We start from the raw sequence: 230,686 nt of genomic DNA on the forward strand, positions 1-230,686 counted from the left end.
GGTGTGGTCGGCGAGCCAGGGCTGCGCCCGGCTGGAGATATGGCCGGTGAAGAGGTGTTCGCCGCTGGTGGCGGTGGTGATGGTGGCGGCCAGCAGGGGATGGCTGGTGGCTTGCAGGCCGAGGCGGCGCGGGTGGGCGGCCGGCGCGACGGTCGACCAGTACCGCTGGTGGTGGAAGGGGTATGTGGGCGGGGTCGCGTGTGCCCTCGCGGCGGGCAGCAGGTGGGTCCAGGTGATGGGGTGGGTGGTGTGGGTGTGTAGGTGGGCGGTGTTGGTGAGGAGGGTGTGCCAGGGGTCGGTGTCGCGGCGGAGGGTGTGGCAGACGGTGGTCGACTCGGTGTCGATGGTGGGGGCGAGTAGGGGGTGGGGGCTGATTTCGATGAGGGTGTGGTGGTTGTCGGCGGCCAGTTGTTGGAGGGTGGGGTGGAAGTGGACGGGTTGGCGGAGGTTGTCCCACCAGTAGTCGGTGGTGAGTTCGGTGCCTGGGGTGGCCTGCTGTCGGGTGCTGCTGTAGAAGGTGGTGTCGCTGACTTGGGGGTGGACGGTGGCGCTGGTCAGTTCGGCCTGGAGGGGGTCGATGTGTGGGCAGTGGCTGGCGTAGTTGACCGGGATGATTTTGGCGGTGAAGCCCTGCTCGGTCAGCGCTTGGTGGGCGGCGTGGATGGCGGTTGTGGTGCCGGAGAGTACGCAGGTGGTGGGTGCGTTGTGGGCGGCGAGGTGGAGTCCGGCGGTGTGTTCGGGGGCCAGCCGTTCGAGCAGGTCGGGTAGTTCTTCGGGGGTGGGGCCGGTGATGGCGAGCATGCCGCCGGTGCCTTCGATGGTGGTGAGTGCTTTTGCGCGGTGGGTGATGAGCCGGACCGCGTGGTCGAGGGTGAGGGTCCCGGTGGTGTGGGCGGCGGTGATTTCGCCTTGGCTGTGGCCGATGACGGCGTGGGGGTTGATGCCGTGGTGTCGCCAGAGTGCGGTGAGTGCGGTGGTGACGGCGTACAGGACGGGTTGGACGACGTCGACTCGGTTGAGGCTGGCTGCGGTGGGCCGTTGCAGGACGATGTCGAGTAGTGACCAGTCGACGTGTTCGCGTAGGGCGGTGTGGGTGGCCTGGATGCTGTGGCGGAAGACGGTGGAGGTGCGGTAGAGGGTGTGGGCCATGGTGGGCCATTGGCTGCCCTGTCCGGGGTAGATGAACGCGATTTTTCCGCTGTCGTGGGCTTCGCCGACGTTCAGGTTGTCGTGTTCGACGCCGTCGACCAGCGCGGTCAGTGCCTCGCGTATTTCGTTGGCGGTGCGGCCGAGGACGACGGCCCGGTGCGGGAAGGCTGACCGGTTGGCGAGGGCGTGGGCGACGCCGACGAGGTCGAGGTCGTCCGTGTTGGTGGTCCAGTCGTGTAGGCGGCGGGCGTACTCCCGTAGGGCGGGCTCGGTTTTCGCGGACAGGAGCCAGGGCACCCAGCCGCCACCGGGCAGGTCGGTCAGCTCCGCACCGTCCCCGCCGGCCGGCGTCGCCGACGTCATGGTGGTGCCCGACCCGGTCTGTTCCGACCCGCCGCCTACCGGCTCATCGGCGGGGGCCTCTTCGATGATCAGGTGTGCGTTGGTGCCGCTGACGCCGAAGGAGGACACCCCCGCCCGGCGTGGATGCCCGTTCTGCCGCCAGTCGACCGGCTGGTCGAGGAGGCGGACGTTGCCGCTGTCCCAGTCGACGTGCGGGCTCGGCGCGTCGATGTGCAGCGAGCGGGGCAGCAGGTCGTGCCGCATCGCCTGGACCATTTTGATCACCCCGGCCACCCCCGCGGCGGCCTGGGTGTGGCCGATGTTCGACTTGATCGACCCCAGCCAGAGTGGCTGGTTGTCGCGGCGGTGTTGTCCGTACGTGGCCAGGAGCGCCTGCGCCTCGATCGGGTCGCCGAGGGTGGTGCCGGTGCCGTGGGCCTCCACGACGTCCACGTCCGCCGGCGTCAACCTCGCGTTGGCGAGGGCCTGCCGGATCACCCGTTCCTGCGACGGCCCGTTGGGTGCGGTGAGGCCGTTGCTGGCCCCGTCCTGGTTCACCGCCGAACCGCGGATGACGGCGAGGATCCGGTGGCCGCGCTCCCGCGCGACCGACAGCCGTTCCAGGAGCAGCAGGCCGACGCCCTCGCCCCAGCCGGTGCCGTCGGCGGCGGCGGCGAACGGCTTGCACCGGCCGTCCGGCGCCAGGCCCCGCTGCCGACTGAACTCGATGAACGGGCGCGGCAGGGCGAGGATCGTCGCGCCACCCGCGAGCGCCATGTCGCATTCGCCGCCCCGGATCGCCTGGACCGCCAGGTGCATCGCCACCAGCGACGACGAACACGCCGTGTCCACCGTGACCGCCGGACCTTCCAGCCCCAGCACGTACGCGATGCGCCCCGAGGCCACGCTGCCCGAGTTGCCGGTGACCAGGTATCCCTCCAGGTCGGGATCCGGCTCGCTCATCCGGGCCAGGTAGTCCTGTGAGATCACCCCGGCGAAGACACCCGTGGCGCTGCCGCGCAGGCTGGCCGGGTCGATGCCGGCCCGCTCGACGCTCTCCCAGGCGGTCTCCAACAGGAGTCGCTGCTGCGGGTCCATCGCCGTGGCCTCACGCGGGCTGATTCCGAAGAACGCGGCGTCGAACCCGGGGGCGTCGGCGAGGAACCCGCCGTCGCGGGCGTACGTCGTGCCGGGCGAGTCGGGGTCCGGGTCGTAGAGCGAGTCCAGCTCCCAGCCCCGATCGGTCGGGAACGGTCCGATCGCGTCGCCGCCGGCGGCGAGGAGGTCCCACAGCTGCTCCGGGGTGTCGATCCCACCCGGATACCGGCAGGCCATCCCGACGATCGCCACCGGTTCGTGTGCCCGGTCCTCCACCTCGCGTAGGAGCTGCCGCGTCGAGCGCAGGTCGGCGGTGGCGCGCTTGAGGTAGCTGCGGAGCTTGTCTTCGTCGTTCATCGTGCGTCCCCCTGGTCGGAGCCGGCAGAAGCGATCAACAATCGGGTCACGACGGGGAACCGCCGAGTTCCTTGTCCAGTGCGCTGAACAGTTCCTCGTCGGTCGCCGACTCCAGGTCGACGACGTCGTCGAGGTCCGCGCCGACCGGCCGTAGACCGTCCAGCCGGCGCAACAGGTCCCGCAGCCGGGTCTCCGCCCGGCGTCGTTCCGCCTCGTCCATCGCGGCCACCGCGAGCGCCGATTCCACCCGGTCCAGTTCGGCCAGTACGGACGTCGGCGGCGCCTGCTGCGCCGGCGCGACCTGCCCGGCGAGGTACTCCGCCACCGCCCCTGGGGTGGGATGGTCGAAGACCAGCGTGGCCGGCAGTTGCAGCCCGGTCGCCGTACGCAGCCGGTTGCGCAGTTCGACCGAGGTCAACGAGTCGAAGCCGAGGTCCTTGAAGGGCGAGCCCGCCGGCACCGAGGACGGGGAACCCTGCCCCAGCACCACCGCCACGTGACCGCGTACCAGGTCCAGCAGCAACCGGGGCCGCTCGCCGGCCGGCAGCGCGCCGAGCTGCTCGGCGAGCGACCGGCCGCCGACCACCTGTTCCTCGGCGGCGCGCCGGGCGGGGCTGCCCGCCAGGGTGGCGAGGACGGCGGGGAGGCGGGTCTGGTTTCGCAGGGTGGGCAGGTGCAGCTTGACCGGCACCAGATTGGCGTGGGTGTGGGTGAGAGCCACGTCGAGGAGCGCGAGCCCTTCCTCGGTTTCCAGGCCGAGGCTGCCGGCGCGGGCCATCCGCGCGCGGTCGACCTCGGTCAGATGCCCGGTCATGCCGGTCTTCTGCGTCCAGTAGCCCCACGCCGTGCTTGTCGCCGGCAATCCGAGATCCCGCCGATGTTGGGCGAGCGCGTCGAGGAACGCGTTGGCCGCCGCGTAGTTCGCCTGCCCCGGGGTGTCGATGGTCCCCGAGCTGGACGAGAAGAGGACGAAGTGGGTGAGGGGGCGGTTCCTGGTGGCCTTGTGGAGGTGCCAGGCGGTGTCGATTTTGGGGTCGAGGGTGGCGTGTAGTTGGGCGGGGGTGAGGTTGGTGAGGGTGGTGTCGTTGAGGGTGCCGGCGGTGTGGATGACGCCGGTGAGTGGGTGGCCGGTGTGGTCGATGTGGTCGATGATCTCGGCGAGTTGCGCCTCGTCGGTGGTGTCGCAGCGGCTGATGGTGATGGTGGCGCCGAGGCCGGTGAGCTGGTGGATGAGGGTGGGTGCGTGGGGGTGGTTCGGCCCTTGGCGGCTGAGTAGGTGGAGGTGGCGGGTGTCGTGGTGGGTGACGAGGTGGACGGCGGTGTGCTGGGCGAGGGTGCCGGTGCCGCCGGTGATGAGGGTGGTGCCGTGGTCGGCTGGTGCTGTTGGGAGGGTGAGGGCGATTTTGCCGGTGTGGCGGGCGTTGGCGAGGTAGCGGAAGGCGGTGGGGGCGTGGCGGATGTCGTAGGTGCGGGTGGGTAGGGGTGGGAGTGTGCCGTTTTGGAAGAGGGGTTGGAGGTGTTGGTAGAGGGTGGCGATGTGGTTTTCGCCGGGGTCCATGAGGTCGAAGGCTTGGTAGGTGGTGTGGGGGTGTTCGGTGGTCCATGTCTGTGGGTGGCGGATGTCGGTTTTGCCCATGTCGATGAGGCGTCCGCCTGGGGTGAGGAGGCGGCCGGAGGCGTTGAGGTGTTCGCCGGTGAGGCTGTTGAGGATGACGTCGATGCCGGGGGTGTGGGTGCGGTAGTGGTTTTCGAAGTCGAGGGTGCGGCTGTTGGCGATGTGTTCGGGGGTGATGCCGAGTTGGTGGAGGGTGGGCCATTTGGTGGGGTGGGCGGTGGTGTGGATGTGGGCGCCGAGGTGGCGGGCGAGGTGGATGGCGGCTTGGCCGACGCCGCCGGTGGCGGCGTGGATGAGGAGGTGTTCGCCGGGTTGGAGGTGGGCGAGGTCGTGGAGGGCGTGGTAGGCGGTGAGGTAGGCGATGGGTGCGGTGGCGGCTTGGGTGAGGGTCCAGCCGTCGGGGATGGGGGTGACGAGGCGGTGGTCGGTGGTGGCGGTGGGGCCGATGCCGTTGAAGAGGCCCATGACGTGTTGGCCGGGGTGGAGGTTGGTGACGGCGGTGCCGGTGTGGGTGATGGTGCCGGCGCCTTCGCCGCCGATGGGGCGGGGGTCGTTGACGATGCCGAGGGCGACGACGACGTCGCGGAAGTTGACTCCGCCGGTGTGGAGGCGGACGCGGACTTCGTGTGGTTGTAGGGGTGTGGTGTAGTCGGGGCAGTGGGTGAGGTTGAGGTTGTCCAGGCTGCCGCCGGAGGTGGTTTCCAGTCGCCAGGTGTCGCTGTCGGGTAGGGGCAGGCCGGCCGTGGTGTGGGCGGGTTGGAGGCGGGGGACGTGCAGGCGGCCGTCGCGGATCGCCAGTTGCGGCTCACCACACCCCACCGCCCGGCCGAGGACGGCCATGCTCTCCGCCTTCTCGTCCAGGTCCACCACGGTGATCCGGTCTGGGTGTTCGGCGAGGCCGGTGCGGAGCATGCCCCAGCACGCGGCGGCCGCCAGGTCGCTGATCCGGTCGTCCACCCCGGTGCTCACCGCACCCCGGGTCAGCACCACCAGCCGGCTGTCGGCCAGCGACTCCTCGGCCAGCCACTCCTGCAACACCCGCAGCAACGACTCGGTAGACCCGTGGGTGGCTGCCAGCATGTCCAACCCGTCGACCACCGGCCCGACGCCGGGCCAGGGCAGCACGACCGTCCGCGCCGCCGCGCCGGCCTCACCGAGCGCCGCCACCGTCGGGTACGCCGACACCGCCCCGAACGCCGCCGACCAGCGATCGACCGCGTCCGGGTCGTCGCTCAGCACCGCCACCGGGCCGACCTCGACGGGTTCCGTCGGCTCGACCGGCAGCCAGTCCACGTGCAGCAGCCACTGCGGATCCACCCGTACGCCGCCGCGTTCCGCATCCTCGACCGGCACCTCGCGCAGCACCAGTGACCGAGCGTCCAGCACGGGCTCGCCGGCCGGGTCGTAGACGACCAGCGCGGCCTGATCACCGCCCCGGCGTACCAGGTGTACGCGGACACTGGTCGCCCGAGTGGCGTGCAGCCGTACGCCGGACCAGACGAACGGCAGCTGCACCCGGCTCACGTCACCCTCGGCGGCGAGGGCCAGCACGTGCAACGTGGCGTCCAGCAGCGCCGGGTGTACGCCGTACCCGTCGACGTCGCCCCGGACCGGCTCCGGCAGCGCCACCTCGGCGTACAGGTCGTCACCCGTACGCCAGGCCCGACGCAGGCCCTGGAACGCCGGCCCGTACCGGTAACCCAGCTCGGCCAGCCACTCGTACACCCCGTCGACCGGCAGCGGGTCGGCACCCGCCGGTGGCCACTCGGTGCGGGTGGCGGGCGGCGCGGTGCTGGGTTCGACGGTGAGGGCGGCGGTGGCGTGGTGCGTCCAGGCCGTCTCGTCGGTGCGTCCCCGTGGACGCGAGTGGACGGTCACGCGACGACGGTCCTCCTCGTCCGGCGGGTCGAGGGTGACCTGCACGTCCGTCGGCTGCTCGGTGAGGAACAGCGGCTGGTGCAGGGTCAGCTCGTCGAGGTACCGGTGTCCCGTGCCGGCCCCCGCGTGCAGGGCGAGGTCCACGTACGCGGTCGCCGGCAGCAGGCAGCCGGCCGTGATGGCGTGGTCGACGAGCCACGGGTGGCTGCGGGTCGAGAGTTGTCCGGTGAGGAGGCGCTGGCCGGTGGGGGTGGCCAGCTGGCCGGTGAGCAGCGGATGCTGCGGCCCGTCCTGGCGCCGGTTGCGCCGCCCGGTGAGCCAGTACGGCTGGTGGTGGAACGGATAGGTGGGCGGGGCCGCGTGTGCCCGGGTCTCTGGGAGCAGGCGCGTCCAGGCGACGGCACGGGTGGTCCGGGTGTGCAGCAGCGCGGTGTTGGTGAGCAGGGTGTGCCAGGGGTCGGCGTCCCGGCGGAGGGTGTGCAGGGCGGTAACGTCGTCGACGGCGGGGGCGAGCAGGGGGTGCGGGCTGACCTCGACGAGGGTTCCGTGGTCGTCGGCGATCATCTGCTGGAGGGTCGGGTGGAAGTGGACCGGCTGGCGCAGGTTCGCCCACCAGTAGTCGGTGGTGAGGTCGGTGCCGGACAGTGTCCGCCGCCGGGTGCTGCTGTAGAAGGTGCTGCCATCGGCCTGCGGATCGACCGTGACGCTGGTGAGTTCCGCGTGGAGCGGGTCGACGTGGGGGCAGTGGCTGGCGTAGCTGACCGGGATGATCCTGGCCGTGAAACCCTGCCCGGTCAGCGCCTGGTGGGCAGCCTCGATGGCGTCGGGGGCACCGGAGAGTACGCAGTTCGTGGGGGCGTTGTGGGCCGCGAGGTGCAGCTCGGCGGCGTGCCCGGGGACCAGTCGCCCGAGCAGTGCGGGTAGCTCCTCCGGGGCCGGGCCGGTGACGGCGAGCATGCCGCCGGTGCCCTCGATGGAGGTGAGGGCCCGGCCGCGGTGGGCGATGAGTCGGGCGGCCTGGTCGAGGGTGAGGATGCCGGCAGCGTGGGCGGCGGTGATCTCTCCCTGGCTGTGGCCGATCACCCCGTCGGGCGTGATGCCGTGGTGCCGCCACAGGGCGGTCAGTGCCGTCGTGACGGCGAACAGGGTTGGCTGGACGACGTCGACCCGGTCCAGGCCGGCCGCGTCGGGTCGTTCCAGAACCACGCTGAGCAGTGACCAGTCGAGGTGCGGGCGCAGCGCCGCCTCAGTGCTGTCGATGCTGTTTCGGAAGGTCGGGGAGGTGCGGTAGAGCTGGTGGGCCATGGCCGGCCATTGGCTGCCCTGACCCGGGTAGATGAAGGCGACCCGCCCGCCGTCGCTCGCTTCGCCGATGGTCAGGTTCGGGTGCTCGGCCGCCTCGACCAGGGCGGTCAACGCCTCGCGTAGTTCGTCGAGGGTGCGGCCGAGGACCACCGCCCGGTGGGGGAACGTCGACCGGCCGGTGAGGGCGTGGGCGACGCCGACGAGGTCGAGGTCGTCCGTGTCGGTGGTCCAGTCGCGTAGGCGGCGGGCGTACTCCCGTAGGGCGGGCTCGGTTTTCGCGGAGAGGAGCCACGGCACCCACCCACCGCCGGGCAGGTCGGTCACCTCGTCCGGCACGTCCACGACGGGTACGGCGACCGAATCCGCCGGGGCCGGGAACTCCTCGATGATCAGGTGGGCGTTGGTGCCGCTCATCCCGAACGCCGACACCGCCGCCCGCCGCAGGTGCCCGTTCGGCTTCCAGTCGACCACCCGGTCGAGCAGCCGTACGTTGCCGCTGTCCCAGTCGACGTGCGGGGTGGGGGCGTCGATGTGCAGCGAGCGGGGCAGCATGCCCTGCTGCATGGCCACGACCATCTTGATCACGCCGGCCACCCCGGCGGCGGCCTGGGTGTGGCCGATGTTCGACTTGATCGACCCGAGCCACAACGGTTGGTCGTCCCGCCGGTGCTGTCCGTACGTGGCGAGGAGTGCCTGGGCCTCGATGGGGTCGCCGAGGGTGGTGCCGGTGCCGTGCGCCTCGACCGCGTCCACGTCGGCGGGGGTGAGGCGGGCGTTGGCCAGGGCCTGCCGGATGACGCGTTCCTGCGCCGGCCCGTTGGGTGCGGTGAGGCCGTTGCTGGCCCCGTCCTGGTTCACCGCCGAACCGCGGATGACGGCGAGGACCCGATGGCCGCGTTCCCGGGCCACGGAGAGCCGTTCCAGGAGCACCAGGCCGACGCCCTCGGCGAACCCGAACCCGTCCGCCGCAGCCGCGAACGGCTTGCACCGGCCGTCCGCCGACAGTCCCCGCTGCCGGCTGAACTCCACGAAGCCACCGGGCGTGGCCAGCACCGTCACCCCGCCCGCCAGGGCCAGGTCGCACTCGCCGTTACGGATCGCCTGCGCCGCCAGGTGCATCGCCACCAGCGACGACGAGCATGCCGTGTCCACGGTCATCGCCGGGCCCTCCAACCCCAGCGTGTACGCGATCCGGCCCGACGCCAGCGCGGTCGTCGCCCCGGTCATCAGGTAGCCCTCGTAGTCCTCCGGCACCTCGTCGAACCGGGGTCCGTAGTCGTTGTCGATGACCCCGGTGAAGACGCCCGTCGCGGTGCCGCGCAGGCCGGCCGGGTCGATGCCCGCCCGCTCCACGGCCTCCCACGCGGTCTCCAGCAGCAGGCGCTGCTGCGGGTCCATCGCCGCCGCCTCCCGGCCGTTGATGCCGAAGAAGGCCGCGTCGAAACCGGCGGCGTCGTCGAGGAACCCGCCGTGCCGGGTGTACGTGGTCCCCGGCGTGCCGGGGTCCGGGTGGTAGATGGCCTCGACGTCCCAGCCCCGTCCGTCCGGGAACTCGCTGATCGCGTCGCCCTCGGAGACCACCAGCTGCCACAGCTGCTCCGGTGAGCCGACGCCGCCCGGATAGCGGCAGGCCATCCCGACGATCGCCACCGGTTCGTCGACGGCGGCCACCCGGACCGGCGTCGTGGTACGGGCCGTCGGGACCCCGGAGACCAGCTCCCGCAGGTGGTCGACCACCGCCGTCGGGGTGGGATGGTCGAACACCAGGGTCGCCGGCAGCGCCAGGCCGGTGGCCGCGCCGATCCGGTTGCGCAGCTCGACGGCCGTGAGAGAGGTGAACCCGAGATCCTTGAACGCCTGCCCCGGGTCGACCGCCTCCGCCGACTCCAGCCCGGCCACCGTCGCCACGGCCCCCAGCACCAGGTCGTGCAGCGCTCTGCGCTGCTCGGCCGGAGGGCGGGCGGCGAGCCGCTGCGCGTACGTCAGCGGGCCGGCGTCGGCGGCGGCGTCCCGCAGCCCGGCGCGGAACAACCCGCGCAGCGGCGCGGGCACCGGGCCGGCCGGCTCGCTGACCCGTGCCGCGAGCAGCACCGCCGCGCCGGTGGCGAGGGCCAGGTCGAGCGGGCCCGACGCGGGTGCCGGAACGACACCGTCGGGCCGTGGCGCGTCGGCCGCCCCGCCGGACACGCTGACCGCGGCCAGCCCGTACGCCCGCCGGTGGTGGGCCAGCGCGTCGAGGAACGCGGCGTCGCCGCCCCGGGCGCTCGCCCCGACGGTGCCGAGCGTGCCGGCCACGTCGGAGAGGAGGACGAACGCCGCCAGGTCGAGCTGGCGGGTCGCCTCGTGCAGTGCCCACCCGGTCGCCGGGTCGCCCCCGGCGTGCAGCACGGCGGTGAGCGGGCGGGCCGGATCGACGGTGGCGAGCAGGTCGGCCAGGGCGCCGGGGTCGGTGGTGTCGCAGCCGGTGACGGTGACCTGGGCGTCGAGCCCGGTCAGCGCACCGACCGCCGGTGCCACGTCGACGGCGCCGGCCAGCAGCAGGTGCCGTACCCCGTGCCGGGTGATCAGGTCCCGCGCCGCCGCGACGGCCCGCGTGTCGCCGGTCACCAGGACCGTGCCGTCCGGGCCGAGGCCGGCGAGGTCCGGGCCGAGGCCGGCGGGGTCCGGGGCGCTGACGGTCGCGCGGACCAGCCGGGGCAGGAACACCGTGCCGGTGCGCAGGGCGAGCCGGGGTTCGCCGGCCGCGACGGCGGCGGCCACCGCCCGGTCCCGGACCGCCTCGCTCTCCGGATGCCCGTCGGTGTCGACCAGGACGATCCGGCCGGGCTCGGCGGCCTGCGCCGCGCCGGCGGCGCCCCACACGGCCGCCGCGGGCAGGTCGCGCGGGTCCTCGCCGGGCAGCGCCGCGACGGCGTGCCGGGTCAGCACCACCAGCGGCGGCCCGGCCGGGTCACCGACCGCCGCCTGGAGCAGCGCCACCGCCCGGTGCGCGGCACCTGCCGGATCGGCCAGCTCGGCCTCCGGTGTCCGGTACGACCAGATGGTGCCGGCGGCATCGGGCACCCCGGCGGACTCGGGCACCGGCCACCGCTCCCAGTCGAGGGCGTACAGCTCCGGCGCGGGACCGGTGGCGGTCAACCGGTCGACGGGCAGCGCCCCGGTGTCGAGCGCGGCGGTGAGCACCGGCTGACCGGTCGGGTCGTAGCCGGCGAGGGTGAACTGGCCGTCCCCGGTCGGCCGCAGCAGCACCCGTAGCGTGGTGGCGCCGGCGGCGAGCAGCCGCACCTCGGACCACCCGGTGACGGTCGGCACCGCGTCGGGCCGCCGGTCCCGCAGGTCGGCCAGCAGCGGGTGCAGGGCCGCCTCCAGCAGCGCCGGGTGCAGCGCGTGCTGCGCGGCCTCCGCCCGCTGTTCCTCGTCGAGACCGACCTCGAGGAACAGTCCGCCGTCCTGTCGCCAGGCCTCCCACAGGCAGCGCAGGGCCGGCCCGTGCCGGTAGCCCGCCGCGCCGAGCCGGGCGTACACCTCGGCGACGTCGACCGGTTCGGCGCCGGCCGGCGGCCAGACCGGCCCGACCGGCGGCGCGGCCGGCGCGGTGGTGCCGAGGACGCCGCCGCCGTGCCGGGTCCAGGCCGCGTCCGGCTCGCACTCCGCGTCCCGCGCGTGGATGGTCACGGTACGCCGGCCCGCGTCGTCGGCCTCCGCGACGGTGACCTGCACCTGCACGGCCCGGCCGTCCGGTACGGGCAGCGGCGCGGCCACGGTCAGTTCCGTGAGGTACGGGTGCCCGGTGCCGGTACCGGCGTGCAGCGCCAGGTCCAGGAAACCGCTCGCCGGCAGGAGTCGGGTCGCCAGTACCCGGTGGTCGTCGAGCCAACTGGTGCCGGCGGCGAGCCGCCCGGTGAGGACGGTGCCGCCCTCGGTGGCCAGGTCGAGCCGGCTGGTCAGCACGGCGTGCCGGGTGGGGTGCAGCCCCAGGTCGGCGGGGCTGGTCCGGTGGGTGTCGGACAGCCAGTGCCGGGTGGACTGGAACGGGTAGGTGGGCAGGTCGAGGTGGGGGTGGCCGCCGGCCGGGCGGGCGTCCAGCGTCGCGGCGGCCGCGAGCAGGGTACGCGGGCCGGGCCGGTCCTTGTGCAGGCCGGACACCGCGACGACCTCGCCCAGCGTCTGCTGGTGCAGCGCGGTGAGCGTCCCGTCCGGTCCGAGTTCGACGAAGGTACGGACGCCGTGTTGGTTGTGGAGGGTGGTGATGCCGTTGGCGTAGTGGACGGGGGCGAGGATGTGTTCCACCCAGTAGTCGGGGTTGGTGAGTTGTTCGGTGGTGGCGAGTTGTCCGGTGACGTTGCTGATGACGGGCAGGGTGGGTGCCTGGTAGGTGAGCCCGGCGGCGACGGTGTGGAATTCGTCGGTGATGGCGGTCATGTGGGGTGAGTGGAAGGCGTGGCTGACCTGGAGTGCGGTGGTTTTGCGTCCTTGCTCGCGCCAGCGGGCGGCGAGTTGTTCGCATACGTGTCGGTCGCCGCTGATGACGGTGGTGTGTGGGGTGTTGACGGCGGCGATGGTGACGCCGTCGTGGCCGGCGATCAATTCGTCGGCTTCGTCTCGGGTGGCTTGGAGGGCGGTCATGGCGCCGGGGGTGGTGATGCTGTTCATGAGTCGGGCTCGGGTGGTGACGAGGTGGGCGGCGTCGGTGAGGGTGAGGACTCCGGCGAGGTGGGCGGCGGTGATTTCGCCGAGGGAGTGTCCGGTGAGGTGGTCGGGTTTGAGGCCGAGTTGGGTGGTGGCGACCTGGTGCAGGGCGATGTGGAGGGCGAACAGTGCGGGTTGGGTGTAGGCGGTGGTGTTCAGTAGTGCCGCGTGGTCGGTGCCCGGCTCGGAGAAAACCACGTCTTGGAGGCGGTGTTCGAGGTGCGGGTTCAACGCCTCGCACGTCTGGTCGAACGCCTGTCGGTAGGTGGGGTTGGTGGCGTACAGGTCGGCGCCCATGCCCGGGTACTGGCTGCCCTGACCGGTGAAACAGAAGGCGATCCGGCCGGGATCGCCGGTGCTGCCGCTGACGACGACGGGATGCGGTCGCCCCTCGGCGAGCGCGGCCAGCGCGGCGGCGAACTCGTCGCGGGTACGGGCCACCAGCACGGCGCGATGCGGGAAGCGGGGCCGCCGGGCGAGCGTGTCCCCGACCTCGGCCGGCGTCACGTCCGCCCCGTGGTCGGCCAGCCACCCGCCCAGCCGCCCGGCGTACGCGCGCAGCGCCGGCTCGGTCTTCGCCGACAGCACCCACGACACCCACCCGTCCCACGGGTCGACGTTCGGCGTGGCGGCCGGCTCCGTCGCGGGTGGTTCCTCAAGGATCACGTGCGCGTTCGTTCCGCTGACACCGAACGACGACACCGCTCCGCGCCGTGGGTGTCCGTTCCGTCGCCACTCGACGGCCTTGTCGAGGAGGCGGACGTTGCCGGCGTCCCAGTCCACGTGCGGGGTGGGGGCGTCGATGTGCAGCGACCGGGGCAGCAGGTCGTGCTGGAGTGCGAGGACCATCTTGATGATGCCGGCGGCGCCGGCGGCTGCCTGGGTGTGGCCGATGTTCGACTTGATCGAGCCCAACCACAAGGGCTGGTCGTCGCGTCGGTCCTGTCCGTAGGTGGCGAGGAGTGCTTGGGCTTCGATGGGGTCGCCGAGGGTGGTGCCGGTGCCGTGGGCCTCGACGGCGTCGACGTCCGCCGGGTTCAGGCGGGCGTTGGCCAGGGCCTGGCGGATGACGCGTTCCTGGGACGGTCCGTTCGGGGCGGTGAGGCCGTTGCTGGCCCCGTCCTGGTTGACCGCCGAACCTCGTACGACGGCGAGGACGCGGTGACCGCGTTCCCGCGCGGTGGAGAGGCGTTCCAGCAGCAGCAGGCCGACGCCCTCGCCCCAGCCGGTGCCGTCGGCGGCGGCGGCGAACGGCTTGCACCGCCCGTCGGGGGCGAGTCCGCGCTGGCGGCTGAACTCGATGAGCATGCCGGGGGTGGCCATGACGGTGACCCCGCCGGCGAGGGCCAGGTCGCACTCGCCGTTGCGGATGGCCTGCGCCGCGAGATGCATGGCGACCAGCGACGAGGAGCAGGCGGTGTCCACCGTGACCGCCGGCCCCTCCAACCCCAACAGGTACGCGATCCGCCCGGACGCCACGCTCGTCGTGTTGCCGGTCAGCATGAACCCCTCGTACGCCTCCGGCGCCTCGTGCATCCGGGGCCCGTACTCGTCGAAGGCCAGGCCGGTGAAGACACCGGTGGCGCTGCCGCGCAGCGTGGTGGGGTCGATGCCGGCCCGTTCGATGCTCTCCCAGGCGGCCTCGAGCAGCAGCCGTTGCTGCGGGTCCATCGCGGTCGCCTCGCGCGGGCTGATCCCGAAGAAGGCGGCGTCGAAGTCGGTGGCCCCGGCGATGAACCCGGCCTCCCGGGCGTACGTGGTGCCGGCGTGCTCCGGGCGCGGATCGTAGAGCCGCTCCAACCGCCAACCACGGTCGGTCGGGAACTCCCCGATCGCGTCCCGGCCCGAGGCCAGCAGCTCCCACAACTCCTCCGGGTCGCTGACCCCACCCGGATAGCGGCACGCCATCCCCACGATTGCGATCGGCTCGTCGGCGGCCGTGGCCGGCAGCACCCGCGTCGCTGGGGCCGGTTGCCCGGCTCGGCCCGGCAGCCGGCCGGCGAGGTACTCCACGACGGCCGCTGGGGTGGGGTGGTCGAAGACCAGCGTGGCCGGCAGTTGCAGGTCGGTGACCGTGCTCAGCCGGTTGCGCAGTTCGACCGAGGTCAACGAGTCGAACCCGAGGTCGCGGAAGGCCCGCCCGAGCTGGATGGACTCGGCCGTCGCGTGGCCGAGCACGACCGCCACCGTCGTACGCAGCAGATCCTCCAGCGCCGCCCGCCGATCGTCCGCCCCGAGCCCGGTCAGGCGGTCCATCAGGGACGCCCCGGCGTCGTCCCCGTACCCGGAGACCGCGCGCCGGGTGGGCGCGCCGGCGAGGGCGGTGAGGATGGCGGGAACGTGGGGTTGGTTGCGCAGCGTGGGGCGGTGGAGTTTGACGGGGGCGAGGGCGGGGTGGGTGTGGGTCAGAGCCGCGTCGAGGAGGGCCATGCCCTCGTCCGTGTCGAGTCCGAGGCTGCCGGCCCGCGCCATCCGCGCCCGGTCCACCTCGGTCAGGTGCGCGGTCATCGTGCTGGTGTCGTTCCAGTAACCCCAGGCCAGCGCGGTCGCCGGTAGCCCGTCGGCGCGCCGGTACTCCGCCAGCGCGTCCAGGAAGGTGTTCGCGGCCGCGTACCCGGCCTGTCCACCGGTGCCCAGGGTCCCGGCGAACGCCGAGAAGAGGACGAAGTGGGTGAGGGGGCGGTTCCTGGTGGCCTTGTGGAGGTGCCAGGCGGTGTCGACCTTGGGAGCGAGGGTGGTGTGGAGGTTCGACGGGGTGAGGTTGGTGAGGGTGGTGTCGTTGAGGGTGCCGGCGGTGTGGATGACGCCGGTGAGTGGGTGGCCGGTGTGGTCGATGTGGTCGATGATCTCGGCGAGTTGCGCCTCGTCGGTGGTGTCGCAGCGGCTGATGGTGATGGTGGCGCCGAGGCCGGTGAGCTGGTGGATGAGGGTGGGTGCGTGGGGGTGGTTCGGCCCTTGGCGGCTGAGTAGGTGGAGGTGGCGGGTGTCGTGGTGGGTGACGAGGTGGGCGGCGGTGTGCTGGGCGAGGGTGCCGGTGCCGCCGGTGATGAGGGTGGTGCCGTGGTCGGCTGGTGCTGTTGGGAGGGTGAGGGCGATTTTGCCGGTGTGGCGGGCGTTGGCGAGGTAGCGGAAGGCGGTGGGGGCGTGGCGGATGTCGTAGGTGCGGGTGGGTAGGGGTGGGAGTGTGCCGTTTTGGAAGAGGGGTTGGAGGTGTTGGTAGAGGGTGGCGATGTGGTTTTCGCCGGGGTCCATGAGGTCGAAGGCTTGGTAGGTGGTGTGGGGGTGTTCGGTGGTCCATGTCTGTGGGTGGCGGATGTCGGTTTTGCCCATGTCGATGAGGCGTCCGCCTGGGGTGAGGAGGCGGCCGGAGGCGTTGAGGTGTTCGCCGGTGAGGCTGTTGAGGATGACGTCGATGCCGGGGGTGTGGGTGCGGTAGTGGTTTTCGAAGTCGAGGGTGCGGCTGTTGGCGATGTGTTCGGGGGTGATGCCGAGTTGGTGGAGGGTGGGCCATTTGGTGGGGTGGGCGGTGGTGTGGATGTGGGCGCCGAGGTGGCGGGCGAGGTGGATGGCGGCTTGGCCGACGCCGCCGGTGGCGGCGTGGATGAGGAGGTGTTCGCCGGGTTGGAGGTGGGCGAGGTCGTGGAGGGCGTGGTAGGCGGTGAGGTAGGCGATGGGTGCGGTGGCGGCTTGGGTGAGGGTCCAGCCGTCGGGGATGGGGGTGACGAGGCGGTGGTCGGTGGTGGCGGTGGGGCCGATGCCGTTGAAGAGGCCCATGACGTGTTGGCCGGGGTGGAGGTTGGTGACGGCGGTGCCGGTGTGGGTGATGGTGCCGGCGCCTTCGCCGCCGATGGGGCGGGGGTCGTTGACGATGCCGAGGGCGACGACGACGTCGCGGAAGTTGACTCCGCCGGTGTGGAGGCGGACGCGGACTTCGTGTGGTTGTAGGGGTGTGGTGTAGTCGGGGCAGTGGGTGAGGTTGAGGTTGTCCAGGCTGCCGCCGGAGGTGGTTTCCAGTCGCCAGGTGTCGCTGTCGGGTAGGGGCAGGCCGGCCGTGGTGTGGGCGGGTTGGAGGCGGGGGACGTGCAGGCGGCCGTCGCGGATCGCCAGTTGCGGCTCACCACACCCCACCGCCCGGGTCAGCAGTTCGGACACGTCGTCGACAGCGGTCGCGTCGAGGTCGACGATGGTGATCCGGTCCGGGTGCTCGGTCTGGCTGGAACGCACCAGCCCCCAGCAGGCGGCCCCGGCCAGGTCGCTGATCCGGTCGTCCACCCCGGTGCTCACCGCACCCCGGGTCAGCACCACCAGCCGGCTGTCGGCCAGCGACTCCTCGGCCAGCCACTCCTGCAACACCCGCAGCAGCGACTCCGTCAACCGGTGCGTCGCCCCCGGCACATCGCCGTCGGCCGCCGGCTCCGCCTCGCCGCCGGGGGTCCAGCACGGCACCACCACGGCCTCCGCGCCGACGGCGCGTACGCTCCGCACCGAGTCGGCGATCCGCGCCGCCGGAAGGGTACGGCGCAGCAGGCCGGCGGTGGTCTCGTCGACGCCGATCGCGGCGAGGCCGATCGTCTCCGGAGGTTCCCCCGCCGTCTCGACACCGGGAAGGACGGGCCAGTCCACGTGCAGCAGCCACTGCGGATCCAGCCGTGGCGCGGCCGGCCCGCCGGCCCGGCGCGGTATCTCCCGCAGCACCAGCGACCGGGCCTCCAACACCGGCTGCCCGGCGGGGTCGTGCACGGCCAGCTCGGCGCGGTCGGACGCGGCGCGGGACAGGCGTACCCGCAGCGACGTGGCCCCGGTGGCGTACAGGCGCACCCCGGACCAGACGAACGGCAGCCAGACGCCGTCCCGCACGTCGTCGGTCACCCCCAGGACGTGCAACGCCGCGTCCAGCAACGCCGGGTGTACGCCGAACCGGTCGACGTCGGCGCGTACGCCCTCCGGCAGGGTCACCTCCGCGTAGAGGTCGTCACCCGAGCGCCACGCCCGACGCAGGCCCTGGAACGCCGGCCCGTACTGGTAGCCCAGTCCCGCCAACTCGTCGTACAGGCCGGCCACGTCCAGCGGCACGGCCCCGGCCGGCGGCCACGCGGTCGGCCGGTCCGCCGCCCCGGTCGCGGTGGCGGTGGTCAGCCGGCCCGCGGCGTTCATCGTCCAGGCCGCGTCGGTCTCCCCGGCCGGGCGGGAGTGCACCTCCACCGCCCGCTGCCCGTCCGTCGGTTCGGCGAGGACGACCTGCACCTCCACGGCACCGTCCGCCGGCAGCTCCAGCGGGCTGTGCAGGGTCAATTCCTCCAGGTACGGATGCCCGCCGGCCAACCCGGCGTGCAGCGTCATGTCGATCAGGGCGGTGGCGGGCAGCAGGCACCGGTCGGCGATGGTGTGGTCCACCAGCCACGGATGGGTGCCCGGCGACAGCCGCCCGGTGAGGACGGTGCGGGCGTCGGTGGCCAGGTCGAGCCGCCCGCCGAGCAGCGGGTGGGTGCTCGGCCGCAGCCCGAGGTCGCCTGGGCGGGCGGCGGCCCCGCCTCCGGTCACCAGCCAGTGCCGGGTGTGCTGGAACGGGTAGGTGGGCAGGTCCAGGTGGGCACCGGCGTCGGCGGGCCGGCCGCCGACGATGGCGGCGGCCGCGAGGAGGGTGTGCTGGTGTGGCCGCTTGCGGTGCAGGGTGGGAACGGCCACCACGTCGTTCAACGTCTGCTGGTGCAGCGCGGTGAGCGTCCCGTCCGGTCCGAGTTCGACGAAGGTGCGGACGCCGTGTTGGTTGTGGAGGGTGGTGATGCCGTTGGCGTAGTGGACGGGGGCGAGGATGTGTTCCACCCAGTAGTCGGGGTTGGTGAGTTGTTCGGTGGTGGCGAGTTGTCCGGTGACGTTGCTGATGACGGGCAGGGTGGGTGCCTGGTAGGTGAGCCCGGCGGCGACGGTGTGGAATTCGTCGGTGATGGCGTTCATGTGGGGTGAGTGGAAGGCGTGGCTGACCTGGAGTGCGGTGGTTTTGCGTCCTTGCTCGCGCCAGCGGGCGGCGAGTTGTTCGCATACGTCTCGGTCGCCGCTGATGACGGTGGTGTGTGGGGTGTTGACGGCGGCGATGGTGACGCCGTCGTGGCCGGCGATCAATTCGTCGGCTTCGTCTCGGGTGGCTTGGAGGGCGGTCATGGCGCCGGGGGTGGTGATGCTGTTCATGAGTCGGGCTCGGGTGGTGACGAGGTGGGCGGCGTCGGTGAGGGTGAGGACTCCGGCGAGGTGGGCGGCGGTGATTTCGCCGAGGGAGTGTCCGGTGAGGTGGTCGGGTTTGAGGCCGAGTTGGGTGGTGGCGACCTGGTGCAGGGCGATGTGGAGGGCGAAGAGTGCGGGCTGGGTGTAGGCGGTGGTGTTCAGTAGTGCCGCGTGGTCGGTGCCTGGCTCGGAGAAAACCACGTCTTGGAGGCGGTGTTCGAGGTGGGGGTTCAATGCCTCGCACGCCTGGTCGAACGCCTGTCGGTAGGTGGGGTTGGTGGCGTACAGGTCGGCGCCCATGCCCGGGTATTGGCTGCCCTGGCCGGTGAAACAGAAGGCCACCTTGCCGGGCTGGTCCACCGCGCTCGTGTGCAGGTGCGGGTGCGGCTCGCCGTTGGCCAGCGCGGTCAGCGCCGCGGTGAAGTCCTCGCCGCCGGCGGCCGTGACCACCGCCCGGTGCGCGAACCGGGCACGCCGGGCCAGCGCCGCCGCGACCGTGGCCGGCGCGACGTCCGAATGCTCGGCCAGCCAGGCCGCCAGGCGGGCGGCGTGGTCGCGGAGCGCGGCCTCGGTCCTGGCCGACAACTGCCACGACGCCCACCCGTCCCACGGGTCGACGGTCGGCCCGGTGGCTTCCGCCGGTGGCGCCTCTTCGAGGATGACGTGGGCGTTGGTGCCGCTGATGCCGAACGAGGACACCCCGGCCCGGCGCGGCTGCCCGCCCGGTGCCCAGTCCACCGCCCGGTCGAGCAGCCGTACGTTGCCGCTGTCCCAGTCGACGTGCGGGGTGGGGGCGTCGATGTGCAGCGAGCGGGGCAACGTGCCGTGCCGCATCGCCAGGACCATTTTGATCACGCCGGCGATACCGGCGGCGGCCTGGGCGTGGCCGAGGTTCGATTTGATCGACCCGAGCCAGAGCGGTTGGTCGTCCCGCCGCTGCTGCCCGTACGTGGCGAGCAGCGCCTGGGCTTCGATGGGGTCGCCGAGGGTGGTGCCGGTGCCGTGGGCCTCGACCGCGTCCACGTCGGCGGGGGTGAGCCGGGCGTTGGCCAGGGCCTGCCGGATCACCCGTTCCTGCGCCGGCCCGTTCGGTGCGGAGAGTTGGCTGCTGGTGCCGTCCTGGTTCAGCGCCGACCCGCGGACCACCGCCAGGATCGGGTGCCCGAGCCGGCGTGCCCGGGACAGCCGTTCCACCAGCACCAGGCCGACGCCCTCGCCCCACCCGGTGCCGTCGGCCGTGGCCGCGAACGGCTTGCACCGCCCGTCGGCGGCCAACCCCCGCTGCCGGGCGAACTCGACGAAGTTGTCCGGTGTGGTCATCACCGCCACACCGCCCGCGAGGGCCAGGTCGCACTCCCCGTTGCGGATGGCCTGGCCGGCCAGGTGCAGCGCCACCAGCGACGACGAGCAGGCGGTGTCCACCGTGACCGCCGGCCCCTCCAGCCCCAGCACGTACGCCACCCGCCCGGACACCACGCTGGACGTGTTGCCGGTGAGCAGGTAGCCCTCGATCCCCTCCGGTGCCTGGTGCCGTTCGTGCAGCCGGGGCCCGTAGTCCTGAGCGACCACTCCGGTGAAGACGCCGGTGCTGGTGCCGCGCAGCGTGGTGGGGTCGATGCCGGCCCGTTCGATACTCTCCCAGGCGGCCTCCAGCAGCAGCCGTTGCTGCGGATCGGTGGCCAACGCCTCCCTGGGGCTGATCGCGAAGAAGCCGGGGTCGAAGTCACCCGCGTCGTAGAGGAAGCCGCCCTCCCGGGTGTACGTGGTGCCCGGCGTGTCCGGGTCCGGGTCGTAGAGGGCGGTCAGGTCCCAGCCCCGGTCGGTGGGGAACCCGCCGACCGCGTCGGTGCCGGAGGCCAGCAGTTGCCACAACTCCTCAGGGGAGGTGACCCCGCCCGGGTAGCGGCAGGCCATCCCGATGATCGCGATCGGCTCCCGGGCGCGTTCCTCGACCTCCTGCAGGCGCTGGCGGGTCTGGTACAGGTCCGCGGTGGCCCGCTTGAGGTACGCGACCAGCTTTTCCTCATTCGCCATCCGTGGCCACCTCACCGGTGAGATCGAGCTGCGTGAGTTCAACGTCCAGGTCCTGGTCGAGCAGGTGGAAGAGCTCCTCCGGCGTGGCCGAGAGGATGTCGCCGGCGAGCGTCGGCCCCGGCTGCACGCCGGTGAGCTGGTGCAGGAGTCCTTGAAGGCGGGTGACCAGGGCGTCCCGTCCGTCCGAGGCGTCGCCGTTCAGGGCCCGTACCGCCGTCTCCAGCCGGTCCAGTTCTGCCAGGGCCAACTCCGCCGGGTCGGGTTGCCGCGGCGTCAGCTGGTCCCGCAGGTACGCGGCCAGCGCGACCGGAGTCGGGTGGTCGAAGACGACGGTGGCGGGCAGCGGCAGACCGGTGAGCCGGCTGAGCTGGTTGCGGAACTCCAACGCGGTCAGCGAGTTGAGACCGAGTTCGAGGAAGCCCCGGTTCTCCCCGATCCGCGCGGTGTCGGCATGCCCGAGCGCCTTCGCCAACTGCCCGCGGATCAGCTCCGTAAGCGTGCGCTGCTGCTCGGTGCCGTCCTGGTCGCGTAGCAGGGGGGCCCACTGCGTGGTGGCGGCGGCGGTGGTTTTGGTGGGTTGGGTGAGGTGGGTGGGGAGGTTGGTGGGGTTGAGGTGGGCGGTGATGGGGGTGGGGTTGGTGGTGGTGAGGGCGGTGTTGAGGAGGGTGAGGGCGTGGGGGGTGGTGAGGGGGGTGATGCCGGTGTTGTGGAGGCGTTGGAGGTCGGTGGTGTGGAGGTGGGCGGTGAGGGTGCTGGTGTGGGTCCAGTAGCCCCAGTTGAGGCTGGTGGCGGGTTGTTGGTGTTGGTGGCGGTGTTGGGCGAGGGCGTTTTGGAAGGTGTTGGCGGCGGCGTAGTTGGCTTGGCCGGGTGTGCCGAGGGTGGCGGCGATGGAGGAGTAGAGGAGGAAGTGGGTGAGGGGGTGGTGGTGGGTGAGGGTGTGGAGGTGCCAGGTGGCGTCGGTTTTGGGGTTGAGGGTGGTGTGGAGTTGGTGGGGGGTGAGGTTGGTGAGGGTGGCGTCGTGGAGGGTGCCTGCGGTGTGGATGACTGCGGTGAGGGGGTGGTTGGTGTGGTCGATGTGGTTGATGACGTTGTGGAGTTGGTTGCGGTTGGTGGTGTCGCAGGTGGTGATGGTGATGGTTGCGCCGAGGCTGGTGAGGTGGTGGATGAGGTGGGGGGTGTCGGGGTGGTGGGGGCCTTGTCGGCTGATGAGGTGGAGTTGTTTGACGTTGTGGTGGGCTATCAGGTGGTTGGCGGTGTGTTGGGCGAGGGTGCCGGTGCCGCCGGTGATGAGGGTGGTGCCGTTCGGGTCGAACGGTCGGGGTGTTGGCTCGGCGGCCGCGCCGGGATGGCTGCGCGGTGACGGTGTGTCGGGGGTGAGGTGGGCGGCGTGCGGCGTGCCTGTCCGGAGGGCCAGTTGTGGGTGACCGCTGGTGACGGCGGCAGCGAGTGCGTTGAGGCTTCGCGGGGTGTGGTCGGTGTCGAGGAGGGTGATGCGGTCGGGGTGTTCGGTTTGGGCGGTGCGGACGAGTCCCCAGCAGGTGGCGGCGGGCAGGTTGGTGAGCTGGTCGTCTGCTCTGGTGCTGATCGCGCCGGTGGTGAGGACGGTCAGCCGGGCGCCGGTGAGGGCCGGCTGGGTGAGGAAGGCTTGCAGGGTGTGCAGGAGTTGTTCGGTGGTCTGGTGCACGGCCGCGGGCACGTCGACGTCGTCGTCGGCGATGTGGTCGGGCAGCGGGACGACGACCTGTGCGGGGGCTGCGATTTCGCCGTCGGCGACGGCATGCTGAACAGCACCCAGGTCGGGGTAGCAGGGCAGATCCCAGCCGGGCACCGGGCCGCCGACCGTCACCCACCCCTGCATCGTGGCCGGAACGGCGGGCAGTGCGACCGGCACCCAGTCCAGCCGCCACACCTGTCCCCGTGCGGTGGCCTGCCCCGGCAGGTCGTCCACCGGCACCGGCCGGAACTCCACCCTCGCCACCGACAGCACCGGCGACCCGGTCCCGTCCACCACGACCAGCGAGCACCCGTCCGTACCGTCGCGGCGTAGCCGGACCCGAAGGTCGGTGGCTCCCGCCGCGTGCAGCCGTACGCCCGACCAGGCCATCGGCAGCGTCACCGTGCCCTTGCCAACGGTGCCGTCCGGCGTGACGAGCCGCAGCGCGGCGTCCAGCAGCGTCGGGTGCAGGACGTGACCGTCCGCGCCGTCGACGCGTACCTCTGCGGCGAACTCCCCGTCGCGCTGCCAGCCGGCGACCAGGCGGTCGACGCCCAGCTCCCAACCGTCCGCCGCCGCCCGGTCCCGCAACGCAACCAGGTCGACGGCGGCCCACCCCGGCGGCGGCCAGGCGGCCCGCGTGTCGCGGGCCGGCGCGTCCGACGAGGAGAGCAGGCCGGTGGCGTGCCGGCTCCAGACCACCTCTGCTTCGGCGCTGTCGTCCGTCGTCCCCACGTGGATCGTGATCGGCCGTCGGCCGGATTCGTCGGCGGCGGTCACGGTCACCTGGACCCGTACGTGTCCCCGCTGTGGCGGCGCCATCGGCTCCCGCACGGTCAGCTCGTCGACCTGGTCGCACCCCACCTGGTCCGCCGCGTGCAGCGCCAGGTCGAGCATGACGGTCGGCGGCAGCAGCACCGTGCCTCGCAGCCGGTACTCGGCGAGCCAGGTCTGCTCGCCGACGCCCAGTCGGCCGGTCAGCACGACGTCCGACGTACCGGCCAGTTCGAGGGCCGCCGGCAGGATCGGGTGCGGGCTGGGCCGGAGTCCGAGGTGGTGGGTGTCGGTGGCCGGGCTCGCGTTGAGCCAGTAGTGCCGCCGTTCGAAGGGGTAGGTCGGTGGGGTTGCGGGTGTCGTGGCTGCCGGGAGCAGGTGGGTCCAGGTGATGGGGTGGGTGGTGTGGGTGTGTAGGTGGGCGGTGTTGGTGAGGAGGGTGTGCCAGGGGTCGGTGTCGCGGCGGAGGGTGTGGCAGACGGTGGTCGACTGGGCGTCGATGGTGGCGGCGAGTAGGGGGTGTGGGCTGATTTCGATGAGGGTGTGGTGTCCGTCGGCGGCCAGTTGTTTGAGCGTCGGGTGGAAGTGGACGGGCTGCCGCAGGTTCTGCCACCAGTAGTCGGTGGTCAGTTCCGTGCCCTGGACGGTCCGCTGCCTGGTGCTGCTGTAGAACGCGATGTCGTTCGGCAGGGGGTTGGTGGTGACAGCGCGCAACTCGGATTCGAGCGGGTCGACGTGGGGGCAGTGGCTGGCGTAGCTGACCGGGATGATCCGTGCGGTCAGTCCGTGGTTGGTGAGTGCTGTGTGGGCGGCGTGGATGGCGGTTGTGGTGCCGGAGAGTACGCAGGTGGTGGGTGCGTTGTGGGCGGCGAGGTGGAGTTCGGCGGTGTGTTCGGGGACGAGTCGGGCCAGCAGGTCGGGTAGTTCTTCGGGGGTGGGGCCGGTGATGGCGAGCATGCCGCCGGTGCCTTCGATGGTGGTGAGTGCTTTTGCGCGGTGGGTGATGAGGTGGGTGGCCTGGTCGAGGGTGAGGATGCCGCTGGTGTGGGCGGCGGTGATTTCGCCTTGGGAGTGGCCGATGACTGCCTGCGGAGTGATGCCGTGGTGCTGCCACAGTGCGGTGAGTGCGGTGCTGATCGCGAACAAGAGCGGTTGGACGACGTCGACCCGGTCGAGGCTGGCTGCGGTGGGCCGTTGCAGGACGATGTCGAGTAGTGACCAGTCGACGTGTTCGCGTAGGGCGGTGTGGGTGGCCTGGATGCTGTGGCGGAAGACGGTGGAGGTGCGGTAGAGGGTGTGGGCCATGGTGGGCCATTGGCTGCCCTGTCCGGGGTAGATGAACGCGATTTTTCCGCTGTCGTGGGCTTCGCCGACGTTCAGGTTGTCGTGTTCGACGCCGTCGACCAGCGCGGTCAGTGCCTCGCGTATTTCGTTGGCGGTGCGGCCGAGGACGACGGCCCGGTGGGGGAATGAGGTACGCCCGGCGAGGGCGTGGGCGACGCCGACGAGGTCGAGGTCGTCCGTGTTGGTGGTCCAGTCGCGTAGGCGGCGGGCGTACTCCCGTAGGGCGGGCTCGGTTTTCGCGGACAGCAGCCAGGGCACCCACCCGCCACCGGGCAGGTCCGTCAGCCCCGCACCGTCCGACACGGGGATCGTCGTCGCGGCGTTTGATGATGTCGCACCGGGCACGGCCTCGTCTGCCGGGTTGCCGGCCTGCACGGCCGCCGTCTTCAAGACCGGCGCGACATCGGCCAGCGGCACCAGGTCGGCGACCGGCGAGGTCGGCGGCGGCGAGTCGGCGGCTGCCTCTTCGAGGATGACATGGGCGTTGGTGCCGCTGATGCCGAAGGAGGAGATGGCGGCCCGCCGGGGCAGCCCGTTCGGCTTCCACTCGACGGCCTTGTCGAGGAGGCGGACGTTGCCGGCGTCCCAGTCCACGTGCGGGGTGGGGGCGTCGATGTGCAGCGACCGGGGCAGCAGGTCGTGCTGGAGTGCGAGGACCATCTTGATGATGCCGGCGGCGCCGGCGGCTGCCTGGGTGTGGCCGATGTTCGACTTGATCGAGCCCAACCACAAGGGCTGGTCGTCGCGTCGGTCCTGTCCGTAGGTGGCGAGGAGTGCTTGGGCTTCGATGGGGTCGCCGAGGGTGGTGCCGGTGCCGTGGGCCTCGACGGCGTCGACGTCCGCCGGGTTCAGGCGGGCGTTGGCCAGGGCCTGGCGGATGACGCGTTCCTGGGACGGTCCGTTCGGGGCGGTGAGGCCGTTGCTGGCCCCGTCCTGGTTGACCGCCGAACCGCGAAGGACGGCCAGGACTTGGTGACCGCGCTCCCGCGCCGCTGACTGCCGTTCCAGCAGCAGCAGGCCGACGCCCTCGCCCCAGCCGGTGCCGTCGGCGGCGGCGGCGAACGGCTTGCACCGCCCGTCCGGTGCCAGGCCCCGCTGCCGGCTGAACTCGACCAGCACCGTGGGGGTCGCCATCACCGTGACCCCGCCGGCGAGGGCCAGGTCGCACTCCCCGTTGCGGATGGCCTGCGCCGCCAGGTGCATAGCCACCAGCGACGAAGAACAGGCGGTGTCCACGGTGACCGCCGGCCCCTCCAACCCCAGGGTGTACGCGATCCGACCCGAGGCGACGCTGCTGATGCTCCCGGTCAACAGGTGGCCCTCGAAACCCTCCGGCGCCCGCTGGATCCGCCCTCCGTAGTCGTCGTACATCACCCCTGTGAAGACGCCGGTCGAGGTGCCGCGCAGGCTGGTCGGGTCGACGCCGGCCCGCTCGACGCACTCCCACGCCGTCTCCAGGAGCAGCCGCTGCTGCGGATCCATCGCCGTCGCCTCACGCGGGCTGATCCCGAAGAACTCCGCGTCGAACCGGGCCGCCTCGTACAGGAAGCCGCCGTGCCGGGTGTACGTCGTCCCGGTGCGTTCCGGATCTGGGTCGTAGAGACCGGCCAGATCCCAGCCGCGGTCCTCCGGAAACCCGCCGATCGCGTCACCGTCGTTGACCACCAGTTCCCACAACTGCTCCGGGCTGCTCACCCCGCCCGGGTAGCGGCAGGCCATCCCCACGATCACCACCGGGTCGTCCAGCGGCGTCGCCGGCGTAGGCGCGACTGCCGTCCGCTCCACCCCTTCCGGTACGGCGGAGAGCCGGGCCAGCAGTTGACCGACCACCGCAGTGGGGGTGGGGTGGTCGAAGACCAGCGTGGCCGGCAGCCGCAGACCCGTCGCGGTGCTCAGCCGGTTCCTCAGCTCCACCGACACCAGCGAGTCGAACCCCAGCTCCTTGAAAGCCCGGTCCAGCGGTACGGCCGACGCGGCCGGCAGGGCGAGCACCGTGGCCACGGCGTTCCGCACCAGTTCGCGTACCGCCTCCTCGCGGGCCGGCTTCGGGAGGCCGGCGACCTGCTCCCGCCACCGGCCCGTGGACGCGGTGGTTTTGGTGGGTTGGGTGAGGTGGGTGGGGAGGTTGGTGGGGTTGAGGTGGGCGGTGATGGGGGTGGGGTTGGTGGTGGTGAGGGCGGTGTTGAGGAGGGTGAGGGCGTGGGGGGTGGTGAGGGGGGTGATGCCGGTGTTGTGGAGGCGTTGGAGGTCGGTGGTGTGGAGGTGGGCGGTGAGGGTGCTGGTGTGGGTCCAGTAGCCCCAGTTGAGGCTGGTGGCGGGTTGTTGGTGTTGGTGGCGGTGTTGGGCGAGGGCGTTTTGGAAGGTGTTGGCGGCGGCGTAGTTGGCTTGGCCGGGTGTGCCGAGGGTGGCGGCGATGGAGGAGTAGAGGAGGAAGTGGGTGAGGGGGTGGTGGTGGGTGAGGGTGTGGAGGTGCCAGGTGGCGTCGGTTTTGGGGTTGAGGGTGGTGTGGAGTTGGTGGGGGGTGAGGTTGGTGAGGGTGGCGTCGTGGAGGGTGCCTGCGGTGTGGATGACTGCGGTGAGGGGGTGGTTGGTGTGGTCGATGTGGTTGATGACGTTGTGGAGTTGGTTGCGGTTGGTGGTGTCGCAGGTGGTGATGGTGATGGTTGCGCCGAGGCTGGTGAGGTGGTGGATGAGGTGGGGGGTGTCGGGGTGGTGGGGGCCTTGTCGGCTGATGAGGTGGAGTTGTTTGACGTTGTGGTGGGCTATCAGGTGGTTGGCGGTGTGTTGGGCGAGGGTGCCGGTGCCGCCGGTGATGAGGGTGGTGCCGTTCGGGTCGAAGGGCTGAGCCGTCGGTGAGGTGGTGTCGGGTACCAGGTGAGCGGTGTGGGGGGTGCCGCCGCGAAGGGCCAGTTGTGGTTGAGGGCTGGCGACAGCGGCGGGCAGCGCGGCGGCGCTTTCGTCGGTGTGGTCGGTGTCGAGGAGGGTGATGCGGTCGGGGTGTTCGGTTTGGGCGGTGCGGACGAGTCCCCAGCAGGTGGCGGCGGGCAGGTTGGTGAGCTGGTCGTCTGCTCTGGTGCTGATCGCGCCGGTGGTGAGGACGGTCAGCCGGGCGCCGGTGAGGGCCGGCTGGGTGAGGAAGGCTTGCAGGGTGTGCAGGAGTTGTTCGGTGGTCTGGTGCACGGCCGCGGGCACGTCGACGTCGTCGTCGGCGATGTGGTCGGGCAGCGGGACGACGACCTGTGCGGGGGCTGCGATTTCGCCGTCGGCGACGGCATGCTGAACAGCACCCAGGTCGGGGTAGCAGGGCAGATCCCAGCCGGGCACCGGGCCGCCGACCGTCACCCACCCCTGCATCGTGGCCGGAACGGCGGGCAGTGCGACCGGCACCCAGTCCAGCCGCCACAGGCGACCGTCGTACGTCTGCCGGCTCGCGTCGAGCTGCGCCGCGGTGACCGACTGGAAGGCCAGCGAGTCCACCGAGAGGATCGTCTGCCCGGCGTGGTCGTGCACGGTGAGGCCGACCTCATGCCGCCCCCGCCAGCCGAGACTGACCCGCGCCGTGGTCGCCCTGGTGCCTCCTAGCCGGCGTACCCCGGACCAGGAGAAAGGCAGCCACAGTCGACCGGGTTCCCGGGCCACGATCGCGTCAACGGCCAGGTGCAGCGCCGCGTCCAGCAACGCCGGGTGGATGCCGTACCCGTCGGTGTCGCCGGCCTCGGGCAGCGCGACCTCGGCGTACAGGTCCTCGCCCGACCGCCAGGCCCGGCGTACGCCCTGGAACATCGGTCCGTAGTGGTAGCCGCTCGACGCGAGCCGCGTGTACAGGTCGTCGAGGTCGACCGGGGTGGCACCGGAGGGTGGCCAGGTCGCCGGTGGCACCGGCTCCGGCTCGCCCGTGCCGTTGTCGAGGACGGCGGTGGCGTGGTGGGTCCAGGTGACCTCAGCGGGCGCGTCGGAGAGCCGGGAGTGGACGGTCAGCTGCCGCCGGCCGCGCTCGTCCTGGGCGCCGATGGCGACCTGAAGGTCGGTCGGCTGCTCGCCGAGGCCGAGCGGGCTGTGCAGGGTGAGTTCGTCGAGGTGGTGGTGCCCGCTGGCCGCCCCGGTGTGCAACGCGATGTCCACGAACGCGGTCGCCGGCAGCAGACAGCCGGTGCCGACCGTGTGGTCGACCAGCCAGGAGTGGGTGCGGGTGGACAGTCGGGCGGTGTGCAGGTCCTCACCGTTGCCCGCGCTGGTGAGCGCGGCACCGAGGAGCGCGTGCCCGCTGGGCCGCAGTCCGAGGTGCTGCGTGTCCGCGACGGGAGGGGCCGTGAGCCAGTAGGACCGGTGGTGGAAGGGGTATGTGGGCGGGGTTGCGTGTGCCCTCGCGGCGGGCAGCAGGTGGGTCCAGGTGATGGGGTGGGTGGTGTGGGTGTGTAGGTGGGCGGTGTTGGTGAGGAGGGTGTGCCAGGGGTCGGTGTCGCGGCGGAGGGTGTGGCAGACGGTGGTCGACTCGGTGTCGATGGTGGCGGCGAGTAGGGGGTGGGGGCTGATCTCGATGAGGGTGTGGTGTCCGTCGGCGGCCAGTTGTTTGAGCGTCGGGTGGAAGTGGACGGGCTGCCGCAGGTTCTGCCACCAGTAGTCGGTGGTCAGCTCCGTGCCCTGGACGGTCCGCTGCCTGGTGCTGCTGTAGAACGCGATGTCGCTCGGCAGGGGGTTGGTGGTGACAGCGCGCAACTCGGATTCGAGCGGGTCGACGTGGGGGCAGTGGCTGGCGTAGCTGACCGGGATGATCCGCGCCGTTAGTCCGTGGTTGGTGAGTGCTGTGTGGGCGGCGTGGATGGCGGTTGTGGTGCCGGAGAGTACGCAGGTGGTGGGTGCGTTGTGGGCGGCGAGGTGGAGTTCGGCGGTGTGTTCGGGGACGAGTCGGGCCAGCAGGTCGGGTAGTTCTTCGGGGGTGGGGCCGGTGATGGCGAGCATGCCGCCGGTGCCTTCGATGGTGGTGAGTGCTTTTGCGCGGTGGGTGATGAGCCGGACCGCGTGGTCGAGGGTGAGGGTCCCGGTGGTGTGGGCGGCGGTGATTTCGCCTTGGCTGTGGCCGATGACGGCGTGGGGGTTGATGCCGTGGTGTCGCCAGAGTGCGGTGAGTGCGGTGGTGACGGCGTACAGGACGGGTTGGACGACGTCGACTCGGTCGAGGCTGGCTGCGGTGGGCCGTTGCAGGACGATGTCGAGTAGTGACCAGTCGACGTGTTCGCGTAGGGCGGTGTGGGTGGCCTGGATGCTGTGGCGGAAGACGGTGGAGGTGCGGTAGAGGGTGTGGGCCATGGTGGGCCATTGGCTGCCCTGTCCGGGGTAGATGAACGCGATTTTTCCGCTGTCGTGGGCTTCGCCGACGTTCAGGTTGTCGTGTTCGACGCCGTCGACCAGCGCGGTCAGTGCCTCGCGTATTTCGTTGGCGGTGCGGCCGAGGACGACGGCCCGGTGCGGGAAGGCTGACCGGTTGGCGAGGGCGTGGGCGACGCCGACGAGGTCGAGGTCGTCCGTGTCGGTGGTCCAGTCGCGTAGGCGGCGGGCGTACTCCCGTAGGGCGGGCTCGGTTTTCGCGGACAGCAGCCACGGCACCCAGCCGCCACCGGGCAGGTCGGTCACCTCGTCCGGCACGTCCACGACGGGTACGGCGACCGGGTCCGCCGGGGCCGGGAACTCCTCGATGATCAGGTGGGCGTTGGTGCCACTCACACCGAACGAGGAGACCCCCGCCCGACGAGGCCGCGGACCCGGCTGCCAGTCCACCGGCTGGTCGAGGAGGCGGACCTTCCCGGCGTCCCAGTTCACATGCGGGGTGGGCGCGTCGAGGTGCAGGGTGTGCGGCAGCCGGTGGTGCCGCAGGGCGAGGACCAGCTTGATCACGCCGGCCACCCCGGCGGCGGCCTGAGTGTGCCCGATGTTCGACTTGATCGACCCCAACCACAACGGCTGGTCGTCCCGCCGATCCTGCCCGTACGTGGCGAGCAGCGCCTCGGCCTCGATCGGGTCACCCAGGGTCGTGCCGGTGCCGTGCGCCTCGACCACGTCCACGTCGGCGGGGGTGAGGCGGGCATTGGCCAGGGCCTGCCGGATCACCCGTTCCTGCGACGGCCCGTTCGGCGCGGTCAGCCCGTTGCTCGCCCCGTCCTGGTTCACCGCCGAACCGCGGATGACGGCGAGGATCCGGTGGCCGCGCTCCCGCGCGACCGACAGCCGTTCCAGGAGCAGCAGGCCGACGCCCTCGCCCCAGCCGGTGCCGTCGGCGGCGGCGGCGAACGGCTTGCAGCGGCCGTCGGGGGCGAGCCCGCGTTGGCGGCTGAACTCCACGAGCATGCCCGGGGTGGCCATCACCGTGACGCCCCCGGCCAGGGCCAGGTCGCACTCGCCGTTGCGGATCGCCTGCGCCGCCAGGTGCATCGCCACCAGCGAGGACGAACACGCCGTGTCCACGGTGACCGCCGGGCCCGCCAACCCCAGCACGTACGCGATCCGTCCGGACGCCACACTCGGTGTGTTGCCGGTCAGCACGTACCCGCCGACGTCACCCGATGCCTCGTGCATCCGTGGGCCGTAGTCCTGCGGCATGGCGCCGACGAAGACGCCGATCCGCTCGCCGCGCAGGCCGGTCGGGTCGATGCCGGCCCGCTCGACGCTCTCCCACGCGGTCTCCAGCAGGAGCCGCTGCTGCGGGTCCATCGCCATCGCCTCACGCGGGCTGATCCCGAAGAACTCCGCGTCGAAGCCCGAGGCGTCCGTGAGGAACCCGCCCTCGCGGGCGTACGTGGCGCCGGGCGTGTTCGGGTCCGGGTCGTACAGGCCCGCCAGGTCCCAGCCCCGGTCGGTGGGCAGCGGCCCGATCGCGTCCCGGCCCTCCGCCAGCAACTCCCAGAGTTGCTCCGGCGTCGCGACCCCACCCGGGTACCGGCAGGCCATTCCCACGATCACCACCGGCTCGTCCAAAGGAACCGCCGGAGCGAGTGCCGACTCGGGCCCCGGGCCGCCGACCGCCAACCGGTGGACGAAGTCGACCAGCCGGTCCGGTGTCGGATGGTCGAAGGTGACCCCGGCCGGGAGGTCGAAGCCGGTCGCCGCCGCGAGATCGTTGCGGAAGCGCACCGCCATCAGCGAGTCGAAGCCCAGTTCCTTGAACGTGCGGGTCGGGTCGATGCCGCCGCTCGTCGTGTGGCCGAGAGTGAACGCGAGCCGGTCGAGCACCGTGTCGCGGACCAGCCGCCGCCGACCCGGTTCGTCGAGGGCGCGTACCCGGTCGCCCAGGGGCGGTATGTCGACCACGGCCTGGGCCGGCGTGTCCGAGCCGCCCGTCGTCCCGGGAACCGGTACGGGTGGCCGTGGCGCCCCGGCCGGCGTGCCCAGCCAGTGGTGCCGGCGCTGGAACGGGTAGCCCGGCAGGTGCGGCGGGTCGTACCGGGCGGTGTCGACCGGCCAGACGTGACCGGCGTCCACGGTGTGCACCGTCGCGACGGCGGTCCGCCACGTACGATCCGCGGGCTGATCCGGGTGCAGGACGTGCGTCGCGGTGACCGTGCCCGGCAAGGTCTGGACGTGCAGGGTGGTGAGCGTCCCGTCCGGCCCGAGTTCGACAAACGTCTGCACGCCGTGCTGGTCGTGCAGCGTGGTGATGCCGTCGGCGTAGTGGACGGGGGCGAGGACGTGTTCCACCCAGTAGTCGGGGTCGGTCAACTGTTCGGTGGTGGCGAGTTGTCCGGTGACGTTGCTGACGACGGGCAGGGTGGGCGCCTGGTAGGTGAGGTTGGCGGCGACGGTGCGGAACTCGTCGGTGATGGCGGCCATGTGCGGTGAGTGGAAGGCGTGGCTGACCTGGAGCGCGGTCGCCTTGCGCCCCTGCTCCCGCCACCGGGCGGCCAACGTGTGACAGGTGTCGTGGTCGCCGCTGATGACGGCGGTGTGCGGGGTGTTGATCGCGGCGATGGTCACTCCGGCCTGGCCCACGACGAGGGTTTCGGCCTCGTCCCGGGTGGCCTGGAGGGCGATCATGGCGCCGGGGGTGGTGACGCTGTTCATCAACCGGGCTCGGGTGGCCACGAGCAGAGCGGCGTCGGTGAGGGTCAACACCCCGGCGAGGTGGGCGGCGCTGATCTCGCCGAGCGAGTGCCCGGTGAGGTGGTCGGCGCGCAGCCCCCACGTACGGGTGGCGACCCGGTGCAGGGCGACGTGCAGGGCGAACAGCGCCGGCTGGGTGTAGGCGGTGGTATCCAACAGCGCCGCGAGGTCGGTACCGGGTTCGGCGAACACGACGTCCTGGAGCCGGTGCTCCAGGTGCGGGTTCAACGCCTCGCACGCCTGGTCGAACGCCTCCCGGTAGACCGGGTCGCCGGCGTACAGGTCGGCGCCCATGCCGGCGTACTGGCTGCCCTGACCGGTGAAACAGAAGGCGGTGCCCCGAGCGTCGGCCGCCACCCCGGTGACGGCGAGGGGGTGCGGTCGTCCCCCGGCGAGCGCGTCGAGCGCGGCGGCGAACTCGTCCCGGCCGGCGGCGGTGACCACCGCCCGGTGCGGGAAACGGGTCCGCCGGGCGAGCGCCGCCCCGACCGTGGTCGGCACGACGTCGTCCTGCCCCGTCAGCCACGACCCGAGCCGCCGGGCGTACGCGTGCAGCGCCGGCTCGGTCCGCGCGGACAGCACCCACGACGAGCCGTCATCCCCGGCCGCCTCGACGGTGTCCCGGGCCGGAGCGTCGCGGACCACCACGTGGCAGTTGGTGCCGCCCATGCCGAAGGACGACACGCCGCCGCGCAGGGGCCGGTCGGGCGAGGGCCAGTCGGTCAGCTCCCGGTGCACCCGCAGGCCCAGATCCTCCAGCGGAATGTCCGGGTTGGGCGAGGCGAAGTTCAGACTCGGTGGCAGCTTGCGGTGCCGTACGCAGAGCGCCAGCTTGACCAGGCCGACGACGCCGGCCGCCGCCTCCAGGTGCCCGATGTTGGTCTTGGCCGAGCCGACGAGTAACGGGCCGGCCGCGCCGCACCGGCGGCCGAGGACGGCACCCAGCGCGGCTGCCTCCACCGGGTCGCCCACCCGGGTCCCGGTGCCGTGCAGTTCCACGTACTGCACCTCGGCGGGGTCCACCCCGGCGCGCCGGTACGCCGTGGCCAGCACCTGCTCCTGCCCCTGCCGGCCGGGCACGGTCAGCCCGTCGGTGGCGCCGTCGTTGCTCACCGCGGAGCCGTCGATCACGCAGTAGATCCGGTCGCCGGCGTCGACGGCGTCCGCCAGCGGCTTGAGCAGCACGAGCGCCGCGCCCTCGCCTCGCGCGTACCCGTTCGCCCGCGCGTCGAAGGTGAAACACCGCCCGTCGGGGGAAAGGCCGCCGAACCGTTCGGCGCCGATCGCGCTCTCCGCCAGTACGGCGAGGTTCACGCCTCCGGCGAGGGCCGTGGTGGACTCGCCGTTACGCAGGCTCTCGCAGGCCAGGTGAACGGCGACCAGGGAGGAGGACTGACCGGTGTCCACCGCCAGGCTCGGACCGTGCAGGTCGAACAGGTAGGAGATCCGGTTGGCGAGGATGCTGCGGTGCAGGCCGGTCACGGTGTGCGGGGTGATCAGTTCGGTCCCGCCCCGATAGGTGAGGTGGGCGTAGTCGTCCCAGATCGCACCCACGAAAACGCCGGCAGGGGTCCCGGCCAGGGCTGCCGGCGTGGTCCCCGCGTCCTCGATCGCCTCCCACGCCAGTTCCAGCACCAGTCGCTGTTGGGGATCCATCGCCGCGGCCTCGCGCGGCGAGATGCCGAAGAAGTCCGCGTCGAAGCCGCTGATGTCGTCGAGGAAGCCACCCTGTCGTACGGTCCCGCCGTCGACCGGGCCGCTCCACCGGTCCGGGGGGACCTCTCCCAGGGCGCTGGTGCCCGCGCTCAGCAATCGCCAGAAGGCACCCGGATCCGCCGCGCCGGGCAGCCGGCAGGCCAGCCCGACCACCGCCACCGGATACGGTCGACCGGTTCCCTCGGGAGCCGTGGCGTCAGGTCCGGTCATCTGCCTTCCCCCATGTTCGGTTCCTCTTCTGGTGGACGGGCGACGCAATCCGATATGCCTTCCCGGAGGCGCATTTCCACATTTGTGAGGGGGCAGGAAAGTCCGGCCTGACCGCAGATATGATGGTGTGGCGTCGGCCTCGACAATTTCCTGCCCAGTCGACAAGGATAGGGAGCGGCAATCGGGCCGGGATAGCCCCTAGCACCCCTACTTCGACCCCGTGGCAGCGGCGTGCAACCCCTGCTCACCCCAGTCCTGCAAGAGTTTTACGCGACGCGGGCCGCGACGTGGTGCCCGACACCGCGCCAATCCCCGCGCTTGTGCCTTGACTCGCCGAGAGCCCTTCATTACGTTCCCGTTCGACACCTTTTCGTGCCGGCTGGGCCTTCCCGTTGCTTCCTCCCGATCGCGGCGAACGACGTCGCCGGCGCTTCAGGCCGTGCGTTCCCGCGGGGCGAGGAATTGCGGCCGGTCGACCGGTGTCGGCATCCGCTTCCAACCATTCGGGAGGAAAAATGAATTCTCGGAAAGCGGCGGTTCCGGGCCGTACCTGGTCGCGGCTGCGCCGTGGCCTGGCCCTCGGCGCGACGGCGGTGCTCGGCGCCATGGTGCTCGGCCCCGGGGCGCCGAGCACCGCCGCGCCGGAGACCTTCCCCGACCTCGGCGACGACGCGTTCAGCAGTTCCGCGGCCGCGCCGCCGGCCCAGATGCGTCAGCTCGACTTCATGCTCGGCAACTGGAAGTGCGTGGTGACCACGCAGGCGCACGGCCAGCCGCCGCAGACCGGCACGACCTACGTCTCGGTCCGGTCGATCCTCGGCGGCCACTGGTACGAGCTGCGCTCGCTCCAACTGCCGACCGCGGCCAACCCCCAGCGTCTCGTCGGCCGGCAGGTCTACGGCTGGGATCCGGCGGCGCAGCAGTTCACCACCTACTACTTCGACGACGCGGACGGCCAGGGCGCCGGTACGGCTCCGCAGGTGACGGCGGGGCACGCGGTCTTTACCGGTACCTACCTGTTCAACGGCTTCCGCCACATCGGGCGGGACGACCTCTACTCGCCAGCCCCGGGCAAGCTCTACAACGACATCTCGATGGCGTTGGAGTCCGCTCCGGAGCAGCTGTTCCCGGTGGGCACCTCCCGCTGCACCCGACGCTGATCGTCCGGGCGGTCCGGGCGGGTCGGATCGCCGACCCGCCCGGACGCGTGTCGGCGGCCCGGAGGTCGGCGTCGCCCCGCGCCGTGTGTTCCGAAGCGCGGGCCGTGGCTGCCGGGTGGGTGAGGCCGCTACGCGGCGACGCGCAGCCGTTCGATGCCGGGCAGCACGGAGAGCAGCGGGGGATACCGCCAGTCGGGCGTCCGGATGGTCAGCTCGACCTGTACGTGCCGCCCCGGGGTGATCCGCAGTTCGTCGGACATCCCCAACAGGAGTGACGGTACGGAATGGCCGTCGGCGGTCGGCCCGACGGCGGCCGCGAGGAGATGCCACCGCCCGGCCGGCACGGTGGTCAGCCGGAACGGCCCCGGCTGCTCGATCAGTCTCGAGGTGACCGGGCGCCCCCGGGGGACGGGGCTGTCGAAGACGCCGACGAAGATCGGAGACTCGGCGGGCGGGATCGCGTGGATGCGGCCGGAGAGGCTGCCGGCGGGGCGATCGCGGAGCGGGTGGGTGGCGCCGTCCTCGGGAAGCGGTTCGCCCTGGGCGACCCGGCGGTAGGCGGTGGGGGAGAGCCCCACGCACTCGGTGAACCGCCTGGTGAAGGTGCCCAGGCTGCCGTAACCGACCTGGATGCTGATGTCGGCCACGCTCAGGGTGGTGGTCGAGAGCAGGTGTTTCGCCTCGTGGATGCGGACCGCCGAGAGGAAGCGCCCCGGCGTGACGCCGGTGACCCTTCGGAAGGTCCGGAGAAAGTGGAACTTACTTATCATCGCGGACCGGGCCAGGTCGTCGAGGCTCAACGGCTCCTCGTACCGGTCGCGAATGGCGTCAATGGCTCGGCGGATGCCGTCTTTCACGTCGCCCCCCGAAAGAAAATCGGTTTCCTAACGGCGAGTCTCCTGTCGTCCGCTGCCAGAACGCGCACAGATCACTGTCAAGCGGGCTGGAGTCGACGACAGTTCCACGAAGGCGTGCTTCACCGTTGCCAAACGGAAGAATGGCCCGTACCGCGCCAAGATGCTACCGCAATCCTAGCACCGCGTGAGGTGTCAATCGCGGTGCGTGGCCGGCGGCAGGCGGTTCGGCCGTGATATTCTCCCGAACCGGTGGGAAATGGGTTGTTGGTGGCGTCCGGGCATTCTGCCGGGAATTGCGCGTTGGGCAAGGTATGACGGACCTGGGTGGTCTGTCTAGTTTAGACGGCGCGACCCGACCGGGACGCGCCGGTCGGGACGCCGTCGGTCACTCGGCCACGCGGGTGCGGGTGGTCCACCGGAACACCACCGGGCTCGGTGATGTCGCTGAGCTGCCACCGTCCCGTTCGAAGTGTTCGTAACCGCCCCGGTGGTGAATCTTCACCTTCTGGCCGTCTCGCGGCAGTCGTTGGGTCCGCGCGGTCACCGGCAGGTCGTTCGGTCCGCCGACGAGAACCGCCTCGATCATGTTTTCGATGACGTTTTCGGACGAACTGGTCATCGCTGCCCCCCAGCCTGCGGGAAATGTTTGCGAATTGACGGCTTTCATCATCGCTGGTGGTTGTGAGATTGTGCACCCGTAATGCACCCCTATCCTGGGGTGGGGCTGGGGAAATGGCGGCCACGGCCGCCGACAGGCCGGTCGGCCCAGGGTCGGCCAACAAATACAATCCACCGAGTCGGTATCGCCGCCGCCCGGCCAGGTTCCCGGACCGGGCAGGGCCGGCCCCCTTTCAGGACGGTGAATGCAGGTGACGACGGCTTTTTCCCAGGACGTCTGGACGCGCCGCTACCACGAGGCGGGTCCGGACGCGGTGCGGCTGATCTGCTTCCCGCACGCGGGCGGGTCGGCCAGCTTCTACTTCCCGGTGTCCCGCGCGCTCGCGCCGCGCGTCGAGGTGCTGGCCGTGCAGTATCCCGGGCGCCAGGAGCGGCGCCGGGACCCGGCGGTCACCTCGATCCACGAGCTGGCCGACCAGATCGCCGAGGCGCTCCCGTACGGGGACGGGCGGCCGACCGCCTTCTTCGGGCACAGCATGGGCGCGACCCTGGCCTTCGAGGTGACCCACCGGCTCGAACGAGGCCGTGGGCTGTCGCCGCTGCACGTCTTCGCCTCCGGACGCCGGGCACCCAGCCGGATCCGGGTCGAGGACCTGCACGAGCGGGGCGACGACGCGATCGTGGCCGAGCTGCGGCGGCTCAGCGCCACCGACGACCGGCTGCTGGAGGACCAGGAACTGCTCGGCATGATCCTTCCCGCGCTGCGATCCGACTACCGGGCCATCGAGACCTACCGGGCGCGCCCGGACACCCGGCTCCGCTGCCCGCTGACGGTGCTGGTCGGCACGGCCGATCCGCTGGTCACGCCCGACGAGGCGGAGGCGTGGCGGGCCCACACGACCGGCCCCACCGACGTGCGGTACTTCCCCGGCGGGCATTTCTATCTCAGCGAGCGGATGCAGGACGTCCTCGCGGTGGTGACCGAGGTGCTCACCGCGCTCCCGCGCTGACCGCCGGCCACGTAGCGGGCCCGGCGTCGCCACGACGCGGGCGGCGGCGTACCCCGGTCACCCGTCCGTCCCGTGGACCTCGCCGCGACCGCGGAGGCCGGCGCGGTGCGGCCGTCGTCGACCGGCGTTCCTGGTGGGGCGCCGGTCGGAGCCGGTCGACGTGGACGTCTCGTCGGCGCGGGGCGAGGTGGTGGTGACCGTCAGGGTGATCCTCCGCGGCGCGGGCCGGAGTGGGCCTGCGGCTCACGCTGACGACGTCGTCCGTCGCCGCTGAACCCCTGGCCCATCGGAGAGTCGGGCCCGGTCCGGGGGCGGCTCGGTGGAACGGAGTAGGGGTTGCCGAATCCCGGCGTACGCGATTCGCTGTCCCCGGCGCCCGTACGCGTCGGCGGACCGGGTGCCACCGCGACCGGTCGGCCGACGGGGGCCGACCCGGGGCGTCGCGCGCCGCGTAGACCGACACGGCGGACCGGCCGTACCGGGTGGAGGACCGACATGACCCTGGCACCGATCAGTGGCAAGCAGATCCGTCAGTTGGATCGGGTGGTGATCCGGTTTGCTGGTGATTCGGGCGATGGTATGCAGCTCACTGGTGATCGGTTCACGTCGGAGACGGCCCAGTTGGGTAATGATATTTCGACGTTGCCGAATTTTCCGGCGGAGATCCGGGCGCCTGCGGGGACGTTGCCGGGTGTGTCGAGTTTTCAGGTGCATTTCGCTGATTACGATATTTTGACTCCTGGTGATGCGCCGAACGTGTTGGTGGCGATGAATCCGGCGGCGTTGAAGGCGAATCTGGCGGATCTGCCGCGTGGGGCGGACATCATCGTGAACACCGATGAGTTCACGAAGCGGAACCTGACGAAGGTCGGCTACACGTCCTCGCCGTTGGAGGACGGGTCGTTGGACGGGTATGTGGTGCATCCGGTGGCGTTGACGTCGATGACGATCGGCGCGTTGGCGGAGCTTGCGGTGTCGAAGAAGGACGCGGAGCGGGCGAAGAACATGTTCGCGCTCGGTTTGTTGTCGTGGATGTATTCGCGGCCGTACGCGTCGACGTTGCGGTTTTTGGAGCGGAAGTTCGCGGCCCGGCCGGAGTTGGTCGCGGCGAACGTGGCGGCGTTCCGGGCGGGTTGGAATTTCGGGGAGACGACGGAGGATTTCTCGGTCCGGTACGAGGTGGCGCCGGCGCGGATGTTGGCGGGCACCTACCGGAACATCACCGGTAACCAGGCGTTGTCGTTGGGTTTGGTGGCCGCGGGGGTGCGGTCGGGGCTGCCGGTGTTCCTGGGGGCGTATCCGATCACGCCGGCGTCGGACATTCTGCACGAGTTGAGTAAGCACAAGCGGTTCGGTGTGGTCACGATGCAGGCCGAGGACGAGATCGCGGCGGTGGGTGCGGCTCTGGGCGCCTCCTACGGCGGCTCGTTGGGTGTGACGACGACCAGCGGCCCGGGTGTGGCGCTCAAGAGTGAGACGATCTCCCTGGCGGTGGCGTTGGAGTTGCCGCTGGTGATCGTGGACGTGCAGCGGGCCGGCCCGTCCACGGGCATGCCGACCAAGACCGAGCAGGCCGACCTGAACATGGCCCTGTACGGGCGGCACGGTGAGGCCCCGGTCGCGGTGATCGCCCCCCGGTCCCCGGCGGACTGCTTCCACGCCGCGTTGGAGGCGGCGCGGATCGCGTTGACGTACCGCACCCCGGTGATCCTGCTGTCGGACAACTACGTCGCCAACGGCTCCGAGCCGTGGCTGCTGCCCGACGTGGCCTCGCTGCCGGACCTGCGGGTGCGGTTCGCGACCGCCCCCAACGGTGAGGACGGCACCACGTTCCTGCCGTACCTACGCGACCCGCACACCCTCGCGCGGCCGTGGGCGGTCCCGGGCACCCCCGGCCTGGAACACCGTATCGGCGGCCTGGAGAAGGCCGACAAGACCGGTGACATCTCCTACGACCCGGCCAACCACGACTTCATGGTCCGCACCCGCGCCGCCCGCATCGACACGATCCCCGTGCCCGACGTGGAGGTCGAAGACCCCGACGGTGACGCCCGCGTCCTCGTCCTCGGCTGGGGCTCCACCTACGGGCCGATCGGCGCGGCCTGCCGCGGCCTACGCCAGCGGGGCCTGCCCGTCGCGCAAGCCCACCTGCGGCACCTCGCCCCGATGCCGGGCAACCTCGGCGACGTACTCGCCGCCTACGACCGGGTGGTCATTCCCGAGATGAACCTCGGCCAACTCGCCCACGTGATCCGGGCCAAATATCTGGTCGACGCGATCGGCTACAACCAGGTCCGCGGCCTGCCGTTCACCGCCGCCGAGCTGGAGACGATGCTGGAAGAGGTCTGCAAGAATGTCTGAGCCCGTCGCCCTCAAGCTGACCGCGAAGGACTTCAAGTCCGACCAGGAAGTCCGCTGGTGCCCCGGCTGCGGCGACTACGCCATCCTCGCCGCCGTCCAAGGCTTCATGCCCGAACTCGGCATCCCCCGCGAGCGGACCGTGTTCATCTCCGGGATCGGCTGCTCATCACGTTTCCCGTACTACATGAACACCTACGGGATGCACTCCATCCACGGCCGCGCCCCCGCGATCGCCACCGGCCTGTCCGCCACCCGCCCGGACCTGTCCGTGTGGGTCGTCACCGGCGACGGCGACGCCCTGTCCATCGGCGGCAACCACCTCATCCACGCGCTACGCCGCAACGTCAACCTCAAAATCCTGCTGTTCAACAACCGGATCTACGGCCTGACCAAGGGCCAGTACTCCCCCACCTCCGAAACCGGCAAAATCACCAAATCCACACCCGTCGGCTCCGCGGACGCCCCGTTCAACCCCCTGTCCCTCGCCCTCGGCGCCGAAGCCACCTTCGTCGCCCGCACCATCGACTCCGACCGCAAACACCTCCAATCGGTCCTACGCGCCGCCGCGCAACACCAAGGCTCCGCGTTCGTCGAGATCTACCAGAACTGCAACATCTTCAACGACGGCGCCTTCGACCCACTCAAAGAACCCGCCACCCGCGACGACTACCTGATCCGCCTCGAACACGGCCAACCGATCACCTTCGGCACCGACGGACAACACTGCGTCGTCCACCCACCCGGCGGCTTCGGCCTCGAAGTCCGCGACACCGCCACCACCCCCACCGACCAGATCCTGGTCCACAACCAGGGCGTCACCGACCCCGCCTACGCCTTCGCCCTGACCCGCCTACCCGACCTCAACCTACGCAACACCCCCATCGGCGTGTTCCGCTCCATCACCCGCCCCACCTACGACGCACTAGTACAGGAACAAGTCACCACCGCCAAAGCCAAAACCGACGAAACCCCGGAACAACAACTCACCGGCCTCCTCGCCAGCGGCGACACCTGGACCATCGGCTGAGCCACCGATCGCGCCGGGCCGCTCAGCCCAGCCGTGACTTCTGCACCTTGCCCAGCGCGTTGCGCGGCAACGCGTCGAGGAAGTGGACCCGGCGGGGGCGCTTGTGGACGGCGAGCTGCCGTGCCACGAAGTCGATCAGCTCCGGCTCGCTGGCCCCGTCCGCCACCACGTACGCCGTGACCTGCTGCCCGAGCATCCGATCGGGAACGCCGACGACCGCCGCCTCGCGTACCGCCGGGTGGGCCAGGAGCGCCTCCTCCACCTCCCCGGCCCCGATCCGGTAGCCCCCGCTCTTGATCAGGTCGACGGAGGCCCGCCCCACGATCCGGTGCCGGCCGTCCGCCGCGACGGTCGCGATGTCACCGGTACGGAACCAGCCGTCGTCGGTGCGTACGGCGGTGTCGGCGTCCGGCCGGTTGAGGTAGCCGTCGAACAGGGTGGACCCGCGTACCAGCAGCTCGCCCATCCCGTTCCCGTCGGCGGGCACCGGCACGCCGTGCTCGTCGACCAGCCGGGTCTCCACCTCGGGCAGGGGCCATCCCACCGTGCCGGCCACGGGTGCCCGGTCCGCCCGGGCGCTCACGGTGATCAGCGTCTCGGTCATGCCGTACCGTTCCCGTACCCGCTGCCCGGTGAGCGCGCGGAGGCCGTCGAAAACCGCCACCGGCAGCGCCGCGCTGCCGGACACCAGCAGCCGGGCACTCCGCAACGCCCGGGCGGCGGACGGATCGGCGCAGACCCGGGACCAGACGGTCGGCACCCCGAACAGCAGGGTGCCGCCGGCGGCGGCGTACCGCTCCGGTCGGGGGCGCCCGACGTGATCGAGCCGGCCGCCCAGCCGCAGCGGGCCCAGAACGCCCAGGACCAGACCGTGGACGTGGAACAGCGGCAGCCCGTGCACCAGCAGATCGTCCGGCGTCCAGCACCAGGCGTCGGCCAGGCCGTCGAGGCAGGCCGCGATCGCCCGGCGGGACAGCAGCGCCCCCTTCGGGAGCCCGGTCGTCCCGCTGGTGTAGAGGATCAGCGCCGGCCGGTCGTCCGCCGGCTCGGGGTGGCGGCTCGCCGACCGGGCGCGTAACGACACCGGCACCACCGGCAGGTCGCCGCCGTCCGCGGCGACGCCGACCGGCGCCAGGACCGCCTCCGCGCCGGAATCCCGCAGAATGTGGTCACGCTCCATCGGCCCCGCGTCGGGGGGCACCGGCACCACGGTCACGCCCGCCAGCAGCGCCCCGACGACGCCCACCACCGTCTCCAGGGTCGCGGTCGCCACCACCGCGATCCGGTCCATCCCACGGATCCGGTCGGCCACCGCGGACGCGCTCTCCCACAGGTGTACGCCGGAGATCGACCGTCCGGCGACCCGGATCGCGTCCGGACGCTCGTCCGGAGTCTGCGACAGTGCCGTCAACAGGGCCATGGCACCCGCTCGGCCATGGGCGTCCTCCCGGCTCGGGCGCCCCGGCGGGGGCGGGCGGCTGCGGCACCCCGCCGCGACCATCGCCGTCAGCCAACCCCACCGGTACCGATGGGACAACCCCTATCTGGTGTCCACTGACGTTCACCGGGCTTCCGGCCTGCCTCACTCGTCGCCGACGGTCTCCGTCTCGCCGTCGTGCTGGAACCGGGCGGCCAGGTGCTCGTCGGGCTGCGGGGCCTGTGCCAGCGTGTGATGGGGATCCCCATCCGGGGAGAAGAGCACGTCGTCGGTCTTGCCGGTCTTCTCCTGCTCCTCTTCGGGCTCCGTCACGTCTGGCTCCTCGTCGTCGCCGTCGCCGTGCTGACCGTGGCCGGGCCGGGCGGGCCCGGCCATGCTGACCGCGGCCGGGCCGGGCGGCCCGTCGTACCCACCCTAGGCCGACGCGGGAGGCCGCCGCAGGCGTTCAGCGCCCGTCGTGCCCGTGCCGGAAGCACCGAAAAGGACCTGCCGGCGGCGGAACCTGCGGGATGGTGGGTTCGGTCGGCCTCGTCCGGCGACGGCCGGTTCGGCGGCGCCGGCGGGTGGCGCGGCCGAGGCTCCGGGACCGATCGGCCACGGCGGTAGCGGGACCGGTTGCGGAGGGGGTCGGGTGCCGACCAAGGAGATCATCCAGCGGGTCGGGGAGCTGTTGGACCTCGCCGGGGTCCTCGTCATCGCCATCGGTGTCGCCGTCGCCACGGTCGCGTTCGTGATCCGGTGGTGGCGTACGCGTCAGCTCGTCGACGCCTACCGCCCCTACCGGCAGGGCGTCGGTCGGGCCATCCTGCTCGGGCTGGAGTTCCTGGTCGGCGGGGACATCATCCGTACGGTGGCGGTCTCGCCCACCTTCGCCGGCGTCGGCGTGCTGGCGCTGATCGTGCTGGTCCGCACCTTCCTGAGCTTCTCCCTGGAGGTGGAGTTGGACGGCCGCTGGCCGTGGCAGGGGAAGGGCCCGGTGAGCGGCCGGAACGGCCGGTGACGACGCGTCCCGGCCGGGGCTGCCGGGGCGCCGGCCGTCAGATGTTGGCCGAGTCGGCCGGCACGTCGTCCGGCAGGGCGGGCGCACCGGGGGACGGCTGCTCCGGCCCGCAGGTGAGGCCGAGGGTGTACGCGGTCATCGACAGCGACCCGTACGCGTACCCGTCGACCAGCACCTCCGGACGGGCCCGGGCGGAGTCGGCCAGCCCGGCCAGGTAGAGCAGCGGGATGAAGTGGTCCGGGGTCGGTACGGCCAGTTCGTAGTCGCGGTGTCCGTCGAGCCGGGCCGCCTCGCTCGGGGTGTCCCGCATCATCTCCCGGGCCGCGTCGTCGAAGCGCCGCGCCCAGTCGAAGCCCTCGTCGGAGAGGCGGGGGTCCACCCCGCCCAGGTTGTGCACCACGTTGCCGCTGGCGACCACCAGGACGCCGCGTTCGCGCAGCGGCGCGAGCCGGGCGCCGAGGTCGAGATGGTAGTCCAGCGGCTTGAACGCGTTGATGCTCAGCTGGACCACGGGAACGTCCGCGTCGGGGAAGGCGTGGGTCAGCACCGACCAGGTGCCGTGGTCGATGCCCCACGAGTCCACGTCGGCGCCGACCCAGGTGGGATGCACCACGTCGCTGATCTCCTCGGCCAGCTCGGGCAGCCCGGGCGCGGGGTAGCGCACGTCGAACAGCTGCTGGGGGAAGCCGTAGAAGTCGTGGATGGTGGCCGGCCGGGGCATGGCGGTGACGGCGGTGGCGCCGATGTACCAGTGCGCGGAGACCACCAGGATGGCTCGTGGCCGGGGCACGGCCCGGCCGAACTCCCGCCACGCGGCGGTGTAGCGGTTGACCTCCAGGGCGTTCATCGGGTTGCCGTGCCCGATGAACGCCGCCGGCATCACGGTGTCCGTGCTCTGGTCGCTCATTTTTCCTCCGGCCGGCCGTGTTCCGAGGCTAACCCGGTGGGCGTCGCCCCGTCCGGGCGACAGCGTGACCGCGAAGCGGGGCCGGCGGTACTGAGCGGGCCGGCCGGGCACTGCGGCCCCAGATCGCGGTGGCACTCAACGTCATACGGGCTTCCGCAGATGCGAGAGTCTCCGCCCTGCGGCCCTATCTGCTGCGAGGGATCCCCGGTCTTCCAGATGGCATGTGCGGGCCGTTAGGGTGATCGGGTGACGGTGTTCCGGATCGGTGAGGCCGCCGAGCTGCTCGGAGTCAGCGCGGACACGGTCCGCCGCTGGATCGACGCGGGCCGGCTGCCGGCGACCCGTGACGAGCACGGCCACCGGGTCGTCGACGGGGTCGACCTGGCCGCGTTCGTCCGCGCCCCGGGGCACCCGGAGCTGTCGTCCGCCCGTAACCGGCTGCGCGGCATCGTCACCGCCGTCGTGAAGGACACGGTGATGGCGCAGGTCGACATCCAGGCCGGGCCGTTCCGGATCGTGTCGCTGATGAGCCGCGAAGCCGTCGACGACCTCGACCTCCAGGTCGGCTCGGTGGCCGTCGCCGTGATCAAGTCGACGACCGTCGTGGTGGAGCGCGCTCCCGCCCCGAGAGGAAGGACCAGCCCGTGACCGTACGGTGGATCCGCGCCGCCCTAGCCGGGGCGGCCGCGCTGACCCTCGCCCTGACCGGCTGCGGCGGCAGCGACGACGCGCCGGCCGACAAGAAGGGCGGCGGCCCGGTGACGGTCTTCGCCGCCGCCTCGCTCACCGAGTCGTTCACGAAGCTCGGCAAGGACTTCGAGGCCGCCCACCCCGGCACCACCGTGACCTTCAACTTCGCCGGCAGCTCCGCGCTCGCCACCCAGATCGCCCAGGGCGCCCCGGCCGACGTGTTCGCCGCGGCCTCGCCGGCCACCATGAAGACTGTCACCGATGCCGGCGACGCCGCCGGTGACCCGGTCACCCTGGTCCGCAACCAGCTGGTCATCGCCGTGGCCAGAGGCAACCCGAAGCGGGTCGGCGGGCTGGCCGACCTGGCCGGGCCCGGGCTGAAGGTGGCGCTCTGCGCCGAGCAGGTGCCCTGTGGCGCGGCGGCGAAGAAGGCCCTCGGCGCGGCCGGCGTGCAGCTCACCCCGGCCACCCTCGAACAGGACGTCAAGGGCGCGCTGGCCAAGGTGAGGCTCGGCGAGGTCGACGCCGCGCTGGTCTACCGCACCGACGTCCGCACGGCCGCCGCCGAGCTGGACGCGGTCGAGTTCCCCGAGTCCGCGCAGGCGGTCAACGACTACCCGATCGTCGTGCTGAAGCACGCCGGCAATCCGGACGGCGCGCGGGCCTTCGTCGACTACGTCCGCTCCGACGCCGGCCGGGCCGTGCTCACCGACGCTGGCTTCCAGGCTCCGCAGAACCAATGACCGCGCGCCCCCGGCAACGGGTGCCGCTGGCTCTGCTGCTTCCCGCCGGTCTCGGGCTGTTCTTCCTCGTCCTGCCGCTGCTCGGGCTGCTGGTCCGCACCCCGTGGGCCAGCCTGCCCCGACGGCTGGCCCAGCCGGGCGTGCTCACCGCGCTGCGGCTGTCGCTGGAGACGGCCACCCTCGCCACGCTGCTCTGCGTCGCCCTCGGCGTACCCCTGGCGTGGCTGCTCGCCCGGGTCGAGTTCGCCGGCCGGCGGCTGGTCCGGGCCCTGGTCATCGTGCCGCTGGTGCTGCCACCGGTGGTCGGTGGCGTGGCGCTGCTGCTGGTCTTCGGCCGGCGCGGGCTGCTCGGCTCCTGGCTGGACGCCACCTTCGGGGTGACCCTGCCGTTCACCACCGCCGGGGTGGTGCTCGCCGAGGCGTTCGTCGCCATGCCGTTCCTGGTCATCGCCGTCGAGGGCGCGCTGCGCGGCGCCGATCCCCGGTACGAGGAGGCCGCGGCCACCCTCGGCGCCGGGCGCTGGACCACCTTCACCCGCGTCACCCTGCCGCTGGTCGCCCCCGGCGTGGCCGCCGGAGCGGTGCTCTGCTGGGCCCGCGCGCTCGGCGAGTTCGGCGCGACCATCACCTTCGCCGGCAACTATCCCGGGCGGACCCAGACCATGCCGCTGGCGGTCTACCTGGCCCTGGAGACGGACCTTCAGGCGGCGATCGTGCTCAGCCTCATCCTGCTCACCGTCTCGGTCACCATCCTCGCCGGGCTGCGTGACCGCTGGGTGAGCGCCCCGTGACGGCGCGGCCCCTGCTCGACGCGCACCTGGTCGCCGACCGGGGCGCCTTTCATCTCGACGTCCGGCTCCGGATCGCCGCCGGCGAGGTGGTCGCCCTGCTCGGCCCGAACGGCGCCGGCAAGACCACCGCCCTGCGCATTCTGGCCGGGCTGCATCCGCTCGGCGCCGGGCATCTCACCCTCGACGGGGTGGACCTCGACCGGCCCGAGCGGCGGACGTGGATCCCGCCGGAGCGGCGGCCGGTGGGCGTGGTGTTCCAGGACTACCTGCTCTTCCCGCACCTGACCGCGCTCGACAACGTCGCGTTCGGGCCGCGCCGGCGGGGCGCCGATCGGCGTACCGCCCGCGATTGGGCGCAGGGCTGGCTGGACCGGGTGGGCCTGCGCGGGCAGGCCCGGCACAAGCCGCGCCAGCTCTCCGGCGGGCAGGCCCAGCGGGTCGCCCTGGCCCGGGCGCTCGCCGTCGAGCCGACCCTGCTGCTGCTCGACGAACCCCTCGCGGCGCTGGACGCCCGGACCCGGCTGGACACCCGCGCCGAACTCCAGCGGCACCTCGGCGAGCATCCCGGCGCCACCCTGCTGGTCACCCACGACCCGCTGGACGCCCTGGTGCTCGCCGACCGGCTGGTGATCGTCGAGCACGGGCGGGTGGTGCAGGAGGGCGACGCGGCCACCGTCACCGCCCGGCCCCGCACCGACTACGTGGCCCGGCTGGTCGGACTCAACCTGCACCGGGGCCGCGCCGACGGGCACACGGTCACCGTCGGTGGGCTCACCCTCACCGCAGCCGACCGGGTGCACGGGGACGCGTTCGTCGCCTTCGCGCCCGCCGCCGTGGCGTTGCACCCCACCCGCCCCGACGGCAGCCCGCGCAACGTGTGGCCGGCCAGCGTGGCCGGGGTGCAGCGGCACGGCGACAACCTGCGTGTCCAGCTCGACGGGCCGATCGCCGTCGCCGCCGACGTCACCCCCGCCGCGGCGGCTCACCTGCGGCTGCACCCCGGCCAGCCGGTCTGGGCGGCGGTGAAGGCGGCGGAGACGCGGGCGTATCCGGCCTGATCGATTCGTCGTTCGCTCGGGCCGGCGTAGGCGCGGCCCAGGTCGCCGTGGCCGGCGTGACCAACGACACATGCTCACCGCGGTTTGCCCGGGGAGAGTTGAGTTCTGCCTGGTCATCGAACCGGGGAGTGCCGACGAGAGGGGTACGGGGTGCCCGAGACGACCCGCAACTGGCCGAGCCACGACGCAGTCCTGCCGGAGGACGTGACCGATCCGCTGCTGTGGCGGATGGCGTACGACGTCGCCGTGGCGCACCAGCCCGACGCGGAGGGCCGCTGTCCCAGCCTGCTCTGCGCCGGCCAGAGCGCGCCCTGTGCGCCACTGGTCAACGCCCGGCGGGCGATGCTCCTGGCCCGTGGCGGGGCACCGGGGCCCGCGCCGATCGCCGCGCAGTGGCACTGGCGGCGCGAGGCTGCCTGACCGGCGTCGCCGCGTCCCCGGGCGGCCGGGGACGGGCGGTCAGTGACCGGTCTCCGGGCCGAAGGCGGCGAGGAAGCGGTCCCGGAAGGTGTCCATCCGCCACACCGGGGCGTGCGGTCCGGGGCGGAGCCCGTCGTGCCATCCCCAGCCCGCCACCCGGCGCAGCACCGCAGGGTCCTTCGCCACGATGGTGATCGGCACGTCCCGGCTGGCCCCCGCCCCGGTCACCGGGGCCGCCGGCTGGTGGTCGCCGAGGAAGACCAGCACCAGGTCGTCCCCGCCGTAGGTGAGCACGTACGAGACCAGGGTGCCGAGCGTGTACTCGACGGCGCCGCGGTAGTCGGCGCGGATCCGCGCGCCGTCCCGACGTACCACGTCCCGGGCGTCGGTGGCGCCGGTGGACGCCTCGTGGAAGATCGTTCCGTCGCCGACCGCGTCCCAGCGGACCGGCTTCGGGATCGGCGACCAGGGGGAGTGGCTGGAGACCAGGGGGATCTCTGCCATCAGCGGTTGGTGCGGCCGGGCCCGCTCCAGCCGCTGGAAGGTCGCGAGGGTGTACTGGTCCGGCATGGGCGCGTAGCTGAACCGCGGCCCCCGGTAGGCGAGACTCTCCGCGTCGTAGTACCGGTCCCAGCCGAAGAACCCGCCCTCGGGCCAGGGCTCGGTGGCGGCGGGCAGCATCCCGACGGTCTGCCAGCCGGCGCGGTGGAACGCGCCGTTCAGGGTGAGCCGGTCGCCGGCCAGCAGTTCGCCGTGCCGCTGGTTGTTGTCGATCCACACGCCGGAGAGCAGGGTGGCGTGGGCCAGCCAGCTGCCGCCGCCGAAGGTGGGTGAGGTGAGGAAGCCGCTGCGGGCGTCGTACCCCGCCGCACGCAGCCGGCGGTAGCCGTCGTCGAGCACCGCGTTGACGCCCGGTGCCAGCTCGGGCTTCTCGACGGCGTCCCGGCCGTAGCTCTCCACGAACGCGACCAGCACGTCCTTGCCGCGCAGCCCGGTCAGCAGCCGGTCACCGGGCACATCCCGGTACGCGTCGGCGGCCACCTCGGCGGCGAACGCGGCGCGGTCGCGCAGTCCGGCGCGTACCTGACCGGCGTGCGCCGCGACCAGGGTGCTGGCGTCCCGGCCGGCGACCGGTACGCCACCGGCGAGCCGTACGCCGGCCAGGGCGCAGCCCAGCCAGAGCACGGACAGCGCCGCGACCACCCGTACGGCGCCGGCCCGGTGCCGTACGGCGAGCCGGGTCAGCCGCAGCACCGACCCGGTCATCAGGACGGGCAGCCCGACGGCGAGGAGCAGCATCCCCGCCGCCGCGGCGACCGCGCCGGCCCGCCCGACCGAGTCGGCGACGAAGCCGAAGCCGTCGTCGACCAGCCCCCAGTCGAGCAGCACGTCGAACGGCCGGTCCCGGGCCACGAAGAGGCCCAGGTCCAGCAGCCTGAGCACGGCGAGCAGCCCGAGCGCCAGGCCGAGCAGCACCGCGACCGGACGGCGTACCCGGGCCGGGAGGACGAGCAGCAGCGCCGCGGCGATCAGCCCCTCCACCGGGATCCGCAGGAACGCGGCCGGCCCGATTCGGCCCGGCTGACCCGGTACGACGAGAGCCGCGAGCACCAGCAGCGCGGCGAGACCGGTGAGCGAGCCGGCCGCGAACCGGTGCCGCCGAGTCGGCGACGCCGGGGAGCCCACCGGCCCGGTCCCGTCCGGCGGGGTGGCCGGGGTGGTGGTGGGGGACGGTCCGGTCGGCGGGTTCCCGGCGGGCCGGCGGGGGCGGGCGAGGAGTGGCAAGTCATGTCCTTCTTGGCGGGCGGCGGTGGGCCCGGTGTCACACCGGCTGCCGTGTGGCCAGGGGTGCCGGCCGTGTGGCCAGGGGTTGTTGTCGCGCGGCCAGGGGTGCCGATCGGGGGCGGCGGGACGGGTGGACGGCCTCGACCGCCGCGACGGCGGGACGGTGCCGCCACAGCCAGACCACGTCGCGGCCGAACGACTCGACCAGCAGGGCCAGCGCGCCCGCGACCAGCGCGGTGGCCGCCACCGGGGGCAGCACCCCGCCGGCCGCGACCAGCAGCACCACGCCCTGGGTCGCCGCGACGACCTTGCGCCAGTGCCGCGCCGGCAGCGTGCCCCGCATCCAGGGCAGCAGCCGGCTCGCCGCGACGAAGGCGTACCGCATGCCGCCGATGGCCAGCACCCAGCCGCCGAGCGACGGTGCGAGGTGGACGCTGAGCAGCAGGATCAGGAACGCGTCGACCTCCATGTCGAAGCGCGCGCCCAGGGCGCTCGTCGTGCCGGTACGCCGGGCCACCCGGCCGTCGACCGCGTCCAACGCCAGCGCCACGGCGGTCAGCGGGACCAGCGCCGCCACCGGCGCCGTCCCGCCCCGGCCGGACACGACCAGGGCCAGCACCCCGCCGACCAGCAGCGCCCGGGCCAGGGTCACCCGGTCGGCCGGGCCGAGCCGGTCCGCGCCGACGGCCCGCAGGCCGTGCCGGAGCAGGCCACCGAGCGCCACGCCGTACGCCAGGCCGGCGAGCCACCCCGACACCCCGATCTCCGTCGTGCCGGCGAGCCCCGCCAACAGGACGAACTGGACGATCAGCCCGACCAGTGGGCCATTTCGAACCGTGGACACCCGGCCTCCGTGTCTATGATCGACAACCCTGTTACTCAACACGGGATAACCGGCCGTCCGGTTCGGTCCACAGTCGGAAAAGAGGAAATTCGTGACCGGCGATGCCCAGGCATTCTGGCTCCGCGCCCCCGGCGAGGGCGAGATCCGCCGGGTCGAGCTGCCGTCGCCCGGCCCCGGGGAGGTGCTGGTCCGGACCCGCTACTCCGGCGTCAGCCGGGGCACCGAGACGCTGGTCTTCACCGGCCGGGTTCCCGCCGACCAGCACGCCAGCATGCGCGCCCCGTTCCAGGAGGGCGACTTCCCGGCCCCGGTCAAGTACGGCTATCTCAGCGTCGGTGTCGTCGAGCAGGGGCCGGACCGGCTGCTCGGGCGTACGGTCTTCTGCCTGCACCCGCACCAGACCGCGTACGTGGTGCCGGCCGACGCCGTGGTGGTCGTACCCGAGAACGTGCCGGCCGCCCGGGCGGTGCTGGCCGGCACGGTGGAGACGGCGGTGAACGCGCTCTGGGACGCCGCGCCGCTGGTCGGCGACCGGGTGACCGTGGTCGGCGCCGGCATGGTCGGCTGCTGCGTCGCCGCCCTGCTCGCCCGCTTCCCCGGCGTACGCGTCCAACTCGTCGACGCGGACCCGGCGCGGGCCGCGGTGGCCGCCGCGCTCGGGGTCGGGTTCGCCGTGCCCGCCGACGCGGCCGGCGACCGGGACCTCGTGGTGCACGCCAGCGCCACCGCCGACGGGCTGCAACGCGCCCTCGACCTGCTCCGCCCCGAGCGCACCGTGCTGGAGCTGAGCTGGTACGGCGACCGTCCGGTGACGCTCGCCCTGGGCGGGGCGTTCCACTCGAAGCGGCTCGGCATCCGCAGCAGCCAGGTCGGCACCGTGTCGCCCCGGCGGGCCGACCGCGGCTACGCCGACCGGCTGGCGCTGGCCCTGGAGCTGCTCGCCGACCCGGTGTTCGACGCGCTGCTCACCGGCCCGTCCCGCTTCGCCGACCTGCCCGACGTGCTCGACCGGCTCGCCGCCGGCCGGCTGCCCGCGCTCTGCCACCTCATCACCTACGCCGAGGAGTGAATCGTGTTCAGCGTGACCGTCCGGGACCACATGATGGTCGCCCACAGCTTCCGTGGCGAGGTGTTCGGGCCGGCGCAGCGGCTGCACGGCGCCACCTTCGTCGTCGACGCCACCTTCCGCCGGCCGGAACTCGACGCCGACGGCATCGTGGTCGACATCGGCCTGGCCACCGAGCAGCTCAAGGCCGTGCTCGGCGCGCTGACCTACCGCAACCTCGACGACGAGCCGGCCTTCGCCGGGGTGAACACCACCACCGAGGTGCTGGCCCGCACGGTCGCCGACCGGCTCGCCGAGGCCGTGCACGCCGGCCGCCTCGGCGACGGCGCCCACGGCCTCGCCGGGATCACCGTCACGCTGCACGAGTCGCACGTCGCCTGGGCCAGCTACGAAAGGTCCCTGTAGCCGGATGACGCTCGTCCACGTGGTGCTGCCCGGCGACATCGACGACCCGGCCGACCCCAGCGGGGGCAACGCGTACGACCGGCGGGTCTGTCACGGCCTGGCCGCCCTCGGCTGGACCGTCCGGGAGCACCCCGTGCCCGGCGGCTGGCCGCATCCCGAGCCGGCGGCGCGGGCCGCCCTCGCCGGACTGCTCGCCGCGCTGCCCGACGCCGCGCTCGTCCTGCTCGACGGCCTGGTCGCCGCCGTGGTGCCGGAGGTGCTGGCCCCGCACGCCCGGCGGCTGCGCCTGGTGGTGCTCGTCCACCTGCCCGCCGGGGACGAGGCCGAGGCCCGGTCGCTGGCCGGGGCGGCCGGCGTGATCGCCACCAGTGAGTGGACCCGCCGCCGGCTGCTCGACCGCCATCGGCTCCCCGCCGGGCGGGTACGGGTCGCCGCGCCCGGAGCGGACCCGGCACCGGTCGCCCCCGGCTCGCCGGCCGGCACCCGGCTGCTCTGCGTCGCGGCCGTCACTCCGCTCAAGGGGCACGACGTGCTCGCCGCCGCGCTGGCCACCCTCGCCGACCTGCCCTGGACCTGCGACTGCGTCGGTCCGCTCAGTCGGGACCCGGGCTTCGTCGAGCGGCTGTGCCGGCAGCTCGCCGACACCGGCCTGGCCGACCGGGTCCGGCTGCCCGGACCATGGGCCGGGGCCGCCCGGGACGCCGCGTACGCCGCCGCCGACCTGCTGGTGCTGCCGTCCCGGCGGGAGACGTACGGGATGGTGGTAACCGAGGCCCTCGCGCGGGGCGTACCGGTGCTCGGCAGCGACACCGGCGGGCTGCCCGAGGCGCTCGGACACACCCCGGACGGCCACCGGCCCGGCCTGCTCGTGCCCGCCGACGACCCGGCGGCGCTGGCCGGCGCGCTGCGCCGCTGGCTCACCGACCCGACCCTGCGGGACCGGCTGCGCCGCGCGGCCCGGCGGCGGCGGGACACCCTCACCGGCTGGACGGTCACCGTGGACCGGCTCGCGGCGGCCCTGAAGGAGGCGGCGTCGGCTTGACCATCCAACTTCCCCCCGACTTCGCCGACTGGTTGTGGCTGCGCGAGCCCGCCGACGCGGCGGCCCGCTCGGTCGACCTGGTGGACGCGGTCCGCCGCCGGCTGCCGGCCGACCGGCCCGTGGTCGTGCACGACCTGGGCAGCGGCACCGGCTCGATGGCCCGCTGGCTCGCGCCCCGCCTGCCCGGCCCGCAGCACTGGGTGCTGCACGAGCGCGACCCCGACCTGCTGGCCCGCGCCGCCGCCGAGTGGGACACCGCCGACGGCGGGCCGGTCACCGTGGCGACCCGGGGCTCCGACATCACCCGGTTGCGGGCCGCCGACCTCGCCGACGCCCACCTGGTCACCGCGTCGGCGCTGCTGGACATGCTCACCGCCGACGAGGTCGAACGGACCGTGGCCGCCTGCGCCGGCCGCCCCACGCTCTTCGCGCTCACCGTGGTCGGCCGGGTGGAGTTCACCCCGACGGACCCGCTCGACGCGGAGCTGACCGCCGCGTTCAACGCCCACCAGCGCCGCACCGTCGACGGCCGGACCCTGCTCGGGCCGGACGCCGTGCCCGCCACCGTGGCCGCGTTCCGCCACCGGGGAGTCGACGTCCAGATCCGGTCCAGCCCCTGGCGGCTCGGCCCCGATCAGCCGGCGCTGACGGCCGAGTGGCTGGCCGGCTGGCTCGACGCGTCCGTCGAGGAACGGCCGGACTTGGCCGGCGCGGCCGGGGCGTACCGGGAGCGGCGGCTGGCGGAGGCGGCGTCCGGTCGACTGCGCGTGGTGCTGCACCACGCCGACCTGCTGGCCGGGTGAACCACCCCGCGCCGGGGCCCGTGACATCAGGGGACCGAGGGAGGACCGCTTGGCACCCGCCATCACCACCACCACCGTCCGCCCCGCACCCGCCGCGCCCGCCGGGCCCGAGGCGCGACCGGTCCGGTCGCCCTGGCCGTGGGTACGGGCGCTCGGCGGGCTCGCGGTGCTCGGCGTCCTGGTCTGGTCGGTGGGCGCCGGCCCGTTCCTGACCGGGCTGCGGATGATCGACGCGCCGGCACTCGCCGCCGCCCTCGCCATCGGCGCGGTCACCACCGTCTGCAGCGCCTGGCGCTGGTCGCTGGTCGCCGACGGGCTCGGCGTACGGCTGCCGCTGCCGACCGCCGTCGCCCACTGCTACCGGGCGGTCTTCCTCAACTCCACCCTCCCGGGTGGGGTGCTCGGCGACGTGCACCGGGCGCTCCGGCACGGCCGCGACGCCGGAGACATCGCCCGGGGCATCCGGGCCGTGGTCTGGGAGCGTACGGCCGGTCAGCTGGTCCAGCTCGGCATCGCGGTGGGCGTCCTGACGGTGCTGCCGTCGCCGGTCCGGGCGTACCTGCCGGTGCTGGCGGCCGGGCTGGCCGTCGCCGGGCTGGCGCTGGTGCTGCTGGCCCGGGCGGTGCCCCGCTCCGGCGCGTCCCGCTGGGCGCGGGTGGCGCGTACCGCCGTGGCGGACGTCCGCGCCGGCCTGCTGGCCCGGCGTACCTGGCTCGGCGTGGTCACGGCGTCGGTGGTGGTGGTCGCCGGCCACCTGGCCACCTTCGTGCTCGCGGCGCGCACCGCGGGCGCCGACGCGCCGCTGCCCCGGCTGCTGCCGCTGGCCCTGCTCGCGCTGCTGGCCATGGGGCTGCCGGCGAACGTGGCCGGCTTCGGGCCGCGTGAAGGGGTGGCCGCCTGGGCGTTCGCCGCCGCCGGGCTGACCGCCGCCCAGGGCGTCGCCACCGCCACGGTGTACGGCGCGCTGGTTCTGGTCGCCAGCCTGCCCGGCGCGGCGGTGCTGCTGCGCCGGATCCCCCGCCGGGAGGCCGGCAACTGTCGGTCATCCCGCCTACGGTGAGGGTGCGAGGTGCTCGTTGCCGGCGCGTCCGGCAGCCCCGGACGAAGGAGAACGATGGACGAAACGCTGCCCACGGCCACGGTTCGGACCCAGGTCACGGTCCCGCTGAGGTTCCCCGACGGGTACGTCACGACCGCCCGGCTGCACTCCTTCCACGGCCTGGTCGACGGTCGGGAGCACCTCGCGTTCGGGCTCGGCGACCGGGCCGCCGCCGAGGACCGCCCGGCGCCGGACGTCGTACCGCCGCTGGTCCGCCCGCACAGCGAGTGCCTCACCGGGGACGTGTTCGGCAGTCAGCGTTGCGACTGCGGGCCACAGCTGCGGGAGGCGGTCGAGCGGATCGCCGAGGCCGGCGGATACCTGCTCTACCTGCGCCAGGAGGGCCGGGGCATCGGCCTGTACGCCAAACTCGACGCGTACGCCCTCCAGGACGGGGGTCTGGACACGTACGAGGCGAACGTGGCGCTGGGCCGGGGCGCCGACGAGCGTGACTACACGGTGGCCGCGCAGATGCTCGCCGCGCTGGGCGTGAGCCGGGTGGCCCTGCTCAGCAACAACCCGGACAAGGCGGCCCAGCTCGACCGGCTGGGCGTGACGGTGGTCGACCGGGTACCGACCGGCGTGCACCTGTCCCCGGCGAACGCCAACTACCTGGCGGCGAAGGCGACCCATGCCGACCACGCCCTCGACCTGCCGTTCGTGCCGTGACCGCCCGGCCGTACGTGCTGCTGAGCTGCGCCATGTCGATCGACGGCTACATCGACGACGCCACCACCGATCGGCTGCTGCTCTCCAACGACTCCGACCTCGACCGGATCGACGCGGTCCGGGCCGCCTGCGACGCCATCCTGGTCGGCGCGGCCACCGTCCGCCGCGACGACCCACGGTTGCTGGTGCGCTCCGACACGCGGCGGGCCGACCGGGTGGCGCGCGGCCTGCCGCCGTCGCCGGTGAAGGTCACCGTCACCGGCAGCGGCGACCTCGACCCGACGGCCCGGTTCTTCGCGCTCGGCGACGGGGTGAAGCTGGTCTACTGCCCGACCGGAGCGGCGGAGAAGACCCGCGAGCAGGTCGGCCAGGTGGCGACCGTGGTCGACGTCGGCGAACCGGTCACCCCGCAGGCGATCCTCACCGACCTCGCCGTCCGGGGCGTCCGCCGGCTGATGGTGGAGGGCGGCGGCAGCGTGCACGGCCAGTTCCTCACCGCCGGCGTCGCCGACGAGTTGCACCTGGTGGTCGCGCCGTTCTTCGTCGGCGACCGCCGGGCGCCCCGGTTCGTCGGGGACGGGCGTTTCCCCTGGCGTCCGGGCCGCCGCGCCCGGGTCGTCGAGGTACGCCAGATCGACGACGTGGTGCTCACCCGGTACGCCCTCTCCGACCGCTGCCCGCCGGGCTGACCCGGTCGCTGGACGCCCCCGGCTTCGACCCGGGCCGTGCCGGCGGTGAGCGGCGCGCCACCCGGCCCCGCTACCGGAGGACGAGGCGGCGGGGCCGGGCAGCACCGGGGTCAGAGCACCTGGGACAGGAAGCGGCGTAACCTCGGGTGCTCCGGCGCTTCGAAGACGGCGGCCGGCTCGCCGGCCTCGAGGACGACGCCGGCGTCCATGAAGGCCACCGTGTCGGCGACCTCGCGGGCGAAGCCCATCTCGTGGGTGACCACCACCATCGTCATGCCGGCGGCGGAGAGGTCGGCCATCACCTTGAGCACGCCCTTGACCAGCTCCGGGTCGAGCGCCGAGGTGGCCTCGTCGAAGAGCATCACCTGCGGGCGGAGGGCCAGCGCGCGGGCGATCGCCACCCGCTGCTGCTGCCCGCCGGACAGGTGCGCCGGCCGGGCGTCGGCCTTGCCGGCCAGCCCCACCAGGTCCAGTTGTTCCCGGGCGACCTGCGCCGCCTCGTCCTCACCGAGCTTCTTGAGCTTGCGCAGCGCGAGGGTGATGTTGCGCAGCACGGTCATGTGCGGGAAGAGGTTGAACTGCTGGAAGACCATGCCGATGCGCTGGCGCAGCGCGTCCGGGTCGTCGCCGAGCACGCTGCGGCCGTCCAGCAGCACGTCGCCGCGGTCCGGTTCGATGAGCCGGTTGATGGTGCGCAGCAGGGTCGACTTACCGGAGCCGGACGGGCCGATCACGCAGGCGGTGGCGCCCCGGGCCACGTCCAGGTCGGCGCCGCGCAGCACCTGATGGGCGCCGAAGGCCAGGTGTACGTCCCGGACGGCGAGGCTGACCGAGGTGGCGGTGACGGTGCTCAACGCGCGTCCTTTCCGGGCGGGGCCGCCGTGCCGGCGGGAGCGAGGTCGAGGTCCGGGTCGGGGAGGGCGGCCGTACGGCCCTGGCGCAGCCGCCGGTCGATCCAGTTGACCGCGTGGGTCAGCGGCACGGTCAGTACCAGGTAGAACAGCCCGGCCAGCAGCAGCGCCGACTCGTTGCCGGTGGTGGCCGCGTAGTCCTGACCGATCCGGAACAGCTCCCGCTCGCTGGCCACCAGCCCGAGGAAGTAGACCAGGCTGGAGTCCTTGATGAGCGCGATGAGCTGGTTCACCCAGGCGGGCAGCACCCGGCGTACACCCTGCGGGACGATCACCAGGCGCATCGCCTCGCCCCAGGAGAAGCCGAGCGCCCGGGCACCCTCCAGCTGGGCGGCCTCGACGCTCTGGATGCCGGAGCGGAAGATCTCGCCGATGTAGGCGGCGGCGATCAGCGACAGCGCCAGGATGCCCAGCGGGTAGGGGTTCGGCCCCCACACCTGCATGCCGAGCGGCGCCAGGCCGACGCCGATCAGCAGGATGGTCGCCGCCGCCGGCAGGCCGCGGAACACGTCGGTGTAGACCCGGGCCGGCCACCGCAACCATCGGGTACGCGAGATGCCCGCGACGGCCAGCAGCATGCCCAGCACCGAGCCGAGCAGGGCGGCGGAGACCGCCAGGATCAGCGTGTTGGGCAGCCCGACGGTCAGCATCTCGGGCAGCGCCTCGCGCATGGCGTCCCAGTCGAAGAAGGTCTCCCACAGGGTGCGCAACGGATCCATCGTCTTCTCCTACCGCCCCGCTCGCTCGTCCGGACTACTCAGGAAGCGGCCGACGGCGACGGCACCGCGACCGTTCCGCTGCCCGGCTTGAAGTCGGCCGGGATCGGCCGGCCCGGGTAGTACTGCGCCTGGAGCCTGCTCCAGGTGCCGTCGGCGATCACCTCGTCGAGGCCCTTGTCCAGCGCCTCGCGCAGCTTGTCGTTGCCCTTGGCCACGGCGTACGCGGTCGGGGCCGGACTGAGCTGCTTGGCGGCCACCGTGATCTTGCCGTTGCTGTCCGCGGCGGACTTGTCGCCGATCTCGGCCGGGGCGATCCAGGCGTCGGCGGTGCCGGCCTTGAGCTGGTTGATCGCGCCGTTGTAGTCGGGCACCCGTACCGGGTTGAGGTTCTCCCGGGTCGCGTAGTCGTCCTGCACCGTGCCCTGTACGACCACGACCCGCTTGCCGGTGAGCTGGTCGAAACCGCTGATCGAGGAGCCGGCCGGCACGTCGAGTCCGAAGTAGCCGAAGTCGTAGCCGTTGCCGAAGTCGACGGTCTTCTTGCGCGCCTCGGTGATCGTGATGGACGAGCTGCCCACGTCGAACTTGTGGTTGTTGACCTGGGAGAGCAGCGCCGAGAAGTCGGTGCCGACGAACTCGACCTTCAGGCCCACCTTCGCGGCGACCGCGGTGAGCAGGTCGTTGTCGAAGCCGGTGAACTTGCCGTCCTTGAGGTACACGTTCGGCGGGGCGTCGGTGAGCGTGCCGGCCCGCAGCACGCCGGCCTGGAGCAGGCCGTACGGGTTGGCGGTCCCGTCGGTGGAGCCACCGTCGCCGCAGGCGGCAAGGCCGGTGGCGGCGAGCACGGCGGCGGCGCCGAGCGCGGCGACGCGGGTCAGGGCGGGAAGGAATCGCACAGGTTTCTCCAGGGTCGGATGGCGACGTGGGCGCACGCCGCCAACGGTGCGCCCGGGTTCGGGCGAGCCGCGAGGGGTGGTTCAGGGAAAGGAGGAGGTGGTGCGTCAGCGCGCGCCGGCGCGGCGACAGGAGTCGCTGCACACCCGCATCAGATCGACGTGCCGACGCTTGACCAGCGCGAAGTCGGCCGGGTAGGCGACGCCGTCGACGGGCGGGGTGCGGAGTTGAGCAGACATGGTTCCCTCTGGTCGGTGATGACCTGGGTGCCAGGCCACGCTTGCACCGGCGTGCTGCCGGTGCCTGGTCCTCACCCGGGGCACCCCACCGCGGAGGAGGGTTGCCGGCCAGCGAGCCGGGGCTTGGCGCTGGCGCTCATGACCTGGCGATCACGTTAGCAGCAGCGCCACCCGGGGCGTCCAGCCGTTATGACCACCCTCACGTGCCGCGCCTTACGTCGGTCCGGTCGGGCTGCTAGGTTTCTCCGGTGTTCGCCCTACCCCTGACCGACGACGCCGAGCTGCGGCCGCTCGACCCGTGGCGCTCCGACGAGTTCCTCGCCAACCTCGACCGCTGCCGGGAGCGCATCGCCCCCTGGGTGGGCGCGTCCTTCGTCGCCACCGACGCCGACTCCGCCCGCCGGGTGCTGCAGAACTACGCCGACCGGTGGGCGCGCGACGGCGGCGGCATCTGGGGCATCTGGCAGCGTGGCACCCTGGTCGGCGGGGTGATGTTCGTGTCGTTTGACGCCGCCCGTGGCGTCTGCGAGGCCGGCTGCTGGGTGGAGGCCGCCGCCGAGGGGCAGGGCCTGATCACCCGGGCCGCCCGCGTGATCATCGACTGGGCGATCCGGGAGCGGGGCATCCACCGCGTGGAATGGGTGACCAAGGCCGGCAACGACCGCAGCATCGCCGTCGCCCGGCGGTTGGGCATGCGGCGCGACGGCGTCCTCCGCGACGCCGTACCCGGGCCGACCGGCCGCGCCGACATGGAGGTCTGGTCGGTGCTGGCCCCGGAATGGAAGCCCTGACGGGCCGGTCGCCGCGGGCCGGACGGGGACCACGCGGGGGAGTTTTGTCATACCCGTACGTGAACATCTGTCCATGGCTGCCCCCGCACTGGCCGATCGGTCCCCCCAGCCGCGCGCCCTGCCGCTGCGCGAGGTCCGCACCCGGCTCACCCAGCTCGTCGCCCTCGCCGAGCTGACCGACACCATCACCGTGGTCACCCGCGACGGCGACCCGCGTCCGGTCGCCGCCATCGTGCCCGCCTCGACGGCCCGCACCGCGGCGCAGGCCCGGGCCGACGTCGAACGGCTGGCCGCGATCAACGCGGGCTGGTCCCGTCGCCTCGAGGAGCTGCACCGGCAGAGCAGCCGGCGACACGCGGCCGAGCGGCGGGCGCTGACCGACGCTCTCGCCGAGGTCTGGGCCGAGCTGGAGCGCCGCGCCCCGGCCGGTGACCCGGCACTCGCCCGGCTCCGCGCCGCCCACGCCGAACTGTTGCGGGACTGACCGGCGCAGGTCCGACGGCCGCTGGGCCCGGTCGGCCACAATGGAGCCTCGTTCCGAGCGGCGGAGGCGGGAGGCCGGACGTGAGCCAGATCAGCGAACCGGGCATCGGCCCGCCGGAGCAGCTCGTCGCCTCGGGCGGCGCCGCCCGGTTCCGGCAGCTTCGGTTGTCGGCCCTGCTGCTGGTGCTCGTGCTGCTCGGGGTCGCGGTGGTCGGCGTGACCACCGCCACCGGTCCACCCACGCTGGCCGAGCTGCGCAGCCAGGCCGGCCTGGACGGCAAACAGGAACTCCTGATCGGGGTCAAGGACGACCAGCCCGGGGTTTCCCAACTCATGGAGGACGGGAGCTACCGCGGCTTCGACATCGACATCGCCTACATGATCGCGGCCGACCTGGGGTTCAAGCGCCGGCAGGTGAGGTTCCTGCCGATCGAGAGCGAGGACCGGGCGCGCCGGCAGGCGTACGACGGGACGAAGTTCGTCACCGTGGACCTGGTGATCGCCTCGTACAGCATCACCCAGCAGCGCAGGGAGCAGGGCGTTGTCTTCTCCGAGCCGTACCTGGCGACGGAACAGTCGGTGCTGACGCTGCGCGACTACCCGGGCCGGGTCGACGGGCTGGGGGACCTGCGCGGCCGTAAGGTCTGCACCCTGGCCACCTCCACCTCGGAGCTGCGGCTGCGGTCGTACGGGGCCGAGGCCAGTGGCAAGAACCGGATCAGCGAGTGCGTGCAGGAGCTCTACGACGGCACTGTCGACGCGGTGACCACGGACGCGGCGATCCTGTCCGGCTTCGTGGCGCCGCTGGCCCCCGACGCGGCCCCGAAGTACCCGCTGCGCGGGGTGAAGCCGCTGCGGCACTGGGACATCGGTGAGGACCTGGAGGAGAAGTGGGGGGTGAACACCGGCCCGAAGCCGGCGATGAGGGAGCTGGTCGACTGGTCCCTCTACCAGGCCGCCTCCCGGCCCGGTAAGGACGCCTGGGACGCCGCGTTCGAAGCGAACCTGGCCCGGGAGCAGCCCGCCAACGGGCCGCAGCAGGTGGCGGTGGGGCAGCAGCCGGAGTGTCGGAAGGTGAAGGTACGCCAGTGGCCGTGGGAGTCGATGGTCCTCGTCCCCTCGGGTCCCGCCCGTCGGGTGGCCCGGCGCGCCGGCCGGGCGCGCGGCAGGGGCAGCAGTGGCTGCTGACGCTGCTGCCGGCGTTCCCCGTGCTGCTGCTGGTGCTGCGCCTGTGGCAGCTCAGTCGGCAGGACATGCCGACCATGCTGCTGCTGGTGCAGTACGTCAGCCCACTCGGCCTGCTCAGCGCGCTGCTCATCGCGCTTGTCTGGGCGTTTCCGCTGGTGGTGCTCGGCACGGGCGTGCTCGGTTCGGTGCTGCGGGTCAGCGCGCCGGAGCGGTTCGACCCGGACCGGTCGCTGCTGGCGTACGCGACCGCGCGTACCCCGGGCTGGGTGCTGGCCGCGGCGTCGGTGCTGGCGGCGCTCACCTGGCAGATGCGCTTCCTGCCGGCGCTGCTGATGATCGTGCTGTGGCTCGTCGGGCTGCGGGTCCGCCACCGGTACCCGGACCGCGTCGACCTGCTGCTCGCGTTGGGGCTGGTGCTGCCACTGCTCGCCGGCCTGGTCGCGTACGTCTGGCTGGCCCCGGCGATCGTCGCCGCGCTGCGCCACGGTGAGCTGGCCACGGCGGCGCTGCTCGGGGTGCCCCCGGCGGCGGCCGTGGTGCTCACCGGGCCGATCCCGCGCCGGTCCGCGCCGCTGCTGACCCAGCTGGCGTCCTACGTGATGGCCGCGGTGGTGCCGCTGGTCAGCGGCACGGTGTTCCTGCGCGTGCCGCTGCTGCCGCCGGTGGCGGTCGAGGTCGGGCCGCCGCCGCCCGAGCCGGCGGTCGAGGTGGTGCCCGGCCAGGCGATCACGGTGACCGACCGGATGACGATCGTGATGGACAGCCACGGCCGGGTCCGCTTCCTCCCCAACGAGGAGGTTCGGGCCCAGATTCTCTGCCCCGGCCCGGAACGGCTGCCGGTCAGCGAGGTCACCGTCCAGGGCTGGCCGGTCGAGCGGACCGCGCTGGACTGGATGATGCCGCGGCAACGACCCGAGCCGGTGGACGGCCGCTGCTCCGGCCGGCTGGAGGTGCCGCCGCGAAGGGCGAGCGACTGACGCCGACAGAGCAGCCGGAGGGCGGCCCACGCCGACCTTTGCGGCCGGTTGACCGCGCCGGCGGCGGCGACCCGGGTCGAGGTCGCCGCCGCCGGCGTACGGGTCAGTCCCGGCCGCGCTCGGCGCGGTAGCGGCGGATCAGCGCGGCGGTGGAGGAGTCCACGTCGCCGAGGTCCGGTGCGCTTCCGGTGAGCTTCGGCGCGAGCTGGTTGGCCATCACCTTGCCCAGTTCCACGCCCCACTGGTCGAACGCGTTGATGTCCCAGACCGCCGCCTCGGTGAACACGATGTGCTCGTAGAGGGCGATCAACTGGCCCAGCGTCGACGGGGTCAGCTTCGGCGCGATGATCGACGTGGTCGGGTGGTTGCCGGGCATCACCCGGTGCGGCACCACGTCGGCCGGGGTGCCCTCCGCCTCGACCTGTTCCCGGGTACGTCCGAACGCGAGCGCGGCGGTCTGTCCGAGGAAGTTCGACATGAACAGGTCGTGCATGTCCCCGAGGTCGTGGTTGGGCTGGCTGAACGCGATGAAGTCGGCCGGGACGAGCCGCGTCCCCTGGTGGATCAGCTGGTAGAAGGCGTGCTGACCGTTGGTGCCGGGCTCGCCCCAGAAGATCTCCCCGGTCGGGTACGTCACCGGGGTGCCGTCGACGGTCACCGACTTGCCGTTGCTCTCCATGGTGAGCTGTTGCAGGTACGCCGGGAACCGGTGCAGGTACTGCGCGTACGGCAGCACCGCGTGGGTCTGCGCGCCGAGGAAATCGGTGTACCAGACGTTGAGCAGGCCCAGCAGCGCCGGCAGGTTCCGCTCGACCGGCGTGGTGCGGAAGTGCTCGTCGACGGCGTGGTAGCCGGCCAGCATGTCCCGGAACCGTTGCGGCCCGATCGCCAGCATCACCGACAGCCCGACCGCCGAGGGCAGCGAGTACCGGCCGCCCACCCAGTCCCAGAAGCCGAACATGTTCTCCGGGTCGATGCCGAAGTCGCGGACCCGCTGCTCGTTGGTGCTGATCGCGACGAAATGCCGGGCGATCGCGGAGTCTTCCGCGTCCAGCCCGGCGAGCAGCCAGCGCCGGGCCTGGTCGGCGTTGGCCAGGGTCTCCTGGGTGGTGAACGACTTGGAGACCACGACGAAAAGCGTGCTGGCCGGGTCCAGGTCGGTGGTCTTGTCGTGGATGTCGGTCGGGTCGACGTTGGACACGAACCGGCAGGAGATCCCGGCGTCCCGGTACGCCTTCAGCGCCTCGTACGCCATCACGGGCCCGAGGTCGGAGCCGCCGATGCCGATGTTGACCACGGTGGTGATCCGCTCGCCGGTGTATCCACGCCAACTGCCCGAGCGTACCCGGTCGGCGAAGGCCGACATCCGGTCGAGCACGGCGTGCACGTCGGCGACCACGTCCTGCCCGTCGACCGTCAGCGAGGCGTCGCGCGGCAGGCGCAGCGCGGTGTGCAGCACGGCGCGGTCCTCGGTGGAGTTGATGTGCTCGCCGGCGAACATGGCGGCGATCCGGTCGGTCAGCCGGACCCGCTCCGCGAGCGCGGTGAGCAGGCGCAGCGTCTCGTCGGTGACCAGGTTCTTGCTGTAGTCCACGTGCAGGTCGGCGACGTCGCCGGTGAGCCGGGCACCTCGCTGCCCGTCGGTGGCGAACAGCTCCCGCAGGTGGGTGTCGCGCAGCGCCTCGGCATGTTTGCGCAGGGCCTGCCATTCGTCCGTGGTGGTGACGTCCACAGCCATCGGGTCGATCTCTCCTTCACGACGAGGTCTGCCAGCGGGCCGTCGTCGCCCCGCTGCGGCGACCCCATCAGCCTGCCACCCGAAGGAGGCCGGCGCGACGCGACCCGACATCGCCCATCCCTTGGACGTCGGATGTCGACCGGCCGCCGTTGGGACGCCTGTTCGACCCACGCCGCCACCCGGTCGGTCCGATTGACCTCGAGTGCACTCGAAATCCTACGGTGGCCGGACCGCCCGCCGTCCGATCCGGCGGGTCCATCGGAAGGAGCAACCCGTGCGCTACCGAGTGCTCGGCGGCACCGGCATCCAGGTGAGCGTCCACTGCCTCGGCACGATGATGTTCGGCGCGGTCGGCAACCCCGACCACGACGACTGCGTCCGCATCATCCACGCCGCCCTCGACCAGGGCGTCAACTTCGTGGACACCGCCGACATGTATTCCGCCGGCGAGTCTGAGGTCATCGTCGGCAAGGCGCTGCGCGGTCGCCGGGACGACGTGGTCCTCGCGACCAAGGTGCACTTCCCGATGGGGGAGGGCCCCAACCGGGGCGGCAACTCGCGGCGCTGGATCGTCCGGGAGGTCGAGGAGAGCCTGCGCCGGCTGGGCACCGACTGGATCGACCTCTACCAGGTGCACCGGCCCGATCACACGACCGACGTCGAGGAGACCCTCGGCGCGCTCACCGATCTGGTACGGGCCGGCAAGATCCGCGCCTTCGGCTGCTCCACCTTCCCGGCGGAGGAGATCGTGGCGGCGCACCACGTCGCCGAGCGGCGCGCGCTCGGCCGGTTCCGCACCGAGCAGCCGCCGTACTCGATCATGGCCCGGGGGATCGAGACCGCGGTGCTCCCGGTCTGCCAGCGCTACGGCATGGGTGTCCTGGTGTGGAGCCCGCTGGCCTCCGGGTTCCTGTCCGGCCGCTACCGGCAGGGCCGGTCGGTGGACCTGACCGCCGGGCGGCCGGCGCTCACCCCGGCCCGGTTCGACCCGGCGCTGCCCGGCAACGCCGCCAAGTACGCCGCCGTGGAGGACCTGGCCGTGCTCGCCGAGGAGGTCGGCTGCACCCTGCCGGAACTGGCTGTCGCGTTCACGGTCGCGCACCCGGCGGTCACCTCGGCGATCACCGGACCGCGCACGATGGAGCAGTTGGAGGGGCTGCTCAAGGGCGCCTCGCTCACCCTCGACGACGCCGTCCTGGACCGGATCGACGAGATCGTCCCGCCCGGCACCAACCTCTACCAGCCGGACGGTGCCTGGTCGCCGCCGGTGCTCACCGATCGGGCCGCGCGGCGCCGGCCCCTCGCCGACCGAGCCGCCGCCTGAACACTCCGGGCTCCGGCCCGGCGGATTCCGCCGGGCCGGAGCTCTGGTGCCGTTGACGGGCCGGGGATCAGCTCGTCTTCACCGATCCGGTGACCTTGCTGTCCCGCACGGTGGCGCCGACGGCGGCCACCGAGCCGTTCACGTTGCTCTCCACGATCGACACCACGGAGGCGTCGGTCGCGGTGACCGAGCCGTTGAGGGTCGAGTTGAAGGCGATCAGACCGGCGCCCGGCGCGACCTTGGTCGCACCGTTGACCGTCACCCCGTCCAGGCAGGTGATGCCGGAGTTGATGTCGAGCCCACCGTTCTGCCGGTTGGTCAGGATGGTGGTGCAGGCCGGGTAGCTGGGCTGCGTCTGCACGTTCAGCTCATCGAACGCGATCGCCCGGGCGTTGTTCGTCCGCGGGTCGTCCAGCTTGATGACGTCGAGGCCCTTCTGGATGTCGTTCGAGTAGATGTATCCGTTGTGGTAGTACGTCGACCAGGCCCCGCCGAGGATGTTGCGGGTCTCCGAGAGCGGGCCCCGCTCCCAGTAAGCGATCTCGACCGGGTTCGCCGAGTCGGTGAAGTCCCAGACCGAGATCCCACCCTGGTACCACGCCTGGACCATGATGTCGCGGCCCATCGCCGGGATCAGCGAGCCGTTGTGCGCCACGCAGTTCTCCCGAGGGCTGTTCAGCCGCGGGATCTTGAAGTAGCTCCGGAACACGAGCTTGCGGTCCGCACCCGAGCCGACGATGTCGTAGATCGCGTCCGCGCCCTGGTTGGCCCGGTAGCTGCTGGTGCAGATCGCGCTGCTGCCGCCGCCGAGTTCGTCGGTGAAGACGACCTTGGTGCCGGCGTTGTTGAAGGTGGCCGAGTGCCAGAACGCGAAGTTCGTGTCCCGGACCTGGCTGATGATCACCGGGTTCTCGCGGTCGGAGATGTCCATCAGGACGCCGTCGCCCATGCAGGCGCCGGCGGCCAGGTCAAGCTCCGGGTAGACGGTGATGTCGTGGCAGCCGCTGGTGGAGTTCGCACCGGTGGTTCCCGGGAAGAGGACCGGGGTGGCCACCACCGCGGCAGCGGTCGGGTTGTCCAGCGGCACCTTGATGATCGAGATCTTGTCGTGCGGCAGCTTGCAGTACGCGGCGCTGGCCGACGGGCTGTACGACTGCACGTAGATGTACGCGGTCTTGCCGTCCTTGCCCGGCACCAGCGTCTGGGTGTGCGAACCGCAGTCGGTGCGGACCGACTTGATGTACTGCGGGTGCGCCTTGTCGCTGATGTCGAAGATCCGGACGCCCTCCCAGTGGGCCGGGTTGGTCACGGAGCCGACCGCGCTGGTGCACGAGTCGTTGGTCCGTACCTGGTCGACCGCGAGGAACAGGAGGTTACCGATGACCGACGGGTCGCCCTGCGAGCCGGAGCAGACGACCTGGCTGACCACCTGAGGCGAGGCGGGGTTGCTGACGTCGAAGACGCTGAAGCCCTCGTAGTTGCCGGCGAAGACGTAGTTGCCCTGGAACGCCAGGTCCGAGTTGTACGCCCCTTCGCTGGCGAACCCGCCGAACTTCGGGTAGTTGGCGATCTGCCGGATGTTGGGACTGCTGACGATCTCGTCGACGCCCGGAATGGCGTTCGCGGCGACCGCGTCGTTGGCCGCCTCCTCGGCGATGCAGTACTCGGCGAAGTTGTCTCCGGCAGCCTCGAACGAGTCACACACGTCTGTGGTCTCGGTGGCGCCGCTCGCCGGCGCCGCGGCCACGGCGGCCGTGAGAAGAAGGGCGCCTGTGGCGGCCAGGGTGATGGCCAGCCTTCGGCTTCCTCGTGGGGTTGGTTCCAACATGTATGGACACCCTTCGTCATGGGGTTGAGCAGGGTAGCGGGACCCTAACCCGGAGATCGATCTCATATTGTGATCCAGGTCACAGTCTGTGCCGGCTCGTGGTCACGGTTAGGTGAATGTGGTGGTGGCGTGGCGACGCGAATAACCGCAGGTGGGACCAAAATAGAATCTTTTCGCTGCCCGCGATCCTCCCGGTGCAGGTCACCCCGCGTTACGATCCCGGCCATCCTCGACGGACGGCGGGAGTCAAGTTGTGCTAGGTGTACGGATCCGGGCTCTTTTTGGACGGTCGCGGGCGATTGTGCTGGTCGAGCTGGTCGTGCTCGCGGTGGTGGCCGCCGGGGTCGCGGCGGTCGTCTGGTGGCCCGACGACCAGCCGAAGCCGGTGGCGAAGGCGAACCCGCCGGAACCGCTCGCCCTGCCCGGCGTGCCCGACGCGACCGCGCCGGTGCTGCTGCCCGGGGCTCCCGGTGAGCCGGCGAAAACCCTCCAGGCCAACGAGATGTCGCCCCTGCCGCGCCGGTCGCACAACAACGCCGACATCCGGTTCGTGACGATGATGATTCCGCATCACGAGCAGGCGCTCGTGATGGCCAGGCTGGTGGCGGACCGGGGGCAGAACCCGCAACTCAAGATCATCGCCGACCGGATCCTGGCGGCCCAGGAACCGGAGATCAAGGTGCTGGAGACCTGGCTGACGGACCGGGGCCTGGACCGGAACTCAGGCGGCCGCCACCAGCACGGCATGGCCGGCATACAGTCGGCGGAGGCATTGGAGCTGCTCACCGCCGCCCGGGGCGCCGACTTCGACCGGATGTTCGTCACGATGATGATCGAGCATCATCAGGGTGCGATCGACATGGCGGGCGAGGTGTTGGCGCTCGGGGTCGACGGCATCATCAACGAGATGGCCACCAGCGTCATCGCGGAGCAGAGCGCCGAGATCAACCGGATGCGCGAGGCGCTGGGCACCGCGAAGTAGTCCCATCACCTGCCGCGCGAGGGACGGGAGAGCGGGCGCATCATCGGCGCACGACACGGGGGACGGTGCCACACTGGTGGAGTGGATCATCGTGACCTCGTCCGGGTGAGCAAGAAGATGTCCCTCGCGCTGCGGCACCGCCCGGACCGGTTCGGCCTGGCGCTCGACCGGGCCGGCTGGGTGCCGGTCGCCGACCTGCTCGCCGCGCTGCGGATCACCCGTCGCCAACTCGACGCCGTGGTCGCCGGCAACGACAAGCAGCGCTTCGCCGTCGAGCGCGGGCCGGACGGCGTCGACCGGGTCCGGGCCAACCAGGGCCACTCCGTCCCGGTCGAACTCGGGCTGGCCCCGGCCACGCCGCCCGACCGGCTGTTCCACGGTACGAGCGACAGCGTGGTGCCGGCGATCCGCGTCGAGGGGCTGCGCCGGGGTCGCCGGCACCACGTGCACCTGTCACCGGACGTGGAGACGGCCCGGCGGGTGGGCGCCCGGCGCGGCGGCGCGGTGGTGGTGCTCACCGTCGACGCCGCCCCCATGGCCGAGAACGGATACGTCTTCTACCGCAGCGCCAACGGGGTCTGGCTCACCGACGCGGTGCCGCCCGCGTACCTGAGCTTTCCATAGCCGCGGTCACCGTCGACGGGGAGGTCTGGCGGCTCAGGTCGCGCCGATCAGCGTCACCACACCGGCGGCCACCAGCACGCCGGCCCAGAGCCGGTCCACGTTGAACCACGCGCGGCGCAGCACACCGACACCGAGCACCTCGTACACGAGCAGGGCGACCGCGGCCGCGACGCCGAGCATGGCCGCGGTGTGCACGCCCGCCGCCGCCAGCCCGGTCAGCGCGCCGGCCGGCGCGGCGGCGAGGTGCCCGGCGTGTGATCCCGCGTCCGCCGCCGGCTCGGCGAGCAGCACCGGCAGCAGCATCAGCCCCGCGCCGTGCGCCGAGGACATCAGGAACGACCAGGCGGTGAGCTGGGGCGGTGACAGTCGCATCCCCGCCCAGCGGAAGTGCCGCTCGGAGAGCAGCCGCCACAGCCCGAACCCGACCAGCAGCACGCCGCCGCCGACCGCGACCGCCGTGCTCGCCGTCACCGAGCGGGTCGCGCTGACCAGCGCCGCGACCACCGCGACGGAGGCGAGGTGGCCGGCCGCGATCGGCGGCAGCGCCCACAACAGCGCCGCCCGGCGGCGTTCCTGCAGGCCCCGGGCGACCGCGAAGAGCCAGCCCATCGCCGGGTTCACGCCGTGGAACGCGCCGAGGCCGGCCAGCGCCGCCCAGGTCGCGCCGGTCACGGGAAGCAGTACGAGTCGGAGGACGCGTCCCCGCCCTGCAACCGCGTCTGGTGCACCCGCAGTCCCCGGAAGTCGTCGCCCCGCGGGAAGAACCGCGGGTCGGGGGCCAGCCCGCCGCGTTCCGGGTCGACGTCCAGCTTGGCCAGCCAGGCGCCCACCCCGTCGGGGTAGAACTGGTCGTCCCACGATCCGTAGAGCGAGTTGCTCACGTAGACCCGGCGTCCGTCCCGGCTGATCTCGACCATCTGCGGGCCGCCGGAGAGCGGTTCGTCGGGGTAGGCGGGGTGGGCGGTCCGCGCGACGATGCCGCCCAGCCGAACCGAGCCGGTTCGCACCGGGTGGAACGGGTCGCTGACGTCGTACTGGATCAGCTCACCGGTGCCCCAGCAGGAGACGTAGAGGAACCGGTCGTCCACCGACAGGTCGATGTCGGTGACCAGGGGCGGCACCGCGCCGAAGGGTTTGAGCAGGTCGGGCAGGTCGGCCGGGTCGGCCGGCTCGGCGGGGATGTCGATCACCTTGGTCACCGCCCAGGCGTCGCCGTCGCGGTGCCAGAGCCAGATCGAGGCGGAGAGGTCCGCCACGCTGATCACCACGCCGACGAACCCGTACGTCTTCGTCGGGTCGTGCGCCGGGCGCAGCTCCAGGGGCATCTGGTACTGGTCGCCGAGGTCGACGCGCTGCACGTGCCGGCGCTTCGCCAGGTCCCAGAAGTGGATGGCGTGCCCGTAGCGGCGGCCGAGCAGCAGTTCGCCGATGATGCCGTCCTCGATCATCGACGGCGTGCCCCATTCGCTGGTGACCAGCACGTCCCGGTTGTAGTGCCACCAGAAGTCGTACGCCAGGAACTGCGGTCCCCGGTCGGCCTCCCACGCTCCGCGTACCTCGAACGAGGTGTGGTCCAGCACGGCGATGCCGCCCGGCCCCTCCTGCCCGTCGGCGCCGCCCAGCGCCGAGACGTAGATGCCGTCGGGGCCGCAGTGCACGGTGTGCGGGCGCGAGTAGCCGGCCCGCTCGGCCAACTCCTCCGGACCGATCACCTTGACCAGCCTGGGCTGTCGGGGGTCGGGCCGGGTGTCCAGGACGTGGATCCGGGACGACCGCAGCCCGGGCACGATCAGGTAGCGCCGTTCGACGTGCGGGTGGGGCGCCGTCGGGCAGAGCGCGCTGCTGCACGCGTTCCAGCCGAAGTGGTGCAGCTCGTCGCCGGTGAAGGGCAGCTCGGTCCAGCCCACCACCTGCCCGTACGCGTCGGAGCCGGGGTCGGTGTCGAGCACCGCGATGGCGTCGGGGCGCTGCCCCGCCCGGTCGAAGGCGGCGACGTACGCCAGCTTCTCGGCGGGTGCGGTGGCCGCCTCGCGGGGCGACGGGTAGAAGCTCGGGTCGGGGGTCCAGCGGGTCATGGCGTCTCCGGTCTGCGGTTCAGGGGTGGCTACGCCGAGGCGGTCGAGCAACCGGCGAGCTGAAGTAACCTATCAACCCGATAGGATTTATGGGTAGTCTGTCGGCGTGGCCGTCCCATCCCTCAGGAGGCGGCCCCCACCGCCCCGGAGGTCCCGATGCCGCTCACCTTCCACTGGTTCCTGCCGACCTACGGCGACAGCCGGAACATCGTGGGCGGCGGGCACGGCGTACCGGTCGGCACCGCCGGTGGCGCCCGCCCGGCCAGCGTCGGCTACCTCGGCCAGATCGCCCGTGGCGCCGAGCAGCTCGGCTTCGTCGGCGTGCTCACCCCGACCGGCGCCTGGTGCGAGGACGCCTGGCTGAGCACCGCGATGCTGGCCCAGGTGACCGAGCGGCTGAAGTTCCTCGTCGCCTTCCGCCCCGGGCTGCTCTCACCCACCCTCGCCGCGCAGATGGCCTCGACGTTCCAGCGGCTCTCCGGCGGCCGGCTGCTGCTCAACGTCGTCACCGGCGGGGAGTCGGCCGAGCAGCGGGCGTACGGCGACTTCCTCGACAAGGACGCCCGGTACGCGCGCACCGACGAGTTCCTGCACGTCGTCCGGGCGCTCTGGCGCGGCGCGCAGGTGGACCACACGGGCGCGCACCTGCACGTCGAGGGTGCCCGGCTGAGTCGGCTGCCCGACCCGGTGCCGCCCGTCTACTTCGGCGGCTCGTCGGCCGCCGCGGGGCCGGTGGCGGTGCGACACAGCGACGTCTACCTGACCTGGGGCGAGCCACCGGCGCAGGTGGCCGGCAAGCTGGACTGGATCCGGGGCCTGGCCGCCGAGGCCGGCCGGGAACTGCGCTTCGGCATCCGGCTGCACGTCATCTCGCGGGACACCACCGACGAGGCGTGGGCCCAGGCCCGCCGGCTGCTCGACCGCATCGCCGACGCCGACGTCCGGGCCGTCCAGGAAGGGCTGCGGCGCAGCGAGTCGGAGGGCCAGCGGCGGATGTCGGCACTGCACGGCGGGTCCCGCGACGGCCTGGAGGTCGCGCCGAACCTGTGGGCCGGGGTGGGACTGGTCCGGGGCGGCGCGGGCACCGCCCTGGTCGGCAGCCACACCGAGGTCGCCGATCGGATCGCCGAGTACCACGCCCTGGGGATCGACGAGTTCATCCTCTCCGGGCACCCGCACCTGGAGGAGGCGTACTGGTTCGGCGAGGGGGTGCTGCCCATCCTGCGCCGGCGCGGGCTGTGGCGGCACCCGGCCGGCGAGACGGCCACCGCCCCGGCGGGCATCCCGTTCACACCGCAGGCGGCCGCCGTACCGGTCTCGGCGCGGGGTTGACCCGGGTGAGCCGCCCGTCCGCGCGGGTCACGGTCCGGTGGCTCAGGCCGGCGACTGGCCGGCGAGGAAGTCGGCGAGCACCCGGGTGTGGGTGGAGAAGGCCAGCTCGACCGGCTCGGTGACGACCAGCCACTCGGTGGCCTCCTCGGTCGGCGCCGACGGCGGGAGGTCCCCGATGGCACGTTCGGGCAGCACGCCGAAGACCATCATGGTGCCCCCGGCCGGCGCCCCGTGCACCGCGAAGAGCCGCGCCTGGCCGAACTCGGCCAGCAGGCCGGTCTCCTCGCGCAGCTCCCGGACCAGCGCCTCGTCCCACTCCTCGCCGTACTCGATGAAGCCGCCGGGCAGCGCGAGCTGGCCGCGGGCCGGCTCGATGTCCCGGCGGACCACCACCACGCCCAGCCCGGTCGGCGTCCGTACCGGCAGCACCGCCACCGCCACCGGCAGCGGATTGCGCCACATCGTGCCGCCGCAGGCCGCACAGACGCGCGGCCAGCCGGCCTCCGCCGGGTAGGCGGCGCCGCAGTACGAGCAGTACGAGTGGGGTACGAGGGTCACGCCGCAGCACGTTACCCGCCCGGCCCCCGGGGCGTCAGGCGTCCGCCCCGACCCCGTCGTGGCCCGGGCCGGTCACGGCCGGGACTCGCGCAGCGCGGCGCGGGCGTCCATCAGCGCGAAGCCGAGCAGGTTCTCGCCCCGCCACCGCGCCGGATCCGCGGCGTGTGGGTCGGCGGCGGCCAGGCCGATGCCCCAGATCCGGTCCACCGGGCTCGCCTCGACCAGCACCCGTTCCCCGGTGCCGAGCAGGAACCGGCCCAGGTCCTCGTGCTGGCCGAACTTGGCCACGCTGCCGGCCACCACGATCTCGTAGCGGCGTGCCGCCCAGGTCGCCTCGTCGAAGCCGCGCACCTGTCGGCCGAGTGCCTTGGCCCGGTGCGGATGCCCGGTGGTCAGGAGGCGCTCGGCGATCTCCGCGTCGCCGAACAGGCTCGCTTTGTGCCACATCATCCAGTGCTCGGCGGTGGCGTACGTCCGGCCGTCCACGGTGAACGGAGCCGGCCACCACTGGCTCAGGCAACCGGCGCCGACACTGCCGTCGCGTTGCGGGCGGTGGCCCCAGAAATGCAGGAACTTCACCGGCCGGCCGGACCGGACGGTGGCGACGAGCTCGGCGACGGATCGGGGCGACACGATGGACAGTGTGCCCGAGGGCACCGACAGTTCGCCTCCCTGGTTGCCGGCTGAGCCGGCGGTCGCGGGGCGCCCCCGGCGACGCCCCGCGAAGCCTTCAGCCGCCGAGCCGGGCGGCGACCGCGCTGCGCAGCTCGGGCAGCCGGTCGTGCAGCAGTCCGGGGCACTGCGTGCTGTTGAAGTCCTTGTGCCCGTAGATCTCGCTGGACGGGATGCCGTACTGCTGGCAGGTGAACGCGCAGAACCACACCAGGCTGTCCCAGAGGGCCTTCGGTGGCTGCACGTCGAGGTAGATGCCGTCGTTCTCGATGCCGATGGCCTGGCTGTTCTGACCGACGCAGTGCGCGCCCTGGACCATGGTCTGCCCGTGCAGCAGCGCGTACAGGCTGCCGTGCCGGCCCTCGGTCAGGTATCCACCACGGCTGTTGGTGAAGTGCTGCCCGGAGTCGAGCCAGCCGTTGGTGTCCATGTGCAGGTTCTGGATGTCGCGGGAGTTCCGGTATGCCTGCGCCAGGCTGTAGTCGGTGGTGTTCGGGAACGCCGTGTGATGAATGATGATCTTGTTGGGCCGGCTCTGCACCACGCTGACGTTGGTCGAGGGCGGGCGGGCGCCCCAGGTCGCGCAGTTGGCGATATCCGGCTGGTCGACCCGGGTGGCGACGGCCCGCGCGTCGTGGTCGCCGCCGACCTGGGTGAGTGCGGTGGCGCCGGCGGCGGCGCCGAGCAGGACCGCGCCGCGCAGCACGGCCCGGCGGGGGACGGGAACGGACATCGGTGCCTCCTCATCGGGGATGGACGCCGCCGGTGGCGGGCGGCTGCTCCGGGCCGCGGCGTGGCATCAGACACGCCGAGCCGCAGTGGCCGGAGGGCAGCCCGCCACCGGTACGGGTCAGCAGGTTCCGTTGCAGGCCAGCACCTTGAGCCGGTCCAGGGTGCCGTTCCAGACGTTCTGGTCACCGGGGAAGGTGCCCGAGTCGGCCCACTGCCAGAAGGAGTACGTCCCCCAGCCGGCCGGCAGGGTGCCGACGCTGCTGGAGTAGCGGGCGATCCAGAGCGGGTTGTTCGCGGCGAACTGCGAGGTGTTGCCGGTGCAGGTGCTCCACCAGTCGGTGGTGGTGTAGATGGTGGCCCACCGGCCGGTGCGGGCGTAGTACTGGTTGACGAACGAGGCGATCCAGCTACGCATCGACGCCTGGCTCAGCCCGTAGCAGGTCGCGCCGTACGGGTTGTACTCGATGTCCAGCGCGCCGGGCAGGGTCTTGCCGTCCTTGGACCAGCCTCCGCCGTGGTCGACGAAGTAGTTGGCCTGGGTGGCGCCGCTGGACTGGTTCGGCAGCGCGAAGTGGTACGAGCCGCGGATCATGCCGACGTTGTACGAGCCGTTGTACTGCTGGGCGAAGTACGGGTTTGTGTAGCCGGTGCCCTCGGTGGCCTTGACGTACGCGAACCGGGCGCCGTTGTTCCAGGCGCCCTGCCAGTTCACGTTGCCCTGCCAGCTGGAGACGTCCATGCCGGGCAGGCCGGCCGGCGCGGCGCTGGCGGGCGTCGCGCCGACCAGGGCCGAGGCGGCCATGGCGACGGTGGTGATCAGGGCGGCGCCGGCCGTACGCAGCGCCGTTCGCAGGGGACGCTTCATCTTTCCTCCCTGGGGGTTGCCGCGGTGCGGCGGGTGAAAGGAACTGTCAGTATTAGGTCACAAGCTGGAGACAAATTTCAATAGATGTATGGAAGATCATCTCTTAACTTGAGGTATCAGCCGGGCGAAGGCAGCCCTCGGCCCCCGGCAACGGTCGTGGCCGCGCCGGCTCGGCGCAGGCGCGGCACCTTGCCGAGCGGGCGGCACGGCGAGGACCGGCGAAACCCGTGGCGGCCGGCGTGTCGATCCCGACGCCGCCCGTTCGTATGGAGGGTGGAGGGGGCAGCGGGCCCCCAGGACGAGGAGGATCGCATGAGGCAGTACCTGATCAGCATTTACCAGCCGGCCGGCGCGGGGACGCCCGCCCCGGAGTTCCTCGCCGAGGTGATGCGCAAAGTCGACGCCATCGGTCGCGAGTTGAAGGAGTCCGGGTCCTGGGTCTTCGGCAACGGCCTGCACGCGCCGGAGACCGCGACCGTGCTGCGCCCCAAGGGAGAAGAGGTGCTGGTCACCGACGGGCCGTTCGTCGAGGGCAAGGAGTACCTGGGCGGCATCACCATCATCACCGCGCCCGACCTCGACGCCGCCCTGGAGTGGGGCCGCCGGTACGCCGTCGCGACGACCCTGCCGATCGAGGTCCGCCCGTTCCAGGGCGAGGTATGACGGATCCGGCCGACGTCGAACGGATCTTCCGGGCGCAGTACGGTCGCGCGGTTGCCGTCCTGGTCCGCGTGCTCGGCGACATCGGGCTCGCCGAGGACGCGGTCCAGGACGCCTTCACCACCGCGGTCGAACGCTGGGCGGTGGACGGTTCGCCGCCCAGCCCGGCCGGCTGGATCATCACCACCGCCCGGAACCGGGCCGTCGACCGGCTGCGCCGCGAGGCGTCCCGCGCCGACCGGCACGCCCAGGCCGCCCTCCTGCACGCCCCCGACCCGCCCGCCGAGGAAGGCCCCGTGCACGACGACCGGCTTCGCCTGATCTTCACCTGCTGCCACCCGGCGCTGGGCGTCGCCGCCCGGGTCGCGTTGACCCTGCGGCTGCTCGGCGGTCTGAGCACCGCCGAGATCGCCCGGGCCTTCCTGGTACCGGAGGCGACCATGGCGCAGCGCCTGGTCCGGGCCAAGGCCAAGATCCGCGACGCCGGCATCCCGTACCGGGTGCCGCGCGACGCGGACCTGCCGGACCGGCTACCGGCGGTGCTGGCCGTGGTCTACCTGGTCTTCAACGAGGGGTACGCCGCCAGTTCGGGGCAGCGGCTGGTCCGCGCCGAGCTGTGCGCCGAGGCGATCCGGCTGGGCCGGCTGCTGGCCGAGCTGATGCCGGACGAGCCGGAGGTGCTCGGGCTGCTCGCGTTGATGCTGCTCGTCGAGGCGCGGCAGGTCGCGCGTACCGGGCCGGACGGCGTGCTGGTGCCGCTGGGCGAGCAGGACCGGGACCGGTGGGACGACGCCCTGACCGCCGAGGGGCAGGCGCTCGTGCGCCGCTGTCTGCGGCGGGACCGGCCCGGCCCGTACCAGATCCAGGCGGCGATCAACGCCGTGCACAGCGACGCCCCGACAGCGGCCGACACCGACTGGGCCCAGGTCCTCGCCCTGTACGACCAGCTCATGGCGTACTCGCCGGGGCCGGTGGTGGCGCTGAACCGGGCGGTCGCGCTGGCCGAGGTGGCCGGGCCGGGGGCCGCGCTCGCCCTGGTCGACGCGCTGGACCTGGCCGGCTACCACGTCCTCCACGCGGTCCGCGCCGACCTGCTGCGCCGCCTCGGCCGGCCCGGCGAGGCCGTCGCCGCCTACGACGCGGCGATCGCCAACACCGACAACGACGCCGAGCGGGCGCACCTGTGCCGCGCCCGGAATCTGCTGGCCGGCCACGCCTGAGGTGACCGTCGTGGCCGCCCCCGGCGCGCGACGCTCAGCCGGCCGCCGGCGGCGGGACGGTGATGGACCGCTTGAGGATCTTGCCGGTGGGTCCCTTCGGCAGGGCCGGCACGATCCACACCTGGCGCGGGTACTTGTACGCCGCTATCTGCGCCTTCACGTGTTCCCGCAGCTCCTCCGGCGTGGCCGACGCCCCGGGACGCAGCGCGACCACCGCCACCACCTCCTCGCCGAGGGTCGGGTGCGGGGTGCCGAGCACCGCCGCCTCGGCGACGGCCGGGTGCTCGTAGAGGACCTCCTCGACCTCGCGCGGGTACACGTTGAAGCCGCCCCGGATCACCAGGTCCTTGGTGCGGTCGACGATGCGGTAGTAGCCGTCGGCGTCCCGGGTGCCCAGGTCGCCGGTGCGGAACCAGCCGTCGACGATTGCCTCGGCGGTCGCCTCCGGCCGCCGCCAGTAGCCCTTCATGATGTTGTGGCCACGGATGACGATCTCGCCGACCTCGCCGGTCGCGGCCGGCGTGCCGTCGGCGGTGCGCACGTCCATCTCCACCCCGTCGATCGGGGTGCCGATGGTGCCCGGCCTGCGCGGCCGGTCCGGATGGTTGAACGAGGCGACGGGGGAGGTCTCGGAGAGGCCGTAGCCCTCCAGGATCACGCAGCCGAACTTCTCCTCGAACCGGCGCAGCAGCTCCACCGGCAGCGCCGCCCCACCCGAGACGCAGGTCCGCAGCGCGGACAGGTCCGGCTCGTCGTCGCCGGCGGCGGCCAGCAGCGCCGCGTACATGGTCGGCACGCCGGCGAAGATCGTGGCCCGCTCGCGGACCAGGATCTCCAGCGCCTGCGCGGCCTCGAAGCGGGGCAGCAGGGCCAGGCCGGCTCCGGCCGCGACCGCGCAGTTCAACGCGACGGTCTGGCCGAACGAGTGGAACAGCGGCAACGCGCCGAACACCACGTCGTCGGGGCCCAGTTCGAGCAGGGTCGACCGGGTGACCTCGACGTTGCGGCGCAGGTTGTCGTGGGTCAGCTCGGCGCCCTTCGGCTGGCCGGTGGTGCCGGAGGTGTAGAGGATGACGGCGGTGTCGTCGCCGGCCCGCTCGGTCAGCCCGGCCGCCGGCTCGTACCCGGCCAGCAGCGCGGCGAAACCGTCGGGCGTCACGGCCGTGCTCACCCCGTCGGCCCGGTCGACGCCGGCCTGCTCGGTGGTGTGCCAGGCGAGGATGCCGCGCGCCCCGGAGTCCTCCAGGAAGTAGTCGACCTCCCGGGGCTTGAGCAGCGGGTTCATCGGTACGACCACCGCGCCGGCGCGCAGGATGCCGTAGTAGCCGACGGCGAACTCGGGCACGTTCGGCAGCATCAGCGCCACCCGGTCACCGGGGGCCACCCCGTGCGCGCGCAGGTAGCCGGCGCACCGGGCCGAGGCGTCGTCCAGCTCGGCGTAGCTGACCGTCCGGTCGCCCAGTTTGAGGGCCGGCCGGCGCGGGTCACGGGCGGCCGAGTCGACCAGGATCGAGGCGAGGTTCGTCATCTGCTGCTCCTTCACGCGCCGGTCAGGTGCCGGACGATGGCGGCGGCCGGGCCGTCGGTCATCAGGATCGTGTAGTGGTTGGCGTCGACCAGTTCGGTGACCAGGTGCGGCGCCCGTTCCTGCCAGTACGTGACGAGTGGTTCCGGCAGCAGCCCGGGGGCCTGGCCGAACATGCCACGCGGGGCGTGCAGCAGCACCACCGGGACGGTCAGCCCGACCAGGTCGGCCCCGAACGAGTCGGCGTCGACCAGCAGGTCCCGGCCGTCCGCCCGGACCGCTTCCCCGCTGACCCGGGAGCGGATCGCGCCCGCCTCGCCGGTGGCGTCGTACCGGACGTACTCGGTCATGTCGTCGGTCCACTCCGTGGCCAGTGCGGGGTGGGCGCGGAAGAACTCGACGTACGCCTGCTCGGAGGGGAACGTGTCGCTGAGCCGGGCGATGGCCGGGCCGAGGGTGGCCACGAGGACCGCGTCCGGGTCGGCGCCGGCGGGCACCGGCAGCGGCAGGCCGCCGTCGACCAGCACCAGCCGGCTGAACAGCTCGGGCCGGCGGGCGGCGGCGCGCAGGGCCGCGTACGCCCCCATGGACTGGCCGACCAGCGCGACCGGCCGGCCCTGCCCGAACTGGACGGCGGCCGCGCAGAGGTCCTCGGCGTGCCGGGACATGCCGTACGGGCCGGGCGCTGCGGCGCTGCCGCCCCGGCCACGCAGGTCCAGCGCGATCAGGCTCCAGTCGGCTGGCAACTGCCGGGCGACGGCCCGGTAGGCCATGCCGGAGGCGGTGATGCCGTGCGCGGCGACGGCGATCTTCGGGCCGGTGCCGAACCGGAGGGCGGTCAGCGTGCCGTCCGGCACCTCGACCTTCACCTGTTGCATGGGTCAACCTTTCCTGAGGGATGCCCGGTCAGCCGCGGGGGAGCGGACTGCCGACGAGACGCAGCGCGAAGCCGACGAAGGCGTCGGCGACCTGCTCACGGGTGTACGGCTGGTCGGGGCCGAACCAGTTGGCGACGCGCATGCCGAGGCTGCCGATGGCGATGCCGGTGAGCGCCACGTCGCCGACGTCGAACGCGCCGGAGGCGGCCCCCCGCTCCAGCACGGCCCCCAGCAGTTGCCGGGCCTCCTCGCGCAGCGCGAGCGCGGGCGCGGCGCGTTCCGGCGAGAGGGCGTGCAGCTCGTGGTTGGCGACCAGGGCCAGCAGCGGGTGGTCGGTGTGCACCAGGACCTGCGCCCGGACCAGGGCGGCGAGCTGCGCCGCCGGATCGTCGCCGGCCCCCGCGTACGCCTCGCCGAGGCGGTGCCGCAGCTCCTCGTGGCCGAGCCGGATCAGCTCGGCCAGCAGGTGCTCCTTGCCGGGATAGTGCGCGTAGAGGGTGGCCGAGTTGATGCCGACCACCCGGGCGATGTCCCGGATCGAGGCGCCGTGGAAGCCGTACTCGGCGAAGAGCTTGAGCGCCGCCTGGAGGATGCGTCCGCGGGTGCCGGGCGGGGTGACGCCCTCGGGCAGGTCGGCGGCGACGGCGGTGAGTCGACGGGGGTCCCAGGGGGTCTGCGTCACCGGCGGCGCTCCTTCGGGGTCGTCCCAACCGAACGATTGGTTGACACCGTAGTGGACCGGGCGGATAGTGACCACCATCACTTTCCCAACCGATCGATCGGTAGTCACACCGCCCAGCAGAGGAGCACGGTCATGCCCGATCCGGTTCCCGCGCGGCGTTTCCCCACCCGGGCACGCCGTATCGCCGCCACCCTTCTCGTCGCCCTGCTCGCGCTGGTGGCGGCCCCCGCCACCCCGGCCCGCGCCGCGACCGGCGGCTACTTCCACGGCACCTACACCAACCTCGCCGGCACCCGTGACTACCACGGCTACCTGCCCTCGACCTACCGCACCGGCACGCCGATCCCACTGCTGGTCGCGTTGCACGGCTGCACCGAGAACGACGTCGGCTTCGACCTGCTCACCGGGCTCAGCGCGCTCGCCGAGCGGCGCGGCTTCCTCGTCGTCTTCCCCGACCAGTCCACCTTCGCCAACCCGGCCCAGTGCTGGAACTGGCCCCTCTCGATCAACCAGCACCGCGGCCTGGGAGAGCCGTCGATCATCGCCGGCATCACGAACCTGATGCGCTCGCGCTACACGGTCGATCCCGCCCGGGTGTACGTCACCGGCGTCTCGGCCGGCGGTGTCATGTCCATGATCATGGCAGTGACCTACCCGGACCTCTACGCCGCCGCGGCCACCGTCGCCGGCTGCGAGTACGAGTGCGACGTGCTCCGGCTCCGTACGCCCGACCAGGCCGGCCTCGACGCCTGGCGGGAGATGGGCAGCCGGGCCCGTCCGGTGCCCGTGCTGGTCTTCCAGGGCGGCGCCGACCTGGTGGTGCCTCCCGTCACCGCCGACCGGATCGTCGGACAGTGGGCGCAGACCGACGACCTGGCCATCGACGGCCGCGACGACGACGATGTCACCGCCACTCCCACCCTCGTCGAACGCGGGCAGGTGCCCGGCGGTCGCAGCTTCACCCACTCGATCCATCGTGGCCCGGACGGGACGGTGCTGATCGAGAAGTACCTGATCGACGGGGCCGGGCACGTCTACCCGGGCGGCTGCTGGTGCAGCCTCTACGGCGATCCGTCCGGTCCGGACGCCAGCGGCCTGAGCTGGGACTTCTTCGTCGCCCACCCGCGCGCCTGACACCGCGTGCGGCCGGTCAGTCGAACAGCCGGTGAAAACCCGATCTCCAACACATGATTTACACATCCATCATGGGTAGAGTGGCGCGGTGCAGAACGGAGTGCAGGCCCAGGTGCCGGTGCTGTACGTCGCGGACCTGGACGCCGCACGTCGCTTCTACGAGCGCTTCGGCTACTCCGAGCTGCGCGGCGGGGGCGACGGCGAGTCCCGCTGGTCGTACCTGCAGTGCGCGGAGCTGACCCTGCTGCTCGCCGCGGTCACCCCCCGCCTGATCACCGTCGAGCTGCCCCTGCTCATCTACCTCTACGTCGACGACCTCGACGCGACGACCGACCGCCTGACCGCCGTCGGGTACGCCGTCGAGCGGGCCGGATACCCCGAGCACGCCCCGGGCGGCGAGTGCCGCACCACCGACCCCGACGGCAATGTGATCGTTTTCGGACAGCGCCGGGCCGTACCCGAGCAGGCGCGCGGCCCGCAGGACGGCCGGCAGGCCCGGTTCTCGCTGATCCGCGAGGCCGCGAAGCGGGTCGGTCAGCGGGGCGGCGCGCCGCCCCGCTGCCAGATCGGCGGCCCGCGCGGCGAGGCGTGCGCGGCGCCGGCCGAGCTGAAACTCGCCGACTCCTGGGGCGACACGGTGTGGGGCTGCCTGGCCCACGCCGACGAGATCCTGCTCAACGTGCGGGGCGTGTTCCTGGCCACCGAGGACGGGCTGGGACTCAGCGCGTTCCTGCGCGCCCGGCAGGCCCAGCCGGGCGGCGTGACACAGGGCTGAACCGCCTCAGCGCCGCTCCTCCCGGCCCGGCTGCGGCGGGCCGCCCTCGGCCGGCGGGGCCCCGGCGGCCCGCCCGGCCGCGTCCGTCGTGCTCCCGGGTGCCTTCCTCGTCGGCCCGGCCGCCTTCGGTGCCGACCCGGACGGCTTCGCCGCCGCCCCCGATGTCTGCTGCGGGACGATGTCGATGGCGGTGAACGGCTCGAAGATTCCCGCCTGACGGTCCCGGTCCCGCATCAGGTCGGCGCTCCACCGCGCGGCGGCCTGCCGTTCCGCGGCCATGTGCCGCCGGGCCCGGGCCAGCTCCTCGCTGATCGTTTTCGCCTCCTCGCCGCCGGCCGGGTCGTCGACGAACTCCTTCGCGATCGTCACCCAGCGGCGGTTCAGCTCCTCGGCGTACCGGGCCCGCTTCAGGTACAACTCGTACTGGCACTCCAACTCGATCATGCGTTCCCAGTACGGCCGCAGCGCCTGCCGGACCCGCTCGTCGTGGCGTACCCACACCTCCGGTCGGCACTCGACGGTCACCCCGCCGTGCGTGTACCGCCACGGCTCCTCCGTGGCGAACGCCGCCTGGAGGGCCACCTCCAGGTCGCCCGCCCGGTGCGGGGGCAGGTCGCGGGCCCGGTCCGCCGCGGCCCGCCGCAACCGCTGGATCACCGCCGGCAGGAAGTACCGTGCGTACCAGGTCAGCGACTCCGTGCGCAGGCCGGTCGCCGACCAGGTGAGCACGGCCCGGACACCGAACGTGAACACATGCCCCTTCGCGGCGACGGTGATCGGGCCCGCCATCTCCCGGTATTCCACGACCTCGTCCAGCGGGGGAGACAGCACCTCGCCCTCCGCCGCCGCCTGCAACCTCCGCCAGGCCGGCAGCAGATGACCCCACAGCGTACGCACGACCGCCAGCAAACGCGGGCCCGCTCGGCGGGCCTGTTCGCGCCCTCGGTCGATCCACCGCTGCCGCCGGCCCGGCGAGTGCGCCTTCCCGCCCGACGCGTCGGTCATGTCACCCCTCCTCCGCACCGTCAGCCGGTGCCACCGTCCGGCGGCGGGTGACTGGTCGAGGGGTGTCGCGCCGTCGGCGCGGACCAGCCGGGACGTGTCGACGATGACGAACGTCGACCCACGCTAACAAGGCGGACGGCCAGCCGCCCGCAGCCGCGCGGGCGCACCGCGCGCACCCACGAAGTCATCCTCGGTGGCTTGACCGGGTGGAAAGCGGGCCGCCACACGATTCGACCCGAGATGGAGTCGGGTAGTGGCCACGGCTGGGGTATCGCCGTGCGCAAGAGGCACCCTCGCCCGAGGGTGCCTCTTGCGAATTGCATTGCTGGTTGTCGTTCGGAGTCAGCGGATCGTCAGCGAAGCGGGATCCCGGCGAGACGAGCGGCCTGCTGACCGCCGAGCACCGGCAGGGAGATGTGACTGACCTTGGTGTTGACCGTGATGGTCGGGCGCGAGGTGAGCGTTTCGGCCGAGTAGCCGCGGTAGCTGCCGACGATGATGACGCCGATCCGGTTGCCGGCGGAGAAGACGTAGTCCTCCGGCAGTAGCGGAATACTCATCTCGTATGTCGTGCCCGGTGTCATGGGCTCGGCGGCCTCGATCGAGTTGCGGTTCCGCCCGTCGAGGATCCCCTTGCTCACCCGCCACTGCGTGACGTTGGTCGGCCGGTACGCAACGGGCCGGTAGCACCCGTCGTCGAACGGGCTCGACTCGCCGTAGCACTCCTCGGGCAGCGTCGTCTGGAGGATTCCGTCGCCGGTCCGGCTGTTCTGCGTGCTCGGCCCATACTCGACGAGGATCGCCCCGAGGTAGGCGCTGTCGAGGCTCGACGACGCGGTCAGGCTGACCACGGGAGTGCCGGAGATACGCAGGTCCTCGGCGAGCGGCGGGGACAGGAAGGCCAGGCGGTTCGCGTTCGACCGGCTCGGGTTGTCGATCATCGTCGCTTCGGTCTGGCTGGGGTTGTCGACGAACGAACGGGTCGTCGGCGCGCCCGTGGCCGGGGTGAGTGCGAGGTCTCCGGCGCTGTCGGCACCCGGGCGCAGCCAGATGTTGACGTTCCCGGTGCGGGGGATCGGCCAGTCGGCGTGCTGCTCCCAGACGCCGACGGACGGTTCCACGTCGACCTTCGGCTCGCTCATGATCCCGTTGTTGATCCCCTGGAGCCAGTAGTCGAACCAGTGGTGGAGCGTGTCGACCCACACGTCCCGGCGGAAGTCGAACGGATCGATGTGACCGACCCGCCCGACCCACAGCTTGCGCGGGATGTCGTACGTCTTCAGCGCCTGCCAGTACTTGCTGAAGTGGTCGGCGCGGACGTTGTCGTCCTGGATTCCGTGGACGAGGAACACGCTGGCCTTGATTTTCGCGGCGTCGTCCAGGTAGTTCCGCTCGTGCCAGAACGGCGTGTAGTCGCCGTGTTCGTCGCCGTCGTTGGCCGCCATCTCCTTCCAGACCGGCGCGCACCTGGCCTGACGCGCCGGGTCGTCAGCGGTGATGGTCCGGGCGAGCGACACCAGGTAGTCGTTGCCACGCGTCACGATCCCGTTGCTGCGGGTGTAGTCGTAGTAGTTGTAAGGCCCCGAGATGGGGACAACGGTGGACAGGCCGTCAACACCGGACGCCGCCGCGGCCATCGCCAGTGACCCGTCGTACGACTTTCCGATCATCCCTGACTTGCCGTTGTGCCAGTCGGCCACGACCCGGTGACCGTTGGAGTCGTGCCCGTCGCGGCGGCCGTTGAGCCAGTCGATGACCGTCGGTCCGGAGGCGTTCTCGTTCGCGCCCTGGATCGTCGGGCAGCCGGTGGAGCCGGCCGTGCCGGCCATGTCGACGAGCGCGACGGCGTAGCCACGGGGCACGAAGTAGTTGTCGTAGAACAGCGGCCACCGGTCGAGGAGGCCATCACCGTCGAGGTCGGCCTTGAGTTCGGACTCGTTGCCGCGCCCGAGAGTCGTGTAGTACGGGCTGTTGTCGATGATGACGGGCACCTTCAGGCCCTGCTCGGTGGCGGCCGGCCGGATGAGGTCGACGCGGATGACGTCCTTGACGCCGTCCCGGTCGCTGTCGAAGTCGGTCTCGACCCAGACCCGCTCGCGGATGGCACTGGCGTAGCCGAATGCCGGCTGGGTGACTCCGTCCTCCACGACGATCGTCGGCGTCTCGACCCGCTCGGCGGCGACCGCCGGCGCCGTCACGGTTAGCAGCGCTATCGCTGTGCCGACCGAAACGATCGCCCTCATGTTTCCTCCCTCATCCGGTGCGGACGGCGCTCACCTGGCGCGCCGACTCGATCACTAAGCGCACCCTAGAAAGAGGTCGATTGATCGTCATCAGGCAGATGCACGAAGTCCGCGGCGTGCCGCATGGACATCTGCCGAGACGCCGCGCCGGCTGTCGCTGACATCCAGGTCAACGAGATTCGGCCGCCGCGTGGATTCCGCCTCAGTCGAGCAGGGCGAGGAAGCGGCGCAGGGCCGGGTTCGTACTGTCGCGCGGCCAGGCCAGGGCAACGTCCACGGTGGGCGTCGGGGCGGTGAACCGGCGCAGCCGTACGCCGCGCAGCCGCAGCGCGCGGGCCCGGCCGGCGGGGACGGCCGCGACCACGTCCCCCTGTGTCACCGCCCGCAGCAGTTGCTCGTCGTCCGGCTCCTGTCGGACGAGCCGGAAGCCACCGCGCGGCCAGACCTGGGCGATCGTCCGGTCGAACATGCCGGGCCCGTTCTCGCGCGGCCACATCACGGCCGGCAGGTCGACCACCTCGGCCCGGCCGATCCGGCGGCGGCCGGCGGCGAGGGGGTGGCCCGCGGGCAGGGCCAGCAGCAGCTCCTCGGTGTCGACCGCCCGGCAGGCCAGCGCCGGCTCGTCGACCGGTGGGCGGACGAACGCCGCGTCGAGCCGGCCGGCGAGCAGGCCGGCCACGTTCGGCGCCGTCCAGGCCGTCTCCGGGACCACCTCGACGTCCGGGTGGGCGGCCCGGAACCGGGCGACCAGCGCGTCGACCCGGCCGCCGCGCGCTGATCGGGTGTACGCCAACCGGAGCCGGCCGCCCCGCCCGCGTACCAGATCCCGGATCCGGGAGGTTCCCGCGTTTACCTCGGCGAGCAGCCGGTTGGCCTCGTCGGCGACCCGCGCCCCCACCTCCGTCAGCGTGCAGCCCCGGCTGGTGCGGTGCACGAGCGGCACGTCGAGCTGGCGTTCCAGGGCGCGGATCTGCTGGCTGAGCGCGGGTTGGGCGATGCTCAGCCGGGCGGCGGCCCGGGTGAAGTGCAGTTCCTCGGCGAGCACCGCGAAGTAGCGCAGCCGCCGCAGATCCGACCAGGCGTCCGGGATCGGCGTGTCGGACATGGACCAATCATAAGCACCGCTTATCGCCGGCTGCCCGATTCGTCTTGGACGGCGGGCCACCGCGACAGCGACGATCCGAGGCCAACGACACTAGCGAGGGGAGCGGACGATGACGGCAGCGACGGACGTGGTGGTGGTCGGCGGCGGGGTCATCGGGCTGACGGCGGCGGTCACCATTCAGCAGCGGGGCGCGCGGGTGACCGTGCTGGCCGCCGACGACCCGGCGGACACGGTCTCCACGGTGGCCGCCGCGGTCTGGTACCCGAGCCACACCGACCAGGACCCGCGGGTGCTGCGCTGGGCGGTGGAGACGCACCGGGAGCTGGGCCGTCAGGCGGCGGACGGCGTGCCGGGGGTGGTCGACCGGCCGACCCGGATGCTGCTGCGCCATCCGTACGCCGAGCCGCCGTGGTGGGCGGAGGCGTGCGGGGACCTGGTGGCCGAGTCGGCGCGGGCGCCGTACACGGCGCTGCTGCGGTTCACCGTGCCGATGGTGGAGATGACGCCGTACCTGGCCTGGCTGCGGCAGCGGTTGACGGCCGGCGGCGGCCGGGTGCTGCGCCGTCGGGTGCGACGGCTCGTCGACGCGTACGACACCGCGCCGGTGGTCGTCAACGCGACGGGGCTGGCCGCCGGCCGGCTCGCCGCCGACCCGGCCGTGCATCCGGTCCGCGGGCATCTGGTGCTGGTGGCGAACCCGGGGCTGACCGTCTCGGTGCGCGACGAGGACGACCCGGCCGGGATCACGTACGTGCATCCGCGCCGGTACGACGTGGTGCTCGGCGGCACGTACCAGCGGGGGGTGGGGCACACCGCGCCCGACCCGGACACGGCGGCGGCGATCCTGCGTCGTTGCGTCGCGCTGGTGCCGGAGTTGGCCGCCGTGCCGGTGCTCGGCGAGCGGATCGGGCTGCGGCCGGCCCGCCACGGCGGCCCCCGGGTCGAGATGGACCCGGACCCGGCAGGCCCGCCCGGCAGCCGGCTCGTGCACGCGTACGGCCACGGCGGGGCGGGGGTCACCCTGTCCTGGGGCTGCGCCGCCGAGGTGGCGGACCTCGCCCTGGGCGGCTGAGCGACCTCCCGCACGTCGCCGACCCGGTGGAGCGGCCGGCCGCCGTCGGTGATCGTCCGGGCCGAAAGCGCGTACCCGTTCCGGTGTCGATCGACCGATCCGCACGCGGTGGCGACCCCGTCCTTGGGACACTGCGCCGGTGGACGGACCTGCGCGGACCCCGGCCGGGCCGGAGGGTTCGGCCGGGTCGGGGGCGAACGACGGCAGCCGGTGGTCGCGCATCATCATGCTCGGCGCGCCGGGCTCCCGGGGGACCCGCCTGGAGCTCTTCTACGACCTGGTCTTCGTGCTGGCGTTCCTCAACGTCACCCACCTGACCGCGAGCCACCCGTCCTGGATCAACCTCTATCAGGCCCTGCTGGTGCTGGCGTTGCTCTGGTGGTGCTGGACCGGATTCGCCGGCCTCGGCAACATGGTCCGCGCCGACCAGGGTGTGCTGCCGGTGGTCGGTTTCGTCACCGTGGCCGGCATCTTCCTGCTGGTGCTGAGCATCCCGCGGGCGTTCGTCGGCGAATCCACGGGGCTGAACGGTCCGCTCGTCTTCGCCGGCTGCTACTTCCTGGTCCGGGCCGCGCAGCTCGCCGTCTTCGGGTGGGTGGCCCGGTCCGACCGGGCCGCGTTCCGGCGCTGGCTGAAGCTCGCCGCCGTGGCGGTGATCGCCACCGCGCTGCTGGTCGCCGCCGGACAGGTGCCGCACCGGGTCGCCGACTCCACCGTGGCGACGGGGCTGCAGCTCGGGTTCTGGACGGCGGCGGTGCTGGTCGAGTACGTGGCGGGGATCGCGCTCGGCGGTTCGTACTGGGTGGTGATCTCCGCCGGGCACTGGGCGGAGCGGCACGCGCTGATGATCCTGATCGCGCTCGGCGAGTCGATCATCACGCTGGGGCTGGGGTGGGTGGGGGGCAACGCCCCGCCGCTGACCGTGCCCGTGATGACCGCCGCGGTGCTCGGCATCGCGACCGCCGCGGTGCTCTGGTGGGCGTACTTCGACACCCTGGCCTTCGGGGTCGAGCAGGTGATGCACCACGCCCGGGAGCCGGCCACCCGGGCCCGACTGTCCCGCAACGCGTACACGTACCTGCACCTGCCGATGATCACCGGGATCATCTTCTTCGCGCTCGGGCTCAAGGATCAGCTCTCCGAGGCGGCCTCACCCAGCACGCCGCCCTGGGGCGAGCCGCTCGGCGGTTTCCGGATCATCGTGCTGTACGGCGGCGTCGCACTCTACCTGCTCAGCCTGGCCGGCTGCGCGCGGTTGGCGCTGCGGACCGTGCACTGGCCGCTGCTGGGGGCGGTGGTGGTGATCGTCCTGGTCGCGCCCGCGGCGGCCCGGCTGCCGGAACTGGTGGCGCTGGTGATGCTGGCGGCGTTGTGCGTCGGCGCCACCGTCGCGGAGACCCTACGCGAGGACGGGCTGCGCCGCCGGATCCGGGGGCTTGCGCTGGAGGAGCAGGTCGCCGTCGAGGGGGCGGAGAGCGAGTGGCGCCGCCGCCACCTGTGACCGCCGGTCGCGAGCGGTGCCCCGGTGTCACGGGGCACCGCTCGCGCGCACGGTTACGTCAGGTCACCGTGACGGTGGCGGTGGCGCCCATCGCCCCTGCCCGTACGGCGATCCGAACCGTTCCCCTGTGGACCCCGGTCAGCGTGCCCGAGCGGATGTCGAGCACAGCGACGACTTTGGGGCTCCTGAGCGCCTGCGACAGCGCCCGGTCGTCCTCGACGACCGCCAGGTTCGGGTCGCCCGCCCACGTCACCGACATCGGGTAGCGCAGCGGCACGTTACGCCCGTTCTGGCCCTCGTCGATCGCGTCGGCCGTCACCCGCGCGGTCGCGCCGACCGCCACCTGCTCCGGCGCGTGCAGCTCCACCCGGGTCAGCACCGGCCGTACGTCCGCCTGGAACCAGCCGAAGCCCCGCGGGTCGATCCGGTCCGGGTCGACCGTCGCCCGGCTCGGGTCGACCGTGACCAGTGACCAGGCGGCGAACCCGCCGTGGCCGGCGTCGCCGTACGGAACCTTGCCGACAACCGGCGCGTTGAACTCCAGTACGCCGTCGGCCCGTCGGACGTGCGCGGTGTGCGCGTGCCCGGTCACCAGCGCGACCTGCTTGCCGGAGCTGGCCCGGAACTCGGCCAGCCACTGCTCCAGCAGCTCGGCCTCGTACGGGTCGGACAGTTGCGACGAGCCGGTGCCGGTCGGGTCGAGCACCGGGTGATGCGCCGACACCACCACCGAGGAGATCGACGGGTCGGTCCTGGCGGCGTCGAGTTGCGCCCGCAACCACGGCACCTGCGACCAGTCGGACAGTCGCAGCGAGGCCAGCGTGGTGTTGAGCAGGATGAACCGGGTGCCGGCGTGGTCGAAGACCTGCCGGGTCGGACGCCCGGTGGAGGCGGTGAACTGGTTGAGCGTACCGGTGGCCGTCGCACCCGACTCGTGGTTGCCGACCGCCCAGTACAGCGGGATGTCCTCCGGCAGATGCTCGCTGAGCAACCGCTGGAACAGGGCGAAGTCCTGCGGCCGGTTGCTGTCCACCCCGTCTCCGGAGAGCAGCACGAAGTCCGGCTCGGCCGCCACGATCTCGTCGAGCGCCCGGCCGGTCTGGGTGTACGCGTACGACGTGGTGCCGCCGTCGGCGTTGATGTGCGTGTCGGAGAGGACCGCGAAGCGCCATCCGCGCCGGCCGTCCCCCGCCTGCCCGTCGGTCTGCTCCAGCACCGCCGGGTCCGGCTGGTCCGGCACGTCCGGCACGTCCAGCGCCACGCCGACCCGCGCGTCGAGCAGCGCGAGATCGAGCTGGCCGACGTCCCGCTTGTTGGTGTCCGTCTCCACCACGTAGATGCGGCTGAGCGTGATCGGCGCGCTGAACCCGGTCGGGATCGCGCCCTCGACGCGCCTCCAGCCGGTCCAGTCGACCTCGGTCGCGAACGTGAACGGCACGTTCGTCGAGCCCTGCGCCGCCATGGTGGCCCGCATCCAGTGTTTGTGCCCATCCCCCTTGATCCAGAGGGCGAGCCGCTGCGCGCCGTCCGGGATCAGCAGCGGGGTCTTCGCCACCGCGTACGCCGCCGAGGTGCCCGCCGCCTGGTTGGTGAAGTCGTAGCTGAGCCGCAGGCCCCTCTCGCCGGGCGCCGCGCCGGGGCGGTCACTGGTGTCGACCGAGGCGACGCCGGCCCTGGCGAGCACCGCCGCCGACGACCACTGGGTCGCGTCGGCCAGCGACGACAGCCGTACGTCGCTCAGGCCGATCGTCACCGGGATGCGCAGCACGTGCCCCTGCACGGTGGCGGTCACGATCGTGCCGCTGCCGGAGGCGGCGTCCAGGCCGTTGATCCGTACCGTGCCGTTCGGCTGGGCGCTGACGTCGAGCACCGACCGGTCGTAGTCGAAGGTGATGTCGCGCGGTTCGATCGGCGCGCGGAAACCCTCCGCGTCGACGCCCGTGACGGTCACGTCCCGGTGGTCGCCCGGTTCGAGGGCCAGCGCCTGCACGTCGGCCTCGAGCTGGTCGAGGTCGCCGAGTACCCGCAGGTCGACCTCCTGCCGGATGCCACCGGAGCGGGCGACGAGCTTGCCGCTTCCGCTGTGGAATCCGCGCAGCCCCCGCTGGGCGTCCGGCTTGACCAGGCTGCCCGGCACCGACTGCCACTTCACGTTGGTCAACGGCGCCGGTCCGTACGTCTCGTCGTAGCCGGCGGCGGCGACGTCGCGGGACAGGCCCGGGAAGACCCGGTCCGAGCGCAGGCGTACGTCGATGCCGTGCAGCTCGCCGCTACCCTTCGGCGGGATCAGGCCGATGCCGTTCGGCACGGGACGCTGGGTGCCGTCGGAGGGCACGTTGGTGACGCTGACCCCCGAGTCGCCGTGGCGGCGGGTCACCAGCTGGGTCGAGCCGCCACCGTCGAGCATCACCGCGTCGACGGCGCCGACCGCCTTCATCCGGTCGGCGAGTTCGAAGGCGGTCAGCCCACGCGAGCGGCTGGAGCTGCCGTCCGCGACGTACACGAGGAGCTTCCCGTCGGCGGTCCAGCCGACGGCGGTACGCGGCTTGAGCGCCGGGTTGTTGGTGTCGCCCGGGTTGATCGGCTGGGTCACCCCGTCCCGCAGGATCACCAGGTGCGCGCCGAGCGCCAGCGAGTACGGGTTGGGCGCGTCGGAACGGGCGTGGTGGTCGACCGTGACCGGCGTACCGGGGGCGGTGCCGGCGAGCTGGTCGGCGAGGCTCCCGGCGGCGAGGAGGACGTACCCGTCGCTCGGTACGGGCTCGGCCGTCTTGGCCCGGCGTACCTCGGTGACCGTGCCCTGCCTGATGACGAGTTCGACGACGGCGCCGCTGCTGCTGACGTACCCGCGGTCGCCCGGTCCCCACTTCGGCGTGTAGAGCACCGCCGAGTTGGCGGGTACGCCGTTGCTGTTCAGGCCGCCCAGCGCGAAGGTGCGGGTACCGACGGTGGCGGTGCCTTCCAGGAACATGTCGGTGATCTGGCCGACGCCGTCCGCGTCGAGCCCGACCATGGTGCCGCCGGAGCGGTCCGCCTTGATCAGCTCGCCGTCCTGGACGGCGCCGCCGATCGGCGCGTTGGTGCCGTTGATGGCGAAGAAGTCGCCGTTGGTGCCGGCGACGGCGCGGGCGGCGTCCGCCAGTTCGGTGGGCACCATGGCGCCGCTGACGCTCTCCGCGAGCAGCTTCGGCTTCGTCGGGCCCTTGAGGTCGGTGGTGAGCAGGAAGCTGTCCACGAAGCCGCCGCTGTCGTAGCTGCGGTCGCGGCTGAGGGTGACGCCGGGGGCGAGTTCTTCGACGCGGTGGCTGACCGGCAGCCAGGCGGTGTCCGCCGCCGCCGGTGCGGCCGCGGAAACCATCGCACCGTCCTCGGGCGGTACGGGTACGACCGGACCGCTGGGCGGGCGATGCCCTTCCTTGTCGTGCTCGTGATCGTGGTCGACGGCTGAGGCGTTGGCGTAGGCCGGCAGCGGTCCGGTGCCGGGCAGCGCACCCGGAGGGGTGCTCAGTGGTGCGGCCACCACGGCGAGTACGGCCAGCAGCCCGACAGGACGGGCTGACCGCCGGCGTGAGGGATGGGGTGTCATGTTAGGAACATTAGGCCCCTATTGCCGCTTGTCGTCCGAAACAGTTGGCGAATTTTGATCTCTTTGGACGCCAGGGACCGGCGCACTGAGGCGCGTGGCGGGGAAGCGGGCGGGCAGCTCGCTCACGTTGCTCCGGCGAACTGCCCACCCCGCGTCACTGCCGGGGCGGCTCGCTCCTGCGTCAGAAGGCGGGCAGGACCGAGCCCTTGTACTTGTCCTCGATGAACGTCTTCACCTCGGGCGAGTGCAGCAACTCCTCCATGAACGGCAGCGACCGTCCGATGTTGACGATCAGGCCGAGCAGCGTGTTCAGCGGCGGCGCCGCCAGCAGGCCGCCGCGGTCGGTCAGGACCAGCAGCACGCCGATCAGCAGCCCGCCGGCGCCAGAGAGCAGGGTCGCGACCCCGACCATGTACGCGGTCTCGCCGAGCCCCTGCCAGAGCAGGTCGAGGAGGTCCGGGGCGTTCACCGCGCCGGCTCCACACCGAGCCCGGCCGTGCGAAGTTCGCGCAGCGCGTCCGCCAGTCCGGGTGCCGTCTGGGGGAGTGCGATACGCAGCCGTCCCGCCCGGGTGGCCGCGAGCTGCTCGACCGCTCCGGCGACGATCCGTACGTCCAGACCACACGGTCTTCCCCCGGTCGTACGTCATCCCGACCGGTCCCGGCCAGCACTCCGAGCCAGCCGCCGCCCGTCTCGTCGACCTGCTGATCGGCAGTGGCGGCCGGGTGTGGCGGGCCAAGCACGACTTCCGGGCCGGAGGCAGGAGCTACCGGGCCGGCTCCTATGTCGTCGACCTGCACCAGCCCAAGCGCGGCCTGGTCAACTCGCTGCTCGAACCCGGGGCCGACATCACCGATCGGGTGAACGACCTCTACGCCGGCCCGGCCGCGTGGAGCCAGGGGTTGACCTGGGGTGCCACCGTCGACCGCTCTGGGACCGGTTGCCGAACGTACAGCTGACCCGGATCTACGACGGCGTTGCCCAGGGTGAACTGCCGTCCGCCGACACCGACCTGCGCCTGGACCTCCAGGACGCCGCCGACCTGCTGGCGGTCAACTCGCTGATCCGCAAGGGTGTCCGGGTGTGCCGGCTCGCCGACGGGTCGGTGGCGATTCCGGCCACCCCGGGCAGCCGTCAACTGCTCAAGGACGAGGTCCGTGCGCATGGCGTCACCTTCCAGCGTGCCCCGGCCGGCTGGCACGGGACGCCGCTGAACGAGATCGTCGTCGGCTACCTGGGCAGCGTCGAGGAACGCGACACCCTGATCGACCTCGGCTTCGCGACCCGGGCGGTGACCGCCGCGACGCTGGCCGGCACGTTGACCGACGAGGTCGATGTGCTGTTGGTGGCGAGCAACGTCAATCTGGCGAACCTGACGGCTCCGAACCGGAACGCGCTGGAGGCGTTCCTGGCCCGGGGCGGCGGCGTCGTCGGGCTGGGCACCGCCGGCGCGAGCTTCGGCAGGGCCACCTCGTTGCTGAGCGTCACCGCCACCGCCGGGCCGTCGTTGGCCAGCGGAGTGGCCAACGTCGTCAACCACGACGGCCCGGTCACCTCCGGCGCCGTCCCGCACTCCTTCATCAGCCAGCCGGTCTGGTTCACCAACCTCGGCACCGAGGTGACGGTCGAGCAGTCGTACGCCGCGGACCCGCCGCTCGCCGGCTGGTGGGCGGCAACCGGCGCCGGTACGAACGGGCAGAGCGCCGCCGCGAACCAGGCCAGCATCATCCGGAGCGTCAGCGCGGGCGGCAACGGTGTGGTGCTCTTCGGTACCGCCCCGACGTTCCGGCTGCACCGGAAGGGCCTGCAGCCGCAGTTGGGTCGAGCGCTGCTCTGGGCCGCGCAGCCGTGACGACGCCGACACAATGAGCTGATCGCACAACGGCGCGGGCCCGGATCGTCAATGCTTTCCGGGCCCGCGCCGAATCGTGGTTCGCCCCGCGGTTCTCGCGCATTGACCGCCAGGGCGCGCGTCACCCATCGGAGAATGTCGAAATGTTGGCGGTGGGGCATTATCGGCGCGTCCACCCGCCTGGCATGCGCCTGTTCGACCACGTGGGTCAGTTGCCGCCTCCGCTCGGCCAGCGCGGCCTCTCCGCCGCAGGCAGGCGTGGCTGGAGCCGGGCCGCTTCGAAGCCGTTTCCGTCATTTGGGCGACATGACCTATTAACGCCGCTGCAATATGGCTGGCCATTTCGACCCATTTCGACAGTCCGCCTGCGGACGGACGCGCCGCTGTATCCTGCACTGGCCCAGGTCGAGTCCCCCTTCGCGTCGACCTGGGTCGGACGCTCAATCGTGCCTCCGTACGCCCCTCACACGCATGGTGAATATAGATGTCAATCGACGCCCAGACTGCGCTGATTCCCAGCCGGCGGGATCCCGTCCCAGACACGCCGCAGGCGGACGCCTGGGACCGGCAGGGAGACGGCGGCCACGAGGAGCGGAGCCTGGCCACCCGGCGCCGGGCGCTGAGCACCCTGGCGTGGGTGCTTCCCGCGTTGCTGGTCGCAGGGCTGGGCATCGTCCGCGCCACCTGGCCCGGCCAGCGGCCCGAAGAGCTCGACCACTGGGCTTTCGTGACCCGGCCGTGGGCCGAGGCGATGCGTCTGCTCGACGGCCTGGACACCACCACGGCGCTCTACTACGTCGGGCTCAAGGGGTGGGCGGAGCTGCTCGGCACGTCTGACTTCGCCCTGCGGCTGCCGTCGGTGCTCGCGATGGCCGTTGCCACCGCGCTCTGCGCGAGGGTGGGCACCGGCCTGGCCACGCCGCGGGTCGGCTTCATCGCCGGCCTGTTGTTCGCGCTGCTGCCGACGACGTCCCGCTACGCGCAGGAGATCGGTCCGCAGGCGCTCATCATCTGCCTCGCCGCCCTCGCCACCGCCGCGCTCGTCTGGCTGTTCGAGCGGCCGAAGGCACTTCGCGTGGCCGGCTACTCCCTGGTCGTCGTACTGCTGGGGGTGGTCAGCGCCCCGGCGGTGAGCCTGGTCTTCGCGCACGGTGTGGCGGTCTTCGTCATGCGGCGGCGGCTCTTCCTGGGATGGCTGGCCGGGGTGCTCGTCGCGCTCCTTCCGATCGGCGCCGTGGCGTACGCGTTGAATTCGACGGTTTTCCACCTGGGCGACGGCAAGGCCGCCGCGCTGTCGGAGGTCGCCCGGCTGCCCGAGGTGCTCTTCGGGGTGCCGCTGCTCGGCGGCATCCTCATCGGGCTGGGGCTGCTGAGCGTCTCACTGCGCAAGCCCGGCATCGTCTTCACCACCTGGGCCGTCGGGACCGGCGCCGTGCTCTACCTGGTGTCGTCTCTCACCCCGTTCTGGAACGTCGAGTCGCTGCTCCTGACGCTCCCGGCCTGGACGCTGCTGGCCGCGATGGCACTCAACCACGCCCCGGTGTTCCGCGGAGTGGTCGTCGCGGTGGTGGCCACGGTGCTGGCCGTGCCGCAACAGGTCGAGATCCGGCAGCCGGACGGGCACGGGCTGGCCGGGGCCGAGTTCGCCGCCGTGCTGACGGAGAACGTCAAGCCCGGCGACGTGATCGTCTTCGGTCCGGCGGACCGCGACGGGCAGATCGGGCGTGACCTGTTGGCGCGCTACGTGCGGCCCGACGCGCGGCCCAAGGACGTCCTCGCGGTGCGGGCCCCACGCACCGACGGCGCGCTCTTCGCCGAGGAGTGCCCGGACGTCGCCAAGTGCCTCGGTGTCGCGCCCCGGGTGTGGCTGCTCCGCGCGGGCGCGACGGATGAACCACTGGAGGGCATGCCGGCGACGAAGGACGGGCCGCTCCGCACCGCGTACGCCGCCGAGCGGACGTGGCAGCCCGCCGGGCTCACGCTCACGCTCTTCGCGCTCGTCCCCACGACCGCCCGACGATAGCGAGGACCAGAGCGATGTTGGCTTTCCTCCTCCAGCTCAGGGCCTGGACGGAGACGGGTGAATTCTTCCTGTTCGCCCTCTTCATGCTGGGCATCTGGCTGCTGTGGATCCTGCGGGTGTGTCTCGCTGCCTACTACCGTCCGGTCGACGAGCCGTACGAGGTGACGACGTCGGTCATCATCCCGGTGGTGGACGAGCCCGAGGACCTCTTCCGGTCGGTGGTCGGGCGGATCATCGAGCAACGCCCCACCGAGATCATCGTCGTGATCAACGGTCCGCGTAACGAGGTGCTCGAAAAGATCTGTACGGATCTGGGCGTGCGCTGGGTCTGGACGGACATCCCGGGTAAGCGCAACGCCCTGAAGGTGGGCATCGGCATGGCCACCTCCGACATCGCGGTGCTCGTCGACTCCGACACCGTCTGGTCCAGCCACACCCTGTCGGAACTGGTCAAGCCGTTCCGCGATCCGAAGGTCGGCGGCGTCACGACCCGTCAGCGGATCCTCGATCCGGGCCGCACGGTGCTGACCCGGTGGGCCGACTGGCTGGAGAACGTCCGGAACGAGTACTCGATGCCGGCAATGAGCGTGCTCGGCACGGTCGGCTGCCTGCCGGGCCGGACCATCGCGTTCCGCCGGTCCATTCTGGTGCGCTGCATGGACCGCTTCCTCACCGAACGCTTCCTCGGCGTGTTCCTTGAGGTCAGCGACGACCGCACGTTGACCAACTACACGCTGCTGAGCGGGTTCCGGACGGTGTACCAGTCGACGTCGCTGGTCTACACGGACGCGCCGACGCAGCTCAAGAAGTTGGCCAAGCAGCAGTACCGCTGGGCGCGTGGGTCGCAGTACAACACCCTGCGCATGCTGCCGTGGATGCTGCGGAACACCCCCCTGCTCGCCGTGTTCTACATCGCCGACATCATCGTTCCCTTCGTCCTCGTCGGCTCCTTCGTCTCCTGGGGGGTGACGCTCGCGACGGGGGCGAACTCGGAGCTGTACAACTCCCTGCCGCTGCCCTCCCAGCCGCTGGTGGCGGTGCTCTCGATCCTGCTCCTGGCCGGGCTGATGACCACCCTCTCGCTGGCGGTGCGCTTCGGCCGGCACTTCGCGTACCGGCCGAGAGACATGCTGCACCTGCCCGCGTTCATGCTGATCAACACCCTCATGTTGATGCCGATCCGGGTGCTCGGGTTCTTCCGGATGGCGCACAACGCGGGCTGGGGCACGCGGGCCGGTGGGTTCGCCGGCGAGAAGGAACGCAACCCGCAGTTGATCGTGCCGTACGTGCTAGGGAGTCTGATGCTGGCCGCATCGGTGATGATCGGTGTCTGAGCATGGGCGTCGCTCGCGGCGCACCTTCTGGATCTGGATGGCCGCCAACGGGGTGATCCTCGCCCTGATCGCCGGCTGGCTACTCCGGCCCGGCGAAGCGGACCCGACGGTCGCCGGCACCAAGCCGCCGTCCGGCGTTGCCGGCGCCACCCCCTCGCCGACCGAGGTCCCGATCCCGACCAAGGCCGAGATCATGGGCATCAAGGGCCAGCGCTTCGGACTCAGCGCGCCGGACGTGCCGTGGTCGGCGGCGAAGACCGAACGGTTGTCCACCGCCGCCGGGGCCAATCCGTCGATGATGATGGTCTTCGTCAAGTGGACCGAGGAGTTCCGGGTCGAACCGATCGAACTCTGCTACGAGCGGGGGGCGTTGCCCGTCCTCTCCTGGGAGCCCTGGGCCGGCAACGACAGCGGGACCAGTCAGCCGAAGTACGCACTGTCCAAGATCATCGACGGGTCGTACGACGAGTACGTGACGCGGTTCGCCACCGCGGTACGCGACGCCCGCTGGCCCGTCGCGATCCGGTTCGCCCACGAGATGAACGGTTCCTGGTATCCGTGGTCGGAGAGTCGGTCCGGCAACAAGAAGGGCCAGTACGTGCGCGCGTGGCGGCACGTGCACGACATCTTCCAGAAGGTGGGCACCACCAACGTCATCTGGATCTGGAGCCCCAACATCCTCCGCCCGGTGCCGAAGGTGAGCATTGCCGCGTTGTACCCCGGCGACGACTACGTCGACTGGGCGGGCATGGTCGGCTACGCGGTCAAGGAGAGCACCGCCGCGCCGGTCTTCGAGCCCACCATCAAGGCGATCCGGAAGGTGACTCAGAAGCCGATCGTGATCACGGAGACGGGGGTCCAGCCCGGTCCGCGCAAGGTCGGGTGGATAACGAACTTCTTCGCCTGGCTGCCCAAGCATCCGGATGTCATCGGCTTCATCTGGTTCGAGTACAGCAAGGAGCAGGGCGGCTCGGCCGACTGGCGGTACACCGCCACGCCCGCGGCGACCACGGCGTTCAAGGCGGGCCTCAAGTCCCTGAAGCCGGCCCCGGGGCCGGCCGCGGGGTAGCTGTGAACGGGTACCGCCGTCGCCGGCGGGCGCGGCCGGGGCACCGGTAGACGCCGGCGACGGTGGCGGCCCGCCGCGACAACCACGCCAGTAATGAACCGCCCCGTCCCGGAGCCGGGACGGGGCGGCGGCGTGCCCGGCCTCAGCCGGCATTCTCCGATCAGGCGGCCGGGGCCGCCTGGCAGTCCTTGATGATGCCCCGGATGACGGGCTGCGTCTCAGGGTCGGTCGTGACATTCCAGGACAGGTTTCCGACCTTGTTGCCGAGCTGCGCCGCGCCCCGCGACTCGGCCTGGGAGAGGACGACGCCCTCGACCCAGGAGGCGCCGGTGGTGGCGAGCCAGGTGCGCAGGTCGACCAGCCACTTCACGCGACCCTGCGCCGCGGTGTTCATCTCGGTGATGATGAGCTTCTTGCCGAAGAGCTGCCGCGCCCGCTCGAACCGCTCGACGAACTCGCCTACCGTGTACTCCTTCTTGCCACCGAAGTTGATCATGGTGGAACCGAGCAGGTCGACGTACTCGTCGCCGGGCCAGTACCGCCGGACGGTGGCCTCCCAGGTGGCGAGCGGCTCGAAGAGCGACGGGTTGACCGAGAACACGAACCGGGCGTTGTCGGCGCCGGCCTCGCGGAAGATGTCCACCATCCTTCGCCACGCCGCCACGTAGTTTGCCGGATCCCGGCTCCACGGGTACCAGTCGCCATTCATCTCGTGCCCGAACCGGACGTAGACCCTCAGCCCGGACTTGGCGATGGACTCGGCGAAGGCCCGGATGTACGCGTCCTTCTTGCCCGCGGCGATCGCCGCGTTGCTGAACTCCGGCTGCTCGGCGTACTGGGCTTCCTTGCCCTCCGCCGCGCTGACCGTCGTCCACGGCTCCCACGTCAACATGAAGGTCTGTACGCCGTTGCGCCGCAGCTCCTCGAAGTGGTTGTCGATGGTGCGGTCGCGGCTCCAGGCCTCGAACTCCATCACCATGGTCGGGTTCTCGCCGACCGCGGCCGCCCAGTCGTCGACCTTCCAGGGGTCGGTGGCGACGCCGAACACCCGAGCCGGTGCGGCCTTCGCCGCTGCCGCGCTGCTGGCGCCGGGGGTCGCCTTGTCCGACGCGCACCCGGTCAGGCCCGCGATCGGCAGCACAACCGCGAGCGCGAGCGCGAGCATGCCACGCTTGGCAGCCATCTGACTCCTCCTACTGACGTGGCATCCGGCCCACATGTTATCGACCATCGACCGTGCCGCAGATAGGCAGTATCTAGCTGGTATTGAGCCGAATTGTCCTTGCGCTGCCCTCCTGTTCGCGTCGGCGTGGCTGGTGCCGGTCGAGGCCGGCGAGGCCGGACCAGCGCCGCAGCCGACGAGGAAACTGGCTACAGGTCCCGCGAACCAGGGCATTCCGGGCCGGCGGATGGACGCCGCTGGTCACCATGGCGGCATGCGCAGATGGCAACGCCCGTACTCGCTCGACGCCGTGTCCGGCTTCGCGGTGCAGGGACTGGTCGCGGCGGTCGGTGTCGGCACGTTCCTCGTGGTCATGTTTGCCCGCGAGGAGGTGCCGACACCGTTGGCGATCCTCTTCGGGGTGTGGTTGACCGGTTCCGTCGCCGTCACGGCGCGGCGGGCGATGCTCGGGGTCTACGTCAGTGACGACGGGATCCGGTCCCGGTCCATGCTGCGTACGACCACGGTGCCGTGGGCGTCGGTATCGGCCGTCCGCAGCGGCGCGGCCATCGTGGCGGGCCTGGATCAGGGCCGCACCGCGATCACCATCGAACGAACCGACGGAGTCTCGGTACCGACTCCGATACAGCGCGGCGGCCTCGTCCGGTCGTTCCTGTTCTGGCTCAACCTGGGCCAGGTGGCCACCTGGCCGGAACACTACGACGAGATCCTGGCGACACTGCAGGCCCACCACCGTGACGCGCGGCGCCGCCGGCAGACGGCGTCCGACGATCGGCCGGCCCAGCCTTCCGCCGCCGGGCCGGCGAGCCCGTCCACCGACGTCGGCCGGGCACCCACGGCCCGCGATGCCTCGACCGACGACAGGCGGCGCGACATCCACACGCTGACCCGGCAGCACCAGCGCGGCGCGCTCACCGACGCCGAGTTCGCCGCGGAACTGGCGAGGATCCGCGACACCGACTGACTTGATCCTTGCCGGACGCGGCGGCGTCGTTCGGGCTCAACGGCTGACCGCCGTCTCCCGCTCGATACGGGACAACTTCGCGGGATTACGCACGGCGTAGAGCCCGGTGACGAGGCCGTCGTCGACGCGGACCGCGACGACGGTGTCGATCTCACCGTCGATCCGGAGAATCAGCGCCGGGCAACCATTGACCTGTGCCGGATGCGGCGACACCGCGGCGGCGATCCTGCCCAGCCCGGCGGTCAGCAGGCGGCACACCTTGTCGGCCCCCACGACGGGCGACAGGACCGCCTTCACGACTCCGCCGCCGTCACCGATCAGGACGACGTCCGGTGCGAGGATGTCGAGCAGTTGCCGCAGGTCGCCCGTCTCGACCGCCCGTTGGAACGCCTCGATCGCGTCGCGGGTCTCGGCGGCGGAGGTGACCCCGCGCGGTCGACGTGCGGCGACGTGTGCCCGGGCCCGGTGGGCGATCTGACGGACCGCGGCAGGACTCTTGTCGACGGCCTCCGCGATCTCGTCGTACGCCAGGTCGAACACCTCGCGCAGTACGAACACCGCCCGCTCGGTCGGGGTGAGGGTCTCCAGCACCAGCAGCATGGCCATCGAGACGCTGTCGGCCAACTCGACGTCCTCGGCCACGTCGGGCGCGGTCAGCAGCGGCTCGGGCAGCCAGGGGCCGACGTAGGACTCCTTGCGCCGGCGCAGCGTTCGCAGCCGGCTCAGCGCCTGACGGGTGGTGATCCGGACCAGGTACGCGCGCTGGTCCCGCACCACGCCGAGGTCCACGCCCACCCACCGCAGCCAGGTCTCCTGCAGGACGTCCTCCGCGTCGGCGGCCGAGCCGAGCATCTCGTACGCGACCGTGAAGAGCAGGTTTCGGTGGGCGAGGAACGCCTCGGTGGCGGAGTCCATGGGATCGCCGGACGCGAGCGGCTCGGTCGTGTCCATTGTTCGCTCGCTCACCGCTGGCTCCTGCCTGTTCACTGCCGACCCTGCCACACACACGAGACGCCGGCACCCGCCGCCGGTGTGACACCCGCAGCCGGTGGCGCACGCCACATGACCGCGGGCGCCACGCCGGATCGGTCAGTCGGTGCCTGCCCGGGTCGACGGGGGCCAGGCGGCGAGCGGGTTGCGGAGGGTGCCGACGAGTTGCAGGGCGGCGGAGGGGTCGGCCAGGTCGACCATCTGCTGGTTGTCGCGGAGTTGGAGCCGGTTGAGGCAGGACAGGGCGAACTCGTCGGCGAACAGGTCGTACCGCTGGAACCGGTCGGCCAGGTGGGGCATCCGGTCGCGGTAGTCGGCGGCGCAGGTGGCCACGGTCCGCCAGAAGGTCTCCTCGGCCAGTACGCCCTCGGTGGCGAGCAGCGCGCCCAGGTGCCGGAAGAAGCAGTCGAACACGTCCGTGAAGATCGACAGGAGGCGCGTCTCCTCCGGGATGTCCGCCTGGATCCGGCGTACCTGCTCGGGCAGCGTCATCGCCGGGTCCATCACCACGATCTCCTCGGCGATGTCCTTGAAGATCACCCGTTCCACGCGTCCGCCGTCCAGCACCAGGATGACGTTCTCGCCGTGCGGCATGAACGCCAGGTCGTACGCGTAGAAGGTGTGCAGCAGCGGGACCAGGTACGCGTCCAGGTAGCGACGCAGCCACCCCTCGGCGGACAGCCCGGACTCCGCGATCAGCGCGGCGGCCAGCGACCGGCCGGCGGCGTCGGTGTGCAGCAGCGACGCCATGGTGGCCAACCGCTGACCCGGCTCCAGGGTCGGCACGGGGCTCTCCCGCCACAGCGCGGCGAGCATCTTCCGGTAGGGGGAGTACCGGTCGGTGGCCGCCTCGAACTGCCGGTGCCGGTACCCGATCGCGGCGCGTTCCCGCAGGATCGTCAGGCCGGTCGACTTGATCAGGTCGTCGCCGTCGAGGAGGTCGGCGAGCCAGTCGTTGATCGCCGGGGTGGCCGCCATGTACGCGGCGGACAGCCCCCGCAGGAAGCCCATGTTCAGTACGGACAGGGCGGTCTTGACGTAGTCCCGGTGCGGCGCGGTGATGTTGAAGAAGGTCCGGATCGACTGTTGGGCGAGGTGTTCGTCCGGGCCCTCGCCGAGGCAGACCAGCCGGCGGGTGGCCACCTCGCCGGCGAAGGTGACCGAGATCCGGTTCCACCACTGCCAGGGGTGCACCGGGATGAGCAGGTAGTGGGCCGGGTCGAGACCGAGGCCGGTGAGGGTGGCGGCGAACCGGGCCAGGGTCTCGTCGCCGAGCTGCTGCCGGAGGTGGGTGTCGTAGTCCAGGTCCGTCGTACAGGTGAAGGTGGCGTGGTCGCGGTGCGCGGCCAGCCAGAGCAGGCGGACCGGCCGGCCGGCCTCCGGGGCGTACCGGTGGTAGTCGCGGATGCCGAAGCCGAGCCGCCCGTTGTTGGCGACGAAGCAGGGGTGCCCCTCGGTCATGCCGGTCTCGATGGCCTGGAAGTCGGCTCGGGCCAGCTCGGCGGCGGGCACCGGCGGCCGGCTGAGCTTGTACGCCGTCCCGGCCAGCGTCGAGGTGATCTCCTCCAGGTAGAGCGGCAGCACCCGGTCGGAGAGGCCGAGCGCGCCGCGCAGGTCGGTGCAGAGGTCCAGGGCGTCCAGCGGCAGCTCCCGCCCGTCCCGGTGTCGGGTGATGCTGTCCGGGTCGATGTGCCAGTGCTCCAGGGTGAGCACCTGGGCGGTGAACCGGTACTCGACGGTGCCGTCGTCGCCGCGCACCACGTACCGGTCGGCGCCGATCGGTTCCGGGGTGAGCAGCCGTTCGTGGGCGAACTCGGCGAGCGCCTTGCGGACCAGCAGCCGGTTGGCCCGCTCCCAGTGCGCCGGGGTCAGGTGCGCGACCGACCGGTCCGGGGCGGGCGACAGGTCGGGAGCGGGGGACTGGACGGGGTTCACGCGGGCACTCCTCCGGGGGTGGCCGGACCGCCGGTGGTCAGGCCGGTGGCGTTCTCGAACATGGCGCGGGTGCAGACGCTGAGCAGGGCGTCCTTTTCGGGTTTGGCGATCGGGCCGACGACGGTGAAGCCGACGGCCGCGTTGAGGGCGTGCACCGCGCTGTTGCGCACGTCCGGTTCGACCACCACCCGTCGGGTCGCCGGGTCGGCGAAGAGCCAGGCCATGACCGTGGTGATCACGGCCAGGGTGAAGCCGTGCACCGGCGTGTCGGTGGGCGCGCAGAGGAAGTGCATGCCGACGTCGCCCTCCGCCGCGTCGTGCAGGCCGACCAGTTCGACGTGCGCGGGGCCGTACCGTTCGGCGAGGAAGGCCGGCTGGTCCCGCCACAGGCCGACGAAGGCGTCGTGGTGCGGGTGGGCGTGGATGCGGCGGTACTCGCCGGCGACCGCGGCCAGGTCGGCGTCGAGCATCATCCAGAACGCGGCCTTCGGGTGGGTCACCCAGCCACGCAGCAGCGCGGCGTCCGCGTCCGGGTCGAGCGTACGCAGGGCGAACGCGCCGAGCCGTCGGTCGTTCCGGCGGTACACGACGGTGGTCACGACGACGCTCCCGCCGGCACGCCGAACTCCTGGAACGCGATCCGCTTCTCGATCGGGTAGTGCTCCCGTCCGGTCAGCTCCCGGATGATCCACGAGTTGCGGTACGGGCCCATGCCCAGGTCGGGCGAGGTGATGCTGTGGGTGTGGGTGCCGGCGTTCTGGAGGAAGACCTCCCGTCCGGCGTGGTCGATGGTGTAGTTGCGGGCCACGTCGAAGCGGCCGTGCGCGTCCCGGCGGAGCCGGTCGCGCACCGGTTCCAGGAAGTCCGGCACCTGGTAGCGGTAGCCGGTGGCCAGGATCAGCCCATCGGTGTCCAGGGTGAAGTCCCGTTCCTGCTCGACGTGGCGCAGGTCGAGCGTGTAACCGCCGGTCGACTCGTCGTACCGGGCGTCGGTCAGCTCGGTGTTGGTGAGCAGCCGGGTGCGTACCGGCCCGTCCAGGCCGTGGGCGTAGAGCAGGTCGAAGATGTCGTTGATCAGGTCGGAGTTGATCCCCTTGAACAGGCCCTTCTGCTCGGACTCCAGGCGGTAGCGGGTCGGCTCGGGCAGGGCGTGGAAGTAGTCCACGTAGTCGGGGGAGGTCATCTCCAGGGTGAGCTTGGTGTATTCGAGGGGGAAGAAGCGGGGCGACCGGGTCACCCAGTTGAGCTGGTAGTGGTGGTTGTCGAGGTCGGTGAGCAGCTCGTGGTAGATCTCGGCGGCGCTCTGTCCACTGCCGACGATGGTGATGCTGTCCTTGGCCCGCAGCGTGTCCCGGTGTTCCAGGTAACGGGAGTTGTGGATCACATCCCCGCCGAGCCCGGCGCAGGCCGCCGGCAGGTACGGCGGGGTGCCGGTGCCCAGCACCAGGTGCCGCCCGCGGAACTCCCTCGTCTTCCCGGTCGCACCGACCGTGGCACTGACGGTGTACCCGTCGTCGTCGTACCGGACCGACGTGACCTCGTGGCCGAAGCGGAGGCCCGGCAGCTTTCCGGCCGCCCAGCGGCAGTAGTCGTTGTACTCCCGGCGCAGCGGATAGAAGCTCTCCCGGATGTAGAACGGATAGAGCCGTCCGGACTCCTTCAGGTAGTTGAGGAACGAGTACGGCGAGGTCGGGTCGGCCAGGCTGACCAGGTCGGCGATGAACGGCGTCTGGAGCCGGCTCGACTCCAGCAGCATTCCGGGGTGCCAGTCGAACTCCGACCGGGCCTCCAGGAAGACACCGTCCAGGTCGGCGATCGGCTCGGCCAGGCAGGCCAGCCCGAGGTTGTACGGGCCCAGGCCGATCGCGACGAAGTCGTGGGTGGTGGACATGCGGCTCTTTCTCCAGGGCGCGGGACGCGGGGAAACGGGGGACGCGGGTGGTCAGCCGACGTGGCAGGGCTGGGCGGCGACGCCGGCCGGCGGCACGGCTGTCTCGGCGGCGGTCTTCGTCCGCACGTACCGGCTCGCGTGGTCGGCGACCAGGTCGAGGACGTGGGCGATGTCGTCCACGGTGGTCTCCGGGTTGAGCAGGGTGAACTTCAGGTAGTGCGCCCCGTCGACCTTGGTGCCGGCGACCAGGGCGGCACCGGAGGCGGCCAGCGCCTCCCGGGCGTACAGGTTGGCGTCGTCGGCCAGGTGGTGCTCGGTCGGCAGATACCGGAACACGACGGTGCTGAGCTGCGACCGGGTCACCACCTCGAAGCGGGGGTCGGCGGTGAGCAGCCGCCAGGCGTCGGCGGCGAGGTCGAGCACCTCGTCGAAGAGCGTCCCGACCGTGTCCGGACCCATGATCCGCAGGGTCAGCCAGAGTTTGAGGGCGTCGAAGCGGCGGGTGGTCTGCAGGCTCTTGTCCACCTGGTTGGGGATGTGCTGTTCGGCCATCCGCTCCGGGTTGAGGTAGTCGGCGTGGTAGGTGGCGTGTCGCAGCACCGCGCGGTCGCGGACGAGCAGTGCGCTGGAGCTGACCGGCTGGAAGAAGGACTTGTGGTAGTCGACGGTCACCGAGTCGGCCTGCTCGATGCCGGCGAGCAGGTGCCGGCGGGTCGGCGAGACCAGCAGCCCGCAGCCGTACGCGGCGTCGACGTGCAGCCAGACCCCGGCGGCCCGGCACAGGTCGGCGATGGCCGGCAGCGGGTCGATGGTGCCGAAGTCGGTGGTGCCGGCGGTGGCGACCACGGCCATCACGATCAGGCCGTCGCGCCGGCAGCGGGCGATCTCGTGGGCCAGCGCGGCGGTCCGCATCCGCCGGTCGGGGCCGGCTTCGACGGGGATGACCGCGGTCCGGGCCAGGCCGAGCAGCTTTGCCGACTTCTGCACGCTGAAGTGCCCGGCCTCGGAGGTGAGGATGCGTAGCCGGGGCAGCAGGTCCTCGCGCGGTCGGGCCACCGCCGCCAGGGCCTCCTCCCGGGCCAGCAGCATGGCCTGGAGGTTGGACTGGGTGCCGCCACTGGTGAACACCCCGTCGGCGGTGGGGCCGAGGCCGATCCGGTCGGCCGTCCAGTTGATCAGGCGGCGCTCGATCAGGGTCCCTCCGGCGCTCTGGTCCCAGGTGTCCAGGGAGGAGTTCACCGCGCTGAGCACCGCCTCGCCGAGCAGCGCCGGGATCACCACCGGGCAGTTGAGGTGTGCCAGGTAGCGGGGGTGGTGGAACCAGACCGCGTCGCGCAGGTAGACCGATTCCAGTTCGTCGAGGGCGGCGGCCGGGTCGGTCAGCGGCCGGTCCAGGTCGACCCGGTCGACCTCGGGAGCGAGTCGGGCCGGGGTGACCCCGCTGAAGGGACGGTCGACGTCGGCGACCCGGTGGGCGACCCGGTCGACCGCGGCGGCCAGCAGGTGCCGGTAGCTGTCGACCGTGCCCTGGTGGAACAGGTGTGCGCGAGCGGCCGTCGGCCGGCCGCTCGTCGGGCTCGGTGCGGCCTCGGCGGGATGCCCCTGGAATGTCATGGCGGTTTCCTCAACGGTCGCGTGGACACGGTGGAACGGCCGTGCCGACGGGCCGGTGAGGCGGTCGACGCGAGCCGAAGTTAGGCTACCCTAACCTAACTTTCTGTCAAGGAGTTGTCGCCGCCTCGCGGGGGGTCACCGAACGGGGCGGATTGCGTCCGCTGGAGAGATTTCGTAGGTTAGGCAAACCTAATAGACGAGGGGGCGGAGTTGGCGCATCGGGTCTACCGCGATCCGTGGGGGATCCCCCACCTGCGAGCCGCCGACCCCCGTACGCTCGCCTACGCCCAGGGCCGCGTCACCGCCCTCGACCGGGCATGGCAGATCGAGGTGGAACGGCACCGGTCACAGGGGACCGGCGCGTCCTTCCTCGGCCCGGAGGCCGTCGACTGGGACCGGTTCGCCCGACAGGCCCGACTGGACGACACCGCCCGCCGCTGTCACGCCAATCTCGACCCGGACACCGCCGCCTGGCTGCACGCGTACGTCGACGGGGTCAACGCCGGCCTCGCCGCGGGCGCCCGGCGGGCCCCGCAGTTCGCCGAGGTCGGGCTGACCCCCGGCCGGTGGCGGCCCTGGACCCCGCTGGCCGTCTGGCTCACCCACCACGTCCTCTTCGCCGGCTTCCCGGCCAAGCTCTGGCGCACCGAGGTCGCCCGGCATCTTGGCGAGGACGCGGTCGACTGCTTCGCCACCGACGGTCCGGACACCTCCGGCAGCAACGGCTGGCTGCTCACCGGGACACGCACCGCCGGCGGCGCGCCGATCGTCGCCGGTGACCCGCACCGCTACATCGAGGACCCGGGCGTCTACCAGCAGGTCCGGCTCTCCTGCCCGGCGTACGACGTGGTCGGCCTCGCCGTGCCCGGCGTGCCCGGCATCGCCCACTTCGGCCACAGCGGCACGGTGGCCTGGGCGATCACCAACGCCATGGCCGACTACCAGGACCTCTACGCCGAACGCCTGCGCCGCCGGGACGGGACGGTCGAGGCGCTCGGCCCGGCCGGCTGGCGCCCCACCGAGGCCCACGTCGAGACGATCGCGGTGGCCGGCGGTGACCCCGTCGACATCGAGGTGATCGAGACCGAACGCGGCCCCGTCGTCGTCGGCGGACCGGACGCCGACCTGGCGGTCAGCCTCCGGTACCCGCCCCGGGTCCGCGGCGACCTCGGCTTCGCCGCGCTGCCCGCCCTGCTCGCCGCCACCCGGGTCGCCGACGTGGACGCCGCCTTCGACCGTTGGGTGGAACCGGTCAACGTGGTGCTCGCCGCCGACACCACGGGCGGGCTGCTGCACCGGGCCGCCGGAGCCGTGCCGGTCCGCGACCGAGCCAACAGGCTGCTGGTCGTGCCGGGCTGGGAGCCCGGACACGAGTGGCGCGGCTGGCACGCCATGCCCCGCGCCGACGTGACCGACCTCGCCGTGATGGCGAACGAGCGGGGGATCGCCACGCCGCTCGGCGTCGAGTTCGCCCCACCGCACCGGGCGGACCGGATCCGAGCCCTGCTGACCGGCCGCAAGGACTGGTCCGCCGAGGACCTGACCAGCGTCCACACCGACACCCGGCTGGCGTCGGCCGAACCGCTCCTGGCCCGGCTCGCCGACCTGGACGGGCTCAGCCCGGCCGCCGTCGCGCTGCGCGACCGGCTGCTCGGCTGGGACCGCGAGATGCGCGCCGACAGCGTCGACGCCGCCGCCTTCGCCACCGTCCGCGCCGCCCTGGTACGTTGCCTGACCGCCCACCCGACACTGACCCCGCTGGCCGACCCGTCGCACTACCCGCCGCTCTTCCATCCCTGGCTGGCGCTGGCGTCCAGGGCCGGCTTCGCCCTGGAAACCCTGCTGCGGGCCGACCTCCTGCCCGCCGCCGACCTGGCCGACGCGGCCCGCGCCGCCGTCGAGGAGGCGGCGCACGCGACCCCGGTGCCCTGGGGCGAGCTGCACCGGCTCGCCCCCTGGCAGGCGCTGCCCGATCCGGCCGCGCCGGCCCCGGGCCTCTCCGGCGACCACGACTGCGTGCTGGCCACCTCCAGCGTGCCCGGCGTCACCCACCACTGCTTCCGGGCCTCCGCCGCCCGCTACGTCTGGGACCTCGGTCGGCGCGACGACAGTCGATGGATCGTCCCGTTCGGGGCCTCCGGGGTGCCCGGCGACCCGCACCAGCGTGACCAGTCCCCGTACTGGCTGCGCGGCGACCTCATCCCGGTCGTCACCGACTGGCACCGGCTCACCGAGGAGCGAGATGACCACGACCACTGACCCGACCTGGCTGCGGCACGTCGAGGGCTTCGGGGAGGTGCTGATCCGGCCGGTCGACCCGGCGAGCGACGCCGACCTGATCCACGACTGGGTCACCCGGGACCGGGCCCGGTTCTGGGGGATGCGCGGCGCCAGCCGGGAACGGGTACGGGAGATCTACTCCTACGTGGACTCGCTGGCCACCCACCACGCGTACCTGATCCACCGCGACGGCCGCCCGGTGGGGCTGTTCCAGACGTACGAGCCGGCGGCCGACCCGGTGGGCGAGTGCTACGAGGTCCAGCCCGGCGACTTCGGCATCCACCTGATGATCGCCCCGCCGGACGGCGGCGCCGAACCGGGCTTCACCGGCGCCGTCCTCGGCGCCTTCCTGGAGTTCGTGCTGGCCGACCCGGCCCACCGACGGATCGTGGCCGAGCCGGACGCCCGCAACGACAAGGCCATCGCCCGGCTGGTCCGGGCCGGCTTCGTACCCGGTCCGCGGATCGACCTGCCCGACAAACGCGCCCGGCTGCTCTTCCTGGACCGCTGACCGACCCGGCCCGGGTCGCTCTGGGCGGGGCCGCACCACCGGCGAGCCCCGCCCGACGGCCCGCCGGCTCAGGAGTCGGCGCGGCCCAGCCGCCAGTAGCCCATGAACGCCACCGCGCCCCGGTCGAGGCCCCGTTCGGCGACCAGGTGCCGGCGCAGCCGACGGATGACGCCCGCCTCGCCGGCCAGCCACGCGTACAGCGGTGCGGGGTCGGACGACGGCGGCACCTCCCAGAGGATCTCCTGGTCCACGTCCACGTCGGTCAGCGCCCGGGGCGCGCCGGCCACCGCCGGCACGAGGACCGACCGGTCGGCCGGGAGCAGTTCGGCGGCGAGCGCCGTCACGGCCGGCACCAGACGGCTGCCGTACTCGCCGCCGGTGCGGGCCAGCCAGGTCACGGAGACACCCGCCGGCGTGGTCACCGGCAGCACATCCCCCGGATCGGGCGCCTCGATCAACGCGTGGCCGTGTGCGTCGGCCGGCAGCCGTTCCAGGATCGCGCAGATCGCGGGCGCGGCGGTCTCGTCCCCGGCGAGCAGCAGCGTCCCACCTCGCGGCGGCCGGAACTCGACACCCCCGTGCCTGCCCGGGTACTCGGCGTCCGGCCCGACCAGGGCGAGCCGGTCACCGAGCCGGGCCCGCCGCGCCCATCGGGTCGCCGGGCCGCCGTCGCCGTGCAGGACGAGGTCGACGTCCACCTCCTGCGCCTGGGGACGGACCGCGCGGACGGTGTACGTGCGCACCGGGCTGCGCCGCCCGACGGGCAGCTCCCGCCACCGCTGGTACCAGTCGGGGCCGTCCGGCAGGTCCGCCACCCGGTTGTTGGGCAGCGGCAGCGCCACCTTGATCCGCTGGTCGTAACCGTTGTCGGCGAACCGGTCCAGATCCGGGCCGGCGAAGGTGACGCGCAGGAACGACGGGCTGAGCCGACGCAGCGCGCGGACCTCGACGGTGAAGACGCGCCAGGGCGCGACGGAGACGGTGCTCGGCATGGCAGCCTTCCTCTAGCGGGGCGCCGACCGTCCGGCGGACCCGCCGTACGGTGGACAGAATCTCATCGGGCGGGCCGCCGTGCCGCGCGAGCGCCACAACAGCCATACGAAGTACGGGGTGCCGATCATGGCCACGACCAGGCCGGCGGGCACCTGGGCGGGCGCGATGGCGGTGCGGCCGAGGGTGTCGGCGAGGCTGACCACCACCGCCCCGAGCAGCACCGCGACCGGTAGCACCCGGGCGTGCCGGCCGCCGACCAGGGCCCGCGCCGCGTGCGGGGCGACCAGGCCGACGAAGCCGATCACGCCGACCGCGGAGACGGCCGTGGAGGTGAGCAGCGCCGCCGCGCCCAGGGCGAGCAGCCGGGCGCGTTCCAGCCGGACCCCGAGCACCCGGGGCGTGTCGTCGTCCAACGCCAGCAGGTCGAGTTCCCGGCGGGCCGCGATCACCGCCGGGATGCTGAGCAGCAGGGCGATCGCCACCGGCAGCACCTGCGGCGCGGTGCGCCCGTAGGTGGAGCCGGAGAGCCAGGTCAGCGCCTTGCCGGTGTTCCACGGGTCCGAGGTGACGATGATGAACGTGATGATCGCGGTGCCGCCCTGCCATACGGCGAAGCCGATCAGCACGAGCCGGTCGGAGCTCAGGCCGCGATGCCGGGCCAGGCCGTAGACCAGCGCGAACGCCAGGATCGCGCCGACGCCGGCGGCCCCGGAGATGGCGGCCACCCCGGCCAGCGGGACGAAGGTCAGCAGGGACACCGCACCGATCCCGGCCCCGCCGGTGATGCCCAGGATGCCCGGTTCGGCGAGCGGGTTGCGGCACACCGCCTGGACCGTGGTGCCGGCCACCGCGAGCGCCGCACCGGCCAGCGCCGCCGCCGCGACCCGCGGCCACCGCTGGTCCAGCACGAAGGTGTACGCCGGACCGGTGCGCCCCTGCACCCAGTTGACGATGTCGCCGAACAGGACCCAGGTGTCCCCGGCGAGCATGCCGAGCACCGTCGCCCCGACGGCCACCACCGCGCACACCGTGACCACGGTGAGGTGGAACGCGCGGGACCGGACGGCGGCGTGCCCGCCCGGGGGCCGGCGGGTCGGACCCGCGTCGCGGTGCCGTCGGGCCAGCCAGACCAGCAGCGCCGCGCCGAAGAGGGTGGTGACCACGCCGGTCGGCACGTCCACGCCGGCCTGGCCGCCGAGCACGGCACGCAGCAGCACGTCGGAGCCGAGCACGATGACCACCCCGGCGATCCCCGACAGCGGCAGGAGGATCCGGTGCCGGTGCACCCCGGGCACCACCCGGCCGAGCAGCCGTACGATGACCGGCGCGCAGAGCCCGACGAAGCCGATCGGCCCGGCCAGGGTCACCGCGGCGGCGGAGAGCAGGACGGCGAGCAGGACGACCACGAGCCGGGTACGCCGTACGTCCAGCCCGAGCACGGTGGCGGTGTCGTCGCCCAGGGCGAGGATGTCCAGCCGGTGCCCGAGCGCGACGAGCAGCACCACGGCGAGGCCGATGACCGGGGCGAGTTGGGTGAAGGCGGCCAGGTCGGCCTGCACGAGCGAGCCGTTGCCCCAGGCGAAGAGGCCGATGGTGGCCTGTTCGAAGAGGAGCATCAGCAGCATGGTGAGCGAGCTGAGGGCCATCGCGGTCGCCGAGCCGGCGAGGATCAGCCGGGTCGTCGCGGCCTGACCGCCGGCCGACAGTGCCAGCACCAGCCCGGCCGCGGCGAGCCCGCCGCCGAAGGCGAGCCCACCGGCGGGCAACGCCGGCAGCGCGAGGCCGAACGCCGCCGAGGCGACGATCGCCAGGTGCGCCCCCGCGTTGACCGCGAGGGTGTCCGGGGAGGCGAGCGGGTTGCGGGTCAGCGACTGGAGGGCGGCGCCGGCGCAGCCCAGCGCCACGCCGACGGCCAGCCCGGTGAGCAGCCGCGGGATGCGGGAGGCGATCAGGACGCGGGCGGTTTCGTCGTCGGCGCCGGTGAGCAGGCGCAACAGGTCGAGCGCCCCGACCGAGGAGGTGCCCTGGGTGAGGTGCACCATGGTGATCACCACGAGCAGCGCGGCGGCGAGGACGAACACGCCGGTGACCCGGCGGCGGGAGAGTGGCCCGGCCGGGGCCGGCTGGGTGGCCGGCTCCGACCGGGCTGGTGCGCTGAGCTGGCTCAAGCCGCGTAGACCTTCACGAACTGGTCGATGTACTGCATGGCGGAGAGCGGGCCGCCGAAGGTCCAGATGCCGTCGGGCATCCGGTGCAGCTTGTGCTGCTGCACGAACGGCAGCGACTTCCAGATCGCGTTGCCGGCCAGCCCGTTGGCGAAGACGTCGTCGCCGTCGGAGGCGTTGTAGAAGAAGTGCAGGTCCTGGGACTTCAGGACGGTCATCCCCTCGACGTCGGTCTGGCCCAGCCCCCACGCCTCGTCGGTCTTGCCGGCCCAGGCGTTCCTGAGGCCGAGCTGGATGCCCAGCTGGGAGACGAACGCGCCCTGGCCGAACATCCGGATCGAGACGGTGCTTCCCTCCTTCCAGCCGTCGGCGATGGCGAACTGCTGGCCGGCCGCGCCGGCGTCGGCGATCTTCTTCTTCCCGTCGGCGATGGCGGCGTCGAGGTCGGCGAGGAGCTTCTGGGCCTCGGCGGTCTTTCCGGTCGCGGTGGCGATCATGTTGAGGTCGGAGCGGAGTCGGCCGAGATTGTCCGAGGCGTCGCTGCCCTTGGTGACCAGCACCGGCACGTACTTTTCGAGTTGGGTGACCAGCGCGGAGCCCCGCTCGGCCTCCATCACCACCAGGTCGGGCTGCAACGCGACGATCGAGTCGACGCTGGGCTCGCCCCGGGTGCCGACGTCCTTGACGCTCGCGTCGAGCTTGGCGGCGCTGACCCAGGTGGCGTACCCCTTGGGGTCGGCGACGCCGACCGGCATGACGCCGAGGCCGACGAGCATCTCGACCTCGCCCCACTCCAGCCCGACGACCTTGGTGGCCGGGGCCTTCAGGCTGACGGTCTCGCCACGGCTGTCGGTGACCGTGACCGGGCCGCTCGGCGCGGCGCCGGAGGCGGACGGGTCGGCGGAGGGGGTCTCGGTGGTGCCGCAGGCGCTGAGCAGCAGCGCGGCGGCGGCGACCAGGACGGTCGCGCGCGTACGCATCATGGTTTTCTTCTCTGTTCGTGGATCGGTTGGGAAGGTCAGGCGACGGCCCGGGTGGTGTGTCGCCCGACGGGCCGGGTGGAGAGCAGCCCGGTCATCGGGTCGGCGGTCACCTCGATGCGGATCCCGTACGTGTCGGTGAGGGCGTCCTCGGTGAACACGTCCCGCGGCGGGCCGGCGGCCCGGACGCGCCCGCCGTGCAGGAGCACCACGTCGTCGGCGACGGCGGCGGCCTGGTTGAGGTCGTGCAGCACGACCCCGACGGCGACGTCGTCGGTGTCGGCCAGGTCCCGCATCAGGTCGAGGATCTCCACCTGGTAACGCAGGTCGAGGAAGGTGGTCGGCTCGTCGAGCAGGAGCACGGCGGTGTCCTGAGCCAGGCAGGTGGCCAGCCACACCCGCTGCAGTTCCCCACCGGAGAGCTCGTCGACCGGCCGGTCCGCCATCGCGGCGACGCCGGTGACCGCCATGGCCCGACCGATCGCGGCCGGACCGTCGGGGTCGTCGGCCCGCCAGCGTCCCCGGTAGGGGTGCCGCCCGTAGCCGACCACGTCCCGCACGGTGACCCCGTTGGGGGTGGGGCGGCTCTGGGCGAGCAGAGTGACCCGGCGGGCGAACTCCCGGGCGGACAGGGTGCGGGCCGGGGCGCCGTCGGCGAGCAGAATCTCGCCGCGCTCCAGCGGGTGCAGCCGGGCCAACCCGCGCAGCAGCGTCGACTTGCCGCTGCCGTTCGGCCCCACCAGCGCCGTCACCGCGCCGGGGCGCAGCGTGATCGCCGCGTCGTGCACCACGGTCGCGCCGTGGTAACCCAGACGCAGGTCCACACCCCGAAGTCCCTCGGCGCGACCGCCCCCACCACTCATGTTGGTTAGGTTAACCTAACCTTAGTTAGCGTTGTCAAGGCACCCGAAATTCTGTGCGGCTACGGCGAGCGCGCGGCCGAGGTGCTGCGCCGATCCGCCCGGTGTCGGCAGCGGTTACGGCCGGGAGTGGTTGCGGCTGGCGACGGTTACGGCGGGCGCCAACGCGGGTCGGCTCACGCCGGATCGGCCCGCTCGGCGGCCCGCAGATCACCCAGCAGTTCGGCCTGATTGGTCAACACCTCGGTCAGGATCCGCCGCGCCACCGCCAGCAACTCCGCCACCTGCGGGCTGACCAGCGAGTAGTACACGGTCGAACCGTCCCGGCGGGTCACCACCAGGTTCGCGCGGCGCAGCACCGCCAACTGCTGCGACAGGTGCGCCGCCTCGATGCCCACCTGCGGCAGCAACTCCGACACCGCGTGCTCCCGCTCCGCGAGCAGCTCCAGCACGCGAATCCGTGCCGGATGCCCCAGTGTTTTGAAGAACTCGGCCTTGGCCTGATACAGCGGCGTACTCACGGGCCCACCCCTTTCTGGGGAGACACGCTACGATCCGCTCGTTGCCGGGGTGCGCCACCGGTCGCCGAACGGGGACCTCGCCGACCTTCGGCCGCGAGCGTGCCGCCACGGCGAGCGCGACCTCCGCCCCGCGCGACCTCCGCCACCGGCGGCAGCGCCGCGCTCCGTACCGATCGCGGTCCGCCGCGCCGGCCTGACCCGCTTGCCCGCCACCCGCGGCGCCGCCGCCGGTCCCACCTCATCCCGGGAGCGGTGCCGTCGAGGCGGAAGTCGGGTACGCGGGGCGGCGGCTGCCGCCGGATGCTTCCCGGTTTGGGAACCGGCAACCAGTTGCATCTAACGACTTGCTAAAGTTGGCAAGTCTTGAGGCGTCGGGTAGCCGATCGCCGCCCAGGCATTGTGAACCGGATCGGCCGGTCCCGGGAATCGACCACCCGCGGCCCCGCCGACGGGAACCCCGCCGAACGTGGCGGCCCACTGACCCGGCATGGCCCGCCGGTCCATCTCTCGTACGGCGGGCCATGCCGTTCACGCGAGGGTGCCGGCGTCGCCAGTCTCAAGCCGATCGCCGTGCGCCGCGACCGGGTCGTCCACGATCGACATTCCCGGTCCCGTATCCCGGGGCGGCTGCGGGGCACCCGCGTTCCGCCTACGTTCAGCAACCCATCACGCCGAGGCCACGCTGCGGGCCGGCTGGCGGGCTAGCGTCGCGCCGTCAATGTGATGATCCGAACGGAGCTGAGGTCATTGATGTCCGTACGTCGTGTTCTGGTGAGCCTGGCCGTGCTGCCGGCGCTCGCCGCGCTCTCCGTACCCACCGTCGCGTCCGCGTCGCCCAACAACCCCTACGTCGTGCTGCCGCAGAAGACCCACTTCGACCTGCAGGCCCACCGCGGCGGCATCGGCATGACGACCGAGGAGTCGCTGGAGGGGTTCGCCAAGGCGATGCGGCTCGGGGTCAGCACCCTGGAGCTGGACACCCACGTCACCAGGGACGAGAAGGTCGTGGTCAACCACGACCGGCAGATCAGCGCCCAGAAGTGCCGCGACACCGCACCGGTCACGCCCGGTGACCCGATGTACCCGTACGTCGGCAAGTACATCAAGGACCTGACGCTGGCCCAGCTCAAGACCATGGACTGCGGTTACCAGCAGTTGCCCGGTTTCCCCGAGCAGGAGCAGATCAAGGGCTTCCGGATGGTCGAGCTCAAGGACGTGTTGGACCTCGTCAAGAGCTACCACGCGAACCAGATCAAGCTGAACATCGAGACCAAGGTCGAGGCCGGCGCGCCGGAGCAGACCGCGCCGCGCGAGCTGTTCGTCCGTCGCGTCTACGAGGAGATCCACGCCTCGGGGATCGAGAAGCAGGTCACCATCCAGTCCTTCGACTGGGGCGCACTGAAGGAGATGCACCGCCTCGCGCCGACCTGGCCGCTGGTGGCGCTGACCAACTACGACTTCCTCCAGGTCGGCAAGCCCGGCGCCTCGCCCTGGCTCGGTGGCCTCGACGCCGACGACTTCGACGGTGACTTCGTGAGGGCCGCCGCCACCATCCCGGGCGTCACGGCCCTGTCTCCCGTGTACGGGTTCCCGCAGAACGGAACGATCGGCGACCCGAACTTCCGCTTCTACGTGGACGAGGCGATGGTGTCCGCGGCGCACGCCCGTGGCATGAAGGTCATTCCGTGGACCTGCGACGACCCGGCGACCGTCGAGGCCCTGATCGACATGGGCATCGACGGCATCATCACGAACTACCCGAACCACGTCCGGCAGATCATGGCCGAGCGCGGCATGCGGCTGCCGAAGGCGTACGAGGCGCGCTGACCACTGGCGACAGCCTCCGGGGTGCGGTGGGTCGCCCGCCGTCCCCGGAGGTTCGCCCGTCCGGTCGGTCGACCGCCGGGGCCGACCGGGGCGGATCCTAGTGCTGGCCGCCGGGCAGCCGGGCCGCACCACGCGAGAGTCTGAACAGCCAGCGGAGCATGATCCGCAGCACCGCGGTCAGGCCGGTACGGTCGCCGGCGCGCTGCAGCTCACGGGCGCGACTGACCACGATGACGAGTCGCTCGCCGTACGCGGGCCACAGCGGAGCCTGCTGGCGGAGGCGAACCGCGAGCCCCGCCAGCTTCCCGGCGACCCTACGATCCTCGACCCGCAGAACCTCGAGGTCGGGCAGCAGGCCGACCCGTACCGTCAAGTAGGCGTCCCACGCCGCACGTCGGGCCGGATCCATCTCCGCGTTCGCCTTCCTGGCGCAGTTCCGCCGCCGTCACTACTGGCCGGCGGGGTCGAGCACGTCCGGTTCGCCGACGGCGAGCACGCCGGTGCGACGCAGATGAGCACGCGCCGCGTCGATCGCCTCCGTCGTACCGGGGAAGACGCGACCCGCGGCGCGTAGCCGATCGAGCACGCCGACCGCGTCGAGGATCTTCTCCTGGTCGGCGCGGACGCCGGAGACGCAGACGGCGATGTCGCGGTGTTCTAGCCGCTCGATCGCGTCGCGGAGCACGAGCGCCCCGGAGCCGTCGATCGTCGACACCCGCGACATCCGCAGGATGATCACCCGCACGTCCGCCACCTCGGACAGTGCCAGCAGGAACCGGTGGGCCGCCGCGAAGAACAGCGGCCCGTCGAAGCGATAGGCCACAATGTGCTCTCTGAGCAGGGCGGCCTCCTCGACGTGGTGGTCCGCGATGTCGAGCGGGACCTCCACCAGCCGAGCCGCACCGGCGATCTTGCGGATGGCCAACGCGGCGGCGACGAGCAGGCCGATCCCGACGGCGGCGACCAGGTCCAGGGCAAGGGTGGCCACCGCGGTCAGCGCCATGATGAGAGCGTCGGAGCGGGTCGCGCGGGCCAGGGCGGTCAGCGAACCCACCTCGACCATCCGTACCGCCGTGGCCAGCAGCACCCCGGCGAGCGCGGCGACCGGGATGTACGCCACCAGCGGAGCGGCAGCCAGCATGATCACCGCCAGGGCGACCGCGTGGGTCAGCGAGGCGAGTCGCGACTGGGCGCCGGAGCGGACGTTGACCGCAGTACGGGCGATCGCCGCCGTCGCCGGCACGCCGCCGAAGAGTGGGGTCACCAGGTTCGCCACCCCCTGGCCGAACAGTTCCCGATCCGGGTCGTGGCGCTGATTCACCGTCATCCCGTCGGCGACGGTCGCCGACAGCAGGCTCTCCAGAGCGGCCAGGGCGGCGACCGCCAGCGCCGAGGTGAACAGGGTCGGCGCGGCGGCCAGGTCCAGGAAGCCCAGCGACGGGCTGGGAAGCATGGCGGGCAGGACGCCGATGCGGGCGACGTCGAGCGACAGCAGCTGCGCCAGCACGGTTGCCGCGGCCACCATGATCAGTGAGAACGGCACCGTGGGTCGCCAACGCGCGCCGGCCAGCATCACCGCCGCCACCCCGAGCGCCACGATCAGCGCGGGCCAGTGCGGACTGCCGGCGAACCCGGCCAGTGCCCGCCCGGCCACCACGGTGACGTTCTCGCCCTCCGGGCTCGGCACGCCCAGCGCGGCGGGCACCTGTTGTAGGAAGATCACCGCGGCGATACCCACGGTGAAGCCCTCCACCACCGGCGCCGGAACGTAACGCACGTACCGCCCGGTGCGGAGCAGGGCCAGCGCCAGCAGGATCAGGCCCGCCATCACTCCGACGGTGAGCACACCGCCCGGCCCGTACCGCGCCACGATTGGCACCAGCACCACGGTCATCGCCCCGGTTGGCCCCGACACCTGCAGGTTCGACCCACCGAACAGCGCGGCGAGGGTGCCGGCGACAATCGCCGTCACCAGGCCGGCGGACGCCCCCAGACCGGACGACACCCCGAAGCCCAGCGCCAGCGGCAGCGCCACCACCGCGACGGTGAGCCCGGCGAGCAGGTCGCGGCGGGGCTGCCTGCGCATCGCCGCGAGATCCGCCCGCCCGGGCAGCAGAGCAACCACCTGGTGCCAGGCCGACCGGGCTAAGACGGCGGCACTCACCGGGGGACCGGCAGTGACTCGTCGTCGTCGGCCCGGTCCCCACGGAGGCTGTCGAGCAGCTCCGCCTGGCCGGCCAGCATCTCGGTGAGGAAGCGGCGGGCCGCTCGCATGAGATCCGCGACGTCCGGTCCCGCGAGGGCGTAGATGACCGCCGACCCGTCCCGCCTCGACGTCACGATCCCGGCCCGGCGCAGCACCGAGAGCTGCTGGGACAGACTCGACGCCTCGATGTCCACGTCAGCCAGCAGGTCCCGCACGGTCATCGGCCCGTCACCGAGCAGCTCCAGCACCCGGATACGCACCGGGTGCCCGAGCGTGCGGAAGAACTCCGCCTTCCGCTCGTACAGCGGCAGCACCATACGACCTCCCAACCGACTATCAGCCTAGGCAATTGAAGACCTCTTCAAGTCGACAATCCAGTCGGCCCCTGCCGAAGTGATTCGCGCCACCCTCGGCGACAACCAGGCGTCGCCGCCGAGCCGTGCCGGGTGGGCGGGGCGATGGGAGCCGCCACGATCGCATCAGCGCGCAGGTATCTCGGCCCGCGTGACATCATGCGTCGATGAGCAGCGACATGCTCCCCGAGGTGAGTGCCCTGGCGATCAACGTGACGATCCCGGAGCGGCTCCGCTGGACCGACATCCGGCGCGGCGAGGAGTTCACACTGACCACACTCAACGTCCGGCTCCTCCCGGACGGGCGCCTCGCGGCGAAGGCGTACGGCAGGCCGACCGGCGGCGGCCGTGGCACGTACGTCTCGTTCCCCCTGCCCGACACGCCCGAGCTGGTGGCCCTCGTCGACGCCGCCGCCGGCCGCGCCGGCGCGCTGTGGGCCGCCCACCGCGGTCTCGGCTGACGGCTCGACCGCGGTGACCCGGACCTGTCCCCGGTCAGCCCCGGGTCATGACGGCCGTCCGCCGAACTGCCAGTTGTGCACCTCGATATCGGCGTACCGGTGCGGGGTCAGCACGGCGCGTGCCCGGTCCGGATCAGGCGCCCTGACCAGCGCCGCCGTACCCAGCCAGACGGTGCCGTCGTCGGAGAGCAGCGGCCCGTACGCGATCAGCTCGTCCCGGTCCGCCGGCACGTCGAGGTCGGCGGCCTGCCCCGCACCCAGGCCGAGCACCAGGTACCGGTTACCGCCGGTCCGGCCGCCGGGAAAGTCCCACATGGTACGCCCCAGCGCGTTGCGCCACCGGCGCAGCAGCACGTCCCGGTACGCGCCGGCCTGATAGTTGGGCTCGTCGAAGGCGAACGCGCGCGCCGCCGCGGGATCGGGCAGGTCGACGATGTGCACACTGCCGGTTGGCGTGTCGCCGTCGCCGCCGAGGGTCGGGCCGCGGGCGATCAGCTGTGCCGCGTACCGGTCCATGTAGGACCAGTGCTCCTCCAGCAACTCGCGGCGCAGTGCCATCGAGCCGGGCCGGTCGCGGTGGTAGCAGAAGAACTCCATGCCCCAGAGTCTTCCCGGCCCCAGAGTCTTCCCGCCATGCCGGACGCCGATGCCGACAGGTGCCGTCCGCCCCGGTCACGATCCCGGCCTGGTCCGATGTTCCCGCCATGGACGCACGCACCCGCCCGGCGACACGGGTTGCGGCGCAGCCCGCCGGGTGGTCGTAGGCTGCGTCGGCCGGTGGCGCCGCGCACGAACCAAACAACGGGAGGACTGCCTGTGGCCACGGTCCGGGTCGAAACGGACATCAATGTTCCCGCACAGCGCGTCTGGGACGCGGTGCGGGCCAGGGTCGAGCGGGGCATCATCGAGATCAAGCAGATCCTGGAGGCGGCCGAGACCGACCGCTGGTCCCGGCGAGATCATCCGTGATCGACGAGGCTTCGGTCGCGCAACAGGGTTGCCCGTGCCTCGTTGAGTGATCGGATCAGCGGCATCAACGGGGGCGCAGGGGATGGTTGCGGCGGATGGTGACAGCCCGGGTGCGGCCGGGCTGCGCGGGATCGAGGCCGAGACGCAGCGGGCGACCTTCCTGGAGCTCTTCCTCGACCTGGTCTTCGTCTTCGCGCTCAACCGGGTCACCCAGAGCCTTGCCGTGGGCTTCACCGCGGGGTATCCGATGCCGTTCGACCAGACCGGTCAGGCCGTGGTGCTGTTCCTGGCTCTCTGGCTGCTCTGGATGGCGAACGCCTTCCTGACCAGCAGACTCGACCCTGAAACGTCGGTCGTGCAGTTCGTCATGATCCTGACGATGGCGGGCAGCATGGTCATGGCCGTCGCGGCGCCGCAGGGGTTCCACGAACGGGCGCTCATCTTCGCCGGCGCCTACCTGACCGTCCAGATCGGCCGCGGCCTGGCACTGCTCGTCGCGACCCGGGGCCGGTCGGGTCCGGGGAATCCCGCGCCGCTGCTCCGGGTTCTCATCTGGTCCGGCCTGACCGCGGCCCCGTGGCTGGTCGGGGGGATAACCGATGAGCAGGGGGTCCGGGCGGTGCTGTGGAGCATCGCGCTTGCCCTGGACTACGTGGGCCTGGCTCTCGGCTGGCCGGTGCCCTGGCTCGGCCGCTCCCAGGTCGCCGGCCAAAGCATTGCAGGCGAGCGCCTGGGAGAGCGGTACCAGCAGTTCTTGCTCATCGCCCTCGGTGAGTCGATCCTCACCATCGGCATCACCTTCAGCGGCGGTCCCGGCTTCACCCGGGACCGTACGATCGCGTTCGCGCTGGCGATGCTGACCACCGTGCAGTTCTGGCGGATCTACTTCTACCGGGCGGGCGGCCTGCTGCCGCTCGCCATCACCAGGGCCCGCGAACCGGTCCGACTCGGCCGCTCGGCGTCGTTCACCCATCTGGCCATGGTTGCCGGCATCATCGTCTCGGGGGTGGGCTACGAGTTGTACATCGACCATCCGCTCGGGCACACCGAGCCCGGCTGGCTCGCCGTCATCATCGGCGGGCCCGCGTTGTTCCTCGCCGGGCGGGTCGCCTTCGAGTACCAGGTGTTCGGCCGGATCTCCCGAGCCCGGGTGGCCGGGCTGCTCTGCCTCGGCCTCCTCATCCCGGCGTTGCTGGTGCTGCCGACCCTGGCTGCCGGCGCCGCGACCGTTGCCGTCCTGTTCGCGATCACCGTGGCGGACGCGTACCGCGCCCGCGGCCGGACGTCGGAGGAACCAGCTCCGCCCGTCTGACCCGGCCGCCGTACGCGGCGAAAGGCATGTTCAGGAACCCGTGCAGCCGGCATGATCAGCGACATGGGGGCCGCTGGCGGCTTCGCCGGTGCGTCGTACGCGCTGCCGTGTGCGCGACCGCGAATTCGACCTGCCACGTGGTCCGACCGCCTGAACCCGGAGCGGACCGGGAGCACCAAGCCGTGGTTGTGCCGTGTTGCCACGCGTTCCGCTCGGGAGCCTGCCGTCCGATCCGATTGGGAGCGTTCCCATAGTTCGGGATGCGTGGATTGGTGAGTCGCCTGCGGCATTACCGTCCTGTTAAGCGAGAGGGGTCAATATGTTGCGACGTTCTTCGCTCGGGCGGCTCTGCGCGGCCGGCGTGGCCGCCCTGGTCGCCCCGCTCGTGGCGACCGGGGCGACCGGGGCACCCGCAGTGGGGCAGGCCGCGCCGGGGCGGGCCGCCCCGGACCGCGTCGAGGTCGCCGCCGTGCCGCCGCTCGACCAGCTCACGGTCAGCACCACCCAGGTCGCCTCCGGGCTGCAACGACCCACCGCGATCTTCGCCCCCGACGACGGCAGCGGCCGGCTGCTGATCACCGAGAAGCAGGGCACGATCCGGGTCTACCACCCGAACACCGGGCTCGCGGCGCAGCCGCTGCTCGACATCCGGGACCGGGTCGACACCTCCGGCAACGAACGCGGCCTGCTCGGCGTGGTCACCTCGCCGAACTTCGCCCAGACCCGCACCCTGTACGTCACCTACACGGCGCTGCCCCAGGGCACCGTGACGCTGTCCCGGTTCACCCTGGACACGGCCGGCCAGACGCCGATCCCGGCCGCCCGGGAGCAGGTGGTGCTCACCCAGCCGCACGCCGAGTTCTCCAACCACAACGGGGGACAGGTCGCCTTCGGCCCGGACGGCTACCTCTACTGGAGCATCGGGGACGGCGGCGGGGCGGACGACGTACTCAACTCGGGGCAGAACCTCGGCACCCTGCTCGGCAAGATCCTCCGGCTGGACGTCAGCCGCTCCTGCGGCGGCCGGAACTACTGCGTACCCGCCGACAATCCGTTCGTCGGCACCGCCGGGGCACGGACGGAGATCTGGGCGTACGGGCTGCGGAACCCGTGGAAGTTCTCGCACGACCTCCGCGGCGACGGCTCGCTCTGGATCGCCGACGTCGGCCAGGGCACCTTCGAGGAGATCGACCACCTGCCGGGGAACCGGGGCGGGGCCAACCTCGGCTGGTCCTGCCGGGAGGGTCCGCAGGTCTTCAACCCCGACCGGTGCCGGGCCGGCGCCACCTACGTCGAGCCGGTGCACTCGTACCGCACCTCGTTCGACGGCTGCGCCGTGATCGGTGGGTACGTCTACCGGGGTCAGGCGTACGCCGACATCGCCGCCGGGACGTACCTGGCCACCGACTACTGCTCCGGTACGGCGTTCGTGGTTCGGCCACCGGCCAGCCCCGGCGGCGCGTACGCGACCCGGGCGCTGACCGAGCTGACCATCCAGCCGACCAGCCTCGGCCAGGATGCCAACGGCGAGCTGTACCTGGTCAACGATCTTCCCGGCCAGTTGCACCGGATCTCGTTCGGCACCACCGCCCCGCCGGCGGCCTGCACGATCAGCTACCGGGTCGACCAGCAGTGGGGGACCGGCTTCACCGCCACGGTGGTCGTCACCAACACCGGCACCGCACCGATCAACGGCTGGACGGTGGGCTGGACCTTCCCCGCCGCACAGCGCGCCGACACCTTCTGGAACGCCCTCGGCAGCCAGCAGGGCGCGGTGGCGACCGCGCGCAACGCCGACTGGAATCCGAACATCCCAGCCGGGGGCAGCACCGAGTTCGGCTTCCTCGCCTCGAACACCGGCCCGAACCCCGCGCCGTCCAGCTTCACCCTCAACGGCAGACCCTGCCGCTGAGGTGCCGGCAAGGGCCCTTCTCGTACGACGCGACCGCGTCGGGGACAGCCGGCGCGGGTGGAACGTCAGCCGACGCGGTCGCGGTCAGGCACCGATCCGCGCTGTTTGGCGGAGACTCGCCTCGACGAGGTGGGCCACGCCTGCCCGCCGATGCGCGGCGAACGCGGCGCGGGCGTGCCTGACCGCCTGCTCGGGCCGGCCCAGCCGGTACGCGAGTTCGGCGAGCGCGTAGTGGTTCGAGCCCACGAGGCGCCGCCGGAGCCGACGGCGACGAACCGGTCGGCGAGGGGACGAGCGTGTCATAGAGGTGGGCCGGGTCCGGTGCGCCGAGCGCGACCGCCTCGTTCAGCGCGGCCCGGGCGCCCACGACATCGCCGGCGAGCCTTCTGGCTTTACCCAGGTGTACGCGACGGGAGCGCGCCATGCAACATCCGCAACGCGGCGGCGGCCCGCTCCGGTCCCATGACGCGCAGGAGCAGCGTGCTCGGGGCTTCGTACTGGGCCACACCGGACGGTGCCATCCGCGACTTGGACGCGACTTGGAGGACCGGCGTTCGGCATCCGACGAGCGCACCGGCACGAGCCGCCGCGGTCGCGCCGGCCGTCCGCTTGCCGATCGCGGGTGAGACGCAAGGCAGCCCCGTCCGTATCCAAGTGCGGTGCAAGTGGCAGGTAAGTGGCCGCTGCGATGGTGCGGGGCAACCACGGCCCTGCCCGGCACGGGCAGGGCCATCGCCGATCGCAAGGGGACTGATGAACGAGACCACCTATCCGGCCGACGCCCGGCCGTGTCCGCCACCCGCGAGGTGGAGCATGCGGAGGGGAGCGCGGCGTCTGCTCGTGCTCGTCACGGCGGCGGCCGCGTTGATCGGCGGTTTGGGCCTGCCGGCGCGGGCCGACAATCCGGTCGAGTACGACCAGGAGGCACTCCGCGTCAAGCTCTTCGGCGCGCACATGCGCATGTACGACCGGGGCCTGCCCGGCCTCAAGGATCTTGTGCTCAGCGACAACCTGATGTACTGGCGGCAACAGAATCCCACCGCCACCACCGACCAGTTGGTCCGGCACGCCGAACTGGTCCGCCAGCAGCTCGACGAGAAGCTGAAGGGCGTCGACCAGAACGTCGCGAACTACTACGGCTTCCTCAAGGTGCTGGACGCCATGGCCGGCATCCCGGGCGTCAGCGTCGGGACTCCGGCGATCAAGGCGTACCTCGAGTCGAGCAGCGGCGAGTCCTATGCCCGGTGGCAGAACCTCACGGACGCCATGACCAGCAGCCAGGAAACCTTCAGTTGGATGCAGCGGTACTACGGCCTGCAGGACCGCGTCTGGGGGGAACTGGGCCGCCGCGGTCAGTCCGACAGCGCCCTGGCGGCAGCCTGGGACGGCTACTTCGGCAGCCGGCTGAACGTCAGCGTGAATGCCAGCTTCGATCAGCTGGCCGCCGACCCGGGGCTCACCAACTGGCTGAACCTGCACACCATCCTGGAGAACCAGACGAACTCCGCGATCTACCTGCAGGAGGTGCGCGAGGCGTTCCAGCGGGCGCTCGGGCAGGTGGACGGCAAGATCGACCAGCTTATCGCTGAGCTGGGCGCCCTGTCCGACAAGTACCCGGCCGTGGTCGGGGGACCCACGCCGACCGCCGAGGACCAGGCCGCGGCGCAGGCCAAGGCCGCGAACTTCCAGGCGCAGATCGAGGCGGCGGGTGCCGCCGTCAGCATCCTGTCGACGCTGGCCGGCTTCGTCGACCCCAAACTCGGGCGGGACATCGGCCTGGTCGGCAAGGCGGCGATCTCCATCGCCTCGTCCGTCAACAGCTACCTGCCGACAGTGGTGGGGCTCAAGCTGGGCCAGGCGCTCACCTCGGCGAGCACCCTGGTGCTCACCGGCAACATCGTGGGCTCGGTGATGACCCTGCTGCCGATGTTCACCAACGATCGGTCTCCCGATCAGCTCATCATGGAGCAACTCGCGGGGCTGCGCACGGACATCGCCCAGTTGCAGGACCGGATGACCGCCCGGTTCGACCGGATCGAGACGGCCCTGCTTCAGATGTACGGCGACATGCTCGTCCAGTTCGGCCGAGTGTTCGACGAGTTCCAGAAGGTGCGGGACAACCTTGCCGACATCGAGCACCGGCTCTTCCTGCTGGACGACAAGATCGACACTTTCGCCGCCGCGACCCAGGCGGCGCTGACCTCGATCGCGACCCAGGACGTCCGCGGCAACATCAACCGGTACGTCAGCTACAAGGAGAACTACGGGCAGGACATTCCCACCTATCAGGAGTACACCACGCCGGAGAACTCCTTCCACTTCACCGCGACGGGGTTGTCCTTCGACGACACATTCACGCTGCCGTCGAGCGCGTTCGCCTCGGCAGACCCGTCCACGGTGGTCAACAGCTACCAGCCGGCCGGCAGCATCAACTACCTGACCTGGCTCGCTCAACGCTACGACCCGACGTTCCCGCAGTTGTCCGGCAAGGTCGCCAATCCCAGCGTCTGGGCGCTGGGCGCCAGATCCTACGCGACGCTGTCTCTGCAGAACCTCGACTACGCCAAGCGGGTCAGCGCCTCCCGGGCCCAGCAGGTCAGGAACGTCGGCCTGGAGATCAATCGGGCAGCCCAGGCCGTCAGCAAGCCGGCCACCGACGGCGGCACCAACCGGTTGTTCCGTGGCCTGATGGACAACTACCGCGGTGCGGTCAACAACTTCTCAGACGAGTTGGCGAAGATTCGCTCCGTGGAGGTCCAGGACGGCAGGCAGTACGACCTGTTCGGCACCCCCGATCAGGCCCGCCAGGCCGCATGGCCAATCCCGGACGCGCCCACCAAGGGCGAGTGCAACACGCCCAGCGGGCCCACGCCGGTGAAGTCATGGCCGTCGAGCGTACGCAACAACGACCTGGCGCCGGTCTATCTGCTCGCCGCGTATGTGCCCAAGGAGGACGTCGCGCCGACCATCACCTGGAGGTGCACCGCCGAGGTCTCCGTCGCCAACAAGAGCGACGGATTCGGCAAGGTCTACGCGGCCACGGTCACCTTCACGAACTACCTGAACTGGCCGGGTGAGGCACCTCGTCCGATCCGGAGTCGGACCTTCACGTACGGACCGGTGGACGGCATGGTCGGCGGGGTGACGTTCCTGAACGCGTACTGGGACACGATCATGGCGCAGCCGTCCTGGGCCACGACCGACGCCGCCACCCTCAGCAACACCAAGACCCGGGCACAGGCCGTGTTGAACGGCAAGCAGAAGCTCTACTACGACACGGTCGCCGCTCGGCTCACCGGTGCTGGCGCCCTGGCCAGCGCCAACGGCAAGGTGACCGAGGCGGTCAAGCTGTTGCAGGCGTACTCCGATCTCGGCTGGAAGGTCGCCCTGCAGGACGACGACCTCTTCAACGGACTGCTGAACGGCGGCCGGCACCTGCCGGCGGACATCGCCGGGGCCGCGCACTTCACGGAGGCGTACCGCGTCGCCGCGGCCAACTACCAGGCATGCAAGCCGACGACTGTGGGTGGGGCGTGCACCGGCATCCCGAAGCACCCGTTCGACGACCAGCCGCAGTACTCGTACGCATGTCCGCTCGACGGCAATCGGCTGCCCGGCGAACCGTTGGGCAACTGCCTGGTCACCGTGGCCCAGCGACGCACCGACGCCCTCGGGCAGCGGTACGCCCTGCACTCCAGCGAGTTGGCCACGGGCAAGTACGTGGAGAGCCTGCCCGAGGTCGAAGCCCTCATGACCAGCGTCAAGCTGGCCGACCTGGCCGTGCGGGAGGGCTGACGACCGGCGGCTGGCCACCAACGGGGCGTGCGGGTCCTTGCGACCCGCACGCCCCGCGGCGAAAGGGCGGGAGCGGCAGAACGGCGATCCTGGAAGGGTCACTCCCAGACGGTGACCCGGACGGTGAGCTGTCCCTGGGTCGCTCTCGTGACCACCGGCAGCGCGTATCGGCCGGCCGAGGTGACGACGCAGATCCCCCGTCGTTCCAGGAGCCGATCCCCGATCGGGCGGGTGGACGGATCCCCGTACCTCGCGCGGACACAGTCGGCGCGCTGCCACGGCCCGGTGCCCGGCAGCGCCGCCGCGTACGCGGGATCGTTGCGGCTGATCACGGCGTCGTTGTTGGCCTCCGGCCACCACGAGGCGTAGCCGACGTCGCGGGACGGTCCCCAGTCGTCCCTGGTCGGGTTCCAGTCGGCGGCCGTCGAGTCCTGCCCGGTCGGCGGCGGTGACGGTGGCACCGGCTTCGTCGTCCGGGACGGCTTCGGTACGGGCCGGTCGGGCGGAGGCGAACGGCCCGGCCGGGCGGCCGAGGAGGCGGTGTCGAGTCCGCTGTCCGCGGGTCCTAGTCGCGTACGGGGTACTGGTCGTGCCGGGCCCACAGCTCGAGCCAGTCGGCGTCCGTCAGCTCGCGCCCGCTCGTGGCGATCTCGGCCAGCTCGCGAAAGTACGTCTCCCGCGGCGCTCCGGGCGTGAACAGCACCAGCATGGCCGCCGGTTCGTCGGTCTCGTTGCGGTATCCGTGCGCGACGCCCTCGGGCACGTACAGGAAGTCGCCGCCGCGGGCGGTCACCCACCGCTGCCCGTCGTAGAGGGTCACCGTACCGGCCGTGACGTAGAACGACTCGGCGAAGGTCTTGTGGAAGTGGGTGTCGGTGCCGCCGATGCGCGGGGGCATCAGCCACTCGAACAGGCCGAACCTGCCCTGGGTGGCGCTGCCCGGCGCGACGAAGCGGGCGGTGCTGCCCGACCCCAGCGTCACCTGCTCGGTGGCGTCGGCCCGTCGGAGGTCGGCGTGTGCGGGGCGGGGAAAGTCGGTCATTGCTGCCTTCCAGGGTGGTGCCGGCACCGGCCAGGGGCCAGTGGTGCGGCGACGTCGGCGAGGTGTGCCGTGCGGAGTCCGGCCAGGACAGTTCGGATCATGTGGTGGCGGCGGACAGCAGGGCGAGTGCCGCCCGGCGGGCGTGCGCGGCGGTGCCGGCCCGGTCGTGATGAGCGGCGACGACGGTCGCGCCCTCGACCAACATGAGCAGTTGACGCCCGAGTGCGTGCGGATCGGCGGCGCCGGCGCGGCCGGCGATGCCGGTGAGAAGATCGAGATAACGGTCCAGGTGGCGCGTGGTGATGGCGCGGACGGGCGGCACGTGGTGCTGGGCCGCCGCGTTCAGCATCGCGCAGCCCCGGAAGACCGGCTCGTCGTACCACTGCTGGAGGACGTCGAACACCGCGGCGAGCTGATCGCGCGGGTCGTCACCGGCGGTCGCGACCGCCCGAGCCAACCAGGTCGCCACTCGCCGGCTGCGCGCCTCCAGAACCGCCTGGATGAGGCCGTCCTTCGTGCCGAAGTGTCGGTAGAGGGTTTCCTTGGACACGCCGAGCCTGGTGCACAGTTCGGCGACGCCGACACCGTCGAGCCCTCGCTCGTACAGCAGTGGCGTGGCCGCGCTGAGGATTTCGGCGCGGGTGCGTTCCGGGTCGATTGTCGAGCCCTTGGGTACTGGCACGAACTAGATGGTACCGACCGGTTCGTTCTGCTGCTAGTCTCCGAGGCCGAACCGATCGGTTCTATCCACTGGAGGTGTCATGCCAGACGGAAGCGTCGCTCCGCCGGACCCGGCTGAGCCGGCCGGCAGCGTCAGATGTCTCCGGAGGGCTGCCGATGACGCCGGACGTGACTGACATGGCGCCGCGGACGGCGACCTGGCAGGCGGCCCGCCTCGCGCTCGGCACCGCGTCGGCGCTCGGGATCGCGCGCTTCGGCTACGGGCTGCTCCTGCCGGAGATGCGCGCCGATCTGCACTGGAGTCTGGCCGAGGCCGGCGCCGCCAGCACCGCCAACGGGCTGGGGTACCTGGTCGGCGCCATGATGACCGCCGCGGTCGTCCGCCGATGGGGAACAGGCGTCGCGTTCCGCGCCGCGATGGCACTCACGGCCGGCTCGCTGGCCGCCACCGCCGCGAGCGAGAACTTTCTCTTTCTGCTGCTGGCGCGGACGGCTGCGGGGGCGTCGGGAGCCGTGGTGTTCGTCGTCGGCGGCGTGATCGCCTCACGTCTCGCGGCGCGGATCGCCTCGGCCACGCCCATCACCGTGTATTTCGGCGGCACCGGGCTGGGCATCGTCATCAGCGGGGTCAGCGTTCCCCCGCTGGGAGAACGCTGGCGCCTCGCCTGGCTCGGCCTGGCGGCCGTCGCCGCCCTGGCGACGGCGGTGAGCTGGAGCGCGACAGGCAGGGACGACCAGGGGCGGCACCCGGCGCGCGGGCAGGCCCGGATACGCCCCCTCCGCGAGGTCGCGCTGGCCTACCTGCTGTTCGCCGCCGGCTACATCACCTACATCACGTTCCTGTCCGCGTACCTCGTCGACCACCATGCCTCACTCACCCAGGTCATGCTCACCTGGACCGTGCTGGGCCTCGCCGTCGTCATGGCGCCCGCGCTGTGGAGCCGACCCATCATCGAATGGTCGGGCACCCGCCCCCTGACCGCCCTGCTCACCGTCCTGAGCGGTGGCGCGGCGTTGGCCCTCACGTCGTCCGCGCCGCCGGTCGTCCTCGGTTCCGCGCTGGTCTACGGGGCGACCTTCATGGGCGTGCCCGCCGCCGTCACCGCCCTCATCAGGGCCCGCACCCCGCCCGAGGACTGGACCGCCACGCTCGCGGCGTTCACCACGGTGTTCGCCATCGGGCAGACCGCCGGCCCGGTCCTCGCCGGCGTACTCGCCGACCACACCTCGACCAGGGCGACCCTGTCCTGGACCGCGATCCTGTGCGCCGCCGCCGGGGCGGTTTCCGTCGCCGCCGGCCGCAGACGGCTCGACGCACCGATCCGCAGCGGCACAGACGCGTACGAGAGCAGCCCCCGCTAGACCGCCGACGTTGCTATCAGAGGAAGAAGGAAATGGCGAACTTCGTGCTCATCCCCGGTATGTGCCACGGTGGCTGGTGCTTCGAGGAGGTGACCCGGCAACTCCGTGCCGACGGGCACACGGTGTATCCGCTGACCCTGACCGGGCTCAGCGAGCGCAGTCACCTGCTGCACGGTGGCGTGAACCTCGACACGCACATCCAGGACGTGACCGCCGTGCTTGCCGCCGAGGACGTCACCGACGCCGTGCTGGTCGGTCACAGCTACGGCGGAATGGTCATCAGCGGCGTCGCGGACCGCGCACCCGAACGAGTCGACTCGCTCGTCTACCTGGACGCCATGGTCCCGGGGAACGGCGACTCCTGCTGGAATCTGGTCTCCGACCAGGAGCGGCAGTGGTACGTACAGGTCGAGGAGAACGGGTACGCGACGCGGCCGCTGCCGTTCTTCGACGCGCGAGCCACACCCCACCCGATCGCCTCGCTGCTCCAGCCCTTACGGCTGACCGGCGACCTCGCCCACATCCGCCGCAAGGACTACGTGTACGCCGCGGGATGGGACGGGCAGTCGCCCTTCACCCCGGTCTACGAGAGCCTGCGCAGGGCATCCGGCTGGCGGACGCACTCGCTGGCCAGCGGCCACAACATGATGCGCGATGCTCCGGAGCACCTGCTGCGAATCCTCCTCGACGTCGCGGAGAACTCCGAGCAGGACATCGCCGGGCCGTGTGCCGGGTCCGGCATACCGGACCCGGCACAGCAGGGACTCAGCTACAGGCGGAGCCGTTGAGGGTGAACCCGCTGGGCGCGGCGCCGTTGCCGTTATGGGTGGCCTGGAAGCCGATACCCGTTGAACCACCCGGCGGAATGGTGCCATTGAAGTTGACGTTGGTCGCGGTCACCTGGCCGCTGGTCGGCGAGTAGTTGGCGTTCCAGCCAGAGGTGATGGTCTGCCCGGACGCGAGGTTGAACTTCAGCGACCAGCCGTTGATGGTGGACGTGCCGGTGTTGGTGATGGTGATGTTGTCGGTCAGGCCGTTGTTCCACGCGTTGACGTCGTTGGTCACTCGGCAGGGTCCGCCGCCGCCCGGCGGCGGGCTCGACGTCGTCGGGCGCGGCGAGGCCGTGGTCGGGGTCGGCTGGGGGTTGCCGCCGGAGCCCTCGCTCACGGTGATGTTGGAGCTGCCGCTGCTCTGGTAGCCCTCGGTGGCGAGGATCTGGTAGTTGTGGGTGCCGAGGTTCAGGCCAAGGCTGGCCCACGCGTTGAAGTGGTTGGCGGTGGTGATGGTGCCGCCGGTCCGCTTCTGCTGCCGGACACTCCAGTACTGGTAGAACGTCGCGGTGCCGATGATGGAGGGCTGGTTGACGCGCTGGGTGCGGTAGATGTCGTACGTGCTGCCGTCGGTGGTGACCGAGCCCAGCCGGGTGGCGCCCGTGCTCGGGTTGTAGCTGCCGAAGTTCTCGACGACGTAGTACTCGATGAGCGGGTTGGTCGTCCATCCGTACAGCGCCAGGTAGCCGTTGCCGTTCGGGCTGAAGGTGCCCGAGTAGTTCACGGTGTGGCTCGAGCCGGGGTTCCAGCCCTTGCCGACGACCATGTTGTTCATGTTGCTCCACTGGACGCTGTACTGGCCGCCGGCGCCCATGGTCATGGTGACGTTGCCGTTGTCCTTCCAGTACGAGTAGAAGAACCCGTTGTGGGTGCCGGTTGAGTTCGAGGTGAGGGTCCGGTCGGCCTCGGCGTGCGCGACGCCGGCCAACGTAAACGAGGCTGCGGCCAGCACGACGGCGCAGGCGCTGCCGATGAGCAGCCTGATGCGGTCGCGCCCGCGGCGCTTCGGGTGGGTGGGGGTGTCATTCATGTGCGCCTCCTCTTGTGGGATCGGCCCGGAGGCCGGGACTGCGTGACGCGACTCGACGGTGGTGTGGGGCGCCAACGCGTGACCACCACCGTCGGGTTCGTACCACGCCGCGGATTACCGGATCGTGGTTCCGTCGATGAGCGGAGGACCAGGTCGCGGCCGTGGCCTGGGGTCGGCAGTCGTTGAAGTTCATCAATGCTGGCAGTATTGGACCGCCTCGGAATGTTGTCAACAACTTCCGGAAGGCTTTCGAAAAGCCCATTCTCGGCGCTGGCGTCCCGAAAGATGCCTGGCCTGGATGTTCGGCCTGTAAGTCTAGCGGGGATCAGGGTGTCCATCGACGGGTTGCTGGCCGGATCGCTGATAAATGCGCCGATGTTGCCGAAAGTTTCGGACTCGGATCGCGCGATTCGATTCCGATGGTCGCTGGGAGAGGGCAGCCGGGTGATCGCCATGAGGACACTCGCGGATGCGCCCGGGTGCGACGACCGTCGGGCCGTCGCTCCGGACCATGGCGTGGCGCGAGTGCCCGGACGAGGCGGCTCGGCGGTCGATCCGTGGATCCGTCGGCATCCGGGGCGCGAGGCATCCCTCAGCGAGTGGCCGTGGCCGGCTTCTTCGCCGGCCCTACGAACTGGACGCTCGCGGGTGGACCGCAGGCGAACTGCGCCCTCTGCTGCCACGGGCCGCCCTGAAGGGCAATGGAACAGGTCGTCTGCCGGACCGGTGGTCGGCGGCAGCCGCCGCCCGAGCCGGCGGCGGTCGGGTTCACCACGTTCGGCGCGGTGCGCGTCGGCCGGCACACCTTTGAGGGCGGCTGCGCGCCGAGGCCGGCGTCATGGGCGTGGTGCGTGCCGCACGGGCCGGGCGGGGGCTCGTCTGATCCACGTGCGATCGGTGGCGGTGATCGCGGGGCAAGCGCGGTCAGCCGACCAGCCCTCCCAGCAGAGCCACGGCGACGACAGCCAGGACCGCAAACACGGCCGCGCCCGCCACGCACCCGGCAATCGCCAGCCCGCGACCACGTTGCCCGGCCGTCTTGATCTGCTTCAGGGCCACTCCGCCCAGGGCAACCGCGCATCCGCCGACCAGCAGCATGGGGATCAGAGCTCTGATTGGCAGCTCCGACAGCCCAGCAAGACCCGAGCTGACGTACAGCATCGATCCCAGGCCCATGCAACAGGCCGTCATCGCCAGAACGTTGTACCCTCGCTGATTCTCGGAGAGCTGACCGGTCATGGCACGCCCCACCCTTCTTCCTTTGCCGCTCGGATGCTCCCCGTACGACGCCACAAGGCCGTCCGTCAGCGGATTGCGAACGGAAGCACCAGGATGGATCATGCGGGCGGGCAAGGGAAGGCGACCGAGGACACGGCCAGAGCCCGGTGCTTGGCGGAGCCGGCAGCGTAGAGCATCGACGTGGGCCGTGACCACACTTTCGGGACGAAGAGGTCGCGTCGAAGCGAGGCCGCTAACCGCTGTGCAAGGCGGACCCACTGACCAGCCACAGCAGGGGAGACGCGACCGCGCCGACCACCATGCCGATCCCCAGTGGGGCATGGCGCGAACCCAGTGGTGCGAGGGTGAGCCCAACGGCCACGACAATGAAGACGGGCACCGCGCTGGCGTAGATGAGATACCTGGACCACAGGTCCAGATCGTCGCCGCGCCGGGGCAACATCCCGACGATCACGATCCACAGCGTGTGGAGTCCGTCGCCTGCGGCGGCCCCACCGTCGGAGGCTCTAACGAAAAACGTTATCGTTTGCAGGATCTGTCGGGACCGGTCCGACGAGTGAAGGAGACCTGCTGTGGCCGTACCGAAGCGAAAGACGTCGAGATCGAACACCCGGCACCGGCGGGCGCGGTGGAAGGCCCAGGTGCCGCAGCTCACCCCGTGCCCCTGTCCCCGCAAGGAACTGGTGGTGCCGCATCGTGCCTGCGCGCACTGCGGCCTCTACAAGGGGCGTCAGGTGGTGGAGGAGCCGTGACCGGGCGCCTGCCGGTGACCGTGCTCTCCGGCTTCCTCGGGGCTGGCAAGACCAGCCTGCTCAACCATGTCCTGGCCAATCGGGACGGGCTGCGGGTCGCGGTGATCGTCAACGACATGAGCGAGGTCAACATCGACGCCTCCCTCGTCCGTGACGGCGGGTCGCTGTCGCGGACCGAGGAACGGCTGGTGGAGTTGACCAACGGCTGTATCTGCTGCACCCTGCGCCACGACCTGCTCGACGAGGTGGTCCGACTCGCGCGGCTGGGCCGGTTCGACTACCTGCTGATCGAGTCCAGCGGCATCTCCGAACCGATGCCGGTGGCCGCCACGTTCGCCTTCGGGGTGGAGGACGGGCAGGTGCTCGACGACCTCGCTCGACTGGACACCACCGTCACCGTGGTGGACGCCGCCGGGCTGCTGGCCCGCATCGAGGCGGGCGAGACCCTCGAACAGCGCGGGCTGGCCGCGTACGAGGGAGACGACCGCAGCATCGCCGACCTGCTGGTCGACCAGATCGAGTTCGCTGACGTGCTGGTGGTCAACAAGACCGACCTGGTGGCCCCGGACGACCTGGCGGTGCTGGAGGCGCTGCTGACCCGGCTCAACCCGGCCGCCCGGCAGGTCCGGGCGACGCACGGCCGAGTGCCGCCGGCGGAGATCCTGGACACGGGCCGGTTCGACCTCGACCGCGCCGAGACCGCGCCCGGCTGGGTGGCCGAGCTCAACGGCGAGCACGTGCCGGAGACCGAGGAGTACGGCATCTCCAGCATCGTGTTCCGCGATCACCGGCCGTTCCACCCTCAGCGGCTCTGGGACCTGCTGGCCGGCGGCCTGGACGCCTTCGGGGTGGTGCGTTCCAAGGGGTTCCTGTGGCTGGCCAGCCGCCCGGACGTGCAGGCCCTGTGGTCCCAGGCCGGGCCGTCGGGACGCTGCGACCCGGTCGGTGTGCCGGTCGCGGTGTCCGGGGAATGGCCGGACGATCCTGACGAGCGGGCCGAGTTGGAGTCCCGCTGGCATCCCGTCTTCGGCGACCGGCAGCAGGAGCTGGTCCTCATCGGCGTGGGTCTGGACGCCGACGGCCTGCGGGCCGCACTGGCCGACTGCCTGCTGTCCGACAGGGAGATCTCCGCCGGGGAGGACACCTGGCGGGCCCTGCCCGACCCGTTCCCCGAATGGGGCCTCGGCGACCTCCACGACCACGACCAGCCGGAACCGGTCCTGCGCTGACGATGCCGATCCGGACGACGTCGTGCGGTGGTGGCGCGGCCGGGAAGCCGTGACGCGCCACCACCAGCCCGGCCGCGAGGATCTTCTCGCCGGCCGGGCTCGCCGCGGCGCGGACGCGCGGGTGTGCTTTCCGGCGGGCCTCGACATCGGAGGCGGCCCGGGACGGCAACGAAGTCGGCCGTGTCGGCCTGCCCACGGCCTACCGGCGGCGCGTGCCCGGCCTCCGCGGCGGTGGCGCGGTCACGGCGCGGTGAGGGAGATCGTGCGGAACCCGGTGCGCAGGCGGTGCGCCGCCAGCGACGTGAGCAGGACGGCGGCGGCGGTCAGCGAGATGCTGCCACCGGCGGCGACATCCCACAGCCGGGAGAACCACAGTCCCGCCGCGGCGCTGCCGGCACCGAGTGTGGCAGCGAGAACGGTCATGGGGACGAGACGGTCGGTCCAGGCGCGGGCGGCCGCGGCGGGGGCGACGATCAGCGCCAGGGCGAGGATGGTGCCCACGGCGGGCACGATCGCGACGACGACGAGGTCGACCAGCAGCAGGAGTGCGAGGTCGAGCAGCCGGACGCGGTACCCGGCGGCGCGGGCGCCGGCGGGATCGAAACCGACGTACAGCAGGTGCCGGCCGCCGACGGTGAGCGCGGCGGCGGTGATCACCAGCAGGGCGCCGTTCACGACCAGGTTCTCGGTGGTGACGGTGAGGATCGAGCCGACGAGAAAGGCGGACAGGTCCCGGCTGAAACCGTTCTGTGTGGCGACCAGCGCGACGCCGAGCGCGAACCCGGCGGAGAGGATGACGCCGGTGGCGGCGGTGGCCTCCTGGCCACGGGTACGCGCCAGCGCGGCGACGGCGGCGGCGGTCAGCAGCCCGGCGACCACGCCGCCGAGGTAGATGTTGACGCCGAGGATGGAGGCGGCGACCACGCCGGGGAAGGTGGCGTGGGCCATGGTCATGGTGAAGAACGACAGTCGGCGTAGCACGACGTGCACGCCGACCAGTCCGGTGAGCACCCCTACGGTGATGGCTTCGACCAGGGCGCGGCCGAAGGTGTCGTGCAGCAGCCAGCTCATCGGGCCACCGTCGGGGCGGGTGGGTGCGGCCGGCGGCGGAGGTGGCCGGCGAGTAGGGCGAGCAGGTAGCAGGCCACGAGGGTGAGCACCACCGCGGCGGCGGAGGTGAGCCGGATGCCGTATCGGACGGAGGCGGTCCAGCTGGCCAGCAGGCCCAGGTACGCGGCGACGCCGGTGACGGCGGTGGCGATCACGGCCATGGCGGTGAGTCGTTCGGTCAGCAGGCGCGCGGTGGCGGCGGGCACGATGAGCAGGGCGATCACCAGGATGGTGCCGACGGCCTGCGCGGCGGCGACGACGACCAGCGCGATGGCGGTGTTGAGCCCGAGGTCGAGCAGGGTGAGGCGGTATCCGGCGGTGGCGGCGGCGATGGGGTCGAAGGCCCGCAGGATCAGCGGCCGGGCGGTGACGGCGAGGCCGGTGAGCACGATCGCGGCCAGCACGGCGGTCTGGGCGAGCTGGGCGGGGGTGACGGTGAGCAGCCGGCCGAACAGGAACGCGGTCAGGTCGCTGGTGTAGGAGTGTTGACGGGAGACGAGCACCACGCCGAGCGAGAACATGGCGGTCAGCAGCATGGCCACGGTGGTGTCGTCGCTGAGCCGCCCCCAGCGGGTGAGCGCGGTGAGCGTGACCGCGGTCAGGAGCGCGGCGACGAGCGCGCCGCCGGCGATGCCGGTCCAGCCGGCGACGAGGAATCCGATGACCACGCCGGGGAAGACGGTGTGGGTCAGCGCGTCGGCGACGAAGGCCAGCCGGCGCAGGAAGACCAGCACGCTGACCGGCCCGCACACCACGGCGAGCAGGAGCAGTTCGGCGAGGGCGCGGCCCATGAACGGCACGCTGAACGGCGCGACGAGATCACTCATGGCGTCACCGTCCGGGCCGCGCGGCGTGCAGGTCGGCGGCCTGGCTGCCGTAGCCGTAGGTGCCGGGAAGCTCGGCGAGGATCTGTTCGGTGGGGCCGGTGACGGCGCGGCCGCCGTGGACGAGGCAGGCGGTGTCGGCGAGGTCTCGGGCCAGGCGCAGGTCGTGGGTGCTGAGCAGAACGGCGGTGCCGGCGGCGGCGAGGTCGCGCAGTTGCGCCACGATGACGTCCTGGCTGGTGGCGTCGAGACCGTTGAAGGGTTCGTCCATGAGCATCAGCCGGGCCTGTGCGGCGATGGCGCGGGCGAGCAGGACCCGTTGGCGTTGGCCTCCGGACAGTTGCCCGAAGCTGGTGCGGGCGCGGTCGGCCAGCCCGACCCGGGCCAGGGCGTCGGTGGCGATGGCGCGGTCGGTCGCGCGGATCTGCCGTAGCCAGCGGCCGGGCCGGTAGCGGCCCATGAGCACGACGTCGGCGGCGGTGACGGGGAAGTCCGCGTCGAGGGTGTCGACCTGCGGCACGTAGGCGGCCGTGCCGCGCGCCTGCCGCGCCGGCCGTCCGGCGACGGTGATCGTGCCGGCGAGGATGTCGGCGAGCCCGACGACGGCCTTGATGAGGGTGGACTTGCCGGCGCCGTTGGCGCCGACGAGGGCGACGATCCGGCCGGGCGCCAGGGTGAGGTCCACGTCGGTGAGGACGGCGCGGCGCCGGTAGCCGACGCCGGCCCCGTCGAGGCGGAGGACGGCGTCGGCTACCGGCGCGCGGGCGGGCTCAGCCACCGAGGGCTGCCACGATGGTGGCGGTGTTGTGTTCCTCGGCACCGAGATAGGTGCCCTGGGGGGTGCCTTCGGGGCCGAGGCTGTCGCCGTAGAGGGCGTCCTCGCCGCCGACCACCCTCACGCCCGCCTGCCGGGCGATCGCCTCGGCGGCCTTGGGCGGCAGCGAGCTCTCACTGAAGATCGCCTTGGTGCCGGTGGCCCTGATCTTCGCCACCAGGTCGTTGATCTGGGTGGCGGACAGCTCGGCGCTGGTGTCCAGGCTGGGGATCACCGAGCCGATGAACTGGAGTTGGTAGCGGTCGATGTAGTAGCCGAACGCGTCGTGGTTGGTGACCAGTTTGCGATCGTCGGCCGGCAGGGCGGCGAACTTGCGCTCGTTCTCCGCGTCGAGCTTGTCGAGCTTCGCCGCGTACGTCTGGAAGTTGGCGCGGTACGCGTCGGCGTGGCCGGGGTCGGCGGTGACGAGGGCCTTCTCGATGTTCGCTGCCATGATCTTGGCGTTGCGGGGGTTGTGCCAGATGTGCGGGTCGCCGTTCTTCGTCTCCTCGTCGCCGGGGTCGCCCATGCGCAGGGTCACGCCCTGGGAGGTGTCGACGACGGTGCCCTTGAAGCCGGCCGAGGAGATGGTGTCGTCGAGCCATTCCTCCAGTCCGACGCCGTTCTTGACGACGAGCTTGGCGGCCCCGATGGCCTGGATGTCGGCGGGGGTGGGCTCGTAGTCGTGGGGGTCGACGTTCGGCTTGATGATCTGGGTGACGCTGACGGCGTCGCCGCCGACGTTGCGCGTGAAGTCGGCGACCTCGGGCGTCGTGGCGACCACGCTGATCGTGCCGCTCTTCGTCGCGGTCGCGGTGTCGGTGTCGGAACCGCAGCCGGCGGTGGCGCCGATCGTCGCCATCGCCAGGACGGTGCCGAGCATACGGATGGATAGGGTCACAACCGCTCCTTGCTCATCGGATGAGCGAAACGGTAGTCATTTGCAATAAGCGCGTCTAGCTGTCGGGTGCGCATATCAGCACCCGTGCAACCCTCAGGCGCGGTCGGTCAGCCGGCCGATCTGCCGACACAACCTCGGCAGATGAGCGCGGAGAGGACCACGGACGCCGCCGGTATCAGGGCGGCGAGGTTGTGCCAAGCGGTGTAGGCGGCGGCGGTGGCGAACGCGGCGGCGGGATACGCGACGACGACGAGGCCCCGCGCTGTCTGCCCGTCCGGGCGTCCGCCGCCGCCTCGGCGGCGCAGCAGTTCGCCGATGCCCATGCTGAGCCCGGTCCAGGTGCCCGTGATGTAGGTGGTGGCGACGCCGGGTAGGCGCAGCCGGGCGGCGATGACGCTCTGCATCCCCATGGCGGTGGCGGCGAGGGCGACGAGCCCGTACCGCGGCGCACCGGTCGGACGGCCGGTCAGCAGGTTCCACCACACCGCCGCGGCCAGCAGCAGACCCACCTCGACCAGAAGCGCCGCACGGATGTGGTGCGGCCTCGGCTTGTCCGGTACGGCGGCGCCGAGGGCCACCGCGGCCAGGACGTACGCGCCCAGCGCGGTCGCGGATCGACTGAGGGCGGGCCAGTCACCGGTGGCGGCGCCGAGGCCGAGCAGGACGGTGTTGCCGGTCATGTTCGCGGGGAAGACCTGGCCGAGGCCGAGGAAGCTCAGCGCGTCGGTGCCGGCCGCGGTGACGGTGAGCGTGCTGATGAGAAGCCCCTCCCGGCCCCGGCCTTCCCTCATGCCCGGTCGTCGTCGGCGCGGTCGCGCGGTCGGCGCGTACGCCGCTCCGGTCTTCTCATGATCCGCGGTGTCCCCGCCGGCGGGTGACGGCGGCGGCCGCTGCGATGGCGAGCAGCGCCGCCGTGGCGACGTCCGCGCCGGCGTGCCGGGCCGGGACGTCGACGCCCTGCTCCGCCGGTCTGCCTCCTGGATCCTGCGGGCCGCCGCGGACAGTCAAGCCGCAGCACCCGGGCTCGGTGCCGAGGCGCGGGCTGGGGCGGTGGGTCCGCGCCATGCTCGATCCCCTTCCGGGCATGCTGCGACCGATCCGGCGAGCGGTCATCCCGGTCTAGCCCGTCGCGCCGGGCTGCCGTAAGTGCGTGCCGTCGGTAGCGGCCGGCGGCACTCACCGGACCGGGCGGGGCCCCCGGAGCCGAGGTCGGCATGCCGGCGGTGCTGGTCGGGCCGGTGCGCGCCGAAGCCGGCGAGGCCCGGCCGGCGGTGCCGAGAGCGGGGTTCAGCCGTGACAGCGCGGTGTCTCGTACCCGGCCGGTCCGGGCGGGATGAGCGAGAGCCGTAACGGCGGAGCCTGCCAGGCGACCGCCGCGGCCCGCAGTAGCCGGTACAGCCACGCGCCCGTCGTCCGCGGCCTCTCACCATGGAGGAACGCGACGAGTTCCCGCTGCACCCGGCTACGGTCGAAGTCGTCCCCGTGCACGGCGACCACCAGAACGAAGGGCACGCCCAACGGATTGCCCGGTCGATCGGCGAGGGCATCGCTCAGCGTTACGAACGCCATCATGCGTACCCCCGGGACCGGACAGAACATCTGATCGCGGTAGCGCTGCGGGTTGCCCAGGAGTGAGTGGATGAGCGGTTCGTCGGTGCTGATCGGCAGGCCGCTGGACCACCTGGCCACCGCCAGGATCGCCCGTAGCTGCGCGCCCGCGGCCAGTCCCCAGCCGTGACCGGCGCCGGACGGCGGGAAGGTGGCCGCGGCGGCGTTGGGTACTGGGCTGAGCAGGATGACCGCGACCACAGCCGGGTGCGGACGAGTTGCCAGGTAGGTGCGGGCGACGAGGGTTCCCTCACTCTCCGCGAGCAGGGCCACCGGCTTGCCGGTGCGGGTGTGCAACTCGGCGACCTGGGCGTCGAGCAGTCTCGCGCTCACTTCCAGCGACTGCTGGGTCTGCCGTGCCCGATACGGCAGCGGACGCCCGCTGGGGTCTAGGCCGGCGTAGGAGAACATTTCGAACGGGATGCTGTCGGCGGTCTGCGGAGTGCCGCCCGTTGGCGTTCCGTCGCCGACCGAGTCGTAGCCGCCCACGAAGATGAGTGCCTGCGGCGGTCTGCCGCCGGGGCCGGCGGCCAGCGGGGGTGGCGGCTGCTCGGCCTCCTGGACAGCGGCCCTGGACAGGAAGCCGGCGGGGGCGATGCCGAGCAGCAGCCCGACGGCGACCAGCGGGGCCACCGGGACCCGGACCAGCCGGATGCGGGCCGCCAGCACCGCCGCGAGCAGACGCCGCCAGAGCCAGCCGTTCACGGCGCCGGCGCCGGCGGCCAGCACGATGGGCAACGGGCCCGGCGCGGCGGACAGGAGCACGGAGGCAACGGTCAGGACCAGGAAGGACACCACGGCCCAGAGCGCGGCTGCCGGCGGCGGCAGCCCCCGCCACCAGTCCGGCACCAGGCCGGCCCGCTGCACGACGAGGACGAGTACGAACACCACACCGACGTCGGCGACGAAGAGCCAGGAGAGCGAGGTCGCGCTGAGTGCCACCGAGAGCGCGGCCCAGGGCAGCAGGAAAACGGTCAGGGCGGCGGTGCCGGTGACGCCGGTGAGCAGTGCCCGGCCCACCGCGGGTCGCCGTGCCGCCTCTGACGGCCAGGCGACCAGCACGACGGCGGCGATCCACACCCCGCGTGCCACCACCGTGGCGATCAGTTCCGCCGCGAACCGCGGCCACGAGTCGTGATAGACGGAGACCCATCGCAGGTCGTGAAAGATCGCGAAGGGAGTCGGCGCGCTCGCCTGGGGAGCCAGCCCCACCGCGGACCGGAGGCCGAAGCGGGTCGCCAGCACCGCCTCCAGCACCGGCGGAAGCGTTGTCAGGGCCAGGAGTGCCGGCAGGCGTACGGATGCCGATCGCAGCACGACCACCGCGCCGACCTCCTGCTCGCCAGGCGTGCCGCCACCCGGCGACCGGGCCGCTCAGGTGCGGATGGAACATAATATTATCGGCCGTCTCCGCCCATCTCCGGTACTTTGGGGCGTACGGGACTCCGGGTGAGCGGATGACGGGCGGGGGAGGGGTCGTGGTGTCCATGCCCGCCGTCGTCATGGTGAGCGGCGCGGCACAGCTGACGATCGGCGTACCACTGGCTCTCGCCGCCGCCGCGGCGTTCGGGGCGTCGTCGGTGCTGCAGTTCCGTGCCTCCAGGCAGGTGCCGCAGGAGCGGGCCGGCCGGCCGCGGCTGCTGGTGCACCTGCTCGGCGTGGCCAGCTGGCGCTGGTCGGTGGTGCTCGCGGCGGTGGCGTTCGCCTGCCAGGTCGCGGCGTTGAGCCGGACGCCACTGATCCTGGTGCAACCACTGCTGGTGAGCGGGCTGATCTGGTACATCCTGTTGTTCGCCGCGAGCCGGCACGTTCGGCCCGACCGGCCGCTGCTGGTGCAGGCGGCGTTGTGCCTGCTCGGGCTCAGCGCCTTCCTGCTGATCGCCCGGCCGGCCCCCGGCCACGGCCGGGGACTCGACTCGTTCTGGCCCGCGGTGTTGCTCCTTGCCGCCGTGGCGACCACCGTCGGGCTCTGCCTGCTGGCGGCGTTGCGACTGGATCAACGGTGGCGTCCGCTGCCGTTGGCCCTCGCGGCCGGCATCTGTTACGGCGTGACCGCCGGACTGATCAGCAGCTTGACCCACCTCCACGAGGCCCCGCTGGCCGTGTTCGGACAATGGCAGACCTACGCCCTCATGGTGCTCGGTCCGTTCGGCGTGCTGTTGAGCCAGAACGCCTACCAGGCCGGCCCGGTAGGGGCACCCGCCCTGGCCACCATCACCGTCACCGACCCGTTGGTGGCCATCGCGGTCGGGCTGCTCTGGTTGAACGAGCGGATCGAGAGCGGCGCCTGGTCGTTCCTGGGTGAGGTGCTCGCCCTGGCGGTCGTGGCCGGCGCGGTCTACCTCCTCGCCCGGCGGGCACCCCACGCCGGCGCCCGGTACGGGGGAAAGGGCCTGCCAGAAGCCGCCGGCCGGTAGCGAACGCCACGAGCACGTCGGTAGACCGTCGCGCCAGGCAGCGTGCACGTCGCGTATCCGGGCGCGGATTCCAGATCCACCGGCCGGCGGGGCGGGGCGGGGCGGGGCGGCCGGCATACTCGTGCCGTGACGTTGCTCTGCGAACCGTACCTGCTCGACCCGCAGCCCGACGGCATCCACGTGCTGTGGCACACCGAGCAGGTCGGCCGGTGCCAGGTCGTGCTGGTCGGCGTGGACGTGCCACGGTTGACCGAGCAGCAGGCGTACGCCGCCGCGACCGGCCCCGCCGAATCGGGTGACGGGTGGCGGCGGTTCGCCGCCGAGACCCGGCCCCTGTCGCGGATGCGCGAGGACGCCGAATCGTCGGTGCCGGGCCGGACGTACGCCGGGGTGACCCCGCGCCGGGTGTACCGGCACCTGGCCAGGGTCGGCGGACTGCCGGCCGGGCGCACGCCGTACCGGGTCGTGTCGGTCGACGACGGCGGGCACGCCACCGTCACGGCCACCTACAGCCTGGCCCCGGCGGTGTCGCCAGGCCGGCCGGTCCGACTGCTGTTGACCAGCGACCACCAGCTCATGCCGATGGTTCCCGCGAACCTGGCCACGGTCGGCGAGACGGCGGGCACCGCCCTCGACGGCGTGCTGATGGCCGGTGACATGGTCAACGTGCCGGACCGGGCCAGCGACTGGTTCGACAGCACCCGCCGGCCGGCGTTCTTCGCCAGCTTCGCCGGCCGAGCGGCCGGCCGCTGGCCGGGCGCGTCGATCCTGCCGAACACCCCGCTCTATCCGGCCATCGGCAACCACGAGGTCATGGGGCGCTGGTCGGCGACCGGGTCGCTGGAGGAGCAGTTCAACGACCCCCAGCCCGGCGACTGGGACGTCACCACCTACGCGGAGCTCTTTCCGGTGCCGCGCAGCGACGCGGGCGGCCCGCGCTGGTGGTCGCGGACGATCGGCGACGTCCACCTGATCAGCCTCTTCGCCACGGCCGTCTGGCGTTCACCGAAGCTGACCGGGCGGGGCAAGTTCCAGGAGGCCGCCGAGGACGTCGACCATCCGCGCCGGTGGGGGAACGGCCAGTTCATCTTCGAACCGGTCGCCCGCGGCTCGGCGCAGTACCGCTGGCTGGTGAACGAGCTGGCCTCGCCCGCGGCACGGGCCGCCCGGTACCGGGTGGTGATGTTCCACCACCCGAGCCACGGGCTCGGTCACCACTCCGCACCGCCGTTCACCGACCCGGTGCCGACCGTACGGCCGGGTGGGATCTCCTACCACTATCCGCTCGCCGACGACCACATCCTGCGCGACGTCGAGCCGCTGCTCGACGAGGCACGGGTCCACCTGGTCCTCAACGGACACTCACACCTGTGGAACCGCTTCCGCAACGCCGCCGGGGTGCACTGGCTGGAGACCTCCAACGTCGGCAACAGCTACGGCGCCTACGACGTCACGTCCGGTCGGTCGCGAGGGCTGCCGGACGGGTACGTCCAGCACGGCGACCCGGGTGGGTTGGCCCCCATCGTCCCCACCGTCGCGCCCCTGGCCGGCCCCGACGGCACCGCCCTGCCGTACGTGGCCAGCAACGAGATCACCGTCTTCACGTTGCTGGACACCGCCGACGGGCTGGTCCGCTCGTATCGCTTCGACACCGTCGAACCGAACGCCACGGCGGTGCTCTTCGACGAGTTCCCTCTCGACGGGGCGTAGCCGTCGGCCGTGCCCGCCCGGTTTGGTCATCCGGTCGAATTGCGGCATCAAGCCCCTAAGGTGGGGAATAATTCCAGCCGGAGCGGGAAGGCCCCGGCATGGCCATTCCGGGCGGTCGTGGCAGGGAGCCGGGCCACTTCGCCGGACGCTTCGGCCAGGCGAGGGTGCAGTCGGCCGTACGGCGTTTTCTGGCCACCCGGCAGCTGACCGCCATCGCGCTGCTCTCCGCCCAGGGCGGGCTCGCCACCGCCGCCGCGTGGATCGTCGCCTCTGACTTCCTCGGCCAGGACGCGCCGGTCTTCGCTCCGGTGGCCGCTCTCGCCACGATCGCCTCGGCCACCGGGCAACGCGCCAGGCAGACGGTGGAGTTGCTCATCGGCGTGGGGTTGGGCATCACGGTGGCCGACGCCCTGCTCTATCTCGTGGGCAGCGGGGCGTGGCAGATCGCCTTGGTCGTCTCGGCCTCCATCGCGCTCGGCCTGTTGGTCGCCGGGCGCAGTGGCGCTCTGGTCAGTCAGGCCGGCGCCACCGCCACCCTGTTCGCCACGCTCGCCGGGAACCAGCGCAGTCTCGAGCTACCCCGGATCATCGACGCCGCCGTGGGTGCGTCGATCGGCTTCCTCGCCGTGGCGCTGTTGCGGCCTGTCGACCCGTTACGGGCCGTCGACCGGGCCGCCAAGCCGTTCTTCACCGACCTGGCCGCCGCCATTCACACCACCGCCCGGGCCCTCGCCACCGGCGATCGGAACCTGGCAGTACGGGCTCTGGACAGCCTCGACAAGATCGACATGGATACCGTGCGACTCAACGAAGCGCTGCAAGCCGCCGAGGAAACCGTCAGCATCGCCCCGTGGTGGCGCCACCGGCGCCGCCGTTACCAGCAGTATCGGGCGGCCGTCGACCAACTCGGCGCCTTCACCACCGACATCCGGGTCATGGCCCGCCGCGTTGCCACCCTGCTCGAATACCAGGAACCCGTCCCGCCCCCACTGCACCAGGCCATCGACACCCTCGGCGACGCCCTGGCCCATCTCCACCGGGACTGCACCACCGCCCGAGCATCGGGACGCACGCGCCAGGCGGTTCTTGACGCCGCGCGCCTGGCCGGACATGCCAGCAGACACCAGACCTGCACCTTCGGCGAGACCGTCATGCTGCAGATCCGCAGCGCCGCCAGCGACCTGCTGCGCGCCACCGACGTCACCCCCCAGGAGGCCAACCATCTGGTCCGCGACGCGGCCACCAAGCCCGACGACGCCCGATAACCGGGCCGAGACCCTGGCGCGGCGAGACGCGGCAGGCTTCTCCCCGCCGATTTGACAGTGTCGCCAACGAGCCGACCGGGACGACAACGCCGCGCTCGCCAGCGTGCGCAGCGTCCGACGCCGCGCCAAGGTCCTGAGCGAGGTGAGGTCGGCCGGCTCCGCCACCACGGGTCTGAGATTCCGTCAGCACAGCATCGTGGGCACCGGCGGTCGCGGTACGTTGCACAGTCATGGCCACGATCGCGGACGTCCGTCACGAACTCGCCAGCCTCGCGGACCCCCGCCGGGCGGAGGGAGTGAGCCGGTTCCTGCAGATGACGCCAGGCGGGTACGGCGAGGGCGACCGGGCCATCGGCGTTCCCGTGCCGGACCAGCGCAGGGTTGCCGGCCGGTACTGGCGCGACCTCTCCCTGGCCGAAACGACGACCCTGCTGACGAGCGGCGTGCACGAGGAGCGACTGACGTCGCTGTTCATCCTGGTGCGAAAGTTCGTCAAGGGGGACGAGGCGGAACGGGGCGGGATCTTCGACCTCGTCCTGGCCCACACCGGCCGCATCAACAACTGGGACCTGGTGGACTCGTCCGCGCCGTACATCGTCGGCCCCTGGCTGATCGACAAGGACCGGGGCGTACTGGATCGGTTGGCCGGTTCGAGCCTGGTGTGGGATCGACGGATCGCCGTCATGGCGACGTTCGCCTTCATCAAGGCCGGTGACTTCCACTGGACCTTCCGGCTCAGCGAACGGCTCCTGCGCGACCCGCACGACCTTGTCCACAAGGCGGTGGGCTGGATGCTGCGCGAGGTGGGCAACCGGGACAGAGGGGCGGAGGAGGCGTTCCTGGCCCGCCACTACCGGGTCATGCCCCGGGTGATGCTGCGGTACGCGATCGAGAAGTTCGAACCGCGGCGACGTGGGGAGTACCTGTCCGGCGCGGTCTAGATGGTCGATCCTCGCCGGACGGCGGGCGTCGCGTCGGCGGGCCGCAGGCCGTTGACGAACGCGCTGAACGTGGCCCGCTGCTCCTCGGTCATCGGGTCCTTCGGGATCGTGATCGCCTGGGTCTTGCCGAACATGACGTACCAGACCTCGGGGGTCTCGATGACGCGGCCGAGGCCGCTCCACCGGAACCGCGACTCGGCGAGCGGGTAGGTCAGGGTGAGCCACTCGTCGTCCAGCGTCATGTGGAGCCCGTCCCGGATGACGTCGGACTGCACACGCATCGACTGGGCCACCGTGATCGGTGGGATCGCGACCACGAACAGCAGGCCGAGGACCAGGGCGGCGTAGGCCAGCGACATCGACGGCTTCAGCGCCACCAGGGCGAGGCCGAGGACGAACAGCACGCCGCCCAGGACGCGGATGGTCCGCAGTTGCGGACGGAGCACGAACCGGAGGGTACGCCGTAGCTGCTTCTCGTCGTAGGGGACCGACATGGAGATCTGCATCGCCGCATCCTAGGCCCAAGATCCAACGGGCAGGTGCCGCCGGGTGAGGGACGGTCGGCGCGGTCCCCGACAGCGCTGCGTGGGAGTTCACCGTGCCGGCGGTCGAGCACTCCGGTTCCCGGCCGGGAACCGGAGTGCTCGACTCGACCGTGGCGTCGGCTCGATCAGGGACGAAGAGGCTCGGGACTCACTCGCAGAACACCTGCACCTTCGCGTCGGGCTGGTCGACGTCGACGGTCATCTCGTCAAGATGCTCGATCAGTTCCTCGATGTGCTGCGGCTTCAACTGGGTCAGGTCGATCGGCACACCCGACTTCGTCAACTCCTCGTTGGCCTGGCTGAGCGCCTGCGGTGGGATCAGGCTGGCCAGCCGTACCCCGGCCCGCAGCAGTTGCAGCGGTACCCGAACGTTGACCCTGCCGGGTCCGTCGCCGCCGAAGTTCTCCGGCGAGTCGACCACGACCCGTAGGTACCTTCGCCGAGGCTTCTGCCCCGGCTCGGTGTCCGAGGACGAGGAAGTCGGCTGGTCCCGCTCCAGGGCGGCGATCAACCGCTCGGCCTCGTCCGCGGTGATCTTTCCATCGGCCAGCATCTGCAGGATCTGCCTGCGCTGCTCACTCATGATCGCTCCATTCCTACCTGATGTCGACCAGTACGGCCGTGCGGTTCTGCTCGATCTCGATCCGGGTGCCGCGCAGCGCGCACAGCAACCGCCAGCTGGCGTACAGCGCTCGGATCGGGTTGATCCGCCAGAGCAGGCAGGCGATCGCCGCCGACGCCAGCACGAGCAACAGCACCGGTGACAGGAGCAGCAGCACCGGGAGGACCGGGATCCACAGCCGTACCCGCCGACCTCGTTCGTTGCGGACTCGTACGCTCACCACCTGCGGCATCACTTCGGCGCCTCCAACTCTCGCAACGCCTCCTGTGCGCTGATCTCGCCCCGCTGCAGTCGGTCGATGACGTCGGCCCGCGATGGAGCCGGATCGGTGTCGACGAAGTCGAGCCCCTGGGCGATCCGGTTGAGCCGGGACTTGATCGTCGGATAGCTCACCCCGAAGATCCGCTCCATCTCCTTGATCGAGCCATGGCAGCGGACGAACGCGGTGACGAACACCTGGTCCTCGATGCTCAGTTGGGCAAGTTGCGGAGGTTCGAAATCACCCTCGATGGCCACGCCCCGCGCGGTCAGACGCACCCGCTCGACCACAAACGGCTGGCCGCCCGTCAGATTGGTCAGCTCCTGCCAGTCCATCCGGTGCTCCGATCACCCATCCACTATCGATAGTTAATGTGTACCTTGACTTTCTTAAGTAAGCAAGGTTGGCGACTTAATTTTCTCGACACGAGACTGAGTGATCTTCTTGGCGGGGCCGTGACAGGTGACCACGAACGAGCCCGAGGTGGCTCACCGGCCGGCGGACCGGCTGACGCCGGGCAGGGAACGCCGACGCCTGAGATGATGCGAACGTGGCCGACGACGGCGGTTATCTGCTCGACAACCAGCAGGCGGAGGCAGGCGTCCGCTTTGACGCCCTGGCGACGCTGTTCAACCCGTCCACGTTTCGGCACATCGACGCGCTCGGCATCGCGGAAGGCTGGCGATGCTGGGAGGTCGGCGCGGGAGGCGCGAGCGTGCCGTCCTGGCTCGCCGCGCGCGTCGGACCGACCGGGCACGTGCTCGCCACCGACATCGACGTCTCGTGGCTGACCGCCGACGCGGAATACGAGGTCCGCTGCCACGACGTCGGCGTCGATCCACCGCCGGGGGACGGATTCGACCTGGTGCACGCGCGCCTGCTCCTCGTACACGTGCCCCGGCGCGCCGCGGCGCTCGCCGCCATGGCCTCGGCGCTGCGGCCCGGCGGGTGGTTGCTGGTGGAGGAGGCCGACCCGATGATGCAGCCGCTGGTCTGCCCGGACGAGTCAGGTCCGGCCCAGCGGCTGGCCAACAAGCTCAAGCGTGACCTCCGTACGTTGATGGCCCAGCGCGGTGTCGACCTGGCCTACGGGCGCAGGCTGCCGCCCTTGCTGCGCGACGCGGGACTCACCGAGGTCGAAGCCGACGCCTTCTTTCCGATCACCGGGCCCGCCTGCGCCCTGCTGGAACAGGCCACCGTGCGGCAGATCCGCGATCGGCTGGTCTCCGCCGGCCTGGCCACCGACGAAGAGATCGACCAGCATCTCGACAACATCGCGGCCGGACTCCTCGACCTCGCCACCTCGCCGATGATTTCGGCCTGGGGTCGGAGACCTGCCTGAACCGCGCGGTCGGGACCTGGGACCCGGTCGCCGTCGGGACCTGCTGCCCTCCCGGTCGGCGGATCGTACGGGCAGGCTGACTTACATGATCACTCTCCTCCTCGCCCTCGCCGGCGTGGTGCTGCTGGTCGCCGGACCGGTCATGATTGCCCAGGGGGTCCTCGGCCGGCGCAGCGTCGTCCATGAGCTGACCCGTCAGCGGATCGCCTTTCCGGCCGCCGACCTGCCGGCGCCGCTCGCCAGTTACGCCCGGACCCCGGTCCGTACCGGGGCCCAGGCCCGCGCCTACTCGGAACTCATCGCCGACCACGTGGCCCAGGCCACCGGTGGCCGGACGTACGCGGAGATCGCCGAGGAGTGCATGGGCGCGGGCCGCGGCGACCAGCGGCTCGACCGGCTGCGGCAGACCGCCTTCATGGGGGAGACCCTGCGCGGGGCGCTGCTCGGGGCGTACCAGGCGTGGCAGGTGACCGCCCTGGTCGCGGGGCTGGGCGCGCTGGTCACGCTGATCGGGGCGGTCTTCGTCGTCCTCGCCGCTCACCTGCGGTGATCAGGGGTTCCGGCGATCAGTGGCCACGGTAGAGGGCGTCGATGTCGGCGGCGCGGTGCCGCTGCACCACGTCGCGTCTGATCTTCAGGGTGGGGGTGAGTTCACCGTTGGCCTCGGTGAAGTCATCGGGCAGGATCCGGAAGGTCTTGATCGCCTCCGCGTGGGAGACCGACCGGTTCGCCTGGTCGATCGCGTTCTGGATCTCGCCGCGCAGGGCGGGGTCCTCGCGTAGCTCCGCGACCGAGGCGCGCGGGTGACCGTGCGCGTCGCGCCACCGGGACCACGCCTGCGGGTCGATGGTGACCAGGGCGGCGACGTACGGCTTGCCGTTGCCGGCCAGCATGGACTGGCTGACCAGCGGATGTGCCCGAACCCGGTCCTCCAGGGGGGCGGGAGCGATGTTCTTTCCCTCCGCGGTCACCATGATGTCCTTCGTGCGTCCGGTGATCCGCAGATAGCCGTCGTCGTCGAGGCTGCCGAGGTCGCCGGTGCGGAACCAGCCGTCGGCGGTGAACGTGTCGCTGGTCGCGTCCGGTTTGTTCCAGTAGCCCTTGAAAACGACGTCGCTGCGGACGAGGATCTCCCCGCTGTCGGCGATGGTCAGCTCCACGCCGGGCAGCGGCCGGCCGACGGTGCCGATCCGCATCGCCGAGGGCTGGTTCACCGCCAGCGCCGGCGACGTCTCCGTCAACCCGTACCCCTCCAGGGTCAGGAGGCCGGCGCCACGGAAGAAGTGCCCGAGCCGCTCACCGAGGGGAGCCCCGCCGACGACGGCGACGCGGCACCGGCCGCCGAACGCGGCCCGCAGCTCCCGGTAGACCAGCAGGTCGAGCAGACCCCGCAGCAACCGGAGACCTGGTCCGGGGCCGGATGGCGTGTCGAGTGCCCGGCTGTACCGCACCGCCGTCCGGTCCGCTACGTCGAACAGCCACCCCCGATGCTGTTCGGTGGCCCTCTGCCGCGCCCCGTCGTATGCCTTCTCGAACACGCGCGGCACCGCGAGGACGAATGTCGGCCGGTACCGCTGCAACTGCTGCAGCACGCCGCGCGCGCTGGGGCTGTGCACCGTCGTCGCCCGGGCCTGCACCATCCCCACCTGAATCATCCTGGCGAAAGCGTGCGCCAGCGGAAGGAAGAGCACCGTCGACGCCGTCCGGTTGAACAGCTCCGGCAGCGCCGCGACCGCGTTGCCGACGTCGAGGTAAATGTTCCGGTGGGTCAACACGCAACCCTTGGGTCGGCCCGTGGTCCCGCTGGTGTAGACGATCGTGGCCGGGTCGGCGCCCGAGACCGCGGCACGCCGCCGTTCGACGGTGTCGGCGTCAACGGCCCGGCCCTGCTCGGCGAGCTGGATCAGGTCGCCGGAGTCGATCCGCCACACGTGGCGCAGGTCCGGCAACCCGTCACGTACGCCGGCCAGCAGCGCGGCGTGGTCGGTCAGCTCCACCACGCACGCCACCGCGCCCGAGTCGGCGAGGATCCAGGCCAGCTGCTCGGCGCTCGACGTGTCGTAGACCGGAACGGTCACCGCGCCGATCGCCCACACCGCGTAGTCGACCAGGGTCCACTCGTATCGCGTGCGGCTCATCAGTCCCACCCGGTCGCCTGGCGCCACGCCCGCCGCGACCAGCCCGCGCGCCACGGCCAGCACGTCGTCCCGGAACTGCCGGCTGGTGACCACGGACGCGTCACCGGCCGGGTACGGCCACGACCGGGCGTCCGGGGCCGGGCGTCGGAACTGCACCGCGCCCGGGTCCCGCCGCGCGTTGTCCCACACCACGTCGGCCAGCCCGACCGATTCCCCGCCGCTGAGTTTCGGTTCCACTCTGACGTTGCGCCGCATCACGCCCCTCGGCTCTCCACCAGTGCTTCGTCCCTGGCTGTCCCCCCGCGTACCGGTCGCGCCGGGCCCTGGGCGCGATCCGGACGCGCGGCAACGGGTCGGAAACCGGCCTCCTACCGGCTGTTCTTGAGCTGGTCGCAGAGCTTTTCGGGATCACGCACGAACTCCATGCCCTTGTCGCGCAACCGGGAGAAGTCGTCGATCATGTGCTGCACCTCGCCGGGGGTGAACCGTCGGTCCTCGTCACCCGACTTCTTCAGCCAGCCGATCACGTCGTCGAAGCTCTTCCAGTCCCGCTTGCCCATCAGACGCTCGATGTCGGTGACGTCGTAGTCCTTCTGCATCGCCTGACTGGACGGGTCGTGGATCTTCATTGCCTGCTCCTCCCACGGTGTCTGCCCGGGCGATTGCCCCACGCGTCCGGTGGCAAACGGCCCGCGACATGATCCGCGGCGCCACCGTCGGACGCCGGATGTGCCACCGGCGTGGTGCGGGGTCTCCGCCCGGCCGCCCGAGTGAGCGCGCGGCGGTGACGGCCAGCGCGTTGGCCGTCACCACCAGCGTGATCCCGGCCCACTGGTGCGAACGCGGCACCTGGCCGAGCAGCACGACGCCGGCCAGCGCGGCCAGCACCGGGTGGATGCTCATGAACACTCCGAACAGCCGGGTCGGCACGTACCGCAGGGTGATCAGGTCGGCGGCGTACGGCACGACCGAGCTCAGCACGCCCGCCACGACCGCGTAGCTGACCCCGCGAAGGTCGAGCGGATGCAGCGCGACCACCGGCAGGTAGAGCAGCGCCGACACCGAGGTGGCCGCGGCCGGCGCCTGCAGTCCCGGCAGGCGCGCGCCGACCAGACGGTTGAGCAGGATGTACGCGGCCCAGCACGCCGCCGCCAGCAGTCCGAGCCCGACGCCGAGGTAGTCGCTGGACGGGCCGGGCAGCACCAGCAGGTAGACGCCGAGGCACGCGGTCGCCGCGCAGAGCAGGTCGATCCGGGTACGCGATCCGGCCAACGCCACCGCCAGCGGCCCGAGGAACTCCAACGTCACCGCCAAGCCGAGTCCGACCCGGTCGATGGCGGTGTAGAGGCTCAGGTTCATCGTGGCGAACACCAGGCCGAGCAGCAGCGTCGGCCACCACTGCGCCCAGGTGAACCGGCGCAGGTCCGGCCGGGCGACCGGCAGCAGGACGGCGGCGGCGACGAACTGGCGCACGGCCACCACGCCGGCCGGCCCGAGGGTGGCGAAGGCGTGCGCGCCCACGGCCGCGCCGACCTGGTTGCTCGCCGCGCTGCCGAGCATGGTGGTGATCCCCGCGGTGGTTCTGGCGTTCATGCGCCCAGCGTCGGCGGTCGCGCCCCGGAAGAGAAATGCGGGAGCCGCTCCACCTATACGCTGCGCGTATGAATGTGCAGCTGCGCCAGCTCCAGGCCCTGGTCGCGGTGGCCGACGCCGGCACGTTCACCGACGCGGCGGCCACGCTCGGCCTCTCCCAGGCCGCGGTGTCCCGCGCGATCGCCGGCCTTGAGGCCGCGCTCGGCGCACGCCTGCTGCTGCGCACCACCCGGCACGTCTCGCTGACCGCCACCGGCACCCGGGTGCTTCCCGCCGCCCGTCGGGTGCTGGAGGAGGTCGCCCACCTGCGGCGCACGGTCGACCGGTCGGAGGCCGAACTCCGGGTCGGCTACGCCTGGGCGGCGCTGGGCCGGCACACCCGGCGGCTGCAACGCGCCTGGGCGTCCGCGTACCCGGACGTGCCGCTGGTGTTCGTGCAGTCCGGCACCGAGACGGCGGGGCTCGGCGAGGGCCTGGCCGACGTCGCGGTCCTGCGCCGCCCGCTGGACGACGCCCGGTTCGACACCGCGCTGATCGGCACCGAGGCTCGGTACGCCGCGGTCGCCACCGACAACACGCTGGCCCGGCGGCGTTCGGTGCGGATGGCTGACCTGGCCCGCTACACGGTCGCGCTGGACAGCCGTACCGGCACCACCACGCCCGGTCTGTGGCCGCCCGGCGCGGCACCGGCCTCGACCCGCGAGTCGCACGGTGTCGACGAGTGGCTCACACTGATCGCCGCGGGCCAGGCGGTCGGCGTCACCTCGGAGGCGACCGCCAACCAGAACCCTCGGCCGGGTGTCGCCTACCGCGTGGTGCGCGACGCCCCGCCGATCGAGGTCAGGCTGGCGTGGTGGCGGGACGACCCGCCAAGTCGCCTGCCCGAGCTGCTCGCGCTGGCCCGGGCCGCCTACGGCTGAAGCCACGCGGCGGCGCCCTGCCCCCGGCATGCCTTGGTGCTCGGGCCGAGGATCAGAATTCGGCTCCCGGCCAGCGGCTCATGACGGCCAGGCCGATGACGGCGAGGAGCCCGAGGGCGGCCGGGATGAGGAAAACCAGGGGCAGTCCGACGGCGTCGGCTCCGAGTCCTCCGGCGGCTCCGCCCAGGGCCGAGGCCAGGGATGTGGAGCTGAGGAAGACGGCGGAGGCGGTGGCGACGGCGGTGGGGAGAAGGCGCTGAGCGACGATGATCCCGAGTGCGGCGAAGACTCCCCACACGCCGCCCATGAGGATCTGCCCAGCGAACAGACCGGCGGCCTTGCCGCTGGCGGCAAAGCAGATGTTGGCGGCGACGCCGAAGCCGGCACCGATCACCATCAGCCGCATCATTCCGATCCGGCGTGCCACGAGAACCGCCAGCGGCATGAGGATGATCTCGACCAGTGGCTGGATCCCGATGATCGCGCCGCTGAGCCCGGCGGGGAAGTCGAGCTGCCCGTTCATGTAGATCGGCAGGTACGCGTACTTGATCGGTTCTCCGGCGTACACGAGTACGTAGAGCGCGGTGAACGCGAGCAGCGGCAGCATGTCGCGTATGCCGGGCCCGCGTGCTCCGGGTTCGGCCGTCCGATGCGCGGAGGCGCCGGCCGGTGGTGGCCTGAGCGTCCCCAGCGGGACGATCTGCGCGAGCGTGCAGATCGCCGTCGCCAGGAGCATGGTGTGCGGCGAGGTGTGGGCGGCCAGGAACGACCCGGCGACCGGGCCGACCACCCAGCCGCCGGTCAGGGCCATCCGAACCACGGCGACCACCCCGTCGTTGCTCGGACTCGGGTGGGCTACCTGCTCGTCATGGATGGCGGCGAACAGCTGGGAGGTGGCGGCGCCGCCGAACCCGCCGATGACGGCGCTGATGACGTAGGGCATCCAGAGGTGGGTCGAGTAGGCGATGCCGAGCCAGCCCACGAAGCCCAGGACGGCGCAGAGGCGGAACAGGCCCAGACGTCGGCCGGTGCGGTCCGAGCGTCTGCCGATCAGATAACCGGCCACGGGCGCGGTCAGGCTCGCGAGGTAGAACAGCCCGGCTGCGCTGAGCGAGGCACCGAGGTCGTTGACGAGGAACGACGCGATCTGCGGTGCGGCGGCCGAGAACCCGAGAGCGGACAGGAACACCGAAACGGTGGCGCCACGGTAGAGCGGCGAGGCGAGCGTCAGCCGCAGCGCCGACGCGTGGAGCACAGGCTCGGCCACCGCCGGTTCGGTGGCCTCGACCTGTTCGCTGGGTGCCAACCCTGCTGCCTCCGCGGTTCTAGGGTCGGACGCTGTCGCGGACGACGAGGTCGACCGGGAAGCGCTGTCGATGGCCCGGTGCCGGGGTGCCCTCCAGGAGCAGGCGGGTGGCGGCGACCGCCATGTCCTCGACGGGCAGGCGCATCGTGGTCAGCGGCGGGTTGGTGCACACGGCGGCGATGCTGTCGTCGAAGCCGATGACGCTCACGTCGTCGGGGACGCGTCGGCCGCTGGCGGTGACGGCCTGTACGGCTCCGGCGGCCATCAGGTCGCAGGCGACGAACATCGCGTCGATGTCGGGGTGCTGCTCGATCAGCGTTTTGGCGGCGTGGTAGCCGCCTTCGCGGCGGAAGTCGCCGTCGGCGCTCACCTCGGTCAGGCCAAGTTTCCGGACGGCTCGCAGGTACCCGGTGCGGCGGTCGACGGCACAGGGGTTGAGCGCGGGCCCGTGTACGGCGGCGATCCGCCGGTGGCCGAGCTGGTGCAGGTGGTTGACCGCGGCGTACGCGCCGCCGATGTTGTCGGCTTGCATGGCGGGAACGGATGAGGCGGTGGGCACCATCGAAACCGTGCGGCGGCACCGGCTGTAGAACCGGTTCGCCAAGGCCGGGGTGATGTCGGCGAGGACCGCGCCGAGGGTGGTGTTCGCAGCGATCTCGTCGATCGCCTCGGTGGCCGCCGCATGGCCGACGGCGTGCAGCCGCAGTTGCGCGTTGGCGCCTTCGAGGACGGGCATCATGCCGGCCAGGACGCGGCTGAAATACGGGTGTGCCCTGAGCCAGCGGATGCCGGGACCGTAGGTCACGACGATGACGTCGACGGCGCGTTGGCGGCCGGAGGCCAGGGCTCTGGCGGTCTCGTTGGGCTGGTAGCCCAGCTTGGCCACGGCCGCGTGGACCCGGGCGCGCAGCGGCTCGGACGCGCCGGGTGCGTTGTTGATCGCGCGAGACGCGGTCGCGCGGGACACTCCGGCCACACGCGCGACGTCCTCGATCGTGGGCTTGAGCCTGCTCATGGGGGCCTGCACTCTCCGTCGCGGCGCCTGATTGCCGCGGCGTCCCGAACGATAGGCCCGAGAGCGCTCTCAGCTGAAGTGGCCTGGTAGGCGTTGCGCCACCGTTCCCCTGTCCCGTCTCGACGCGGGCCTTTCACGCCCATCGTGACCAGTGGCATCACAAATGAAAAGTCCCTATTGCGTCCAGACCCGTAAAACCCGCGATGAATAGCGCTCCCTGGCCGCACCAACAATCAAGATCAGCCATTACCTGATCTCCCCGCAGCCACTTACGCTTGTTCGCGCACCGGCGAAGATGAATGGAACCGGCCATGAACCTATGTTCAGGCGATGATGAATAAAGTGGCCGGGCGGGCCCTGCCATCGTTGACGAGTCTGCGAATTATCGCGGCCAGCCTGGTCTTCTTCGGCCATGGGGCGGTGCTGCAGATATTCGCCGACCCGGATGTCAATCAATCCATGTTCCACCTGTCCCGTAACGCCTCTCCGGTCGGGCTCTCCTACTTCTTCGTCCTCAGTGGCTTCATTCTGGTCTGGTCGCACCGCCCAGAGGACACCTCCGGGCAGTTCTGGCGGCGTCGGCTGCTGCGCATCTTCCCCAACCACGTACTCGTCTACGCCGCGATCCTGCTCATGATTGTGGCCGCCGGTGGGCGCCTCGCCACCACGGATGCCCTGGCGAGCCTCTTCCTGGTGCAGTCCTGGTTGCCCCACCCGACACTGTGGCAGAACGCGGTGAACATCCCCACCTGGTCGCTCTCGGTGGAATTGCTGCTCTACCTCGCCTTTCCCCTGACACTGGCCCTGGTCAACCGTATTCCGAAGCGTTACCTGTGGTGGGCGGCGGCGCTGATCGCCGGCGTCGCGATCGCGATGCCCTTCATCGTCAACGAGTACTGGCCGTACCAGTCGCAGAGCGTCACCACGGAGGCCGCGATCCAACAGTGGCTGCTCTACGCCTCACCGGTCGCCCGGCTATTCGAGTTCCTGGTCGGCATGCTCATGGCCCGGATCCTGATCACCGGACAGTGGCCGCGCATCCGCCCGATCGTCGCCGTGGCGCTCGTCATCGGGGTGTACGTGGCAACGCTCGAAATCGAGCTGATGGGCGGTTACCAGTCGCTCCTCCTGATTCCGCTCGCCCTGCTGGTCACCGCGTACGCGGCGGCTGATCTGGCCGGGCGATCCCGCCTGTTGACCCGCCCGTGGCTGGTCCGGACGGGTGAGTTGACCTACGCCTTCTATCTCGTGCACTTCACGGTTCTGGTGGCCGTGCACGCGGCGTACAGCGGGCAGACGTGGGTCGGATACCTGTACGACGCCCGACAGTTCACGATCCCCGGCGGAATTCTGTTCCTGGTCGGAGCGTTCCTCCTGTCGCTGTTCGTCGCCGGCGTGCTCTACACCTTCGTCGAGCAACCCGTCATGCGTCGCTGGGCGCACCCGAACAACGACCACACGGCCAGCCGGCCACCGGTGGTCGAGGGCGCCGGATGAGTCCGCCGGGCCGGCTCGATCCGGCGGAGGAAGATTCCGAACTCACAACGGCGATCCAGCGGTTCACCAGGGCGGTCTCGCGGCTCGGGCTCGACGGCGAGATCCAACCGGTCAGGCAGCCGGAATCAGCGGCCACCTCGGTATTGCTACAGATCGGCCGGGCGTCCGTACTGCACTGGCTGGCCGGTCTGCTGGAGCAGGCGCCCGGCCGCCCGGCCGACCGCGACTGGCCGAGCCTGTGGGAACACTTCGAGTGATCTTGCCCAGGCCGGTGGAGATTCGGAAGACACCGACCACGTCGCCGGCCGAGTCCGCCAGCGTCCGCGACTCGAACCGGAGGCGGTCAGCCCTGGACGCCGAGCAGATCCGTCAGGTCGTTGGCGTGCTCTTCCTCCTCCTCCAGGATGTCCTCCATCAGCCGGCGGGTGGTCGGGTCGGAGTCGCCGAGCCAGCGGATGATCTCCTGGTACGAGGAGATGACGATACGTTCGGCGACGAGATTCTCCCGCAGCATGGTGTCCAGATCGGTCGCGGCCGGCGCGGAGTATTCGGTGTGGGCGCGCCGAGCGAGCGTACCGGGGTCGAAGTCGGGTACCCCGCCGAGTTGATTGATCCGCTCGGCCGCACGCAGGCCATGCTGCAATTCCTCCGCGGCGTGCTCCTTGAACTCGGCGGCGACCTGCGCACGGTCGATGCCGGCAGCGGCGATCGAGTTCTGGATGTAACGCAGGTAGCACACGATCTCGGTCGCGACGACCTGGTTGAGAATGTCCAGAACCGGGTTGGTGTCGCCGCCGTAGGTCGCGGTAACCGGGCCTTCCTGCATCCGGCGGCGAGCGTCGTCCCGGATCTTGGTCACATCGAGCGCAAACTGGTTCGGCATGCTGTCCCCGTCTTCCGGTGGCGTCGGGCAGGCGCGCGCCGGGCGGGTTTACCCCCGGGTCGCCTGACTTATGCATTCCGACGGGCCGGCCAAGCGATTTGTCGCCGAAGCCGTTGTTTCGCGGCGGCCGGGTGCCGCAGGTTCAGCCTGCGGCGGTGACGGTGGTGGCGGTGACCGTGCCGTCCGCCGACCGGTCGCCCTGCACGCTCACGGTCTGTCCGGCCTTGAGCTTCGCCAGTTCGCTCTTCCGGCTGGTCTGCACGGAGGTGCGGTCGTTGGTCCGCACGGTGACCACGGTGCCGTCGGAGGTCTCCAGGTACAGCACACCGGCGTCGACGAGCTTCACCTTCCCGGTGGTGGCCGCCGCGTCGGAGGTCGGCGCCGACCCGCTGCCGGGCTCTCCGCGGCCCATGCCTCCGCCGGGGAACCCGCTGGGCAGCGTCCCCGGGAAGCCCCCCGTGCGGCCGATCCCCGTCGCCGGCGTGTCCCCCCAACGCTGCTGCACCTGCGTTCCGGTCAGGAAGCCGACCATCACCAGCAGCAGTCCGGCCAGCACAATGGTGCCCCGGTTCCACCAGCGGCGCGGCGCGGCGGCCGCGACCGCGGCGGAGAGATCCCGGTCGGGCTCCGCCGGCCCGATCGGCGACCCCGGTGCCGGGTCTCCCACCCGTTCGAAGATGACGGTGTCGGTGGTGTCCATGTCCTCGCCTCTGTCGGATGGGCTACTCGTAACGCAGGGCGTCGATGGGGCGCAGCCGGGCCGCCCGGGCCGCCGGCAGACCACCGAAGAAGAGCCCGATCGCGACCGACACGCCGAGGGCCAGCACGACGGAGCTGGGCACGATCACCGGCCGTACGCCCACGATGGCGAACCGGGACCCGATCAGCGCGGCGGCCACCCCCAACGCCCCGCCGATCAGGCTGAGCAGGGTCGCCTCCGTCAGGAACTGGATCAGTACGGTCCGCCGTCGGGCGCCCAGCGCCTTGCGGATGCCGATCTCCCGGGTCCGCTCGGTGACCGTGACGAGCATGATGTTGGTGATGCCGATGCCGCCGACGAGCAGGCTGATCGCGGCGACCGCGCCGAGCAGGACCGTGAAGGTCTCGGCGGTCTCGGTCTGCGTCTGGAGCAGCTGCGCGGCGTTCTGGATCCGGTACGGCGCGCTGCCGGTGCCGGTGCTCGGCAGGCGTTGGGCGAGCACCGTGGTGATCTCCGCCTGGACCGCTTCCACCTGCTCCGGGTTCTTCGCCTCGACCAGGATCGAGCTGAGCGTGCCGTAACCGGTCAGCACCTCGCGTACCGCGCGCAACGGCGCGATCACCGTGTCGTTGGCGTCCTGGAATCCGGTCGAGGACTTCGGCGCCAGTACGCCGACCACGGTGAACAGCGCGCCGCCTACGGTGACCTGCTGGCCGATCGGGTCGACGCCGGAGAAGAGTTCCTCGACGACGGTACGCCCGAGGACCACCACCCGGCGGCCCTGGGCCTCGTCGTCGACGCTGAATGCCGTGCCGCTGGCGACCGGCGAGTTCGAGGCGTCGAACCAGCTCGGGCGGGTGCCGACGAACTGGCCGACCTCGTGCTCCGCGCCTTGGTAGGTGACGGTGGCTGAGGTGGTGACCAGCGGGGAGACCGATCGTACGTCGGGGGCGAGCACCGGGTCGGTCAGCGCGTCGGCCACGTCCAGGGTGAGCCCACCGGTGCCCGTACCCCGGTTGGTGCCGGTCACCGTGAGGGTGTTGGTGCCCAGCGCCTCGATCCGGCTCGTGATCGCCTGAGCTGACCCGTTGCCCACCGCGACCAGCAGGATGACCGCGGCGACGCCGATCAGGATGCCGAGCATCGTCAGCGCCGAGCGCAGCTTGTTGGCGGCTATCCCGCGGAGGGCGAAGCGGAGGGTCTCGGCCAGCGTCACCGCGGCACCCCCACCGCGTGCCGGCCCAGCGCGTCCTGCCGGTCGTCGGCGCGGACCTGACCGTCGAAGAGCCGTACCAGACGACGCGCCCGGGCGCCGACCTCCGTCTCGTGGGTAATCAGCACGATCGTCCGTCCGGCGGCGTTGAGCTGGTCGAGGATGGCCAGGATGTCCTCTGTGGAGTGGCTGTCGAGGTTGCCGGTGGGCTCGTCGGCCAGCAGCAGAGCCGGCTCGGTGACCAGCGCCCGGGCGACGGCGACCCGTTGCTGCTGCCCGCCGGAGAGCTGGTTGGGGTGGTGGTCGGCCCGCTCGGCGAGGCCGACGGCGTCCAGCGCGGCCATCGCCCGACGCCGGCGCTGCGTCGCCCGGACACCGGCGTACGCCAGCGGAAGTTCCACGTTGGCCAGCGCGCTGGTACGGGGAATGAGGTTGAACGCCTGGAACACGAAGCCGATCAGCCGGTTGCGTACCAGCGCGAGTTGCCGGTCGGCGAGGCTGCTCACGTCGACCCCGTCGAGCAGGTAGCGTCCGCCCGACGGCACGTCGAGACAGCCGAGGATGTTCATCAGGGTGGACTTGCCGGAACCTGACGATCCCATGATCGCCACGTAGTCGCCCGCCTCGACCGAGAGGTTGACGCCGCGCAGCGCGTGCACCGCCGCGTCCCTTTCGCCGTACACCTTCGTCAGCCCGCGGACGTCCAGTACCGGACGGCGCGGCGCGCCCCGGAGGTCCATCAGCCGCCTCCGTTTCCGGCCGGTCGCCCGCCCTGACCGGCGCCCGGGAACCCGCCACCGCCGGGAAGGCCGCCACCGCCGGGGAAACCGCCACCGCCGGGGAAACCGCCACCGCCGGGGAATCCCGCGCCGCCCCGAAGGCCGCCGCCGTTGCTGCCGGTCCCGGTGCTCTCCGGTAGGACGACCCGGTCGCCCTCGGCCAGTCCGGAGGTGATCTCGTACGCCTGGTTGCCGGCGAGTCCGACCTGCACCCGCCGGCTCTCCTGGCCGGTCTCGGTGACCACCGTGACGCTGCGCCGGTCGCCGTTGCCGCTGACCGCGGCCGAGTTGACCATCAGCACGTCCTGGGCGGTGCCGGTGACCACGCTGACCGCGACCGTCTGTCCCGGCTTGGCGCCGGTGGGCAGCTCGTCCAGGCCGATCGTCACACCGTAGGTGACCACGTTGTTGCTGGTGGTGGCCTGGGGGTCGATCGCCACCACCTTGCCGGTGGCCCGGGCGCCGGACAACGCGTTCCAGGTGACGGTGGCCGCCTGTCCGCTCTTGAGCCGGGTGGCGTCCGCCTCCGCGACCGCCGCGCTGACCTGGAGGTGGGACAGGTCGGCGAGGTCCACGAACCCGGAGGTCGTGCTCGACGCGCCACCGCCCTGCTGGCCGCCGGAACTGCCGGACGACGCGCCGCCGGAGCCGCCGGACGAACTGCCGACCGTGCCGTTGACGGCGACCACCGTGCCAGCCATCGGCGCGGTGAGTTTCGTCCCGGTCACCGTGGCCTTGGCCTCGTCGACCGCGAGTTCCGCCTGGGTCACCGCGTTCTCGGCGGACGAGGTGTCGCTGTCGGCGGCGCGGGCCCGGTCCAGCGCGCCCTCGGCGGCATCCAGGTTCGCCTGGGCAACCTTGAGCGCTCGCTCAGCGGCGGCCGGATCGACCGTCGCCAGCAGCTGCCCCTTCTTGACCTGCTGCCCGACCCGTACGCGAATGTCGGTGACCGTGCCGGGGGTCGCGAAGCTGGCGCTCGCCGTGGTGGCGCTCTCGACCGAGCCGTCCGCCGTGACCGTGGCGGTCACCGTCCCCCGCGCCACCAGGACCGTCCGGGCGGCCCGGCCCGGCTCCGCCTGCGCGGCGGAGTCGCCGACCACCGACGACCAGCCCCAGTAGCCGCCGCCGAGCAGCAGCAGAGCCAGTGCGGTGTTCACCGCCACGGGGGGCCGGTACAGGACGGCCGGCAGGCGCACTCGCATGGCCGAAAGCCTCCACTGGTCGGCTGGGAGGAGGTTCCAGGCAAGCTCAGAGCTGGCTCGGAATCGCCGTCCGAAACTCGGGCGGGTCGGCCGGCTCACCGTCGACGGCAAGGAGCGCGGCGTCCGGATTCCCGGCGGCCTGGTCGGGCGCGGCGGGCAGCAGCACCCGGAAGGTCGTTCCCGTACCGGAGGCGGTGTCCAGCTCGATGCAGCCGAGGTGGGCGTGCACGATCGAGGCGGCGATGGAGAGTCCCAGGCCGGAGCCGCCGCCGTTGCCCCGCCCGCGGCTGGGATCCACCCGGTAGAGCCGTTCGAACACCCGGCCGGCGTGCTCCGCCGGTATTCCCGGCCCGTCGTCGTGCACCTCGATCACCGCGAGCCCGTCGCCGGTCGTCGCGGGCAGTGGGGCGGATCGGACGGCCGGGTCGGCCGGTGGTGCGGGCAGCCGCCCGACTCGGACGGTGACCTGCACGTCCGGCCCGGTGTGCTGGAGCGCGTTGCCGACCAGGTTCGCCGCGACCTGACGGAGCCGGTGCTCGTCACCGAGCACGCTCGGCGGCTCGAACGAGTCGTCGCGGTCGGCCAGGGTGGTCAGCCGGACGCGCCGCTCCGGCGTCCGGGCGTGCGCGTCGCGGATGGTGTCGGCCGCTATCTCCAGCAGGTCAACGGGACGCAGCGCCGGAATCCGCTGCTGGTCCAGCCGGGCGAGCAGGAGCAGGTCCTCGACCAGCACCCCCATCCGGGCCGCCTCGCCCTCGATGCGGCTCATCGTCTCGTCGAGCAGCGGCCCCGGTGGAGCGCCACCGCGCCGGTACAACTCGGCGAAGCCCCGGATCGAGGTCAGGGGAGTACGCAGTTCGTGCGAGGCGTCCGCGACGAACTGACGCAGTCGCCGTTCGGAGGCGGCGCGGGCCGTCATCTCGGCACTGATCCGGTCCAGCATCAAGTTCACCGCAGCGCCCAGCCGGCCCGGCTCGGTGTGCGGGTCGGCCCCGTCGACCCGGCGGTTGACCTCGCCCCCGGTGATCCCCGCGACGATGCCCTCCATCCTGGTCAGCGGGCTCAGGCCCAGCCGGACCACCGAGGCCGCGAGCAGGCCCAGCGCGAGCAGCACGGTGCCGGTGACCGCCACGTCGATGAGCAGCAGCCGGTCGGCGGTCCGGTCCGCCTCGCTCAGTGACACGCCGAGGACCACGATCGCTCCGTCCGGCCCGACCGGCACGGCCAGCAACCGCCACTCGGCAGCGCCGTCACCGCCCGCAACGGTGTACGGCCGGCCGGTCGCGGCCCGCGCCGTCACCTCGGCGAGAGTGCCCGGATCCGGGGCTGCCGCCGTCGGCGTGCTGCTGCGTTCGGTGTCCCGGGTGCCGTCCGCGCGGTAGACCAGGACCATCTGGTCCTGGCCCAGGCGGGCGAAGCGCCCGGGCACGCCACGTCCGGCACCGGGCTCGGGTTCCGGTGCCGCCGCGACGGGCGGGCTCGCGGACGCCGCGACGGCCGGCGGGGTGGCACCGCCCGGCCTGGGCGACGTCCCCGGCCAGGGCCCGCTGTGTAGTGGCCGGGCCTGCGCGGTCAACTGGTCGTCGATCCGTTGCAGCAGATAGCCGCGAAGCAGGAAGAATCCGGCCGTGTTCGCGCCGAGCAGGGCGAGCGTGGTGAGCGCACCGACCACGACCACGAGCCGGGAGCGCAGGGTCCAGTGTGCCCACCGGCGCACCCGCAGCCGGCGGTTCACTCGTCCCCGGGTGGCAGCCGGAGGGTGTACCCCACGCCGCGAACCGTGTGGATGAGTGGAGGTCCGAGGCGGTCGACCTTGCGTCTCAGGTAGTACACGTACGACTCGACGATCCGCCCGTCACCGCCGAAGTCGTAGTTCCACACCCGGTCGAGGATCTGTGCCTTGCTCACCACCCGGCCGGCGTTGAGCAGGAGATAGCGCAGCAGCCGGAACTCGGTCGGCGACAGGTCCACCGGCTGGCCCGCCCGGCGTACCTGGTGCGCGCCGTCGTCAAGCTCCAGGTCGGCGTAGCGCAGCGTCGAATTCTCCGGCACCGTCGGTGACTCCGGTCGGCTGCGTCGCAGGATGGCTCGGATCCGCAGCACCACCTCTTCGAGGCTGAACGGCTTGGCGACATAGTCGTCCGCGCCGACGACCAGCCCGGTCACCCGGTCCTCCACCGTGTCCCTGGCGCTCAGGAAGAGCACCGGCACCGGCTGCCCGGCCGCGCGTAGCCGCCGGGCCACCTCGAATCCGTCGAGGTCCGGCAGCATCACGTCGAGGACGACCAGGTGGGGGTCGAACTCCTCGACGCAGGTCAGTGCCGCTCGGCCGGTGGCGGCCACCCGGGTGTCATACGAGACCAGGCGCAGCGCGGCGGCCAGCAACGTGGAGATGTTGGCCTCGTCGTCCACCACCAGCACCCGGGCGGTGCCGGTCATGCCGTCGAGAGCTGGAGCCGGGCCGTCCCCGGGCGGTCGGAGGATGTCGGTTTGCACCGGATCTGCCTACCGGGCCTGCCTCGGAGCGACCTGTGTGGAACCTGTGCCCGAGCTGTCACCACGACCGGAGGACGAGGTCACCGGCGGTCAGCCCGTCGGTGACCTCGGTGTACTGGTCACCGCGTAGGCCGATGGTGACTGTGCGCGACTCTCCGGTGGCGTCGACCCGTACGGTGCCGCGGTCGTCCGTCACATCGTGCACCGCGGTGGACGGCACGCGCAGCGCGTCGGGGACCGACCCGGTACGCACCGTCACCGCCGCGGTCTGCCCGATCAGCAGGCTCTCCGGGGCGTCGGCGAACGAGAGCACCGCGCCGTAGCGGACCATCCTGCCGTCGGCGGTGCCGGCCGGGTCCACCTGCACGACGGTCGCCGGGAACGTCTGGCCGGCTCGGTCGGCGAGGCGTACCGTGGCCGACTGCCCGACGGCGATGGCCGCCGCGTCCGCCTCGGGGAACTTCGCCTCGACCTGCATGCCGAAGGTGTCCGCCAGGGTGATGAAGGTGGCGCCTCGGCCGACCGTGCCGCCCACCTTTCCCGCGACGGCCAGGACGGTGCCCCGGATCGGCGCGGTGATGGTGGCACCGGACCGCGTGCTCTCCGCCTCCGCGACCGCCGCCTCGGCCTGGTTGACCCGGCGTTGCGCGTCGAGGATGCGGTCACCGCCGCCCTGGGATCCGCCGGGACAGGCGGTTCCGCCGGGTGCGGGCGGCGCACCGGGCTGCTCGGCCCCGGTCCGAGCGGGGGCGGGGCGGGTGGGAGCGGGGTGGGTGGGGACAGTGCGGGTGGGGGAGGCGGGCGGCGCGCCGCTCGGGGATGTGGTCGGTGTCGCGGAACCCGATGGCGCCGAGGGAGTCGGACTCGCCGTCTCGGTGGGTTGCGGCGACGTCCACGCGACGGGCCGGACGGCTGCGGTCGCGCAGCTCGACGCGGCGTCGGTCGACTCGCGTGCCTTGGTCAGCGCGTTCCGGGCGTCCGCCAGATCCTGCTCGGCACGGCCGACCGCGTCGGCCGCCGTTGCGACGTCCTCGTCGGAGAGGGTGGCGAGCCTCTGCCCGGCCCGCACCACGGTGCCGGGCCGAACGGCGACGCTCGCCACCGTGCCGGAAACGGTGAAGCTCAGCGCCCGGGTGGTCGCCGGCTGGACCGTGCCGGTCGTGGCGACCTCGATCTCGACCGGCCCCCGGTCGACCGCCACGGTGGCCCGCCGGGTCGGTACCTCGCCGTCGTCCCCGGTGAACGCCCAGGCCCCGGCGGCGCCGAGCACGAGCGTGGCCCCGGCGATGGCGGCGCCCCAGCGAACCCGTCGGGTACGCCACAGTCGGGTCTGGCCGTCTTTCATGACGGGTCAGTCTGCCGACCGCTCCTCTCCAGCGGCTCGGTTCCCGCTGGGAGTTGCCTCAAAGCAGCGGCCCTGCCGGCGGCTCGGCTCGGCGTCGCCGGCAAGGCTCCGAGGCAACTCCCAGTCCGGTCCGAGGCGGCCCGGAGCTGTGGCCGGTTACCTGAGCGGGTTCCGGAAACGGCTGAGGAGTCTCTGTGTCGAAGACTGGAAGGAGCCGCCTACTGGCGGCCGTCCTGACCGCCGCCGCGTCGGCGCTGCTGACCGCGTGCGGCGGGGACAGCACCCCCACCACCGCGGCGACCGGTGCCGAAGGGGACAACCCCTTCGCCGCGTACCAGAACTGCCTTCGCGACAACGGCATCACCCTGCCTTCGGGCGGCCCGGGCCGCTCCCCGGGGGACCGGCCGTCCGGCTTCCCGACCACCCGGCCGTCCGGCTTCCCGACCGCTCGGCCCTCCGGGTTCCCGTCCGGGTTCCCGACGGATCGGCCGTCCGGTGGCGAGGGACGCCGGTTCCCGGGGATGGGCCGGCCGGCGGATGTCGACGAGGCCACCTGGCAGAAGGCGCAGGAGGCGTGCGCCTCGGTGCGGCCGACCGGAGGGCCCGGGGGGTGGGGCGGGCCCGGCGGCTCGGCCGCGCCGGGCGACGGGCGTGGTACGGCCTACCGCACCTGCCTCAGCGGGCGCGGTGTCGATCTGGACCATCTCGACCCGTCCGACGCGAAGACGAAGGAGGCGCTCCTGGCCTGTGCGGCGGTCAGCCCGGCACCGACGAACTGAGGCCCAGCGAAAGGCCCGCAGAGCGACCGGGCCCGGCGGGGATCAGCGGGCGAGGTGCCTGGCCAGAGCGAGGGCCGCGAGAACACCGCCCGCGCCGGCCAGCGCGATCACCCAGTGGATCGGCAGGCCCCAGAGGGCGTCCACCAGGCGCTGAATGGTGACGACCTGGTTGGCGTTCAGCAGCAGCACCGCGAGGAGGAGTTGTTGGCCCAGGCCACCGAGATCGACCGGACCGTCGCGATCCCATACCTCCAACGGGCGCAGCAGCCGGAAGCGTAGGTTCTCCATGCGCCGTGGTGGCGTCAGCCGGCCGGACCGGTGGAGGTCATTCGGTCGCCTGGCCGAGCACCGCCCGCCGGAACCCGGCCGCATGCTCGTGCAGCGCCTCCGCGACCCGCGGTCCCGGGTCCTCCGCCGACGTCGACAATCGGCAGTGCAGGAACAGCGGACCCGCCTGCCCCGTCGCACGTCGCGCGACCGTCGCCGTGAGCTCGGTCGGCTCGGCGGTCGACATGACGTACGGATAGCCCGCCGCCGACGCGATGCCCGTGAGGTCGTGGCGCTCGGAGTAGGTCGGTTGTCCGCCCGTCGACGCGTACCGGCCGTCGTCGAGGACGATGTGCGTGAGGGGCAGCGCCGGCATGGAGCCGATGGTGCACAGCGCCGAGGTGTTCATGAGAACACTCCCGTCCCCGTCGATGACGATGACCGGGCGTGCGGTGGCCGACGCGACTCCGGCGCCGAGCGCTGCCGCCAGCCCCATCGATCCGGTCATGTAGAAGTTGTGGGGACGATGGCCCAGACTCTGCGCGATGCGGGAGGTGTATCCGGTTGTGCAGATCACCGGGGTGGACCCGGCGGCATTGAGGATTGCCGCGATCGCCTGCCTCTTGGACGTCAATTGGAGGCACCCCATCCGAACAGGCCAGGCTCAATCAACAGGGCGGCGGTTCGTCCCGCGTCGACGTCGGCGAGTGCCGTCCGCACATCGCCTTCCGGATCCGATTCACCACATCGGTGCGCCGGAATCCCCATCGCGGTCAGCAGCCCTTCGGTAATGGCTCCCATGACCAGATTCTCCTCGGTGGTGTCGAGATCCGTCCCCCGCATCCCGACCACGAGCAACATTGCGAGCCGGTACGGCAGCACCAGGGAGGCGAGGGCGTTGACGCTCTGCCCGAGGCCGGAGTTCTGCATCAGCACCACCGGCGTACGCCCGGCAAGGCATGCTCCGGCCGCCATCGCCACCGCGGTGTCCTCACGAACGACGTTCTGTGCGGGGACGAGCTCGGCGAGTCGTTCGAGCAGCGGTGCCTGCAGGCCGTCCGGCGTGAAGTAGAAGGGCCCGGAAGCGCGCCGCGCCAGGCTCGTCGCGACCGCGTCCGCCACCTGGAGACCGTTGCGGGCTGTCACTTCCAACGTCATCTGGCGATCCAATCCAGGCCCGGCTCGTGGCCTTTTGCTGGTACTGGGAGCTGCGGAGTCTTCGTCCGGGCGGGCGATCGGACGCGTCGCGCCGGCCCGCCGTGTCGGCACCCTATCGCGATCCTTACCGATTGGGTGGCCAGGGGAAGACGTCGATGTGCTGCCGGACGGACCTGTCGCGGCCGGACCCGACCGGGCGCGGGGGAGCCTATCGCTAGCAATAAATATTTAAATTAAAAGATTGTCGTGGATTCGCCTGGTGGGGGCGGGTGAGGGGCGGGTAGGCCACTTAAATATATCAATTTGTAGCGCAAAGTGGCGTCTGGGCGGATCTCGGCTATCGCCTTGCATGTGACAGCAATGGGCTACCAGGCGTGGGAATTTCGTGGCATCATCACCACCCAACGGCCTCCACTAGGGACGTTGCCCCTTTTCGTGGCCGTTTCGGCGGCCTGCGTTCGGCAGGTGCGCCGGTTGGGCTGTGGGGGAGGCCGCATTGGCTATGCCATTCTTTCGCGCGTTGGTGCTCGGTGACGGGTCGCACGTGGTGGCCTCCTCATCATCGCCTCGATGATCGATCCGCACATCGCGGTCGTCGGCAGTGGTGCACTGGCCCGCTCCGTGTGCTACTCGTTGGCGGCACTCTCTGCACCGGCACCGGCGGCACCGATCCGGGTCACCGTGCTCGCGCGGGGTGGCGCCGCGAGCGACATCGCCCGTATCTGCCAGATCCGCGCCGCGGTGACCGGTGGCGGCGCCACGTTCGCGGCCGAGTCACCGCGCGACGAGGTCGAGGCGCTGGCGCGACTTCAACCCGGCGTGCTGGTCTGCTGCGCGTCGGCGCAGTCCCCGTACGAGAGGACCACCGCGCCGTCGGCGTGGACCAGCCTGATCGCGGGTGCGGGCTTCGGCGTCACCCTGCCCCTGCAGGCCGCCCTGATCGCCCGGCTCGCTCGTGCCGTCGCACAGGCCAGCCCTCGGACGCTGGTCGTCAACGGCTGCTTTCCCGATGTGGTGAACCCGCTCCTGGCCGCCCTCAAGGCCCCGGTCACCTGCGGCATCGGCAACGTGTCGACCCTCGCCGCCTGCCTCCAGGCCGCCCTCGGCCTGGCCGACCAGGATGACCTGGCCGTGCTCGGCCACCACGTCCACCTGTCCGAGCCCGGCCGCCCGGAAGACGAGGTGCTGGCCTGGCACGAGGGGCGCCAACTGCCCGACGTGACCGGCCTGCTGAGTGCCGCGCGCGCCCTGGACCGGCGCGAACTCAACGCCATCGCCGGGCACGCCGCCGCCCGACTGCTGCTCGCCCTCGTCGCCGGCACCGAGTTCCACACCAGCCTCCCCGGACCGCTCGGGCTTCCCGGCGGATACCCGGTCACCGTGGCCGACGGGTCCGTCACGTTGCGCCTCCCGCCGGCGGTCACCCGTGCCGACGCGGTCGCGTGGAACCTGCGGGTCGGCCGCGACGACGGCGTGGAGGTGGTCGACGGACGGGTCGGCTATTCGCCGCGCGCGACCCACGCGCTCGCGCCGTACCTGCCTGAACTGGCGGCGGGGTGGCCTGTCGCCGCCCTCGACGAGGTGATCGAGCGGCTGACCGAGCTGCGACGACGGCTGCGACTCGCGCCGGCGGCCCCGGTCGTGGCCGTCGGGACAGGCACAACCTAAGGAGCATGAGCGTAGATGGACTCGACAGTGTCAATGACGACCAGTCGTAACCTCATCAGTGACTACTACGACCTGATCCCCGCCGCCGTCGCCCGGTGCGCGCCGCCACCCACGGGTGCGTCCGGTACGCCGAGCTTCGCGCCCGCGTTCGACCTGCCGGCGCTCACCGACAACGTCCGGGACTTCTTCGCGGCGGCGACCGCCGGCTGGCGGCGGCTGGGCGAGTACGGCGGCCACCCGATCCAGTTCCTCGATCTCACCGGCAACCCGGGCACCCGGACGACGAAGACGTTCGCCTCCCTGGTGATGGTGGCGCGAGCGGTCGAGCACATCCGGCGTACCGGTGAGGCGATCAGGATCTTCACCCCCACGTCGGCGAACAAGGGCATCGCGCTGCGCGACGCGGTCGGCCGGGCCATCGAGGCCGGGCTGGTCGAGCCCGATCAGCTTTCCGTCGTCGTGCTCGCCCCGGCCGCCACGCGTCACAAGTTCCGTCAGGACCGGCTCGCCGGTGACCCGGCGTTGCGGGCGGCGAACCCGCTGCTGCGCTACGTCGGCGGCGCCCCGGAGGACGTCAAGGCACTAGGGCGTGCCTTCGTGGACAAGTACGCCGCGGAGGCGTACGACCGGCACGGGGTGAATCTCTGGTACTCGCTGGACCTGCGCAACTACCTCGTCGCCGACGCCGCCCGTGCCGCCTTCGAGGCGGACGTCTCGCCCCCGTCGGCGGAGCGACCCCGATGGCACGCCCACTCGGTGTCCAGCGCGTACGGCCTGCTCGGCTACAACCTGGGCCGGGACGTGCTCGAGGCGGCCGGCCGGGCGCGGAGCACCGATCGTCCGGGCTTCCTCCTCGTGCAGCACCTGGGCACCCCCGACATGGTGCTCAATCTGCGGTACGGCGGTTTCTCGCGGGCGAAGATGCCGGCGTACCGGCTCGATCCGGTGCGCGGTGTGACGGTGCAGGACGCCGACCCCCGGTTCCCGGCCGTGACCGACGACCCGGCCGAGGTGCTCGACCCGACCTTCTACACCCACGAGCCGGCCACCTCGCCGGCGATGAACGAGCTGATCCGGCGGTTCGGCGGCGACGGGATCGTCGTGTCGCGGCGCGAGTGCCTGGAGCGCTACCCGATGCTGCGGGACTGGTTCGACGGCGACCGCCCGATGCTCCCGACGGATCCGGACGAGCTGCGGGAGTGGTCGATCGTCATGGGACTGACCGGCGTGCTCAACGCCATCGACCGGGGGTTGGTCCCGGCAGGGCACGAGATCGTCCTGCACGGCAGCGGCTGCTACGGCGGGAGTGACTTCGTCCCGGCCGAGGCGGACGCCGAGGTGTCCACGGTCGACGACGTCGCCGCGGCGGTGTGGGCCAAACCATGACGGGCGACACGATTCCGGCGGCCTTCGCCGCGCAGGTACGCCAGCATCCGGACCGGCCCGCGGTGCTGGCCGAGGACGTCGCGGTGACGTACCGGCAGCTCGCCGCGGCCGTCGCGGCGACCGCGGCCACCATCGGGCCCGCCCGCGCGGGACAGGTCGCGTTGCTGTGCCGGCACGGTGTCACCACCGTCACCGCACTGCTGGCGGCGCTGGTGACCGGCCGGGCGTACGTGCCGCTCGAGCCGACCTTCCCGGACCGCCGGCTGGCGCACATCCTCGCCGACAGCGCCGCCGACGTGCTGCTCGTCGACGCCGCCCACGCCGAGCGGGCCGAGCGGTTGGTGCGGCTGGTGGACCGGCCCGGGCCGCGGGTGGTCGAGGTCACCGGCCCCGGTGCCGCCCCGGATCTCGACGCGGTGCTCGCCGCGCTCGCCAGTCCCGCCGCACCGGACGATCCGGCCTACGTGCTGTACACCTCGGGGTCGACCGGGGCGCCGAAGGGCGTCGTGCAGAGCCACCGTAACGTGCTCTTCGGGATCGCCAACCACGTGCGCAACTTCGCGATCACGCCGGACGACCGGACCAGCGTGCTGACGTCCTTCGGCTACGACATGGCGGTCACCGACACGTTCGGCGCCATCCTGTCGGGCGCCGCCGCGGTACCGGTCGACATCCGTACGCACGGGCTCGGTCACCTGGCGCGTGCCCTGGCCCGGCACCGCGTCACCGTCTACCACTCCACCCCGACCGTCTACCGCTACCTGTGCGCCAGCCTCGGACCGACCGGCACGCTGCCCGACATCCGCGCGGTGCTCCTCGGCGGCGAGGAGGTCACTCGCCACGACGTGGAACTGGCCCGGCGTCACTTCACGCCGGACACCGTGTTCGTCAACGGCTATGGCACCACCGAGATCAGCTTCGCGGCGCAGTACCACCTGCCCGCCGACGCCACGCTCGACCGTACGGTCGTGCCGATCGGCCACCCGTTGAACGGCATCGAGGTGTTGTTGATCGACGAGACCGGCGCGGCGGGCGACACCGGCGAGGTGGTGGTGCGCTGCCCGCACGTGGCGCTCGGCTACTGGCGGCAGCCCGAGCTGACCGCGCAGCGTTTCGGTGAGCGTGACGGCGTCCGCACGTACCGGACCGGTGACATCGCCCGGCGGCTGCCGGACGGTCGCCTGGAGTTCCTGGGCCGCGCCGACCGCCTGGTAAAGATCCGCGGCTACCGCGTCGAGCTGGGCGAGATCGAGGTGCAGCTCGCGGCGCTGCCGGGGGTCGGCCAGGCCGCCGTCGTGGCCCGACCCCGCAGCGGGGGCGCCGACAGCACGGAGAAGGAGATCATCGGGTACGTCGTACCCGCACGCGCCGAGCCGCCCGCCGGCCGGGACGCCGCCGCACAGCACCACCTCGACCCCGCCGTCCTCCGGGCGGCACTGGCCGCGAGCCTGCCCGACTTCATGGTGCCCCGCGCCGTGGTGCTGGTCGACGCGCTTCCGATGGGGATGACCGGCAAGCTCGACGTCGCCGCGTTGCCCGCGCCCCCGGTGTCCTCGGCGGAGGGGGCGGCGGTCGACCCGGTCGAACGCGCGGTGGCCGCGATCTGGGCCGATGTGCTGGGCCTGGCCCACGTCGACCGCGACGCCAGCTTCACCGAGCTGGGCGGGCACTCCCTGCTGCTGGCGCTCGTCCAGGAGCGGCTCGAAACGGGCCTCGGCCACCGGGTGCCGCTCGCGCGGCTGTTCGAGTTCTCGACGGTGGCCGCGCTCGCCGCGTACCTGCGGACGGTCGGCACGCCGGCGAACGCCGCCCACGACGGCGGAGCGGTCGACGCACCCGCCGCCGCGCTCGACGGTGACGCGGGTCTGGCCCGGGTCGCCGGCCGGATGCGCCGCCGCCGCGAGGCGCGCTCGGGGGAGCGGCGATGATCAGCGACGACGACGACCGTATCGCGGTGATCGGCCTGGCCTGCCGGGTTCCGGGCGCCGTCGACGCCGCCGCCCTGTGGCGCAACGTCCGCAGCGGTGTCGACTCGGTGCGCCGGTTCTCCCGGGCCGAGGCGCTCGCCGCCGGTGTGCCGGCCGAGGTCGTCGACGACGCGAGCTTCGTGCCGGCGTTCGGCCACCTCGACGGGCTCACCGATTTCGACGCCGGGCTGTTCGGCTACCGCGACGACGAGGCGGCGCTGCTCGATCCACAGCATCGGCTCTTCCTCGAGGTCACGTGGTGGGCCCTGGAGGACGCCGGCCTCGGTCGGGTCGAGGCGACCACCCAGGTCGGGGTGTTCGCCGGCTGCGGTGTCAACCGGTACCTCCGTCACCACCTGCTCGGCAACCCCGCCGTGGGGCCGGCGGGCGGGTTCTGCGACGACTGGGACGACATCCTGGCCGGTGCCTCCAGCGACTACCTGCCGACCCGCGCGGCGTACGCGCTCGGGTTGAGCGGGCCGGCGGTTGCCATCCAGTCCGCCTGTTCCTCCTCACTGGTGGCGGTCTGTCAGGCGGCGCAGAGCCTGCTCGACTTCCGGTGCGACGTGGCGGTGGCGGGCGGCGCGTCGGTGGTCTCCACGCACCAGACCGGCTACCGGTACCGCGCCGGTGGGACGCTCGCGGCCGACGGCGTGTGCCGGCCGTACGACGCGGACGCCACCGGGCAGGTTTTCGGCAACGGGGCGGGGGCGGTCGTCCTCAAGCGGCTCGCTGACGCCGTGGACGACGGCGACCACGTCTACGCCGTACTCGCCGGCTGGGCGGTCAACAACGACGGTGCCGATCGCGCCGGCTTCACCGTACCCGGGGTGGTCGGCCAGAGCGCGGTGGTCGCCGAGGCGCTCGCCGCGGCCGACTGGCACCCGGACGATCTCGGCTACGTCGAGGGCCACGGCAGCGGCACCGCGGTCGGCGACGCGATCGAGATCGACGCGCTGACCCGGGCGTTCCGGACCGGTACGGCCCGACGCGGCTTCTGCGCGCTCGGCTCACTGAAGTCGAACGTGGGCAACCTCGACGCGGCTGCCGGCGTAGCCGGCCTGATCAAGACCGTTCTCGCGGTGCACCACGGCGTGATCCCGGGAACCCTGCACTTCACCCGGGCCCATCGCGACGTCGACCTCGCGGGCGGCCCGTTCGTCGTCACCACCGACACGCGGCCCTGGACGGGTGCCCGCCGTGCCGGGGTCAGCTCGTTCGGGCTCGGCGGCACCAACGCGCACGTACTCGTCGAACAGGCCCCGACGCCGCTCGCGTACGACGCCAACGCCGACTGGGCGGTGCTGCCGCTCAGCGCCGCCACCGACGAGGCGCTGCGGGTGCTCGCCGCCCGGCTGGCGGACCACCTCGCCGGCGAACCGGGCGGTGCGCACGCCGACGCGGCATGGTCCCTCACCGACGTGGCGTACACGCTCGCTGTCGGCCGGCGGCGGCTGCCCCACCGCGAGGCGGTCGTCGCCCGGGACGTCGCGCAGGCGGTGGGGGCGCTGCGGGCCGTCGCCGACGGACGTGCCCCGTCCCCGCCGGCCGAGGCGCCGGGGGAGTTCCGTGACCGGGCCGCCGGGTGGCGTGCCGGCGGCGACCTCCCCGGGGGAGCCGGCCGGCGGGTGCCGCTGCCGGGCTACCCGTTCCAGCGCCGGCGGCACTGGATCGACCGAGTGGGCACTCCGCAACTGGCCGGGGGGCGGTAGTGCGGGCCGCGACGTCGCCGGCCGGGACCGTACGGTGGTTCGCCGGGGTGGGGGGCCGCACGGACGGCGCCGAACTGCTGCTGTGCCTGCCACCTGCCGGTGCCGGCCCGAGCGGTTTCCGCGACTGGCCGGCGTACCTGCCCGCCGCGATCGAGATGCAGGCGTTGGCGCTGCCCGGCCGGGAGGCGCGGATCGGCGAGCCGCCGGAGTTCACCCTCGATCAGGTGGTCGACGCGGTGTGGCAGCGCGCCGACCGGCCGTTCTCGATGTACGGGCACAGCCTCGGCGGCCTGCTCGCCTTCGAGGTGGTCCGCGAGTTGCGTCGGCGTCGGGGTCCGATGCCGCGCCGGCTCTACCTCGGGGCGACCCGGCCACCGCACCTGCCCGAGACACTGGCCGAACTGGCCGACGCGCCGGAGCCGGAGCTGCTGGCCCGCGTCGCCGCCATGGATGGGCTGCCCGACTTCGTACGCGTGAACCGCGAGTTGCTCGACCTTTTCGTACCGGTCCTCCGGGCCGACCTGCGGTGGTTGCGCCGGTACGCGTACCGCGAGGAGGAGCCGCTGCCGGTGCCGCTGGTGTGCCTCGCCGGGCGCGACGACGTCGACGCGGGGCCGAGCCAGATGCGGGAGTGGGCCCGGCACACCACAAAGGAGTTCGTCCTGCATTCCGTCGACAGCGGACACATGTTCCTTCAGGACCGGGCACCCGAGGTCGCCGCGCTCGTCGCCGCCGACGTGCTGGGGGCCGCGGAGACCGGTCGCGCCGTCCCGTCGGGTGCGCCGGCCCGTCATCCGGCGCCGGCGGACCATCTCGTGCCGCTCGGCGACGGGGGATGGACGGTATGGCGCGAGGCGGTCCTGCGCGCCGCCGGATTCCCCGCCGAGGACGTGCTGCGCCTGTCCGCACCCGAACTGGCCGCCGTTGCCGACGCTCATCTCGACGGCGCGGCGACCGAGGAGCGGCTGCTCGCCGTCCTCTCCAGCACGGTCGGCGCCACCAGCGAGGTGATCTACGACCTGGCCGGTGATCCACGCTTCCGCGAGGCGGTGACCTGGCAGAACCTCAACGCCCTGGTCGCGCTCGATGCGGTGCGCCGGGGTGGGCCGGACGAACGCAGCCACGTCAAGCGCCGCGCCCGGGAGCAGGTCATCGGGCGCTACTGGCAGCGGTACGCCGCGAAGAACGACACCATCGGGTTCTTCGGGCCGATCTGCTGGATCGGCATCTCGGCGACCGACGCCACCACGGTCGTCCCCGGCCCGGCACTGACCCGCGAGCGGATGGTGACCTTCGAGTGGCGGGCGTTGTCCGCCTTCGGTGACCGGCTCGCCGCCGACCCGGCGGTACGGCGTTGGCTGCCCGCGGGTCTGCACGTGCACCTCTGGCGCGACGGCGACCGGCGGGTTCTGCGGCCGGCGGCGCCGCCGGTGGAACTCTCCCCGGCCGAAGCCGCCGTCGTCGACCTGCTCGACGGGCGGCGTCCCGTCACCGAGGTGGCGGCGGAACTCGTGGCGCGGGAGCCCGAGCGGGGGTCGGGACTGCGCAAGGCCGACGACGTCCACCTGGTGCTCGACCAACTCGTCGAGCGGGGACTGGTGTGGTGGGGTTGCGACCTGCCGTTGGACGCGGGCGCGGAGGCGCGGCTGGCGGAGCTGATCGAGGGCATCGGCGACCAGGACGTCCGGGCGGTGGTCGCGGCCGACTTCGCCCGACTCCGCGCCGCTCGGGACGTGGTCGCGGACGCCGCCGGCGATCCCGATCGACTGCGTGCCGCGCTGGATCTGCTGCACGCCGAGTTCGTCGCGGTGACCGGCGCGCCGGCCCTGCACCGGGCGGGCGAGACGTACGCCGGCCGGGCGGTCTGTTTCGAGGACACCGTCCGTGACCTCGACGTCGAACTGGGCGCGTCGGTGCTCAGTGGCTTCGCCGCCCCGCTCGGCGTACTTCTCCAGGTGGCGCGCTGGCTGACCGTCGAACTGGCCGACGCCTACGGCGCCGCCTTCCGGGGCCTGCACGAGGAACTCGCGGCGGAGCTCGGTACCGCCGAGGTGCCCTTCGCCGAGCTGTGGTATCTGGCCCAGGGCCTGCTGTTCGGTACGGGTGACCGGCCGGTCGACGCGGTGTCGGCCGAGCTGGCCGCGCGCTTCGCCGCCCTCGCCGGCCTCGACGACGTTCCGGCGGGCACCAGCGTGGTGCGGCTGCGCGCGGAGGACCTGGCCGCGCGAATCGCCGAGGTGTTCCCGGCGAGCGGTCCGGGCTGGTCGGCGGGGCGGATCCACAGCCCCGACCTGCAGTTCTGCGCGGACAGCGTGGCGGCGCTGACCCGCGGCGACTGCCTCGCCGTCCTCGGCGAGCTGCACGCGGCGTGGTCCACGCTGGACAGCGGGGTGTTCGTCTCCGGCCACGAGGCACCCGACCGGCTGCGCGAATGGCTCGCCACCGATCTCGGCGCCGGCCGGGTACGGCTGCTGTTCCCCTCGTCGTCGCCGAGACTCACCGCCCGGGTCGGTTTCCGGCTGCACCACCACACCGACACCCGGCTCGGGTTCCTTCCCGCGCCGGGGGCCGACGCCCGGCTCGTGCCGATCACCGCACTGCGGGTCCGCGACGTGGCCGGCGAGCTGGTCGTGGACGGCCCCGGCCGGCCCCCGATACCGCTGGTGGAGATGTTCAGCGAGCTGCTGTCGATGCACGCGTCGGAGGCGTTCAAGCTGGTCAGCACGGCGGCGCACACACCCCGGATCATGATCGATCGGCTGGTGGTGGTCCGGGAGAGCTGGCGGACGACGGCCGACGAGTGCGGGCTGGCCGACGCCACCGGCAGCCTCGGGCGCTACCTCGCGGTCCGGCGTTGGCGCCGGACGCTCAATCTGCCCGAACAGGTCTACGTGAAGCTCGCGACCGAGATCAAGCCCTGTTACGTGGACCTGTCCAGCCCGCTGTTCGCCTCGTCGCTGTGCGCGATGGTGCGGGCCGCGCGGCAGCGCGCCGGTGGCGGGGTCGCGCTCGTCGTGAGCGAGGCGCTGCCCGGGCCGCACCAGGCCTGGGTTCCCGACGCCCACGGTCGCCGATACCAGTCCGAGCTGCGGTTGCAGGTGGTCGACCCGGCGCGGCCCCGCACCTGGGGAGAGAGCCAGTGACGAACAGCGAGATCTCCGGCGAGCGGCTGCCATATCCGGAGCGCACCCTGGCGGACCTGATCCTGTCGACCGCCGCCCGGCGCGGTGACGCGGTCGCCGTGCGGCAGTGGGACGAGGTGCTCAGCTACGCCGAGCTCGCCGAACGGGCGACGGTACTCGCCGTGCGGCTGCGCCGGCTCGGCGTCGGGCCGGAGACGCCGGTGGGCATCTGCGCGGAGCGCCGGCCGTACCTGTTGGTCGCGGTGCTCGGCGTGCTCCTCGCCGGCGGCTGCTACGTACCGCTGGATCGCGGGCATCCGTGGCGGCGGCGGGCCGAGATCGTGGCCGACGCGGGCATCAAGGTCGTGGTGGCGGACCAGGCCGGCCGGGACGCGCTGTCCGACGTGGCGGTGACGCTGGTCGACGTCCCGGCGGCAGCCGTGGAGCGCGCCGCGACCGCCCCGGCGCCGGTGGGCCCGGCGTCCTGCCCGGCCGTGCCGGACAACGCCGCGTACGTGCTCTACACGTCCGGCTCCACCGGCCGGCCGAAGGGCGTGGTGGTCAGCCACCGCAGCGTGGTCGCCCACGTCACCGCGTTCGGCGCCCACACCGGGGCCGACGAACGGACCCGCGCCTTCGGCTTCGCGTCGCTGGGCTTCGACGCCTCCGTGCAGGACCTGTTCATCCCGTTGGTGGCGGGCGGCGAGATCGCGCTGGTTCCCGACGCCGACCGGGTGGACCCGGCGCGGCTGCAACGCTTCGCCGAGGCGCACGAGGTCACCTGGGGATGCCTGCCGGCGGCGCTGCTGCCGCTGCTGGAACCGGCGGAGCTGCCGCACTGGCGTACGGTCTTCACCGGCGTGGAGGCGCCCGATCCGGCGCAGGTGGAGCGGTGGGCCGGACCGGCCGACCGCTCGGTACGCCGGTTCTCCAACGGTTACGGCCCGACCGAGGCCACCGTCTGCGTCACCAGCTTCACCGCGACCGGCCACTGGGACCGGCCGTTGCCGATGGGCCGCCCGCTGCCCAACCATCGGATCCACCTGGTGGACCAGCACGGTGAGCAGGTGCCTCCCGGCACGCCCGGCGAGGTGTTGATCGGCGGTGTCGGGGTGGCCCGTGGCTACCTCGGCCGGCCCGGCGTGACCGCGGAACGGTTCGTGCCCGACCCGTACTCCGCCGAGCCCGGGGCGCGGCTGTACCGTACCGGCGACCGTGCCGTCCAGCTGCCCGACGGCGAGCTGCTGTTCCTCGGCCGGACCGACCGGCAGGTCAAGATCCGCGGCCAGCGGGTGGAACTCGGCGAGATCGAGCACGTCGTGTGTGCACATGCGGGGGTACGGGAGGCGGCGGTCGTCGCGGTGGGGCCGGACACCCGCCCGGAACTTGTCGCGGTGCTCGTGCCGGCCGGCGAACCGTCCGACGACGACGTGCTGGCGTACCTGCGACGGCGCCTGCCGGACGTGATGGTGCCGCGCCGCGTCGTCCAGGTTCCCGCGCTGCCACTGAACACCGCCGGCAAACGTGACGCGGCCCGGCTGCGCGAGATCGCGACCGCCGGTGCGGGGGACCAGCCGGCGACACCGGGTGACGCCGGTGCGGCCAGCGACCTCGATATCGTCGTCGCCGACGTGTGGGGACGCATACTCGGCGCCCCCGCCGGCCCGGACGACGACTTCTTCGCCGCCGGCGGCGACTCGCTGACCGCGATGCGACTGGTCGCCACGCTCCGCGCCGAGCTGGGCCGGGAAGTCGCGGTTGAGGACGTGTTCGACGCCCGTACGCTGGGCGTTCTCGCCGCCCGGGTGGCCGCCACGGCGCCGCTCACCGAGCCCGAGCTGACCGTGGGCCATCCGCCGACGCTCTCGCCGGCGCAACGCCGGCTGTGGTTCCTCGACCAGCTCGCGCCCGACTCCGCCGCGTACAACACCGCGATGGCGGAGCGGCTGCGCGGCCCGCTCGACCCGGCCACGCTCCGCGCCGCGTTGACCGCGGTCGTCCACCGGCACGACGTGCTGCGCTGGCGCATCACCCGGGTGGCCGGCGCCCCGCACGTGACCTGTGACCCGCCGGGCGACGTCCCGCTGCCGGTCGTCGACCTGTCCGCCCTGGACGCGGACCGGCGCGAGGCCGAGCTGCGCGCGGGACTTCAGGCGGGTGCGGCGACCCGGTTCGACCTGGCGACCGGTCCCGTGTGGCGGGCACGGCTGTACCGGCTCGCCGACGACGAGCACGTGTTCGCGATGGCGTTCCACCACGCGGTCTTCGACGGCTGGTCGCAGGCGGTTTTCTACGACCAGCTCGGCGCCGCCTACGCGGCGGCCCTGGCCGGCGACTCGGCGGGCGACTCCGCCGCTGCCGTCCTCGGTTCCCTGCCTGCCGGCTACGCCGACTACGCGGTGTGGCGTACCGCCCGTGATCGGGCTCGGGGCGAGCAGGATCTCGCCTGGTGGAAGGAGCACCTGGCGGGTGCCCCGACCGTGCTGGAGCTGCCCGCGGACCGGGTCCGCCCGGCCACCCAGACGTATCGCGGGGCGTTCGCCACCACCTCGTTCCCGCCCGAGGTCGACACCCGGGTACGCGGGCTCGCCGCGTCGCTCGGCACGACGTCGGCCACGGTGCTGCTCGCCGCCTTCGGCGAGGTGCTGCGGCGGCTGACCGGCGGGGCCGACCACGTCGTCGGCGCGGTCGTCGCCGACCGTCGGCTGGCCGCCGTCGCCGACCTCGTCGGTTTCTTCGTCGACATCGTCCCGGTCCGCCTGCGTACGGACCCGGCGGGCACCTTCGCCGATCACGTGCGCGGGTGCCGGCAGGAGCTGCTCGACGTGCTGGCCCACCCGAACGCGCCGCTGGAGCGGATCGTCCAGGCGCTGGCGGTGCCGCGCGACACGACCCGCTCGCCCCTGGTGCAGGTGCTGTTCAACGTGTTCAACTTCGCCGAGCCGGCGCTCGACCTGCCGAAGATCACCACGGAGCGGGTGCCCGCCGGCCTGCCGGGATCCCCCTTCGACCTCACCGTCTATCTGGTCGAGCGGGGCGGCGTACTGGCGCTCGACGCGGTCTACAACCCGGATCTGTTCGCGGCGGAGCGGATCGCCGCGCTCCTCGACGGCTACCTGGAGCTGCTCGACCTGCTCGCCGCCGGGCCGGAGTCGCCGATCGGTGTGATCGGCGACCACGGGACGGACGACGAAACCGCCGCGGCTTCCGCCGCCGGCAGCGTCGGTGGCGCGCTGTGGCGGGCGGCGCGGGATGCGGTCCAGGCGACGGGTGCGCCGCACCGGCCACCGGAGCCCGACTCCGGCGCCGTGCCCGCCGGGCCGTCACCGTCCGGCGCGGCAGCGGCTCCGACCGGGGTCACCGAGGAACTGGTCGCCCGGGTGTGGCGGGAGGCCCTGGACGCGCCGCGGGTCCAGGCCACCGACAACTTCTTCGACATCGGCGGGCACAGCCTCGCGATGGCCGTGGTCCAGCACCGGCTGGCCGAGGCGCTCGGGCGGGAGATCCCGCTGGTGGACCTGTTCCGCTACCCGAACGTGCGGGCCCTCGCCGCCTACCTGGACGGTGCGGCCGGCGTGGACGGGATCGACCTGGCCGTACAGCGGGCGACCACCCGCCGGGAACGGACCCGCGGCCGGCGCGAGGCCAGGGCGGCGAATCGAGTGAGGGGGGCAAACAATGCCGATTGAGGAGCCGCAGTCCTACGGCGTCGAGCCGATCGCCGTGGTGGGCATGGCGTGCCGGGTACCGGGGGCGAAGGACGTCAACGAGTTCTGGCACAACCTGGTGGCCGGGGTCGAGTCGGTCACCTGGTTCGACCGGGCGCACCAGCTCGCCCTCGGCGTGCCGGAGCACGAGGTCGACGATCCCCACTTCGTGCCCGCCGCACCGGTTCTCGACGAGTACGACGCGTTCGACGCGCCGCTGTTCGGCCTCAGCGCCCGCGACGCCCAGGTGGCCGATCCGCAGCATCGGCTCTTCCTGGAGCTGGCGCACAGCGCGCTCGAGCACGCGGGCTACGACCCGTTCGCCGGCGGGCGGTCCGTCGGTGTCTACGCGGGCACCGGCGGCGAGACGTACGCCTACGAACATCTGCGCCCGAGCGGTGCGGGCGAGTTCCACATGGACCTGTCGATGTGGAACTTTCCCGACTATGTGGCGACGCTGACCTCGTACAAGTTGAACCTGCACGGGCCGAGCCTGACGGTGCACACCGCCTGTTCGACGTCGCTGGTCGCCACCCATCTGGCCTGCGAGGCGCTGCGCGGCGGTGAGTGCGACATGGCGCTCGCCGGGGGCGTGTGCGTGGAGCTGCCGCACGGGCGCGGACACCTGGTCCTCGACGGCGGGGTGATCTCCCGGGACGGGCACTGCCGGCCGTTCGACGCGACGGCGTCGGGCACCATGTGGGGCTCGGGCGGGGGGATCGTGGTCCTCAAGCGGCTGGCCGACGCGGTCGCCGACGGCGACCACATCTACGGCGTGATCCGCGGCAACGCCATCAACAACGACGGCTCCGCCAAGGTGAGTTTCAGCGCGCCGAGCATCGACGGGCAGGCGGAGGTCGTCGCGCAGGCCGTCGAGCTGGCCGACATCGATCCCCGCACGATCACCTACGTGGAGGCGCACGGCACCGGCACCGAGGTCGGCGACCCGATCGAGCTGGCGGCGCTGCGCGAGGTGTACGCGCGGGCCAGCGGCGACCGGCAGTGGTGCGGCATCGGTTCGGTCAAGTCGAACATCGGGCACCTCAGTCAGGGCGCCGGTGTCGTCGGGCTGATCAAGACGCTGCTCGCGCTGGAGCACGGGGTGATCCCGCCGACGATCAACGTGCAGGCCGCGAACCCGGCGCTCGACCTGCCCAACAGCCCGTTCTACCTGACCACCGCGTTGACGAAGTGGGTGTCCGAGGTCGGGCCGCGCCGGGCCGGGGTGAGTTCGTTCGGGTTCGGCGGCACCAACGCCCACCTCGTGGTCGAGGAGGCGCCGGCGGTCGTCCGCGTCCCGGGTCCGGAGCCGATCCGGCCGGCGCAGGTGCTGACCGTCTCGGCGAGGACGGAGACGGGACTGGCCACCGGGGTCGCACGGCTCGCCGACGAGCTGCGTACGCGTCCCGATCTCGACCTCGCCGACGTGGCGTACACGCTCTGGGTCGGCCGTACCGCGCACCCGCACCGCGCCGCGGTGGTGGCGACCGATCCGGCCGACGCCGCCGCCGCGCTCACCGACCCGAAGCGGCGCCACACCGGCCTGGCCGCCGACGGTCAGCGGCTGGTGTTCCTCTTCTCCGGCCAGGGCGCGCAACATCCCGGCATGGGCGCGGAACTCTACGCCGTCGAGCCGGTCTTCCGGGCCGCCGTGGACGAGTGCGTACGGCTGCTGCGGGGCCACCTCGACCGCGACCTGCTCGACGTGATCCTCGGCCGGGAGCCGGACGCCGCCGAACTGCTCGGCCGGACCGAGTACACCCAACCCGCCCTGTTCACCGTGGAGTACGCGCTGGCCGCGCTCTGGGCGTCCTGGGGCGTGCGTCCCGCGGCGATGCTGGGCCACTCCATCGGCGAGTACGTCGCCGCGACCCTCGCCGGCGTGTTCGCGCTGCCGGACGCGCTGAGTCTGGTGGCCGCCCGGGGCCGGTTGATGGCGTCGGTGCCGGCGGGCGCGATGCTCGCCGTGTCGCGCGGCGTGGACGAGATCGCCGCGATGCTGCCGGCCGGGCTCGACGTCGCCACGGTCAACGGCCCGGGGATCTGTGTGGTGGCGGGCCCGTCCGCGCTGGTCGAGGAGTTTGGCGCGCGGCTGCGCTCCACGGGCGTGAACGCCAAGGCGCTGCGCACCTCGCACGCGTTCCACTCGGCGATGATGGAACCGATCCTCGACGCGTTCCGAGAGCGGGTCGCCGCCACCCCGCGCCAGGCCCCGACGGTGCCGTTCCTGTCCAACCGCACCGGCGACTGGATCACGGCGGAGCAGGCGACCGATCCGGACTACTGGGTGCGGCACCTGCGCGAGCCGGTGCGTTTCGGTGACGCGGTGGCCCGCCTGGTCGCCGAGGACCGATGGACGTTCGTCGAGTGCGGGCCGGGTCGCCAGCTCGCCTCGCTGGTCCGGATGCAGCTGCCGCGCACCGCGCCACCGCCGCTGACCAGCCTCCCCGCGCCGGGTGAGCGGCTGGGCGACTGCACGACCCTGTACACGGCCGCCGCCCGGCTGTGGACGCGGGGAGTCCCGCTCGACCGGGGGCGGTTCGCCGGAGCGGAGCGGAACATCGCTGGTCAGGAGCACACCGCACCGGCGCGCCGGCGGCTCGCGCTGCCCGGCTACCCGTACGAGCGGCGCCGCCACTGGGTCGAGCGGGGCACGCCCACCTCGGTCCCACCCCGTCCGCGCCGCGCGGTGGTGCCGATCGACGAGTGGTTCACCGTACCGGCATGGCGGGTCCGCCCGCTCGACGCCGTACCGGCCGCCGGGCCTGCCACCGGGCCGTGGCTGGTGTTCACCGACGGCGAGGGCGTCGCCGACCCGTTGCGCGAGCGCGGGATCGAGGTGGTGGAGGTACGGCCCGGCACCGACTACGCCCGTGACGGTTCCGGTTTCCGGGTCCGGCCCGGACACCCGGCCGACTACGGTCGGCTCTTCGGTGAGCTGGCCGCCGACGGCGGGACGCCCGAGCGGGTGGTGCACGCCTGGACCGCCGGCGCCGTACCGGCCGGGCGTGACCCGGAGGCCGCCTGGCGGGCCCAGGATCTCGGGTTCTTCAGCCTGCTGCACCTGGTCCAGGCGCTCGCCGCCGCGCCGGGACCGATCCGGCTCGACGTCGTGACCTCGGGTGCGGTCGACGTGACCGGCGCCGGCCTCAGCCGTCCCGAACACGCCACGGTCGCCGGCATCGCCAAGGTCGTCCCCCGGGAACTGCCCGCCCTCACGGTGCGGCACATCGACGCGGACCGGCCCGCGGCGGCGGTCACCGAGCTGCTGCACGGCGCGGACGAGGAGTTGGTGGCGCTGCGCGGACGGCGCCGCTGGGTGCCCGACCACCAGCCGGTGACGGTGCCGGCCGGCCCCTCACCGGCCCTCGTGGAGCAGGGCGTCTACCTCGTCACCGGCGGGCTGGGCGGCATCGGCATCACGGTCGCCGAGGATCTCGCCCGGCGGACCGAAGCCCGTCTGGTGCTGGTGTCCCGTGGCGGGCTGCCGCCCCGGGAGGAGTGGGCCGCGCACGACGGCGTACCCGGCCGGGTGGGTCGGGCTGTCGCGGCCATCCGACGCATGGAGGAGGCCGGGGCGGAGGTCCTGGTCTGCGCCGCGGACGTGGCGAGCGTCGACGATCTGCGGCGGGTCCGCGCCGAGGCGCTGAGCCGGTTCGGCCGTGTCGACGGTCTCATCCACGCGGCGGGCCTGCCCGGTGGCGGAATGGCCGAGGTGAAGGAGCGCGCGGCGGCGGAGGAGGTGCTGGCGCCGAAGCTGCGTGGCACGCTCGCGCTCCAGCGGGTCTTCGGCGACCTCGACCTCGACTTCGTCGTGCTGTGCTCCTCGGTCACCGCGTTGACCGGGGGATTCGGGCAGGTGGACTACTGTGCCGCCAACGCCTTCCTCGACGCGTACGCGCAGAGCGACCATGGCTGGCGAGGCCGGGTGGTCGCGGTCAACTGGGGTGCCTGGCGTGAGGTCGGCATGGCGGCGGAGACCGTCGTGCCGGCCGCGTTCGCCCGGATGCTCGGCGCGGGCGCCGCCGTCGTGGACCACCCCGTCCTGGTCCGACGGCAGGCCGGCGAGGACGGTGACGCGGTCCTGTCCGGTCCGGTGTCGCCACGTACCCACTGGCTGCTGGACCAACACCGGCTCGGCGGCGTACCGATGGTGCCCGGCACCGGTTACCTGGAACTGGTCCGGGCGGCGTTCGCGGCCACGGTCCCCGCACCCGCCCCGGGAGGCGCCGTCGAGCTGCGCGACGTCACCCTGCTGCAGCCGCTGACGGTGGCCGACGGGGACCAGGTCGCGGTGCGGGTCACCGTCTCCGACGGGCGCCCCGGGCCCGAGGTCGAGGTGGCGAGCGAGGGCGCGGCCGGGACGCTGGTCCACGCCCGCGGCCAGGCCGCGTGGGTGGCCGGCGCACCGCCGGTGCGGGATATCGCCGCCGTGCGCGCCCGCTGCGCCCAGGAGCGGGTGTACGACCCGGAGACGGAGCGCGGTGGTTCGGCGCTGCGGTACGGACCCCGGTGGCGTTGCCTGCGCCGGGTCGGCCTGGCGGCGGCCACCGGCTCCGGGCCGGTGGAGGCGCTGCTGGAGTTGGCGGTGCCGGAGCCGGTCCGCGCGGAGCTGTCCCGCTGGCCGCTGCACCCGGCGGTCCTCGACGAGGCGGTCTCCTTCGGGTGGCTCGGCGACGCGCGCGGCTACCTGCCGTTCGGGTACGGGCGGGTGCGGGTGTGGGGGCCGCTGCCGGAACGGCTGTTCAGCCATGTCGTGCCTCGCTCGTACGACCAGGACGAGCTGGTCGCCGACGTGACGCTGCTCGACGAGACCGGCCGGGTGGTCGTGGAGGTCGGCGAGTTCACGCTGCGCCGGGTCGACGCCACCGCGCTGACCGACTCCGCCCGTACGGCGGCGCCGGCGGGCACGGCGGCGCGGGACGACGGGCCGGGTATCCGGCCGGCGGACGGTGTCGAGGCGCTGCACCGGCTGCTCGCCGCCGACCTCGGGCCGCAGGTCGTGGTCTCGGCCCGGTCGCTCGACGAGGCGCTGCACGCCGCCCGGGAGCTGACCGTGGACGCCGTCGAGGCGCAGCCCGACCAGGCCCGGCCGCAGGAGCGTCCCGCCGGCACCGACTACGTGGCTCCGCGCGGTGAGCTGGAGGCGGCCCTGGCACAGGTGTGGGGCCGGGTGCTCGGTGTGGACCAGGTCGGCGCGGAGGACGACTTCTTCGAACTGGGTGGCAACTCGCTGGTCGCGGTGCAGCTCATCGGGCAGGTCAGGACCGCGCTCGGGGTGAAGCTCCCGATGCGCAGCCTCTTCGCGGCGCCCACCGTGGCCGCCATGGCGGAGCTGGTGTCCAGGACGGACGACAAGCCGGACCCGCCCGCCGGGTCCACGGCCGCGCCCACGACGATTCCGCGACTGGCCAGGCCCGGCCGATGAGCGAGGAGCAGAGGACCCCGGTGCCGGACGACGACTGGGTGGTGCCCGCCTCGTACGGGCAGGAGCGGCTGTGGTTCGTCGACCAGGTCGAGCCGAACTCACCCGCCTTCAACATCATCACCTCGGTGCACCTGCCGTACCCGCTCTCCGCCGGGGAGATCGTGGGCGCGTTCCGGGAGGTGGTGTCCCGGCACGAGGCGTTGCGGACGTCGTTGCGGGCGGTGGACGGTGAGCCGCGCCAGGTCGTGCACGGCAGCGTCGCGGTCGAGGTGGCCGAGGTCGACCTGCGGGGTCAGCCGCCGGAGGCGTTGACCGCCCGCTACGACGCGGAGGCCGTACGGCCGATTCCGTTGGACGCGCCACCGCTGTGGCGGGCGACGCTGGTGCGGCTGGCCGAGGCGGAGTGGCGGTTCGTCTTCGTGGCCCACCACGCCATCTTCGACGGGGCCTCGATTCCGAACCTGCGGACCGAGCTGACCGAGCTGTGCCGGTCGGCCGTGGACGGCAGCCCGGCGCGCCTACCCGAGCTGGCGATCCAGTACCCCGACTTCGCCGCCTGGCAGCGCGATCAGCTCAGCGGCGACGCGTTGGCGGCGCACCTGCGCCACTGGCGGGCGGCGCTGGACGGCGCGCCGTTCGTGCACACGCTGCCGACCGACCGGCCCCGGCCGGCGCGCGGGCCCGCCCCCGGCGCGGATGTCGCCGTCGACCTTCCCGACGGGCTCGCCGCCGCGGTGGCCGAGTTGGCCCGGCGCCTCCGCGCCACCCCGTTCATGCTCTTCCTCGCCGCGTACGCGACCCTCGTGCACCGGCTGTCGGGCGATCGGGAGGTGGTGGTCGGCGTACCGGTCGGCGGACGGGAGCTGCCCGAGGTGCAGCCCCTGATCGGCATGTTCGTGAACACGCTCGTGCTCCGCCTCGACCTGTCCGGCGATCCCAGCTTCGCGGCGCTGGTCGACCGGGTGCGTGGGCGGCTGGGGGAGGAGTGGGAGTTCCAGGACACGCCGTTCCAGAAGGTCGTCGAGGCGGTCGCGCCGCGCCGGGACCCCAGCGTGCCGCCGCTGTACCAGCTCGGCTTCAACTATCTGCCGGACGTCGGCACCGGCACGGGCAACGGGGTGGCCCGCGACGACCTGATGCTCGGCGTGACCGACCGGTACGTCCGGCTGGAGTACCACGCCACGCTCTTCACCGAGGAAACCGCCCGTACGCTGGTCGCCCGCTATCTGCGGCTGCTGTCGGCAGCGGTCCGGGCGCCGGAGACGCCGCTCTGGTCGCTGCCGCTGCTCGACCCGGCCGAGCGGACCCGGTTGGACGCGTGGGAGCGGGCCGACGGCACGCCGGTCGTCGACCGGGCCGGGCAGCCGGTGCCGGTGGGTGTGGTGGGGGAGCTGCCCACCGGGGAACTCGGCCTGCGGCGGCCGGACGGCACGGTGGAGGCGTTGGGGCCGTCGGCCCACCGGCCGCTGCTGAACGTGCTGCGCTGGCGGCAGCGGATCGAGGCGGCGCTGCGGGCCGCGCCCGGCGTCGCGGACGCCGCGACGGCCGTACGCGAGACGCCCACCGGTCCCCGGCTGGTCGGATACGTCGCCCGACCCGTGGGTGACCTGGCCAAGGTACGGGCGGCGCTCGCCGAGATGCTGCCGGCCCACCTCACGCCCGACCTCGTTCACGTGTCGGCCCTGCCGCGCGCCGTGGACGGCGGGATCGACCTCGTCGCCCTCGCGGCGGACCCGTTGCCCGCCGGGCCGCCCCGCGACGGCGCACCTTCGGTCGAGGAACCGGCACCGGTCGATCAGGCGGTGCCGAGCACCGCCACCGAGCGGGCGATCGCCGAGATCTGGGCGGAGGTGCTCGGGGTTGCCTCGGCACACCTCGACGACGACTTCTACGCCGTCGGTGGGCACTCCATGCTCGCGGTACGACTGGTGGCCCGGCTGCGCCGGCTCACCGCCGGCCGGAGCCGACAGATCGGGGTCATGGACGTCGTCACCTGCCGGACGATCCGCCGGCTGGCGGCGCTCGTCGACGGTGCGCAGGACGGTGGCCGCCAGCTCCTGCACGAGCTGACCCCGCCCGGGGACCGGGTCGTCTCCTACGTCTGTGTGCCGTACGGCGGCGGCAGCGCCGCGGTCTACCAGACGTTGGCCGACGCCCTGCCACCCGGACACGCGCTCTACGCCCTCGCCATCCCCGGTCACGACGTGGGGCTCGACGAGGCGGCGCTGCCCTTCGACGAGCTGATCGACGCCTGCCTGGCGGAGATCCTGGACCGGGTGCCGGGCCCGGTCGTCCTGTACGGACACTGCGGGGTCGGTGGCGCGCTCGCCGTGGCGCTGGCCCGCCGGCTGGAGGCGGCCGGCCGGCCGGTCGACGCGCTGTACCTCGGGGCGGTGTTCCCGGCCGCGCGGGCCAAGGGCGTGCTGAGCAAGGTGTTGCGCCGGCTCGACGGGCTGGCGAGCAACCGGGTCTACGCCAACTGGCTGACCGGTATGGGCGTCGACCTGTCGGAGCTGGAGCCGGCCCAGGCCGACCGGATCGTGGCGAACATGCGCCGCGACGGCGAGGCCGCGGAGGAGTATTTCACCGGCCTGCTCGCCGAGCCCGGTCCGCGCCTGCGCGCACCGGTGATCTCGGTGGTCGGGGAACGTGACCGGGTCACCGAGTTCTACCAGGAACGGTTCCGCGAGTGGCAGGTCGTCTCCGACACGACCGCCGTGGTGGTGATCGACGAGGCCGGACACTATTTCCTGACCCACCGTGCCGACGAACTGGCCGACATCCTGACCGGCACCCACCGGGCGATCGCGGCGGGCGGGTTCACCCGTCTCGGCGGCCCGGAGACCGGCTGGCGGGCGCACGCGGTGCACCACGACCCGGCCGCCGGCTCATTGGCGGCTGTCCCGGCCAGCGCGGGTTCATCGACGGCCGATCGAGCCGACCCTGATCCGGCGACGGCCGGAGCCGGCGCCGGTCCGCCGACGGCCGCCCCGGCCGGTGCCGCCGACAAGGCGGCCGGAGCGTCGGCCGCGCCGCGGAACCTGCGCACCTACCTGGCCATCGCCGCCGGGCAGCTCGCCTCGCTGACCGGTTCGGCGCTGACCCAGTGGGCGATCCCGGTCTGGATCTACCTGGAGACCGGCTCGTACGTTTCGTTCGCCCTCTTCGCGGCGCTCGGCATCGTGCCCACCCTGTTGGTCTCCCCGTTGGCCGGCGCGCTGGTCGACCGGCTCGACCGGCGTCGGGTGATGCTCCTGGCGGGGTTGGCGGCCGGGCTGGCCGAGCTGGCCATGGGCCTGCTGTTGTGGAGCGGGAACCTGCGGGTGTGGCACCTCTACGTGCTGGTCGTCTGCCTGACCACAGCGGCGTCGTTCCAGCGTGTCGCCTTCCTCGCCGCGACCCCTCAGCTCGTGCCGAAGGCGTATCTCGGCCACGCCAACGGCGTCAACCAGCTCGCCACCGGCTTCGCCAACCTGGTGGCGCCGCTGCTCGGCGCCGGCCTGCTGGGGCTGCTCGGGCTGGGCGGCATCGTGCTCGTCGACGTGGTGAGCTACGTGTTCGCCGTGGCCGTTCTCCTCGTCGTGCGCTTCCCGTCCACCATGGGCCGGATCCGCGACGAGCCGCTGCTGGCCGCGATTCTCGGTGGGCTGCGCTTCACCTGGGGCATTCGTGGGCTGCGCAGCATGCTGCTGTTCTTCGCCGCGCTCAACGTCTTCCTCGGCGCGGCGTTGATCATGGTGTCGCCGCTGGTCCTGGGCTTCGGTTCGCTTGCCCAGGTCGGTCAGGTCGCGTTCGCCGAGGGCGTGGGCGCGGCGCTCGGCGGGCTGGTGGTGATCGTCTGGGGCGGGCCGACCCGGCGGCGGGCGGCCGGCGTGCTCATCGCGACGGCCGCGATGTCGGCCTGCTACCTCCTCGTCGGCCTGCGTCCGGCGTTGCTCCTGGTCGCCGCCGGGCTCTTCGGTGCCGGGCTGGCCCTCTCGGTGACCCAGGGGATCTACGCCACGATCGTCCAGGTGAAGGTCCCGCAGCGGTTCCACGGCCGGGTCTTCGCGCTCAACCAGATGATCGCCTGGGGGACGCTGCCGATCGGGTACGCCGTGGTGGGCCCGCTGGGTGGACGCCTGCTCGAACCCCTGATGGCGGCCGGCGGGCCACTCGCGTCGACGGTCGGCGCGGTCATCGGAGTCGGCCCCGGGCGCGGGATCGGCCTGCTGTACCTGGCACTGGCGGTGGCCATGCTGGCGTTGACCGCGGCGGCCAGGCTCGTCCCGTCGCTCGCCCGGTTCGACCAGCAGGTGCCCGACGCACCGCCCGACGATCTCGTCGGCGTGGAGCAGCTACGCCGGCCCGAGTCGACAGAGCCGGTCTCCGACCCACCGGCCGCCCGGCTCGACGAGCTGGTCGCCGCCCAGGCGGCCCGTACGCCGTCCGCGATCGCCCTGATCAGCGGCACCGAGCGGGTGACGTACGGCGAGCTCGACGCCCGAGCCGGGCGGCTCGCCGCGGCCCTGCGGGCCCGGGGGGTCGGCCCGGAGGCGTTCGTGGCCATCGCCATCGACCGGTCGGTGGCGATGGTGGTCGCGGCGCTCGCGGTCCTCAAGGCCGGCGGCGCGTACGTCGCGCTCGATCCCGCCCAGCCGGCGGGGCGGCTGGCGTCGATCCTCGACAGCGCCCGGCCCGTGCTGCTGCTCGGCGACGGGAAGCTGGTGGACGGCGCGGCGTCCTGCCCGGTCGTGGACGAGGCGACCCTGCTCGCCGAGGCCGCGTCGTCCGCCGGGTCCGCGCCGCTCGCGTCGGCCGACGGTGGGTCGGAGCGCACCGCGTACGTCGTCTACACCTCCGGCTCCACCGGCACCCCGAAGGGGGTGCTCGCCCACCATCGGGGCATCGTCAACCATCTGCGGTACATCATGCGCGAGCACAGGGTCACCGCGGCCGACACGGTGTTGCAGATCGCCTCGCTCGCCTTCGACGCCTCGGTACGCGACCTCTTCGGCCCGCTGAGCGTCGGCGCCCGGGTGGTGCTGCTCGAACCCGACCAGGCGAAGGACCCCGCGGCGATGCTGGCGCTGATCCGTCGGCACCGGGTGACCTGCCTGCTCGCCGTCGTGCCGACCCTGCTGCGGGGCATGGCCGATCTGGCCACCGGCGCCGCGCCCTCGGTGCGGCTGGTTCTCTTCGCCGGGGAACGGTTGCACGCCGCCGACTGCGCCGCGGCGCGCCGCATCTTCGGGCCGCGGGTGTGCCTGGTGAACCAGTACGGGCCGACCGAGTGCACGATGACCACCACGTACTCGGTCCTGCCGGCGGGCGCTCCGGTGCCCGACCCGGTGCCGCTCGGTCGCCCGATCGGCGGCGCGTGGGTCCGGGTGCTGGACGACGCACTCCAGCCGGTCCCGGTCGGTGAGATCGGCGAGATATACATCGGTGGCGTCGGGGTGGCGCGGGGATATCTGCATCGGTCGGTGGAGACCGCCGCCCGGTTCCTGCCCGACCCGTTCGGCGCCGAGCCGGGTGCCCGGATGTACCGGACCGGTGACCAGGGCCGGGTGCGTGCCGATGGTGCGCTGGAGTTCCACGGCCGCATCGACGATCAGGTGAAGATCCGCGGCCAGCGCGTGGAGCCCGGCGAGATCGAAGGGTTGCTGCGTGGCCACCCCGCGGTCCGCGACGCCGCGGTGCTGTCCGACGGAGAGCCGGTCCGGCTGCTCGCCGTCGTCAGCGGTACCGAGGTCGACCTCGACGACGTCCGGGCGTACCTGCGTGCCCGGCTTCCCGACTTTCTGGTGCCGGAGCAGTTCGCGGTCCTCGACGAACTGCCGCGCACACCGAACGGCAAGATCGATCGGCGTGCGCTGGCGAGCGGGCAACCGGTCGGATCGGCCGCCCGGTGACGTCGCCGACCGCCCACCTGCGCGGTGCTCACCGGCACGCGCCGTGGGTGAGCCTGCGGTGCGCCGGCGGGCACGCCGCGTCCGACCCGGCGCTGTGGCGGTGTCCGGACTGCGAGGCCCCCTGGGAACTGGCCACCTCGCCGGAGTTCGATCCACAGGCGATCGACACCACCACGTGGTCGCTGTGGCGTTACGCGGCCATGCTGCCGGCCGTACCGCCGATCACCCTCGGCGAGGGCGGCACGCCGCTCGTGCGGGTCGCCGTGCCCGAGGGGGAGTTCCTGGCGAAGCTGGAGTTCCTGTCACCGACCGGCTCGTACAAGGACCGTGGGACCGCCGTGGTGGTCAGCCACCTGCGAGCGCTGGGCATCGAGGAGGCCGTCGAGGACTCCTCGGGTAACGCCGGTGCGTCGCTGGCGGCGTACGCGGCGGCGGCCGGGGTACGGGCCCGGGTGTTCGTACCCGCGCACGCCGGTGCGGGGAAGAAACGCCAGATGGCCGAGATGGGGGCCGAGGTCGTCGAGGTGGCGGGCGGCCGGGGCGCCGCGGCCGTCGCCTGCCGGCAGGACACCGGCGCCGCCGCGTACGCCAGTCACTGCTGGAACCCGCTCTTCCTCAGCGGGCAGTCGACCTGCGCCTGGGAGATCTGGGAGCAGCTCGGCGGCTCGGTGCCCGACGCCGTGGTCTGCCCCGTCGGGCAGGGCAACCTCTTTCTCGGGTTGGCCCGCGGGTTCGCGACGCTGCGACGGGCCGGGCTCGTGGCCGCCGTGCCGAGAATGTACGCCGTGCAGTCGGCGGCCTGCGCGCCCGTGGCGCAGGCCTGGCGAGCGGGCTGGCCGCAGCCGGTGGCGGTCGACGAGGGGGTGACGATCGCCGAGGGGATTCTGACCAGCCGTCCGGTACGCGGCGACGAGATTCTCCGGGTGCTGCGCCACACCGGCGGGGCGGCGGTCAGCGTCGCCGACGATGAGGTCCGCGCCGCGCAGCGGCATCTGCGGGGGGCCGGCCTGTCCGTCGAGCCGACGAGCGCGGTGGCCGTCGCCGCCCTGCCGCTGTTGCGTGACCAGCTCGCCGGAGCCGAGGTCGTGGTGCCGCTGACCGGCTCAGGTCTGAAGACGCTGTGAAAGCTGCGACCCCGCGGTCCGCGCGGGGCGATGGACGTGGGTGAGCGTCAGGCGAGCAGAAAGTCGCGTACGGCCCGATCGCCGACCGGGTTGCGGCCCTGGATCGAGTGTCCCATGCCCGGGACGGTGACCAGCTTGCCGTGCGGCGTCCGGGCGGCCTGCTCGACCGCCCACTCAAGTGGTGTCGAGAGGTCCCGGTCACCGTTGATCAGGAGTACGGGCATGGTCAGCCGTGGGTGCGGTGGCTGCGGGTTCGGGCGCGACGGTGGCCAGTGCCGGCAGCCTTGAACGACGCCGTGTCCGACCGCGGTCCGCGGCTCGAACGGCCACACCTGATCGGTGCGCAGCTCTCGCACCGTCTGGTCGACGGCCGGCTCCCGCTGCCCCGACGGTGTCGTCGAGTCTCCCCACGGTGCGTGGATCAGGTCCGCGCAGAGTGTCGCCAGGTGCAGGCCCGCGCTGTACTGCCCGGGGGGCGTGCCACCGCCGCCCCGCAGTTCGGCGATGGCCTCGTTGAGGGGGGCCGGATCCCCCTGGGCGGCCAGCCGCAGGAGCGCCAGCACCGGGACGAACCTCGTGCCGGTCAGTTTCGGATCGACGATGCTCGCGACCACGATCAGGTCGAATACGCCGACCCCGTTGTCGTAGCGGCGAACGACGTCGGCCAGCGCCGCCGCCGGGTCGAAACCGCAGCCCTGTTCCTGGCATGCCTGGCGCAGCGTCCACCCGGCGCGGCGCAGGCCGGCGACATACAGGGCATCGGGCCCGTCCTGCGGGACCACCGAGTCGAGCACCATCCGGCGTACCCGGTGTGGAAACGTCAGTCCGTAGTGTTGGGCGACGAACGATCCGTAGGACACCCCGTCCAGCGTCCACTGCGGTACGCCGAGCGCCCGACGCAGGTCCTCCAGGTCCGCGACGGTATCCGCCGTCGTGTAGTGGTCACGGTTCGAGCCGAGCAGGCGCGCACACTCGCGTACCGCCTCGGGCGTCGGCACGGTGACGTCGGACGAGCCCACCTCGGCCTGGAGCGGCTCGCAGGCGAGGGCGCCCGCCCCCGTGCCCCGCTGGTCGATCATGACGAGCCGGTAGTCGTCGAGAAGGTAGGAGAAGCGTTGACGAAGCCGTGGAAGCAGGCCGGCGCCCGCTTGTCCCGGCCCGCCGGTGAGCAGCAGAAGCGTGCCACGAGGTGCGGCCGCGTTGTCGGCGGTCGCGACCCGCAACCGCAGCGATCCCGGTGCGCCGCCACCGCGGTCCAGCGGCACCGTCAGGTACGAGCAGGTGAAGCCGGCACTGTCGGAACAGGGCAGCGAGCCGGTGAGCCGGGGCTCGGCCCGGAGTGCGGTTGTCGCCGCACTGGGCGTCTCGTCCTTCGGGGCGGGCCGCGTCCCGGGGCCCAGCGTGGCGCACATGACGCCGGCCACGAGGAGACCGGTCCAGCGTCCCACCCGAGCTGCCCGCACGCGATCAAGTATGGCGCGGTGTCACCCACCGCGCCGCCCGCCTTCGCGAGAGCGCTTCGTGGTCGGCAGGGGGCGGCGCCACATCGGACCCGCGTGGAGCGAGGCGGGCGCGTACGGCTTCGGTATCGGGGTGGCTGAGCTCGCGGAGGATGGCCAGGGCCGAGATCCAGCTCTGCCGGGCCTCCGTCGTACGGCCGCAAGCCTGCTCGATGTCGCCGACGCAGATGTGCGCCGTGGCTTGGTTGTACCGGTCTCCCAACTCGTGAAAGAGCCCCAATGCCTGCCGGTACGCGGCCGCGGCGTGGGGCAGGTCGCCCATCGCGCGATAGGCGTAACCGACGCTGTCCCAGGTGTCGGCCTCGCCCGCGGTGTGGCCGATACGCTGGTGCAGGTCCAGCGACCGCTGGCAGTGCTCAAGGGCGGCGGCCGGGTTGCCGAGCTGTGCGTGGCACCAGCCGAGCGCGTTGAGCGCCAGCGCCAGCCCGGCCTGGTGGCCTGCCTTCTCGTACAGAGTCAGGGCCTGCTGGGCGCACGACAGCGAGTGGTCGTACCGGCGCAAATCGGAAAGGATCACATTGAGGTTGAGGTGCACGTAGGCCTCGCCCACCTCGTCACCCAGGTCGGCGTACAACTTCAGTGCCCCGTCCAAATAGGACAGTGAGCGCTGGTGGTCGCCGAGTCGGGCGGATGCCCGGGCGAGCGATCGCAGACAACGGGCCTGTGCCGCGCGGTCGCCGAGCCGTTCGGCCGCGAGCAGCCCCGCGGTGAGCGTCTCCGTCCAGACTTCCCAATGTCCTTGCCGCTCGAAGTAGTTCCCGAGGCTCCAGGCCAGCTGCCACACGACCCGGTCGAGCCGCCGCGCGCACGCCAGCCCGAAGACCGCCAGCAGTTCGGCATGCTCGGTGACATACCAACGGAGTGCCTCGTCGTGCGAGCCGAGCGGCTCCGCGACCGCGCCCGGCACCGGCTCGGGCAGGACGATGTGGTCGCGATGCGGGTCGAGCAGGCGATCGGCGACATGCGCCGTGTGCAGGTAGTGATCCACCAACCGGTCGACGGTCCGGTCGTTGCCGGCCGGGTCGCCGCCCCCGGCAAGCTCGCGCGAATACGCCCGGAGCAGATCATGCGACGTGTACCGGTCCGGAGACTCGTGCATGACCAGGTGCGCGCGCACCAGTTCGGTCAGCAGCGCCCGAGCCCGGGCCGGCTCGATGCCGTCGAGACTTGCCGCGGCACGGGCGGAGATGGCCGCCCCGGGATGCAGGCCGAGCCGGCAGAACAGCTCTGCCGCGCCGGGACTGAGCGCCGCGTAGGACCACGAGAAGACCGCCCGCGCGTCGGTCGGTGTGTCGTCGCTGCTGAACGCGTCCAGCGGCCGTGGTGCCGAGCGCAGCTCGGATGCCAAGCGCTGCAACGGGATCTGCGGATGGGAGGCGGCCTGCGCGGCGACGAGGGCGAGAGCCAGCGGCAGCCCTGCGCAGCCGGTCACGATCTCCTCGACGGCCTGCGGCTCGGCGCGGACGCGGGCCTCGCCGAGCCGCCCGGCGAGCAGCCGCAGCGACTCCGTGTGGTCGAGCAGGCCCAGCTCCAGCGGCTGGGCTCCCTCGGCGGCTACGAGCCCGGTCAGCTTGTACCGGCTGGTGATGATGACCAGGCAGCCGGGCGATCCCGGCAGCAGTGGCCGGACATGCTCGGCGTCGCGGGCGTTGTCGAGTACCACGAGCATGCGCCGCTGGGCGAGCAGGCTGCGGTACAGGGCCGTCTTGGCCCGCAGGGTCGGCGGAACCTGCTGCGCCGCGACGCCCAGCGCGTCGAGGAAGCCATGGAGCGCCTCATCGGCCGTCGTCACCATGCCGGTGGGATCGAAGCCCTGCAGGTTTGTGTAGAGAGTGCCGTCGGGGTACCGGTCGGTGAGGCGGTGCGCCCAGTGCACGGCGAGGGTGGTCTTGCCGACCCCGGCCGTGCCCGCGATGGCCGAGACGACGATGGCCGTCGCCGGCCGCTGCCCGTCCGGCGTCAGCAGGTGGTCGAGCGCTTCCAGCTCGGCCTTCCGGCCGACAAAGCCGCGTACGTCGGGCGGCAGCTGCCGGGGCAGGGGCAGGGTCGCGGCCGCCGGCCGTGGCGGCTGAAGGAGTACCGGAGAGTCGGCCGAGCCCTCCCGATTGAGCAGCGCCCGCTGCAGCGCGACCAGCTCCGCGCCCGGGTCGAGCCCGAGCTCGTCGGCCAGGTAGCGCCGGGTGGTGTCGAAAGCGGACAGCGCACCCGCGATGTCGCCGGCCTCGTAGCGCGCGCGCATCAGCAGCGCCGCCGTCCGCTCCCGGCCGGGGTGCTGTGCCAGCAGGTCGGGCAGCGTCTTCAGCACCTGATGGTGGTGGCCGGTGGCCAGCTCGGCCTCGGCGTAAAGCTCGTGCGCCAGCAGGAACTGGTCCTTGAGGCCGGCGTTGAGCCGGGCGAACAGCGGCCCCTCGGCCGCGCCGGCCAGCAGCGGCCCACGCCAGGTCGTCAGCGCGCGGGCGATGGTGGCCGAACGGGAGGCCGGATCCGGGTCCTTCTGCGCCGCTGCCACCGCGGCCGTGAACCGGTGCAGATCCACCTGTTCCGGCGGAATGTCGATCAGGTAGCCGGAGCCCCTCGTCAGGATCACCGGGTGCTCCGCGGTGAGCCGCCCCCGCAGACGCGCGATCAGGGTCTGCAGGGCGGCGCGCGCCGACTCGGGCGGCCGATCGTTCCAGACCCGGCTGATCAGGCGGCCGGCATCGATGATCTGGCCCGTGTCCAGGGCGAGCAGGCCGAGCACGCACCGTTCCTGACGACGGCCGAGCTCGACGCGAACGCCGTCCCGGTACAGCTCGACCGCCCCGAGCAGACGGATCTCCAACAATTGATCTCACCGCCCCCCGGCCAGCATCAGCGACGATATCGCCGTGAACCGGCGGTGGCAAGAAAGTCGCGAGGTAGCGGTGTCGGGGCAATAATGCATCGAGATCGGACGATTGGCCGTTTTCTGGCGGGGTCCTCGGATCGTCATTTCGTGGGCAAGGCGTCGGAGCATCCTCGCGGCGCTCCCGTGGTGGATGGGCCGGCCGGCTGCGGTCAACCGTCCGGAGGGGACTACCCTCCGAGGTCGTGCGCCACCCGAACGGCGTACGCGCCACCCGCCGACGAGCGTGACGTCGATGTCGTGACCTTCCGCCGGTTGAGCCACTCGGCCCGGCACGCCGTTCATCCCGGCGCCGCGCGGAAATGGCACCCCGAAATGGTTGGACGGAACGGCTACGGGGTCGCGCCGCGGCAGGCGCTGATCGTCGGCGCTCATTGCCGCAACTCGTGAATCGGCCACCGCCGCGCAACCTGGCTGGGTGCAAGGATGCGGCAAGGGGGTCATGGAACCCTGAGGTGCATGTTCAAAAACAAGATTGCGAGTGCACTCGCACTGTTCGCCGTCACGGTATTGGCCGCCGTGATCGTCCAGCCCGGTGCCGCTCAGGCCGCCAGCTGCTGGAGCACCGAATGCGAGTACAAGGATCCGAGTTCGACCGGGTGTGACGCCTCGGGCGTGCAGACCCTTGAGGAGATCACGGGCACCTTGTCGCGGATGAAGGTGGAGCTTCGGTACTCGGCGACCTGCCACACGGTGTGGGCCCGCGGCACGTTCAGTGGCACATATCAGAGAAATCTCAAGCTGTGGCTGCTCGACAGTAACGGGAACGGCATCTCGCGGCAGTGGGATGCCTACATCGCGTACAACAAGAGCGTGAAGTGGACGACCATGTTCAGCTACAACCGCTTGACCAAGGCATGCACCTCGGATCCCCTGTTCGGGATGGGCACATTGGAGTGCACCCGTCTGCGCTGAGCCTCGACTCGTGATGTTGTCACGCCGGCCCGGCGAGTGCCGCACCTCGCCGGGCGGCCCGTGATTCGCCGCCGACCCAACCCGGTCGTCCAGCACCGTAGCGACAGCAACCTACGGTTGGGGCATCGATACTCGACTGATGACAGGCGCCGGGAGGGGCTCCGCGGGGTTCAGGCTGGACTAAGCTGCGGTTGGGGCGCTAGGTGGGGTCGCCGCGGCCGTGGTCGCCTTCTTCGCCTACGCGCTGCCGCGGGCACCTTCCCCGGCGCCTCCGGCCCAGGACGCGGGAATCGCGTCCACCCAGGTACCCGAGCAGACCACACCTGTCCCTGATCCGAGCACCGCGGCACCGCGGACGACAGGGCCCGAACCTGACGCGACGACCCCTCGACCGATCAGGACGACGCCGCTGACGCCCTCAACCAGGCCGCCGTTGTCGCTGGAGCCGCTGCCCCGACCCGGCTGCCCGGAGGCACTCGCGGTCGTGGACAGGTACTACCGGAGCGCCGGATCGACCGAGTTGAGCCAGGAGGCCGCCGCGACGGAGGCGTACCAGGGGATGATGCGCGCGAGCCTGGCCGCGGAGGGGGCCGTCTATCAGGTGACGGTGGCGCTGTCGCAGGACTTCTCGAACATGCGCTTCATCCTGACGGGCATGGTGTCCGGAGACTACGCCGCGGCGCAGGCCAGGACCAGCCGGGACGCCCAGACGCTCCGGGATGTCTGCGGCGCCGACTGATCACGGATCGTTGTCATACGAGACGCGCGCGGTCGGTCGGCGACCAGATGCTGCGTAGCGGTCGCATGCCTTCCTCGACGTAGTCGGCGATGGGACGGTCGCCCCCGTCGAGGTACCACTGCTCGAGTGCGGCGAAGTAGCCGAACGCGAGGGCGTTCGCGGCCACGCGCGCCTGCGTGTCGCTCAGCTCTCCGGTCGCCGCGATGAGCGGAGCGATCCGTTGGCTCGCCCGGTCGAGCGCGGCACAGGCGGCCATCCGCACCGATGGTTCGGTGAAGAAGTAACGAACCCTGCGCCACGGGCTGCGTGCGGCCCGCGGGTCCCGTTCCGCGTCCTCGGGGCGAGGCGCTGCCTCCGGCGCGGATTCGTACGCCCGGACGGCGCGGAGCAGGCTGCCGATCGGATCCCCGGGATCAAGGAGGTCTTCGAGCATCTCTCGGCTCATGCTGTCGAACTCGTCGGCGACGAGGAGCCCTTCCTTCGTGCCGAAGTAGCGGTACACCGACGACGGCGAGACCTCGGCCGCGGCCGCGATCTCCTCGATCGTCACGGCGCCGAACCCTCGCTCGTCGAACAGATCGAGAGCGCGTTCCTGGATGGTGCGCATCGCTTTGAGTCGCCAGCGCTCACGAAGCCCGGTCATGTGACGAGAGTATCAGGAGGTCACGCGCTTCTGGCAGTCACTCCCAGATGGCATTGACTATCTGTAGGAGGCGGCCTAGAGTCGCTGGCGCTGACAGTCACTGTCTCTAAGGCGACGTACGGCGAGCAGGCGATCTCGGCCCGACTGCGCCGGGCGCTCGCGGGGTGACGACGGCCTGCCCCTCCACGTCCGTTACCACCACGTTTCACCTGGAAGGACCCATGCCATGACCAAGCCGGCGACGAAACCGGGCAACCAGGCAGCCCTCGCAACGATGTACGCCGGTGCCGGGCTCACCGTGATCGCTGCCCTCTCTCCGTTCATCGACCAGGCCACGACGACCGTCCTGGCGGACCACGTCCGCGAGGGTTACCCGGCATACGGGGCGGGGGAGATCAACGCCGCCGTCACCGCGTACACGATCATTCTTGCCGTGGTGGGGGTGCTGGGACTCCTCGGCTGGCTCGGCACCGGCTGGGCGGTCCGCGCCGGCAAGGGCTGGGCCCGCCTGATGGCGACCGCCATGTTCGCGATCGGGGCCTGCGTCGCGATCGCGGCTGCGACCACCAAGGACACCTCGGGTGACGTCGGTCTCGCGCCGCTGCTGGGCTGGCTCCTGGTCCTTCCCTGCCTACCCGGTCTCGCAGCGGTCGTGCTGCTCTGGAGAAGGGCGGCGTGACCGCCAGGCGGATGGGGCCTCGGACCATCGGCCGTGCCGTCGTACGCGGGGCCGCCGCGCTCAAGCGCTCGATGTATCGAGGCGGACGGCCCACCGCGTTCACCCGGCTCGTGAACCGTCTCGACGCCGTGGTGTACCGGTCCCGGTTCCTGTCACCGCGCCATGCCGCCGTGCTCAAGGTGGTGGGGCGGCGCAGTGGGAGCATCACCTCGGTCCCGGTCGCGGTCACCGAGCATCAAGGCGGCGAATTCCTCGTGTCGATGCTCGGGCCGGACGCGAACTGGGTGCGCAACGTCCACGCCGCGGGCGGCAAGGCTGCTCTCTGTCGCCACGGTCGCGAGACTCCGGTCGTGCTGGAGGAAGTCCCACCCGAGCGCCGTGCTGAGATTCTGCGTCGCTACCTCGCCATCGCCCCCGGCGCGCGACCGCATCTCGGGCTTGAGCCGACGGCTCCGCTGGCGAGGTTCCGCCAGATCGCACCTCGCCACCCGGCCTACCGAATTCTTGAGCGGCCGGCTCGTACCGGAAGGCAGCAGGCGAGCCAGTGAGCGTCGTGGCCCGGTGGGCGGCCGCCGGTGCTGGTCATGGTGTGTGGCCGTCGGCCGCGATGACCGGCGGGTGCCAGCCGGCGTAGCGGGCCATCGAGCGCAGCGCCAGCCGCGGCGGGGTCAGCCGCAGCAAGGCGTTGCGGGTGGCAACGGCGACCGGGTTGTCCAGTTGCTGGCCGAAGCGGCCGATCGCGCGGGATGCCTTCGCCACCTGCTGGCTGCGCGGGCGGCGCTGCCGGTCGTAGGTGGCGAGCCCGTCGGGCCGGTGGGCGACGGAGGCCAGGACGACGGCGTCCTCGAGCGCCTGGTTGGCGCCCTGGCCGAGGTGGGGTGTCATCGGGTGGGCGGCGTCGCCGAGCAGGGCGACCCGGCCCTTGACGTATGTCGTGAGCGGCTCGTCGAGACACGCGAGGTCGTCGCGTAGGACGGTGCCGGTCGCGGCGATGAGGGCCGGGATCGGGTCGTGCCAGTCGCCGAACCGGGCGCGGACCCGGGCCGTCTCGTCGCCGGCCGGTCCGCCGGGCGCGGCGTTGACGGCGCCGTACCAGTAGACGCGGCCGTCGACGAGCGGCACCATGCCGAACTCGGCGCCCCGGCCCCAACTGATCGCGACGACGAGGTCGCCGTTCCAGGCCGGCGTGACCCCGCGCCACGCTCGCACGCCGATGTGGGTCGGTACGGCGGCCTCCGGCCAGAGCAGCTCGCGCACGGTGCTGTGGATGCCGTCGGCACCGATCACGAGATCGGCGGTGACCCGGACCGGCCCGTCCTGGGTCTGATAGGTGACGTCGCCGTCCACGGTGACGGCACGGACCTCGGCGCCGGTGACGACGACGCCGTCTGGCAGGGCTCCGAGCAGGAGTTCGTGCAGGGCGGCGCGGTGGATGCCGATCGCGGAGGTGCCGAGCACATGTTCCAGTTCGCCGGCCTCGATGCGGGCCAGCCACCGGCCGTCGGATCTGCGGGTGCCGCCGGACACGTCGTCCTGGCCCTGCTCCCGTACGACCGCGCCGAGGCCGAGCGCGTCGAGGCAGCGCAGCCCGTTCGCCTGGAGGACCAGGCCCGCCCCGACCGGGCGAAAGGCGGCGACCCGTTCGAGCACCGTCACCTGCCAGCCGGCGCGGCGCAGGCCGATGGCCGTGCCCAGCCCGCCGATGCCGGCTCCGATCACCACCGCCGTCCGCGCCATGGCGCACTCCTTCTACAGGTGTAGAAGTCCATACTACAGCCGTAGAAGGGGGTGGCAAGACATGCCGACCGACCGCTTCGCGGTCCTGACCGACGCCGCGATCGACGTGCTCGCCGAACTCGGGATGCGCGGTCTCACCCACCGCGCCGTCGACACGCGGGCCGGGCTGCCGCAGGGCACCACGTCCGCGTACTTCCGCACCCGCAAGGCGCTCATCGAGGCGGTGGTACGCCGGCTCGCCGACCTCGACCGGGCGGACCTGGACGCGGCCCGGCTGCCGGGCGAAGCCGGCGCCCCGACGCTCGCGATGGACGACGTCGACGCGGTGGCCGCCGGCATCGCCGCCATCCTCGACCGGTGGATGAGCACGGCACGCAACCGCACCCTCGCCCGCTACGCCTGCCTGCTGGAGGCCACCCACCACCCCGAACTGCGGACCATCCTCGTGCACGGCGAAGCCTCGCGCGTCCAGTCGAGGTCGATGCTGGCGGCCGTCGGCGCGCGGCAGCCGGAGCGGGCCGGCGACCATCTCGTCGCCTGCATCGACGGCCTGCTGTTCGACCGGCTGGCCGGGGCGGGCGCCAGCACCGCGCCCCCACCCGGAACGGCCGCGAACCGCGCGGACCTGACCGTCGCGATCGCGACACTGCTGCGGGCGTTCGCCGGCCAGAGCCCCGAGGCGCGTCACTCCGGCGCGTGACCGACCGGGTCGACCTTCGGTCCGGCGTTCAGCCACCCGGGTGCCTGGACCCGGGGGCGGCGCCGGACGGGACGAGGGGGAGGGGTGGGGGTCCCATGGCCCGTCCGGCGAGGGGTTCGGTCACGCGTCGCGGCCGTCCCTTGTGGGTCAGCGCTGGTCCGTCGTCCGCCGTTACAGCGACGGGTCGGGCCTGCGGAAAGGCAGGTCGGACCCACGGTCGTCCTCGGTGAGGACGGCGTACCGCGAGCGAACCGCCGGTGACGGCACGTAGCCGACGGTCACCGTGTCCCGCCATCCGAACTCAGGCGAAGTAGCGCAGCCAGACGTAGGCCCAGGCGACCACGGTGGTGACGACGGTGGTGACGATGCCGTACCTGGTGAACTGCCAGAACCCGATGGGGTGGCCGGCGCGGGCGGCCACCCCGAGCACCACCACGTTGGCGCTCGCCGCCACCGCGGTGCCGTTGCCGCCGAAGTCGGCGCCGAGGGCGAAGGCCCACCACAGCGGCTGCATGGCGGCGGGGTTGCCGCTCTCCGCCACGATGTCCTCGACGATCGGCGCGGTGGTGGCGACGTACGGGATGTTGTCCAGGAACGCCCCGAGAACGGCCGAGCCGAACAGCAGCGAGGACGCGGCGGCGAAATAGTCGTCGCCGACGGCGCCGACCGCCCAGTGGCCGACGGCGCCGACCACCCCGGTCTCCACCAGCCCGCCGACCATGATGAACAGGCCCATGAAGAACACCAGCGTGGACCATTCCACCTCGGGGAGGAACTGCTCCGGGGTGGAGCGGGTGACCAGGACCATCGCGCCCGCGCCGAGCAGGGCCACGATGGCCGGCTCGAGGTGCACGACGGTGTGCAGCGAGAAGGCGGCGATGACCAGACCGAGGACGGCCAGGCAGCGCGCCAGCAGCCGGACGTCGGTGATGGCCTCACGCTCGTCGAGGGCGAGCACCTCCGCGACCCGTTCCGGGTGGTATTCGAAGGAGCGACGGAACAGCCACCGGCACATCACCACGAACACGATGAACGCCACGGTGACCACCGGCGCCATGTGCACCAGGAAGTCGTTGAAGGTGAGACCGGCTCGGCTGGCGATGATGATGTTCGGCGGGTCGCCGATCAGCGTGGCCGCGCCACCGATGTTCGAGGCGAGCGCCTCCGCGATCAGGTAGGGCACGGCGGAGACGCCCAACTTGTCGCAGACCAGCAGGGTCACCGGTGCCACGAGCATGATGGTGGTGACGTTGTCCAGGAACGGCGACGCCACCGCCGTGATGAACATGAGCATCACCATCAGCCGGTACGGCCGGCCCCCGGACTTCTTCGCCGCCCAGATCGCGAGGAACTCGAACAGGCCGGTCCGCTTGACGATACCGACGATGATCATCATGCCGAGCAGCAGGAAGATGACGTTCCAGTCGATGCCGGCGTGCTCGGAGAAGAAGACGTCGTTGCCGGGTACCAGGCGCAGCAGCGCCATCAACCCGGCGGCGGTCAGCACCACGGCGACCCGGTGGATCTTCTCGGTGGCGATGAAGAAGAAGGCCACCGCGAAGATGACGATGGCGGCGACGGCGCTCATGGCCGACCCCCCGGTGGCCCGTCGGTCATGGGGCGGGAGGTCGCGTGCGGATGGGGATTCGGTGTCCAGGTATGCGCTGATGGCGGTACGGGCAGCATGACCCGTACCGCGAATTGGCGGTACAAAAAAGCCTCCGAAAGCAGTGACGCGCCGCCAGCCGACCGGCGGCGGTGAAATGGGTGACGTCGAGAGTTAGCGCGTCACGGAGGCGGGCGGACCCCGGCAGCCGACGATGACCGGGGCGCGCGCGGGCGGCGCGGCGATCCCCGCGCCGGGAAGGACGACGACGTGGTCGGTCGGGTCGAGGTGGGCCCGGGGCGGCAACACCGCGTGGAGCCCGCCGTCGCCGTCAGCAGCTTTGCCGTACGGCGGGTCGCAGGTGCCCGACGGCGTCCAGGCGGCGGCCGTCCCGGAGACGGTAACGCCGGTGGCGGTCGCGCCCGCCGCGGATCGGGGCTTCACCTGGAACGCGTCGCCCGGTCTCAGCTCCGGCGCGGCGCTCATCCCGATCAGCAGCATCCCGACGCCGGCGACCACGGCCAGCGCGATCGCCAGGGCCCACGCGGCGGAACGGTGACGTTCGCCCTCCCGGCGGACCCTCATCGCGACACCTCCCCGACGGCCGTAATCGCAGGCACCGGCAACGGCCTGGGCACGACAGTCTACCGAGTACGGTCGCCACCCCTTGGGATTCGGTCGCGCGGGCGCAGGTGACGAGGGTCGCGGGCGCGCCCGGTCCGGTGCTGGTTGTAGCGTCGACGCCCTACGCGGCGGGAGGGCGGCGGCGGGACATGCGGGTGACGATGGCGAGCGCCGCGGCACGGACCGGGCGCGTGAACGAGGACTTCACCGGCGCCGTGCCGACGGCGGCGGTGCTGATCGACGGCGCCGGCATCCCCGGCGCCGAATCGATCTGCCGACACGGCGTGGCCTGGTACGCAGCCCGGCTGGGCGGCAGCCTCCTCAGCCTGCTGTCCGTCGTGCCGGACCGCGGCCTTCCGGCACTGCTCGCCGAGGCCATCTCGCGGGTGACGGACGAGCACCGGGGCACCTGCGACGTCACCGATCCGATCAGTCCGTCGGCGACGGTGGCCATGCTGCGCCTCTCCGACGGCCTCGTCGAGTACCTGGTGCTCGGTGACTCGGTCCTCGTGCTCGACAGAGCCGACGGCGTGCCGCTCGTCGTCTCCGATCCCCGCGAGGTGATCATCAGCCGGTCGTACCAGCCCCTGATCGAGGCCACCCCCGCGGGGAGCGACGAGCACCGCCGAGTCCTGCGAGAGTTGCGTGCCAAGCGGAACCAGCCGGGCGGCTTCTGGGTGGCCAAGGACGACCCGCGGGCGGCGGACGAGGCGATCACCGGACGCTGCCCGATCGCCGAGCTGACCGGCGCCGTCCTGCTCAGCAATGGAGCCAGCCGCATCGTGGACCGGTTCCGGCTCGCCGACTGGCCGGGGGTCATGGCCGTCCTCGCGTCGAACGGACCCGCCGAGATCATCCGTCGCGTCCGCCAGGCGGAGGCGCGCGACGCGGTGGCGGCGGACGACGCGACGATCGCCCACTGCACCGACCTCGCAGCCGCCTGACCGTCGGGGGCGGAGCCGACCCCGCCGTACGTCTCGCCGCCCGCCCTGGCTCAGGCGACGCAGAACTCGTTGCCCTCCGGGTCGGTGAGCACGGTCCACTCACCCCCCGGCTCCTTGACGTGGCGGACCAGCGTCGCGCCGTGCTCCCGCAGCCGGGCCACCATCGCCTCCCGCTGGCCCTGATCGGCATGGATGTCGACGTGCAGCCGGTTCTTCACCGTCTTCGGCTCCGGAACCCGGTTGAACAGCAGGCGTCGGCCCAGGCCCGTACCGCTGACCGGGTCGAACGGGTCGTCGGGATGCCGGACAGCGGCGGCGTCCCGCCAGAACAGCCGCCCCTGGAACTCGACACACAGACTCTCGTCGACCGTCCCGGCGGCCAGCAGTCGCTCGATCAGGTCGCTGTTGTCCTCGACCTGATAACCCAACGCCTCCGCCCAGAACACGGCCTGACGGTGCGGGTCGCCCGTGTCGAGAACCAGTTTCCAACCGAGTGCCATGAGACCCCTCTCCTCAGCGCGTGCGCTGCTCGTAGCCCTAGCCTCCCCCCAATAGCGGACAGGATCGTTCCGCGATCCGTGCGACGATGAGTCCGTGACCGCCGAGGCGACGACCGAGCGGGTGCTGCGGATGCTGGCGCTGCTGCAACGGCGGTCGTCCTGGACCGCCGCCGAGCTCGCCGCCGAGCTGGCGGTCACCGACCGCTCGGTACGCCGTGACGTGGAGCGGCTGCGCGCGCTCGGCTACCCCGTGTACGCGACGGCGGGCGTCGGCGGCGGCTACCGGCTGGGCGCGGGCACCCGGCTGCCCCCGCTGCTCCTCGACGACGAGGAGGCGATCGCGACGGCGGTCTCCCTGCGCATGGCGTCGGGGGGCACGGTCGCCGGGGCGGGCGAGGCGGCGCTGCGGGCGCTCGCGAAGCTCGACCAGGTGATGCCGTCCCGGCTGCGCGCCGAGGTGCGGGCGGTGCACGGCGCCACCGAGACCCTGGTCGGCCCCGGGGTCGAGATCGACGCGGAACTGCTGGTGACGCTCGCGCGGGCCTGCCGCGACGCCGTGCGGGTGCGGTTCCGCTACGCCGGCCGCGACGGTGGGGAGCGTGAACGCACGGTCGAGCCGGTGCGGATGGTCACCACCGGTCGCCGCTGGTACCTGATGGCCCGCGACGTCGACCGCGACGACTGGCGTACCTTCCGGCTGGACCGGATGCGCGAGGTGGTGGCGACGGCCTGGCGTTTCCGGACGAAGGAGCATCCGGATCCGGTTGCCTACGTGCAGCGGTCGGTGACCGGAGCGCCGTACCGGTATCTCGCCCGGGTGCGCCTGCACGCCCGGCCCGACCAGGTGCGGGAGCTGGTGCCGCCCCAGGTGGGGCGCGTCGAGGACGACCGCGACGGGTGGTGCGTGCTCGTCGTCGGCGGGGAGAACCTGGACTGGCTCGCCGCGCACGTGGCCCGGCTGGGCTTCGACGCGGAGGTGCTGGAGCCTCCGGAACTGCGGGAGGCCGCCGCCCGGCTCGCCCGCCGCCTCGCGGCGATGGCCGAAACCGGCTGACGAGCCCGATCGCTTCCCGCGATCCGCCGCCGCAGAGGCGGACACCGCCCCGACCGCCGCCCGCTACCGGGGCCACAGGTCGGGTACGCCGGGTGTCAGCGCCGGTCGGCGACCGTGACCCGGCTCATGCCGAGCGACCTGTGGTGGTGGGTCGATGTCGCCAGCGCCTTCGCCGTCCGGAGCAGGTCACCGTCGCTGGTGACGGCGTACCCGTGCCGCCCGAGCAGGCCCGCCATCGCCGCAGGTGTCCAGGTCGAACGCCACGGCTCGTCCGCCCAGACGCTGGCGCGACGGGTGGACGCGCTCAGGGCCCGGGCCGCGAGGCGGCCGAGCGCCGCGAACGCCGACGGCGTCTGGAAGTTGACGATCAGCCGGCTGCCCGACGCCGAGCAGGCGGCGACGGCGCGGACGGTGGCGGCGACCTCCGTCCTGGTCAGATACGGGACGACCCCCTCCCAGACCCAGGTCGTGGCCTGGTCGACCCGGTGGCCGGCGGCCGCGAGCGCATGGTCGAGCCGGTCCCGGCCGAAGCTCACCGGGACGTACGTCGGCGGGGTGCCGGACAGGTCCGCGGCGCGGTCGCGTTTGTCCTGCTGCGAGGCGGGCCGGTCGATCTCGAAGACCGCCACCCCGGCGAGTTCCGGCATACGCCAGGCGCGCCCGTCCAGCCCGGCGCCGAGAACCACCAGCTGAGGGTTGGGACGGGCGCGGATGGCGTCGTCGATGGCGACCGTCCGGGGCACCATCAGTTCGGCAGCGGCCCGCACCGTCTCGTAGTCGACGCGCTGCCGCCACTCCCGCGGCGCGGCGCCGTCGCGTACCCGCTCGACGGCCTCACGCTCGTCGGGGCGCAGGAGGCGTGCGGCCGTCGGGTCGGCGAAGCGGTCAGGAGCGATCAAGCCGTCCGCGGCGGCGCGGCCCTGGCAGACCAGCACCGCCGTGCGGCTAGCCCGGAGCGTCGTGGACATCGCTCAAGGGTAGCCTCGGGCGGGCGCGCGGACCGCTGACAAATGTCATGGCCCGAGATCGCGGCGGGCGCCGAGGGCGACGTCCGCGCCCTTGCCAGTAATCGACATAAGTCATTACATTGACCGGCGGGCGCCGCCGCAGGGCGGCTGCACGTCGCGCCTGAGCCGGGCATTCCCGTACGCGCCGTCGCGTCGGCACGCGAGGTCTTCGCAACTCCGTACCGCCGGTCACCGACCGGCGGCCCGCCGAGAGGACCCCCGATGAGGATTTCCCGCGCCCGTCTCACCCCGCTCGTCGCGACCGCGGCCACCCTGGTCGCCGCCGCCGTCGTCACCCCGGTGGCCGCCGGACCGGCCACCGCCGCCCAGGGATGCCAGATCGACTACCTGCCGAACGAGTGGCCCGGCGGCTTCACCGCCACGGTCCGCGTCGCCCCCGGCGACACCCCGCTGAACGGCTGGACGGTCACCTGGACGTACCCCGGTGACCAGCGGATCACCAGCGGCTGGAACGCCGTGGTCAGCCAGTCCGGCAAGACCGTCACCGCCCGCAACGCGGCCTGGAACGGCAGCGTGCCGGCCGGCGGCACCACCGAGTTCGGCGTCCAGGGTACGGCCGGCACCACCGGCCCGGCCCCGACCGGCTTCGCGCTCAACGGCGTACCGTGCAACGGCGCCCCGCCGGTCCCGACCACGGCCCCGCCGACGAACAGTCCGCCGCCGACGACCTCGCCGAGCCCCACCGCCCCGCCCCCGACCAGGCCGCCCACGCCGACGCCCACCCCCACCGGCACGCCGCCGGCCGGCTGCGGCGCCGCGGTGCTCTGTGACGGCTTCGAGAACCAGGCCGGGCCCGCCCCGGCGGGCGACTGGAGCGTGGTCCAGCCGGACTGTGCCGGGGCCGGCACCGCCGTCGTCGACACCGCCACGGTCCACACCGGCTCCCGGGCGATCCGGATCAACGGCGCCGGAGGCTACTGCAACCACGTCTTCGTCCGGTCCAACCGCGACCTCGGTACGCTCAGTGCGCTGCGCTACGGGCGGCTCTGGGTACGGCACACCACCGCGCTCCCGGCCGACCACGTGACCCTGCTCGCCATGACCGACGCCGCGGACGGCAACCGGGACCTCCGGATGGGCGGCCAGAACGGCGCGCTCCAGTGGAACCGGGCCTCCGACGACGCCACCCTGCCCGAGCAGAGCCCGGCCGGGGTGGCGCTGAGCGTGCCGCTGCCCACCGGGCGCTGGTCGTGTGTGGAGTTCATGGTCGACGGGACCACCGGGCAGTTGCGCACCTGGTTGGACGGCGTCGCGGTCGCCGGGCTCACCGCCGACGGCGTGCCCACCCACGACATCGACGGGCAGTGGTACAACCGCACCTGGCGGCCCCGGCTCACCGACCTCAAGCTCGGCTGGGAGAGCTACGGCGGGGCGGCGGACACGCTCTGGTTCGACGACGTGGCGCTCGGCAGCACCCGGCTCGGCTGCTGACCGACCCGGGCCGGGCGACCCGGACGCGGGGCGCCCGGCCCGCGGCTGATCATCAAGCGTTCATCGGGGATTGTGGCCCGGTTTCCGTCCGGGGCCTGTACGGCGCAGAGGATCACCGCCAGACTGGGGCGCGATCGGAAACGAAGCCGATCGATATCTTGTCGCCTCAGGACAGGGAGGATCCCTTGACCACGCTCGCGACCCCGCGTCCCGCCACCCGCGTACGCCGCATCCTCGGCGCGCTCGCGCTGCTCACGGCCATGGTCGCCACCGGGCTCGTCGGCCCGTCGGTGGTCTCCACCAAGCTCGCCGAGCCCGCCCACGCCGCGGTCTACAGCTCCTGCACGATGAGCCGCTGCGCGGACGCCCGCACCGCCCGTTCCGGCTGGTCCGGCAAGGGCTTCCCGACCACGCGCGGCTGGTACTCCTGGAGCGGCGGGCAGTACAACTACGCCGGCGGCCAGTTCTACAACCGCGAGGGGCAGCTCCCCGCCAACGCCACCTACTACGAGTACGACGTCTACCCGCGCGCCTACGGCGCGGCGCGGGACGCGTACCGGATCGTGGTCAACAAGAGCACCGGCGCCACCTGGTTCTCGCCCGACCACTACGTGAACTTCTACCTGCTCTGACCGTGACACGGTGCGGGTCGGGCCGCCCGGCGGCCCGACCCGACCGACCGCCCTGGAGGGACCGATGGCCGCAGCGCAGCCGCACCCGCCGGCCTGGCTCGCGTTCGACACCGGGCCGCAGGCCGACCCCACCGGGGTCGTCCTCGCCGGGACGGCGGCCCGCACCCGCGCCGGCCTCTTCGACGCCCTGGCCACGGCCCTCGCCCTGCCCGACTGGTTCGGACGCAACTGGGACGCGCTCGCCGACGTGCTCGCCGACCGGCTCGACGCCGGCCCACTGGTCCTGATCGTCAGCGACGCGGCGGAACTGCTGGCCGACGAGCCGCCCGCGCAGCTCGGCACCTTCCTCGACGTGCTGGGCGGGGTCGCCGCCGGCGGGCACGAGCCGCTGCGGCTGGTGCTGCGGGAGCGGGCGCAACGGCTGCCCGCCGTACGGCGGCGGATCGCGTCGGCCCTCGCCGGAGTCGCCGTCCCACCCGGCTCCCCGGCCGCCCCGCCGGCCGGCCCCGACGGGCGGGACGCCGGCCCACCCCGACCGTGACCGTCCCACCCACCCGGATCAGTTCGGCCCGTCGAGGATCGCGCTGAACCGCTCCTCGGCCAGATCGAGCTGGGCGAAGATGTGCCGCTTCACCGGCGCGGAGAGCGGCGTGTCCGGCCGGGCGATGAGATCCCGGTACACCGGCACCAGCGGCCGGTACTTGGCGGCCGACCGGGCCACCTTCGGCCCGACCGTGTGGATCACACCCACCCCGTTGTCGGTGAAGTCCGACACCTTGATCACCCGGGCCCACGGCTCCCGGTCCAGGCTCGCCGCGACGTGCTCCCGGTACTGGACGTGCCGGTCGCGTCCCGGGTCGTACGCCGGGTTGGTGACCGCGCCGACCAGCCGGGCGACCCGGGTGCCGAACCGGTCGGCCAGCGTGGCCAGCGCCGCCGCCGTCGGATCGTCGTCGACGGCGTCCGGGCCGGCGAGCTCCACCGGGTGGTCCTCCACCGCGTCGTGCAACAGGCCCGCCACGATCACGTCCACGTCCCGCACCTGGTAGTGGTGCATCATCCGGATCGCCACCCGCAGCAGGTGGTTGAGGTACGGCTCGCGGACCCGCCGGTCGTCGCGGTGCAGCTCGGCGGCGAGGTCGAGGGCCGCGGTGAGTCGGTCCCGCGCGGCGGCGTCGAACGCCCGGATCTCCAGGCGGAACCGCTCCAGCAGGCCCGGTTCGCCGTGGATCTCGGTGATCGCGTGCATCGGCATGCTGGCCAGGTAGGCGGGAAACTCCATGCGTTCCTTATAGCTGATCTTCGCTGGCGGTCGGGACCCGGCCGTCGGTCATCCGACGGCCGTCGGCCGTCGCCGCGGCGGCGCGTGACCAGGCGTACGTCCTCCTCCGTGCCGGCCGCGAGCGGCGACAGCACCGGCGGACCGCCGGCCGGTGGGTGACAATCGGCGGATGGACCGGGTGGTGAGTGTGCTGGTGGCGCTGCCGCCGGCCCTGGTCCTGTCCCTGGTCTTCCTGCTCCCGGCGCTGGAGGCGTCGACCTTCCTCGGGCTGGTCGTGCCGGGGGAGGTGGCGGTGCTGGTCGGTGGCGTGCTCGCCCACGAGGGGCGGCTGCCGCTGTGGGCCGTGGCGGTGGCCGCGATCGCCGGGGCGGCGCTCGGCGACCAGGTCGGCTACCTCGTCGGCCGCCGCTACGGCCACCGGTTGCTCGACCGCGCGCCCCGCCGGCTCGTCCACCCCGAGGACGTACGCCGGGGACTGGCGCTGATCCGTCGCCGGGGCGCCTTCGCGGTGGTGCTCGGCCGCTGGGTGGCGGCGCTGCGCGCGCTGGTGCCCGGGCTGGCCGGGATGAGCGGCATGCACCACCGCACGTTCACCGTCGCGAACGTCGCCGGCGGCGCGCTCTGGGCGGTGACGGTGGCCGTGCTCGGCTACCTGTTCGGGGCGTCGTACCGGCTGCTGGAGCGGCGGCTCGGTTGGGGCAGCGAGGCGCTGCTGGCCCTGGTGGTGCTGCTGGTGCTGGTCCGGCTGCTCCGGGCCCGGCGGGCCGCCCGCCGCGCGCGCAAGACGTCCGCCGGGCGACGCTGACCCGGCCCGGTGCCGCCCGGCGGCGCGTGTCGGCCGGCCGTACCCGGGCCGGCGCCCGGGGACGCCGGCCCGGGTGGGGCGGGGGTCAGCCGCTGATCTTCCCGGTGCCGGCCCCGGCGGTCACCGTGGACTTCACCGTGCTCGCGGCATCCGCGGTGTACGCGTACGGGATGGCCGCGACGCTGCCGGCGGTCTGCGGCGTGCCGGAGTTGACGAACACGTTGTTGCGCTGGACCAGGTTGCCGGTCGGCGAGGAGCCCTCGCCGACGTGCGTGGGGTCGGTCATGATCTCGAAGTAGTTCCCCTCGACCAGCACGCCGGCGTTGCAGGTGGTGGCGACGCCGTAGCTGTACGACGGGTTGGCGGTGTTCACGTAGTAGTTGTTGAACACGTGCACCGGGTTGCCGAAGCGGACCCGCGGGTTGCGCTGGAAGCAGTTGCTGAACACGTTGTGGTGGTAGGTCACCTTCAGCTTGCCGGTGTCCTCGCCGGAGTTGCTGTCGCTGTGCCCGACCAGCGAGCACTTCACGTGGTCGTGCAGCCGGTTCCAGGAGACGGTGACGAAGTTCGACCCGTGGGTGATGTCCAGCAGGCCGTCGTAGTAGTCGGTGCCGTGGCTGGTGTCGCTGGACAGGCCGCCGGGCCGCTGCCCGAGGCGTCCTTCGTGGCCACCGGCGGGATCGACGCGGACAACGCGCCGGACTTTCCTCGCCGCCGGGGTGAGGGTCGTCGCGGTCGGGTCGGCGCTGGCCGACCCGCGCCAGATCGGCCGCCTGGCCGCGCTCGCCGGGGCTGCGGGCCTCGACGGGTGAGGCGTCGACGGTGAGGCGTCGGCCCGTAGGGCGGAGGCGGGACGAGCCGACAGGTACTTGATCTTTGTGAACTCATATGGTATTATGTCCGGTTCAGACTGATAGCGTGGCGGCGCTCCCGGGGTCGCGGTCACCGCGCCCCCGGGAGCGTCCACTCAGCCGCGCCGGTCCACGGCGCGGTCGGCTCCCCGAAAGGACCAGTCGCGTGCCAGAGGCAGCCACCGTCGCTCTCGACACCCGTGTCCGTCGCTTCCTCGCCGGCCTGACGCCGGACGCCGACAGCGTGGACGCCCACGCTGTCGGCGCCCGCTTCGCCGACCCGTTCCTCCTCGCCGACGAGACCGGCGCCCGGCCGGTCTCCCGCGCCGCCTTCCTCGCCGCGCTGCCCCGCCGGGAGCGGCTGTTCGCCGACGCCGGCCTCGGCCCCGCGGCGCTGGCCGAGATCACCTGCCACCGCCTGGACGACCGGTACGTCCTGGTCCGTACCGACTGGGACGCCCCGCGCGTCGACGGCGGCGCACCGGTGCGGCTCGCGTCGTCGTACCTGCTGCACGACGACGGCGAGCGGTTCCGCGTCGTGCTCTACCTCAACCACCAGGGCCTGCCGGGGGCCTGAGCCCCACCGGGCGGGCTCACCACTGCGCCGGGGCCGGCGGCGGCACGACCGGTGGGCGGTCGTCGCAGGTGATGGTGTTGGGCAGCAGCCAGGGCGCGAGCCATCCGCCGTCGTTGCCGCCGAGGTCGGTGACGGTGAACTCCGAACCGGCCGGGGTGAAGTGGAACGAGCCGCAGTTGTTGACCCCGACCGCGCCGACATGGCGCGCGTCGACGTTGGCGAAGGACGCGGAGCCGGCGCTCCGGGCGCTCACCACCGAGGTGCCGGTCCCGTCGACCCGGATGTCCCGGAAGTGCACGTTGCTGATCGAGACCGCGTCCTTCACCGGCCAGTCGCTGACCAGCATGATCGCGTTGTACGTGCTGTCGAGGAAGGCGTCGCCGACCACCTGGATGTCGGCGTCGATGCTGCGGTCCAGCGCGTAGAACCAGATCGCGCCGAGACCGATGTTCCAGTTCAGCTCGTAGCTGCCGGCGCGGACCGTGGTGTTGTCGGTGATCCAGAGGTGCCCGGTGAACGGCTCGGCGCCGAACCGGGAGCCGACCTGGATCGCGCTGCCCTCGCGTACCGGGTCGGCGACCAGGTTGTTGGAGATCGTGTTGTCGGTGCCGCCGTACAGGGCGATGCCGTTGGCCAGGACCGGCGACTGCACGGTGTTGTGGTCGAAGGTGTTGTGCGCGTTGCCGGTCCCCTCGGACCACATGGCGAGGCCGTCGTCACCGGTGTTGCGGACGAAGGTGTGCGAGACCGAGGAGTGGGTCACGCCGGTGTGGAAGTTGAGCCCGTCGGCGATCTGGTCGGCGATGACGGTGTTGGTGACCCGCAGGTCGGTCATCGGCCCGTCGAACCACATCCCGACCTTCGTGTGGTGCAGGTAGAGCCCGTCGATGGTGGAGTGGTTCAGCGCCCCGCCGATGGCGTTGACCTGGTCGGTGTCGATCCGCTCGCGGACGTCGCCCTCGACGGCGAAGCCGGAGAGGTGGACGTTGCTGCTGCCGCCGTCGGCCGCGTCCCGGCCGTAGAAGCCGACTCCGGTGTGCACGGAGCCGTCCGGGGCGGGGGTGCCCAGGGTGATCTCGCGGCCCCGGACGACGGTGTACCAGCTCCCGGCGCCCGCGATGGTCACGTCGTCCACGATGATGTGCCGGTTGACCTGGTACGTCCCGGGCGGCAGGTAGAGCGTGCGGTGCACCCGGCGGGCGTACGCGACGGCCCGGTCGAACGCGTCGGCCGACTCCCGCCGCCCGGTCGGGTCGGCGCCGAAGGCGAGCACGTTGACGGCGCCCGGGACCACCCGGGGCGGGGCGACGAGATGCGTGTCCAGCAGGTCGATGACCGTCCACGCGGCGCCGCCGCGGGCCGGGGCGGTCAGCCGGATCACCTCGCCGGCCCGGTACGTGTGGCCCAGCAGCAGGCGCTGCTCGTCATAGAAGTGGTGGGGCCGGAAGGGCTTGGCGATGGTCGGCGGCGGGGTGGTGGCGGCCGGCACGCAGGAGCACTCGGTGATCCACCAGTCGGGGTGCAGCAGCCCGGCCCCGGGGTCGTTGGAGAACGGGTACTGGTTGTAGAGCCAGGCGTATTGCGAGTTCAGGGTCATGGTGCGGGCGGGGCCGTGGCCGGCGGTGACGGCCAGGGGCGCGGTGGTGCCGCCACCGGTGGGGGAGTCGGGGATGCTGTAGCGGACGGTGATCGCGTTGGTCGCCGCCGGGAGGGTGAACTCGACGTACTGGCCGGGGGTGAGCCGGACCGCCCGGCGGCCGGAGGCCTCGCTGGCGAGGGTGTAGGCGGTCCGGTCCGGTCCGATCACCGTGCCGGTGGTGCGGGCGTTCTCCGCCTCCTGCTCGACGAAGTCGACCCGCGCGCCGCGCCCGACGACCAGCGCCGGGTCGAGGCCGGCCCGGGTGACCGCCGGGGCCGGGCCGGCGGGGGCGGTGCGGCCCGCCGCGACGGCGCTTCCGCCGGGTACGGCGAGGGCGACGGCGGTGACCGTCGCGATGATCCTGGCGATCGGCACGTGCGGGCGCGGGCCCGCCGCGCCGTCGTCCACGCTCCGCTGCATCGGACTACCCACTCTCTGGGGGACGGGGGAGACGGTGGTGGTGCCGGCGCGGCTGGACCCGCCCGCCGGAGACCCGGGACGCCATACCCGGCTCCGGGGTGCCTCATGTTATTCCGGTCACTTGTCTATATTCAAGCGGTCCTCTGTCGGGATTTTGCAGGGCCGGTCCGGCCGGAAGTGCCCGTGCCGAGGGCCATCGAGCGACCCGCGCGGCGGGAGGCTGTTGCCGTGACCGAGCAGCCGGCAGTTCATTTCTTGCAAGAAGGCGACGTACGATTGCGGCCGTGACGAAACGGTTGACGGAGGTGGCCCGCAAGGCGGGCGTCAGTGAGGCGACCGTGAGCCGGGTGCTCAACGGGCGCGGCGGCGTGTCGGAGGCGACCCGGACCGCCGTGCTGACCGCCCTGGACGTGCTCGGCTACGAGCGCCCGACCAAGCTGCGGGGCGAACGGGCCCGGCTGGTCGGCCTGGTCCTGCCCGAGTTGCAGAACCCGATCTTCCCGGCGCTGGCCGAGGTGGTGACCGGGTCGCTGGCACAGCGCGGGTTCACCCCCGCGCTCTGCGCCCGCACCATCGGCGGCGTGCCCGAGTCCGGCTACGTCGAGATGCTCCTCGACCATCAGGTCTCCGGGGTCATCTTCGCCGGCGGGTCGTACGCCCTCGCCGACGCCTCGCACGAGCACTACCGGCGGCTGACCGACCGGGGGCTGCCGGTGGTGCTGGTCAACGCGGGCGTCGACGAACTCGGCTTCCCCCGGGTGTCCACCGACGACGCGGTCGCCGTCGAGCAGGCGTACGGGCACCTGCGCTCACTCGGGCACGACAGGATCGGGATGGTGCTCGGCCCGGAGGGGCACGTGCCGTCCCGGCGCAAGCTGGGCGCGATGATCCAGGCTGCGGGCTGGGCCGACGACACCCGGTACGTCGAGCGCTCCAGCTTCTCCATGGAGGGGGCGCGGGTCGCCGCGACCAAGCTGGTCGAGCGCGGCGTGACCGGCATCATCTGCGCCAGTGACGTGCTGGCCCTGGGCACCATCCGGGCCGCCCGGCGGCTGGGTCGGGCCGTACCGACCGACGTGTCGGTGGTGGGCTTCGACGACTCCGCGTTCATGACCTGCACCGACCCGCCGTTGACCACGGTGCGGCAGCCGATCGAGACGATGGGGCAGGCCGCGGTGGACCTGCTGGTCACCCAGATCGAGGGGGCCGGCGTACTGCACGACGAGTTGCTGTTCGAGCCCGAGCTGGTGGTACGCGGCTCCACCGCCCCGGCCCCCGACCGCTGATCGCCCGCCTGACCCGCTGAACGACGCCTCGGCCGTCGACCGCTGCCCGCGGTCGGCGGCCGTCTTGTCGTTGCCGGCCGCTTCGTCTTTGCCGCCGCGGACCTGCGGCGCGGGTGGGGGCCGGGCGCGAGCGCCGAAAGGGGCGAAGATCCCAGATCCGGGCAGTTTCCCGGCCCTGTCGTGATCCATTGCTGCGATGTCGTGTCCTTTCAAAACACAGTCGACATCTTGCTGAAATGAGTTCGCCTAGCTACAGTGACTCCACTCACAGCCTGGCCCCGGAGCGGCTACCCGGGGAGAGGTTGCTTGGCGGATCCAGATCGATAGCAGGGCATCTCTGTGCGGTGGTGATCACCGCAGTTCAGCGAAGGCCATGGAGACACCCGTTCCCGAAGGGATGGACAGATGTCCGTACCGCAGTACCGGAAGGCTGCGGCGCTAGCGCTCGTGGCCGGCTTGGGGCTCACTCTTGCGGCTTGCTCCACGAAGAGCGACAAGGCGACGAACGACGCCAGCGGCAAGGTCACCATCACCGTCGACTGCCAGCCGGTCGGCGCCCAGAAAGAGCTGTTGCAGAACTGGAACGCGGACGTGGCCGAGTTCCAGCGGCAGAACTCCGACATCGTCATCAAGAGCGTCAGCGTCGGTGAGCAGTGCAACAACCCGCCGGACTTCACCGCCCGCCTCGCCGGCGGCACCCAGACCGACGTGTTCTACGGGTACATGACCGACCTTCAGCAGGTGCTCGACTCCGGTCAGGCGATGGACATCACCAAGTACGCCAACAAGGACACGATCCCCACCTGGGACAGCGTCGACCCGGCGCTCAAGGAGGTCTTCACCGACGGCGGCAAGCTCTACGCCGTACCGGTGAAGAACTACTCGATGGGCCTGGTCTACAACAAGGTCCTGTTCCAGCAGGCCGGACTCGACGTGAACAACCCGCCCAAGACCTGGGCCGAGGTCCGGGAGGCCGCCAAGAAGATCTCCGCGCTCGGCAACGGCATCGCCGGGTACGCCGAGTACAGCGCCGGCAACACCGGGGGCTGGCACTTCACCTCCCTGCTCTACTCCCAGGGCGGCCAGATGCTGACCCCGGACGGCAAGAAGGCCGACTTCAACAACGCGATGGGCAAGCAGGTCCTGCAGAACCTCAAGGACATGCGGTACGGCGACAACAGCATGGGCGCCCGCCAGCTGCTCCAGTGGGGTGACCTGCTGACCAACGCCGGTGCGGGCAAGGTCGGCATGTTCATCGGCGCCCCGGACACCACCCAGGCGATCGTCAGCCAGTTCCAGGGCAAGTTCGAGGACTGGGCGATGGGCCCGCTGCCCGGCCAGGACGGCCCGGCCAAGGGGACGCTCGGCGGCGGCGAGGGCTACTTCTTCAAGAAGGACCTCACCCCGGACCAGGTCAAGGCCGGACTGAAGTGGATCGCGTACCAGAAGCTGACGCCGGGCAAGGGCCAGTTCGACTACGCCCGGGCCAAGCCGCAGAACTACCCGGTGGGCCTGCCCCAGCCGCTGCTCTTCGCCAACGGCAGCGACGCCCAGAAGCAGGAACTCGAACTGCGCAAGGCGAACGCGAACGTCGACACCGCGAACTTCGCGGCCTTCGAGGCGAACCCGGTCCCGATCAAGGGTGAGCCACGCAACGCGCAGGCGATCTACGCGGTGCTCGACGCCGCGATGTCCGGGGTGCTGACGAACCCGAACGCGAACATCGACGCGTTGCTCAAGACGGCTGAGGACAAGGTGAACCAGCTCCTGGCCGCCGGGAGCTGATCCGACGGGTGGGGGCCGGCGCGCCGGCCCCCACCCACCGCGCCACCACCGTCCGGCCACCGACCTCCGCAGGAGTTGCCTTGGCGATCACCACCGCCCCGGGTGCCACCGGAAAACCGGCTCGCCCCGCGCGGCCGTACCCGACCCGGCCCGGGCATACCAGTCTCGGCCGCAAGGTACGGGACAACCTCACCGGACACACGTTCCTGTTCGGAGCGGTGCTCTGCTTCGCCGTCTTCTCCTGGTACCCGATGGTCCGCGGCGTCGTCATGAGCTTCCAGCGCACCCGGCGCGGCGAGACCACCTGGGTCGGCTGGGACAACTACGTCCGTATCCTCCACGAGCCCAGCTTCTGGACCGCCTGGAAGAACACCCTCTATTTCACGGTCCTCGCGCTCGTCCTCGGGTACGTGGTGCCGTTCTTCGTGGCGATCCTGCTCAACGAGTTCCGCCACGCCAAGGGGTACCTGCGGATCCTGGTCTACCTGCCGGTGATGCTGCCGCCCGCCTCGGCGCTCTTCCTCTTCAAGTTCTACGCCTACGACCCCAGCGACGCGGGCCTGTTCAACGCGATCCTCAAGGCGCTGCACCTGCCGACGTCGGAGTGGATGCAGTCGCCCGGGATGACGATGCCGGCGATGGTCGTCGCGTCGACCTGGATGAACATGGGCGGCGCGGTGCTGATCTACCTGGCGGCGCTGCAGAACATCCCCGGCGACCTCTACGAGGCGGCCGAGCTGGACGGCGCCGGAATCTGGCGGCGCATCCGCCACGTGACGATCCCGGAGACCCGGTTGATCCTCGCGCTCATGGCGATGCTGCAGATCGTGGCCACGATGCAGCTCTTCATCGAACCACTCATCCTCGCCAACGGCGCGGGCGCGGAGGACTCCGCGACCTCGGTGGCGTACCTCATCTACCAGCACGGGTTCTTCCAGAACGACCTCAACGGCGCCGCGGCGCTCGGCGTGATCATGCTCGTGGTGCTGGCCGGCTTCTCCGCCGTCTACGTGCGGCTGACCTCGAAACAGGACTAGGACGGGCGAGACATGGCGCAGGACTCCGGCACCCGGACCCTCATCTCACACGCCCAGCTGCAGCGGGGGCGCGGCAGGATCATCTACTGGACGCTGCTCTCCGTCGTCGTGCTGGCGTTCACGATCGTCTTCCTCGGGCCGCTCTACTGGATGGTCACCGGCGCGCTCAAATCCGGCCAGGAGATCGCGCAGACCCCGCCGACGCTGTTTCCCGAGGACCCCCAGCTCGGGAACTACGCCGACGCGTGGACCAACCTGGACCTCGCCAAGCTGCTGTTCAACACGTTCTACTACGCGGCCGGGGCGCTGCTGTTCCAGCTGGTCCTCGACACCGCCGCGGCGTACGCCCTGTCGAAGCTGCGGCCCGTGTTCGGCAACGTGATCCTCGGCATGATGCTGGCGACGCTGATGATCCCGGCGATGGTCCTGATCGTCCCGCAGTACGTGACCGTGATCGACCTGCCGATCCTGCACATCAACCTGCTCGACTCGCCGTTCGCGATCTGGCTGCCCCTGGTCGCGAACGCGTTCAACATCTTCCTGTTGAAACGGTTCTTCGACTCGATCCCCGAGGAGCTGATGTCGGCCGCCGTCATGGACGGCGCGACGCCGCTGCGCACACTCTGGTCGATCATCCTGCCGATGTCGCGCCCCATCCTCGGCGTGGTCTCGATCTTCGCCGTGACCGCGGTCTGGAAGGACTTCCTCTGGCCGAAGCTGGTCATGCCGTCACCGGAGACCCGGACCGTCAGCGTCGGCATCTACGCCTTCTCCGGCGGCACGCCGATGAACGTCGTGATCGCCGCGTCGGTGATCGCCGCGATCCCGACCGTCGTCATCTTCCTGATCTTCCAACGGAACATCATGTCCGGCCTGACCACGGGCAGCCTCAAGGGATAGCCGACGGCCCGCCCCCGGGCGGCCCCGTCGAGCGCCCCGCCCCGAAGACGCCGACGCGCGAACAACGACCGTTCGCCCGACACCCCTCAGGGCCGGCGAACCCGCCGACGTACCAACGCAGAAAGCAGGTGCTCGTGTCCACAGCAGACAACAGTCCGTGGTGGCGTGGAGCGGTGATCTATCAGGTCTACCCCCGCAGCTTCGCCGACGGCGACGGCGACGGCATCGGCGACCTCGCCGGCATCCGCTCCCGGCTGGATCACCTGTCCGCGCTCGGCATCGACGCGATCTGGTTCAGCCCCTGGTACCCCTCCCCGATGGCGGACGCCGGCTACGACGTGGCCGACTACCGCGACATCGACCCGGTCTTCGGCACGCTGGCCGAGGCGGAGGCGCTGATCGCGGAGGCGCACGCGCTCGGCATCCGCACCATCGTCGACGTGGTGCCGAACCACTGCTCCGCCGCGCACCCCTGGTTCCAGGCGGCACTCGCCGGCGGGCCGGACGCGCCCGAGCGGGAGCTGTTCTGGTTCCGTCCCGGCCGGGGCCCGAACGGCGACCAGCGGCCCACCGACTGGGTCGGTGAGTTCGGCGGCCCGACCTGGACCCGGACCACCAACCCGGACGGCACCCCCGGCGACTGGTACCTGCACCTGTTCGCCCCCGAACAGCCCGACTTCAACTGGGACCACCCCCGGGTCCGGGCCGAGTTCGAGGACATCCTGCGGTTCTGGTTCGACCGGGGGGTGGACGGCATCCGGATCGACTCGGCCGGGTTGCTGGTCAAGGACGGGACGCTGCCCGAGACGCTGCCGGAGCGGCCGCACCCGTTCCGCGACCTCGACGGGGTGCACGACATCTACCGCGCCTGGCGGCGGGTCGCCGACGAGTACCCCGGCGACCGCGCGCTGATCGGCGAGGTGTGGCTGCCGGACCGGCAGCGGTTCGCCAACTACCTGCGCCCGGACGAGCTGCACGCGGCGTTCAACTTCGACTTCCTCGGCTGCGCCTGGGACGCCGCGGCGCTGCGCGAGAGCATCGACGGGACGCTGTACGCGCACGCGCCGGTCGGCGCGCCGGCAACCTGGGTGCTCTCCAACCACGACGTCACCCGGCACGTCACCCGCTACGGCCGGGCGGACACCACGTTCAGCTTCGCCGCGAAGCGTGAGGGGACCCCCACCGACCTGGAACTGGGCACCCGCCGGGCCCGGGCCGCCGCGCTGCTCTCCCTCGCGCTGCCCGGCGCGGCGTACGTCTACCAGGGCGAGGAGCTGGGCCTCTGGGAGGTCGAGGACATCCCGTACGAGCTGCGCCAGGACCCGATGTGGGAACGCTCCGGCCGGGTCGACCCCGGCCGGGACGGCTGCCGGGTGCCGCTGCCGTGGACCGGTGACGCCCCGCCGTTCGGGTTCAGCCCCGACGGCGCGGCGACCGCACCCTGGCTGCCCCAGCCGGCCGACTGGAAGGACCGTACGGTCCGGGCCCAGACCGGCGACCCGTACTCGATGCTGGAGCTGTACCGGGCGGCCATCGCGCTGCGTCGCAGCGAGCCGGCCCTCCGCGACGGCACGCTGACCTGGCTGCCCGCCCCCGACCGGGTGCTCGCCTTCGCCCGCGAGCCCGGCTTCGCCTGCCTGGTCAACCTCTCCGACGCGGCGGTGCCGCTGCCCGACCACGACCGGCTGCTGCTGGCCAGTGGACCCGTCGACGAGCTGCTTCCGCCGGACACCGCCGTCTGGCTGCGTACCCGCTGATCCGTCGCGGTGCCGGCGGCCCGTCCCGGCCGCCGGCGCCGCCGCCACCGTCGACGCGAGGAAGGAGGTATGAGCGGAAAGACGCACGGGGGACCGGGCCATCCGACGAAAGGGAGCACCCCCCTCATGGCCGATCACACCACCCCGCACCATCCGAGAAACCGGCTCCGCGCGGGCCTGGCCGCCCTCGCCGGCGCCGCGCTGGCCGCCACCTCCGTCACCGTCGTGGCGCTCACCTCCACCGCCACCCCGGCCCGGGCCGCCGGGCTGTCCCCGTTCGACATCGCCGGCCGCGGCGCCACCGTCCCGTTCGTCGAGCAGGAGGCGGAGCGGGTCGTCCACAACGGCACCCGGATCGGCCCCGACCGGCACTACGGCACCCTGCCGTCGGAGGCGTCCGGCCGGGAGGCGGTCACCCTCGACGCCGTCGGCGAGTACGTCGAGTTCACCCTCACCGCCCCGGCCGACGCGATGACCTTCCGGTACAGCCTGCCGGACAACGCCGCCGGCACCGGCCGGGACGCCGCCATCGACCTGCGGGCCAACGGCAACCTGGTCAAGGCCGTCCCGGTCACCTCCCGGTACGGCTGGTTCTACGGCGGATACCCGTTCAACAACAACCCCGGCGACACCAACCCGCACCACTTCTACGACGAGACCCGAACCATGTTCGGCACCACCTACCCGGCCGGCACGAAGATCCGCCTCCAGGTCTCCTCGACCGCGCAGTCACCCACCTTCACCATCGACCTGGCCGACTTCGAGCTGGTCGGCGGGCCGATCACCAAGCCGGCCGGGGTGCTGGACGTGGTGACCGACTTCGGCGCCGACCCGACCGGCGCCACCGACTCCACCGCGAAGTTCCAGGCCGCCGTCGACGCCGGCAAGGCGCAGGCGACGACCGTGTGGATCCCCACCGGCACCTTCACCCTCTGGGACCACGTGGTGGTCGACGGGGTGACCCTGCGCGGCGCCGGCCCCTGGTACTCGGTGCTCGGCGGCCGACACCCCACCGACCGCAAGCGGGCCGCCGGCATCTACGGCAAGTACGTCGCCGGCGGCGGCTACAGCGGAGAGATCCGGTCGCACGAGGCCGGCGGACCCAGCCGCAACGTCACCCTGCGCGACTTCGCGATCATCGGTGACATCCGGGAACGGGTCGACGAGGACCAGGTCAACGCCCTCGGCGGGGCGATGTCCAACTCGGTGGTCGACAACCTCTGGTTGCAGCACACCAAGGTCGGCGCCTGGATGGACGGGCCGATGGACAACCTGACCATCCGCAACAGCCGGATCCTCGACCAGACCGCGGACGGGGTGAACTTCCACTGGGGCGTCACCAACTCCACGGTCACCAACACCTTCGTCCGCAACACCGGCGACGACGGCCTGGCCATGTGGGCGCAGAACGTGCCCAACGTCAACAACTCCTTCACCTTCAACACCGTCGGCGTCACCATCCTGGCCAACAACCTGGTCACCTACGGCGGCCGGGACATCCGGATCACCGACAACGTGACCGCCGACTCGGTCACCAACGGCGGCGGCATCCACGTCGCCAACCGTTACCCGGGCGTGAACGGCCCGACCGCGGTCGCCGGCACGATCACGGTCGCCCGCAACACCCTGATCCGCAACGGCAACTCCGACTACAACTGGCGCTTCGGCGTCGGCGCGCTGTGGTTCTCCGCGCTCAACGAGCCGATCCAGGGCGCCACCGTCAACGTCACCGACACCGACATCCTGGACAGCTCGTACGCTGCCCTGCACTGGATCGAGGGGCAGACCAGCGGGATCAACCTGAACAACGTCCGCATCGACGGGGCCGGGACGTTCGCCCTCCAGGTGCAGGCCCCCAGCCAGGTCAACTTCACGAACGTCCGGGCCACCGGCATCGCCCAGGCCAACCCGATGTACAACTGCGTCGGCAGCGCCTTCCAGATCACCCAGGGCGCCGGCAACTCCGGCTGGTACTCGGCCAACCCGTACTGCGGGCCGTGGCCCGAGCCGCAGTGGGGCAACGGCCCGTCCACCCCGCCCAGCCCGACGCCGACCACCCCGACGCCGAGCCCGACACCGACCGGGCCGCCGCCGGGCGGCAACCTCGCCCTCGGCCGACCGGTCACCGCGTCGAGCACCACCCAGACGTACGTGGCGGCCAATGCGGTGGACGGCAACTCCGGCAGCTACTGGGAGAGCGCCAACAACTCCTTCCCGCAGACCCTGACCGTGGACCTCGGCGCGGCGCGTGCCGTCGACCGGGTGGTGCTGAAACTCCCACCCGGCTGGGAGCGGCGTACCCAGACCCTCTCCGTGCTCGGCTCCACCGACGGGTCGACGTGGAGCACCGTCAAGGCGTCGGCCGGCTACACCTTCGACCCGGCCGGCGGCAACACGGTGTCGATCCCGCTGCCGGCGGGGGACCGGCGGTACGTGCGGCTCAGCCTCACCGCCAACACCGGCTGGCCCGCCGGGCAGGTCGCCGAGTTCGAGGTGTACGGCGGTACCGGCACCACCCCGCCCCCGACCACCACTCCGCCACCGACCACCACCCCACCGACCACCGCCCCGTCCCCGACCACCGCCCCACCACCCAGTGGCAACCTGGCCGCCGGGCGGCCGGTGACCGAGACCAGCCACGCCGACGTGTACGTGGCGGCCAACGCGGTCGACGGCAACTCCGGTACCTACTGGGAGAGCGCCAACAACGCGTTCCCGCAGTCGCTCACCGTCGACCTCGGCGCGACGTACGCGGTGTCCCGGATCGTGCTGAAGCTGCCACCGTCGCCGGCCTGGCAGACCCGGACCCAGACCCTTTCCGTGCTCGGCTCCACCGACGGGTCGACGTGGAGCACCGTCAAGGCGTCGGCCGGCTACACCTTCGACCCGGCCACCGGCAACACCGCCACGATCACCTTCCCCGCCACCAGCCAGCGGCACCTGCGGCTGACCTTCACCGGCAACACCGGCTGGCCGGCCGGCCAGCTCAGCGAGTTCGAGGCGTACGCCAGCTGACCACCCGGGGTCCCCGCGGCGCGGCGGGGACCCCACCCCACCCCCCACCACCCACCTCTCCACCACCCCCGGAAGAAGGTGTTCCTCCGTCATGTCCAGATTCCGTACCCGCCTGGTCGCGGTGCTCGCCGCGGTCGGGCTGGCCGTCACGGCCCCGCCCCCGTCCCCGGCCGCCGCGGCCGGCGGCCCCAACCTCGCCCTCGGCCGGTCCGCCACGGCCAGCAGCGCCAACGGCGCCTACACGGCGGGCAACCTGACCGACGGCAACGCCGGCAGCTACTGGGAGAGCGCCAACAACTCCTTCCCGCAGTGGGCGCAGGTCGACCTCGGCACCGCCCAGACCGTCGACCAGGTCGTCCTGAAACTGCCCACGGGCTGGGAGTCCCGTACCCAGACCCTCTCCGTGCAGGGCAGCACCGACGGCAGCTCCTTCACCACCGTGGTCGGCTCGGCCGGGCAGACGTTCAACCCGGCCAACGGCAACACCGTGACCCTGACCTTCGCGGGCGCCACCGCCCGGTACGTCCGCGTCGCGATCA

At 72.2% G+C, this 230,686-nt stretch carries 177 protein-coding genes and 1 riboswitch (2 of these 178 cut by a window edge); of the genes, 87 read left to right on the plus strand and 90 right to left on the minus strand.

Going from position 1 to position 230,686, the window contains the following annotated elements:
* The 3 genes in view from GA0070621_RS31340 to GA0070621_RS08825 are tightly spaced (at most 46 nt apart) and all read right to left on the minus strand, a layout consistent with a single transcriptional unit that may run on beyond the window.
* Positions 1-2,946, minus strand: the 5' portion of a protein-coding gene (locus GA0070621_RS31340; protein WP_091193185.1) for a type I polyketide synthase. 7,833 nt of this gene lie to the left of the window's left edge; 2,946 of the gene's 10,779 nt are visible here — the first part of the coding sequence; the start codon lies at positions 2,944-2,946; the stop codon falls past the left edge of the window.
* Positions 2,947-2,992: 46 nt separating this feature from the next.
* Positions 2,993-20,686 (minus strand): type I polyketide synthase, encoded by a 17,694-nt coding sequence (locus GA0070621_RS08820; RefSeq protein WP_091193187.1) that lies wholly within the window; start codon positions 20,684-20,686, stop codon positions 2,993-2,995.
* Positions 20,676-34,535, minus strand: a complete 13,860-nt coding sequence (locus tag GA0070621_RS08825; RefSeq protein ID WP_091193190.1) for a type I polyketide synthase — start codon at positions 34,533-34,535, stop codon at positions 20,676-20,678. Before GA0070621_RS08825 ends, GA0070621_RS08820 begins: the two co-directional genes overlap by 11 nt.
* A gap of 515 nt (positions 34,536-35,050) precedes the next feature.
* Between GA0070621_RS08825 and GA0070621_RS08830 the strand changes: the two genes are divergently transcribed.
* Positions 35,051-35,695, plus strand: coding sequence for a DUF1579 family protein (locus tag GA0070621_RS08830; protein WP_091193193.1), 645 nt, complete (start codon positions 35,051-35,053; stop codon positions 35,693-35,695).
* A gap of 128 nt (positions 35,696-35,823) precedes the next feature.
* On the opposite strand, the gene GA0070621_RS08835 is transcribed toward GA0070621_RS08830, so the two are convergent.
* Positions 35,824-36,552 carry a helix-turn-helix domain-containing protein gene (locus GA0070621_RS08835; protein ID WP_091193196.1) on the minus strand — a complete coding sequence of 243 codons (729 nt, stop codon included), beginning with the start codon at positions 36,550-36,552 and terminating at the stop codon, positions 35,824-35,826.
* A gap of 385 nt (positions 36,553-36,937) precedes the next feature.
* Positions 36,938-37,171 (minus strand): DUF5988 family protein, encoded by a 234-nt coding sequence (locus GA0070621_RS08840; protein ID WP_091193198.1) that lies wholly within the window; start codon positions 37,169-37,171, stop codon positions 36,938-36,940.
* A gap of 244 nt (positions 37,172-37,415) precedes the next feature.
* Here GA0070621_RS08840 and GA0070621_RS08845 point away from each other — a divergent pair, with 244 nt between their 5' ends.
* The 3 genes from GA0070621_RS08845 to GA0070621_RS08855 all read left to right on the plus strand — a co-directional run bounded on the left by GA0070621_RS08845 (position 37,416) and on the right by GA0070621_RS08855 (position 41,568).
* Complete coding sequence (locus GA0070621_RS08845) at positions 37,416-38,180, plus strand: thioesterase II family protein (protein ID WP_091193201.1); 765 nt, start codon at positions 37,416-37,418, stop codon at positions 38,178-38,180.
* A gap of 495 nt (positions 38,181-38,675) precedes the next feature.
* Entirely contained in the window at positions 38,676-40,541 is a 1,866-nt protein-coding gene (locus GA0070621_RS08850) for a 2-oxoacid:acceptor oxidoreductase subunit alpha (RefSeq protein WP_091193203.1), read from the plus strand.
* A complete protein-coding gene (locus tag GA0070621_RS08855) occupies positions 40,534-41,568 on the plus strand; it encodes a 2-oxoacid:ferredoxin oxidoreductase subunit beta (protein ID WP_091193206.1) in 1,035 nt (344 codons plus the stop codon). Before GA0070621_RS08850 ends, GA0070621_RS08855 begins: the two co-directional genes overlap by 8 nt.
* Positions 41,569-41,590: 22 nt before the next feature.
* Here the strand turns inward: GA0070621_RS08855 and GA0070621_RS08860 are convergent, their stop codons facing one another.
* Entirely contained in the window at positions 41,591-42,988 is a 1,398-nt protein-coding gene (locus GA0070621_RS08860; RefSeq protein ID WP_091193208.1) for an acyl-CoA synthetase, read from the minus strand.
* 162 nt (positions 42,989-43,150) lie between these two features.
* Positions 43,151-43,318 carry a hypothetical protein gene (locus tag GA0070621_RS29870; RefSeq protein ID WP_167666728.1) on the minus strand — a complete coding sequence of 56 codons (168 nt, stop codon included), beginning with the start codon at positions 43,316-43,318 and terminating at the stop codon, positions 43,151-43,153.
* Positions 43,319-43,637: 319 nt separating this feature from the next.
* On the opposite strand from GA0070621_RS29870, the gene GA0070621_RS08870 reads away from it, so the two are divergent.
* A complete protein-coding gene (locus tag GA0070621_RS08870; RefSeq protein WP_091193213.1) occupies positions 43,638-44,006 on the plus strand; it encodes a DUF1622 domain-containing protein in 369 nt (122 codons plus the stop codon).
* Positions 44,007-44,043: 37 nt separating this feature from the next.
* Here GA0070621_RS08870 and ygiD read toward each other — a convergent pair whose 3' ends face one another.
* Positions 44,044-44,913: a 4,5-DOPA-extradiol-dioxygenase gene (gene ygiD / locus GA0070621_RS08875; protein WP_231920994.1), complete on the minus strand. Its 870-nt coding sequence runs from the start codon at positions 44,911-44,913 to the stop codon at positions 44,044-44,046.
* A gap of 246 nt (positions 44,914-45,159) precedes the next feature.
* On the opposite strand from ygiD, the gene GA0070621_RS08880 reads away from it, so the two are divergent.
* The 5 genes from GA0070621_RS08880 (at position 45,160) to GA0070621_RS08900 (ending at position 48,615) form a co-directional block, all read left to right on the plus strand.
* Positions 45,160-45,561, plus strand: a complete 402-nt coding sequence (locus tag GA0070621_RS08880; RefSeq protein ID WP_091193216.1) for a TOBE domain-containing protein — start codon at positions 45,160-45,162, stop codon at positions 45,559-45,561.
* Entirely contained in the window at positions 45,558-46,346 is a 789-nt protein-coding gene (modA, locus tag GA0070621_RS08885; RefSeq protein WP_091193219.1) for a molybdate ABC transporter substrate-binding protein, read from the plus strand. Before GA0070621_RS08880 ends, modA begins: the two co-directional genes overlap by 4 nt.
* Positions 46,343-47,137, plus strand: coding sequence for an ABC transporter permease (locus GA0070621_RS08890; RefSeq protein ID WP_091193221.1), 795 nt, complete (start codon positions 46,343-46,345; stop codon positions 47,135-47,137). The genes modA and GA0070621_RS08890 overlap by 4 nt, the downstream gene beginning before the upstream one ends.
* Entirely contained in the window at positions 47,134-48,195 is a 1,062-nt protein-coding gene (locus tag GA0070621_RS08895; RefSeq protein ID WP_167666729.1) for an ABC transporter ATP-binding protein, read from the plus strand. Before GA0070621_RS08890 ends, GA0070621_RS08895 begins: the two co-directional genes overlap by 4 nt.
* 150 nt (positions 48,196-48,345) lie before the next feature.
* Positions 48,346-48,615: a hypothetical protein gene (locus GA0070621_RS08900; RefSeq protein WP_091193227.1), complete on the plus strand. Its 270-nt coding sequence runs from the start codon at positions 48,346-48,348 to the stop codon at positions 48,613-48,615.
* Positions 48,616-48,654: 39 nt separating this feature from the next.
* Here GA0070621_RS08900 and GA0070621_RS08905 read toward each other — a convergent pair whose 3' ends face one another.
* Together GA0070621_RS08905 and GA0070621_RS08910 are read right to left on the minus strand one after the other, a co-directional pair.
* Entirely contained in the window at positions 48,655-50,400 is a 1,746-nt protein-coding gene (locus GA0070621_RS08905; protein ID WP_091193229.1) for an alkaline phosphatase family protein, read from the minus strand.
* Between the two features lie 37 nt (positions 50,401-50,437).
* Positions 50,438-51,244, minus strand: coding sequence for a CDP-alcohol phosphatidyltransferase family protein (locus tag GA0070621_RS08910; RefSeq protein WP_091193232.1), 807 nt, complete (start codon positions 51,242-51,244; stop codon positions 50,438-50,440).
* A 91-nt stretch (positions 51,245-51,335) separates the two neighbouring features.
* Here GA0070621_RS08910 and GA0070621_RS08915 point away from each other — a divergent pair, with 91 nt between their 5' ends.
* The 7 genes from GA0070621_RS08915 (at position 51,336) to GA0070621_RS08945 (ending at position 57,017) form a co-directional block, all read left to right on the plus strand.
* Positions 51,336-52,313: a zinc-dependent alcohol dehydrogenase gene (locus tag GA0070621_RS08915; RefSeq protein WP_091193236.1), complete on the plus strand. Its 978-nt coding sequence runs from the start codon at positions 51,336-51,338 to the stop codon at positions 52,311-52,313.
* A gap of 3 nt (positions 52,314-52,316) precedes the next feature.
* A complete protein-coding gene (locus GA0070621_RS08920) occupies positions 52,317-52,715 on the plus strand; it encodes a 6-pyruvoyl trahydropterin synthase family protein (protein ID WP_091193239.1) in 399 nt (132 codons plus the stop codon).
* Positions 52,716-52,719: 4 nt separating this feature from the next.
* A complete protein-coding gene (locus tag GA0070621_RS08925) occupies positions 52,720-53,757 on the plus strand; it encodes a glycosyltransferase family 4 protein (protein ID WP_091193241.1) in 1,038 nt (345 codons plus the stop codon).
* Positions 53,754-54,560, plus strand: coding sequence for a class I SAM-dependent methyltransferase (locus GA0070621_RS08930; RefSeq protein ID WP_091193243.1), 807 nt, complete (start codon positions 53,754-53,756; stop codon positions 54,558-54,560). The genes GA0070621_RS08925 and GA0070621_RS08930 overlap by 4 nt, the downstream gene beginning before the upstream one ends.
* A gap of 166 nt (positions 54,561-54,726) precedes the next feature.
* Positions 54,727-55,620, plus strand: coding sequence for a lysylphosphatidylglycerol synthase domain-containing protein (locus tag GA0070621_RS08935; protein ID WP_231921034.1), 894 nt, complete (start codon positions 54,727-54,729; stop codon positions 55,618-55,620).
* Between the two features lie 54 nt (positions 55,621-55,674).
* Positions 55,675-56,328, plus strand: coding sequence for a GTP cyclohydrolase II (locus GA0070621_RS08940; RefSeq protein WP_091193246.1), 654 nt, complete (start codon positions 55,675-55,677; stop codon positions 56,326-56,328).
* The gene (locus GA0070621_RS08945) at positions 56,325-57,017 is read left to right on the plus strand and encodes a RibD family protein (RefSeq protein WP_091193250.1); all 693 of its coding nucleotides are present in this window, start codon (positions 56,325-56,327) and stop codon (positions 57,015-57,017) included. The genes GA0070621_RS08940 and GA0070621_RS08945 overlap by 4 nt, the downstream gene beginning before the upstream one ends.
* A 110-nt stretch (positions 57,018-57,127) precedes the next feature.
* Here GA0070621_RS08945 and GA0070621_RS08950 read toward each other — a convergent pair whose 3' ends face one another.
* The 4 genes from GA0070621_RS08950 to GA0070621_RS31085 form a co-directional block, all read right to left on the minus strand.
* Positions 57,128-57,871: an amino acid ABC transporter ATP-binding protein gene (locus GA0070621_RS08950; RefSeq protein WP_091193253.1), complete on the minus strand. Its 744-nt coding sequence runs from the start codon at positions 57,869-57,871 to the stop codon at positions 57,128-57,130.
* Positions 57,868-58,647 carry an amino acid ABC transporter permease gene (locus GA0070621_RS08955; RefSeq protein WP_091193255.1) on the minus strand — a complete coding sequence of 260 codons (780 nt, stop codon included), beginning with the start codon at positions 58,645-58,647 and terminating at the stop codon, positions 57,868-57,870. The genes GA0070621_RS08950 and GA0070621_RS08955 overlap by 4 nt, the downstream gene beginning before the upstream one ends.
* Positions 58,648-58,685: 38 nt before the next feature.
* Positions 58,686-59,543, minus strand: coding sequence for an ABC transporter substrate-binding protein (locus GA0070621_RS08960; RefSeq protein ID WP_091193258.1), 858 nt, complete (start codon positions 59,541-59,543; stop codon positions 58,686-58,688).
* Between the two features lie 105 nt (positions 59,544-59,648).
* Positions 59,649-59,780 carry a hypothetical protein gene (locus GA0070621_RS31085; protein WP_269455489.1) on the minus strand — a complete coding sequence of 44 codons (132 nt, stop codon included), beginning with the start codon at positions 59,778-59,780 and terminating at the stop codon, positions 59,649-59,651.
* A 32-nt stretch (positions 59,781-59,812) separates the two neighbouring features.
* Positions 59,813-59,924, minus strand: a riboswitch (SAM riboswitch).
* 104 nt (positions 59,925-60,028) lie between these two features.
* On the opposite strand from GA0070621_RS31085, the gene GA0070621_RS08965 reads away from it, so the two are divergent.
* The 4 genes from GA0070621_RS08965 to GA0070621_RS08980 all read left to right on the plus strand — a co-directional run bounded on the left by GA0070621_RS08965 (position 60,029) and on the right by GA0070621_RS08980 (position 63,219).
* Positions 60,029-60,571: a GNAT family N-acetyltransferase gene (locus GA0070621_RS08965; protein ID WP_091193260.1), complete on the plus strand. Its 543-nt coding sequence runs from the start codon at positions 60,029-60,031 to the stop codon at positions 60,569-60,571.
* A gap of 73 nt (positions 60,572-60,644) precedes the next feature.
* Entirely contained in the window at positions 60,645-61,055 is a 411-nt protein-coding gene (locus GA0070621_RS08970) for a hypothetical protein (protein ID WP_091193263.1), read from the plus strand.
* An 80-nt stretch (positions 61,056-61,135) separates the two neighbouring features.
* Positions 61,136-62,242, plus strand: a complete 1,107-nt coding sequence (locus tag GA0070621_RS08975; RefSeq protein ID WP_167666730.1) for a transporter substrate-binding domain-containing protein — start codon at positions 61,136-61,138, stop codon at positions 62,240-62,242.
* The gene (locus tag GA0070621_RS08980) at positions 62,149-63,219 is read left to right on the plus strand and encodes a hypothetical protein (RefSeq protein ID WP_091202218.1); all 1,071 of its coding nucleotides are present in this window, start codon (positions 62,149-62,151) and stop codon (positions 63,217-63,219) included. The genes GA0070621_RS08975 and GA0070621_RS08980 overlap by 94 nt, the downstream gene beginning before the upstream one ends.
* Before the next feature lie 103 nt (positions 63,220-63,322).
* Here the strand turns inward: GA0070621_RS08980 and pgi are convergent, their stop codons facing one another.
* Complete coding sequence (pgi, locus tag GA0070621_RS08985; protein WP_091193265.1) at positions 63,323-64,957, minus strand: glucose-6-phosphate isomerase; 1,635 nt, start codon at positions 64,955-64,957, stop codon at positions 63,323-63,325.
* Between the two features lie 274 nt (positions 64,958-65,231).
* Between pgi and GA0070621_RS08990 the strand changes: the two genes are divergently transcribed.
* The gene (locus GA0070621_RS08990; protein ID WP_091202219.1) at positions 65,232-66,281 is read left to right on the plus strand and encodes an aldo/keto reductase; all 1,050 of its coding nucleotides are present in this window, start codon (positions 65,232-65,234) and stop codon (positions 66,279-66,281) included.
* A gap of 67 nt (positions 66,282-66,348) precedes the next feature.
* On the opposite strand, the gene GA0070621_RS08995 is transcribed toward GA0070621_RS08990, so the two are convergent.
* Entirely contained in the window at positions 66,349-68,109 is a 1,761-nt protein-coding gene (locus tag GA0070621_RS08995; protein WP_167666731.1) for an LVIVD repeat-containing protein, read from the minus strand.
* A 301-nt stretch (positions 68,110-68,410) separates the two neighbouring features.
* On the opposite strand from GA0070621_RS08995, the gene GA0070621_RS09000 reads away from it, so the two are divergent.
* Together GA0070621_RS09000 and GA0070621_RS09005 are read left to right on the plus strand one after the other, a co-directional pair.
* Positions 68,411-69,091, plus strand: a complete 681-nt coding sequence (locus tag GA0070621_RS09000) for a DUF305 domain-containing protein (protein WP_091193268.1) — start codon at positions 68,411-68,413, stop codon at positions 69,089-69,091.
* 81 nt (positions 69,092-69,172) lie between these two features.
* On the plus strand, positions 69,173-69,715 hold the full coding sequence (locus tag GA0070621_RS09005; RefSeq protein ID WP_091193271.1) for an RNA 2'-phosphotransferase: 543 nt from the start codon (positions 69,173-69,175) through the stop codon (positions 69,713-69,715).
* Between the two features lie 33 nt (positions 69,716-69,748).
* Here GA0070621_RS09005 and GA0070621_RS09010 read toward each other — a convergent pair whose 3' ends face one another.
* Positions 69,749-70,387, minus strand: coding sequence for a hypothetical protein (locus GA0070621_RS09010; protein ID WP_091193273.1), 639 nt, complete (start codon positions 70,385-70,387; stop codon positions 69,749-69,751).
* Positions 70,384-71,790, minus strand: coding sequence for a selenium-binding family protein (locus tag GA0070621_RS09015; protein ID WP_091193276.1), 1,407 nt, complete (start codon positions 71,788-71,790; stop codon positions 70,384-70,386). The genes GA0070621_RS09010 and GA0070621_RS09015 overlap by 4 nt, the downstream gene beginning before the upstream one ends.
* Before the next feature lie 156 nt (positions 71,791-71,946).
* Here GA0070621_RS09015 and GA0070621_RS09020 point away from each other — a divergent pair, with 156 nt between their 5' ends.
* Positions 71,947-73,122: an LLM class flavin-dependent oxidoreductase gene (locus GA0070621_RS09020; protein ID WP_091193278.1), complete on the plus strand. Its 1,176-nt coding sequence runs from the start codon at positions 71,947-71,949 to the stop codon at positions 73,120-73,122.
* A gap of 42 nt (positions 73,123-73,164) precedes the next feature.
* On the opposite strand, the gene GA0070621_RS09025 is transcribed toward GA0070621_RS09020, so the two are convergent.
* From GA0070621_RS09025 to GA0070621_RS09040, 4 genes are all read right to left on the minus strand, one after another.
* Complete coding sequence (locus tag GA0070621_RS09025) at positions 73,165-73,680, minus strand: NUDIX domain-containing protein (RefSeq protein ID WP_091193281.1); 516 nt, start codon at positions 73,678-73,680, stop codon at positions 73,165-73,167.
* Positions 73,681-73,752: 72 nt separating this feature from the next.
* Positions 73,753-74,316 carry an NADAR family protein gene (locus GA0070621_RS09030; RefSeq protein WP_091202221.1) on the minus strand — a complete coding sequence of 188 codons (564 nt, stop codon included), beginning with the start codon at positions 74,314-74,316 and terminating at the stop codon, positions 73,753-73,755.
* A gap of 94 nt (positions 74,317-74,410) precedes the next feature.
* Positions 74,411-75,085 (minus strand): peptidoglycan recognition protein family protein, encoded by a 675-nt coding sequence (locus GA0070621_RS09035; protein WP_091193283.1) that lies wholly within the window; start codon positions 75,083-75,085, stop codon positions 74,411-74,413.
* A gap of 117 nt (positions 75,086-75,202) precedes the next feature.
* Positions 75,203-75,949, minus strand: coding sequence for a lysozyme (locus GA0070621_RS09040; RefSeq protein WP_091193285.1), 747 nt, complete (start codon positions 75,947-75,949; stop codon positions 75,203-75,205).
* A 312-nt stretch (positions 75,950-76,261) separates the two neighbouring features.
* On the opposite strand from GA0070621_RS09040, the gene GA0070621_RS09045 reads away from it, so the two are divergent.
* Both GA0070621_RS09045 and GA0070621_RS09050 read left to right on the plus strand, forming a co-directional pair.
* Positions 76,262-76,612 (plus strand): YciI family protein, encoded by a 351-nt coding sequence (locus GA0070621_RS09045; RefSeq protein ID WP_091193288.1) that lies wholly within the window; start codon positions 76,262-76,264, stop codon positions 76,610-76,612.
* On the plus strand, positions 76,609-77,829 hold the full coding sequence (locus GA0070621_RS09050; protein WP_091193291.1) for an RNA polymerase sigma factor: 1,221 nt from the start codon (positions 76,609-76,611) through the stop codon (positions 77,827-77,829). The genes GA0070621_RS09045 and GA0070621_RS09050 overlap by 4 nt, the downstream gene beginning before the upstream one ends.
* Before the next feature lie 34 nt (positions 77,830-77,863).
* Here GA0070621_RS09050 and GA0070621_RS09055 read toward each other — a convergent pair whose 3' ends face one another.
* From GA0070621_RS09055 to GA0070621_RS09065, 3 genes are read right to left on the minus strand one after another with little or no spacing between them, the layout of a single operon-like run.
* On the minus strand, positions 77,864-79,357 hold the full coding sequence (locus tag GA0070621_RS09055) for a long-chain-fatty-acid--CoA ligase (RefSeq protein WP_091202222.1): 1,494 nt from the start codon (positions 79,355-79,357) through the stop codon (positions 77,864-77,866).
* Between the two features lie 11 nt (positions 79,358-79,368).
* Positions 79,369-80,232 (minus strand): alpha/beta fold hydrolase, encoded by an 864-nt coding sequence (locus GA0070621_RS09060; RefSeq protein WP_091193295.1) that lies wholly within the window; start codon positions 80,230-80,232, stop codon positions 79,369-79,371.
* Between the two features lie 28 nt (positions 80,233-80,260).
* A complete protein-coding gene (locus GA0070621_RS09065; protein WP_167666732.1) occupies positions 80,261-80,914 on the minus strand; it encodes a TetR/AcrR family transcriptional regulator in 654 nt (217 codons plus the stop codon).
* Between the two features lie 132 nt (positions 80,915-81,046).
* Here GA0070621_RS09065 and GA0070621_RS09070 point away from each other — a divergent pair, with 132 nt between their 5' ends.
* Together GA0070621_RS09070 and GA0070621_RS09075 are read left to right on the plus strand one after the other, a co-directional pair.
* Positions 81,047-82,048: an extracellular catalytic domain type 1 short-chain-length polyhydroxyalkanoate depolymerase gene (locus tag GA0070621_RS09070; protein ID WP_091193300.1), complete on the plus strand. Its 1,002-nt coding sequence runs from the start codon at positions 81,047-81,049 to the stop codon at positions 82,046-82,048.
* An 88-nt stretch (positions 82,049-82,136) separates the two neighbouring features.
* Positions 82,137-82,823: a VOC family protein gene (locus GA0070621_RS09075; protein WP_091193302.1), complete on the plus strand. Its 687-nt coding sequence runs from the start codon at positions 82,137-82,139 to the stop codon at positions 82,821-82,823.
* A 6-nt stretch (positions 82,824-82,829) separates the two neighbouring features.
* Here the strand turns inward: GA0070621_RS09075 and GA0070621_RS09080 are convergent, their stop codons facing one another.
* From GA0070621_RS09080 to GA0070621_RS09090, 3 genes are all read right to left on the minus strand, one after another.
* The gene (locus GA0070621_RS09080) at positions 82,830-83,828 is read right to left on the minus strand and encodes a hypothetical protein (protein WP_091193305.1); all 999 of its coding nucleotides are present in this window, start codon (positions 83,826-83,828) and stop codon (positions 82,830-82,832) included.
* A gap of 353 nt (positions 83,829-84,181) precedes the next feature.
* Positions 84,182-86,071: a CocE/NonD family hydrolase gene (locus GA0070621_RS09085; protein ID WP_091193308.1), complete on the minus strand. Its 1,890-nt coding sequence runs from the start codon at positions 86,069-86,071 to the stop codon at positions 84,182-84,184.
* 202 nt (positions 86,072-86,273) lie between these two features.
* Positions 86,274-87,176: a LysR family transcriptional regulator gene (locus GA0070621_RS09090; RefSeq protein WP_091193312.1), complete on the minus strand. Its 903-nt coding sequence runs from the start codon at positions 87,174-87,176 to the stop codon at positions 86,274-86,276.
* A gap of 109 nt (positions 87,177-87,285) precedes the next feature.
* Between GA0070621_RS09090 and GA0070621_RS09095 the strand changes: the two genes are divergently transcribed.
* Complete coding sequence (locus tag GA0070621_RS09095) at positions 87,286-88,248, plus strand: FAD-dependent oxidoreductase (protein WP_091193315.1); 963 nt, start codon at positions 87,286-87,288, stop codon at positions 88,246-88,248.
* Positions 88,249-88,474: 226 nt separating this feature from the next.
* The gene (locus GA0070621_RS09100) at positions 88,475-89,749 is read left to right on the plus strand and encodes a low temperature requirement protein A (protein WP_197674007.1); all 1,275 of its coding nucleotides are present in this window, start codon (positions 88,475-88,477) and stop codon (positions 89,747-89,749) included.
* Between the two features lie 58 nt (positions 89,750-89,807).
* Here GA0070621_RS09100 and GA0070621_RS09105 read toward each other — a convergent pair whose 3' ends face one another.
* From GA0070621_RS09105 to GA0070621_RS31260, 3 genes are all read right to left on the minus strand, one after another.
* The gene (locus tag GA0070621_RS09105; RefSeq protein WP_091193317.1) at positions 89,808-93,335 is read right to left on the minus strand and encodes a phosphodiester glycosidase family protein; all 3,528 of its coding nucleotides are present in this window, start codon (positions 93,333-93,335) and stop codon (positions 89,808-89,810) included.
* 181 nt (positions 93,336-93,516) lie between these two features.
* Entirely contained in the window at positions 93,517-93,804 is a 288-nt protein-coding gene (locus GA0070621_RS09110; RefSeq protein ID WP_091193319.1) for a hypothetical protein, read from the minus strand.
* Positions 93,801-93,953: an NIL domain-containing protein gene (locus GA0070621_RS31260; protein ID WP_091202224.1), complete on the minus strand. Its 153-nt coding sequence runs from the start codon at positions 93,951-93,953 to the stop codon at positions 93,801-93,803. Before GA0070621_RS31260 ends, GA0070621_RS09110 begins: the two co-directional genes overlap by 4 nt.
* Between GA0070621_RS31260 and GA0070621_RS30745 the strand changes: the two genes are divergently transcribed.
* The 5 genes from GA0070621_RS30745 to GA0070621_RS09135 all read left to right on the plus strand — a co-directional run bounded on the left by GA0070621_RS30745 (position 93,881) and on the right by GA0070621_RS09135 (position 99,613).
* A complete protein-coding gene (locus GA0070621_RS30745) occupies positions 93,881-94,294 on the plus strand; it encodes a hypothetical protein (RefSeq protein ID WP_167666734.1) in 414 nt (137 codons plus the stop codon). The genes GA0070621_RS31260 and GA0070621_RS30745 overlap by 73 nt on opposite strands.
* Positions 94,276-95,187, plus strand: a complete 912-nt coding sequence (locus GA0070621_RS09120; RefSeq protein WP_167666735.1) for a ThuA domain-containing protein — start codon at positions 94,276-94,278, stop codon at positions 95,185-95,187. The genes GA0070621_RS30745 and GA0070621_RS09120 overlap by 19 nt, the downstream gene beginning before the upstream one ends.
* Positions 95,188-95,671: 484 nt before the next feature.
* A complete protein-coding gene (locus GA0070621_RS09125; RefSeq protein ID WP_091193322.1) occupies positions 95,672-97,210 on the plus strand; it encodes a hypothetical protein in 1,539 nt (512 codons plus the stop codon).
* 14 nt (positions 97,211-97,224) lie between these two features.
* Complete coding sequence (locus GA0070621_RS09130) at positions 97,225-98,544, plus strand: glycosyltransferase family 2 protein (protein WP_091193324.1); 1,320 nt, start codon at positions 97,225-97,227, stop codon at positions 98,542-98,544.
* Positions 98,537-99,613 carry a glycoside hydrolase family 26 protein gene (locus GA0070621_RS09135; protein ID WP_157739905.1) on the plus strand — a complete coding sequence of 359 codons (1,077 nt, stop codon included), beginning with the start codon at positions 98,537-98,539 and terminating at the stop codon, positions 99,611-99,613. Before GA0070621_RS09130 ends, GA0070621_RS09135 begins: the two co-directional genes overlap by 8 nt.
* A gap of 160 nt (positions 99,614-99,773) precedes the next feature.
* Here the strand turns inward: GA0070621_RS09135 and GA0070621_RS09140 are convergent, their stop codons facing one another.
* A complete protein-coding gene (locus GA0070621_RS09140) occupies positions 99,774-100,796 on the minus strand; it encodes a glycoside hydrolase family 26 protein (protein WP_157739906.1) in 1,023 nt (340 codons plus the stop codon).
* A 34-nt stretch (positions 100,797-100,830) separates the two neighbouring features.
* On the opposite strand from GA0070621_RS09140, the gene GA0070621_RS09145 reads away from it, so the two are divergent.
* Positions 100,831-101,760 (plus strand): PH domain-containing protein, encoded by a 930-nt coding sequence (locus GA0070621_RS09145; protein ID WP_167666736.1) that lies wholly within the window; start codon positions 100,831-100,833, stop codon positions 101,758-101,760.
* A gap of 36 nt (positions 101,761-101,796) precedes the next feature.
* Here GA0070621_RS09145 and GA0070621_RS09150 read toward each other — a convergent pair whose 3' ends face one another.
* The 5 genes from GA0070621_RS09150 to GA0070621_RS09170 form a co-directional block, all read right to left on the minus strand.
* The gene (locus GA0070621_RS09150) at positions 101,797-102,675 is read right to left on the minus strand and encodes an RNA polymerase sigma-70 factor (protein WP_197674008.1); all 879 of its coding nucleotides are present in this window, start codon (positions 102,673-102,675) and stop codon (positions 101,797-101,799) included.
* Positions 102,676-102,849: 174 nt separating this feature from the next.
* Positions 102,850-104,685: an IucA/IucC family protein gene (locus GA0070621_RS09155; RefSeq protein WP_269455491.1), complete on the minus strand. Its 1,836-nt coding sequence runs from the start codon at positions 104,683-104,685 to the stop codon at positions 102,850-102,852.
* Entirely contained in the window at positions 104,682-105,284 is a 603-nt protein-coding gene (locus GA0070621_RS09160) for a GNAT family N-acetyltransferase (RefSeq protein WP_091193336.1), read from the minus strand. The genes GA0070621_RS09155 and GA0070621_RS09160 overlap by 4 nt, the downstream gene beginning before the upstream one ends.
* Complete coding sequence (locus tag GA0070621_RS09165) at positions 105,281-106,576, minus strand: lysine N(6)-hydroxylase/L-ornithine N(5)-oxygenase family protein (protein WP_091193339.1); 1,296 nt, start codon at positions 106,574-106,576, stop codon at positions 105,281-105,283. The genes GA0070621_RS09160 and GA0070621_RS09165 overlap by 4 nt, the downstream gene beginning before the upstream one ends.
* Positions 106,577-106,627: 51 nt before the next feature.
* On the minus strand, positions 106,628-108,190 hold the full coding sequence (locus GA0070621_RS09170) for a pyridoxal phosphate-dependent decarboxylase family protein (RefSeq protein WP_091193341.1): 1,563 nt from the start codon (positions 108,188-108,190) through the stop codon (positions 106,628-106,630).
* A 210-nt stretch (positions 108,191-108,400) separates the two neighbouring features.
* Here GA0070621_RS09170 and GA0070621_RS09175 point away from each other — a divergent pair, with 210 nt between their 5' ends.
* Positions 108,401-110,449, plus strand: coding sequence for a penicillin acylase family protein (locus GA0070621_RS09175; protein WP_091193344.1), 2,049 nt, complete (start codon positions 108,401-108,403; stop codon positions 110,447-110,449).
* Complete coding sequence (locus tag GA0070621_RS09180) at positions 110,433-110,981, plus strand: GNAT family N-acetyltransferase (protein WP_091193347.1); 549 nt, start codon at positions 110,433-110,435, stop codon at positions 110,979-110,981. The genes GA0070621_RS09175 and GA0070621_RS09180 overlap by 17 nt, the downstream gene beginning before the upstream one ends.
* 68 nt (positions 110,982-111,049) lie before the next feature.
* Here GA0070621_RS09180 and GA0070621_RS09185 read toward each other — a convergent pair whose 3' ends face one another.
* From GA0070621_RS09185 to GA0070621_RS09205, 5 genes are all read right to left on the minus strand, one after another.
* Complete coding sequence (locus GA0070621_RS09185; protein ID WP_091193351.1) at positions 111,050-111,973, minus strand: siderophore-interacting protein; 924 nt, start codon at positions 111,971-111,973, stop codon at positions 111,050-111,052.
* A 12-nt stretch (positions 111,974-111,985) separates the two neighbouring features.
* Positions 111,986-114,142, minus strand: a complete 2,157-nt coding sequence (locus tag GA0070621_RS09190) for an iron ABC transporter permease (RefSeq protein ID WP_091193352.1) — start codon at positions 114,140-114,142, stop codon at positions 111,986-111,988.
* Complete coding sequence (locus tag GA0070621_RS09195; protein ID WP_091193355.1) at positions 114,139-115,122, minus strand: ABC transporter substrate-binding protein; 984 nt, start codon at positions 115,120-115,122, stop codon at positions 114,139-114,141. The genes GA0070621_RS09190 and GA0070621_RS09195 overlap by 4 nt, the downstream gene beginning before the upstream one ends.
* A 35-nt stretch (positions 115,123-115,157) precedes the next feature.
* Positions 115,158-115,982 carry an ABC transporter ATP-binding protein gene (locus GA0070621_RS09200; RefSeq protein WP_091193358.1) on the minus strand — a complete coding sequence of 275 codons (825 nt, stop codon included), beginning with the start codon at positions 115,980-115,982 and terminating at the stop codon, positions 115,158-115,160.
* Positions 115,983-116,155: 173 nt separating this feature from the next.
* Positions 116,156-116,500, minus strand: a complete 345-nt coding sequence (locus GA0070621_RS09205) for an ArsR/SmtB family transcription factor (RefSeq protein WP_091193360.1) — start codon at positions 116,498-116,500, stop codon at positions 116,156-116,158.
* Positions 116,501-117,250: 750 nt separating this feature from the next.
* Between GA0070621_RS09205 and GA0070621_RS09210 the strand changes: the two genes are divergently transcribed.
* Complete coding sequence (locus tag GA0070621_RS09210) at positions 117,251-118,327, plus strand: glycerophosphodiester phosphodiesterase family protein (protein WP_091193363.1); 1,077 nt, start codon at positions 117,251-117,253, stop codon at positions 118,325-118,327.
* Between the two features lie 97 nt (positions 118,328-118,424).
* Here GA0070621_RS09210 and GA0070621_RS09215 read toward each other — a convergent pair whose 3' ends face one another.
* The 3 genes from GA0070621_RS09215 to GA0070621_RS09225 form a co-directional block, all read right to left on the minus strand.
* Positions 118,425-118,700, minus strand: a complete 276-nt coding sequence (locus GA0070621_RS09215) for a hypothetical protein (protein ID WP_157739907.1) — start codon at positions 118,698-118,700, stop codon at positions 118,425-118,427.
* Positions 118,701-118,775: 75 nt separating this feature from the next.
* Positions 118,776-120,413, minus strand: a complete 1,638-nt coding sequence (locus GA0070621_RS09220; RefSeq protein WP_091193368.1) for a SulP family inorganic anion transporter — start codon at positions 120,411-120,413, stop codon at positions 118,776-118,778.
* 74 nt (positions 120,414-120,487) lie between these two features.
* Positions 120,488-120,850, minus strand: coding sequence for an ArsR/SmtB family transcription factor (locus GA0070621_RS09225; RefSeq protein ID WP_091193371.1), 363 nt, complete (start codon positions 120,848-120,850; stop codon positions 120,488-120,490).
* Between the two features lie 203 nt (positions 120,851-121,053).
* On the opposite strand from GA0070621_RS09225, the gene GA0070621_RS09230 reads away from it, so the two are divergent.
* Positions 121,054-121,347: a hypothetical protein gene (locus tag GA0070621_RS09230; RefSeq protein WP_091193372.1), complete on the plus strand. Its 294-nt coding sequence runs from the start codon at positions 121,054-121,056 to the stop codon at positions 121,345-121,347.
* A 45-nt stretch (positions 121,348-121,392) separates the two neighbouring features.
* Here the strand turns inward: GA0070621_RS09230 and GA0070621_RS09235 are convergent, their stop codons facing one another.
* On the minus strand, positions 121,393-121,944 hold the full coding sequence (locus GA0070621_RS09235) for a YciI family protein (protein ID WP_091193375.1): 552 nt from the start codon (positions 121,942-121,944) through the stop codon (positions 121,393-121,395).
* Between the two features lie 219 nt (positions 121,945-122,163).
* Between GA0070621_RS09235 and GA0070621_RS29470 the strand changes: the two genes are divergently transcribed.
* From GA0070621_RS29470 to GA0070621_RS09245, 3 genes are all read left to right on the plus strand, one after another.
* The gene (locus GA0070621_RS29470) at positions 122,164-122,316 is read left to right on the plus strand and encodes a hypothetical protein (protein ID WP_157739908.1); all 153 of its coding nucleotides are present in this window, start codon (positions 122,164-122,166) and stop codon (positions 122,314-122,316) included.
* Positions 122,317-122,398: 82 nt separating this feature from the next.
* Positions 122,399-123,628 carry a low temperature requirement protein A gene (locus GA0070621_RS09240; RefSeq protein ID WP_091193378.1) on the plus strand — a complete coding sequence of 410 codons (1,230 nt, stop codon included), beginning with the start codon at positions 122,399-122,401 and terminating at the stop codon, positions 123,626-123,628.
* Positions 123,629-123,947: 319 nt separating this feature from the next.
* Entirely contained in the window at positions 123,948-125,540 is a 1,593-nt protein-coding gene (locus tag GA0070621_RS09245) for a PQQ-dependent sugar dehydrogenase (protein ID WP_157739909.1), read from the plus strand.
* Positions 125,541-125,624: 84 nt separating this feature from the next.
* On the opposite strand, the gene GA0070621_RS29475 is transcribed toward GA0070621_RS09245, so the two are convergent.
* Positions 125,625-125,786 (minus strand): hypothetical protein, encoded by a 162-nt coding sequence (locus tag GA0070621_RS29475; RefSeq protein ID WP_157739910.1) that lies wholly within the window; start codon positions 125,784-125,786, stop codon positions 125,625-125,627.
* A gap of 567 nt (positions 125,787-126,353) precedes the next feature.
* Between GA0070621_RS29475 and GA0070621_RS09250 the strand changes: the two genes are divergently transcribed.
* Positions 126,354-129,335 (plus strand): hypothetical protein, encoded by a 2,982-nt coding sequence (locus tag GA0070621_RS09250; protein ID WP_157739911.1) that lies wholly within the window; start codon positions 126,354-126,356, stop codon positions 129,333-129,335.
* A 98-nt stretch (positions 129,336-129,433) separates the two neighbouring features.
* Here GA0070621_RS09250 and GA0070621_RS09255 read toward each other — a convergent pair whose 3' ends face one another.
* The 3 genes from GA0070621_RS09255 to GA0070621_RS09265 all read right to left on the minus strand — a co-directional run bounded on the left by GA0070621_RS09255 (position 129,434) and on the right by GA0070621_RS09265 (position 131,059).
* Entirely contained in the window at positions 129,434-129,796 is a 363-nt protein-coding gene (locus tag GA0070621_RS09255) for a hypothetical protein (RefSeq protein WP_091193383.1), read from the minus strand.
* Between the two features lie 104 nt (positions 129,797-129,900).
* The gene (locus GA0070621_RS09260; protein ID WP_091193386.1) at positions 129,901-130,377 is read right to left on the minus strand and encodes a cupin domain-containing protein; all 477 of its coding nucleotides are present in this window, start codon (positions 130,375-130,377) and stop codon (positions 129,901-129,903) included.
* Positions 130,378-130,474: 97 nt separating this feature from the next.
* Complete coding sequence (locus GA0070621_RS09265; RefSeq protein WP_091193387.1) at positions 130,475-131,059, minus strand: TetR/AcrR family transcriptional regulator; 585 nt, start codon at positions 131,057-131,059, stop codon at positions 130,475-130,477.
* 176 nt (positions 131,060-131,235) lie between these two features.
* Between GA0070621_RS09265 and GA0070621_RS09270 the strand changes: the two genes are divergently transcribed.
* A complete protein-coding gene (locus tag GA0070621_RS09270; RefSeq protein WP_167666737.1) occupies positions 131,236-132,420 on the plus strand; it encodes a YbfB/YjiJ family MFS transporter in 1,185 nt (394 codons plus the stop codon).
* A gap of 32 nt (positions 132,421-132,452) precedes the next feature.
* Positions 132,453-133,208, plus strand: a complete 756-nt coding sequence (locus GA0070621_RS09275; protein ID WP_091193390.1) for an alpha/beta fold hydrolase — start codon at positions 132,453-132,455, stop codon at positions 133,206-133,208.
* Here the strand turns inward: GA0070621_RS09275 and GA0070621_RS09280 are convergent.
* The 3 genes from GA0070621_RS09280 to GA0070621_RS09290 all read right to left on the minus strand — a co-directional run bounded on the left by GA0070621_RS09280 (position 133,186) and on the right by GA0070621_RS09290 (position 135,973).
* Positions 133,186-134,280, minus strand: a complete 1,095-nt coding sequence (locus GA0070621_RS09280; protein ID WP_091193392.1) for a glycoside hydrolase family 11 protein — start codon at positions 134,278-134,280, stop codon at positions 133,186-133,188. The two genes, GA0070621_RS09275 and GA0070621_RS09280, sit on opposite strands and share 23 nt — an antisense overlap.
* A gap of 924 nt (positions 134,281-135,204) precedes the next feature.
* A complete protein-coding gene (locus GA0070621_RS09285) occupies positions 135,205-135,519 on the minus strand; it encodes a DUF4190 domain-containing protein (protein ID WP_091193395.1) in 315 nt (104 codons plus the stop codon).
* Between the two features lie 232 nt (positions 135,520-135,751).
* Positions 135,752-135,973: a hypothetical protein gene (locus GA0070621_RS09290; RefSeq protein WP_091193397.1), complete on the minus strand. Its 222-nt coding sequence runs from the start codon at positions 135,971-135,973 to the stop codon at positions 135,752-135,754.
* 118 nt (positions 135,974-136,091) lie between these two features.
* Between GA0070621_RS09290 and rpmF the strand changes: the two genes are divergently transcribed.
* Together rpmF and GA0070621_RS09300 are read left to right on the plus strand one after the other, a co-directional pair.
* Positions 136,092-136,271, plus strand: coding sequence for a 50S ribosomal protein L32 (rpmF, locus tag GA0070621_RS09295; protein ID WP_091193400.1), 180 nt, complete (start codon positions 136,092-136,094; stop codon positions 136,269-136,271).
* Positions 136,268-137,500, plus strand: coding sequence for a GTP-binding protein (locus GA0070621_RS09300; protein WP_091193402.1), 1,233 nt, complete (start codon positions 136,268-136,270; stop codon positions 137,498-137,500). Before rpmF ends, GA0070621_RS09300 begins: the two co-directional genes overlap by 4 nt.
* A 240-nt stretch (positions 137,501-137,740) precedes the next feature.
* Here the strand turns inward: GA0070621_RS09300 and GA0070621_RS09305 are convergent, their stop codons facing one another.
* The 6 genes from GA0070621_RS09305 to GA0070621_RS09330 all read right to left on the minus strand — a co-directional run bounded on the left by GA0070621_RS09305 (position 137,741) and on the right by GA0070621_RS09330 (position 144,080).
* Entirely contained in the window at positions 137,741-138,571 is an 831-nt protein-coding gene (locus tag GA0070621_RS09305; RefSeq protein ID WP_091193404.1) for a metal ABC transporter permease, read from the minus strand.
* A complete protein-coding gene (locus GA0070621_RS09310) occupies positions 138,568-139,437 on the minus strand; it encodes a metal ABC transporter permease (RefSeq protein WP_091193407.1) in 870 nt (289 codons plus the stop codon). Before GA0070621_RS09310 ends, GA0070621_RS09305 begins: the two co-directional genes overlap by 4 nt.
* 4 nt (positions 139,438-139,441) lie before the next feature.
* Complete coding sequence (locus tag GA0070621_RS09315) at positions 139,442-140,212, minus strand: metal ABC transporter ATP-binding protein (protein ID WP_091193410.1); 771 nt, start codon at positions 140,210-140,212, stop codon at positions 139,442-139,444.
* The gene (locus GA0070621_RS09320) at positions 140,205-141,149 is read right to left on the minus strand and encodes a metal ABC transporter substrate-binding protein (RefSeq protein ID WP_167666738.1); all 945 of its coding nucleotides are present in this window, start codon (positions 141,147-141,149) and stop codon (positions 140,205-140,207) included. Before GA0070621_RS09320 ends, GA0070621_RS09315 begins: the two co-directional genes overlap by 8 nt.
* A 107-nt stretch (positions 141,150-141,256) precedes the next feature.
* The gene (locus tag GA0070621_RS09325) at positions 141,257-141,940 is read right to left on the minus strand and encodes a YoaK family protein (RefSeq protein WP_091193415.1); all 684 of its coding nucleotides are present in this window, start codon (positions 141,938-141,940) and stop codon (positions 141,257-141,259) included.
* A gap of 496 nt (positions 141,941-142,436) precedes the next feature.
* Entirely contained in the window at positions 142,437-144,080 is a 1,644-nt protein-coding gene (locus GA0070621_RS09330; protein ID WP_091193418.1) for an esterase/lipase family protein, read from the minus strand.
* A gap of 164 nt (positions 144,081-144,244) precedes the next feature.
* Here GA0070621_RS09330 and GA0070621_RS09335 point away from each other — a divergent pair, with 164 nt between their 5' ends.
* The 4 genes from GA0070621_RS09335 (at position 144,245) to GA0070621_RS09350 (ending at position 149,090) form a co-directional block, all read left to right on the plus strand.
* Entirely contained in the window at positions 144,245-145,174 is a 930-nt protein-coding gene (locus GA0070621_RS09335) for a DMT family transporter (RefSeq protein ID WP_231921035.1), read from the plus strand.
* 126 nt (positions 145,175-145,300) lie between these two features.
* Positions 145,301-146,884 (plus strand): metallophosphoesterase family protein, encoded by a 1,584-nt coding sequence (locus GA0070621_RS09340; RefSeq protein WP_091193425.1) that lies wholly within the window; start codon positions 145,301-145,303, stop codon positions 146,882-146,884.
* Positions 146,885-146,982: 98 nt separating this feature from the next.
* Positions 146,983-148,149 (plus strand): FUSC family protein, encoded by a 1,167-nt coding sequence (locus tag GA0070621_RS09345; protein WP_091193427.1) that lies wholly within the window; start codon positions 146,983-146,985, stop codon positions 148,147-148,149.
* A gap of 230 nt (positions 148,150-148,379) precedes the next feature.
* Complete coding sequence (locus tag GA0070621_RS09350; RefSeq protein WP_091193430.1) at positions 148,380-149,090, plus strand: DNA alkylation repair protein; 711 nt, start codon at positions 148,380-148,382, stop codon at positions 149,088-149,090.
* Here the strand turns inward: GA0070621_RS09350 and GA0070621_RS09355 are convergent.
* The 4 genes from GA0070621_RS09355 to GA0070621_RS09370 all read right to left on the minus strand — a co-directional run bounded on the left by GA0070621_RS09355 (position 149,087) and on the right by GA0070621_RS09370 (position 150,851).
* Entirely contained in the window at positions 149,087-149,596 is a 510-nt protein-coding gene (locus tag GA0070621_RS09355) for a YcxB family protein (RefSeq protein ID WP_091193434.1), read from the minus strand. The two genes, GA0070621_RS09350 and GA0070621_RS09355, sit on opposite strands and share 4 nt — an antisense overlap.
* Positions 149,597-149,783: 187 nt before the next feature.
* The gene (locus GA0070621_RS09360; protein ID WP_091193437.1) at positions 149,784-150,218 is read right to left on the minus strand and encodes an SHOCT-like domain-containing protein; all 435 of its coding nucleotides are present in this window, start codon (positions 150,216-150,218) and stop codon (positions 149,784-149,786) included.
* 13 nt (positions 150,219-150,231) lie between these two features.
* Positions 150,232-150,489: a hypothetical protein gene (locus tag GA0070621_RS09365; protein ID WP_091193441.1), complete on the minus strand. Its 258-nt coding sequence runs from the start codon at positions 150,487-150,489 to the stop codon at positions 150,232-150,234.
* Positions 150,489-150,851 (minus strand): DUF2089 domain-containing protein, encoded by a 363-nt coding sequence (locus tag GA0070621_RS09370; RefSeq protein WP_091193444.1) that lies wholly within the window; start codon positions 150,849-150,851, stop codon positions 150,489-150,491. Before GA0070621_RS09370 ends, GA0070621_RS09365 begins: the two co-directional genes overlap by 1 nt.
* A gap of 215 nt (positions 150,852-151,066) precedes the next feature.
* Between GA0070621_RS09370 and GA0070621_RS09375 the strand changes: the two genes are divergently transcribed.
* A complete protein-coding gene (locus GA0070621_RS09375; protein WP_091193448.1) occupies positions 151,067-151,858 on the plus strand; it encodes a methyltransferase in 792 nt (263 codons plus the stop codon).
* Between the two features lie 85 nt (positions 151,859-151,943).
* On the plus strand, positions 151,944-152,408 hold the full coding sequence (locus GA0070621_RS09380; RefSeq protein WP_091193451.1) for a hypothetical protein: 465 nt from the start codon (positions 151,944-151,946) through the stop codon (positions 152,406-152,408).
* Between the two features lie 16 nt (positions 152,409-152,424).
* Here the strand turns inward: GA0070621_RS09380 and GA0070621_RS09385 are convergent, their stop codons facing one another.
* The 3 genes from GA0070621_RS09385 to GA0070621_RS09390 form a co-directional block, all read right to left on the minus strand.
* Positions 152,425-154,251, minus strand: coding sequence for an AMP-dependent synthetase/ligase (locus GA0070621_RS09385; protein ID WP_091193455.1), 1,827 nt, complete (start codon positions 154,249-154,251; stop codon positions 152,425-152,427).
* A 113-nt stretch (positions 154,252-154,364) separates the two neighbouring features.
* Positions 154,365-154,556: a hypothetical protein gene (locus GA0070621_RS29880; RefSeq protein ID WP_167666741.1), complete on the minus strand. Its 192-nt coding sequence runs from the start codon at positions 154,554-154,556 to the stop codon at positions 154,365-154,367.
* Positions 154,495-155,589: an EamA family transporter gene (locus tag GA0070621_RS09390; RefSeq protein ID WP_091193458.1), complete on the minus strand. Its 1,095-nt coding sequence runs from the start codon at positions 155,587-155,589 to the stop codon at positions 154,495-154,497. Before GA0070621_RS09390 ends, GA0070621_RS29880 begins: the two co-directional genes overlap by 62 nt.
* 68 nt (positions 155,590-155,657) lie before the next feature.
* On the opposite strand from GA0070621_RS09390, the gene GA0070621_RS09395 reads away from it, so the two are divergent.
* The gene (locus GA0070621_RS09395) at positions 155,658-156,509 is read left to right on the plus strand and encodes a LysR family transcriptional regulator (RefSeq protein WP_091193461.1); all 852 of its coding nucleotides are present in this window, start codon (positions 155,658-155,660) and stop codon (positions 156,507-156,509) included.
* A gap of 52 nt (positions 156,510-156,561) precedes the next feature.
* Here the strand turns inward: GA0070621_RS09395 and GA0070621_RS09400 are convergent, their stop codons facing one another.
* Both GA0070621_RS09400 and GA0070621_RS09405 read right to left on the minus strand, forming a co-directional pair.
* Positions 156,562-157,815, minus strand: coding sequence for an MFS transporter (locus GA0070621_RS09400; protein ID WP_167666742.1), 1,254 nt, complete (start codon positions 157,813-157,815; stop codon positions 156,562-156,564).
* Between the two features lie 19 nt (positions 157,816-157,834).
* Positions 157,835-158,830: a LacI family DNA-binding transcriptional regulator gene (locus GA0070621_RS09405; RefSeq protein ID WP_091193464.1), complete on the minus strand. Its 996-nt coding sequence runs from the start codon at positions 158,828-158,830 to the stop codon at positions 157,835-157,837.
* Positions 158,831-159,160: 330 nt separating this feature from the next.
* Between GA0070621_RS09405 and GA0070621_RS09410 the strand changes: the two genes are divergently transcribed.
* Together GA0070621_RS09410 and GA0070621_RS09415 are read left to right on the plus strand one after the other, a co-directional pair.
* Positions 159,161-160,327 carry an acyltransferase family protein gene (locus tag GA0070621_RS09410; RefSeq protein WP_091193467.1) on the plus strand — a complete coding sequence of 389 codons (1,167 nt, stop codon included), beginning with the start codon at positions 159,161-159,163 and terminating at the stop codon, positions 160,325-160,327.
* On the plus strand, positions 160,324-160,584 hold the full coding sequence (locus tag GA0070621_RS09415; protein WP_091193471.1) for a hypothetical protein: 261 nt from the start codon (positions 160,324-160,326) through the stop codon (positions 160,582-160,584). The genes GA0070621_RS09410 and GA0070621_RS09415 overlap by 4 nt, the downstream gene beginning before the upstream one ends.
* A gap of 86 nt (positions 160,585-160,670) precedes the next feature.
* On the opposite strand, the gene GA0070621_RS09420 is transcribed toward GA0070621_RS09415, so the two are convergent.
* The 8 genes from GA0070621_RS09420 to GA0070621_RS09455 all read right to left on the minus strand — a co-directional run bounded on the left by GA0070621_RS09420 (position 160,671) and on the right by GA0070621_RS09455 (position 168,945).
* Complete coding sequence (locus tag GA0070621_RS09420) at positions 160,671-161,210, minus strand: ferritin-like domain-containing protein (protein ID WP_091193474.1); 540 nt, start codon at positions 161,208-161,210, stop codon at positions 160,671-160,673.
* Between the two features lie 142 nt (positions 161,211-161,352).
* A complete protein-coding gene (locus GA0070621_RS09425) occupies positions 161,353-161,910 on the minus strand; it encodes a DUF5666 domain-containing protein (protein ID WP_091193476.1) in 558 nt (185 codons plus the stop codon).
* A 22-nt stretch (positions 161,911-161,932) separates the two neighbouring features.
* The gene (locus GA0070621_RS09430) at positions 161,933-163,126 is read right to left on the minus strand and encodes an ABC transporter permease (RefSeq protein WP_091193479.1); all 1,194 of its coding nucleotides are present in this window, start codon (positions 163,124-163,126) and stop codon (positions 161,933-161,935) included.
* Positions 163,123-163,863 (minus strand): ABC transporter ATP-binding protein, encoded by a 741-nt coding sequence (locus GA0070621_RS09435; protein WP_091193482.1) that lies wholly within the window; start codon positions 163,861-163,863, stop codon positions 163,123-163,125. Before GA0070621_RS09435 ends, GA0070621_RS09430 begins: the two co-directional genes overlap by 4 nt.
* On the minus strand, positions 163,863-165,104 hold the full coding sequence (locus GA0070621_RS09440; protein WP_091193485.1) for an efflux RND transporter periplasmic adaptor subunit: 1,242 nt from the start codon (positions 165,102-165,104) through the stop codon (positions 163,863-163,865). Before GA0070621_RS09440 ends, GA0070621_RS09435 begins: the two co-directional genes overlap by 1 nt.
* Before the next feature lie 46 nt (positions 165,105-165,150).
* Positions 165,151-166,839 carry a sensor histidine kinase gene (locus tag GA0070621_RS09445; RefSeq protein ID WP_091193488.1) on the minus strand — a complete coding sequence of 563 codons (1,689 nt, stop codon included), beginning with the start codon at positions 166,837-166,839 and terminating at the stop codon, positions 165,151-165,153.
* Entirely contained in the window at positions 166,836-167,543 is a 708-nt protein-coding gene (locus tag GA0070621_RS09450; protein WP_091193491.1) for a response regulator transcription factor, read from the minus strand. Before GA0070621_RS09450 ends, GA0070621_RS09445 begins: the two co-directional genes overlap by 4 nt.
* Before the next feature lie 115 nt (positions 167,544-167,658).
* The gene (locus GA0070621_RS09455) at positions 167,659-168,945 is read right to left on the minus strand and encodes an efflux RND transporter periplasmic adaptor subunit (protein WP_091193493.1); all 1,287 of its coding nucleotides are present in this window, start codon (positions 168,943-168,945) and stop codon (positions 167,659-167,661) included.
* A gap of 194 nt (positions 168,946-169,139) precedes the next feature.
* Here GA0070621_RS09455 and GA0070621_RS09460 point away from each other — a divergent pair, with 194 nt between their 5' ends.
* Positions 169,140-169,724 (plus strand): PT domain-containing protein, encoded by a 585-nt coding sequence (locus tag GA0070621_RS09460; protein ID WP_157739912.1) that lies wholly within the window; start codon positions 169,140-169,142, stop codon positions 169,722-169,724.
* 42 nt (positions 169,725-169,766) lie between these two features.
* On the opposite strand, the gene GA0070621_RS09465 is transcribed toward GA0070621_RS09460, so the two are convergent.
* The 3 genes from GA0070621_RS09465 to GA0070621_RS09475 are packed head-to-tail and all read right to left on the minus strand — an operon-like array spanning position 169,767 to position 171,149.
* On the minus strand, positions 169,767-170,012 hold the full coding sequence (locus GA0070621_RS09465) for a hypothetical protein (RefSeq protein ID WP_091193495.1): 246 nt from the start codon (positions 170,010-170,012) through the stop codon (positions 169,767-169,769).
* Positions 170,013-170,049: 37 nt separating this feature from the next.
* Positions 170,050-170,625, minus strand: a complete 576-nt coding sequence (locus GA0070621_RS09470; protein ID WP_157739913.1) for a thiamine pyrophosphate-dependent enzyme — start codon at positions 170,623-170,625, stop codon at positions 170,050-170,052.
* Positions 170,622-171,149, minus strand: a complete 528-nt coding sequence (locus GA0070621_RS09475) for a hypothetical protein (RefSeq protein ID WP_091193502.1) — start codon at positions 171,147-171,149, stop codon at positions 170,622-170,624. Before GA0070621_RS09475 ends, GA0070621_RS09470 begins: the two co-directional genes overlap by 4 nt.
* 570 nt (positions 171,150-171,719) lie before the next feature.
* Here GA0070621_RS09475 and GA0070621_RS09480 point away from each other — a divergent pair.
* Genes GA0070621_RS09480 through GA0070621_RS09520 form a run of 9 tightly spaced genes read left to right on the plus strand, consistent with a single transcriptional unit; the run spans position 171,720 to position 197,157 of the window.
* Positions 171,720-172,817: a hypothetical protein gene (locus GA0070621_RS09480; protein ID WP_091193505.1), complete on the plus strand. Its 1,098-nt coding sequence runs from the start codon at positions 171,720-171,722 to the stop codon at positions 172,815-172,817.
* 33 nt (positions 172,818-172,850) lie between these two features.
* Positions 172,851-174,203: a DUF6002 family protein gene (locus tag GA0070621_RS09485; RefSeq protein WP_167666743.1), complete on the plus strand. Its 1,353-nt coding sequence runs from the start codon at positions 172,851-172,853 to the stop codon at positions 174,201-174,203.
* Entirely contained in the window at positions 174,200-176,131 is a 1,932-nt protein-coding gene (locus GA0070621_RS09490; RefSeq protein WP_091193511.1) for a non-ribosomal peptide synthetase, read from the plus strand. The genes GA0070621_RS09485 and GA0070621_RS09490 overlap by 4 nt, the downstream gene beginning before the upstream one ends.
* Positions 176,128-177,882 carry a beta-ketoacyl synthase N-terminal-like domain-containing protein gene (locus tag GA0070621_RS09495; RefSeq protein ID WP_091193514.1) on the plus strand — a complete coding sequence of 585 codons (1,755 nt, stop codon included), beginning with the start codon at positions 176,128-176,130 and terminating at the stop codon, positions 177,880-177,882. Before GA0070621_RS09490 ends, GA0070621_RS09495 begins: the two co-directional genes overlap by 4 nt.
* Positions 177,883-177,929: 47 nt before the next feature.
* Entirely contained in the window at positions 177,930-181,025 is a 3,096-nt protein-coding gene (locus GA0070621_RS09500) for a thioesterase domain-containing protein (protein WP_167666744.1), read from the plus strand.
* Positions 181,022-184,693: a non-ribosomal peptide synthetase gene (locus tag GA0070621_RS09505; RefSeq protein ID WP_091193517.1), complete on the plus strand. Its 3,672-nt coding sequence runs from the start codon at positions 181,022-181,024 to the stop codon at positions 184,691-184,693. Before GA0070621_RS09500 ends, GA0070621_RS09505 begins: the two co-directional genes overlap by 4 nt.
* Positions 184,683-190,139, plus strand: coding sequence for a type I polyketide synthase (locus GA0070621_RS09510; protein WP_091193519.1), 5,457 nt, complete (start codon positions 184,683-184,685; stop codon positions 190,137-190,139). The genes GA0070621_RS09505 and GA0070621_RS09510 overlap by 11 nt, the downstream gene beginning before the upstream one ends.
* A complete protein-coding gene (locus GA0070621_RS09515) occupies positions 190,136-196,033 on the plus strand; it encodes a non-ribosomal peptide synthetase (RefSeq protein ID WP_091193521.1) in 5,898 nt (1,965 codons plus the stop codon). The genes GA0070621_RS09510 and GA0070621_RS09515 overlap by 4 nt, the downstream gene beginning before the upstream one ends.
* Positions 196,030-197,157 (plus strand): pyridoxal-phosphate dependent enzyme, encoded by a 1,128-nt coding sequence (locus GA0070621_RS09520; protein ID WP_091193524.1) that lies wholly within the window; start codon positions 196,030-196,032, stop codon positions 197,155-197,157. The genes GA0070621_RS09515 and GA0070621_RS09520 overlap by 4 nt, the downstream gene beginning before the upstream one ends.
* A 47-nt stretch (positions 197,158-197,204) precedes the next feature.
* On the opposite strand, the gene GA0070621_RS09525 is transcribed toward GA0070621_RS09520, so the two are convergent.
* Positions 197,205-198,620: an alpha/beta fold hydrolase gene (locus GA0070621_RS09525; protein WP_157739914.1), complete on the minus strand. Its 1,416-nt coding sequence runs from the start codon at positions 198,618-198,620 to the stop codon at positions 197,205-197,207.
* Positions 198,621-198,624: 4 nt separating this feature from the next.
* Positions 198,625-201,498, minus strand: a complete 2,874-nt coding sequence (locus GA0070621_RS09530) for an AfsR/SARP family transcriptional regulator (protein WP_167666745.1) — start codon at positions 201,496-201,498, stop codon at positions 198,625-198,627.
* Between the two features lie 522 nt (positions 201,499-202,020).
* Here GA0070621_RS09530 and GA0070621_RS09535 point away from each other — a divergent pair.
* Together GA0070621_RS09535 and GA0070621_RS09540 are read left to right on the plus strand one after the other, a co-directional pair.
* Positions 202,021-202,476, plus strand: a complete 456-nt coding sequence (locus tag GA0070621_RS09535) for a DUF2690 domain-containing protein (RefSeq protein WP_157739915.1) — start codon at positions 202,021-202,023, stop codon at positions 202,474-202,476.
* A gap of 433 nt (positions 202,477-202,909) precedes the next feature.
* Positions 202,910-203,215: a hypothetical protein gene (locus GA0070621_RS09540; protein ID WP_091193537.1), complete on the plus strand. Its 306-nt coding sequence runs from the start codon at positions 202,910-202,912 to the stop codon at positions 203,213-203,215.
* Positions 203,216-203,228: 13 nt separating this feature from the next.
* Here the strand turns inward: GA0070621_RS09540 and GA0070621_RS09545 are convergent, their stop codons facing one another.
* Positions 203,229-203,858: a TetR/AcrR family transcriptional regulator gene (locus tag GA0070621_RS09545; RefSeq protein ID WP_091193540.1), complete on the minus strand. Its 630-nt coding sequence runs from the start codon at positions 203,856-203,858 to the stop codon at positions 203,229-203,231.
* 226 nt (positions 203,859-204,084) lie between these two features.
* Here GA0070621_RS09545 and GA0070621_RS29885 point away from each other — a divergent pair, with 226 nt between their 5' ends.
* Together GA0070621_RS29885 and GA0070621_RS09555 are read left to right on the plus strand one after the other, a co-directional pair.
* The gene (locus tag GA0070621_RS29885) at positions 204,085-204,537 is read left to right on the plus strand and encodes a hypothetical protein (RefSeq protein WP_167666746.1); all 453 of its coding nucleotides are present in this window, start codon (positions 204,085-204,087) and stop codon (positions 204,535-204,537) included.
* Positions 204,534-205,085 (plus strand): nitroreductase/quinone reductase family protein, encoded by a 552-nt coding sequence (locus tag GA0070621_RS09555; RefSeq protein ID WP_167666747.1) that lies wholly within the window; start codon positions 204,534-204,536, stop codon positions 205,083-205,085. Before GA0070621_RS29885 ends, GA0070621_RS09555 begins: the two co-directional genes overlap by 4 nt.
* Before the next feature lie 34 nt (positions 205,086-205,119).
* Here GA0070621_RS09555 and GA0070621_RS09560 read toward each other — a convergent pair whose 3' ends face one another.
* On the minus strand, positions 205,120-206,274 hold the full coding sequence (locus GA0070621_RS09560; protein ID WP_091193553.1) for an FAD-dependent monooxygenase: 1,155 nt from the start codon (positions 206,272-206,274) through the stop codon (positions 205,120-205,122).
* A 61-nt stretch (positions 206,275-206,335) separates the two neighbouring features.
* On the opposite strand from GA0070621_RS09560, the gene GA0070621_RS09565 reads away from it, so the two are divergent.
* Complete coding sequence (locus GA0070621_RS09565; RefSeq protein WP_091193555.1) at positions 206,336-206,974, plus strand: TetR/AcrR family transcriptional regulator; 639 nt, start codon at positions 206,336-206,338, stop codon at positions 206,972-206,974.
* 301 nt (positions 206,975-207,275) lie between these two features.
* Here GA0070621_RS09565 and GA0070621_RS09570 read toward each other — a convergent pair whose 3' ends face one another.
* Together GA0070621_RS09570 and GA0070621_RS09575 are read right to left on the minus strand one after the other, a co-directional pair.
* Complete coding sequence (locus GA0070621_RS09570) at positions 207,276-208,562, minus strand: ArsB/NhaD family transporter (RefSeq protein WP_091193557.1); 1,287 nt, start codon at positions 208,560-208,562, stop codon at positions 207,276-207,278.
* A 192-nt stretch (positions 208,563-208,754) separates the two neighbouring features.
* Positions 208,755-209,165 carry a hypothetical protein gene (locus GA0070621_RS09575; RefSeq protein WP_091193567.1) on the minus strand — a complete coding sequence of 137 codons (411 nt, stop codon included), beginning with the start codon at positions 209,163-209,165 and terminating at the stop codon, positions 208,755-208,757.
* 230 nt (positions 209,166-209,395) lie between these two features.
* Between GA0070621_RS09575 and GA0070621_RS09580 the strand changes: the two genes are divergently transcribed.
* The gene (locus GA0070621_RS09580) at positions 209,396-210,148 is read left to right on the plus strand and encodes a hypothetical protein (protein ID WP_167666748.1); all 753 of its coding nucleotides are present in this window, start codon (positions 209,396-209,398) and stop codon (positions 210,146-210,148) included.
* Between the two features lie 50 nt (positions 210,149-210,198).
* Here the strand turns inward: GA0070621_RS09580 and GA0070621_RS09585 are convergent, their stop codons facing one another.
* Positions 210,199-210,648: a VOC family protein gene (locus GA0070621_RS09585; protein WP_091193569.1), complete on the minus strand. Its 450-nt coding sequence runs from the start codon at positions 210,646-210,648 to the stop codon at positions 210,199-210,201.
* A 94-nt stretch (positions 210,649-210,742) separates the two neighbouring features.
* Between GA0070621_RS09585 and GA0070621_RS09590 the strand changes: the two genes are divergently transcribed.
* Positions 210,743-211,702, plus strand: a complete 960-nt coding sequence (locus GA0070621_RS09590) for a helix-turn-helix transcriptional regulator (RefSeq protein ID WP_091193571.1) — start codon at positions 210,743-210,745, stop codon at positions 211,700-211,702.
* Positions 211,703-211,797: 95 nt separating this feature from the next.
* Here the strand turns inward: GA0070621_RS09590 and GA0070621_RS09595 are convergent, their stop codons facing one another.
* Positions 211,798-212,670: a class I SAM-dependent methyltransferase gene (locus GA0070621_RS09595; RefSeq protein WP_091193589.1), complete on the minus strand. Its 873-nt coding sequence runs from the start codon at positions 212,668-212,670 to the stop codon at positions 211,798-211,800.
* A 261-nt stretch (positions 212,671-212,931) separates the two neighbouring features.
* Here GA0070621_RS09595 and GA0070621_RS09600 point away from each other — a divergent pair, with 261 nt between their 5' ends.
* The 3 genes from GA0070621_RS09600 (at position 212,932) to GA0070621_RS09610 (ending at position 215,334) form a co-directional block, all read left to right on the plus strand.
* Positions 212,932-214,161: a cellulose-binding domain-containing protein gene (locus tag GA0070621_RS09600; RefSeq protein WP_091193591.1), complete on the plus strand. Its 1,230-nt coding sequence runs from the start codon at positions 212,932-212,934 to the stop codon at positions 214,159-214,161.
* Between the two features lie 260 nt (positions 214,162-214,421).
* Positions 214,422-214,793, plus strand: a complete 372-nt coding sequence (locus GA0070621_RS09605) for a ribonuclease domain-containing protein (RefSeq protein WP_091202232.1) — start codon at positions 214,422-214,424, stop codon at positions 214,791-214,793.
* Between the two features lie 64 nt (positions 214,794-214,857).
* On the plus strand, positions 214,858-215,334 hold the full coding sequence (locus GA0070621_RS09610; protein WP_091202233.1) for a barstar family protein: 477 nt from the start codon (positions 214,858-214,860) through the stop codon (positions 215,332-215,334).
* An 18-nt stretch (positions 215,335-215,352) separates the two neighbouring features.
* Here GA0070621_RS09610 and GA0070621_RS09615 read toward each other — a convergent pair whose 3' ends face one another.
* On the minus strand, positions 215,353-216,075 hold the full coding sequence (locus tag GA0070621_RS09615) for an HD domain-containing protein (protein ID WP_091193594.1): 723 nt from the start codon (positions 216,073-216,075) through the stop codon (positions 215,353-215,355).
* Positions 216,076-216,244: 169 nt separating this feature from the next.
* Here GA0070621_RS09615 and GA0070621_RS09620 point away from each other — a divergent pair, with 169 nt between their 5' ends.
* Positions 216,245-216,880 (plus strand): DedA family protein, encoded by a 636-nt coding sequence (locus GA0070621_RS09620; protein ID WP_091193605.1) that lies wholly within the window; start codon positions 216,245-216,247, stop codon positions 216,878-216,880.
* 85 nt (positions 216,881-216,965) lie between these two features.
* Here GA0070621_RS09620 and GA0070621_RS30750 read toward each other — a convergent pair whose 3' ends face one another.
* Positions 216,966-217,826 (minus strand): pectate lyase family protein, encoded by an 861-nt coding sequence (locus tag GA0070621_RS30750; protein WP_167666750.1) that lies wholly within the window; start codon positions 217,824-217,826, stop codon positions 216,966-216,968.
* Between the two features lie 71 nt (positions 217,827-217,897).
* Here GA0070621_RS30750 and GA0070621_RS09630 point away from each other — a divergent pair, with 71 nt between their 5' ends.
* Positions 217,898-218,308, plus strand: a complete 411-nt coding sequence (locus GA0070621_RS09630; protein WP_091193607.1) for a hypothetical protein — start codon at positions 217,898-217,900, stop codon at positions 218,306-218,308.
* A gap of 16 nt (positions 218,309-218,324) precedes the next feature.
* Here the strand turns inward: GA0070621_RS09630 and GA0070621_RS09635 are convergent, their stop codons facing one another.
* Entirely contained in the window at positions 218,325-220,367 is a 2,043-nt protein-coding gene (locus tag GA0070621_RS09635) for a glycosyl hydrolase family 28-related protein (RefSeq protein ID WP_091193609.1), read from the minus strand.
* A gap of 284 nt (positions 220,368-220,651) precedes the next feature.
* On the opposite strand from GA0070621_RS09635, the gene GA0070621_RS09640 reads away from it, so the two are divergent.
* The 7 genes from GA0070621_RS09640 to GA0070621_RS09670 form a co-directional block, all read left to right on the plus strand.
* Complete coding sequence (locus GA0070621_RS09640; RefSeq protein ID WP_167666751.1) at positions 220,652-221,653, plus strand: LacI family DNA-binding transcriptional regulator; 1,002 nt, start codon at positions 220,652-220,654, stop codon at positions 221,651-221,653.
* A 405-nt stretch (positions 221,654-222,058) separates the two neighbouring features.
* Positions 222,059-223,438 (plus strand): ABC transporter substrate-binding protein, encoded by a 1,380-nt coding sequence (locus GA0070621_RS09645; RefSeq protein WP_091193610.1) that lies wholly within the window; start codon positions 222,059-222,061, stop codon positions 223,436-223,438.
* Between the two features lie 80 nt (positions 223,439-223,518).
* On the plus strand, positions 223,519-224,475 hold the full coding sequence (locus GA0070621_RS09650) for a carbohydrate ABC transporter permease (RefSeq protein WP_091193612.1): 957 nt from the start codon (positions 223,519-223,521) through the stop codon (positions 224,473-224,475).
* A gap of 12 nt (positions 224,476-224,487) precedes the next feature.
* The gene (locus tag GA0070621_RS09655) at positions 224,488-225,375 is read left to right on the plus strand and encodes a carbohydrate ABC transporter permease (protein WP_091193613.1); all 888 of its coding nucleotides are present in this window, start codon (positions 224,488-224,490) and stop codon (positions 225,373-225,375) included.
* Positions 225,376-225,509: 134 nt separating this feature from the next.
* Positions 225,510-227,132, plus strand: a complete 1,623-nt coding sequence (locus GA0070621_RS09660) for a glycoside hydrolase family 13 protein (protein ID WP_091202236.1) — start codon at positions 225,510-225,512, stop codon at positions 227,130-227,132.
* A gap of 126 nt (positions 227,133-227,258) precedes the next feature.
* A complete protein-coding gene (locus GA0070621_RS09665; protein ID WP_091193615.1) occupies positions 227,259-230,147 on the plus strand; it encodes a discoidin domain-containing protein in 2,889 nt (962 codons plus the stop codon).
* A 91-nt stretch (positions 230,148-230,238) separates the two neighbouring features.
* On the plus strand, positions 230,239-230,686 hold the 5' end (the start) of the coding sequence (locus GA0070621_RS09670) for a discoidin domain-containing protein (protein ID WP_091193616.1). The gene runs 3,836 nt beyond the window's last position; 448 of the gene's 4,284 nt are visible here — the first part of the coding sequence; the start codon lies at positions 230,239-230,241; its stop codon lies beyond the right edge, outside the window.

The organism is Micromonospora narathiwatensis (assembly GCF_900089605.1).
Classification (GTDB): Bacteria; Actinomycetota; Actinomycetes; order Mycobacteriales; family Micromonosporaceae; genus Micromonospora; species Micromonospora narathiwatensis.

Bases quoted from the DNA above. Each gene is read 5' to 3' on its own strand.
- GA0070621_RS09105 (WP_091193317.1), bottom strand. From the start codon at position 93,335: ATGACACCCCATCCCTCACGCCGGCGGTCAGCCCGTCCTGTCGGGCTG.
- GA0070621_RS09230 (WP_091193372.1), top strand. From the start codon at position 121,054: ATGAGCAGCGACATGCTCCCCGAGGTGAGTGCCCTGGCGATCAACGTG.
- GA0070621_RS09365 (WP_091193441.1), bottom strand. From the start codon at position 150,489: ATGCCGCAGGTGGTGAGCGTACGAGTCCGCAACGAACGAGGTCGGCGG.
- GA0070621_RS09180 (WP_091193347.1), top strand. From the start codon at position 110,433: ATGACCACGACCACTGACCCGACCTGGCTGCGGCACGTCGAGGGCTTC.
- GA0070621_RS09150 (WP_197674008.1), bottom strand. From the start codon at position 102,675: ATGGACTCCGCCACCGAGGCGTTCCTCGCCCACCGAAACCTGCTCTTC.
- GA0070621_RS09475 (WP_091193502.1), bottom strand. From the start codon at position 171,149: ATGACGTTGGAAGTGACAGCCCGCAACGGTCTCCAGGTGGCGGACGCG.
- GA0070621_RS08855 (WP_091193206.1), top strand. From the start codon at position 40,534: ATGTCTGAGCCCGTCGCCCTCAAGCTGACCGCGAAGGACTTCAAGTCC.
- GA0070621_RS09100 (WP_197674007.1), top strand. From the start codon at position 88,475: ATGCTCGGCGCGCCGGGCTCCCGGGGGACCCGCCTGGAGCTCTTCTAC.
- GA0070621_RS09605 (WP_091202232.1), top strand. From the start codon at position 214,422: ATGGTCGCCACCGGGCTCGTCGGCCCGTCGGTGGTCTCCACCAAGCTC.
- GA0070621_RS09440 (WP_091193485.1), bottom strand. From the start codon at position 165,104: ATGCGAGTGCGCCTGCCGGCCGTCCTGTACCGGCCCCCCGTGGCGGTG.
- GA0070621_RS09435 (WP_091193482.1), bottom strand. From the start codon at position 163,863: ATGGACCTCCGGGGCGCGCCGCGCCGTCCGGTACTGGACGTCCGCGGG.
- GA0070621_RS09370 (WP_091193444.1), bottom strand. From the start codon at position 150,851: ATGGACTGGCAGGAGCTGACCAATCTGACGGGCGGCCAGCCGTTTGTG.
- GA0070621_RS31085 (WP_269455489.1), bottom strand. From the start codon at position 59,780: ATGTCTGCTCAACTCCGCACCCCGCCCGTCGACGGCGTCGCCTACCCG.
- GA0070621_RS09485 (WP_167666743.1), top strand. From the start codon at position 172,851: ATGACGACCAGTCGTAACCTCATCAGTGACTACTACGACCTGATCCCC.
- GA0070621_RS09200 (WP_091193358.1), bottom strand. From the start codon at position 115,982: ATGAGTGGTGGGGGCGGTCGCGCCGAGGGACTTCGGGGTGTGGACCTG.
- GA0070621_RS09260 (WP_091193386.1), bottom strand. From the start codon at position 130,377: ATGACCGACTTTCCCCGCCCCGCACACGCCGACCTCCGACGGGCCGAC.
- GA0070621_RS09085 (WP_091193308.1), bottom strand. From the start codon at position 86,071: ATGAGGGCGATCGTTTCGGTCGGCACAGCGATAGCGCTGCTAACCGTG.
- GA0070621_RS09480 (WP_091193505.1), top strand. From the start codon at position 171,720: ATGATCGATCCGCACATCGCGGTCGTCGGCAGTGGTGCACTGGCCCGC.
- GA0070621_RS09140 (WP_157739906.1), bottom strand. From the start codon at position 100,796: ATGGCTGCCAAGCGTGGCATGCTCGCGCTCGCGCTCGCGGTTGTGCTG.
- GA0070621_RS08925 (WP_091193241.1), top strand. From the start codon at position 52,720: ATGACGCTCGTCCACGTGGTGCTGCCCGGCGACATCGACGACCCGGCC.
- GA0070621_RS09045 (WP_091193288.1), top strand. From the start codon at position 76,262: ATGAGGCAGTACCTGATCAGCATTTACCAGCCGGCCGGCGCGGGGACG.
- GA0070621_RS09240 (WP_091193378.1), top strand. From the start codon at position 122,399: ATGGTTGCGGCGGATGGTGACAGCCCGGGTGCGGCCGGGCTGCGCGGG.
- GA0070621_RS09405 (WP_091193464.1), bottom strand. From the start codon at position 158,830: ATGAGCAGGCTCAAGCCCACGATCGAGGACGTCGCGCGTGTGGCCGGA.
- GA0070621_RS09535 (WP_157739915.1), top strand. From the start codon at position 202,021: ATGTTCAAAAACAAGATTGCGAGTGCACTCGCACTGTTCGCCGTCACG.
- GA0070621_RS09510 (WP_091193519.1), top strand. From the start codon at position 184,683: ATGCCGATTGAGGAGCCGCAGTCCTACGGCGTCGAGCCGATCGCCGTG.
- GA0070621_RS09040 (WP_091193285.1), bottom strand. From the start codon at position 75,949: ATGAAGCGTCCCCTGCGAACGGCGCTGCGTACGGCCGGCGCCGCCCTG.
- GA0070621_RS09515 (WP_091193521.1), top strand. From the start codon at position 190,136: ATGAGCGAGGAGCAGAGGACCCCGGTGCCGGACGACGACTGGGTGGTG.
- GA0070621_RS09020 (WP_091193278.1), top strand. From the start codon at position 71,947: ATGCCGCTCACCTTCCACTGGTTCCTGCCGACCTACGGCGACAGCCGG.
- GA0070621_RS09250 (WP_157739911.1), top strand. From the start codon at position 126,354: ATGCGGAGGGGAGCGCGGCGTCTGCTCGTGCTCGTCACGGCGGCGGCC.
- GA0070621_RS09450 (WP_091193491.1), bottom strand. From the start codon at position 167,543: ATGACCGGCACCGCCCGGGTGCTGGTGGTGGACGACGAGGCCAACATC.
- GA0070621_RS09060 (WP_091193295.1), bottom strand. From the start codon at position 80,232: ATGCAACAGGTGAAGGTCGAGGTGCCGGACGGCACGCTGACCGCCCTC.
- GA0070621_RS08850 (WP_091193203.1), top strand. From the start codon at position 38,676: ATGACCCTGGCACCGATCAGTGGCAAGCAGATCCGTCAGTTGGATCGG.
- GA0070621_RS09210 (WP_091193363.1), top strand. From the start codon at position 117,251: ATGTCCGTACGTCGTGTTCTGGTGAGCCTGGCCGTGCTGCCGGCGCTC.
- GA0070621_RS09225 (WP_091193371.1), bottom strand. From the start codon at position 120,850: ATGGTGCTGCCGCTGTACGAGCGGAAGGCGGAGTTCTTCCGCACGCTC.
- GA0070621_RS09380 (WP_091193451.1), top strand. From the start codon at position 151,944: ATGATCACTCTCCTCCTCGCCCTCGCCGGCGTGGTGCTGCTGGTCGCC.
- GA0070621_RS29885 (WP_167666746.1), top strand. From the start codon at position 204,085: ATGACCAAGCCGGCGACGAAACCGGGCAACCAGGCAGCCCTCGCAACG.
- GA0070621_RS09270 (WP_167666737.1), top strand. From the start codon at position 131,236: ATGGCGCCGCGGACGGCGACCTGGCAGGCGGCCCGCCTCGCGCTCGGC.
- GA0070621_RS09035 (WP_091193283.1), bottom strand. From the start codon at position 75,085: ATGTCCGTTCCCGTCCCCCGCCGGGCCGTGCTGCGCGGCGCGGTCCTG.
- GA0070621_RS09055 (WP_091202222.1), bottom strand. From the start codon at position 79,357: ATGACGAACCTCGCCTCGATCCTGGTCGACTCGGCCGCCCGTGACCCG.
- GA0070621_RS08845 (WP_091193201.1), top strand. From the start codon at position 37,416: ATGCAGGTGACGACGGCTTTTTCCCAGGACGTCTGGACGCGCCGCTAC.
- pgi (WP_091193265.1), bottom strand. From the start codon at position 64,957: ATGGCTGTGGACGTCACCACCACGGACGAATGGCAGGCCCTGCGCAAA.
- ygiD (WP_231920994.1), bottom strand. From the start codon at position 44,913: ATGAGCGACCAGAGCACGGACACCGTGATGCCGGCGGCGTTCATCGGG.
- GA0070621_RS09305 (WP_091193404.1), bottom strand. From the start codon at position 138,571: ATGAGCTGGCTGCTGCACGACACCTTCGGCCGCGCCCTGGTCGAAGCC.
- GA0070621_RS09130 (WP_091193324.1), top strand. From the start codon at position 97,225: ATGTTGGCTTTCCTCCTCCAGCTCAGGGCCTGGACGGAGACGGGTGAA.
- GA0070621_RS09090 (WP_091193312.1), bottom strand. From the start codon at position 87,176: ATGTCCGACACGCCGATCCCGGACGCCTGGTCGGATCTGCGGCGGCTG.
- GA0070621_RS09310 (WP_091193407.1), bottom strand. From the start codon at position 139,437: ATGAGTGATCTCGTCGCGCCGTTCAGCGTGCCGTTCATGGGCCGCGCC.
- GA0070621_RS09635 (WP_091193609.1), bottom strand. From the start codon at position 220,367: ATGCAGCGGAGCGTGGACGACGGCGCGGCGGGCCCGCGCCCGCACGTG.
- GA0070621_RS09620 (WP_091193605.1), top strand. From the start codon at position 216,245: ATGGACCGGGTGGTGAGTGTGCTGGTGGCGCTGCCGCCGGCCCTGGTC.
- GA0070621_RS09220 (WP_091193368.1), bottom strand. From the start codon at position 120,413: ATGCGCAGGCAGCCCCGCCGCGACCTGCTCGCCGGGCTCACCGTCGCG.
- GA0070621_RS09570 (WP_091193557.1), bottom strand. From the start codon at position 208,562: ATGAGCGCCGTCGCCGCCATCGTCATCTTCGCGGTGGCCTTCTTCTTC.
- GA0070621_RS08970 (WP_091193263.1), top strand. From the start codon at position 60,645: ATGGCTGCCCCCGCACTGGCCGATCGGTCCCCCCAGCCGCGCGCCCTG.
- GA0070621_RS09645 (WP_091193610.1), top strand. From the start codon at position 222,059: ATGTCCGTACCGCAGTACCGGAAGGCTGCGGCGCTAGCGCTCGTGGCC.
- GA0070621_RS09275 (WP_091193390.1), top strand. From the start codon at position 132,453: ATGGCGAACTTCGTGCTCATCCCCGGTATGTGCCACGGTGGCTGGTGC.
- GA0070621_RS08840 (WP_091193198.1), bottom strand. From the start codon at position 37,171: ATGACCAGTTCGTCCGAAAACGTCATCGAAAACATGATCGAGGCGGTT.
- GA0070621_RS09490 (WP_091193511.1), top strand. From the start codon at position 174,200: ATGACGGGCGACACGATTCCGGCGGCCTTCGCCGCGCAGGTACGCCAG.
- GA0070621_RS09325 (WP_091193415.1), bottom strand. From the start codon at position 141,940: ATGAGGGAAGGCCGGGGCCGGGAGGGGCTTCTCATCAGCACGCTCACC.
- GA0070621_RS09350 (WP_091193430.1), top strand. From the start codon at position 148,380: ATGGCCACGATCGCGGACGTCCGTCACGAACTCGCCAGCCTCGCGGAC.
- GA0070621_RS08820 (WP_091193187.1), bottom strand. From the start codon at position 20,686: ATGGCGAATGAGGAAAAGCTGGTCGCGTACCTCAAGCGGGCCACCGCG.
- GA0070621_RS09655 (WP_091193613.1), top strand. From the start codon at position 224,488: ATGGCGCAGGACTCCGGCACCCGGACCCTCATCTCACACGCCCAGCTG.
- GA0070621_RS09050 (WP_091193291.1), top strand. From the start codon at position 76,609: ATGACGGATCCGGCCGACGTCGAACGGATCTTCCGGGCGCAGTACGGT.
- GA0070621_RS09610 (WP_091202233.1), top strand. From the start codon at position 214,858: ATGGCCGCAGCGCAGCCGCACCCGCCGGCCTGGCTCGCGTTCGACACC.
- GA0070621_RS09345 (WP_091193427.1), top strand. From the start codon at position 146,983: ATGGCCATTCCGGGCGGTCGTGGCAGGGAGCCGGGCCACTTCGCCGGA.
- GA0070621_RS09355 (WP_091193434.1), bottom strand. From the start codon at position 149,596: ATGCAGATCTCCATGTCGGTCCCCTACGACGAGAAGCAGCTACGGCGT.
- GA0070621_RS09335 (WP_231921035.1), top strand. From the start codon at position 144,245: ATGCCCGCCGTCGTCATGGTGAGCGGCGCGGCACAGCTGACGATCGGC.
- GA0070621_RS08825 (WP_091193190.1), bottom strand. From the start codon at position 34,535: ATGACCGGACCTGACGCCACGGCTCCCGAGGGAACCGGTCGACCGTAT.
- GA0070621_RS09360 (WP_091193437.1), bottom strand. From the start codon at position 150,218: ATGAGTGAGCAGCGCAGGCAGATCCTGCAGATGCTGGCCGATGGAAAG.
- GA0070621_RS09410 (WP_091193467.1), top strand. From the start codon at position 159,161: ATGATGAATAAAGTGGCCGGGCGGGCCCTGCCATCGTTGACGAGTCTG.
- GA0070621_RS09560 (WP_091193553.1), bottom strand. From the start codon at position 206,274: ATGGCGCGGACGGCGGTGGTGATCGGAGCCGGCATCGGCGGGCTGGGC.
- GA0070621_RS08830 (WP_091193193.1), top strand. From the start codon at position 35,051: ATGAATTCTCGGAAAGCGGCGGTTCCGGGCCGTACCTGGTCGCGGCTG.
- GA0070621_RS09395 (WP_091193461.1), top strand. From the start codon at position 155,658: ATGAATGTGCAGCTGCGCCAGCTCCAGGCCCTGGTCGCGGTGGCCGAC.
- GA0070621_RS09195 (WP_091193355.1), bottom strand. From the start codon at position 115,122: ATGATGCGTACGCGCGCGACCGTCCTGGTCGCCGCCGCCGCGCTGCTG.
- GA0070621_RS09390 (WP_091193458.1), bottom strand. From the start codon at position 155,589: ATGAACGCCAGAACCACCGCGGGGATCACCACCATGCTCGGCAGCGCG.
- GA0070621_RS09495 (WP_091193514.1), top strand. From the start codon at position 176,128: ATGATCAGCGACGACGACGACCGTATCGCGGTGATCGGCCTGGCCTGC.
- GA0070621_RS09170 (WP_091193341.1), bottom strand. From the start codon at position 108,190: ATGACATTCCAGGGGCATCCCGCCGAGGCCGCACCGAGCCCGACGAGC.
- GA0070621_RS09425 (WP_091193476.1), bottom strand. From the start codon at position 161,910: ATGGACACCACCGACACCGTCATCTTCGAACGGGTGGGAGACCCGGCA.
- GA0070621_RS09455 (WP_091193493.1), bottom strand. From the start codon at position 168,945: ATGAAAGACGGCCAGACCCGACTGTGGCGTACCCGACGGGTTCGCTGG.
- GA0070621_RS09545 (WP_091193540.1), bottom strand. From the start codon at position 203,858: ATGACCGGGCTTCGTGAGCGCTGGCGACTCAAAGCGATGCGCACCATC.
- GA0070621_RS09235 (WP_091193375.1), bottom strand. From the start codon at position 121,944: ATGGAGTTCTTCTGCTACCACCGCGACCGGCCCGGCTCGATGGCACTG.
- GA0070621_RS09125 (WP_091193322.1), top strand. From the start codon at position 95,672: ATGTCAATCGACGCCCAGACTGCGCTGATTCCCAGCCGGCGGGATCCC.
- GA0070621_RS09080 (WP_091193305.1), bottom strand. From the start codon at position 83,828: ATGACCGACGCGTCGGGCGGGAAGGCGCACTCGCCGGGCCGGCGGCAG.
- GA0070621_RS09245 (WP_157739909.1), top strand. From the start codon at position 123,948: ATGTTGCGACGTTCTTCGCTCGGGCGGCTCTGCGCGGCCGGCGTGGCC.
- GA0070621_RS09070 (WP_091193300.1), top strand. From the start codon at position 81,047: ATGCCCGATCCGGTTCCCGCGCGGCGTTTCCCCACCCGGGCACGCCGT.
- GA0070621_RS08955 (WP_091193255.1), bottom strand. From the start codon at position 58,647: ATGGATCCGTTGCGCACCCTGTGGGAGACCTTCTTCGACTGGGACGCC.
- GA0070621_RS09565 (WP_091193555.1), top strand. From the start codon at position 206,336: ATGCCGACCGACCGCTTCGCGGTCCTGACCGACGCCGCGATCGACGTG.
- GA0070621_RS09600 (WP_091193591.1), top strand. From the start codon at position 212,932: ATGAGGATTTCCCGCGCCCGTCTCACCCCGCTCGTCGCGACCGCGGCC.
- GA0070621_RS09095 (WP_091193315.1), top strand. From the start codon at position 87,286: ATGACGGCAGCGACGGACGTGGTGGTGGTCGGCGGCGGGGTCATCGGG.
- GA0070621_RS09015 (WP_091193276.1), bottom strand. From the start codon at position 71,790: ATGACCCGCTGGACCCCCGACCCGAGCTTCTACCCGTCGCCCCGCGAG.
- GA0070621_RS09415 (WP_091193471.1), top strand. From the start codon at position 160,324: ATGAGTCCGCCGGGCCGGCTCGATCCGGCGGAGGAAGATTCCGAACTC.
- GA0070621_RS09615 (WP_091193594.1), bottom strand. From the start codon at position 216,075: ATGGAGTTTCCCGCCTACCTGGCCAGCATGCCGATGCACGCGATCACC.
- GA0070621_RS09185 (WP_091193351.1), bottom strand. From the start codon at position 111,973: ATGCCGAGCACCGTCTCCGTCGCGCCCTGGCGCGTCTTCACCGTCGAG.
- GA0070621_RS09665 (WP_091193615.1), top strand. From the start codon at position 227,259: ATGGCCGATCACACCACCCCGCACCATCCGAGAAACCGGCTCCGCGCG.
- GA0070621_RS29880 (WP_167666741.1), bottom strand. From the start codon at position 154,556: ATGGGCAAGCGGGACTGGAAGAGCTTCGACGACGTGATCGGCTGGCTG.
- GA0070621_RS09465 (WP_091193495.1), bottom strand. From the start codon at position 170,012: ATGGAGAACCTACGCTTCCGGCTGCTGCGCCCGTTGGAGGTATGGGAT.
- GA0070621_RS09595 (WP_091193589.1), bottom strand. From the start codon at position 212,670: ATGTCCACGACGCTCCGGGCTAGCCGCACGGCGGTGCTGGTCTGCCAG.
- GA0070621_RS09280 (WP_091193392.1), bottom strand. From the start codon at position 134,280: ATGAATGACACCCCCACCCACCCGAAGCGCCGCGGGCGCGACCGCATC.
- GA0070621_RS09145 (WP_167666736.1), top strand. From the start codon at position 100,831: ATGTTATCGACCATCGACCGTGCCGCAGATAGGCAGTATCTAGCTGGT.
- GA0070621_RS09285 (WP_091193395.1), bottom strand. From the start codon at position 135,519: ATGACCGGTCAGCTCTCCGAGAATCAGCGAGGGTACAACGTTCTGGCG.
- GA0070621_RS08890 (WP_091193221.1), top strand. From the start codon at position 46,343: ATGACCGCGCGCCCCCGGCAACGGGTGCCGCTGGCTCTGCTGCTTCCC.
- GA0070621_RS09420 (WP_091193474.1), bottom strand. From the start codon at position 161,210: ATGCCGAACCAGTTTGCGCTCGATGTGACCAAGATCCGGGACGACGCT.
- GA0070621_RS09385 (WP_091193455.1), bottom strand. From the start codon at position 154,251: ATGCGGCGCAACGTCAGAGTGGAACCGAAACTCAGCGGCGGGGAATCG.
- GA0070621_RS09575 (WP_091193567.1), bottom strand. From the start codon at position 209,165: ATGAGGGTCCGCCGGGAGGGCGAACGTCACCGTTCCGCCGCGTGGGCC.
- GA0070621_RS09585 (WP_091193569.1), bottom strand. From the start codon at position 210,648: ATGGCACTCGGTTGGAAACTGGTTCTCGACACGGGCGACCCGCACCGT.
- GA0070621_RS08940 (WP_091193246.1), top strand. From the start codon at position 55,675: ATGGACGAAACGCTGCCCACGGCCACGGTTCGGACCCAGGTCACGGTC.
- GA0070621_RS08995 (WP_167666731.1), bottom strand. From the start codon at position 68,109: ATGTTGGAACCAACCCCACGAGGAAGCCGAAGGCTGGCCATCACCCTG.
- GA0070621_RS09165 (WP_091193339.1), bottom strand. From the start codon at position 106,576: ATGTCCACCACCCACGACTTCGTCGCGATCGGCCTGGGCCCGTACAAC.
- GA0070621_RS08860 (WP_091193208.1), bottom strand. From the start codon at position 42,988: ATGGCCCTGTTGACGGCACTGTCGCAGACTCCGGACGAGCGTCCGGAC.